General features: G+C 66.8%; 208 protein-coding genes, 4 tRNA genes, 1 other RNA gene and 1 pseudogene (1 of these 214 cut by a window edge). 31 read left to right on the top strand and 183 right to left on the bottom strand.

Annotated features, from left to right (window positions below; genetic code table 11):
- The 10 genes from mrdA to B5F70_RS01010 form a co-directional block, all read right to left on the bottom strand.
- A protein-coding gene (gene mrdA / locus B5F70_RS01055) for a penicillin-binding protein 2 (protein WP_087203706.1) crosses the window boundary here: on the bottom strand, positions 1–516 show its 5' end (the start). The gene continues 1,542 nt to the left of window position 1, outside the view; 516 of the gene's 2,058 nt are visible here — the first part of the coding sequence; the start codon lies at positions 514–516; its stop codon lies off the left edge, out of view.
- Between the two features lie 6 nt (positions 517–522).
- On the bottom strand, positions 523–1,077 hold the full coding sequence (gene mreD, locus B5F70_RS01050) for a rod shape-determining protein MreD (RefSeq protein ID WP_087203705.1): 555 nt from the start codon (positions 1,075–1,077) through the stop codon (positions 523–525).
- Between the two features lies 1 nt (position 1,078).
- Positions 1,079–1,993: a rod shape-determining protein MreC gene (gene mreC / locus B5F70_RS01045; protein WP_343283711.1), complete on the bottom strand. Its 915-nt coding sequence runs from the start codon at positions 1,991–1,993 to the stop codon at positions 1,079–1,081.
- Between the two features lie 91 nt (positions 1,994–2,084).
- Positions 2,085–3,110, bottom strand: a complete 1,026-nt coding sequence (locus B5F70_RS01040) for a rod shape-determining protein (RefSeq protein ID WP_087203870.1) — start codon at positions 3,108–3,110, stop codon at positions 2,085–2,087.
- Positions 3,111–3,252: 142 nt separating this feature from the next.
- Entirely contained in the window at positions 3,253–4,644 is a 1,392-nt protein-coding gene (locus B5F70_RS01035; protein ID WP_087203704.1) for a tetratricopeptide repeat protein, read from the bottom strand.
- A gap of 1 nt (position 4,645) precedes the next feature.
- The gene (locus B5F70_RS01030; RefSeq protein WP_087203703.1) at positions 4,646–5,200 is read right to left on the bottom strand and encodes a peptidylprolyl isomerase; all 555 of its coding nucleotides are present in this window, start codon (positions 5,198–5,200) and stop codon (positions 4,646–4,648) included.
- Positions 5,201–5,312: 112 nt separating this feature from the next.
- Entirely contained in the window at positions 5,313–6,401 is a 1,089-nt protein-coding gene (locus B5F70_RS01025) for a zinc ribbon domain-containing protein (protein WP_087203702.1), read from the bottom strand.
- Positions 6,402–6,431: 30 nt separating this feature from the next.
- Positions 6,432–9,113, bottom strand: coding sequence for an aconitate hydratase AcnA (gene acnA, locus B5F70_RS01020; protein WP_241145856.1), 2,682 nt, complete (start codon positions 9,111–9,113; stop codon positions 6,432–6,434).
- A 148-nt stretch (positions 9,114–9,261) separates the two neighbouring features.
- The gene (locus tag B5F70_RS10715; protein ID WP_087203700.1) at positions 9,262–9,516 is read right to left on the bottom strand and encodes a M15 family metallopeptidase; all 255 of its coding nucleotides are present in this window, start codon (positions 9,514–9,516) and stop codon (positions 9,262–9,264) included.
- 32 nt (positions 9,517–9,548) lie between these two features.
- Positions 9,549–12,449 (bottom strand): HAD-IC family P-type ATPase, encoded by a 2,901-nt coding sequence (locus tag B5F70_RS01010; protein WP_087203699.1) that lies wholly within the window; start codon positions 12,447–12,449, stop codon positions 9,549–9,551.
- Between the two features lie 167 nt (positions 12,450–12,616).
- Between B5F70_RS01010 and B5F70_RS01005 the strand changes: the two genes are divergently transcribed.
- Positions 12,617–13,021: a hypothetical protein gene (locus tag B5F70_RS01005; RefSeq protein ID WP_087203698.1), complete on the top strand. Its 405-nt coding sequence runs from the start codon at positions 12,617–12,619 to the stop codon at positions 13,019–13,021.
- 85 nt (positions 13,022–13,106) lie between these two features.
- Here the strand turns inward: B5F70_RS01005 and B5F70_RS01000 are convergent.
- A tRNA-Arg gene (locus tag B5F70_RS01000) sits at positions 13,107–13,180 on the bottom strand.
- A 149-nt stretch (positions 13,181–13,329) separates the two neighbouring features.
- Here B5F70_RS01000 and aroF point away from each other — a divergent pair.
- From aroF to aroQ, 8 genes are all read left to right on the top strand, one after another.
- The gene (gene aroF, locus B5F70_RS00995) at positions 13,330–14,355 is read left to right on the top strand and encodes a 3-deoxy-7-phosphoheptulonate synthase (RefSeq protein WP_087203697.1); all 1,026 of its coding nucleotides are present in this window, start codon (positions 13,330–13,332) and stop codon (positions 14,353–14,355) included.
- On the top strand, positions 14,355–15,314 hold the full coding sequence (locus B5F70_RS00990; RefSeq protein WP_087203696.1) for a prephenate dehydrogenase: 960 nt from the start codon (positions 14,355–14,357) through the stop codon (positions 15,312–15,314). The genes aroF and B5F70_RS00990 overlap by 1 nt, the downstream gene beginning before the upstream one ends.
- 11 nt (positions 15,315–15,325) lie before the next feature.
- Complete coding sequence (gene aroB / locus B5F70_RS00985) at positions 15,326–16,435, top strand: 3-dehydroquinate synthase (RefSeq protein ID WP_239463027.1); 1,110 nt, start codon at positions 15,326–15,328, stop codon at positions 16,433–16,435.
- Complete coding sequence (gene aroA / locus B5F70_RS00980; RefSeq protein ID WP_087203694.1) at positions 16,432–17,754, top strand: 3-phosphoshikimate 1-carboxyvinyltransferase; 1,323 nt, start codon at positions 16,432–16,434, stop codon at positions 17,752–17,754. The genes aroB and aroA overlap by 4 nt, the downstream gene beginning before the upstream one ends.
- Positions 17,755–17,757: 3 nt before the next feature.
- A complete protein-coding gene (aroC, locus tag B5F70_RS00975; RefSeq protein WP_087203693.1) occupies positions 17,758–18,882 on the top strand; it encodes a chorismate synthase in 1,125 nt (374 codons plus the stop codon).
- Positions 18,883–18,890: 8 nt separating this feature from the next.
- Positions 18,891–20,036 (top strand): bifunctional chorismate mutase/prephenate dehydratase, encoded by a 1,146-nt coding sequence (locus B5F70_RS00970; protein ID WP_087203692.1) that lies wholly within the window; start codon positions 18,891–18,893, stop codon positions 20,034–20,036.
- The gene (locus B5F70_RS00965) at positions 20,037–21,341 is read left to right on the top strand and encodes a shikimate kinase (RefSeq protein ID WP_087203691.1); all 1,305 of its coding nucleotides are present in this window, start codon (positions 20,037–20,039) and stop codon (positions 21,339–21,341) included. It abuts the gene before it with no gap.
- Positions 21,342–21,433: 92 nt separating this feature from the next.
- Positions 21,434–21,871, top strand: coding sequence for a type II 3-dehydroquinate dehydratase (gene aroQ / locus B5F70_RS00960; protein WP_087203690.1), 438 nt, complete (start codon positions 21,434–21,436; stop codon positions 21,869–21,871).
- 133 nt (positions 21,872–22,004) lie between these two features.
- Here the strand turns inward: aroQ and B5F70_RS00955 are convergent, their stop codons facing one another.
- The 39 genes from B5F70_RS00955 to B5F70_RS00765 form a co-directional block, all read right to left on the bottom strand.
- Positions 22,005–24,266 (bottom strand): polyribonucleotide nucleotidyltransferase, encoded by a 2,262-nt coding sequence (locus B5F70_RS00955; protein ID WP_087203689.1) that lies wholly within the window; start codon positions 24,264–24,266, stop codon positions 22,005–22,007.
- A gap of 135 nt (positions 24,267–24,401) precedes the next feature.
- Entirely contained in the window at positions 24,402–24,680 is a 279-nt protein-coding gene (gene rpsO, locus B5F70_RS00950; RefSeq protein WP_087203688.1) for a 30S ribosomal protein S15, read from the bottom strand.
- Positions 24,681–24,821: 141 nt separating this feature from the next.
- The gene (gene recN / locus B5F70_RS00945; RefSeq protein WP_087203687.1) at positions 24,822–26,456 is read right to left on the bottom strand and encodes a DNA repair protein RecN; all 1,635 of its coding nucleotides are present in this window, start codon (positions 26,454–26,456) and stop codon (positions 24,822–24,824) included.
- The gene (locus tag B5F70_RS00940) at positions 26,446–27,300 is read right to left on the bottom strand and encodes an NAD(+)/NADH kinase (RefSeq protein ID WP_087203686.1); all 855 of its coding nucleotides are present in this window, start codon (positions 27,298–27,300) and stop codon (positions 26,446–26,448) included. Before B5F70_RS00940 ends, recN begins: the two co-directional genes overlap by 11 nt.
- Positions 27,297–28,100, bottom strand: a complete 804-nt coding sequence (locus B5F70_RS00935) for a TlyA family RNA methyltransferase (protein ID WP_087203685.1) — start codon at positions 28,098–28,100, stop codon at positions 27,297–27,299. Before B5F70_RS00935 ends, B5F70_RS00940 begins: the two co-directional genes overlap by 4 nt.
- A complete protein-coding gene (locus tag B5F70_RS00930) occupies positions 28,097–28,366 on the bottom strand; it encodes an exodeoxyribonuclease VII small subunit (RefSeq protein WP_087203684.1) in 270 nt (89 codons plus the stop codon). Before B5F70_RS00930 ends, B5F70_RS00935 begins: the two co-directional genes overlap by 4 nt.
- 5 nt (positions 28,367–28,371) lie before the next feature.
- Positions 28,372–28,884, bottom strand: coding sequence for a transcription antitermination factor NusB (nusB, locus tag B5F70_RS00925; RefSeq protein WP_087203683.1), 513 nt, complete (start codon positions 28,882–28,884; stop codon positions 28,372–28,374).
- A 3-nt stretch (positions 28,885–28,887) separates the two neighbouring features.
- Positions 28,888–29,250, bottom strand: coding sequence for an Asp23/Gls24 family envelope stress response protein (locus tag B5F70_RS00920; protein ID WP_087203869.1), 363 nt, complete (start codon positions 29,248–29,250; stop codon positions 28,888–28,890).
- Positions 29,251–29,295: 45 nt separating this feature from the next.
- Entirely contained in the window at positions 29,296–29,859 is a 564-nt protein-coding gene (gene efp / locus B5F70_RS00915) for an elongation factor P (protein WP_087203682.1), read from the bottom strand.
- 139 nt (positions 29,860–29,998) lie between these two features.
- Complete coding sequence (locus B5F70_RS00910) at positions 29,999–31,129, bottom strand: Xaa-Pro peptidase family protein (protein WP_087203681.1); 1,131 nt, start codon at positions 31,127–31,129, stop codon at positions 29,999–30,001.
- A gap of 102 nt (positions 31,130–31,231) precedes the next feature.
- Entirely contained in the window at positions 31,232–32,332 is a 1,101-nt protein-coding gene (locus B5F70_RS00905; RefSeq protein ID WP_158094899.1) for a hypothetical protein, read from the bottom strand.
- A complete protein-coding gene (locus B5F70_RS00900; protein WP_087203868.1) occupies positions 32,329–32,898 on the bottom strand; it encodes a shikimate kinase in 570 nt (189 codons plus the stop codon). The genes B5F70_RS00905 and B5F70_RS00900 overlap by 4 nt, the downstream gene beginning before the upstream one ends.
- Positions 32,899–32,901: 3 nt before the next feature.
- Complete coding sequence (locus tag B5F70_RS00895; RefSeq protein ID WP_087203679.1) at positions 32,902–33,399, bottom strand: YqeG family HAD IIIA-type phosphatase; 498 nt, start codon at positions 33,397–33,399, stop codon at positions 32,902–32,904.
- Positions 33,400–33,408: 9 nt separating this feature from the next.
- A complete protein-coding gene (mltG, locus tag B5F70_RS00890) occupies positions 33,409–34,659 on the bottom strand; it encodes an endolytic transglycosylase MltG (protein ID WP_241145855.1) in 1,251 nt (416 codons plus the stop codon).
- Positions 34,660–34,791: 132 nt separating this feature from the next.
- Positions 34,792–35,163 (bottom strand): DUF956 family protein, encoded by a 372-nt coding sequence (locus tag B5F70_RS00885; protein ID WP_087203678.1) that lies wholly within the window; start codon positions 35,161–35,163, stop codon positions 34,792–34,794.
- Between the two features lie 67 nt (positions 35,164–35,230).
- Positions 35,231–36,151: a PTS system mannose/fructose/sorbose family transporter subunit IID gene (locus B5F70_RS00880; protein WP_087203677.1), complete on the bottom strand. Its 921-nt coding sequence runs from the start codon at positions 36,149–36,151 to the stop codon at positions 35,231–35,233.
- An 18-nt stretch (positions 36,152–36,169) separates the two neighbouring features.
- The gene (locus tag B5F70_RS00875) at positions 36,170–36,985 is read right to left on the bottom strand and encodes a PTS mannose/fructose/sorbose transporter subunit IIC (protein WP_087203676.1); all 816 of its coding nucleotides are present in this window, start codon (positions 36,983–36,985) and stop codon (positions 36,170–36,172) included.
- Positions 36,986–36,998: 13 nt separating this feature from the next.
- Positions 36,999–37,994 (bottom strand): PTS sugar transporter subunit IIB, encoded by a 996-nt coding sequence (locus tag B5F70_RS00870; protein WP_087203675.1) that lies wholly within the window; start codon positions 37,992–37,994, stop codon positions 36,999–37,001.
- Positions 37,995–38,257: 263 nt separating this feature from the next.
- Positions 38,258–38,674: a Holliday junction resolvase RuvX gene (ruvX, locus tag B5F70_RS00865; protein WP_087203674.1), complete on the bottom strand. Its 417-nt coding sequence runs from the start codon at positions 38,672–38,674 to the stop codon at positions 38,258–38,260.
- A 69-nt stretch (positions 38,675–38,743) separates the two neighbouring features.
- Positions 38,744–41,404 carry an alanine--tRNA ligase gene (alaS, locus tag B5F70_RS00860; RefSeq protein WP_241145854.1) on the bottom strand — a complete coding sequence of 887 codons (2,661 nt, stop codon included), beginning with the start codon at positions 41,402–41,404 and terminating at the stop codon, positions 38,744–38,746.
- A 67-nt stretch (positions 41,405–41,471) separates the two neighbouring features.
- Positions 41,472–42,899 (bottom strand): AI-2E family transporter, encoded by a 1,428-nt coding sequence (locus tag B5F70_RS00855; protein ID WP_087203673.1) that lies wholly within the window; start codon positions 42,897–42,899, stop codon positions 41,472–41,474.
- Complete coding sequence (locus B5F70_RS00850) at positions 42,896–43,687, bottom strand: SigB/SigF/SigG family RNA polymerase sigma factor (RefSeq protein WP_087203672.1); 792 nt, start codon at positions 43,685–43,687, stop codon at positions 42,896–42,898. The genes B5F70_RS00855 and B5F70_RS00850 overlap by 4 nt, the downstream gene beginning before the upstream one ends.
- Before the next feature lies 1 nt (position 43,688).
- On the bottom strand, positions 43,689–44,069 hold the full coding sequence (locus B5F70_RS00845; RefSeq protein ID WP_087203671.1) for an ATP-binding protein: 381 nt from the start codon (positions 44,067–44,069) through the stop codon (positions 43,689–43,691).
- Positions 44,062–44,640, bottom strand: a complete 579-nt coding sequence (locus B5F70_RS00840; protein ID WP_087203670.1) for a hypothetical protein — start codon at positions 44,638–44,640, stop codon at positions 44,062–44,064. The genes B5F70_RS00845 and B5F70_RS00840 overlap by 8 nt, the downstream gene beginning before the upstream one ends.
- A 127-nt stretch (positions 44,641–44,767) precedes the next feature.
- On the bottom strand, positions 44,768–46,153 hold the full coding sequence (locus B5F70_RS00835) for a replication-associated recombination protein A (protein WP_087203865.1): 1,386 nt from the start codon (positions 46,151–46,153) through the stop codon (positions 44,768–44,770).
- 8 nt (positions 46,154–46,161) lie between these two features.
- Positions 46,162–47,412, bottom strand: coding sequence for an HD domain-containing protein (locus B5F70_RS00830; RefSeq protein WP_087203669.1), 1,251 nt, complete (start codon positions 47,410–47,412; stop codon positions 46,162–46,164).
- A gap of 59 nt (positions 47,413–47,471) precedes the next feature.
- Positions 47,472–47,903, bottom strand: coding sequence for a prepilin peptidase (locus tag B5F70_RS00825; RefSeq protein ID WP_087203668.1), 432 nt, complete (start codon positions 47,901–47,903; stop codon positions 47,472–47,474).
- A gap of 130 nt (positions 47,904–48,033) precedes the next feature.
- Positions 48,034–49,368 carry an RNA polymerase sigma factor RpoD gene (rpoD, locus tag B5F70_RS00820; protein WP_087203667.1) on the bottom strand — a complete coding sequence of 445 codons (1,335 nt, stop codon included), beginning with the start codon at positions 49,366–49,368 and terminating at the stop codon, positions 48,034–48,036.
- 78 nt (positions 49,369–49,446) lie between these two features.
- Positions 49,447–51,459 (bottom strand): DNA primase, encoded by a 2,013-nt coding sequence (gene dnaG, locus B5F70_RS00815; protein ID WP_087203666.1) that lies wholly within the window; start codon positions 51,457–51,459, stop codon positions 49,447–49,449.
- Complete coding sequence (locus B5F70_RS00810; protein ID WP_087203665.1) at positions 51,456–52,460, bottom strand: riboflavin kinase; 1,005 nt, start codon at positions 52,458–52,460, stop codon at positions 51,456–51,458. The genes dnaG and B5F70_RS00810 overlap by 4 nt, the downstream gene beginning before the upstream one ends.
- The gene (gene truB / locus B5F70_RS00805; protein WP_087203664.1) at positions 52,460–53,401 is read right to left on the bottom strand and encodes a tRNA pseudouridine(55) synthase TruB; all 942 of its coding nucleotides are present in this window, start codon (positions 53,399–53,401) and stop codon (positions 52,460–52,462) included. Before truB ends, B5F70_RS00810 begins: the two co-directional genes overlap by 1 nt.
- Positions 53,402–53,410: 9 nt before the next feature.
- The gene (locus B5F70_RS00800) at positions 53,411–54,445 is read right to left on the bottom strand and encodes a DHH family phosphoesterase (protein ID WP_087203663.1); all 1,035 of its coding nucleotides are present in this window, start codon (positions 54,443–54,445) and stop codon (positions 53,411–53,413) included.
- Entirely contained in the window at positions 54,438–54,926 is a 489-nt protein-coding gene (rbfA, locus tag B5F70_RS00795) for a 30S ribosome-binding factor RbfA (RefSeq protein ID WP_087203662.1), read from the bottom strand. Before rbfA ends, B5F70_RS00800 begins: the two co-directional genes overlap by 8 nt.
- A gap of 15 nt (positions 54,927–54,941) precedes the next feature.
- On the bottom strand, positions 54,942–57,626 hold the full coding sequence (gene infB / locus B5F70_RS00790; protein WP_087203661.1) for a translation initiation factor IF-2: 2,685 nt from the start codon (positions 57,624–57,626) through the stop codon (positions 54,942–54,944).
- A gap of 94 nt (positions 57,627–57,720) precedes the next feature.
- Entirely contained in the window at positions 57,721–58,977 is a 1,257-nt protein-coding gene (gene nusA, locus B5F70_RS00785) for a transcription termination factor NusA (RefSeq protein ID WP_087203660.1), read from the bottom strand.
- Between the two features lies 1 nt (position 58,978).
- A complete protein-coding gene (gene rimP / locus B5F70_RS00780) occupies positions 58,979–59,482 on the bottom strand; it encodes a ribosome maturation factor RimP (RefSeq protein WP_087203659.1) in 504 nt (167 codons plus the stop codon).
- 177 nt (positions 59,483–59,659) lie between these two features.
- Positions 59,660–62,242, bottom strand: coding sequence for a leucine--tRNA ligase (leuS, locus tag B5F70_RS00775; protein WP_087203658.1), 2,583 nt, complete (start codon positions 62,240–62,242; stop codon positions 59,660–59,662).
- A 255-nt stretch (positions 62,243–62,497) separates the two neighbouring features.
- Positions 62,498–63,463, bottom strand: coding sequence for a hypothetical protein (locus tag B5F70_RS00770; RefSeq protein WP_087203657.1), 966 nt, complete (start codon positions 63,461–63,463; stop codon positions 62,498–62,500).
- 270 nt (positions 63,464–63,733) lie between these two features.
- Positions 63,734–65,248, bottom strand: coding sequence for an IMP dehydrogenase (locus B5F70_RS00765; RefSeq protein WP_087203656.1), 1,515 nt, complete (start codon positions 65,246–65,248; stop codon positions 63,734–63,736).
- 250 nt (positions 65,249–65,498) lie between these two features.
- Here B5F70_RS00765 and B5F70_RS00760 point away from each other — a divergent pair, with 250 nt between their 5' ends.
- Complete coding sequence (locus B5F70_RS00760; protein WP_087203655.1) at positions 65,499–65,834, top strand: LysR family transcriptional regulator; 336 nt, start codon at positions 65,499–65,501, stop codon at positions 65,832–65,834.
- Between the two features lie 22 nt (positions 65,835–65,856).
- Here B5F70_RS00760 and B5F70_RS00755 read toward each other — a convergent pair whose 3' ends face one another.
- From B5F70_RS00755 to B5F70_RS00700, 12 genes are all read right to left on the bottom strand, one after another.
- Complete coding sequence (locus B5F70_RS00755; protein ID WP_087203654.1) at positions 65,857–66,504, bottom strand: methyltransferase domain-containing protein; 648 nt, start codon at positions 66,502–66,504, stop codon at positions 65,857–65,859.
- Positions 66,505–67,147: 643 nt separating this feature from the next.
- Complete coding sequence (locus B5F70_RS00750) at positions 67,148–67,720, bottom strand: manganese efflux pump MntP family protein (RefSeq protein WP_087203653.1); 573 nt, start codon at positions 67,718–67,720, stop codon at positions 67,148–67,150.
- 103 nt (positions 67,721–67,823) lie between these two features.
- The gene (locus tag B5F70_RS00745) at positions 67,824–68,975 is read right to left on the bottom strand and encodes a PLP-dependent transferase (protein WP_087203652.1); all 1,152 of its coding nucleotides are present in this window, start codon (positions 68,973–68,975) and stop codon (positions 67,824–67,826) included.
- Positions 68,976–69,136: 161 nt separating this feature from the next.
- Positions 69,137–70,900: a threonine--tRNA ligase gene (gene thrS / locus B5F70_RS00740; protein ID WP_087203651.1), complete on the bottom strand. Its 1,764-nt coding sequence runs from the start codon at positions 70,898–70,900 to the stop codon at positions 69,137–69,139.
- Positions 70,901–71,114: 214 nt separating this feature from the next.
- Entirely contained in the window at positions 71,115–71,546 is a 432-nt protein-coding gene (locus tag B5F70_RS00735) for a zinc ribbon domain-containing protein (protein WP_087203650.1), read from the bottom strand.
- Positions 71,547–71,713: 167 nt separating this feature from the next.
- A complete protein-coding gene (locus tag B5F70_RS00730) occupies positions 71,714–72,115 on the bottom strand; it encodes a DUF5655 domain-containing protein (protein WP_087203649.1) in 402 nt (133 codons plus the stop codon).
- Between the two features lie 3 nt (positions 72,116–72,118).
- Positions 72,119–72,610, bottom strand: coding sequence for a GyrI-like domain-containing protein (locus B5F70_RS00725; protein ID WP_087203648.1), 492 nt, complete (start codon positions 72,608–72,610; stop codon positions 72,119–72,121).
- A 76-nt stretch (positions 72,611–72,686) separates the two neighbouring features.
- Entirely contained in the window at positions 72,687–73,991 is a 1,305-nt protein-coding gene (locus tag B5F70_RS00720) for an MFS transporter (protein ID WP_087203647.1), read from the bottom strand.
- Positions 73,992–75,482 carry an MFS transporter gene (locus B5F70_RS00715; protein WP_087203646.1) on the bottom strand — a complete coding sequence of 497 codons (1,491 nt, stop codon included), beginning with the start codon at positions 75,480–75,482 and terminating at the stop codon, positions 73,992–73,994.
- Between the two features lie 2 nt (positions 75,483–75,484).
- Positions 75,485–76,093 (bottom strand): TetR/AcrR family transcriptional regulator, encoded by a 609-nt coding sequence (locus tag B5F70_RS00710; protein ID WP_087203645.1) that lies wholly within the window; start codon positions 76,091–76,093, stop codon positions 75,485–75,487.
- Between the two features lie 84 nt (positions 76,094–76,177).
- On the bottom strand, positions 76,178–77,311 hold the full coding sequence (locus B5F70_RS00705; protein WP_087203644.1) for an AI-2E family transporter: 1,134 nt from the start codon (positions 77,309–77,311) through the stop codon (positions 76,178–76,180).
- Between the two features lie 31 nt (positions 77,312–77,342).
- Positions 77,343–78,041, bottom strand: a complete 699-nt coding sequence (locus tag B5F70_RS00700) for a TIGR00266 family protein (protein WP_087203643.1) — start codon at positions 78,039–78,041, stop codon at positions 77,343–77,345.
- 191 nt (positions 78,042–78,232) lie between these two features.
- Between B5F70_RS00700 and B5F70_RS00695 the strand changes: the two genes are divergently transcribed.
- Positions 78,233–78,529, top strand: coding sequence for a hypothetical protein (locus B5F70_RS00695; protein ID WP_087203642.1), 297 nt, complete (start codon positions 78,233–78,235; stop codon positions 78,527–78,529).
- 363 nt (positions 78,530–78,892) lie between these two features.
- On the opposite strand, the gene B5F70_RS00690 is transcribed toward B5F70_RS00695, so the two are convergent.
- The 3 genes from B5F70_RS00690 to B5F70_RS00680 form a co-directional block, all read right to left on the bottom strand.
- Entirely contained in the window at positions 78,893–79,330 is a 438-nt protein-coding gene (locus B5F70_RS00690; RefSeq protein WP_143753898.1) for a LysR substrate-binding domain-containing protein, read from the bottom strand.
- Positions 79,331–79,447: 117 nt separating this feature from the next.
- Positions 79,448–80,719 carry an ROK family protein gene (locus B5F70_RS00685; RefSeq protein WP_087203640.1) on the bottom strand — a complete coding sequence of 424 codons (1,272 nt, stop codon included), beginning with the start codon at positions 80,717–80,719 and terminating at the stop codon, positions 79,448–79,450.
- 129 nt (positions 80,720–80,848) lie between these two features.
- Positions 80,849–82,207, bottom strand: coding sequence for a M18 family aminopeptidase (locus B5F70_RS00680; RefSeq protein ID WP_087203639.1), 1,359 nt, complete (start codon positions 82,205–82,207; stop codon positions 80,849–80,851).
- A gap of 147 nt (positions 82,208–82,354) precedes the next feature.
- Here B5F70_RS00680 and B5F70_RS00675 point away from each other — a divergent pair, with 147 nt between their 5' ends.
- On the top strand, positions 82,355–83,449 hold the full coding sequence (locus B5F70_RS00675; RefSeq protein ID WP_087203638.1) for a radical SAM protein: 1,095 nt from the start codon (positions 82,355–82,357) through the stop codon (positions 83,447–83,449).
- Between the two features lie 63 nt (positions 83,450–83,512).
- Here the strand turns inward: B5F70_RS00675 and B5F70_RS00670 are convergent, their stop codons facing one another.
- The 19 genes from B5F70_RS00670 to B5F70_RS00580 all read right to left on the bottom strand — a co-directional run bounded on the left by B5F70_RS00670 (position 83,513) and on the right by B5F70_RS00580 (position 104,783).
- On the bottom strand, positions 83,513–84,868 hold the full coding sequence (locus B5F70_RS00670) for a chloride channel protein (protein ID WP_087203864.1): 1,356 nt from the start codon (positions 84,866–84,868) through the stop codon (positions 83,513–83,515).
- An 11-nt stretch (positions 84,869–84,879) separates the two neighbouring features.
- The gene (locus tag B5F70_RS00665; RefSeq protein ID WP_087203637.1) at positions 84,880–85,668 is read right to left on the bottom strand and encodes a sulfite exporter TauE/SafE family protein; all 789 of its coding nucleotides are present in this window, start codon (positions 85,666–85,668) and stop codon (positions 84,880–84,882) included.
- A gap of 175 nt (positions 85,669–85,843) precedes the next feature.
- Complete coding sequence (locus tag B5F70_RS00660; RefSeq protein ID WP_087203636.1) at positions 85,844–86,074, bottom strand: hypothetical protein; 231 nt, start codon at positions 86,072–86,074, stop codon at positions 85,844–85,846.
- A gap of 46 nt (positions 86,075–86,120) precedes the next feature.
- Positions 86,121–87,521 carry a bifunctional folylpolyglutamate synthase/dihydrofolate synthase gene (locus B5F70_RS00655; RefSeq protein ID WP_241145853.1) on the bottom strand — a complete coding sequence of 467 codons (1,401 nt, stop codon included), beginning with the start codon at positions 87,519–87,521 and terminating at the stop codon, positions 86,121–86,123.
- A gap of 94 nt (positions 87,522–87,615) precedes the next feature.
- Complete coding sequence (locus B5F70_RS00650) at positions 87,616–88,290, bottom strand: 5-formyltetrahydrofolate cyclo-ligase (RefSeq protein WP_087203634.1); 675 nt, start codon at positions 88,288–88,290, stop codon at positions 87,616–87,618.
- Positions 88,283–88,855 carry a GTP cyclohydrolase I FolE gene (gene folE / locus B5F70_RS00645; protein ID WP_087203633.1) on the bottom strand — a complete coding sequence of 191 codons (573 nt, stop codon included), beginning with the start codon at positions 88,853–88,855 and terminating at the stop codon, positions 88,283–88,285. The genes B5F70_RS00650 and folE overlap by 8 nt, the downstream gene beginning before the upstream one ends.
- A 2-nt stretch (positions 88,856–88,857) precedes the next feature.
- Positions 88,858–89,715: a bifunctional 5,10-methylenetetrahydrofolate dehydrogenase/5,10-methenyltetrahydrofolate cyclohydrolase gene (locus B5F70_RS00640; protein WP_087203632.1), complete on the bottom strand. Its 858-nt coding sequence runs from the start codon at positions 89,713–89,715 to the stop codon at positions 88,858–88,860.
- A gap of 4 nt (positions 89,716–89,719) precedes the next feature.
- The gene (locus tag B5F70_RS00635) at positions 89,720–90,352 is read right to left on the bottom strand and encodes a cyclodeaminase/cyclohydrolase family protein (protein WP_087203631.1); all 633 of its coding nucleotides are present in this window, start codon (positions 90,350–90,352) and stop codon (positions 89,720–89,722) included.
- A 54-nt stretch (positions 90,353–90,406) separates the two neighbouring features.
- Complete coding sequence (locus B5F70_RS00630) at positions 90,407–92,080, bottom strand: formate--tetrahydrofolate ligase (protein ID WP_087203630.1); 1,674 nt, start codon at positions 92,078–92,080, stop codon at positions 90,407–90,409.
- Between the two features lie 312 nt (positions 92,081–92,392).
- Positions 92,393–93,820, bottom strand: coding sequence for a 6-phospho-beta-glucosidase (locus B5F70_RS00625; protein WP_087203629.1), 1,428 nt, complete (start codon positions 93,818–93,820; stop codon positions 92,393–92,395).
- A gap of 158 nt (positions 93,821–93,978) precedes the next feature.
- On the bottom strand, positions 93,979–95,220 hold the full coding sequence (locus B5F70_RS00620) for a hypothetical protein (RefSeq protein ID WP_087203628.1): 1,242 nt from the start codon (positions 95,218–95,220) through the stop codon (positions 93,979–93,981).
- Between the two features lie 167 nt (positions 95,221–95,387).
- On the bottom strand, positions 95,388–98,102 hold the full coding sequence (locus tag B5F70_RS00615; protein ID WP_087203627.1) for a valine--tRNA ligase: 2,715 nt from the start codon (positions 98,100–98,102) through the stop codon (positions 95,388–95,390).
- A gap of 162 nt (positions 98,103–98,264) precedes the next feature.
- Positions 98,265–99,743, bottom strand: coding sequence for an arylsulfatase (locus B5F70_RS00610; RefSeq protein WP_087203626.1), 1,479 nt, complete (start codon positions 99,741–99,743; stop codon positions 98,265–98,267).
- 4 nt (positions 99,744–99,747) lie between these two features.
- Positions 99,748–100,356 (bottom strand): hypothetical protein, encoded by a 609-nt coding sequence (locus B5F70_RS00605; protein WP_087203625.1) that lies wholly within the window; start codon positions 100,354–100,356, stop codon positions 99,748–99,750.
- A 111-nt stretch (positions 100,357–100,467) separates the two neighbouring features.
- Positions 100,468–101,967, bottom strand: coding sequence for a sulfatase-like hydrolase/transferase (locus B5F70_RS00600; protein ID WP_087203624.1), 1,500 nt, complete (start codon positions 101,965–101,967; stop codon positions 100,468–100,470).
- A gap of 143 nt (positions 101,968–102,110) precedes the next feature.
- Positions 102,111–102,938, bottom strand: a complete 828-nt coding sequence (locus tag B5F70_RS00595; RefSeq protein WP_087203623.1) for a PTS system mannose/fructose/sorbose family transporter subunit IID — start codon at positions 102,936–102,938, stop codon at positions 102,111–102,113.
- On the bottom strand, positions 102,938–103,747 hold the full coding sequence (locus tag B5F70_RS00590) for a PTS sugar transporter subunit IIC (RefSeq protein ID WP_087203622.1): 810 nt from the start codon (positions 103,745–103,747) through the stop codon (positions 102,938–102,940). Before B5F70_RS00590 ends, B5F70_RS00595 begins: the two co-directional genes overlap by 1 nt.
- 88 nt (positions 103,748–103,835) lie before the next feature.
- On the bottom strand, positions 103,836–104,318 hold the full coding sequence (locus B5F70_RS00585; protein ID WP_087203621.1) for a PTS sugar transporter subunit IIB: 483 nt from the start codon (positions 104,316–104,318) through the stop codon (positions 103,836–103,838).
- A gap of 33 nt (positions 104,319–104,351) precedes the next feature.
- A complete protein-coding gene (locus tag B5F70_RS00580) occupies positions 104,352–104,783 on the bottom strand; it encodes a hypothetical protein (protein WP_087203620.1) in 432 nt (143 codons plus the stop codon).
- A gap of 316 nt (positions 104,784–105,099) precedes the next feature.
- On the opposite strand from B5F70_RS00580, the gene B5F70_RS00575 reads away from it, so the two are divergent.
- On the top strand, positions 105,100–105,858 hold the full coding sequence (locus B5F70_RS00575; protein ID WP_087203619.1) for a DeoR/GlpR family DNA-binding transcription regulator: 759 nt from the start codon (positions 105,100–105,102) through the stop codon (positions 105,856–105,858).
- Positions 105,859–105,988: 130 nt separating this feature from the next.
- Here the strand turns inward: B5F70_RS00575 and lacB are convergent, their stop codons facing one another.
- The 19 genes from lacB to ugpC all read right to left on the bottom strand — a co-directional run bounded on the left by lacB (position 105,989) and on the right by ugpC (position 125,425).
- Positions 105,989–106,507, bottom strand: a complete 519-nt coding sequence (lacB, locus tag B5F70_RS00570; protein ID WP_087203618.1) for a galactose-6-phosphate isomerase subunit LacB — start codon at positions 106,505–106,507, stop codon at positions 105,989–105,991.
- 51 nt (positions 106,508–106,558) lie between these two features.
- Positions 106,559–106,987, bottom strand: a complete 429-nt coding sequence (gene lacA / locus B5F70_RS00565; protein WP_087203617.1) for a galactose-6-phosphate isomerase subunit LacA — start codon at positions 106,985–106,987, stop codon at positions 106,559–106,561.
- Positions 106,988–107,049: 62 nt separating this feature from the next.
- Positions 107,050–107,820 (bottom strand): DeoR/GlpR family DNA-binding transcription regulator, encoded by a 771-nt coding sequence (locus B5F70_RS00560; protein ID WP_087203616.1) that lies wholly within the window; start codon positions 107,818–107,820, stop codon positions 107,050–107,052.
- Between the two features lie 363 nt (positions 107,821–108,183).
- Positions 108,184–108,315 (bottom strand): hypothetical protein, encoded by a 132-nt coding sequence (locus B5F70_RS10915; protein WP_256363437.1) that lies wholly within the window; start codon positions 108,313–108,315, stop codon positions 108,184–108,186.
- On the bottom strand, positions 108,273–109,565 hold the full coding sequence (locus tag B5F70_RS00555) for a chloride channel protein (RefSeq protein WP_239463504.1): 1,293 nt from the start codon (positions 109,563–109,565) through the stop codon (positions 108,273–108,275). Before B5F70_RS00555 ends, B5F70_RS10915 begins: the two co-directional genes overlap by 43 nt.
- A gap of 55 nt (positions 109,566–109,620) precedes the next feature.
- Positions 109,621–110,460 carry a sulfite exporter TauE/SafE family protein gene (locus tag B5F70_RS00550; protein ID WP_087203615.1) on the bottom strand — a complete coding sequence of 280 codons (840 nt, stop codon included), beginning with the start codon at positions 110,458–110,460 and terminating at the stop codon, positions 109,621–109,623.
- 116 nt (positions 110,461–110,576) lie between these two features.
- Entirely contained in the window at positions 110,577–111,488 is a 912-nt protein-coding gene (locus B5F70_RS00545) for a MurR/RpiR family transcriptional regulator (protein WP_158094897.1), read from the bottom strand.
- 248 nt (positions 111,489–111,736) lie between these two features.
- Positions 111,737–112,459 (bottom strand): GntR family transcriptional regulator, encoded by a 723-nt coding sequence (locus tag B5F70_RS00540; protein ID WP_087203613.1) that lies wholly within the window; start codon positions 112,457–112,459, stop codon positions 111,737–111,739.
- A gap of 6 nt (positions 112,460–112,465) precedes the next feature.
- Positions 112,466–113,899: an ATP-dependent Clp protease ATP-binding subunit ClpX gene (clpX, locus tag B5F70_RS00535; RefSeq protein WP_087203612.1), complete on the bottom strand. Its 1,434-nt coding sequence runs from the start codon at positions 113,897–113,899 to the stop codon at positions 112,466–112,468.
- Positions 113,899–114,522, bottom strand: coding sequence for an ATP-dependent Clp protease proteolytic subunit (locus B5F70_RS00530; RefSeq protein WP_087203611.1), 624 nt, complete (start codon positions 114,520–114,522; stop codon positions 113,899–113,901). Before B5F70_RS00530 ends, clpX begins: the two co-directional genes overlap by 1 nt.
- Before the next feature lie 142 nt (positions 114,523–114,664).
- On the bottom strand, positions 114,665–115,954 hold the full coding sequence (gene tig / locus B5F70_RS00525; RefSeq protein ID WP_087203610.1) for a trigger factor: 1,290 nt from the start codon (positions 115,952–115,954) through the stop codon (positions 114,665–114,667).
- A gap of 100 nt (positions 115,955–116,054) precedes the next feature.
- Positions 116,055–116,138, bottom strand: a tRNA-Leu gene (locus tag B5F70_RS00520).
- A gap of 67 nt (positions 116,139–116,205) precedes the next feature.
- A complete protein-coding gene (locus B5F70_RS00515; RefSeq protein ID WP_087203609.1) occupies positions 116,206–116,853 on the bottom strand; it encodes a metallophosphoesterase family protein in 648 nt (215 codons plus the stop codon).
- On the bottom strand, positions 116,850–118,808 hold the full coding sequence (locus B5F70_RS00510; protein WP_087203608.1) for a BMP family ABC transporter substrate-binding protein: 1,959 nt from the start codon (positions 118,806–118,808) through the stop codon (positions 116,850–116,852). Before B5F70_RS00510 ends, B5F70_RS00515 begins: the two co-directional genes overlap by 4 nt.
- Before the next feature lie 105 nt (positions 118,809–118,913).
- The gene (locus B5F70_RS00505; RefSeq protein ID WP_087203607.1) at positions 118,914–121,100 is read right to left on the bottom strand and encodes an alpha-galactosidase; all 2,187 of its coding nucleotides are present in this window, start codon (positions 121,098–121,100) and stop codon (positions 118,914–118,916) included.
- Between the two features lie 144 nt (positions 121,101–121,244).
- On the bottom strand, positions 121,245–122,093 hold the full coding sequence (locus B5F70_RS00500; RefSeq protein WP_087203606.1) for a carbohydrate ABC transporter permease: 849 nt from the start codon (positions 122,091–122,093) through the stop codon (positions 121,245–121,247).
- Complete coding sequence (locus B5F70_RS00495; protein WP_087203605.1) at positions 122,093–122,962, bottom strand: sugar ABC transporter permease; 870 nt, start codon at positions 122,960–122,962, stop codon at positions 122,093–122,095. The genes B5F70_RS00500 and B5F70_RS00495 overlap by 1 nt, the downstream gene beginning before the upstream one ends.
- 12 nt (positions 122,963–122,974) lie before the next feature.
- Positions 122,975–124,291 (bottom strand): extracellular solute-binding protein, encoded by a 1,317-nt coding sequence (locus B5F70_RS00490; protein ID WP_087203604.1) that lies wholly within the window; start codon positions 124,289–124,291, stop codon positions 122,975–122,977.
- 24 nt (positions 124,292–124,315) lie between these two features.
- Positions 124,316–125,425 carry a sn-glycerol-3-phosphate ABC transporter ATP-binding protein UgpC gene (ugpC, locus tag B5F70_RS00485; protein WP_087203603.1) on the bottom strand — a complete coding sequence of 370 codons (1,110 nt, stop codon included), beginning with the start codon at positions 125,423–125,425 and terminating at the stop codon, positions 124,316–124,318.
- Positions 125,426–125,848: 423 nt separating this feature from the next.
- On the opposite strand from ugpC, the gene B5F70_RS00480 reads away from it, so the two are divergent.
- A complete protein-coding gene (locus B5F70_RS00480) occupies positions 125,849–126,742 on the top strand; it encodes an AraC family transcriptional regulator (protein WP_087203602.1) in 894 nt (297 codons plus the stop codon).
- Here B5F70_RS00480 and B5F70_RS00475 read toward each other — a convergent pair.
- From B5F70_RS00475 to gdhA, 6 genes are all read right to left on the bottom strand, one after another.
- Positions 126,720–128,621, bottom strand: a complete 1,902-nt coding sequence (locus B5F70_RS00475; protein ID WP_087203601.1) for an alpha-amylase family protein — start codon at positions 128,619–128,621, stop codon at positions 126,720–126,722. The genes B5F70_RS00480 and B5F70_RS00475 overlap by 23 nt on opposite strands.
- A gap of 278 nt (positions 128,622–128,899) precedes the next feature.
- Positions 128,900–129,160 carry a hypothetical protein gene (locus B5F70_RS00470; RefSeq protein WP_087203600.1) on the bottom strand — a complete coding sequence of 87 codons (261 nt, stop codon included), beginning with the start codon at positions 129,158–129,160 and terminating at the stop codon, positions 128,900–128,902.
- A gap of 121 nt (positions 129,161–129,281) precedes the next feature.
- Positions 129,282–131,765, bottom strand: a complete 2,484-nt coding sequence (locus tag B5F70_RS00465) for a molybdopterin cofactor-binding domain-containing protein (RefSeq protein WP_143325043.1) — start codon at positions 131,763–131,765, stop codon at positions 129,282–129,284.
- Entirely contained in the window at positions 131,762–132,310 is a 549-nt protein-coding gene (locus B5F70_RS00460) for a 2Fe-2S iron-sulfur cluster-binding protein (RefSeq protein ID WP_087203599.1), read from the bottom strand. The genes B5F70_RS00465 and B5F70_RS00460 overlap by 4 nt, the downstream gene beginning before the upstream one ends.
- Complete coding sequence (locus B5F70_RS00455) at positions 132,307–133,164, bottom strand: FAD binding domain-containing protein (RefSeq protein WP_087203598.1); 858 nt, start codon at positions 133,162–133,164, stop codon at positions 132,307–132,309. Before B5F70_RS00455 ends, B5F70_RS00460 begins: the two co-directional genes overlap by 4 nt.
- Positions 133,165–133,431: 267 nt before the next feature.
- On the bottom strand, positions 133,432–134,787 hold the full coding sequence (gdhA, locus tag B5F70_RS00450) for an NADP-specific glutamate dehydrogenase (RefSeq protein ID WP_087203597.1): 1,356 nt from the start codon (positions 134,785–134,787) through the stop codon (positions 133,432–133,434).
- Positions 134,788–135,092: 305 nt separating this feature from the next.
- On the opposite strand from gdhA, the pseudogene B5F70_RS10815 reads away from it, so the two are divergent.
- Together B5F70_RS10815 and B5F70_RS00440 are read left to right on the top strand one after the other, a co-directional pair.
- Positions 135,093–135,221, top strand: a pseudogene (locus B5F70_RS10815) (family 1 glycosylhydrolase); the annotation flags it as partial.
- A gap of 312 nt (positions 135,222–135,533) precedes the next feature.
- Positions 135,534–136,904 (top strand): aldehyde dehydrogenase, encoded by a 1,371-nt coding sequence (locus B5F70_RS00440; RefSeq protein ID WP_087203595.1) that lies wholly within the window; start codon positions 135,534–135,536, stop codon positions 136,902–136,904.
- A gap of 168 nt (positions 136,905–137,072) precedes the next feature.
- Here the strand turns inward: B5F70_RS00440 and B5F70_RS00435 are convergent, their stop codons facing one another.
- The 7 genes from B5F70_RS00435 to B5F70_RS00405 all read right to left on the bottom strand — a co-directional run bounded on the left by B5F70_RS00435 (position 137,073) and on the right by B5F70_RS00405 (position 139,721).
- A complete protein-coding gene (locus B5F70_RS00435) occupies positions 137,073–137,789 on the bottom strand; it encodes a hypothetical protein (protein WP_087203594.1) in 717 nt (238 codons plus the stop codon).
- Between the two features lie 196 nt (positions 137,790–137,985).
- Positions 137,986–138,177 carry a hypothetical protein gene (locus B5F70_RS00430; RefSeq protein ID WP_087203593.1) on the bottom strand — a complete coding sequence of 64 codons (192 nt, stop codon included), beginning with the start codon at positions 138,175–138,177 and terminating at the stop codon, positions 137,986–137,988.
- Between the two features lie 361 nt (positions 138,178–138,538).
- Positions 138,539–138,832, bottom strand: coding sequence for a hypothetical protein (locus B5F70_RS00425; protein WP_087203592.1), 294 nt, complete (start codon positions 138,830–138,832; stop codon positions 138,539–138,541).
- The gene (locus B5F70_RS00420) at positions 138,832–139,119 is read right to left on the bottom strand and encodes a type II toxin-antitoxin system Phd/YefM family antitoxin (protein WP_239463003.1); all 288 of its coding nucleotides are present in this window, start codon (positions 139,117–139,119) and stop codon (positions 138,832–138,834) included. Before B5F70_RS00420 ends, B5F70_RS00425 begins: the two co-directional genes overlap by 1 nt.
- 36 nt (positions 139,120–139,155) lie before the next feature.
- On the bottom strand, positions 139,156–139,503 hold the full coding sequence (locus B5F70_RS00415) for a hypothetical protein (protein WP_087203591.1): 348 nt from the start codon (positions 139,501–139,503) through the stop codon (positions 139,156–139,158).
- A 64-nt stretch (positions 139,504–139,567) separates the two neighbouring features.
- A tRNA-Gly gene (locus B5F70_RS00410) sits at positions 139,568–139,641 on the bottom strand.
- A 3-nt stretch (positions 139,642–139,644) separates the two neighbouring features.
- A tRNA-Pro gene (locus B5F70_RS00405) sits at positions 139,645–139,721 on the bottom strand.
- A gap of 442 nt (positions 139,722–140,163) precedes the next feature.
- Between B5F70_RS00405 and B5F70_RS00400 the strand changes: the two genes are divergently transcribed.
- A complete protein-coding gene (locus tag B5F70_RS00400) occupies positions 140,164–140,856 on the top strand; it encodes a DUF1287 domain-containing protein (RefSeq protein ID WP_087203590.1) in 693 nt (230 codons plus the stop codon).
- 90 nt (positions 140,857–140,946) lie between these two features.
- On the opposite strand, the gene B5F70_RS00395 is transcribed toward B5F70_RS00400, so the two are convergent.
- Both B5F70_RS00395 and yqeB read right to left on the bottom strand, forming a co-directional pair.
- On the bottom strand, positions 140,947–142,062 hold the full coding sequence (locus B5F70_RS00395; protein ID WP_087203589.1) for an XdhC/CoxI family protein: 1,116 nt from the start codon (positions 142,060–142,062) through the stop codon (positions 140,947–140,949).
- Between the two features lie 53 nt (positions 142,063–142,115).
- Positions 142,116–142,907, bottom strand: a complete 792-nt coding sequence (gene yqeB, locus B5F70_RS00390) for a selenium-dependent molybdenum cofactor biosynthesis protein YqeB (protein WP_087203588.1) — start codon at positions 142,905–142,907, stop codon at positions 142,116–142,118.
- Positions 142,908–143,049: 142 nt separating this feature from the next.
- Here yqeB and yqeC point away from each other — a divergent pair, with 142 nt between their 5' ends.
- Positions 143,050–143,796: a selenium cofactor biosynthesis protein YqeC gene (yqeC, locus tag B5F70_RS00385; protein WP_158094896.1), complete on the top strand. Its 747-nt coding sequence runs from the start codon at positions 143,050–143,052 to the stop codon at positions 143,794–143,796.
- Here the strand turns inward: yqeC and B5F70_RS00380 are convergent.
- The 13 genes from B5F70_RS00380 to glp form a co-directional block, all read right to left on the bottom strand.
- Positions 143,755–144,354 carry a nucleotidyltransferase family protein gene (locus B5F70_RS00380; protein ID WP_087203586.1) on the bottom strand — a complete coding sequence of 200 codons (600 nt, stop codon included), beginning with the start codon at positions 144,352–144,354 and terminating at the stop codon, positions 143,755–143,757. The two genes, yqeC and B5F70_RS00380, sit on opposite strands and share 42 nt — an antisense overlap.
- A 9-nt stretch (positions 144,355–144,363) precedes the next feature.
- Positions 144,364–145,554, bottom strand: coding sequence for an MFS transporter (locus B5F70_RS00375; protein WP_204573088.1), 1,191 nt, complete (start codon positions 145,552–145,554; stop codon positions 144,364–144,366).
- Positions 145,555–145,729: 175 nt separating this feature from the next.
- Complete coding sequence (locus B5F70_RS00370; RefSeq protein ID WP_087203585.1) at positions 145,730–147,073, bottom strand: solute carrier family 23 protein; 1,344 nt, start codon at positions 147,071–147,073, stop codon at positions 145,730–145,732.
- Positions 147,074–147,082: 9 nt separating this feature from the next.
- Positions 147,083–147,466: a Rid family detoxifying hydrolase gene (locus B5F70_RS00365; RefSeq protein ID WP_087203584.1), complete on the bottom strand. Its 384-nt coding sequence runs from the start codon at positions 147,464–147,466 to the stop codon at positions 147,083–147,085.
- 128 nt (positions 147,467–147,594) lie between these two features.
- A complete protein-coding gene (selD, locus tag B5F70_RS00360) occupies positions 147,595–148,647 on the bottom strand; it encodes a selenide, water dikinase SelD (protein ID WP_087203583.1) in 1,053 nt (350 codons plus the stop codon).
- Between the two features lie 121 nt (positions 148,648–148,768).
- Complete coding sequence (locus tag B5F70_RS00355) at positions 148,769–149,014, bottom strand: DUF3343 domain-containing protein (RefSeq protein WP_087203582.1); 246 nt, start codon at positions 149,012–149,014, stop codon at positions 148,769–148,771.
- A 3-nt stretch (positions 149,015–149,017) separates the two neighbouring features.
- A complete protein-coding gene (locus B5F70_RS00350) occupies positions 149,018–150,163 on the bottom strand; it encodes an aminotransferase class V-fold PLP-dependent enzyme (RefSeq protein ID WP_087203581.1) in 1,146 nt (381 codons plus the stop codon).
- Positions 150,160–150,807, bottom strand: a complete 648-nt coding sequence (gene yedF / locus B5F70_RS00345; protein WP_158094895.1) for a sulfurtransferase-like selenium metabolism protein YedF — start codon at positions 150,805–150,807, stop codon at positions 150,160–150,162. The genes B5F70_RS00350 and yedF overlap by 4 nt, the downstream gene beginning before the upstream one ends.
- 111 nt (positions 150,808–150,918) lie before the next feature.
- Positions 150,919–151,989, bottom strand: coding sequence for an ATP-binding cassette domain-containing protein (locus B5F70_RS00340; RefSeq protein ID WP_087203579.1), 1,071 nt, complete (start codon positions 151,987–151,989; stop codon positions 150,919–150,921).
- Positions 151,990–153,522 carry a molybdate ABC transporter permease subunit gene (gene modB / locus B5F70_RS00335; protein WP_087203860.1) on the bottom strand — a complete coding sequence of 511 codons (1,533 nt, stop codon included), beginning with the start codon at positions 153,520–153,522 and terminating at the stop codon, positions 151,990–151,992.
- 86 nt (positions 153,523–153,608) lie between these two features.
- On the bottom strand, positions 153,609–154,481 hold the full coding sequence (gene modA, locus B5F70_RS00330) for a molybdate ABC transporter substrate-binding protein (RefSeq protein ID WP_239463004.1): 873 nt from the start codon (positions 154,479–154,481) through the stop codon (positions 153,609–153,611).
- A gap of 109 nt (positions 154,482–154,590) precedes the next feature.
- Positions 154,591–155,097, bottom strand: coding sequence for a MogA/MoaB family molybdenum cofactor biosynthesis protein (locus B5F70_RS00325; protein WP_087203578.1), 507 nt, complete (start codon positions 155,095–155,097; stop codon positions 154,591–154,593).
- On the bottom strand, positions 155,097–156,359 hold the full coding sequence (gene glp / locus B5F70_RS00320) for a gephyrin-like molybdotransferase Glp (protein WP_087203577.1): 1,263 nt from the start codon (positions 156,357–156,359) through the stop codon (positions 155,097–155,099). The genes B5F70_RS00325 and glp overlap by 1 nt, the downstream gene beginning before the upstream one ends.
- Positions 156,360–156,596: 237 nt before the next feature.
- Here glp and adhE point away from each other — a divergent pair, with 237 nt between their 5' ends.
- Positions 156,597–159,242 (top strand): bifunctional acetaldehyde-CoA/alcohol dehydrogenase, encoded by a 2,646-nt coding sequence (gene adhE, locus B5F70_RS00315; protein WP_087203576.1) that lies wholly within the window; start codon positions 156,597–156,599, stop codon positions 159,240–159,242.
- Between the two features lie 134 nt (positions 159,243–159,376).
- Positions 159,377–160,141 carry an aminoglycoside phosphotransferase family protein gene (locus B5F70_RS00310; RefSeq protein WP_087203575.1) on the top strand — a complete coding sequence of 255 codons (765 nt, stop codon included), beginning with the start codon at positions 159,377–159,379 and terminating at the stop codon, positions 160,139–160,141.
- Between the two features lie 104 nt (positions 160,142–160,245).
- Here the strand turns inward: B5F70_RS00310 and B5F70_RS00305 are convergent, their stop codons facing one another.
- The 31 genes from B5F70_RS00305 to B5F70_RS00155 all read right to left on the bottom strand — a co-directional run bounded on the left by B5F70_RS00305 (position 160,246) and on the right by B5F70_RS00155 (position 193,894).
- The gene (locus B5F70_RS00305; protein WP_087203574.1) at positions 160,246–160,881 is read right to left on the bottom strand and encodes a YigZ family protein; all 636 of its coding nucleotides are present in this window, start codon (positions 160,879–160,881) and stop codon (positions 160,246–160,248) included.
- Positions 160,882–161,070: 189 nt separating this feature from the next.
- Entirely contained in the window at positions 161,071–161,694 is a 624-nt protein-coding gene (locus tag B5F70_RS00300) for a DUF47 family protein (protein WP_087203573.1), read from the bottom strand.
- Positions 161,695–161,778: 84 nt separating this feature from the next.
- On the bottom strand, positions 161,779–162,831 hold the full coding sequence (locus B5F70_RS00295; protein ID WP_087203572.1) for an inorganic phosphate transporter: 1,053 nt from the start codon (positions 162,829–162,831) through the stop codon (positions 161,779–161,781).
- 224 nt (positions 162,832–163,055) lie between these two features.
- Positions 163,056–163,414: RNase P RNA component class A (gene rnpB, locus B5F70_RS00290), an RNA gene on the bottom strand.
- 124 nt (positions 163,415–163,538) lie between these two features.
- A complete protein-coding gene (locus tag B5F70_RS00285) occupies positions 163,539–164,219 on the bottom strand; it encodes a PspA/IM30 family protein (RefSeq protein ID WP_087203571.1) in 681 nt (226 codons plus the stop codon).
- A 130-nt stretch (positions 164,220–164,349) separates the two neighbouring features.
- Entirely contained in the window at positions 164,350–165,414 is a 1,065-nt protein-coding gene (locus tag B5F70_RS00280; RefSeq protein WP_087203570.1) for a hypothetical protein, read from the bottom strand.
- Positions 165,415–165,559: 145 nt separating this feature from the next.
- A complete protein-coding gene (locus B5F70_RS00275) occupies positions 165,560–166,228 on the bottom strand; it encodes a DivIVA domain-containing protein (RefSeq protein ID WP_087203569.1) in 669 nt (222 codons plus the stop codon).
- 55 nt (positions 166,229–166,283) lie between these two features.
- Complete coding sequence (locus B5F70_RS00270; protein WP_256363441.1) at positions 166,284–166,529, bottom strand: YggT family protein; 246 nt, start codon at positions 166,527–166,529, stop codon at positions 166,284–166,286.
- Between the two features lie 33 nt (positions 166,530–166,562).
- A complete protein-coding gene (locus tag B5F70_RS00265; protein ID WP_087203567.1) occupies positions 166,563–167,288 on the bottom strand; it encodes a cell division protein SepF in 726 nt (241 codons plus the stop codon).
- A gap of 74 nt (positions 167,289–167,362) precedes the next feature.
- On the bottom strand, positions 167,363–168,118 hold the full coding sequence (locus B5F70_RS00260; RefSeq protein WP_087203566.1) for a YggS family pyridoxal phosphate-dependent enzyme: 756 nt from the start codon (positions 168,116–168,118) through the stop codon (positions 167,363–167,365).
- A gap of 155 nt (positions 168,119–168,273) precedes the next feature.
- Positions 168,274–169,143 (bottom strand): PhoU domain-containing protein, encoded by an 870-nt coding sequence (locus B5F70_RS00255; RefSeq protein ID WP_087203565.1) that lies wholly within the window; start codon positions 169,141–169,143, stop codon positions 168,274–168,276.
- 132 nt (positions 169,144–169,275) lie between these two features.
- Positions 169,276–170,082, bottom strand: coding sequence for a polyphenol oxidase family protein (locus B5F70_RS00250; protein ID WP_343283708.1), 807 nt, complete (start codon positions 170,080–170,082; stop codon positions 169,276–169,278).
- 116 nt (positions 170,083–170,198) lie between these two features.
- Positions 170,199–171,335, bottom strand: a complete 1,137-nt coding sequence (gene ftsZ / locus B5F70_RS00245) for a cell division protein FtsZ (protein ID WP_087203564.1) — start codon at positions 171,333–171,335, stop codon at positions 170,199–170,201.
- Positions 171,336–171,534: 199 nt separating this feature from the next.
- The gene (locus B5F70_RS00240) at positions 171,535–172,896 is read right to left on the bottom strand and encodes an FtsQ-type POTRA domain-containing protein (protein ID WP_087203563.1); all 1,362 of its coding nucleotides are present in this window, start codon (positions 172,894–172,896) and stop codon (positions 171,535–171,537) included.
- The gene (murB, locus tag B5F70_RS00235; RefSeq protein ID WP_087203562.1) at positions 172,853–173,764 is read right to left on the bottom strand and encodes a UDP-N-acetylmuramate dehydrogenase; all 912 of its coding nucleotides are present in this window, start codon (positions 173,762–173,764) and stop codon (positions 172,853–172,855) included. Before murB ends, B5F70_RS00240 begins: the two co-directional genes overlap by 44 nt.
- A 5-nt stretch (positions 173,765–173,769) precedes the next feature.
- Entirely contained in the window at positions 173,770–175,188 is a 1,419-nt protein-coding gene (gene murC, locus B5F70_RS00230; protein WP_087203561.1) for a UDP-N-acetylmuramate--L-alanine ligase, read from the bottom strand.
- A 148-nt stretch (positions 175,189–175,336) separates the two neighbouring features.
- On the bottom strand, positions 175,337–176,464 hold the full coding sequence (murG, locus tag B5F70_RS00225; RefSeq protein WP_087203560.1) for an undecaprenyldiphospho-muramoylpentapeptide beta-N-acetylglucosaminyltransferase: 1,128 nt from the start codon (positions 176,462–176,464) through the stop codon (positions 175,337–175,339).
- Positions 176,454–178,082 carry a putative lipid II flippase FtsW gene (gene ftsW / locus B5F70_RS00220; RefSeq protein WP_087203559.1) on the bottom strand — a complete coding sequence of 543 codons (1,629 nt, stop codon included), beginning with the start codon at positions 178,080–178,082 and terminating at the stop codon, positions 176,454–176,456. The genes murG and ftsW overlap by 11 nt, the downstream gene beginning before the upstream one ends.
- 8 nt (positions 178,083–178,090) lie before the next feature.
- Positions 178,091–179,494, bottom strand: coding sequence for a UDP-N-acetylmuramoyl-L-alanine--D-glutamate ligase (gene murD, locus B5F70_RS00215; protein ID WP_087203558.1), 1,404 nt, complete (start codon positions 179,492–179,494; stop codon positions 178,091–178,093).
- A 16-nt stretch (positions 179,495–179,510) separates the two neighbouring features.
- Positions 179,511–180,542, bottom strand: a complete 1,032-nt coding sequence (gene mraY, locus B5F70_RS00210) for a phospho-N-acetylmuramoyl-pentapeptide-transferase (RefSeq protein WP_087203557.1) — start codon at positions 180,540–180,542, stop codon at positions 179,511–179,513.
- The gene (gene murF, locus B5F70_RS00205) at positions 180,532–181,980 is read right to left on the bottom strand and encodes a UDP-N-acetylmuramoyl-tripeptide--D-alanyl-D-alanine ligase (protein ID WP_087203556.1); all 1,449 of its coding nucleotides are present in this window, start codon (positions 181,978–181,980) and stop codon (positions 180,532–180,534) included. Before murF ends, mraY begins: the two co-directional genes overlap by 11 nt.
- Before the next feature lie 127 nt (positions 181,981–182,107).
- Positions 182,108–184,048, bottom strand: a complete 1,941-nt coding sequence (locus tag B5F70_RS00200; RefSeq protein WP_342636864.1) for a penicillin-binding protein 2 — start codon at positions 184,046–184,048, stop codon at positions 182,108–182,110.
- Between the two features lie 14 nt (positions 184,049–184,062).
- Positions 184,063–184,536 (bottom strand): hypothetical protein, encoded by a 474-nt coding sequence (locus B5F70_RS00195; protein WP_087203555.1) that lies wholly within the window; start codon positions 184,534–184,536, stop codon positions 184,063–184,065.
- 93 nt (positions 184,537–184,629) lie between these two features.
- A complete protein-coding gene (rsmH, locus tag B5F70_RS00190; protein WP_087203554.1) occupies positions 184,630–185,595 on the bottom strand; it encodes a 16S rRNA (cytosine(1402)-N(4))-methyltransferase RsmH in 966 nt (321 codons plus the stop codon).
- A 27-nt stretch (positions 185,596–185,622) separates the two neighbouring features.
- On the bottom strand, positions 185,623–186,060 hold the full coding sequence (locus tag B5F70_RS00185; RefSeq protein WP_087203553.1) for a division/cell wall cluster transcriptional repressor MraZ: 438 nt from the start codon (positions 186,058–186,060) through the stop codon (positions 185,623–185,625).
- 322 nt (positions 186,061–186,382) lie between these two features.
- Positions 186,383–187,369 carry a site-specific tyrosine recombinase gene (locus B5F70_RS00180; RefSeq protein WP_087203552.1) on the bottom strand — a complete coding sequence of 329 codons (987 nt, stop codon included), beginning with the start codon at positions 187,367–187,369 and terminating at the stop codon, positions 186,383–186,385.
- 1 nt (position 187,370) lies between these two features.
- Positions 187,371–189,041 (bottom strand): CTP synthase, encoded by a 1,671-nt coding sequence (locus B5F70_RS00175; RefSeq protein ID WP_087203551.1) that lies wholly within the window; start codon positions 189,039–189,041, stop codon positions 187,371–187,373.
- Between the two features lie 235 nt (positions 189,042–189,276).
- Entirely contained in the window at positions 189,277–190,449 is a 1,173-nt protein-coding gene (locus B5F70_RS00170) for a DUF2207 domain-containing protein (RefSeq protein ID WP_087203550.1), read from the bottom strand.
- A gap of 240 nt (positions 190,450–190,689) precedes the next feature.
- Complete coding sequence (locus B5F70_RS00165) at positions 190,690–192,171, bottom strand: DUF1846 domain-containing protein (RefSeq protein WP_087203549.1); 1,482 nt, start codon at positions 192,169–192,171, stop codon at positions 190,690–190,692.
- Between the two features lie 93 nt (positions 192,172–192,264).
- Complete coding sequence (locus B5F70_RS00160; RefSeq protein ID WP_087203548.1) at positions 192,265–192,960, bottom strand: hypothetical protein; 696 nt, start codon at positions 192,958–192,960, stop codon at positions 192,265–192,267.
- A gap of 1 nt (position 192,961) precedes the next feature.
- Positions 192,962–193,894: a LytTR family transcriptional regulator DNA-binding domain-containing protein gene (locus tag B5F70_RS00155; protein ID WP_087203547.1), complete on the bottom strand. Its 933-nt coding sequence runs from the start codon at positions 193,892–193,894 to the stop codon at positions 192,962–192,964.
- Between the two features lie 343 nt (positions 193,895–194,237).
- Here B5F70_RS00155 and B5F70_RS00150 point away from each other — a divergent pair, with 343 nt between their 5' ends.
- The 4 genes from B5F70_RS00150 (at position 194,238) to B5F70_RS00140 (ending at position 196,289) form a co-directional block, all read left to right on the top strand.
- A complete protein-coding gene (locus tag B5F70_RS00150; RefSeq protein ID WP_087203546.1) occupies positions 194,238–194,447 on the top strand; it encodes a hypothetical protein in 210 nt (69 codons plus the stop codon).
- A gap of 63 nt (positions 194,448–194,510) precedes the next feature.
- Positions 194,511–194,657 carry a hypothetical protein gene (locus tag B5F70_RS10570; protein ID WP_158094894.1) on the top strand — a complete coding sequence of 49 codons (147 nt, stop codon included), beginning with the start codon at positions 194,511–194,513 and terminating at the stop codon, positions 194,655–194,657.
- Positions 194,654–195,514 carry an ABC transporter ATP-binding protein gene (locus tag B5F70_RS00145; RefSeq protein ID WP_087203545.1) on the top strand — a complete coding sequence of 287 codons (861 nt, stop codon included), beginning with the start codon at positions 194,654–194,656 and terminating at the stop codon, positions 195,512–195,514. Before B5F70_RS10570 ends, B5F70_RS00145 begins: the two co-directional genes overlap by 4 nt.
- Position 195,515: 1 nt before the next feature.
- Positions 195,516–196,289 carry an ABC transporter permease gene (locus B5F70_RS00140; RefSeq protein WP_087203544.1) on the top strand — a complete coding sequence of 258 codons (774 nt, stop codon included), beginning with the start codon at positions 195,516–195,518 and terminating at the stop codon, positions 196,287–196,289.
- A 106-nt stretch (positions 196,290–196,395) separates the two neighbouring features.
- Here B5F70_RS00140 and argF read toward each other — a convergent pair whose 3' ends face one another.
- Positions 196,396–197,391, bottom strand: coding sequence for an ornithine carbamoyltransferase (gene argF, locus B5F70_RS00135; RefSeq protein ID WP_087203543.1), 996 nt, complete (start codon positions 197,389–197,391; stop codon positions 196,396–196,398).
- A 198-nt stretch (positions 197,392–197,589) separates the two neighbouring features.
- Positions 197,590–198,840, bottom strand: coding sequence for an arginine deiminase (gene arcA, locus B5F70_RS00130; RefSeq protein WP_087203542.1), 1,251 nt, complete (start codon positions 198,838–198,840; stop codon positions 197,590–197,592).
- Positions 198,841–199,139: 299 nt separating this feature from the next.
- Between arcA and ppk1 the strand changes: the two genes are divergently transcribed.
- The 5 genes from ppk1 to B5F70_RS00105 all read left to right on the top strand — a co-directional run bounded on the left by ppk1 (position 199,140) and on the right by B5F70_RS00105 (position 205,717).
- Positions 199,140–201,821 carry a polyphosphate kinase 1 gene (gene ppk1, locus B5F70_RS00125; RefSeq protein ID WP_087203541.1) on the top strand — a complete coding sequence of 894 codons (2,682 nt, stop codon included), beginning with the start codon at positions 199,140–199,142 and terminating at the stop codon, positions 201,819–201,821.
- Positions 201,822–202,046: 225 nt separating this feature from the next.
- Positions 202,047–203,369 carry a 23S rRNA (uracil(1939)-C(5))-methyltransferase RlmD gene (gene rlmD / locus B5F70_RS00120; protein WP_087203540.1) on the top strand — a complete coding sequence of 441 codons (1,323 nt, stop codon included), beginning with the start codon at positions 202,047–202,049 and terminating at the stop codon, positions 203,367–203,369.
- A gap of 114 nt (positions 203,370–203,483) precedes the next feature.
- Entirely contained in the window at positions 203,484–204,029 is a 546-nt protein-coding gene (locus B5F70_RS00115) for a DJ-1 family glyoxalase III (RefSeq protein ID WP_087203539.1), read from the top strand.
- Between the two features lie 9 nt (positions 204,030–204,038).
- Positions 204,039–204,659, top strand: coding sequence for a Maf family protein (locus B5F70_RS00110; RefSeq protein ID WP_256363436.1), 621 nt, complete (start codon positions 204,039–204,041; stop codon positions 204,657–204,659).
- Positions 204,660–204,712: 53 nt separating this feature from the next.
- Positions 204,713–205,717 carry a P1 family peptidase gene (locus B5F70_RS00105; protein WP_087203538.1) on the top strand — a complete coding sequence of 335 codons (1,005 nt, stop codon included), beginning with the start codon at positions 204,713–204,715 and terminating at the stop codon, positions 205,715–205,717.
- Between the two features lie 99 nt (positions 205,718–205,816).
- Here B5F70_RS00105 and B5F70_RS00100 read toward each other — a convergent pair whose 3' ends face one another.
- The 6 genes from B5F70_RS00100 to glf all read right to left on the bottom strand — a co-directional run bounded on the left by B5F70_RS00100 (position 205,817) and on the right by glf (position 212,627).
- Positions 205,817–206,482, bottom strand: coding sequence for a GDSL-type esterase/lipase family protein (locus B5F70_RS00100; RefSeq protein WP_087203537.1), 666 nt, complete (start codon positions 206,480–206,482; stop codon positions 205,817–205,819).
- A 1-nt stretch (position 206,483) separates the two neighbouring features.
- A complete protein-coding gene (locus tag B5F70_RS00095) occupies positions 206,484–207,989 on the bottom strand; it encodes a DUF4127 family protein (protein WP_087203536.1) in 1,506 nt (501 codons plus the stop codon).
- A 78-nt stretch (positions 207,990–208,067) separates the two neighbouring features.
- Positions 208,068–208,835, bottom strand: coding sequence for an HAD-IIB family hydrolase (locus tag B5F70_RS00090; RefSeq protein WP_087203535.1), 768 nt, complete (start codon positions 208,833–208,835; stop codon positions 208,068–208,070).
- 62 nt (positions 208,836–208,897) lie between these two features.
- Positions 208,898–210,139: a PTS transporter subunit EIIC gene (locus B5F70_RS00085; protein WP_241145851.1), complete on the bottom strand. Its 1,242-nt coding sequence runs from the start codon at positions 210,137–210,139 to the stop codon at positions 208,898–208,900.
- 231 nt (positions 210,140–210,370) lie between these two features.
- Positions 210,371–211,402 (bottom strand): glycosyltransferase family 2 protein, encoded by a 1,032-nt coding sequence (locus B5F70_RS00080; RefSeq protein WP_087203855.1) that lies wholly within the window; start codon positions 211,400–211,402, stop codon positions 210,371–210,373.
- A gap of 22 nt (positions 211,403–211,424) precedes the next feature.
- Positions 211,425–212,627 (bottom strand): UDP-galactopyranose mutase, encoded by a 1,203-nt coding sequence (gene glf, locus B5F70_RS00075; RefSeq protein ID WP_087203533.1) that lies wholly within the window; start codon positions 212,625–212,627, stop codon positions 211,425–211,427.
- Between the two features lie 215 nt (positions 212,628–212,842).
- Here glf and pta point away from each other — a divergent pair, with 215 nt between their 5' ends.
- Positions 212,843–213,826, top strand: coding sequence for a phosphate acetyltransferase (pta, locus tag B5F70_RS00070; RefSeq protein ID WP_087203532.1), 984 nt, complete (start codon positions 212,843–212,845; stop codon positions 213,824–213,826).
- Positions 213,827–214,226: 400 nt separating this feature from the next.
- Here the strand turns inward: pta and B5F70_RS00065 are convergent, their stop codons facing one another.
- The 5 genes from B5F70_RS00065 to B5F70_RS00045 all read right to left on the bottom strand — a co-directional run bounded on the left by B5F70_RS00065 (position 214,227) and on the right by B5F70_RS00045 (position 220,406).
- Entirely contained in the window at positions 214,227–215,495 is a 1,269-nt protein-coding gene (locus B5F70_RS00065; protein WP_158094893.1) for an LCP family protein, read from the bottom strand.
- Positions 215,496–215,682: 187 nt separating this feature from the next.
- Complete coding sequence (locus tag B5F70_RS00060) at positions 215,683–216,483, bottom strand: class B sortase (protein WP_087203530.1); 801 nt, start codon at positions 216,481–216,483, stop codon at positions 215,683–215,685.
- Between the two features lie 172 nt (positions 216,484–216,655).
- Complete coding sequence (locus tag B5F70_RS00055) at positions 216,656–217,255, bottom strand: hypothetical protein (RefSeq protein WP_087203529.1); 600 nt, start codon at positions 217,253–217,255, stop codon at positions 216,656–216,658.
- A 290-nt stretch (positions 217,256–217,545) separates the two neighbouring features.
- A complete protein-coding gene (locus tag B5F70_RS00050; RefSeq protein ID WP_087203528.1) occupies positions 217,546–218,889 on the bottom strand; it encodes a PTS transporter subunit EIIC in 1,344 nt (447 codons plus the stop codon).
- A 50-nt stretch (positions 218,890–218,939) separates the two neighbouring features.
- A complete protein-coding gene (locus B5F70_RS00045) occupies positions 218,940–220,406 on the bottom strand; it encodes a glycoside hydrolase family 1 protein (protein WP_087203527.1) in 1,467 nt (488 codons plus the stop codon).
- 183 nt (positions 220,407–220,589) lie between these two features.
- Between B5F70_RS00045 and B5F70_RS00040 the strand changes: the two genes are divergently transcribed.
- The gene (locus B5F70_RS00040) at positions 220,590–221,621 is read left to right on the top strand and encodes an AraC family transcriptional regulator (protein ID WP_087203526.1); all 1,032 of its coding nucleotides are present in this window, start codon (positions 220,590–220,592) and stop codon (positions 221,619–221,621) included.
- Positions 221,622–221,780: 159 nt separating this feature from the next.
- On the opposite strand, the gene B5F70_RS00035 is transcribed toward B5F70_RS00040, so the two are convergent.
- The 8 genes from B5F70_RS00035 to B5F70_RS00005 all read right to left on the bottom strand — a co-directional run bounded on the left by B5F70_RS00035 (position 221,781) and on the right by B5F70_RS00005 (position 230,607).
- On the bottom strand, positions 221,781–222,503 hold the full coding sequence (locus B5F70_RS00035; protein ID WP_087203525.1) for a glucosamine-6-phosphate deaminase: 723 nt from the start codon (positions 222,501–222,503) through the stop codon (positions 221,781–221,783).
- Positions 222,504–222,535: 32 nt separating this feature from the next.
- The gene (locus B5F70_RS00030; RefSeq protein WP_087203524.1) at positions 222,536–224,380 is read right to left on the bottom strand and encodes a PTS transporter subunit EIIC; all 1,845 of its coding nucleotides are present in this window, start codon (positions 224,378–224,380) and stop codon (positions 222,536–222,538) included.
- Positions 224,370–225,233 carry a PRD domain-containing protein gene (locus B5F70_RS00025; protein WP_087203523.1) on the bottom strand — a complete coding sequence of 288 codons (864 nt, stop codon included), beginning with the start codon at positions 225,231–225,233 and terminating at the stop codon, positions 224,370–224,372. Before B5F70_RS00025 ends, B5F70_RS00030 begins: the two co-directional genes overlap by 11 nt.
- A gap of 164 nt (positions 225,234–225,397) precedes the next feature.
- Positions 225,398–226,201 carry a radical SAM protein gene (locus B5F70_RS00020; protein ID WP_087203522.1) on the bottom strand — a complete coding sequence of 268 codons (804 nt, stop codon included), beginning with the start codon at positions 226,199–226,201 and terminating at the stop codon, positions 225,398–225,400.
- A gap of 10 nt (positions 226,202–226,211) precedes the next feature.
- A complete protein-coding gene (gene tcmP, locus B5F70_RS00015) occupies positions 226,212–227,129 on the bottom strand; it encodes a three-Cys-motif partner protein TcmP (RefSeq protein ID WP_158094892.1) in 918 nt (305 codons plus the stop codon).
- 275 nt (positions 227,130–227,404) lie between these two features.
- Complete coding sequence (locus B5F70_RS00010; protein WP_241145850.1) at positions 227,405–228,442, bottom strand: ATP-binding protein; 1,038 nt, start codon at positions 228,440–228,442, stop codon at positions 227,405–227,407.
- Between the two features lie 257 nt (positions 228,443–228,699).
- Positions 228,700–228,837: an RNA-binding domain-containing protein gene (locus tag B5F70_RS10995; protein ID WP_343283714.1), complete on the bottom strand. Its 138-nt coding sequence runs from the start codon at positions 228,835–228,837 to the stop codon at positions 228,700–228,702.
- Positions 228,838–229,119: 282 nt separating this feature from the next.
- Positions 229,120–230,607 carry an ATP-binding protein gene (locus B5F70_RS00005; RefSeq protein WP_256363440.1) on the bottom strand — a complete coding sequence of 496 codons (1,488 nt, stop codon included), beginning with the start codon at positions 230,605–230,607 and terminating at the stop codon, positions 229,120–229,122.
- Positions 230,608–230,686: the final 79 nt, after the last annotated feature.

Here is a 230,686-nt window from a genome sequence, read left to right as displayed (position 1 = left end):
GGCGATCGTGTGGCGCGCCTGCGCGCCCTCGGTATTATCCTGGATGTTGCGTAGCGCCGCGACATAGGGTATGCCGAGCACGTTAGAAAGATGGCGCACGAGTACGGTGTCGTCGGCGAGGTCGCGATAGGCGGTGACCGCGAGGGAGGGGCGGTTCGTCACCAGGGCGACCCCGTTTCGGTCGAGGATGCGCCCGCGCGGGGCGCTCGTCATCACGGTGCGCGTCTGGTTCTGCGTGGAGAGCGACTCATAGTAATCCGAGCTCACCATCTGCATGCTCCACAGGCGGGCGACCAGCGCGGAGAGCATCGCGCCGATACCGAGCGTGAGCAAGCGGAACCGGCCCTTGAACGTCACACCGAGGGTGTTTCCCTCCCCCTCCGACGCCCGGGGCCGCGTCCCGTCCTTGGTGTCATAGGTGTACTTGCCCGAGTAGCCGCGCAAGAAGATGAGCGACCCCACGATAGCGGCTAAGAGCACCAGACCGGCGATGAGAACGATAAGCTGTGCATCCATAGGACGTTACCGGATTCCCTTGTAGCGCGTGCCGCGACCGCGAGCGCTGAACCCGCGCCCGGACCCGCCCGCGTTGCCGAGCAGCACGAGGAAGACGGCGCCGGGGACGAGCGAGATGAGGGCGGTCATGAGACCATGGCTGCCGAGCGCGATGAGGATATCGCCCTCGACGCCCACGAGGACGAGGGCGATGCTGTAGACGAGCATCTCGATGACGAGGGCTATGGCAAGAAACTGGAAGCTGCGCCCGGAGAAGCCGCCGCCTAGCCCCGCGCTGAGCCCCGCGACCACGTACGAGCCGATGGCGAGCACCAGGGCCATCAGGCCCACGGGCACCGTCGCGGAAAGATCATAGGCGAGTCCGGCGACGAAACCGGTGATGGCGGCCGCCCCGCTATCGCCCTGCAGGGCGGCTGCGCAGGCAAAGGCAGCCATGAAATTGAGGCATCCGCCGAAAAACGAGATCTGAGACCCCAGGGCGACCTGCAGCACGAAGGCAACGAGGCCGCATATGATGAGGGGGCTGCGCCCCCGACCAGCATCACGATAATCGACCGGCATATCAGCTCTCCCCTCCCTCGGAGCCATCGGTGGCGGACGCATCATCATCTGAGGATGCGGCGGCGTCGCGCGCCTGGCCCTGGGGCGTCGCGTTGGCGGACGCGACGTCCTCATCCGTCGCGACCTGCTCCTCGGTGAGCGAGGTGATGACGAGGACCTCCTCGTTGTTCTCCGTGCGGGACGCAGGGTTGACGATGATGGTGTAGTAGACATCATTCGAGCTCTTCGTCACCGAGGCGACGGTGCCGAGCGGAAGCCCCTTGGGGAAGACGCCGCCGAGGCCCGAGGTGATGATGATGTCGCCCTCCTGCACGTCGGCATCGACGGAAACGTACAGCATGCGCAGGGTGCCGTCGGCCTGACCCTGCACCATACCCTGGGCGCGCGTGTCCTGGATCATGGCAGACACGCCCGACTGCTCGTCGGTGACGAGACGTACCGTTGCCGAGTTGGGGCCGACCTCTATGATCTGACCGATGACCCCCGCCGCGTTGGTGACGGGCATGTTCACCGCGAGGCCGTCGAGCGACCCCTTGTCGATCGTGACCGTATCTGTCCACGCGTCACTCGACTGTCCGACGATGCGGGCCGCCGTGGACTGCAGGTTGTAGGTGGATTGCAGGTCGAGCAGGCCCTGGAGGCGCTCGGCGGTGGCCTCGGCCTCTGAGAGCTCGGCCACCCGGGCCGTCAGCTCCTCGTTGGTGCGCTCGAGCTCCTCAAGCGTCTCGCGCGAAGCGGTGAGGTTGCCCATGACGTTGCCCAGCGCGTTGAAGGGGGCGGAAACCGCGCTCCCCAGAAGGCGCACCGGCGTCGTTATGACCGACACGCCGCCGCGGACGCTGTGGATGGGACCGGTCTCGCCCTCGCGGAGATAGAACGTGAGGAGCAAGAGGGACGCCAAACAGACAACAATCAACGGGCGCAGACCCGTTGATTGCCGTCGAGGATTCAGATTGTTCGCATAGCCCTGATGTCTCGGCAAGAGCTAGGCCCTCCTCAAAACGATGTTACGCGTTGCTCTGCACGAACCCGCCGTCGAAGGCGTTGGCCTCGAGCACGCGCGCGCAGCCGTTGACGACGTTGTCGAGCGCCGTGGGGCTCACGTTGACAGCGACACCCGTCTCATCGCGGAGGCGGACGTCGAGCCCGCGCAGAAGGGCGCCGCCGCCCGTGAGCAGGATGCCGTAGTACATAAGATCCGAGGCGAGATCGGGCGGCGTCGCGTCCAGCGCGTCTTTTACGGCCTTGGTCATCTCGTCGAGCGGCTTCTGGAGCGCGCGGCGGATCTCCTCGCTCTCGATGCGCACGGTCTTGGGCAGGCCCGAGATGACGTCGCGGCCGTTGACCTCCACATCGAGCTCGTCTTTGAGCGGTACGGCAGAGCCGACCTTGATCTTGATGTCCTCGGCGGTGCGCTCGCCGATGGCGAGGTTGTACGCATCGCGCACATGCGTGAGGATCGCCTGGTCGAACTCGTCGCCCGCGGTGCGGATAGAGCGCGACACCACGATGCCTCCCATCGCGATGACGGCGACCTCGGTGGTACCGCCGCCGATGTCGATGACCATGGACCCCGTGGGCTCCTCCACGGGCAGGTCGGCGCCGATGGCGGCTGCCATGGGCTCCTCGATGAGGTAGGCCTGGCGGGCACCGGCGGAGATGGTGGCCTCGAAGACGGCGCGCTTCTCGACCGACGTCACGCCGGAGGGGACGCAGACGACGACGCGCGGGCGCGGCGTCCACGGGTAGCGCTTCTCGCTCGCCTTGTCGATGAAGTAGCGAAGCATCGCCTCGGTCACGTCGAAGTCGGCGATGACGCCGTCTTTCAGGGGGCGCACGGCGACGATGTTGCCGGGCGTGCGACCGAGCATGCGCTTCGCCTCGATGCCCACGGCCAAGATGCGCTCGTCGTTCTTATCGATGGCGACGACGGAGGGCTCGCGGATGACGATGCCCTTGCCGCGCACCGAGACGAGCGTGTTGGCCGTGCCGAGGTCGATCGCGAGGTCGCCGGCATACTGGCCGAATAGCATGTCCGTCAGAGAAAACAAGGTGTCTCCCTTGTCGAAGATGGTAGAGATGCCTGAGCTCCGCGTAAGGGAGCCCTTTCGCTAGTGTAGAGCAAGGGCGCCCGCACGTCCCCGCGCCGGCGCCCATGACTTCAAAATACCCATACTAGGCAGCGGTATTGCTCGCACCCGCATCCGTTGCCGTGTCCGCGGCGTCGCCCGTCGTGCCAGCAGTTGCGCCGTCGGCATCCGTCGAGGCGCCCTCACCGGTCGCACCCGCTTCGTCGGAGGCCGTGAAATCGATCTCGAGCGCGGAGACCGTCCAGCCGATGTAGTTGGACGAGCGGACGAAGCTCGCAGTGTAGGTCTGCACGCCGCCGAGCGAAAGCTCGACCTCGACCTCGGCGGTAGAGGTCGTCATGCTCTGATCCATCGCGGTGATAGTGGGGGTTGCCCCCTCCGGCACCGTGGACTCGATGAGCGAGCGGGCGCTCTCATCGAGGTTCGGCGCCAGGTAGGAGCTGGTATCGCTACCATCGGTAACCGCGTTGAAGAGCCCGGTGAGCGCATCCTGCTGCGAGGGGAATCCCAGACCGCGCGTATAGGCGAATCCGAGGGCACCCGCCGCGATGATGAGGAGGATGAGAATGACGAGGAAGACCTTGAGGCCGGTATGGCGCTTCTTGCGGCGAACCTTCATGTGCTCGCGGTCTTGCTGGATGAGCTCCGACTCGCTCATGGTGAAGAAACCGGTGTCAGACGGATCGGGCATGAAGGCACCGGACTTGCCGAGCGGGTCGAGCGGGTCCACGGGGCCCGGGGCGACCTGGCCGGTGGGCGCCATGGCGCGCTGCGCGCTCAGCGCATCCATCGCATCGAGCGCGTGCTGATAGTCCTGCTGCTGCTCGGGCGTGAGCTGGTAGATGCCGTCAGACGTCGCCTGGTTGAACGCGTCGACCGCGTCTGCCGCGCGGTTCTGGGCGATGAGCGCCTGCCCGAGACCCGCGTTGATGGCGCGCGTGTCGTCGCGCGGCGTAGCGAAGTCGAGGGCCGTGCGATAGGTCTCGACGGCGTCGCCCGGTCGACCGAGCTTGATGAAGCAGCCCGCGAGGTCAGAGAGCGCCTGCGCGGGCGCCGGGTTCGCGGCGTCGATGGCAGCCTGACGGTAGGCCGTTCCCGCCTCTACGATGTTGCCTTGGGCGACAAGGGCGCCGCCAAGGCCCATATAGGCTTTGTACGGTGTGGCGTAGGCGGTATCGCGCACCGCCTCGCGGAAGCTGTCAGCGGCGCGCGCGTAATCTCCCGCGGCGGCGTAGGCCTTACCGAGGTTGGTGTGCAGGGCGCCGCGCTTGCCATAGGACGTATCGGCAAGGGCGAGCTCGTAGGCTCGTGCGGCGTCTGCCCACAGACCGAGCTTCATCAGAGAGTTGCCGCGCAGGTGATCGACCTCTCCGGCGATCTCGGTCGCATCCTTCGCCGCCGCGAACATCTGAGCGGCACCGGAGAAGTCACCGGCGCGGTACGCCGCGCGCGCCTGCTCGAGATACTGTGCATTCATGCTACTCACCCCTGGATTCATGGACGATCTGGATGTGGACGATCTCATCGCCGGCGCGCAGCGCGCGCTCGACCTCGAGGCCCTCGATCGTGGTGCCGAACACGGTGTAGCCCGCATCGAGGTTGTGCTGGGGGCCGAGGCAGAAATAGAACTGCGAGCCGGCGGAATCGGGATGCTGCGAGCGCGCCATGGCGAGCGCGCCGTCGACGTGGCTGTTGCGCGGGTTGGTGGCGAACTCCGCCTTGATGCGGTACCCCGGGCCGCCCGTACCGGGCCGACCGTCGGGGCCCACCTTGCCGGCGGCCACGTCCTCGCGCGACATGTCGCGCGTGTTGGGGCATCCGCCCTGGATGACGAAGCCGGGCACGTAGCGGTGGAACTTCAGCCCATCGTAAAAGCCGGCCTCGGCAAGCTCGCAGAAGTTTGCGACGTGCAGGGGCGCGCCGGCGCCATCGAGCTTGACGCGAATCGTGCCCTGGGAGGTCTCGATCACGGCCTCCTCATCGCCCACGACCTGATACGAGGGCGTATAGAGATCTGGCATAAAACCGAACATGCGCGATCCTTCCTCAACAACATTCGGAACCCTGCTATTTTACCAAGATTACGAGTCCTGAACCATGAGACGCGCGCCAAGCGGTCGGCAGGCCGCGTCCACGGGCGCGCTGCTACTCGCGCGTCGGCCGCCACGCGCTGTAGTTTGCCTCAAACTGAACGAGGTCCTCGTTCTGCCCCTGGGCGTTGAGCGCGTCGCGAAGCGGCTGCGTTATCTCGTCGCGATGGCTGCTCACGCTCTCGCCCTCGGGGACCGCGAGCGAGATGTCCCATGATGCGCAGAGCACGTCGACGCGGTTGTACATCCACGTTGCGAGCTGGCGGATATGGTCGAGGTCCTCGGCGTACGGGGAATCCTGCTCGAGCTTGACCTCGTCGATGGCATCGATGGTGGCCTGGACCGCGTCGCGCAGGGTATAGGCGCCCTCGGATGCGGATTGGCGGGCGCTGAGATCGGAGAGCAAGAAGCCGCCGTTGTACTCGTCGACGACCGTCGAGAGGGGGTCCTGGTAGGCGCCGACCTCATCGTAGAGCGCCGTCAGCCTCTCGTATGCGGCATCCCCGGTAAGGACGGTGGTGTCGCTCACCTCGGGCACGGAAGCGTCATCGGAGGAATCCTCCTCCGGCGCCTCGACCTCCTGCGTGCCCTGGCGCGAGGGAAACATCTCGGCGGCCTGGCGCTCGACCTCGGCGTAGATCCCGGGCATGATGCCGAAGGGGTCCGCCACCACGACGTAGGCGCAGGCACCGACAAGGAGGATCGCCATGAGCGCGGCGGCGATCTTGCCCACCGGGTGCTTCTTGCGATGGTAGGGGTCCTCCCCCCCGCGCGCCGGCTTCTCATCCGCCGCATCGGGGATGGTGAGCACATGGGTGGCGGAGGGGTCGAGGCTCACGTCGAGGACCTCGGCGGCCGTTGGTCCCGCGGCGCGGGTGCGCACGGCGTCGTCGGTGAGCTTGGGGAAGCTCGCCGTTCGCCCCGCGGCGAGATCGGTCGCGGAGGCCTCCGTCGAGAGGATGCCCGGAGCGGGGCGGCCGCACTTAGGACAAGTGCGGTCCTTGGCGGACAGGCGCGCGCCGCAACCCTCGCAGAATATGAACTCGCGCGACGATGCGGCGGCAGAGGACCCGAGATAGGCGCTGCAGTGCGGGCAGACGGTCGCGTCGGCGGGAACGGTCTTATGGCATTGCGGGCAGATCAACGGATCCTCTCTTCCGGGTTGGCGCGCCCCCTAAGCGAGCACGTTATCGAGTACAAAGGGCAGGATACCACCTGCGGCGAGATAGGCGCCCTCTGCCGGCGTATCCACACGAACGTCTACCAAAAAGTCCACGCGGCGCCCATCGGGCCCGCACGCGACCACCCGCGTCTCAACCGGTCGTTGACCCAGGGAGCAGAGGTCGATGGGCTCGATGCTAAACGACTCGTCGCCCACAAGCCCGAGCGCCGGCGCCGTGTCACCGGGCTTGAAGGCGAGCGGAACGATGCCCATGCCGATCAGGTTGGAACGGTGGATGCGCTCGAAGCTCTCGGCGATGACGGCGCGCACGCCCAGGAGCTGGGGGCCCTTCGCGGCCCAGTCGCGCGAGGAGCCCGAGCCGTACATCTTGCCGGCGAGCACGATGAGCGGGATGCCCGCATCGCGCGCGGACATCGCCGCATCGAAGACCGAGGTGATATCGCCCGTCACCGGATCGAGCGTCCAGCCGCCGCGCCTTCCGGCGGCAAGACGGTTGTCGAGGCGCACGTTGGCGAAGGTACCGCGCATCATGACCTCATGGTTGCCGCGCCTCGCGCCGAACGAGTTGAACGATGCGTCGTCCACTCCGTTCTCCCTCAGGTAGCGCGCCGCCGGCCCGTCCGGAGCGATGGCTCCGGCGGGCGAGATGTGATCGGTCGTCACGAAGTCCCCGAGATACACCAGGGCCCGCGCACCTTCGACGGAGAAGACGGGGTCCGCGCGCCGCCCATCGAGAAACGTCGGCCGCCGCACGTAGGTCGACGCCGGGTCCCAGCGATACGCCGCCCCCTCTGGGGCGGCGAGCGCTTGCCAACGAGAGGAGCCGCACATGGGCTCCCGAGCGGTGCGCGCGTAGACGTCTGCAAGGTCGGCGCGCGCCAAGGCGTCTACCACCTCCTCGTCGGAGGGCAGAAGATCGCTGAGGTACACGGGTCCGGTAGCGCCGTCGCACAGGGCCTGCCGCGAGAGGTCGATATCCATCGTGCCGGCGAGTGCGTAGGCGATGACGAGGGCGGGCGCGCAGAGGTAGTTCTGGGCGACGTGCGGCGAGATGCGCCCCTCGAAGTTGCGGTTGCCCGAAAGCACGCTCGTGAGCTCGCACTCCCCCGCTATGGCCTCCATACCGGGGAAGACGGGGCCGGAGTTGCCGATGCAGCTCATGCAACCCCACCCGCACACGGCGAAACCGAGCTCCGCGAGCGGTTCGATGAGCCCCAATCGGGCGAGGAGCGCCGTCGTTGCATGCGAGCCCGGCGCGAAGACCGTCTTGACCCAGGGAGGAACCGTGCACCCGAGATCTGCGGCGCGCCGCGCGACCAGCCCGGCGGCGACCATCATGGCCGGGTCGGTTGCCGTCGTGCAGCTCGTGACCGCAGCGATGGCGATGGCGCCGTGGCGCACCTCGCACGGCATGCCGTCGAGAGAAGTGATGAAGGCCGCCCCCGGCTCGCGCCCGGCGTCTGCGAGCGCCCCGCGAAACCGCTCCCGCAACCGGGAGATCGGCACACGGTCGTGCGGGCGCGACGGGCCGGCGAGCGAGGGTTCGACCCCGCTCAGGTCGATCTCGATGATTCGCTGGTACACGATGCCGTCGTCTGCGTCGAGCATGCCCTGGGCGGCAAGGTAGGCTCGCACGAGCTCTACCTCCTCCGGGCTCCTGCCGAAGCACTCGAGCTGCGCAAACGTGGCGTCGTCAGCGGGGAAGAACGTGGCGGTGGCACCATATTCGGGCGTCATGTTGGCGATCGTCGTGCGCTGCGTCACGCTGAGGGTCTCCGCGCCCGGTCCGGTTACCTCCAGGAGGCATCCGACGACGCCTTCCTTGCGCAGGCGCTCGGCAAAGGCGAGGGCGACGTCCATACCGCTCGTCCCGGAGCGAAGCGCGCCCGTCAGCCGCACCCCCACCACAGGGGGCACCGTCATCGTGACGGGCTGCCCGAGCGCTGCCGCCTCTGCCTCGATGCCGCCGACGCCCCACCCGAGCACGCCGAGACCGTTGGCGGTAGGGGTGTGCGAGTCAGTGCCCACGAGCGTGTCGAAGTATACGAGCGGCGCGCTGGCGTCGGCGGCGTCCGTCCATGCAACGCGGCAGAAGCGCTCGACATTCAGCTGATGGCAGATGCCCACGCCCGGCGGCACGATCTCGACGTTGTCGAAGCTCTCGGCAGCCCACTTGAGAAAGGCGAACCGCTCGGCGTTGCGCTCTGCCTCGATCCGGGCGTTCTCTTGCGCGGCCTCGGGGCAGCTCACCACATCGGCCGTGACGGAATGGTCGATAACGAGCGTGCAGGGTATGAGCGGGTTCACCTTCGCGGGATCCTCCCCGCGCTCGGCGGCGGCGTCGCGCATGGCCGCGAAGTCGCAGAACACCGGGACACCGGTGAAGTCCTGAAAGAGCACGCGCGCCGGCATGAATTCGATCTCGGCGCCCGCCCGGCCCGCAAGGCCCGCCTCGATAACCGTCTGCGCGCGCCTGCGCGCTTCATCTTCGCTCGGCGCGCGGCGGATGACGTTCTCTAGCAGAATCTTGAGGCAGACGGGCAGCCGCCGCGACTCGGGAAGGGCATCGAGCGAAGCATAGCGGAACGAGCGTCCACCCACGGTGAGGGTGCGCTCAAAGGGGAGGTGCGAGGCGATGGGCTCCATGGGGACTCCAGTCGTCGGGACGAACATGGTCCCTCCATCCTACCCCGTCGTGCGGACACGCCGCCCGGCGAGTCCAAGATGGCAGATCCGTAACACGTCCTTACCGCTTCCTTATGAAATATTCCGTTGCAAGATACGACTCCCTACGGGAGGAGGCGCCCGCTCCCCTTCCCGCCTACGGGGCCACGCCCACATTGGCGGCCAGCGTGAACCGCCCGGTATAGCTGTCGTCCACACCAGAGGCGCTCGCGAGATCGTTGAAGTGCCACCACTCCGAGGCAAGCGGTGTGAGCCCCGCATCGGTGGCATAGCTTTGGAGCAGACGGGCGGCTTCGTTCATACCCACCGCCGCGGGCACCTGTCGCCATGCCGCATCGCTCATAATGCTCACCGGCCGCGAGAGCGCCGCGGCGGCTGAGTCCGGCGGCACGCTCGGTTACCTGCGCCGTACGGGCATCCCGCTCAGCGCTTTTTGCGCGCCGGCATAGTGATGTGGATGCCGTGAGATGACTTGGTGACCGACGAGAAGCCCGACTTGGTGTGCTTCGCCGTCTTGCGCGGCCTGGAGGATGCCGCGCCGGCCTCCTGTCCCCCATGGTCCGAAGCATCGCTCGAAATCATGTGCTCGCGCTTCCCGTCCGCCCCCTCGGCGCCATCCGCCTGCTCGGCGACTCGAGAACGATGGGGCGCAACCGCGCCGACGGGAAGCTTGGGCGCCGAGCCCTCCGCGCGGAACGCATGGTCTGCCGCAGCGGCATCTTCGTGCCGATGTTCCGTGACATATCGGTTGAATCGGTCGCGCGAGCGCCACCAGAAGCGACGGAGCGCCGAGCGCGTCGAGCGCACGCTCCGCATGCCCGAGCGGCCCATCTTCACCTGGACACCGCGCCCGAAACCCGATGCGGAGTGCGTACGCCTCGGCTGGAGCCGGTCCATCGCCCGCGCGAGCGCAAAGAAGAGCGCGCAGGAGAGGAGGCTCACCACGACGAGCTCGACAGCCATTCCCAGCGAGAGCCGCGCGATGGAGAAGAAATCGGCGAAGCCGAGGATGCCGACAGCGAGTCCCACGACGATCGAGATAAAAAGTGCGATGCGCAGGGGCGTGAACGGCCAGGAGATGCGGGCGATAAGACAGCAGCCGACCGCGCTCGTCGTGACGAGGCACATGGTGGAGAGCGTGGCGGCGGAAAGCTCGGCGAACGAGCAGAGCGCCATGTTGAGGCAGGCGCCTACAAGCACGCCGAGCGCCGCCGGCAGCGCCCGCTTAACGACGTTGGTGAGGAAAATCCCCTCCACACGGGCGCGATTCGCCTCAAGGCCGAGCACAAAGCCGGGGTAACCGATGCAGAAGAAATTGATGAGGGTCATCTGAATGGGCTGGAAGGGATAGGGCGGAAACGCGATGCAGATGGCGGCGAGCCCCATGGAGAAGAGCGTCTTGGTCAGGAAGAGGGCGGCCGAGCGCTGGAGGTTGTTGATGGAGCGCCGGCCCTCGGCGACCACGGCGGGCATGGCCGCGAAGTCGTTCTCCACGAGCACGATCTCGGCCACGTTGCGGGCCGCGTCCGATCCCGCCGCCATGGCCACCGAGCAGTCGGCCTCCTTGAGGGCGAGGACGTCGTTCACGCCGTCTCCCGTCATGGCGACGGTGTGCCCGCGGCGCTGGAGGGCCTGGACGAGCTCGCGCTTCTGCATGGGGGTCACGCGGCCGAAGACATGGTAGCGATCGACGGCGGCGTCCACCTTCGCGGGCGTGTCGAGCGTGGTGGCGTCCACGTACGCCCCGGCGTCCGGGATGCCCACCACCTGCGCGATCGAAGAGACGGTCCGCGGGTCGTCGCCGGAGATGACGTTCAGGGTCACGCCCTGCTCGACGAAGTAGCCGATGGTCTCGGCCGCCGAGGCGCGGATCTCGTCGCGGATGGTCACGAGCCCCAGGGGCGTCGCGCGGCCGCGCATGTCGCCGTCGGCGTCGAAGCCCTCCACCGCCGCGACGACGAGCACGCGGCACGTCGAGGCGAGGCGCGACACCTCGGCGGAGATCTCGGCGTAGGCGTCGGGCGCAAGAACGAACTGCGCGGCACCCATGACAAAGGACCCGCAGGTGAAGGACGCGCCGCTCCATTTCTTGGCGGACGAGAACGGGATGGCGCGGACGAGCTCGGCCTCGGGCACGGCGTTCTCGGGGAGCGCGTAATACGCGAGGAGCGCCTTCGCCGTCTCGTTGGCATCTTCTGCCGAGGCGCGCGCGATGTTGGCGAGCGCGAAGTCGAGGGCGGGCACCGTGTCGGGAACGCCGCGGAGCGCCTCGCCGGGGCCCGCGGCGACCGCCAGGGGGTAGGTCCCCTCCACCTCCATGCGCCCCGAGGTGATCGTGCCGGTCTTGTCGAGGCAGAGCACGTCTACCCGCGCAAGGGTCTCGATGCAGTAGAGCTGCTGGGCGAGCACCTTGCGCCGCGCCAGGCGTATCGTCGCGATCGCGAGCACCGAGGAGGTGAGCAGCACGAGCCCCTGCGGGATCATGCCGAGGAGCGCTCCGACCGTGGAGAGGACGGCGGCGCTCACCTGCGCGCCGGAAACCTCCGCCGCAAGGAGCCAGTCGACAAAGCCGGTCGACGACGCGCCCGATGCCGCGGCCCACGCCTCGAAGCTCTCGCGCACGCTCGCGTAGAACAGGGCGAGCCCCAGGGGGACCATGATGACGCTCGCGAAGCGCACGATCGCGTTCAGGGCGCGCATGATCTCGGAATTGACCTTCTTGACGTACTTCGCCTCGTTGTTGATGCGCGAGACGTAGTTGTCGGCGCCGACGTGGACGACGCGCGCGTACACGAGCCCGGAGTCGAGGAAGCTCCCGCTCATGAGCATGGCGCCCGGGTCCTTGCGTATGAGGTCGCTCTCCCCGGTGAGCAGGCTCTCGTTCACCTGGGCCGAGCCCTTTATGACGACGGCGTCGGCCGGGATCTGATCGCCGCGGCCGATCTTCACGATGTCGTCGAGGACGATCTCCTCGAGATCGAGCTCGACCTCCTCGCCGTCGCGGACGACGCGGGCCTTCTTGGTGGCGAGCAGCGTGAGCTTGTCGACCATGCGCTTGGAGCGCAGCGCCTGCACGATGCCGATACCGGTGTTCAGCACGACGATCGCGAGGAACGAGAGGTTCTTCCACGAGCCGGCGGCGATGACGAGCGCGGCGAGCACCACGTTGATGAGGTTGAAAAGGGTGCAGAGGTTCTCGATGACGAGCTCGCGGACGCTCTTGGTCTTGAGCTCCATGTTGAGGTTGACCTGACCGCGCTCGACGCGCTCGGCGACCTCGGCCGCGGACAGGCCCGTTATGGGCGTTGCGTGTTCTTGGGGCATACCGGCTCCTCGGAATAGACTCGGGTTCTCGTATACCCAAATGTGCGCAGGGGGTCGGCGGGATTTTTCCGCCTGCCGCACCCGGCCCGCGCCGCATGCGGACGCAACGCGCGCGTATCATGGGGTACTATCAAGAAATGCATGAACCGCGACGTTCAGGGAGAACCATGGAACGCTACATCATCACCGATGCCGGCAGCGCGGCGCGCGACAACATGATGCGCGGCATCGATTGGCTGATCGCGCACGGCGGCGGCACGGTCGCCTCGGATTCCCGCGAGGTCATCCAGCGCATGCTCGGGTTCGAGACGGGGGCGGACGTGGACGCCTTCTTTCACCGCTTCAGGGACCAGAAGGTCAAGTTCGGCCATATGCGCCGCGGCCTCCCCTTCAAGGGAAACGTGGTCGCCGCGTTCACCTCGGACGGCATCCTGCGCATGCTCGACAACCGTCCGGGGATCGAGCGCCTGCTCGTCCTGGAGGGCAGCGACCGCGACACGCGCTGGTGGATCGGCCGCAGGCGCCCCGAGGAGCTGCCCGGCGCCGAGCCCGTCGGGGCCGACCGGTCCTAGCGGCCATCGCCAGAGCGCATGCTGCCGCGAGGCGGCAAAAAGGGCCCTGCGTCGCGTGAGACGCAGGGCCCGTACCGTTTGGGGGTGTCCCGTGCAGGATTCGAACCTGTGGCCTTCTGCTCCGGAGGCAGACGCTCTATCCAGCTGAGCTAACGGGACAAGCTGCAAGCCATTATACCCAAATCCCCGCCGCGCGCCAGCGCTGATCGAAGAGAGCGCCGCGCCCGAGTTAATTCTCTATGTACGCACAGGAAGACGCGGTACTATGTACCAACGATTCCGCACGGAGCCAGACCGCAGGGAGCCCTATGATTGCCATTTTGAAGAAAGATGCCGACGGCAGCGCCGTCGCCCAGCTCGTGTCGTGGATCGAGAAGAAGGGCCTTGCGGCGCACGTCAGCCACGGCGAGAACGAGACGATCATCGGCCTTGTGGGCGACACCACGAGAATCGACCCGTTCCTCTTGGAGTCGATGGATATCGTCCAGCGCGTCCAGCGCGTGTCCGAGCCGTTCAAGAAGGCGAACCGCAAGTTCCATCCCGCCGACTCGGTCATCGACTGCGGGGGCGTTCCCCTCGGCGGCGGCAACTTCCAGGTCATCGCCGGGCCGTGCTCGGTGGAGGGCGACAACCTCATCCGCATCGCCCGCCGCGTAAAGGAGGCCGGGGCGACCATGCTGCGCGGCGGCGCGTACAAGCCGCGCACCTCCCCTTACGCCTACCAGGGGATGGGCCCCGCCGGGCTCGACGCGCTGCTCGAGGCCCGCGCCGAGACGGGCCTCCCCCTCGTGACCGAGATCATGGACCCGCGCGATATCGACGAGTTCCTCTCGCGCGGCATCGACGTCATGCAGATCGGCGCGCGCAACGCGCAGAACTTCCCGCTGCTCAAGGAGGTGGGCAAGGCGAGGGTCCCGGTGCTTCTCAAGCGCGGGCTCGCCGGGACCATCGACGAGCTGCTGATGGCGGCCGAATACATCATGAGCGAGGGCAACGACAACGTGATCCTCTGCGAGCGCGGCATCCGCACCTTTGAGACGCGCACGCGCAACACCTTCGATCTGAACGCCGTCCCCGTCCTGCACGAGCTCTCCCACCTCCCCGTCGTGGCCGACCCGAGCCACGCCACGGGACACACCCGCTACGTCGGGCCCATGGCGCTCGCCGCCGTTGCGGCCGGCGCCGACGGCCTGGAGGTCGAAGTGCACGACGACCCCGCGCACGCCTGGTCGGACGGCGCCCAGGCCCTCACGCCCGATATGTTCTGCGACCTCATGGCGCGCATCCGCATCGTCCGCGAGGCCGTCTCGGCAGACGCGGTCGGGGAATCATGATGGACGGGCGTGCTTCGCTGCGCGGCACGGCGCCCGCCGGGGCGTGCGACCGCTGCCGACCGACCGTGGGCATCGTCGGGCTCGGCCTCATCGGCGGCAGCTTCGCGCGGGCCTATGCGGCGCAGGGCTGGCGCGTGCGCGCGACCGATATCGATCAGGCCACCTTGGACGCGGCGCGCATCGAGGTGGTCGAGGGCGAGCTCGACGACGCCGCGATCGCCCGATGCGACCTCATCGTGCTCGCCGCCTACCCCGATGCCTGCGTGTCCTGGCTCGAGGCGCACGCCGGGGCGCTCTCCCGCGCGGCGCGGGAGGCCCGCGAGGCCGACCCGACCCTTCCGGCCTGCGTCGCGGGGCCGCTCGTCATCGACACCGCGGGCGTCAAGGAGGCGGTGTGCGAGCGCGCCTTCCGGCTCGCGCGCGCGGAGGGCTTCGCCTTTTTGGGGACGCACCCCATGGCCGGCACCGAGATGTCGGGCTTCGCCTACGCGCGCGCGGACCTGTTCGCGGGCGCCCCGATGGTGCTCGTGCCGCCCGCGCTCGACGATATCGCGCGGCTGATGCTGTTGGACCGGGCCCTCGAGCTGCTGAGGCCCGCGGGTTTCGGCAGCTTCAGCGTGACGACCCCCGCCGACCACGACCGGGTCATCTCCTTCACGAGCCAGCTCGCGCACGTGGTGTCCAACGCCTACGTGAAGAGCCCGACCGCGCAGGAGCACCACGGCTTTTCCGCCGGCAGCTACCGCGACCTCACGCGCGTGGCCCATCTGAACGCGCGCATGTGGTCCGAGCTCATGATCGACAACGCGAGCAACCTATCGCAGGAGATAACACATCTGATCTGCGCGCTCAGCGCCTATCGCGACGCCCTCGAGGATCGGGACAACGAGCGCCTGCGGGCGCTTCTCGCCGAGGGCGACCGCATCAAGCGCGCGCTCGATGACACCCGAAGGGACTGATTGCCGTGGATATGCTGACCGTCGACGTACCCGTCGAGAACCCCTATCGCGTGCACATCGGCACGCGCCTTCTGGAGCGGACGGGCGCCCTCGTGCGCCCGCTTGTCGGCGGCGGGCGTGCCGCCATCGTCACCGACTCCCACGTCGGCCCCCTCTATGCCCAGATCGTGGAGCAGAGCCTGGCCGATGCAGGCTTTGCGACCACGACCTTCACCTTTGAGGCCGGCGAGGAGCGAAAGACGCTCGACACCTACGGGGCGATCCTGCGCCACCTTGCGGACCATCAACTCGATCGCGGGGATGTCGTCGTCGCGCTCGGCGGCGGCGTCACGGGCGACATGGCGGGCTTCGCGGCGGCGACCTATCTGCGCGGCATCGCCTACGTCCAGGTCCCCACGAGCCTTCTCGCGATGGTCGACTCGTCGGTGGGCGGAAAGTGCGCCGTCGACCTTCCCCAGGGCAAAAACCTCGCGGGCGCCTTCTGGCAGCCCCGGGCGGTGATCGCCGACGTCGGCTGCCTGGGCACCCTTTCGCCCGAGCAGCTGTCCGACGGCTGCGGCGAGGTCATCAAGCACGCCGTCATCGCCGACGCGGCGCTGCTCGCCGCGCTCGAGGAGCACCCCATCACCGTCGACGCCCTCGCGCGCGACCTCCCGCTCGTGGCGGCCATCGTCGCGCGCAACGTCGAGATCAAGCGCGACGTCGTCATCCAGGACGAGCGCGAGGCGGGCGTGCGCAAGCTTTTGAACTTCGGCCACAGCATCGGCCATGCCATCGAGGCGCGCTCGCGCTTCGCACTCGGGCACGGCACATCGGTCGCCATGGGCATGGTCGCCATCACGCGCGCGACCGCCAAGGTTGCGGACGCCCCCGCCGACCTTCGGGGCCTCGCCGAGCGCATCGCGGCGGTCTGCGCCGCACACGGCCTCGAGAGCGCGTGCCCCTTCGCGGCGGAGGAGCTGATCGAGGCCGCCCGGCACGACAAGAAGCGCCACGGAGACGCCATCGACCTCGTGCTGCCCCTGGGCGTCGCCTCGTGCACCATCCAGACGGTGACCCTCGACCAGTTCTTCGACCTGATTCGAGCCGGACTTTCGAATAAGGAGCTGACCCAAGCGTGATTGCCACCATCGAGCCCCGCGCCCTCGCCGGCGAGGTGCGCGCCATCTCCTCCAAGTCGGTCGCGCACCGCCTCATCATCGCCGCCGCCCTCGCCAACGGCCAGACCGAGCTTGACTGCGCGACGACCTGCGACGACATCGACGCCACGGTGCGGTGCCTCACGGCACTCGGCGCCCGCATCGTAAGAACGGATGCCGGTTACCGCATCTTCCCCATCCCCAAGAGCCGCGAGAAGGGCATCCTCGCCGCGCTCAAGGGGGCGGTGCTTGATTGCGGCGAGTCCGGCTCGACCCTGCGCTTCATGCTGCCGGTCGCCTGCGCCCTCGGCGCCGACGCAGCGTTCACCGGGTCGGAGCGGCTCGGGCAGCGGCCGTTGGGGGAGCTGGCGGCAGAGATCGTCGCCGCGGGATGCGACATCACCGGGCTGGGGGCGTTTCCGCTCGCGACGTCCGGCAGGATGCGCCCGGGGCGCTTCATCCTGCCCGGCGACGTGAGCTCGCAGTACATCTCGGGCATCCTGCTCGCCGCCCCGCTTCTGCCCGGGCCCGTGGAGATCCTGGTGCGCGGGCGCATCGAGAGCCAGCCCTACGTCTCCCTCACGGTGCGCGCCCTTGAGGCCTTCGGCGTCTCCGTGCGCACGAGAACCTTCGTCGGCGCCACGGCCGAGGAGCCGCAGACCCTGTTTATCGTCGAAGGGGAAGGCTACCGCACCCCGGGCTCCCTCGCGGTCGAGGGGGACTGGTCGAACGCCGCCTTCTGGCTCTGCGCCGGCGCCCTCGGCACCGCCCCCCTCACGGTCACGGGCATATCCCCCCAATCGGTCCAGGGCGATCGGGCCGTCACCGCGGCGCTCGTGCTCTTCGGCGCGAAGATCATGCGCGGGTCGGGCTCCATCACCGTCCGCCCCGACCGCTTGCGCGGCATCCGCCTCTCGGCCAAGGACATCCCCGACCTCGTCCCGGTGATCTCGGTCGTCGCCGCCTGCGCCGAGGGCGAGACGGTCATCGAGGACTGCGCGCGCCTGCGCATGAAGGAATCGGACCGCCTGGCCACGACGACCGAGATGCTCCGCGCGCTCGGGGCGGACGTGCACATCGAGGGGGAGTCCCTCGTCATCGCGGGCAGGCCCGCGCTCACGGGCGGCACGGTGCGGGCGCACAACGATCACCGCATCGCCATGAGCGCGGCGGTGGCCGCGATCCGCGCGCAGGGCCCCGTCGCCATCGAGGGCGCGGAGGCCGTGGCCAAGTCGTACCCGGCGTTTTTCGAGCACTATCGGGCGCTCGGCGGAAGCGTCATTTGCAAGGAGGCGATCTGACCCGTGTCTTCGACGGTCGGCAACATCCTCAAGCTCTCGATCTTCGGCGAGTCCCACTCCCCCGCCATCGGCTGCGTCCTCGACGGTCTGCCGGCGGGGATCCCGGTGGATATGCGCGCGCTCCAGGCGTTTTTAGAGCGGCGCGCGCCCGGACGCTCCCGCATCGCCACGCCCCGGCGCGAGGCCGACGCCCCGGAGATCCTTTCCGGTCTGCACGGGGGCGTGACCGACGGCGCGCCCTTCGCCGCACTCATACGCAATGCCAACACCCGCAGCGGAGACTACGACGGCCTGCGCTCCGTCCCCCGCCCCGGGCACGCCGACTATCCCGCGCGTGTGAGATTCGGTAACTGGCACGACGTGGCGGGCGGTGGCCATTTCTCCGGCAGGCTCACCGCACCGCTGTGCGTCGCCGGCGGCATCGCGCTGCAGGCGCTCGAGCGCGCGGACGTGACGATCGCCGCCCACATAGCGAGCCTGGGCCCGGCGGGCATCGCCGACGAGGGCCTGAGCGAGCTCGAGCTCGATGAGGCGCAGATCGCGCGCCTGCGCACCCGCCCCTTCCCCACCATCTCGGCCGACGCCGGGTCCCAGATGACCCAGGCCATCCTCGATGCCCGGGAAGCGGGCGACAGCATCGGCGGCGTCATCGAGTGCGCCGCCTACGGCGTGCCGGCGGGCGTCGGCGACCCCATGTTCGACGGGATGGAGAACCGGATCGCCCGCCTGGCATTCGGGGTGCCCGCCGTGAAGGGGGTCGACTTCGGCGCCGGTTTTGCCGTGGCCTACCTCACGGGCAGCGAGAACAACGACCCGTACCGCTTCGAAAACGGCGTCGTGCGCACCGAGACCAACAACGCCGGCGGCATCCTCGGGGGCATCACCACGGGCATGCCGCTCATCTGGCAGATGGCCGTGAAGCCCACCCCCTCGATCGCGCGGGCGCAGAGAAGCGTGAACCTCGATACGGGAGAGGACGCCGAGCTCGTCGTGCGCGGCCGCCACGATCCCAGCATCGTGCCACGCGCCGTCCCCGTGGCCGAGGCCGTCTGCGCCCTCGCGCTCCTGGACGCCCTCCTCGAAGCCGGGCGCTACCCCGCCCCCCGACCCCGCCCCCGACGAGCATAAGGACTACGATGGACCTCTTTTCTGTACGCAAGCGCCTCGACGAGATCGACGCGCAGCTCCTCGACCTCTTCTGCGAGCGCATGCGGCTCGCCGCGGAGGTCGCCGCGGCGAAGAAGGAGACCGGCAGGGCCGTGTTCGACCCCGCGCGGGAGCGCGAGAAGCTCGCCGCCGTCGCGGACCGCGCGCCCGACGCCCTCGTCCCGCAGGCCGTCGCGCTCTTCTCCCTGCTGATGAGCATGAACAAAGCCGAGCAGATGCGCATCCTCGCGGCCGGCGACCCCCAGGGCGCCGCCGAGGACGCCCGCGCGGCCCTCAAGCCAGCGGACGAGCCCTTCCCGGCGCGCGCGTCGGTCGCCTGCCAGGGCGTCGAGGGCGCCTACAGCCAGATCGCCGCGAGCCGCCTCTTCCGCCTGCCGAGCATCACCTTCTTCGCCTCCTTCGACGGCGTGTGCCGCGCGGTGCGCGACGGGCTGGTGCGCTACGGGGTGCTCCCCATCGAGAACTCCACGGCCGGATCGGTCAACGCCGTCTACGACCTCCTCGCGGCGTATCGCTTCCATATCGTCCGCTCCATCCGCCTGAAGATCGACCATAACCTGCTCGCGAAACCCGGCGCGCGCCTCGAGGACATCCGCGAGGTGTGGTCTCACGAGCAGGCGATCGCGCAGTGCGCGGGCTATCTCGAGCGGCTCGGCGTGCGCGTTCACGTCTGCGAGAACACCGCCCAGGCGGCTGAGGCCGTCGCGCGCGCGGAGCGGGACGATGTGGCCGCCCTCTCCTCCCGTGCGTGCGCCGGCCTCTACGGCCTCGACGTCGTGGACGAGGACGTGCAGGACTCCGACAACAACTACACCCGCTTCGTGGTGATCTCGGCCGAGCCGGAGATCTACGCGGGCGCCACCCGCGCCTCGCTCATGCTCACCGTGAGCCATGAGCCCGGCTCGCTCTACCGCGTGCTGGAGCGCTTCTATGCGCTCGGCATCAACCTCGTGAAGCTCGAGAGCCGTCCCATCCCTGGCCGCGATTTCGAGTTCGTCTTCTATTTCGACCTCGACTGCCCGGTGAGCGCGCCGTCGTTCATCGAGCTTCTGAACTCGCTCGGAGACGTCTGCGAGCGCTACTGGTACTTCGGCAGCTATACGGAGGTGCTTTAGATGCCCGGTGAGAACGCCAACGCGCGCGCTTGCGCCCCGCGCCCGTACGGGGTGCTCGGGCGGACCCTCGGCCACAGCTACACGCCCGCGATCTATCGCGAGCTCGCGGGGCTCGACTACGTTCGCTTCGAGCGGGAGCCCGCATGCGTGGAGGCCTTTTTGCGCGGGGACGAGTGGGAGGGCGTGAACGTCACCATCCCCTACAAGAAGGCGGCGGCCAAGATCGTGGACGAGCTCTCCCCCATCGCCCGGCGCCTCGGCAACGTGAACACCGTGACGCGCCTCGCCGACGGGCGCCTCCGCGGCGACAACACCGATTATTACGGTTTCAAGATGCTCGTCGAGGCGCTCGGCCTCGACCTGGCCGGCAAGCGCGCGCTCGTCTTCGGCGGTCACGGGGGCGCCGGCTCCACCTGCATGGTCGTGCTGGGCGATCTTAAGATGGAACCGGTCGCGGTCTGCCGCACCCCGGAGAGCGCCGAGGACGCCGGCGCGGCGTCGGCCTATCCCAGCGCCACGTACGACGAGCTCGACGCATACCGGGACGCCGCGCTCGTGGTCAATGCGACGCCGATGGGCATGTACCCCAACTGCCCCGCCTCCGTCTGGCCCCTCGACGCGTTCCCGGCGCTCGAGGCGGTGGTCGATATCGTCTACAACCCCGCCCGCACCGGCCTCATGATGGAGGCGGAGCGCCGGGGCATCCCCGCCATCGGCGGGCTGCTCATGCTCGTCGCGCAGGCCGCGGCCGCCGTCGAGCGCTACACCGGCGAGGTCGTCTCGCTCGAGCGCATCCGCGCGGTGACCGCCGCGCTCGATGCGGCGGAGGAGAACATCGCGCTCATCGGCATGCCCGGTGCGGGCAAGACCCGCGTCGGCGCCGAGCTCGCGCGCCTCCTTGGCCGCCCGCATGTCGATATCGACGCCGAGCTCGAGCGCGCTCTGGGCACGAGCTGCGCCGACTACATCACAGCGCACGGCGAGGACGCGTTCCGCATCGAGGAGACCGCCGTCCTCGGGCGCGTCGCCGCGCGCAGCGCCCTCGTTATCTCGTGCGGCGGCGGCGTGGTCGCCCGCCCCGAGAACTACGGGCTTCTGCACCAGAACGCGCGTATCGTCATGCTCGATCGCCCGCTGGACGAGCTTTCGAGCAAGGGGCGCCCCGTCACCCAGCGGGACGGCATCGCCGCGCTCGCCGAGCGGCGCCTTCCCCTCTATCGGGCTTGGGCCGATGCCGTCGTCGCGTCGTGCGCGACGCCCGCGGCGACCGCCCAAAGCGTCCGGGACGCCCTGTCGGACATCTAGCGGTCTATCGTTTCGAATCGGAAATGCGGCCGTGAGCGGGCCCCGCCGCGCGGGATGTGCCCGATCGCAGCCGCACCGGAAGGAGGAGCCTCATGCGCGCACTGGTCATCAACGGCCCCAACCTCAACATGCTCGGCATACGCGAGCCCGGCATCTACGGCACCGAATCCTACGAAACGCTCGTGCGGATCTGCCAAGACGCCGGTCGAGCGCTCGGGTTCTCCAAGGTCGAGGTGTTCCAGTCGAACCATGAGGGCGCCATCATCGACAAGATCCAGGATGCGTACGGAACCGTGGACGGTATCGTCATAAACCCCGCCGCCTATACGCACACCAGCATCGGCATCCTCGATGCGCTGAAGGCCGTCGCGATCCCCGCCGTCGAGGTGCACATTTCCGACGTCGATGCGCGCGAGGAGTTCCGCCAGGTGTCGTATGCGGGCATGGCCTGCTTCGCCCGGGTGACCGGAGAGGGGCTCCTCGGGTACCGCCACGCCCTCGAGCTTCTACGTGACCGGCTTCAAGACTGATTGAGTCGGGCTAACCGTAACGCGTACCATAAATAACGCCGAAGTGCCGGTCTTCTCGCACGGTGGCGCCACATAGCAGACGGGCCCGTGAGTTGATATCTCACGGGCCCGTCTTTACCAAGGCTATATGCGATTACGCCTCGTGGTGACGGCGCGGAACGCGGCCGCTGCCGCCGTTGTCACCGGGACGACGCGGACGGTCGCCGTGACCGCGGCGCTCGCGGTCCTTGGAATCGCGGCGCGGGCGGCCGCCGAAACCGCGACCGTCGTCATGCGAGGCGCCGTTGCCGGAACCCGCCGGTGCCTCGGGCTTATCGAGACGGTCGAGCGAGATCTTTCCCTTGTCGTCGATCTCGATGATCTTGACCTTGACCTCGTCGCCCACGTTGAGCACATCCTCCACGCGCTCGACGCGACCCTGCGCGACGCGGGAGATGTGGAGGAGTCCGTCCTTGTTCCCAAAGAGACGCACGAAGGCGCCGAAGGACTGGATGGTCACGACGCGGCCGTCGTAGACCTCACCGACCTCGGGCTCCTTGACGATGAGCTTGATGCGATCGATTGCGTCCTCGACCGAGGAGCCCACGCCGCCGACGTAGACGGTGCCGTCCTCATGGATGTCGACGGAAGCGCCCGTCTCGTCCTGAATGGCGCGGATGGTCTCGCCGCCCTTGCCGATGACCTCGCGGATCTTATCGACCGGAACCTCGATCGTGGAGATGCGGGGCGCGGTCTCGCGGGTGGACTCGCGCGGGGCGGGCACGACCTCGAGCATCTTGCCGAGAATGAAGGCGCGGCCCTCCTTGGCCTGCTGAAGGGCCTGGGCGAGGATCTCGAAGGTGAGACCGGTCGCCTTGTTGTCCATCTGGAGCGCCGTGATGCCCCGCTCGGTGCCGGTCACCTTGAAGTCCATGTCGCCGAGGAAGTCCTCGAGACCCTGGATGTCGGAGAGGACGACGGTCTTGCCCTCCTCCTGGATGAGGCCCATGGCGATGCCGGAGACGGGGCGCTTGATGGGCACGCCGCCGTCCATGAGGGCGAGGCAGCTCGCGCACGTGGACGCCATGGAGGAGGAGCCGTTGGACTCCATGACCTCGGAGACCACGCGGATGGCGTAGGGGAACTCCTTCTCATCGGGAAGCACGGGCAGCAGCGCGCGCTCGGCGAGGTTGCCGTGGCCGATCTCGCGGCGTTTCGGGGAGCCGATGCGGCCGGTCTCGCCGGTGCAGAACGGCGGGAAGTTGTACTGGTGCATGTAGCGCTTGCCGTCGACGGGCTCGATGGTGTCGAGACGCTGGGCCTCGTTGAGCATGCCGAGCGAGAGGACGGAGAGCACCTGGGTCTGACCGCGCTGGAAGAGGCCGGAACCATGGACGAGCGGCAGATAGCTGCCTTTCACCATGATGGGACGGATCTCATCGGCACGGCGGCCGTCGACGCGCTCGCCCGTCTCGACCACCATGGTGCGCATGGCCTTCTTCTCGAGCTTCTTGAGGTTGACGGGGATCTCGCGCTCCCAGGCGAGCTGCTCCTCCTCGGAGAACTCGGCGCGGATGCGCTCCTTCAGGGCGTCCACCTTGGCGATGCGGGAGAGCTTGTCGGCATCCGCGAGCGCCGCCGCCATCTCGTCGTAGTGCGCGAAGACGCGCTCCTCAACCTCGGGAACCGGCTCGTCGAGGATGTACTCCTTGGCCACGATCGCGCCGTTCACGCGCTCCCACTCCTCGACGAACTCGCGCTGAGCTTGGCAGAAGGCGCCGATGGCCTCCTGACCGAACTTCATGGCGGCGAGCATGTCGTCCTCGGTCACCTCATCGGCGCCCGCCTCCACCATGGAGATGAAGTCGGCGGTGCCGGCGAGCTCGAGGTCGAGGTCGGAGTTCTCGCGCTCCTCGTAGGTGGGGTTCACGATGAACTCACCGGTCTCGACGTTGCGGCCGATGCGCACGCACGCGAGGGGACCCTCAAACGGCACGCCGCCCAAGGTGAGGCCGAGCGAGGCGGCCATCGTGCAGATGACGTCGATCGGGTTTGTCTGATCGGCCACGAGCGAGGTCGCGACGATCTGCACCTCGTTGCGGAAGCCCTCGGGGAAGCTCGGGCGAATGGGACGGTCGATCATGCGCGCAGTGAGCGTGGCCTTCTCCGTGGGACGGCCCTCGCGCTTGAGGTAGCCGCCCGGGATGCGGCCGGCCGCATAGAGCTTTTCGTTGAAATCGACCGTGAGCGGGAAGAAGTCGTAGTTCTTGCGCTCCTTGGAGACGACGACCGTCACGAGGGCGGTCGTGTCGCCCTGCTTGACGAGTACGGCGCCGGTTGCCTGCTTGGCAAGCTCGCCGCTCTCAAGCGTATAGGTCTTGCCGTACAGTTCGAAGGTCTTTGATACGAGTGCCATTTCTCCTCTTTCACTCCCGACAGCCCTTCTGCCGGGACCTCTCGGGTTTCGGGGGCGCTCCCCGAAACGGTGTAGGACCGCATTTTCGGCCCCTACATGAAAAGGAGCCCCGATGGGGCTCCCGCATGCACGACGTTACTGGATGTTGTCGCGGATGCCGAGCTTCGCGATGAGTTCACGGTACTCGACGATGTCGTTCTTCTTGATGTAGGACAGAAGACGACGACGGCGACCGACGATCATGAGCAGACCGCGGCGGGTGTGGAAGTCCTTCGGATGGATCTTCATGTGCTCGGTGAGCTCGCGGATGCGCTCGGTGGCGATGGCAACCTGAACCTTGGGGTTACCGGTGTCCTGGGCGTTCTTGCCGAACTCGGCGGTGAGCTCCGCCTTGCGCTCCTTGGAAACAGTCATGTTTCACCTTTCTCTTGTGCGGGGTCTCCCCCACGTATCCGCCCGAACCGGGAGGCCGCCGGTGCAGCGCACCTCTAGGATCGGGTAATCCAACAGCTCGATATACTACCACAACCTGCCCGGATGCACAGAATGCCCACGTCAGGCAAGGGTGCCGGCATCGGCGAGCATCTGGCGGGCGTGGGCGAGCGACGCCTCGCCCACGTCGCCGGAGAGCATGCGCGCGACCTCGCGCACGCGGTCCTCGCCGCAAACCGGCTCGATGACGGTCACGGGGACATCGTCTGCGGACTTGGAGACGACGTAGTGCTCGTGCGCGACGACGGCCACCTGCGCCACATGGGTGACGACGATGACCTGGTGCGTGCGCGCGAGATCGGCGAGCACCGCCGCGAGCGAGCGGGCCACCGCACCGCCCACGCCGGCATCGACCTCGTCAAAGACGAGCGTGTCGACGCCGTCGGCCTCACCGAGCACGACCATGGAGGCGAGCATGACCCGGGAGAGCTCGCCTCCCGAGGCGATGCGCCTCAAGGGGCGCGGCGTGAGACCGGGACCCGTGCGGTACAGGAGCTCGCAGGCATCGGGACCGGCCTCGCTCCACCGTTCGCGCGGGAGCCTGCGCGCCTCCCACACGAGCTCCGCGCGACCCATCTCGAGGCGGGCCATCTGACGCCCCACCTCCCGGCAGAACCGGGGGCCCGCCGCGTTGCGGGCGCGGCTCAGCGCCTTCGCGGACTGCGCGAGCGCGGCCTCCGCCTCGTCCACGGCGCGGCGCGCGCGGGCGATGCGCACCTCCCCGTCAGACACGAGCGAGAGCAGGTCGGAAGCCTCCGCACGCCTCCGGAAGACGTCCTCCATACGCGGCCCGAATTGCCTGAGCAGCCCCTTGAGCGCCGCGTAGCGCTCCTGCAGGCATGCGAGCTCCTCCGGGTCGAAGTCAACGCTGTCGCGATAGCGCCTGAGGTCGGCGGCAACGTCCTCGAGCGTGATCGCAGCGCCGGAGAGCGTGTCGGCGAACTCGGCGAGCTTCCCGTCGACGCCCCCCATGCGGGAGAGCTCGGCTATGGCCCCGTTCAGGGGGTCGAGCGCGCCGCCCTCACCGGAGAGGGCCTCGCTCGCCTCGTGGGCGCATGCGGCGAGCGCCTCCGCGTGCTCGGCCCGCGGCAGGGTCTCCTCCAGCTCCTCGAGCTCGCCCTCCAGGGGGCCCACCTCGTCGATGCGGTCGACGGCGAAGCGAGCGTCCTCGAGCTGGAAGCCCTCCGTCCGCGCCGCCGCCTCGACGCGCTCGAGCTCACGCGCGGCCGCCCGGGCCGCCGCGAGGTCGCGGCGGTATGCTTCGAGCGCGCCGGCGATGCCCGCATGCGCCCATGCATCGACCATGCCCACATGGGTCGCCGCGTCAAGCAGGCGCTGGTGCTCGTGCTGGCCGCAGAGATCCATGAGGGGGGCGGTGCGCGCCGCGAGCTCCCGGACGCTGCCGAGACCCCCGTCGATGCGCACGCGGGAGCGCCCGTCGCTGCCGATGCGCCTCGTCACGGTGAAGCCCTCGGTATCGTGCGCCCCGTTGAAGAAGCGAGCCTCGACCTGGGCGCTCGCCTCGCCCTCGCGCACAAGCGATGCGTCCGAGCGCTCGCCGAGCAGGAGCTTCAGGGCGGAGAGCAGCGCCGTCTTTCCCGCGCCGGTCTCGCCGGTGAGGACCGTGAGGCCGCTCGAGAGCGAGAGATCCGCCTCGCGAATGAGGGCGAGGTTCGTGACGTGCAGCTCATCGATCATGGCGCACCCCGTAGAACACGCGGCTCACCGAGTTGTAGAAGCTCTCGGGACCGTAGTCGAGCAGAAGCACGTCGCCGGGGCCGCGCGCGACCACGACGCGGTTGATGGGGGCATCCCCCCGATAGTACTGGCCATCGACGGAGACGGCGGGGACCGACGGGCGGTCGGTGGCCAACGAGAGCTCTATCACATCGGAGGGCGCGGTGAGAAAGGCGCGCGCCTGGATGGTGTGGGGGGCGATGGGCACGCATACCATGCCGGTGAACTCCGGGCTCACGATGGGCCCTCCGGCGGAGAGGGCGTAGCCCGTGGACCCCGTCGCCGTCGACACGACGACGCCGTCGCCGCGCAAGCGATCGATATGGTGCCCGGATACCGTCATATCGAACGAGACCATGTCTGAGAGCGGGCCGCGTGTGAGCGCCAGGTCGTTTAAGGCAAACGCCTCGTACACCGGCTCGTCGTCACCCTCGGAGAAGAGCCTGCACGAGAGCGTCGCGCGACGGCTCACATGCAGCTCGTCCGCCAGCGCGTCAGACACGACCTTCAGGATATCCGTCTCGTCGGGGCTCGCGGCGGTGAGGAATCCGACGTGCCCGTATGAGAGGCCCAGAAGGGGTATCTCCCGGTAGCCGACGATACGGGCCGCGCGCAGGAGGGTGCCGTCGCCTCCGAGCGAAATGACGAGCCCGCAGCCCTCCGGGTCAACCGGATCGGCCACCTGCTGGCGATGGTCGGGCGCCCAGATGACGTCGACGCCCTGGCGCGTCAGCCAGAGCTCGAGCATAAGGCCGCTCTCCACGGCCTCCGACCTACCGTAATTGGGTACGAGCAGCACCCTCATAGCGTCGCCACCTTCCCCCTCAGCCGCGCATCGTGCCGCGCGCGGGCCGCCGAACCCTTAGGTTCCAGCATACCCCGTTTGCCCCACAGGAAGTACTCGACGTTGCCCTTCGCCCCGGTGATGGGCGATACGCACACGTCGACGGGGTCGAGCCCGCTCTCGTCGAACAGGGAGACGACCGAGAGGAGCACGCGCCGCCGAACGGCGGGGTCGCGCACGATGCCGCCCTCCCCCACCTCGTGAGACGGGGCCTCGAACTGCGGCTTGACGAGCGTGAGGAAGCCGCCGGCAGGTCCGAGCGTCTCGAGCACCGCCGGCAGCACGCGCGCGATGCTCGTGAACGACACGTCGCAGACGGCAAGGTCGACCGTGCCGGCGTAGCCGAGCGCCGGCACGTCGACGACGTTCGTGCGCTCGAGCAGCGTGACGCGCTCGTCGTTGCGCAAAGACCAGTCGAACTGCGCGCGCCCCACATCGACCGATACGACATGCTTCGCGCCGCGCTTCAGGAGGCAATCGGTGAATCCGCCCGTGGAGCAGCCGACGTCGAGGCAAGAGAGCCCCGCGGGGTCGATTGCAAACGTGTCGAGCGCCCCCGCGAGCTTCACGCCGCCGCGGCTCACGTAGGGCGTGCGCCCCTTCACGTGCAGCTCAATGCCGGATGCGACCTTCATACCCGGCGAGGTGAGGCGCTCGCCGCGGGCGGAGACCGCACCAGCCATCAACAAGCGCAGGGCATCCGCGCGGTCGGCGCAGATGCCCTGTGCGATAAGCTCATCGTCCAGCCGGACCTTCTTCATCGAGCGCCCCGCGCCTCGGATGCGCCGTCGGCAGTCGCGCCCTGCGCATCGACGGGCTCTTTCTGGGCGTCCTCGAGCATGGCGGCCTCGGAGGGACTCATATCGAAGCTGTCGACGAGCTCGACCGCCTTGGAGCCCAACCGTATGGCCTCATCGAACAGGTCGAGGCTCCGCTCGAGCGACGTGTCCTTCGAGCGCACCGTGGTGATGATCTCATCCAGGCGCGCCGTGATGTCCTCAAAGGTGTTGACGGTCGACTCTGCCATGGGCCTTAAGCCTCCGCCTGATCGGCCGAAGCGGCGTCCGCATCGGCGGGCTCGTCGGCAGGCGCGCCGTCCGCATCTGCCGCTACGGGTGAGAAGACGCTCTCGTCACTCCGCGCGATGCGCCCGAGCACCCCGTTCACGAACTTGGCGGACTCGTCGGTGCCGTAGGCCTTGGCGATCTCGACCGCCTCGTTGATGACGACGGCGTCCTCGATGCGCTCCTCGGCGTAGCGCATCTCGTAGATGGCGATGCGCATGAGGTTGCGGTCCGTGCCGGGAAGACGCGGCATGCTCCAATTGCTGAGCGCGCCATCGAGAACGGCATCTATCTCATCGAGATGCGCGTACGTGCCGCACGCGAGCACGCGCGCGTACTCCTCGAGCGGACGGTCGCCGGAAAGCACGTAATCGCCTTCCAGGACCTCATCCAGCGGCACATCGCGCGCCTCGGCCTGGAAGAGCAGCTGTATGGCCTGGCTGCGGGAGCGGGTACGACCGCGATCGACTTTCAGGCTCACGCGCTACTCCTTGGGAAACACGAGGCCGTCGATGCACACGTCAACGCGGGCCACGCCGACGCCCACCTGGGCGTCGATGGCGTGCGCGACGGCGGAGCGGACGGACTCGGCGAGCTTCTTGAACGGATAGCCGAAGAACACCACGAGGCGCACGGTGACCGCAAGGCGGTCGTCGGCGGTGACGGTGGCCTCGACCGCCGGAGCCGCCGGAGCGCTGCGCGTCGAGAACATGGAGACGAGGTTGGAGGCGAGGTTCTTCTCGCCCACCGAGGCGACGCCCTCGACCTCCTCAGCGGCGCGCGAGACGATGACGCTGATGACCTCGGGCGCGATGCCGATCCCCGAAACGATAATCTCGTGTGACATGGTCTCCCTCATTTCTCCTCAGGGGCTCAGTCGATGGGCGGCTAACTACACGCGGCTGACGAACTTGCCGTCGCGCGTGTCGACCTTAATCATATCACCCTGGTTGAGGTACATCGGCACCTGGATGGTGGCACCGGTCTCGATGGTGGCGGGCTTCGTGGAGCCCTGGACGGTATCGCCCTTGAAGCCGGGGTCGGTCTGGGTGATCTCGACCTCGATGAACATCGGCGGGTTGACGCCCATGAGCTCGTCGTCGGCGTACAGGAGCTGGCAGATGTCGTTCTCCTTCAGCCACTTGGCATTGTCGCCGATAAAATCGACGGGCACGGGGACCTGGTCGTAGGTCTCCATGTTCATGAAGTAATAGTGGTCGCCGTCATTGTAGAGATACTGCATCTCGGTGGTCGTGAGCGTCACGCTCTCAAACTTGGTGCCGGCGTTGCAGGTCTGCTCGACGACGCGCCCGGTCTTAAGGTCCTTGGTCTTATAGCGGACGAAGGCGCCGCCCTTGCCCGGCTTGACGTGCTGGAACTCGACGATGGTGACGACCTTGTCCTTGATGCGCAGGCCGATGCCGTTCTTGAAGTCGGCGGTGGTGATGGATGCCATGGAACACCTTTCTGCTGTCCGACGCGCGCGCACCGGCGCGGTCGTAATCCTTACAATCTTAAAAAGTATACTCTTAGGCGCACGGAGGCACCCGTCCAAAGCCGGATTCCATAACGTGCGCGCGAGCGCCCCGGGACCGTTAGCAGGCGATGACCTGCAGCTCGTGCGGGCTCGTGGTGAAGGGCTCGAAACCCTTCTCGGTCACCAGACCGTAGTCCTCCAGGCGCACGCCCCCCACCCCGGGCAGGTACACGCCGGGCTCGACGGTGATGACCGCACCGGCTTCTACCGTGTTGCTGCGGCGGCCGAAGTTGGGCATCTCATGGATATCGATGCCCACCCCGTGACCGAGCCCGTGGCCGTAGTAGTCGCCGTAGCCCGCGTCGGAAATGATCTTCACGGAGAGCTCGTGAACGTCCTTGCCGTCGACGCCGCCGTGGATGGCGCGAGCGCATTCCTCGTGCGTGCGCTGCACGAGGTCGTAGATCTTGCGCTGCTCGGGCGTGGGCTCGCCCAAGACGACCGTGCGGGTCATGTCGGAATCGTAGTCACCGAGGCGCGCACCGTAGTCCATGAGCACGAAGTCGCCCTTCTCGACCACGCGGTCTGAGGGGATCGCGTGGGGGTTCGCCGTGTTGGGGCCCGAGGCGACGATGGTGTCGAACGCGAGGCCGTCGGCTCCCTGGGCGAACATATAGCGCTCGAGCTCCTGCTTGATCTCCTTCTCGGTGAGACCGGGCTTGATGAAGGTGAGCATATGGGCGAAGGCGGCGTCGGTGATGGCCTGGGCGGCGCGCATGAGCGCGATCTCCTCCTCGTCCTTCACCGCGCGCATCCGGCGCAGGTCGGCATGCATCTCGGCGATGGAGCAGGCAACGGATACGTCCTCGAGCGAGCGCGTGAGCCCGCGGTAGAACGCGAGCTCCATCGTGTCCTCGACGGCGATCGTGCGGCACCGTGCATCGCGGGCGCGCTCCGCCGTCCATCGCGGGATGTCGAAGCCGTCCATATCGATGGCCCAGGGGTGATCGGCGGGCATATGCTCGGCAAAGCTGTTGAAGTAGCGCGAGTCGGTGTGAAGGAATGCGGCGTCGCGGGTGATGAAGGCGCAGTGCGGGAGCTCGCCGGTGAAATCGAAGACGCCGCGGGCCCCCGTGAGCCAGCGGAGGTTCGCCTCGTCGCGGACGACCATGCCGTCGTAGCCGCGCTCGTCCATGAGGGAGCACACGCGTGCAAGACGCGCCGCGGGACCGGAAACAATGTCAGCCATGGGATGTTCCTTTCTCGTAGGTACCCGAACGAGGATACCGCCTGCAGTCGCCCGCCGCAACGAGAAACCGCGGGCCGGGCGATGGGCGCGCCGGGCGGGAAGCTAGCCTGCGAGCTCGGCGCGAGAGGCGAGATAGGCCTCGGCATGGCGCCTGAGGACCTCGTCGTCCACCTTCGTGAGGCGAATGGTCCCGAAGGCCTTAGGGAGCGCGAAGAAGAGTCGGTTCGCCCAGCGGGCGTTCTCGCGCTCGATCGCCTCGATAAACGAATCGGCATCGAGCGTGAAGGCAAGCTCGGCGACGCCGAGGTCCTCGAGGCAATCGTCTTGGTCGAACACCTCGTCCACCGGGAGCTTGCCGGCCTCGGTTGCGAGGCGCGCCTCGAAGCGCATGCCTTCAGCAAGCAGATGCCACCAAGGGACCTCGCGCCCCTGGGCGCGCAGGGCGGCATCGAGCGCGCGCGCCGTCGTCACACCGTACAGCAGGCCGTGGCGCGCGGAGGGATTCGCCGAGGCGACCACAGCCCGTCGCGCCGTCTGAGCGATGCAGAGCACATCGAGAATGGCCGCGGGGTCACCCTTCCCCAGACGGGGGGCCTGCGCCTTCAGGCGCTCCCAGGAGCGCTTGCTGTCGGCGAGGGCGGCGCCGAGCATGGGCACGGTACCCGCCGGATCCGCGGGCCCGTCGAGAAGCGACAGGTCGCAGAAGACCATTGCCGGCTCGGGCCGGCGCCCGACCCGCGTATCGCAGCCGGGAACAGCGAGGGGCAGTGCCTCCGTAGCCGCGGTCACCATGCCCTCAAGACACGTCGGGACGAGCACGGCCGGGGTGCCGCCGCACCACAGGCGCGCCGCATAGCAGGTGAGGGACGTCGCGGCGACGTCGCCCAGCCCCACGATGACATCGTCCGCGGTGATCCCCGCCTGGGCGATCGCCGCAAGCGCCGCGGTGAGCGAGGCGGGCGTCATCGCCTCATCGGAGGCGGGGGCGCGCCACACGGTCAGGTCGAAGCCGGCGTCGATGACCTCGCGCCTCACGCGCTCGAGCACGTCGTCCTCCACCGTGGCGCCCGATATCACAAGGGCGTGCACGGGCATGCCCACCGTGCCGCGCAGCACACGGCTGAAATCATGGAGGGCCTCGGCGCCCACGCGGAAGTCGACGCTCCTGCCCCCGAAGTTCAGCAGCTGTCGCTTTATCGTCATATCAGACCACGCTCCAAAAGCAGTTCGGCGCATCGGTACGAGACGTCCTCGAACGATTTGCCGCGGATATCGATTCTGAGGTCGGCAGCCTGCTCGTACAGCGGCCGTCGGTGCTCGAACAGCCGCGCCGCATGCTTGCGCGACTTGAAGTCGGGGCGCGCGGCGACAGAACGGATCTGCCGCAGCGAGTCGGCGAGGTCGCCCTCGAGGTAGACCACCGTACCCATCTCATGCATGAGGCGGATGTTCACCGGCGTCTCGATGATGCCCCCGCCGCAGGATACCAAAAGGCTCTGCTCCCGTGCCAGTCCGCGGAGCACGCGCGTCTCACGGCGCCGAAACGACGCCTCCCCCTCTTGGGCGAAGATGCGCGCGATGCTCTTGCCGCACTGGCGCTCCACCAAACGGTCCGTGTCCACGTACGGACGTCGAAACATACCGCCCAGGTTGCGGGCGAGCGTCGACTTGCCCGCCCCGAGAAACCCGATGAAGAAGATATGGTCGCAGCCGTGCTTGGTAAAGGGTGCCGGCGGCGGCGCCCCCGCCTCCTCGAACGCTTGCCCCATCTGCTACTCCTCGCAGGGAACGCCCTTAAGCGCGCGCCGCTCGAAGATACGGAAGATCTTGGTGTACCAGAGATCGGCGGTGGCCTGCGGCTTAACGAGGATGGAATCGATGCCGGCGAAGTTGCCCGCCCACACGTCGGTATACAGCTGGTCGCCGATCATGACCGCTTCGTCGCGCGACACGCCCAGGTGCCTGAGGGCGCGCTCGAGGGCGAAGGGCAGCGGCTTGCACGCGAAGCAGATGGCGCCGAGGCCGAGCTGGCTCGCCGAGCGCTCCACATGGTCGCGATGCCAGTTGTTGGAGACCATGTAGAGCGAGAAGCCCCGGGCGCGCGCCGCATCGAGCCATGCCGCCACCGAGGCGGGGGCGTCGCGACGGTCGCGCGGCACCAAGGTGTTGTCGCGGTCGAGCAGCAGGGCGCGCTTGCCCTGCCGCCACAGCTCGTCCAGATCTATCAGCTCAACACGGGCGACGTAACGGCCCGGGGTGAGAAACGACATCATGCTCCCTTACTCATACGACTGCCGATGCTCGTCGTAGGTCTCGGAGAAGTACACCTCATCATGGGTGATGAAGAAGTACAGGTAGTTCGTATCCGGCGGATCGAGCACCGCCTGGATGGAATTGAGCGACGGCGCGCAGATGGGCGTCGGCGTGAGACCCTGGTTCAGGTAGGTATTATACGGGCTCTCCTGCTTGAGGTCCTCGGCGGTCACCTCTCCCCCGGTAACGTACATCATCGTCGCATCGCTCTGCAGCGCCATGCCGATCTCCAAGCGGTTGTAGAACGTGGAGGCGACGTTGGCGCGCTGCTCGTCGTCGAGGCCCTCGCGCTCGACGATGGAGGCGAGGATGAGGAAGTCGTAGTCGCTCATGTCGATGCCGTAGCGCTCGCTCACGAGGCTGCGCGCGCTCTCGAAGTCGAGCGCAGAGGCGACCTCGGCCTGATACTGGTCGAGCATGGCGCGGATGACGGTGTCTGCCGTGGGCGTGCCCGAGAAGGTGTAGGTCTTGGGATACAGGAATCCCTCGAGAGAATCATCGGCAACGCCCTCGAGGAAGGGGTAGTCGGCCACGTAGGCGGACGCCTTCGCCTGCGCCTCGAAGTCGGCGGCGGGAATACCGTAGACCTCCTCGACGCGCGACGCCGTCTGCGCCACAGTGAGGCCCTCGGGGATGGTGAGGGTCACGCCCGCGACATTGGGGCCGGCGATGAGCTGGGTGACGACCTCGTCGGGGTCCTGCAGGGTGGTGAAGAGGTAGTCTCCGGGCTTGAGCTGCATGTCGGCGTTCTGCGCCTTGACGGCAGCGTAGTAATCCTGCGGGTCGGGGATGACGCCCGCCTCGGAGAGAATGCTCGCTATCTGATCGCCCGACGAGCCCTCGGGTATGGACACCTGCACCTCGACGCCCGCCTCGACCTGCTCGGCCTCCTGACCGCCCACGAACATACCGGTGATGGCGGGCAGCGCGAAGATCAGGAACCCCGCCACGACGGCGATGGCGACGACCACGGCGATGATGACCGGCACCGGGGAGGTCTTCTTCTGTGCGGAGGGGCGCACATACGCGGGCTGGACGTGCCCGGAGCGTGCGGACGGGCGCGCATGGGACCCCGCCCCGCCGGTTGCCGGGCGCCCATAGGACGACGGACGGTAGGAGCCGCCCTGCGGCGCGGCGTTCGTCTTGAAGCGCGTTCCCTGCGGACGTGCCGCTCCCCCGGAGGCGGGACGCGTGTTCTGGCGGTTATCGGTTGCCACTGGTTCCCCTTACCAACGCAAATGAACATATCGGTGACCGTGGGGTCAGAATCAGTGTACCGTAACCGGGCAGAAACGTTAAAGTTTCCATCGAACCTTGAATGTTTGGGTCAAGCGGGCCCCGTTGCGACCTCAGCGGGAGATGAGGCTCTTGAGGCCGCGGCCGGCCACCTCGAAAAACGAAGGGGACCTGACCAGCTGGTCGGGGTCGAGGTGCTCGCGCATGGCGCGCAAAGTCCGCTTGTTGTCCCTCGTGGAGAACGAGAACGAGGCGCCGCCCTTGGTGAAGACCGCGAATCGCGCGATGGTGCGCCCCTTCGCGAGGACCGAGGCGGCGACGTGGTCGACCTCGCTCCAGGGGATCTGGATGAAATCGTCGACGTTGCGCTCGTTGTAGAACTCGAAGGCGCGGTCCCCCACCATGACGTCGCCATAGGTCGTGAGCCCATGGTAGCTCGTGGCCTTGATGGTGAAGTCGACCCGGGTGTTCTGCGATTGCGCCATGGGGTGCCGCCCTCTCTAGCGGGCGGGGCGGCGCACCAAGGCGCCGCCCCGCACGTGCAACGATAGCCTACATGATACCGATGACCCTGCCGATGATGCCCACGGCGAAGAGCGCCAGGATGATCATGATCGGCGAGACCTTCTTCTTGAGGAGCCAGCAGCACAGAAGCGTGAGGCCGACGGCCGCCAAGCCCGGGATGAGCGAGTCGAGGTTCGCCTGAAGCGTGGTCACCTTGTACTCGTCAAGCGCGGCGGAACCCAGCGATGCGTATTGCGTAAGCGCCTCGCGGATGCCCTCGGAGCCAGGCGACAGATTCGCCCAGTCGATGAACGTGCCCGCCTGCTGCTGCACCTTCGAGACGATCGGCGTGAAGCTGATGGACACCCAGCGCTCCACCAGGGCGCCGATGATGAACATGCCGAGGATGGACGCCCCCTCGGTGATCTTGCCCATGAGGCCGCCCGACAGGTCCTTGGTGATGGAGGTGCCCACCTTGTAGCCGAATTCCTGCGTGTACCAGAGGAACGCGATGCGGATGATGTTCCACGCAAAGAAGAACAGCAGCGGGCCCATGATGTTCTGCGACAGCGCGAGCGAGGCGCCGAGCGCGCCCAGGATGGGGCGCAGCGTGAACCAGAAGACGGGGTCGCCGACGCCGGCGAGCGGGCCCATCATGCCCACCTTCACGCCCTGGATCGCGACGTCATCGATGGCGGCGCCGTTGGCGCGGTCCTCCTCGAGGGCGAGGGTCACGCCCATGACCGGAGCGGAGACGTACGGATGGGTGTTGTAGAACTCCATATGGCGCTTGAGCGCCTGGGCGCGGTCCTCTTTCGAGCTGTAGAGCCGCTTGATGGCGGGGATGATCGAATAGCACCAGCCGCCGTTCTGCATGCGCTCGTAGTTCCACGAGCCCTGCAGGAACTGATGGCGCCAGCACACCGCCAGACGATCTTTGCGGGACAGGGTCACTTTGTTCTCTGCCATGTGAATGCGCCTCCCTTCCTACTCGTAATCATCGAGGATGTCGCCGAGCGGGTCACCCGAGCCGCCGCCGCCACCGCCCTGCTTGGCCAGGTCCTTAAGGCCGAGGTAGATGAGGGCGAGCGAGATGCCGATGACGCCGAGGGCGATGAGCGTGAGCTGGCTGATCGCGGCGAGGCAGAAGCCGATGGCGAAGAACGGCCAGACCTCGCGGGTGGCCATCATGTTGATGACCATCGCGTAACCGACTGCGGCGATCATGCCGCCGCCGACGGCCATGCCGCCGGAAAGCCAGGGCGGCATGAGGTTGAGCGCATCGGTGACGATCTGCGGCGGAACGAAGCAGAGCACGGCCGCGGGGATGGCGATGCGCACGCCCTGCATGGCGATGGCGACGATCTGCAGGAACTCGATCGTGCGGAAGTTCCCCTTCTCCGCCGCGGCGTCCATCATGTGCACGATGGGGATAGCGAGCGTGCGGCAGATCATGGTGAGGAACAGACCGGCTACCGAGAGCGGAACCGCGAGCGCGATGGCGGTGTTGACGGCATCGGTGGCGTTCGTGGTGCCGCCGTCGAGGGCGAGCACCATGATGATCGCCGAGGCGACTGACGCGAGCGCCGCATCGGGGGCGATGGCTGCGCCGACGTTCGCCCAACCGAGGGCGATCATCTGCAGCGAGCCGCCGAGGAGAATGCCCTCGGGAAGATGCCCCGACACGAGGCCGATGAGCGTGCAGGCCACGAGGGGCTGATGGAACTGGAACTCATCGAGCACGCCCTCCATACCGGCGAGGAAGGCCACGATGACGATGAGCAGCACCGTGATGATCGACATGACTACCTCCTACCTAACCCTGTTGAGCAAGCTCGGCCTTGGCCTTGGCCATCATCGCGTCGAAGGACTCCGGCGAATCGGCTGGCACCTTGCGGATATCGAACGAGATGCCGCGCGCGGCGAGCGCCTCGAGCGTATCGACATCGTGCTGGTCCATCGCGATGGCGTTGGTGACGACCACCTTGCCGACGGAGTGGGCCATGGAGCCGAGATTGATGTTCTTGATGTCGACGCCACCCTCGACGGCGGTGAGCACATCCTGCGGGTTCTCGAAGAGCAGCATGACTTTTGTCGTGCCGAAGCGCGGATCGTGCGCCACATCGATCATCTTCTGGATGGGGATGACGTGCACCTTGACGCCCGGGGGCGCCGCCTGCACGATCATGGTCTTGCGCAGCTCGTCATGAGCGACGCCGTCGGAGACGACGATGATGCGGTCGGGGCTGACCTGCTTGGTCCAAGTCGTGGCAACCTGGCCGTGCAGAAGACGGGTGTCCACGCGACAATGCGCGATCTTGATGTGGCCGTCGCCGAGAACGGTACCCGGCGGGATGGCCCCCGTCGGAACGGCGGGCGCCGCCGCGGCGGCAGCCGGAGCTCCGGCGGGCTCAAGACTCTCGGGCTTGACGCGCACGCCGTCGCGGGACTCCCCGATGAGCCCGGTCGCAATCTCGTGCGCGGTCGCCTCGGGGTTCATCCGCAGCGTGTAGGCGGTAATGACCATGGGGAGATTCATACCGGTGACGGCAGCCCACGTGGGATGGCCGTCGAGCAGGCCGTTGATCTGATTGAAGGGCGTTCCGCCCCACAGATCGACCAAGAACAGCACCTGCTCTTGGTCGGAGAGCGTGGCCACCTGCTCCTCGATTTGGACTCTGAGGTCGTCCGGGCCCATGCTCGGCTGCAAGCTCACAGCGACGACGTCGGGTTGGTCACCGAACACCATCGACGCTGTCTGACGAATACCGACAGACAGATCGCCGTGACTTGCGAGGACGATACCTACCATACCAACCTCCTCTGCTGACCTATGAAGGACACCTGTGACGGTTATGTGACGTCTTCACATAACCGTCATATCGAGTATACGGTAGGACCGTTGAGGAACACAAGGTTGAGATGAATAGCAGCCACCTACGGTTACCTCGTGTTTTGTTAATTTTAGAACTTATATTTACAGTGTGTCAGCAGCAAGGTACCAAACGATCGGCGTGCAAACGGAAACGCATTGGAAACACGCGGGGAACGCGAGCGCCGCAAGAAGGGGTCACGTCAACCCGCGCGGCGCTCGTCGAGCCACGTCTGAAGGAATACGCTCGCGGCGACCATGTCGACCTTCCCGCGCATCGACCGCTCGTTCAGACCCTGCTCGCGCAGGATGCGCTTCGCCTCGGCTGAGGAGAGGCGCTCGTCGGCAAACGCGACGGGAAGGCCGGCAGCGCGCCCGATGGCACGGGCCTGCTCCATTACCCGCGCCGCCTGCGGCCCTTCCTCCCCCGCAAGCGTCATAGGACGGCCGCAAACGAGGATCTCGGGCTCGTAGTCCTCGAGCAGCATGCGGAAGGGGCGCGCCATCCCGATAACCTCGGAGGCCGGCAGCACCTTCACAGGGGAGGCGATCCGCCCCGTGGCGTCGGATACCGCTATGCCGACGCGCTTCTCACCGATATCGAGCGCCATCGCAACCAAGGGGACATCCTTTCAAAAAAGGGGCGGCACCCGAAGGCGCCGCCCATAACAACCGCTACCTCACGAGGCCTAGAGACCGAGCTCGCGCTCGGCGGCGGCAAGGGCGTCGTCGATGCCGGCAGCGTTCTTGCCTCCCGCCTGCGCCATGGTCGGACGGCCACCGCCGCCGCCACCAACGAGCGGGGCGATCTTCTTGATGATGTCGCCGGCCTTGAACCCGGCCGAGACCGCCTCGTCCGTCGCACCGGCAAGTAGCGCGGGCTGACCCTTCTCCGTCACCGTGGCAAGCACGCAGGCCACCGGGCCCGCGACCTTCTGGCGAACCGTGTCCCAGACGTTGCGAAGGTCTGCAGCCTCAAGGCCGCTCAGGCGGGCGATCACGAGCTTGTAGGCGCCAAGGTCGCGCGCGGCGTCGATGGCCTGCGCGATCGCGTCCGACGACCCGCCGGTAAGCGCCGCCTTGAGCTTCTGCTCCGTCGCGCGCAGCGTCTGGTTGAGCGCCCCGATGCGCTCGGGCACCTCGTCTACGCGGCACTTGAGCACCGCGGCCGTATCCTCCGCGATGCGCGCGCGGCCCTCGAGGTACGCCACGGCGCCCTCGCTCGCCACCGCCTCTATGCGACGCACGTTAGAGCCGGTAGAGGACTCGGAGACGATGCGGAAGAGCCCGATCTCAGCCGTGTTGCGCGCGTGGGTCCCGCCGCAGAGCTCGCGCGAGAACGGATGCTCCTCCGTACCCACGGACACGACGCGAACGCGCTCGCCGTACTTCTCGCCGAAAAGCGCGATGGCACCGGCCGCCTTCGCCTCGTCTATCCCCATCTCTTGAGTCACGACCGGCTTAGCGGCGAAGATCTCGCGATTGACAAGCCTCTCGACGGCCCGAATCTCATCGGTGGTGAGCGCATCGAAATGCGTGAAGTCGAAACGCAGGTGATCGGGGGTGACAAGGGAGCCCGCCTGGTTCACGTGATCGCCGAGGACCTCCTTGAGCGCGGCGTCCAGAAGATGCGTCGCCGTATGGTTGCGGCGCAGCAGCTCGCGGCGATGATGGTCGACGGAGGCGCAGACTGTCGCACCCTCGGAGAGCGTACCGTCGCCGACATGGACGCGAAGCGCGTAGATGCCGCCCCTGTTCTGGGTGTCGGAGACCGTCGCGGCGAGACCCTCGCCCGCAAGGGTGCCGGTATCGCCCACCTGGCCGCCCATCTCGGCGTAGAAGGGCGCGCGATCGAGCACGACCTCGACGTCCTCGCCGGCAGCAGCAGCGGCAACGCGCTCCCCGTCGCGCACGATCGCGAGCACGCGGGCGTCTTCGAGCACGTCGTCCTCATAGCCGCAGAAGAGCGTGGCGGGAAGCGTGTCGGCAAGCTCGGACCAGATGTTGTTGAACGAGCCCCACGCGTCGCCCTTCACGTTGGCGCGGGCGCGCTCGCGCTGGGCCTCCATCTCGCGATTGAAGCCGTCGATGTCGACGCCGTGGCCTGCCGCCTCGGCGATCTCGACGGTGAGGTCGATGGGGAACCCGAAGGTGTCGTGCAGCATGAAGGCCGCCGAGCCGGCGAGCTCCTCGCCGTCCCCGAGCCCGGCGAGCGCCTCGTCCAGGTAGACGCGGCCATTGTCGAGCGTGGTGGAGAAACGGTCCTCCTCAGCGGAGACGATGCCCTTCACGAGCGCGGCGTTCTTGAGGAGCTCGGGATAGGCATCCCCCATAAGCTCGTTCACCCGGTCGATGAAACGCGTGAGGAACGCGCCCTCGATCCCGATGAGGCGGCCGTGGAACACCGCGCGGCGCAGCAGCCGGCGGAGCACGTAGCCGCGCCCCTCGTTACCGGGCAGGATGCCGTCGGAGATCATGAAGTCGACGGAGCGCGCGTGGTCGGCGATGATGCGGAGGCTTCGGCTCGCGCCCGTGTAGTCGTCACCCACGTACGTGACGCCGGAGATGTCCTCCCCGAGCTTGATGAGCCCCTGCATGATGTCGCTGTCATAGAACGAGCTCTTGTGCTGCATGATGGCGCTCATGCGCTCGAGGCCCATGCCCGTGTCGAGGTTGCGGTGGGGCAGCTCGGGCATGGAGCCGTCCTCCTGGCGGTCGAACTGCGTGAAGACGAGGTTCCAGTACTCGAGGAAGCGGTCGCAATCGCAGCCGGGGGCGCAATCGGGCCTGCCGCAGCCGACGTCCTCCCCCTGATCGTAGTAGATCTCGGAGCAGGGGCCGCAGGGGCCCGTCGGGCCCGCGGCCCAGAAGTTGTCGTCCTCGCCGAGGCGCGAGATGTGGCTCTCCTCCACCCCGAGCTTGCGCCAGATGTCATAGGTCTCGTCATCATCGGTGAACACGGTGAAGTAGAGGCGCTCTATGGGCAGGTGGAAGACCTGCGTGGAGAGCTCCAGCGCCCAAGAGCACGCCTGCTCCTTGGACACGCCGCCGAAGGAGAAGTTGCCGAGCATCTCGAAAAACGATGCATGGCGCCCGTCGGAGCCGATGATGTCGATATCGTTCGTGCGCACGCACTTCTGGCAGGACGTGGCGCCGATCTCGCGCATGGTCTTGCTGCCCTGGTAATACGCCTTAAACTGGTTCATGCCGGCGTTGGCGAGCAGGAGCGACGGATCGTCCGGGATGAGCGAGGAGCTCGGGAAGAGCTTGCATCCGCGCTCTTCGAAGAAGGTGAGGAACGCGGAGCGAATCTCTGCGGTGGTCATCATGGGAAAATCGGCTGCAGCCATGGGGCGCCTCTTCCTGTTGGTGAATCTCTAAGGACAAACGAAAGAATTATAGCGAAAATGGCCTCGTCTAGGAGGTCTCTCCCCCATCGTGCGCATCCCCGCCATCTTTGCCGTCTTGATGCGCGTCCTCGGAGGCGAAGGGGTTCCGGAAGACGCCCGTGCCGCCGGCCTGAAGGTTGTTGAGCGCGGCGAGCTTCGCCCACGGGTTATCGATCTCGGGCGGGCGGGGCTCTGCCTCGGCGGCGGGAGCCGCCTCTGCGGAGATGAGCTGGGAGTCGCTGACGAAGGTGTCGTCGCCGAGCGCGTCATAGGCGGGCACCGGGGCGCCGTCCGCATCATGGAAGGGCTGGCCCTGGAAGACCGCGCCGTCCCACGACACGATTTGGCGCTGGGTGCGCTTCTCGAAATAGAAGATGAAAAGCCCCTTCAGCGCGGCGCAGAGCGGGATGGCCACCACCATGCCGAGCGGGCCCATGAGCGCGGAGCCGATGACGATGGCGGTGAGGCTCATCGCCGGGTGCACGGAGACGGCCGACTGCATGACGCGCGGCGATATGACGTTATCGGTCACATTCTGCGCGACCACGCACACCAGAAGCGTGCCGAGAGCCATACCCGGGCTCGAGAAGAGGGCGACGAGGATCGCGAGCGCCGAGGAGATGACGGGCCCCACGACCGGGATAAGATGGAAGATCGCGGTGAGCACACCCATGAGCAGGGCGTACGGGTGCCCGACGAGGGCGAATCCGGCGAGTGAGAGCACCCCGTCGATAGCCGAGGTGATGACCATGCTGCGCATGTAGCCACCCACGGCGCGCGAGAGGATCGCGACCATGAAGCGATAGCTCATCTCGTGGTCCTCGCCGAGTATCGTGCCGATCTCTCGGTGCATGCGCGGATAGTCGCACGCGAGCCAGAACGCGAGGACGAGCCCTAAAAACACGATGAAGAGCTGAGACCCCACGTTGGAGAGGAAGGGGAACACGCCCCTCCCGAGGTCGCCCGCGATCTGCGCCACGTTCCGCGCCGCCGAGTCGGCGACGGCGTCGACGAGAGAGCTCAGGTCGCTCGCCCACTGCGTCTTGGCGAGGAACCTGAAGTCGCTGGCAAAACCGGAGAGCCAATCCCCCCAGCCGCGCAGCTGATCGGGGATGCGCGCGGCGAGCTCCCACAGCTGGGAGAAGATGAGGGGCGCCACGATGATGAGCACGAGAGCGACGACGGCTATGACGACGGCGAGGCCGACGAGGGCCGCCATGCCGCGGGGAACGCCCCGCTGGTCGAGGGCGTTCACCAAGGGGGCCGCGACGAAGGCCACGAGCGAGCCGACGGCCAGAAACTCTATGACGGGCGCGAGCACGTCGAAGACGTTGAGGATCGCGGCGCCGATGATGATGCCGCCCACGACCGCCCAGATGCGCAGGGCGATGCCGAAGGCGAAGTCATGGCGCCCGAAGTCGATCGTGCGCACGCGCCCAGTGCCGCCCGCCCTCATGAGCGCGCCAAGGTGCCGCTGGGGTCGATGCGGTCCTGGATCTTCTTGAGCGTGCGGCGCAACAGGCGCGATACCTGCACCTGCGAGATACCGAGGCGCTCGGCCATCTCGATCTGGGTGAGCCCGTCGCGGAACCTGAGCTCGATCACCTCGCGCTCGCGGGGCGAAAGGTCGTCCAGGGCCTCTTCTATCATGAGGCGGTCGTCGGTGAGCTCGAGCTCAGCATCATCGGTCGCATAGCGATCGATGATCGAGGGGGCGTCGTCGTTCTCGGACGAACCGGTGCCCTCGAGCGGCACCGAGCTGTAGGCAGAGGAGGACTCCATGGCCTCGAGCACCTCGTCCACCGTCGCGCCCACGTACTCGGCGACCTCTTCGATCTTAGGGGATCGCTGCAGCGAGACCGTCAGCGCATCGGTTGCCTGGTTGACTTTGGCGGACAGCTCCTGCAGACGGCGCGGCACGCGCACCGACCAGCCCTTATCGCGGAAGTGGCGCTTGATCTCGCCCAAGATGGTGGGAGTGGCGTACGTGGTGAACTCGAGCCCGCGCGAGGGGTCGAATCCGTCGATGGCCTTGAGGAGCCCCAGGTAACCCACCTGCATGAGGTCGTCGAGCGGCTCGCCGCGGTTCTTGAACTTGTTGGCGAGGAAGCGGACCAGATTGAGATGGGACATGACGAGCTTCTCGCGGGCGTCGCGGTCGCCCTCCTCCTTGTAGCGGCGGAAGAGCTCGTGGGTCTTCTCCTTATCCCAAGCGGTCTTTCCCGTAGCGGAAGTCTTCGGCATATCACGCATCCGTCCCGAGAGCGAGCACGAGGCGCGCCGGCCCGTCCGTTCGCTCGTAGCTATCGCAGACAGCGGCGAGGAGCAGGTCGGCGTAGGCTGCCGGATCGCCCTCCTTCACCGCGGGGAACGCATCGAGCGCGAGCTCGAACGTCATCCGCACGCCGTCGTCATCAAATGAGAACGTTATGGTCAGGGCACCGTCCGGGTCAGCGGAGGCAGCGTAGATGAACGCCTCCTCGGCGGCCATGCGCATGTCCTCGATACGGTCCACGGACATACCCGCCAGCGCGCCGACATTGGCGGCGGTCATGCGCACGAGGCGCGCGAGGTCGGGCTCGGCAGCGAGGGTGAGCGCGATGGGGCGCTCCGTCAGGTTACTCATGTGCGGCCTCCGGCTCCTGCTCGGCGGCGACGTCGCCGTAGGTGAAATACTGACTAGAAGCGGCGGGCGTCTCAGGGGAATCCGCAGGGGCGCCCTTTGCGGCGTCATCGACAGCGGGCGACGCATCCGGCGCATCCCCCTGTCCGATGGCACGCTCGGGTGCCGCATCGCGTCCGCGGCGCTTGCCGAGCAGGCGCTGCACGGCATCGCTCGCGCTGTCGGCAACCCCGCGGGCGGCGTGCTTGGCGTTGACGGCCGTACCCGTGAACGACGAGACGTCGCGCACCACGGCCTCGACCTCGACGAGATTGGCGGAGAGCGCATCGACGGCGACGTTCGCGCTCGCGAGCAGGGGCTCGACGCGCTGGACGGCGGGCTGCAGCTCCTCGAGGGTGTCATCGAGCTTGGCGATGACGGGCTTGGCCTCCGCCAGCGTGTCGTTGATGTCGCTCACGGCACGGTCGAGATTCCCCACGGCATCGCGGCCGCGCCGCGCGAGCAGGGCGAGCTCGACGAGCGCCCACACAGCCGCCACGGCGACGACGATGAGCACAATCTGGAGAGGGTCCATGGTACCTCCCGGTATCGTTTCGCGGCGCGACGCCGCTTCCTACATACAGACGTTTATAGTACCCGTTTCGCGCCGGCTCTGTCGCGGGGGACGGCGTGCAACCGATGAGCGCGTCCACCGCGCGCGGCTAGGCCTGGGCCCCCTCCCCGTCATGGGCCTCGGGGGCCCTGCCGCTGCGGTCGCGCGCGCTCTGCTCGAACCGGAACTGCTCCCACCCGCGCCCCGCCGGCTTCCAGAAGGCGCCGCGGGCAAGACCGTCGGGCAGATACTGCTGGTCGACCCAGCCCTCTGGGTAATCGTGCGGGTACCGGTAGGGGCCGTACGCGTCCGAACCCGGCCGGTGCCGGTCGCGCAGATGGCTCGGCACCTCGCGCTGCCCGCTCGAATGCACGTCGGCGAGCGCCGCGTCTATGGCCGCCTCGCACGCGTTGGACTTCGGCGCGAGCGCGTTGTAGATCGCCGCCTGCGCCAAGTTGATGCGGCACTCGGGGTAGCCTATGACCTCCGCCGCCTTGAAGGCGGCCTCGGCCACGAGGAACGCCTGGGGATCGGCGTTGCCGATGTCCTCCGAGGCCTGGATCATGATGCGCCGCGCGATGAATTTGGGGTCCTCCCCCGCATCGATCATGCGGGCGAGCCAGTACACGGTCGCGTCCGGATCGCTGCCGCGCATGGATTTGATGAAGGCCGAGATGATGTCGTAGTGCATATCGCCCGACTTGTCGTAGGAGAGCCCGCGGCGCGGGTTCGCCATGCGCACGTCCTCGAGCGTGATGGTGATGGCGCCCGCGCCTTCCCCGTCGGAATCACAGGCGACACCCGCCCCGTCCGAGCGAATGAGCGCCATCTCGCTCGCGAGCTCAAGGGTGGTGAGCGCCGCGCGCGCGTCGCCCGCCGCGAGCGTGCATATGGCGCCGACCACCTCATCGGCGGCACGGTAGCCGCCGGCGAGCCCTTGCGGGGCGGTGAGCGCGCGCCGCACGAGCTCCGCCACCTCATCGTTCGTGAGGTGCTCGAGTTCCACCACCCGCGCGCGCGAGAGCAGGGCGGAATTGACCTCAAAGTACGGATTCTCCGTCGTGGCCCCGATCATGATCACCGTGCGGTTCTCGACCGCATGCAGGAGCGCGTCCTGCTGCGAGCGGCTGAAGCGGTGTATCTCGTCGATGAACAGTATCGTTCGGCGGTCGTAGGCCATGAGGCGCCGCTTCGCCTCGTCGATCTCGCGCCGAAGGTCCTTGACCGTACCCGTAACCGCCGAGACCTCGACGAACTCGCTGCGCGTATGCTGCGCGATGATGTGGGCGAGCGTGGTCTTGCCCGTCCCCGCCGGGCCGTAGAGGATGACGCTCGAGAGCACGTCGTGCTCGATGGCCGACCTGAGCCAGCTCCCCGGACCCACCGCCTTTTTCTGACCGACGTACTCGTCGAGCGTCGCCGGCCGCATACGCACGGCGAGCGGCGCGTTGTTACGGGCGCGTTCGCTCTCCTGAGCGCTGAACAAAGTCTCCATCGACATCCCTACTCGTTTATGTACGTGCGCCGCGGGAACCGGATCTCGGGGAAGTAGCGTCCCGCGAGCTCGGTGAAGTAGCCGTCGGTCATGCTCGCGATGTAATCGACCACGGTCTGCTCGGGATCCGCCTCCCACGCGTAGCGGCGCCCGTAGTGCGAGAGCGCCCGCTCGATCCGCGCGATATGATGACGGAAGATGTAGCTCGACTCGTCGCGGCGGGCGAGGTCGTCGAGGCAGCGGCCGTACACCAGGCGGAAGGCTCGCGCGAGCTCCTCGGCGCGCTCCCCCTCGATACCGCTCGAGCGGTAGATCTTGGCGTAGTTCTCCGCCTTGGCGCGCCGAATCTCCAAAAAGAGGTCCTCGCTCATGGCGATACGGTCCGAACCGTAGCTGTGCTCGATGATGTCGGCGGCGGCGTGTGACAGGATCCACGAGTTGTAGGCGCCGCCGAGACCGTCCTCGAAGGCGTCCTCCCCCAGAAGGCCCGCCTCGATGGCATCCTGTCGGTCGCGTCCGACGTAGGCGATGATATCGGAGATGCGGACGACGCACCCCTCGAGCGTCATGGGACGCAGGTGCCCGATGGCGAGCCCGCCCTGCGTGTAGCAGCGCTCCACGACGTCATCGAACGCTTCGAACCCGGATAAGCCGGAAAGCTCGAACACCTGCTGCTCGTACTCGCCGTTGTGGGTGAGCGCCCCGTCGAGCACCTGCAAGGAGATGTTCCGACCGTAGAGCACGTCGAGCACGCGCACGGAATGCACGTTGTGAAAGAACCAGCGTCCCGTGCGCTCGTGGAACACCTCGTTGAGACAGCGCTCCCCCGCATGGCCGAAGGGCGTGTGGCCGAGGTCGTGGCCGAGGCCGATGGCCTCGATGAGGTCGGTGTTGAGGCCGAGGGCGTACCCGATGTCGCGCGCGATGCGCGCCACGAGCTGCACGTGCAGGCCGCGGCGCGACAGGTCGTCGTTGCTGCGGAAGCTGAAGACCTGCGTCTTTCCGGCATAGCGGTTGTACGCGGGCGTGTGGATAATCTTCTCCACATCGCGCACGAACGCCGGGCGCCATATGTTGGGCGCGTCCCCGGGCCGCTCCTCACGGCGGAGCGCCCGTACGTCATCGGTGCGATACGGGTTTAGCCACCCGCGCGCCCGATCATCGGTCATGCGCTCGACAAGGGCGTCGGAGAGCACGTCTTGGATGCGGTCCATCCGCGCGCGCACGGCGCGCCGCCGCTCGGTATCCTGCGAAGGCATACGCTACCTCCCCACTCGTGACTTCACCTATCATCGCACATCGACCGGACGCAAAACAGCTACGCACCCGAAAGCAATCCCGTAAACAAGATAAAGAACGGTACCAGAAACGGAATGAGCGGGAGGGAGCGGGAGCGAACCGCAACGCATGAGAGGGCGAGGGCGATGAGCGCGAGCGCATAGGCAGCCAATGCGGCCTCGGGGTACACGAGCATAAGCGCGAAGAGCGCGCGGATATCCCCCATCCCCTGCCCCGGCGCCCCCTTGACGCGGCGCCAGGCAAGCTCGAAGGCGACGAGCGCGCCGCATACCGCGCAGGCGGACGCGGCGCGCGGCAGAAGCGTCCCCACCCCGCCTTCGGCAAGGCCGCACGCGGCGCCCAGCACCACGAGCGCCAAAGCCAGGCCATGCGGCAGGCGCCGCTCGCGCGCATCGATGACCGCGGCGGCGGCGAGCAGTGCATAGAACCCGTAGGCGCAAATCGCCAGCATGCGAAATCCCTCCCTGCGATGCCCGCGGCCGCGTACGCAAACGCCGCCAGCCGCCCACAGGGGCAACCGGCGGCGTATGAATCCGCACTATGGGCGGCGCGCCGCGCCGGGCGCGCCGAGGAGCCGCGCGCTAGTTCTCGACGTAATCGCGCAGACGCGTGGAGCGCGACGGGTGACGGAGCTTAGCCAGCGTCTTGGACTCGATCTGGCGGATGCGCTCGCGCGTCACGCCGAACTCGCGTCCGACCTCCTCGAGCGTGCGCGGGTGGCCGTCCACCAACCCGAAGCGCAGCTCGATAACCTTGCGCTCGCGGTCGGCGAGCGTGTCGAGCACCTGGCCGAGCTGCTCCTGCAGCATGGAGAATGTCGCCGCATCGGGGGGGACGACCGCCTGCGAGTCCTCGATGAAGTCACCGAGCTGGGAGTCCTCCTCCTCGCCGATGGGCGTCTCGAGCGAGACGGGCTCCTGGCTGATCTTCTGGATCTCGCGCACGCGGTCGGCAGACATATCCATCTCGGCGCCGATCTCCTCCGGGGTCGGGTCGCGCCCGAGATCCTGAAGGAGCTGGCGCTGCACGCGGATGAGCTTGTTGATGGTCTCAACCATGTGCACGGGGATGCGGATGGTGCGCGCCTGGTCGGCGATGGCGCGCGTGATGGCCTGGCGGATCCACCACGTGGCGTACGTGGAGAACTTGAAGCCCTTCTCGTAGTCGAACTTCTCGACGGCGCGGATGAGACCGAGGTTGCCCTCCTGGATGAGGTCGAGGAACAGCATGCCGCGTCCGACGTAGCGCTTCGCGATGGACACGACGAGGCGCAGGTTCGCCGAGATGAGGGCCTGCTTGGCGTCAAGACCCACCTGCTCGATGCGCATGAGGCGGCGCTTCTCCGCACGGGTGAGCTCCATCTCGCCGCGCTCGGCAGCCTCGAGCTTCTCAGTGGCCTCGAGACCGGCCTCGATCTTCATGGCGAGATCGACCTCGTCGGAAGCGGTGAGCAGGTCGACCTTGCCGATCTCCTTCAGGTACATGCGCACCGGGTCGCCCGTGAGCATGACCGTGGAGGCATCGATGCCACGCACGCGCGAGCGGGACCGCGTCGTGCGCACGCGCGACTTGCGCTTGGGCTTGGCGGTGGAGGCCATCTCGGCGTCGGCGTTCTTGGCGGCACGGATGTCGTCGTCGACGAACTCGTCATCATCGAGGTCGCCGCCGAGCACGGCGTCGTCGTCATCGGCGCCGATGCCGGCATCCGCCTCGTCGTCACCCTGCGACACGATGTCGATGCCGCGATCGCGCAGAGAGCGGTATATGCCCGTAAGGTCAGCATCGGAGACGTCGACGTCCTTCAGGACGATCTGGATCTCGTCCTCAGTGACCGAGCCCGTCGCGGAAGCGCGCTCCAGAAGCTGGTCGACGAAAGCGTCGATGCCGTTATTCGCAGTATCCGTAGCTTTAGGCACAGAGTCTCCCTTCTTGGTTCATAGGGTTCAAAACTTTATCACAAGTGTCTATACCCCATGCAAACGATATTGAAAACACTACGAAGCGTCCCCCGTCTGCGAGGCCACATCTCCGCCACCTGGCAGCGCCGTCTCGGCAAACGGGTCGGCCACGCCCTCCAGCTCCCGCTCGAGCGCCCTTTTGCGCGCGGCGCCCTGCGAGGCCTCGATGGTGAGCTCGCGGCGCTCCTCCGGAGAGAGCCCGGAGCCCTGCCGGAGCCTGCCTTGGGCCGTCTTGAGCCGGCGCCTGACCGTGAAGAGCTCGAGCGTGTCGAGGAGGAATTTGATGTTCACCTCGGTGGGGTGCGCGCTCGTGGCGCCGATGCGGCCGGAGGAGACGAGCTCGGCGGCCTCGGGGCACACCGCACGGGCGGCGTCCATGGCGTCGACCGGACGTGTGCCCTCCGGCGTGGCGAGCACGGCCCAGGCGATCGCCTCGTGCCGCGGGTCGACCCAGTCGATGTCCACGATGCGCTCGGCGTAGGGACGGAACGTATCGGGGTGCGCCGTGAGGAGCGTGAGCAGCTCGCGCTCGCTCACCAGGGCGCGGCGCTCGAGCTCGGTGAGGATGACGGGCTGCTGGACGGGCGCGGTCTCCGCCGGCTCGGGAGCCTGGGGCACTTGGCCGTAGGCATCGAGCGGCACCTCGTCATACGGCGCGGCCTCCCCCGCCGGCAGGGGCGCGCCGGTCTCCCCGGCGGGGTGCGCCTGGCGCGCCTGAGCGCGCTCGCGGTCGGCCGCGCGTCGCTCGCGGTCGGCCTCCTCGCGCTCGACCGCGCGGAATATCTGCGGCGCGGCGGCCCGCACGTTCTCCACATCGAGACCGACCCGGTCGGCCACCTGCTGGTAGTACGCATCGATCATATAGCTCGCGCGCAAGGGGTAGATGAGGCGGAGCGCATCCTCGAGCGCGCGCGTGCGCCCGCCGGGCGTCGACACGTCGCTGCGCTCGCCGAGTTTACGGAACACGAAATCCATCAGGGGCTCGGCGTCCTCGATAAGAGCGCGCAGGGCCCCGCCGCCCTCCGCCGTGATGAACTCCATAGGGTCCATACCCGCCGGCAGGACCACGCAGCGCAGGTCTATCGCGTCGTTCTCGATGAACTGAATGGCGCGCTCGGCCGCCTTCTGCCCGGCGGCATCGCCGTCGAACAGGTAGACGATGCGCTTCACGAAACGCGTGAGCGTCTTGACGTGGTGCTCGGTGAGCGCCGTCCCCAGCGTGGCCACCACGTTTTTGATGTCCGCCTCCCAGCAGGCGATGGCGTCGGTGTAGCCCTCGACGACGATGGCCTCGGCGCGGGCGACGATGTCGTCCTTCGCCCAGTTGAAGCCGTAGAGGTTCCTCTTCTTGTGGAAGAGCGCGGTCTCGGACGTGTTGAGGTACTTGGGCTGACCGTCTCCCATGATGCGGCCGCCGAAGGCGATGCAGCGGCCGAGCTCGTCGAAGATGGGAAACATGACCCGGTCGTAAAAGCGGTCGGCGACCGCTCCGCGATCGCGGCGGATGGCGACGTTGGCGTCAACCATCTCCTGCGGCGTGAAGCCGAGCGACGTCAGGTGCCGCACGAGCGAACCGCGGCCCGGCGCGAATCCAAGACGGTACCGCTTGCAGACGGCCCCGCCCATATGGCGCGAGGCGAAGTACGTCCGCGGCCGGTCGTCGCGGCCGCGCATGAGCATCGTGTGGAAGAACTGGGAGGACGCTTCGCAGACCTCGATGAGGCGCGAGCGCTTGGACCCGCGCTGCCGCCCCTCGAAATCGTCGTGGATCTCGATGCCGGCGCGGTCCGCCAGATAGCGGATCGACTCGGGAAAGGACAGGTTCTCGCGCTTCATGACGTAGGAGAAGCAGTCGCCGCCCTCACCGCATCCGAAGCAGTGCCAGACCTGCGTGGCGGGGATGATGTGAAACGAAGGCGTCTTCTCGCCGTGGAACGGGCAGCAGCCCCAGAACTCCTTGTTGCGCGGCTGGAGGGGCACCGTCTCCTGCACGAGCGCCACCAAGTCGGTGGCGGCGCGCACGCGCTCGCGATCTTCGTCGGAAATCATAGGCCAAGCTCCACCCCGCTCTCGCCAAACTGCTGCCGCACGTCATCGATGTTACCCAGAACCGCCGCGATGAGATCGTCGCGCGAGGCGAACTCCTGCGAGGCGCGCAGGCGACGGTCGAAGGCGAGCGCGCACGCCTCGCCGTAGATCTGGCCCGTGAAGCCGATGAGGTTCGCCTCGAGCATCGCGGAACCCGCGCAGCCGGCGAACATGGGCGGTATGCCGACGTTGATGGCAGCGGGCCAGACGGTGCGCCCGACGAGGCCCAACCCGGCGTAGACGCCGTCCTGGGGCAATTGGATCCCGGAGGGCACCTTGATGTTTGCCGTGGGGAACCCCATATCGGTCCCCTCATGGCGCCCCGCCTCAACCGTCCCGCGCACGGCGAAGCGGCGTCCGAGCTCGCGCGCGGCGCCTGCGACATCCCCCTGGGCGAGGGAGCGGCGGATGCGCGTTGCGGAGACGACCGAGCCCTCGTCGCACACGAGGTCATGCCCGTACATCGCGATCCCGCGCGGTCGGAGCCAGGCGCGCATGGTATCTACCGTGGATGCCCCGCCGGCGCCGAGCCGGAAATCGCTTCCCACATGCACCGACACCAAAGGTACGTGCGGTAGCAGGACCCGCTCGAAGAACGCCGCATGGTCGAGCCGGGCGAGCTCGGGGGTAAAGGGGATGACGACGATGCCATCGACGCCCGAGGCCGCGAGGAGCCGCCAGCGGTCCTCCATGGCGAGAAGGTGCGGCACGGGCTCGGGGGCGACCACGCGGTCGGGATCCGGGTCGAACGTGACCGCATAGGCCGCAACGCCACGCTCGCGCGCATCGGCGACGGTACGGGCGATGAGGTCGGCATGGCCCCGATGCATGCCGTCGAAGGCGCCGATGGCGATGGCCGCAGGCGGAAGGACGGCAGAGCGCGCGGAATCGTCCAGGCGATAGAGCGGCGCGCCGCCGCTCTCCAGCATGAAGTCCCTAACGAGTTCCGAGCGATCGGGCATCAAGGGCGAACACCTCCGATTGGTTGCGGAAAGACAAGGTCGGGCGCGAGGGTCTGCGCGTCCACATGCGCGAGGGCGGCGACAGCGCCGTCGGCGACAAGCGCGATGCGCTGCTCGGGGCCGGGAGCGGGTCGCGCGCGCCCGACGGCGTCCCACGGCAGGCGGCGGCCGTTCTGGACATCCGCCGCGAGCGCCGCCGGGAGCGGCAGCGCCAACGCACCGAGCGCCGCCACGGGGTCGAGCGCACTCCGAAGGGCGCCCGCCGGCTCCACCGCATCGAGCGCGAGGCACTGGCCGAGGCCGATAGACCCCGAAGCCGTGCGCCTGAGCGCCGTCAGATGCGCCGCCGAACCCACACGGCGCCCGAGGTCGCGCGCGAGAGCCCGGATGTAGGTGCCCTTGCTCACGGTGAAGGCAACGGTCCAGACCGGGCCGCGCGGGCCGGCGCCGACCCCAAGAAGCAGGGCGTCGATGACCTCGATGCGCCGGGGAGGAAGCGCGACCTCCTCCCCCGCCCGGGCACGGCGATAGGAGCGGACCCCCTCGACGGAGATGGCCGAGAATGCCGGTGGGACCTGGTCCTGGACCCCGTGCATCCCGGCGAGCACCTCGCGGGCGAAGGCCGCGTCGCCGACCTCGGCGGGCACGGCGGCCTCGCGCGTGACGGTTCCCTCAAGGTCGTCGGTGTTGGTCTCGGCGCCAAAGGAGATCTCCGCCACGTAGGCCTTCGTGTCGAGCGTCAGAAGCCCCAGAAGGCGCGTAGCCTGGCCTATGCCCACCACCATGACGCCAGTCGCCATGGGGTCGAGCGTTCCGGCGTGGCCCACGCGGCGCTCGCCCAGGGCACGCCGAACGCGGGCTACGACGTCATGCGAGGTCATACCCTGGGGCTTATCGATACCGAGCAGGCAGTTGATCCTGCTCACCTGTCGCTTTGCCATGGCGCCGCCCTACGCCGCAGGCTCGTCTGAGCGTTCGACGAGCTCCGTGAGCTTGGGGAGCGCCACCGCGAGGGCGTCCTCTATGGTGCCCTCGTACGTGAAGCCGGCCGCAGCGGCGTGCCCGCCGCCGCCGAAGAGGGCGGCGACGCCGGAGACGTCGAGCGCACCCTTGGAGCGCAGGTTGCCGCGGACGAGCCCGCACGCGCACTCCTTGAGAAACAGGCAGACCTCGACCCCCTGCACGGAGCGCACGACGTCGACGAGGCCGTCGCACTCGTCCTGACTCACGCGGCGCTTCTCCAGATCCTCGGCCCTAGCGAAGCTGTAGGCGACGCGGCCGTCCGCCACGGTGCGGATGCGGCCCATGACGAGCGACTCGAGCATGAGGTACTCGATGCGCTGGCTCTGATAGACCTCGAGCGAGATGCGCGCGGGATCGGCGCCGCAGGAGACGAGGTGCGCCGCCACCGCGAAGGCCTCGGGGTCGGCGTTCTGATACTGGAAACGACCGGTATCCGTCACGATGCCGCAGAGGAGCGCCGTGGCAACCGTGGGCGCGATGGGATCCCCGCGATACGCGAGGAACGCGTGGATGAGCACGGCCGTGGCGGCGCACTGGACGCGCCTCACGACGACCTCGGCAAACTCCTCGCGGCACGGATGGTGATCGAACACGGCCACATGGGCGGCGCGCTCGGCGACCGCCCGCGCATCGGCCAGGCGCTCGAGCACCGGGCAATCGACCGCTATAAAGAGGTCGGGGGCATCCGCATAGGCGAGCGCCGGGACAAGATCGGCCGAACCGACGAGAAACCGGTAGATGCGGGGCACCGGCGCATCGTCTGCCAGAAGGAAGGTGACGTCCTTCTCCGGGTAGCGGGCGCGCAGGGCCGCCCCGAGGCCGAGTACCGACCCCAGAGCGTCTCCGTCAGGCGAGGTGTGACCGCAGATGGCGATGGTTCGGGCGCCCTCAACGAGGGTCGTCAAGCGCGCGAATGCATCCGCGAACTCGACGCAGGCGCCCCGCGGAGGCTCCTTATGCATCGGGCGCCTCCTCGGCGGCAAAAGCGGCGCCAAACGGCGCGTCGCCCGGATCGTCCCCCTCATCGGCCGCGTCGTCGGCCACGGGCGCGTCGTCGCCATCCGCCGCGAGGGGGTAGCCCTCCTCGTCCTTCGGCACGGAAAGCGTCTCGGGCACGTTCTCGAGCGCCCGGGCGATACGCTCCGCCTCGTCGGTGGAGCGGTCGATGCGAAACTCGAGCTCGGGCGTCACGCGCCAGTCAAGAGCGCGGGCCAGAAGGCTGCGAATGCGGCCGCGCGCAGCGTCGAGGGCCTCCAGGACCTCCTCGTAGCGGTCCCCGTCACAGGAGACGAAGATGCGTGCGAAGGAGCGGTCCTGGGCGACTTCGACGCCGGTGAGCGTCACGAGGTCGAGACGCGGGTCCGCGATCTCGAACAGGAGGATGTAGCCGAGCTTCTCGCGCAGCTGAGCCGAGAGCCGGCGGGTCAAGCTGTTCTGCTTCACCTGAACCGGCCTCCCCTACTCGGTGCGGGCGACCTCGACGACCTTGTAGGCCTCGAGGATGTCGCCCACATGGATATCCTGGAACCGCTCGATGCCGAGACCGCACTCGTAGCCGGACTTGACGGACTTGACGTCGTCCTTGAAGCGGCGCATGGACGCGAACTTGCCGTCGAAGACGACGACGCCGTCGCGCACGACGCGCACCTGGTCGTCGCGGCTGATCTCGCCCTCGGTGACCATGCAGCCCGCGATGAGGCCGGCCTTGGGGACGCGGAACGTCTCGCGGACCTCCGCGGAACCGGTCTGGACCTCCTCCTCCGTGGGCTTGAGCATACCGATGCGCGCGGCATCGATGTCCTCGATGGCCTTGTAGATGATGGAGTACGTCTTGATCTGGACGTTCTCGCGCTCGGCGAGGTCGCGGGCCTTGGCCTGCGGACGCACGCCAAAGCCGACGATGATGGCGTTCGAGGCGGCCGCCAGGATGACGTCGGTCTCGGAAATGGCTCCGACCGCCGAATGGATGATGTTGATGCGGACCTCGGACTGATCCATCTTGCCGAGGGCGTCGGCGAGCGCCTCGATGGAGCCTTGGACGTCGGCCTTGACGACGAGGTTGAGCTCCTTGAGCTCGTTCTCGTTCATCTCGTCGAAGAGTGTCTCGAGCGTGACGTGCTTGACCTTGCTCTGCTCCTCGATACGGGCCTTCAGGGCGCGCTCGTCGGCAAGCTTCTTGGCGTCGCGCTCGTCCTCGAAGACGCGGAACTCGTCGCCCGCCACGGGCACGGAGTCAAGGCCGAGGATCTCCACGGCGTCGGAGGGACGCGCCTCGCCCTTGTTCTGGCCGCGCTGGTCGAGCATGGCGCGGACGCGGCCGAAGCACATGCCCGCGACGATGGCGTCGCCCACGTGGAGCGTACCGCGGTTGACGATGACGGTCGCCACCGGGCCGCGGCCGCGGTCGAGCTTGCCCTCGAGGATGTAGCCGGAGGCGAACGTGTCGGGGTTGGCCTTGAGCTCGAGGACGTCGGCCTGAAGAAGAATGGTCTCGAGCAGGTCGTCGATACCCTCGCGCGTCTTGGCGGAGACGTTCACGAACATGTTCTGACCGCCCCATTCCTCGGGGATGACGCCGAACTCGACGAGCTCCTGGCGCACGCGGTCGGGGTTCGCATCGGGCTTGTCGCACTTGTTGACGGCGACGACGATGGGCACGCCGGCCGCCTTGGAGTGGTTGATAGCCTCGATCGTCTGGGGCATGACGCCGTCGTCGGCGGCGACAACGAGCACGACGACGTCGGTCACCTTCGCGCCGCGGGCGCGCATCGCCGTGAACGCCTCGTGGCCCGGGGTGTCGACGAACGTGATCTGACGGCCGCCGATCATGATCTCGGAGGCGCCGATGTGCTGAGTGATGCCGCCCGCCTCGTGCGCGGCGACGCCGGTGTGGCGGATGGCGTCGAGCAGGCTCGTCTTGCCGTGGTCGACGTGGCCCATAACGGTAACCACGGGCGGGCGCGGCTTGAGGTCCGCCGGATCGTCATAGAACGTGAAGGAGTTCTCCTCCTCGGGGCTGATGATCTTGATCTGGCGCCCGAGGTCGTCGGCGACGAGCTCGACGAGGTCGTTCGACATGGACTGCGTCATGGTGAGCGGCGTGCCCAGCAGGAACAGGCGCTTGATGATGTCGTTAGCGGGGACGTCGAGCGCCTCGGCGAGCTCGGCGACGGTCACGCCCTCGGAGACGCGGACGGCGTCGAGCTCCTCGACCGAGATGCCCTGGGCCTTCGCCTGCTCGATCTTCTGCTCCTCGGCGGCGCGGGCGGCCTCGCGCTCGCGCTTCTCCTTGCGCTTCTTGCGGCGGCCGGTGGACTCGCGGCTCGCCTCCTCGACGGCGGCGCGGGCCTCCTCGAGCACGCGCTCGCGGCTGTACTCCTCCGCCTCGCGCGCCATGCGGGCGTAACGGTCCTCCTCGGCGACGTGCCCACCGCGGCGACGCTTGCCCTTGCCCGCCTTATCGGGCGAGGGAACGTCCATGCCGGCGGGAACGCTCGGGGCGCTGGCATTGCGGCGATGCGGAGCGGCAGCGGCCTCCGTGCGCGCGGCGGCCTCGTTCTTGCGGCCGGCGCGACGCTCGCCGCCGCGCCGCGTGCGCTCGGCTGCCTTCTGCTCCTTCTTCTGGGCCTCCTCGGCCTTACGCTCCTTCAGGACCTCCTCCTGCGCGGCGATCTGGTCGAGAAGGGAGCGGAAGCGCTGGCCCGAGTCGCTCGCGGGCACCGCGCGGCGCTTCGCCTCGAGCTCGGCCTCGCGCGCCTCGCGCTCGGCGCGCTCGCGCGCCTCCTTCTCGGCAGCGGCGGCTGCGGCCCGCGCCGCCTCCTCGGCCGCTGCGGCTGCGAGGGAGAGACGGCGCTCCTCCTCGCGGCGCGCCTCGGCGGCCAGCCGCTCGCGCTCCTCGGCCTCGCGGCGCTCGCGCTCCTCGGCCTCGGCGGCCTCCTCCTCGGCCTTGCGCGCGGCCTCGATCTCGGCGGCGCGGGCCTCGAGCACGGGTGCGAGCTTCTTGCGCACCATGGAGACGTATGCGTCCTCCAGCGCCGAAGACGGGGTCTTGGCGGGGATCTTCATATCCTCCAGATGGCCCAGAAGCTCCTTGGAGGTCATTCCAAATTCCTTGGCAAGGCTCGATACGCGGATCTTTGCCATACCTGTCACCTACCTCTCGGGCGCACGGGCGCCCCAGCGAAAGCTCAATCGAACGTGTGGGTCGCGGACGGTCCTGCCGGTGCCGCGCCCGCCGCTAGATGAGGTCCTCCGCAGCGTCGATGGCATCCTGCTCGTGCACGCCGCAGAAGCGCGATCCCGGGCGGGCCTGGTTGCGGCAGCGCACGCCGTCCTCGCTCACGTACTGACAGCGAGCAGGCTCGCCGTCATCGATCAGGTCGTCCTCGGGCTCCGGACGGGCCGGCATGTTGCGCAGGATGTCGGCGGCGAGCGTCTCGCTCTTGATATCGATGTGCCAGCCGGTGAGGCGGGCGGCGAGGCGGGCGTTCTGGCCCTCCTTGCCGATGGCGAGCGAGAGCTGGTCGTCCGGCACGATCACGCCGGCGTAGTTCTTCTCCTCATCGATGAGCACGCGGGTCACCTTTGCCGGCGAGAGGGCGTTGCCCACATAGCGCGCCGGGTCGGCGTCCCACAGGATCACGTCCACGCGCTCGCCGCGGAGCTCCGAGACGACCGCGCGCACGCGGCTGCCCTTGGGGCCGACGCAGGCGCCCACCGGGTCGAGGCGGGCGTCCAGCGAGCGCACGGCGACCTTCGAGCGCTGACCGGGCTCGCGGGCCACGCTCATGACCTCGACGGTTCCCTCGTAGACCTCCGGCACCTCGTTCTCAAAGAGGCGACGGATGAGCATGGGGTGCGTGCGCGAGATGACGATGGGCGGCCTCGAGTGTTCGCCGCGGACCGGCTGCACGGTGTTGTTGGGGTCGCGCACGTCGATGATTACGGCCTTGATGCGCTGGTTGTGCATGTAGCGCTCGCCGGCCGGGCGCTCGTTGCGCTCGGTGGGGTTCCCGTCCTCGTCGTGATAGCGGCGCTGATCGAAGTGCGGGAGCTCCGCCTCGACGCCCTCGCGGATCTTCACGATGGTGAAGTCGGGGGTCGATTGCAGCACGGTGCCGGTGATGATATCGCCGATGCGGTCGGAAAACTCCTCGAAGATCTGCTCGCGGGCGGAGTTGCGCACGATGGCGTTGATCTCGTCCTTCGCATGCTTCGCGGCGATGCGGCTCGTGTCCTTGGGCGTCACGTCGCGCTTCTCGAACTCGCCGTACTCATCGGTCTCCTCGTTGTAGGAGCTCTCCACGGGCACCAGCTCGTAGACGTAGACCTTGCCCGTGGCGCGGTCGATCGTGACCTCGGCGCCAAACGGGAGGTGCAGGATGTCGGTGTAGCTCTTGGCGAGCGACTCCTCCAAGCGGTCGATCAGGTAGAGCTGGTCGATGTGCTTCTCCTGGCAGAGCTCCATGAGCGCTTCCATCATCTGGGATGCCATGTTAGTTCTTCCCTTCCTTCTTGGCGCCGCCCTTGAAGTCGAAGACCGGCTTGAGCGTGCACTTCTTTACCTCTGCAAAGGGGATGGTTACGGTCTCGTCGCCCTCGAGCGCGAGCGTGACGGCCTCCTCGGTCGCCCCCGCGATCCGGCCCTTGAACTTGCGGCGGCCCTCGGTCGCCGTCGTCACCAGGTCGACGTCCTCTCCCGTGAAGCGTGCGAAATCGCGCGGGCGGCGCAGCGGGCGGGCCATGCCCGGACTCGAGACCTCGAGCGTGTAGCTGCCGGCAACCGGGTCGATCGCCTCGACCGCATCGCTCACCCACTTGGTCTGGGCGGCGATGTCATCGAGACCGAGCGCCTCCCCGTCGGCACCCTCCAGGCGCACCCGCACGCAGGGCGCCTTGGTCGCACCGGCCATCTCGACATCGACGATGTCGACGCCGTGCTCGGCGGCAAGCGTCTCGAGCGCGTCGATGATGCGCTGCTCCATCGGGCTCTTGACCATCTACTCCCCTCCTCAAACAAGAAGGGAACAGGGCCGAAACCCCGCTCCCTTCTCAACTGCACTTCAATTACCAGCTACAGAGCTTAACACAAGCCCGTCGAGGTGTAAAACCGCACGATTCTCCACCAATCCATCACACGCCGGGCACGAGGGGCCCGGCGTGTGCGGACGACGGGCCTACTTGGCGACGATGTTGACGAGCTTGCCGGGGACGACGATGGTCTTCACGACCGTCTTGCCCTCGATCCACTTGCCGGCGGCGGCGATGGCCGCGCGCTCCAGGTCGTCCTTCGTGGCATTGACCGAGACCTCGATGCGGCCGCGGACCTTGCCGAGAACCTGCACGGCGATCTCGACCGTGTCGCTCGCCGCCTCCGCGAGATCGAACGCGGGCCACGGGGCGGTGTACACGCTGCCCTCGTTGTGGAGCGCCGCGTGCCAGAGCTCGTCCGCCCAGAACGGGCAGATGGGCGCGAGCGCGCTCACGATGTCGGTCGCGACGAGGCGGCAGAGCGCCGGGTCACGGGACTCGGGGGCGGCATCGGTGGCGTTGAGGTAGGCGGACGCGGCGTTGACGAGCTCCATGATGGCAGAGATCGCCGTGTTGAACTGCTGGCGGTCGAAGTCCTCGGTGCACTTGGCGAGGGTGCGATGGCGCTCGCGATACAGCGTCTTGCCGGCGGCATCGAGCGCGCCCTTGTTGAGGGTCGCGCCCGCATCGCCCGCCAGCGCGAGCTGCCACACGATGCGCCAGGCGCGGCGGATGAAGCGGTTGGCGCCAGCGACGGCGTCCTCGTCCCAGTCGAAGTCCTTCTCGGGCGGGGCGATGAAGAGGATGGCGAGGCGCATGGTGTCGGCGCCGTAGGGCTCGATGACCGAGCTCGGCGGCACCACGTTGCCCTTGGATTTGGACATGGTCTCGCCGTTGGCATCCTTCACCATGCCCTGGCAGAGCAGGTTGGTGAAGGGCTCGTCCACGTCGAGCAGCCCCAGGTCGCGCAGCGCCTTGGTGAAGAAGCGGCTGTACAGCAGGTGGAGGATGGCGTGCTCGATGCCGCCGATATAGTTGTCAACGGGCATCCAGCGGTCGGCCGTCTCGCGGGAGAACGGCAGCTCCTCGTTATGCGGGTCGCAGTAGCGCAGGTAGTACCAGCTCGAGCACGTGAACGTATCCATGGTGTCCGTCTCGCGGCGGGCGGGACGCCCGCACACAGGGCACGTCGTCTCATAGAACTCGCGGCACTCGGCGAGCGTCTCGCCGGCGCCGAGGTCGAGGTTGGCGGGAAGCGTCACCGGCAGCTGGTCGGCGGGCACGGGAACGATGCCGCAGTGCTCGCAGTGCACGGCGGGGATGGGGTTGCCCCAGTAGCGCTGGCGCGAGATGAGCCAGTCGCGCAGACGGAACTGGACGCTGCGCTTGCCGGCGCCGGCGGCCTCGAGGTCAGCGACGATGGCCGCCTCGCCCTCGGAGTGCTTGCCGCCGCGCATGCCGGTGTACTTGCCGGACTGCACGAGCGTGCCCTCGGCGGCATGCGCCTCGCTCCAGTCGACCGACTCGGCATGATAGGTGTCGATGGACTCCCCCGCCTCCTCGAGCGCGGCGCGCTCGTCGTCCATGAGGATGATCGGGACGATGGGAAGGTTGTACTTGCGGGCGAACTCGAAGTCGCGCTGGTCGCCGCACGGCACGGCCATGACCGCGCCCGTGCCGTAATCGGACACGACGTAATCGGCGACCCACACGGGCACCTTCTCGCCGTTGACGGGATTCACCACGTAGCGCCCCGTGAAGGCACCGTGCTTCTCCAGCGTGCCCTGCGCGCGCTCGACGGCGGAGACCTTCTCCGCCCCCGCCACGACGGCGCGAACGTCAGCCTCCCACTCCGTGCCCGCAACAAGGTCCATAAGACCGTCGTACTCGGGCGCGAGCAAAAAGAACGTGCAGCCGAAGAGCGTATCGGCGCGCGTGGTGAACACGGTGATCTTCGTGTCGGTGGGCTGCCCCTCCGCATCGCAGAGCGTGAAGTCGATCTCGGCGCCCTCGGAGCGGCCGATCCAGTTGGCCTGCATCTGCTTGACGCGCTCGGGCCAGCCGGGCAGCTTCTCGAGGTCGTCGAGCAGCTCCTGCGCGTAGTCGGTGATCTTGAAGTACCACTGCTCCAGGTCGCGCTTCTCGGGCTCCGAGCCGCACCTCCAGCACTTACCCTCCGTAACCTGCTCGTTGGCGAGCACGGTCTTGCACGTGGGGCACCAGTTGACGGGGCTCTTCTTGCGGTAGACGAGCCCGCGCTCCCACAGCTTCTCGAAGATCCACTGGCCCCACTTGTAGTAATCGGGGTCGCAGGTCCTGACGAGCCGGTCCATATCGTAGGAGAAGCCCATGCGGCGCATCGTGGCGAGCGCCTGGTCCATGTTCTTGTAGGTCCACTCGGCTGCCTGGGTGTTGTGCTTGATGGCGGCGTTCTCCGCCGGCAGGCCGAAGGCGTCGAAGCCGATGGGGTGCAGGACGTCGAAGCCGCGCATACGGGCCTGACGCGCCATGGCGTCGCCGATGGTGTAGTTGCGGGCGTGGCCCATATGAAGGTCGCCCGAAGGGTACGGGAACATCTCGAGCACGTACTTCTTGGGCTTAGCGGGATCGGTGTCGACGGCAAAAAGGTTCTCTTCGTCCCAGATGCGCATCCATTTTGCCTCGATGGCCTGCGCGTCGTACGCCGGAATCTCCGTCGTCTCTAGCTGTTGGTCGGCACAATCGCACATGTGCGTTCTCCTTGGTCGGATGCGGGGCTCACGCAGGCACCGTGAGCGCAGGCGCGCATCGCGCACCCCTTCTCAAGCCGGCAGCGGGCCCCGCCTAAGCGGTAACGGGCTCAATTCTAGCAAAAAGCATCCGTCCGTCGCGCCAGAGCGCCCCGGCTCTACGCAACGGAAACGGAGCGATGCCGACCGGTGCGCGCCCGCTCCGCCAGTCCGTCTGCGCGCACCCATACGACGGGTCCGCCGGCGCGCCCTCGGCTATATACGATAGGACATCGACGCGCCGCCGCGGTAGCCGCTCTCGGGCGACAAGCTCACCTTGACGGTACGCGAACCGGTGAGCTGCGCCGTGTCGGCGGTGTAGCTCATCTGACAGGCCCCGCTCGCCGGGTCGAACGTGAAGCCGGCAAGGCCCACGGGCACCTCGGTGCCCTGGTCGTCGACCTCCACGAGCGAGAACTGCTCGGGTGCGAGCCCGGGCAGGGGCGAGCCGTCCGGCATGGAGAATTGGAGCCCTGCGGATACCGTGGGGAACCCGGCTCGTGAGAACGAGGTGAACCGCATGTCGATATACGGCAGAAGCGGGTCGACCGCGCCCTCCTGCTCCAGGCGCTCGGCAGCCTGCGCCTCGACGTCGGCATCGACCTGGGCCATGAGACCATGTGCCGCGAGGGCGAAACCGCCCGCGACCACCAATGACGCGGCGACGCAGCCGATGAGCACCGACACGCCCACATGGCGGTGCGTCCAGTCCGCCGCGCGACGGAACGCAGCCGCCGCAGAAGCCGCAGCGCCGGTCTCGCCGGCTCCGCCCTCCGGGACATCGCCTTCCGCAACCTCCGTTAACGGCGCATCTTCTGAAAACATGTCATCAGCCCGGGATGCGGCGGGCGCGCCCTCTTCGGCATCCTCCGCATCGCTCGGCGCGCCCTGCGCCCCCTCGCCCGCATCGGCGCCGCCATCAGAATACGAGGCACCACCGGCGCCGCCGTCGGCGCTCTCCTCGTCGGGGTGCAGCTCTTCTACCCGCTCGGATGCAAAGTGGTTGCCTGCGCTGGCCCCTTCCTCAACCGAGGCCGGCGCAGCACCATCCGCCTCGAAGTCATCTTGAAGCGAGGGTTCTACCGGCGGCTCAGAAAACGCGGCGACCGCATCCCCCTCGACGCCGCCCTCAACGGAATCCATCACGTCGGCGGCCTCATCTCGTACGTCAGCGCGCTCCACGACTACCACCCTCTCTGCGTCGCACGGCAACGTGTAGACTTGCGCCTAAGTATAGGGGGAAGAAGCTGCACCGTCCCACGTAATCTTCTGATACAGCCATTTCTTGTAACGACCGACCCGATGCGTGCCATGTTCGACCACGGACACCGTAGTCGCCGCTCGCTCTCGCAATAAAGGACCGCCCCTCCGCATGGGGAGAGGCGGTCCTGTGAAGCAGGTGCATAAGATGCGGGACGAAGGCGGCTGGGGCAGCGCGCCGTCGGGACACCCCTACTGGTAGCTCACCGTCTGATGGTTGTGGTCCTTCACGACGACGTCGTGCGCACCGCCCTCGACGATGGAGGTGGAGCTGACAAGCGTCAGGCGCGCCTTCTGCTGCAGCTCCTTGATGCTCTTGGCGCCGCAGTTGCACATCGTCGACTTGATTTTGTACAGCGTCGCCTGCACGCCCTCCTTGAGCGATCCGGCGTAGGGCACGTAGGAGTCGACGCCCTCCTCGAAGGCGAGCTTGCTCGCACCGCCGAGGTCGTAGCGCTGCCAGTTGCGGGCGCGCGCGGACCCCTCGCCCCAGTACTCCTTCATGTACTGGCCGTTTACGTTCACACGCGCCGTCGGGCTCTCGTCGAAGCGCGCGAAGTAGCGTCCGAGCATCATGAAGTCGGCGCCCATGGCGAGAGCGAGCGTCATGTGGTAGTCGTACACGATGCCGCCGTCGGAGCAGACGGGCACGTAGACGCCGGTCTCCTCGAAGTACTCGTCGCGCGCGCGGCACACATCGATGAGCGCGGTCGCCTGGCCGCGGCCGATGCCCTTCGTCTCGCGCGTGATGCAGATGGAGCCGCCGCCGATACCGACCTTCACGAAGTCGGCGCCGCAGTCGGCAAGGTAACGGAAGCCGTCGGCGTCGACGACGTTGCCAGCGCCCACCTTGACGTCGTTGCCGTAATGCTCGCGGATCCAATCGATCGTGAGCTTCTGCCACTCGCTGAAGCCCTCGGAGGAGTCGATGCAGAGCACGTCAGCGCCCGCCTCGATGAGCTTCGGCACGCGCTCGGCGTAGTCGCGCGTGTTGATGCCCGCGCCCACCATGTAGCGCTTGTTGGCATCGAGCATCTCGTTGGGGTTGGATTTATGCGAATCGTAGTCCTTGCGGAAGACGATGCCCACGAGGCAGTCGTTCTCGTCCACCACGGGCAGCGCGTTGAGCTTGTTGTCCCAGATGACGTCGTTGGCGCGCTTGAGCGTGATGTCCTTGTCGCCCACGATGAGCTTCTCGCGCGGCGTCATGAACGTCGCGACCTTCATCTGCGGGTCGTCGCGGCTGGGACGGTAATCGCGGCTCGTCACGATGCCGAGCAGCTTGCCGTGCGCGGTGCCGTCCTCGGTGACTGGCATGGTGGAGTGGCCGGTCCTATCCTTGAGCGCCATGACCTCCGCCATGGTCATATCCGGCGTGAGCGTCGAATCGGATACGACGAAGCCGGCCTTGTAGTCCTTCACGGCCTTGACCATGGCAGCCTCCTGGTCGGGGGTCTGCGAGCCGTAGATGAAGGCCATGCCGCCCTCGGTTGCAAGGGCGATGCCCATGCGCTCGCCCGAGACGGACTGCATGATCGATGAGACCATGGGGATGTTGAGCGAGATGGCCGGCTCCTCACCGCGCTTGAAGCGAGTGAGCGGGGTCTTAAGCGTCACGTTAGCGGGGATGTTCTCGTGAGACGAGTACCCGGGCACCAGCAGATACTCGGAAAACGTATGCGACTCACCGGGGAAAAACATTGCCATGGGTAACTCCTCCTCTTGTTGGGCGCGATAACCCTCCGGGCTCAGCGGCACCGCAGCGCTTCGCACGTCCTCGCCTGTAGAACCGCCTGGCACGCGATTCTCTCGGGCATTGTAATGCACCGGAAACAATCGGAATCCCATAATCGCAACTTAGTCTAAAGAACACGGGACTTCCGCGAACGGCGGCAATCTTTCCGCAGACGGCTCAGGCCGCGCACTCGTGGTATCGTGTATCCGGAGGAGGTCGCCTATGTCCATCGTCGCCACCGCGCGCATCACTCTGAAAGACGCAGATCGGGACCTTCCCGGGGCCTTTGGCCTGGGATGCGTGCAGCTGCTCGAGGGAGTCGCCATGGAGCGCTCGCTCAACCGTGCCGCCAAGCGCTTGGGCATGGCCTACTCCAAGGCGTGGCGCATCATCCGCGAGGCGGAGGATCAGCTCGACTGCCAGCTGCTGGTCCGTGACGGCGCCCGCGGATCGAGTCTCACCCCCGCCGGCGAACGCGCCGTCACCGCCTACCGCACGCTGCAGACCGAGGTGAACGAGCTTCTGGCGCGCCGCACCGGCGAACTCCTCGATTTGTAGGCAAAATGGAGACGCGAACGCTCTACGATGCCCGCAACGTTGCCGTCGAGCCCCACGCACCCAGCTGCTCAACACGCGCGAAACCCGCCTCAAGCAGCGCTTCCGTCTCGTGGGCCACCGTCAAAGGCGTATCGAAGTGGTAGAGCGCACCGTCGGCAATCCCCTGCTCGCGGCGCAGCAACGCACATTCCCGCTGGAGACGCGCCTCTTCCTCATCCGACGCGACGAAGTAATCCGTCAGCACGAAGTACCCTCGCGGCACCAGCGCATCGCGCACGCGACGGTACAGGGGGACCTTCTCTTCCCGCGTGAAATGGTGCAAGGACTCGACGGACACCGCGGCGTCGAAGCAATGCGCTTCGAAAGGCACCTCGAAGTAGGACCCGCAGATGAGATCAAGGTCCCGATTGGGGAACTTCCGTCGCAGCTCGGCGAGCATGCCCGGGGCAAGATCGATTCCCGTAACGCAGGCATGGGGGTTCAGCCTGAAGAACTCTGCCAGCTCGAGGCCTGTTCCGCACCCGAGGTCGAGCACGCGGGCACCTGCGGACTCAGGCAGGAGCCCCGCGGTGAACGGGTAGAACTCCCGCGCCGATTCGATTTCAGTCAGTTGATGCTCATCATAGATGTCCAAGCGGGCATCGAAGAACTCGTCCATCTTTTCCAACATGAGCACTCCCCCTCTCCGCACCCTGCGCCCGATCATGCGGGCCGAGCGACGAACGCTCATCACTACATGAGTAATAACCGTAAGGCTCACGAGAGCTTCACACGGTCATCACAACTTAGCGTAATACTATTATAAATATAATCTGGTTTCCGGGTCTCCAAGCGATGCTCCCGGTTTCCTCGCGCCGGCGCAGGACCGCCTGAGAGTCCAACTATGATCCACCCTTGCATCCCGTGCGCCGATTTACCCCTTTCTCGTCCGCAACTAGCCGTCCCCTGTATCCAGACCTCACATGGTCAGGCTACCGTGAGGTTATGGTCGGCGTCAATTCGAAACACGGTAAGAACGGTTTCAGACGCTCTGATTATTAGTGCTATATTTCTAATGTTCCAATTCAGAGAAATAGCAAGCCACCCGCTACCATGGGCGCATGAAGATCCTATGCGATATATCCGCGCTTCGCTTCCACCGCATCCCTCCGTACGTGCACGAGCTGATAGACGAGCCGCTCGACCTCGCTTTGGGTCCCGGTCAATGGTCCCTCAAGCCCGCCACCGCGCTTCTGGGAGCGCCTTCCACCGCCCTGCACCTGCTCTACACCGACCCAAGGGCGCGGACAGCATCGACGCGGCGGGGCGCGAGGCTACGACAGGAACGCCTTGAGGCCGATGATGATGAGGACGACTCCGCCCACGACCTCGGCGCGCGGACCGAAGTGCGCGCCGAGCCGGCGGCCGACGAGGAGCATCGCGACGCAGCACAGGAAGGTCATGATGCCGATGGCGCCGCCGTAAAGCACGATGTTAGCCCCGCTGGCAGACAGGGAGACGCCGACGATGAACGCATCGATGGAGGTTGCGATCGCCTCGAAGAAGATCGTGGTATAGGTGAGGCGCACGGTGGGGCACTCCTCGGGTTCGCGCAACTCGCGAACGGCCTCGACGATCATCTTTCCGCCCACGAAACCGAGGATCGCGAGCGACACGATGCCCGCATACGCCTCGATAAGGGGTGCGACGAGCGTGCCGCCGAAGAACCCGGCGATGGGCATCGCCATCTGAAAGACGGCGAACATGGCAGGCATGGCGAGCTTCTTGCCGCACGGCATATCAGGCTCGCAAAGCGAGTTGGACAGCGTGACGGCCATGGCATCCATGGCGAGCGCGACACCCAAAACGAGCGCTTCGATAAGATTGGGCAGATCGAAAGAACCCATAGCACCCTCCCGATGCACGGATTGGTTCACCTATAGTGTTGTCACTTGCAAGCACCAGCGGACATTGGGCTGCGCTCGAAAGGAGCCGACAGTCCGGAAGCCCCTATAACGGCTCGGGAGGATTGCAGAAGAGCCGCAGCGCTTGGTCGAGGCTGTCCGCCACATACAGCGGGTCGTCCGTGCCGGCGAAGATACGAAGGTAGCTCACATCGCGTCGAGAGACGACGCTTATCCGCGTCGTCGCGCCGCCAGCCGGGGCATCCCGGTGCGCGACGGCGCAGGTGGCGAGAAACGCCTCGTGCCTCTCATGAGCAGGCACCCGAGCGTCGCCGGTCAGGCAGAAGTCAACCGCTGGCCCGAACCCGTGCTCGAGCACCGTTGCGGCAACGCCTCCGTCCGGATGCGTCAGGAGGCCCGGATACCCGACGCGCCCCACCTGGGGATGGCAGCGCAGATATTCCGCAAGGGCGCGCGCATGGTCGAAATGGCGCTGCATGCGGACGTCGAGCGTGGCGAGCCCGTCCGCGAGCGCCGAGACGTCCTCCGCGTCGAGGGCGCCGGCGCAGCTCGAAGACGACGGCCCTCCAAGCCCGAAGGCGAGGAGCCGGTACGCATCCTCGGCCTCGGGGCGCACGACGCGGCGGCGACCGCGGCCCGCCACGGATCGCGCGACGGAAACGGCCACCGCCTTGCGGGAGAGACGCCCTGCCGCCACGCGGTCGAGCGCCTCGAGCGCGACGGCTGCCCCGAGCATAAGCGGACGGCACCCAAAAGCAGAGGCGACGGTGTTGTCGACGATGAGCAGGGCTCCGGCAGCCTGCGCGGCGCGCGAGAGCTCGCGCAGGTCGGGAACGCGCAGACCGAGCCCGCCGATAGAGGAAACGAACCAGAACGTCCGGTGGGAGGTGCGGCCGGCAGGGTAGGCGTACGACGCCGGCGACCCGGTAACCGCGAGGCGGGAGTCCCCCCACCCTATCTCGGGAGCCCCTGTGTCGGCGCCGGCGGGCGCCCATCCCGATGCCGCGAGGAATGCGTCCGGTCGCGGATCGGAGAGCAACGTCACGTCCTTACCGGGCAGACCGTCCCGAACGGCGTCCTCAAAATCATCGGCGAAGGCGACGAGGCGGTCGTCGGGCCCGATGAGGCCGATCTTGGCGATCACGTCCACCGTGTTGCGGGCAGGGACGAACCAGGTGGCGCGCGCCCCCTGACGCTCTGCGAAATCCTGCGCAAGCTCGGCCTGCGTCACAACCATGGTGTCCCCTCTCCGTGCATACCCGTACCAGTATACGGGAAAACCGCCCGGCCACCGAGGCGGTCGGGCGGATTCACGCGTTTTATTAAGCTCTTCGGAAGATGGCATCTCTATGCGGCGCGCACCCAAGAGCTCGTTTCGGCGCGAGACGTGCAAGCCTCCTAACGGCGCTCAGCGATCTCGGCCGTCACGTCGGCGATGAAGGCATCGAGCTCGGCCACATGGGTCTCGTTCGTGCGGTCGCGCACCGAGATGTTGCCCGCCTCGACCTCCTGCTCCCCGATGATGAGCATGTAGGGCGGGCGGTCGATGTTGCGCGCCTCGCGGATCTTATAGCCGATCTTCTCGTCGCGCTCGTCGAGCACGGCGCGGATACCGGCTGCCTCGAGGCGATCCGTCACGTTGCGGGCGTAGTCGCGGCTCTTCTCGGAAACGGGCAACACCTTCACCTGGCAGGGCGCGAGCCACGTGGGGAACTTGCCCTCGAAGTGCTCGATCAGGATGCCGATGAAGCGCTCGATGGAGCCGAAGCACACGCGGTGCAGCATGATGGGGCGCTTCTTGGAGCCGTCGGCGTCGGTGTACTCGAGATCGAAGTTGAGCGGCATCTGGAAGTCCAGCTGCACGGTGCCGCACTGCCAGGTGCGGCCGAGGGAGTCCTCCAGATGGAAGTCGATCTTGGGCCCGTAGAAGGCGCCGTCGCCCTCGTTGACGACGTAGTCCTTGCCCAGGCGCTCGAGGGCCTCGCGCAGGCCTGCCTCGGCGCGCTCCCAGTCCTCATCGGAACCCATGGAGTCCTCAGGACGGGTCGAGAGCTCGAGATGGTAGGTGAAGCCGAACTTCTGGTAGACGGAGTCGATGAGGTTCACCACGCCCACGATCTCGTCGGTCAGCTGGTCCGGCCGGACGAACAGGTGGGCATCGTCCTGATTGAAGCAGCGCACGCGGAACAGGCCGTGGAGCGCGCCGCGCATCTCATGACGGTGCACAAGACCGATCTCGCCGGCGCGAATGGGGAGCTCGCGATAGCTGTGCGGCCGGCTCTTGTACACGAGCACGCCGCCGGGGCAGTTCATGGGCTTGATGCAGTACTCCTCGTCGTCGATGACGGTGGAGTACATGTTGTCCTTGTAGTGGTCCCAGTGACCGGAGGTCTTCCAAAGCTCCTTGTTCATGATCATGGGCGTCGAGATTTCGACGTACCCGGCGGCGCGATGGATCTCGCGCCAGTAGTCGAGGAGCTCGTTTTTGAGGATCATGCCGTTGGGGAGGAAGAACGGGAACCCGGGGGCCTCGTCGCGCATCATGAAGATATCCATCTCGCGACCGATCTTGCGGTGGTCGCGCTTCTTCGCCTCCTCGATGAGGCGCAGGTGCTCGTCGAGCTCCGCCTTGGTGGCGAACGCGGTGCCGTTCACGCGCGTGAGCATCTTGTTGTCCTTGTCGCCCTTCCAGTAGGCGCCGGAGACACCGGTGAGCTTGAAGGCCTTGAGCGCCTTGGTGTAGGTGAGGTGCGGGCCGACGCACATATCGATGTACTCGCCCTGTTGGTAGAACGTGATGCGCGCATCATCGGGCAGGTCGCCGATGTGCTCGACCTTGTACTTCTCGCCGCGCTTCTCCATAAGGGCGATGGCCTCCTCGCGCGGGAGCTCGAACACGGAGAACTTGAGGTTCTCCTTCACGATCTTTTTCATCTCGGCCTCGATGGCGGGGAAATCGTCCTCGGAGATCTTCTGGCCCTCGGGGAGGTCGATATCGTAGTAGAAGCCGTTGTCGGTGGCGGGGCCGTAGGCGAAGTCCGCCTCGGGATAGAGCCGCTTCACGGCCTGGGCCATGATGTGCGCAGCGGAATGACGGATGACGTGGGTCACCTCGTCGGCGGGGCACTCGTCGACGCGGCCGTCGTTATACAGGACTTTCATGGGAACCTCTCTTCTGGTGGTGGAAAACGCAACGGGATACGGCAGGGCAAAACAGAAAATCGCCCCGCACCGCCGAGGCGGCGCCGAGCGATTTGGGGCGCCTGTCCAGGACCTGCCGGCCCGGAAAGGGACAGACGCCTAGATAGTCTGCGTAGTGTAGCTATGTCCTCGCACAAACGGCATGGACGAGACCTTTCTGATTCGCGCGGCCGTCCTACTGGATGTGCGTACGGCAGTAGGGGCAGACCTTCCAGTGCGCATCGAGCGGGCGATGGCACGACGGGCAGACGTTGCGGACCTGCGTGTTGCACACCGGGCAGACCACGAAGTCGCGCTCGATGGGCGTGCCGCAGTTGGGGCAGGTGCCGTAGTGCGAGAGCTGGCGCTCGCGAAGCGCCATATCGAGCTCCTGCTCCTCACGGTCGGCGAGATAGCTGTGCGGACGCAGCGCGAGGTAGGCGATGAGGCCGATGAAGGGGATGAGCGAAACGATGCCCCACGCCCAGAACGCCTGGATGCCGCGACGGCGCGCATCGACGAACACGTACACGACGGAGAGCACGTAGAGCGCCACGATGAAGGCGATGAAGAGATAGATGGCCATCATGAGCTCGGGCGTGAGCAGCTCGGAAAGAAGACTCGACATGGATAGAAACCTTTCGTCAAGGCGGATAACGGGCCCATTGTATACCAAACGCGAACCTAACCCCACCCGACACGGCAACTGCATAGAACGATTCGGGCGCCGTCACGGCGCGCCGGGGCGCGCCTGCACCTCGGCACGTGCGCACGGAGTTCGGGCGCCCGCGCACGTCAGCGGCGCCCGCCGCGCCGCTTGGTGAGGGAGAACGCGTGCGACTCCCCTATCCAATCGAGGAGCTCGCCGTCAATATCCTCGGGTCGCTCGACCAGAACGTGGTGCGTCCAACGGTGGGGATACGGCTCGGTCGTGATGGCGATGCGCGGCGACTCCTTGCGGTACGGAAGGCCGAAGGTCACGACAAGGCAGCGCTCAGGCCAGTCCCGGCGCCGCCGCAGGGGCAGCGATACCCAGGCGAACCCGAAGCGGTCGGTGAAGGCGATCTGCGTCTTTTGGACGCGCATCTCGATATCGCCGCAGGTCGCGTTGATACGGTCCTCGAGTATGCGGTAAACGGGCAGCATATCGGGCATGCGCGCGAAGAACCGCGCAAGATCGGTATCGGCGGCGTACATGCGCTACCCCTGCCGACGTACGGGAACCCAGACCTCGCTGTACGCGGTCCCGTCCTTGCGCGGGCGAGCAAACGAGAACATACGGAAGCCGTCGAGCTCGTAGGGCACCTCGGCAAGCCACGTCCCGTAGATGGCTGCCGTCGTCTGCTGCATGGCGGTCGGGAACAGGCCATCCGAAGGAAAGACCGCCCAGGTGAGCGCCGGTACGTCGACGACATGCAGCCCCGCGCCCGCCTCGCGCACGGTCGTAAGCACCCCGATCAGGTGCGTGAGCGTACCGGACTCTGTCTGAAAGTCGGTGTCGGAATCCCATGAGACGTTGACCACCTCTATGGGCTCCACGTCTTGCAGCTGATGCATCTCCGCACGCTGCTCTTGGGTAATAGAGCCGGCAAGTGCGGCGATGGCGGGGTTCTCGCCCTCAAACTGCATCGGCACGCGCGCCATGACGCCCACAAAGCGAAACGCCGGCTTCTCGCAGATACGGTACTCCATACGACCCACCCACCTATCGCTGACGGTGCTTCATACAATATCGCACATACGCCTATGCGCTGGCGGCGCCAAGCCTTCAGCCCCGCTCAATATTGCGGATGCTCGGGATCAGCCACGTCACCACCGCGAGCGCGACCATCGCGGCGCCGGCGCCCGCAAACCAGGCGGGCGCGCCCACCGCATCCGCAAAGAGCGATGACACGGCGAGCCCCGCTGGCATGGCCCAGGACATGATGGCGCCGTAGAGCCCGAAGACGCGGCCCAGAAACTCCGGCGGGATCTTCTCCTGCATGAGTGCCGTCTGGGGTCCGGAATACCAAGGGGAGCTCGCGCCCATGAGGAAGCTCATGGCGAGAAAGCCCGCGAACCCGTCTGGCCCGAGAAGCCCCGCCGCAACCGTCGCCGCGCCATAGAGGGCAGTCGCCGCGACCACGGTGAGCGCACGGTTCTTGAAACCGCCCGTCGCGGTGAGCAGCAGCGATCCCGCGATCATGCCTACGGAGAACGCGATCTCCGCAAACGCCGCGTCGCCGGTCGTGCCGCCAAAGTGGGCGATGGTCATGAGCGGGAAGAGCGCCGAGATGGGCGAGAAAAAGAGCGTGAAGGCGAAGCCGCACCAGAGCAGGGAAAACAGCCCGCGGTACCCGCGGAGAACCCGACAACCCTCCATCGTCTCAGCCAGCAGGGTGCCCACGGTGGCGGCGATACCGGCCGCCACGCCCCCGTCGGCGTCGGAGCGCGACGCCTCTGCCTCGGCTGCACCTGAGCCCCCGATCCCACGGGAGCCAACATCCAGACGCGCGGCGAGCACCGCCGCCGTGGCGATAAGGGCTCCCGCCACATCGAGCGCGATCATGGCGGTGAGCCCCCACAGGGGGTAGATGATGGCGGCGACCGCGGTCCCCAGGATGTAGCCGCCCGACTGCACCGCTTGGGTGACGCCCGAGAGGCGCGTCAGGTACTCGGTCGGCGCTACCAGAGGCGTGAGCGTCTGGAACGCAGGGGTGTGGAAGGCGCTCCCGACGGCGCGGAAGAACAGCGCGACCATAACGACCCCTACGGGGAGCGTCCCCGCCAGCGAGACGAGCGCCACCACGGCGCTCACCCCCGCGATGAAGAGATCGGCCCCGACAAGAACGCGCTTGAGCGGCAGGCGATCGACGATGACGCCCGCAAAGGTGCCGAAGAGCGCGAGCGGCAGAAATCCCGCGAGAGACGCCAGCGAGAGCATGCCCGCGGAGCCCGTCGAGAGCGTGATGTGCCACACGAACCCCATCTGCAGGATGGAGCTCGTAAGGACCGATACGAGCTCACCGGTCCAGACGCAGGCGAGCTTCACCCGCCATGCGCCCTCCGCGCCAGCTGTCTGCAAACCGCCCAATCACGCCTCCTTGCGCCCCGCGCGCTCAAGGACGAAGGTCCTCACGAGCGATGCGACGAGCGCCACCGCCACCAGCGCCGCGAGCAGATGGAACACCGTCGAGAGCCCGTGCATAAAGAGCTCGGGATGCTCGGGGACAAATCCGGTCACCCGATAGCCCGCTTCCGCGCTCATGGTACCGTACAGCACGCCCATGGAGATCGTCGTGCCGAGCGACTGGCCAAAATAGCGCATGAGGTTGCCGAGCGATCCCACGAAGCCGAGCATCTCGGGTGCGGCGTGCCCCATGATGAGCGAGTTATTGGGTGACTGGAACATGGCGCTGCCGAGCGAGGTGAACATGAGCATGGGCACGATCGCGGCAACGGACGTCGCGAGCGCGAGCGTCGACAGGCCGAAGAGCCCCACGGCGAAGACCGCCTGGCCGGCAAGGGTGGGCTTGATGCAGCCGATCCGGTCGGAAAGCGCGCCCGAGAGCGTACCGATGGTGGCGTTGACCAGCGGATAGCATGCCATAACCAAGCCCGCGACCGCCGGATCGAGGCCTAGGGCATCCTGCAGGTAGAATGGCATGACGATGGTCACACCGGAGAGCCCCAGAAAGACGAGCACCATCGCGAAGAGGTCGATGTCGAAACTCAGGTTGCGGAAGAGCCCGAAGTGCACGAGCGGCACCTCCTGCCGGCGCTCGACCACGCCGAATACCACCAGCAACGCAACGCCTGCCGCCAGCATACCGAGCGAGAGCGCGCCGACCTCGCTCTCCATGAGCGTGATCGCCGCAAACACGAGCAGAATTGCAGGCACGATAAGCACCGCACCAGCCACATCGAAATGACAGCGCTCCGCGGGCCTGCGGTTAGGCAGCGCGTACATACCGATGGCGAGCGAGATGATGCCGATGGGGATGTTGATGAGGAAGATGACCTCCCAAGGGAAGATCGACACCAGCACGCCGCCGATGGTGGGGCCGGCCATGGCACCGAGCGCCGTGAACGTCGCGACGAGCCCGAGGGCCCGGCCGCGCGTCTTGGCGAAGAGCTCGGTGATGATACCCTGGTTGTTGGCGAGGCTCGCCGCCACACCGAGCGCCTGCACGGCACGTGCGACAACGAGGAACTCGAGCGTTCCCGAGGCGGCACAGAGCGCCGAGCCCGCGACGAAGAGCACGACGCCCGCCTGGAAGACGCGCACCTTGCCGACGATGTCGCCCAGCCGCCCGAACACGAGCAGAAAGGCGCAGGTGATCACGAGGAACACGCTTGCGACGAGCTGGATCTCCGTACCGCCGACGCCGAGCTCGCGCTGCATGGTGGGGAGCGCCACATTGACAATCGTACCGTCGAGCGTCTCCATGAAGGTCATGCACAGGATGGCGAACAGGGCGAGCGCCCGCCTTCCGCGTGAGAGCACAGGGGGCGCAGCGACATCATGTCCGCCGGACGCATCGAATTGCAGGGCGTCCTTCACCTGCTGCTTCTCTCTTGCCATCGTCATTCCTCTCCCCTACCGTGCCGGGTCCCAAACAGGGCATCGAGTGTCATATCGATGAGCGCGTCGACGGCGCGCTCGAGCTCCTCAGCGGTGAAAGCGTCGCGCGCGAGCAACGTGACGGCGCACACCCGCTGGAGCGATTCGGCGAGCTCGAGGTCCGCATCGCGCGCCTCTCCCACCGAGCGCTCCAGAAGACGCGCAAGCGCACCGCCGGACATCTCGGGCCCCATCACGACGTCGTCGGGCAAACCTGCGCGGATCCTCTGGAAATCCTGCCGGCTCAGGCACCGGAAGATGCAGCGCTCACCATGCCACACCTCGCGCATCCACCGCTCGAGCACGGCGCGCTCGCCGCCGCGCTCGGCGCGCGCAAGCTCGCGCTCGAGCGCTCCCACGAGCTCTCGCCGGTTCTCGGCGACCATCTCGGTCACAAACGCCGTCTTGGAGGAGAAGAACCCGTAGAACGTGCTCGCGGCGATCCCCGCCTCCTGCGCGATGTCCTCGATGCGCATGGCGCGGTATCCCCGCGAGAGCAGACAGGACCACCCGGCGTCGAGCATGCTGCGCCGGAGCCCTTCTTTATCGGACGGGGTGAATATCGCCGGCATGGCACTCCTCCCTACCTTGATTTCGATAGAGATGGTAACACTATCCGAATATTATTAGCGAATATTTACGTTATATCTTCGGGATTATGGTCGGCCCGCGCCGCCCTCACCCGCGGCGTGCGAGCGGCGCGCATAGACGTCGTTTCTGATCAGGCGGTACACCACGGCCGCCAGCGGAACGCCCACGAACATCCCCGCGATGCCGAAGGCACCGCCGCCGACCGTCACCGCCGCGAGCACCCAGATGCCCGGCAGCTGAATCGAGGACCCCACGACGTGCGGGTAGATGAGGTCGCCCTCCAGCTGCTGCAGCACGATGATGAAGACGAGGAAGACGAGCGCCTGCAACGGAGACTCCATGAGTATGAGGAAGGCGCCGATGATGCCCGAGAGCAGCGCGCCCACGATGGGAACGAGCGCCATGAAGGCCGTCAGCGCCCCGATCATCATGGGGTGCGGGAGCCCGAGGAGCACCATGCCCAGCGCGCAGAGCACGCCAAGGATAGCGGCCTCGGTGCACTGGCCGACGAGGAACCGGTGGAAGCAGTCGTCGGCGATGCCCGCGACGTAGCGCACGCGCCCGAGGGCGCGGGCCGGAAGATAGCGCTCCAGCACAAGGTTGAACTGCCCGGAGAGCTTATGCTTGCCGAGCAGGACGAAGAGCGCAAAGACAAAGGCGAGCGCGAAGGTGGCGACACCTGAGGCGATGCCCGACACCGCACCCACCACGCCATGCATGACGAGCTGCGCGGCATCCCCCACGCCCGCCTTCCAGTCGAATGCGGCAAGGGAGTCCGCCGCCGCGTCGAGGGTCTCCGGCGTGAGGATGCCCGCTTCTTCCAGCCATGCGCCGAGCGCCGAGAGGGCGACGGGCACCTCGGACACGAGAAGGCGGATGCAGTCGATGAGCTGGGGCACCACGAGCACGACCACCGCCGCGACGATGCCGGCGAGAGCAGCAACCGCGATGATCAGGCTCGCGAGGGGGCGCAGGCGCTGAACGGCCGGATGCGCCGACCCCGGCAGCAAGTGCCTCTCGAAAAAGCTCATCAGGATGTTAAGGGGATATGCGAGCACGAACCCCAGCACGATGGGCGCAAGCGAAGACGCGATCAGCCCGATGAACCGCTCGATGGTCGGCCAGTAGTAGATTCCCAGGTAGACGGCGAACGCTGCGAGCGCTACGGCCGCTATGGTCTTTGCAGATGCGTGTTCCATAAGCTCCTCGAGGGCGCGGGCGCGGCCCGCCTCAGTTGGATTGCGTGGGCAGGTAGGGGTGCATTGCCTGCGCAAGGTTCGCGAGGTTGCGCGTCTGGATATAGACGCGGCCCTCGCCCGTGAAGGTGTTCACCAGGCCCTCGCCCGTCGTGAAACCCACGAGCCCGCTCGCGGCCTCGATGTGATACGAGAGCGAGGCATCCCATGCGACCACGTGCTCGTTGTCGACGACAAGCGGAGCGCCCGCCGTGACGTCGAGCGCGAGAATGTCACCGAACGCGGTCACGAGGAGCGACCCGTATCCCGCAACTTCCATGACGAAGAGGCCGCCGGTGTTGCCGAAGAGCGCCTTAGAGATGCCCTGGTTGACCATCGTGTACTCGACCTCGTCATCGCAGGCGAGAAACGCGCCGGTGTTCAGGCGGTACCGGTGCCCGTCGTCGACTTTGAGCTCGACGATCTTGCCCGGCACAGGCGGCGCCACGGCGATCTCGCCATCAGGCTGGGTACCGGTCGCCGTGGTGATGAACATCGACTCGCCGCTCGTGATGCTGCGACCGATGGCGCTGAAGACCCCGCCAAGCCCCTTCTTCCGGGAATTGAGACCGCCGGCGATCTCAACCCCGCGGGAATACACCATGCTCCCGCTCTCGGTCCTGACGGTATCACCCTCGCCGAGCGAGATGCGTGCGATAGGGCAATCGGTGTCGCCGGCAAGCACAAACCTCATGGGCTCTCCTCCCCTCGAGCGGCCGCAGCCGCGCACATCTCTCTCGACTATACCCCGCAGTGGCCGCGGTGAATCCCCCGGCAGCACGCGCCCCGCGCCATCCGTCATCCCGCATAACTTGTGTGTGCATAGCTTGTGTGTGTGTGGGTATAAACGAGCCGACGACCGAGCCTCAACGCAAGGAGGTCCCCATGGACGCATACGTCACCCTCGGCCTCGGCATCATCGCCACCGTGCTCGCCGGCTGCGCGGCGGTTGCCGCCCGGTTCGGGAGCCTTGTCGCCTTCGACTCAGTCGCCTGCGCCCTCGGCTCCCTGACGGGCGTCATCTGGTGCCTCTGGGGCTTTGCGCAGCGAGGCGACACGTCCGGCTTTGCCGATACCGTCGGCGCGTTTCTTGCCTGCGCCCTCATACTCGACGCATTGGTACTTGCCCTGCTCGCACTGGCGCTGATTAGGGAGCATCGCCGTCGCAACGCAGTGTCTTAGCATAGGTGCACCAGCGGTAAGCGAGGTTGGACGCCGCGGAAGCCAAATCCCATCGATCAGCGGGAAACACAGAGAACCGCCGCGTGAATGACCGGTTCCCCAGATATAAATAACCCCCCCCCATGGACAAAATGCGCATCGAAATAATCATCGGCGCCTCTCTCGATACCTGAAGCACCCTACCGATACCGTTTGGAAACCCCTTTTCCCGCGCAAATGCGCCTTGTGGGGATGCCAACGCGTCATCTTGGGCCTTGAACCGACCATGGTGAAGGTGCGGCGACCCATTCAATGCGTTCGCCGAAGGACGTAACCATTATTTCGATGCGGGTTTTGTCCAAGGGGGGTTACTTATTATCATCCCTAGCCGTTCGCGACCTCTTCAACATACGTCCCGAGGGCGCGAACGAAGGCGCTGAGCGCATGCGTCATGCGTCCGCGCCGCACCCGCACCCCAAACACAAGGGGATCGCCGCCCCCGAGGGGCACCGCAACCAGTCCCATCTTGGACAGGTCGGGTATGCACGGCACGACGACGTAGGCGATGCCCGCCGCCGCGGTATACGGGTTGCAGATGGCAACCTTGCCTGCGCCGGCGAGCTCGTCGAGGCTCACCGTGCCCGCAGCGGCAAGCGGATGATCGGGGGCGCAGTAGCATACCACGGGCGCATCACCGAGGCGATGGAAGACCGTGGATGCGGCGGGCGCCCCCGAGGGGTCGCGGAACTCCAGGAGCGCATCGAGCGAGCCGCCCTCAAGGGTGTCGTGGCGGCGGGGGTCGATCGTCATCGCCCTGATCAAGCTCGCGCAGCTTCTCTAGCCGAAACGCCCCGGGGCGCCGCGCTCCGCCCCGGACGTACGGTATCGCATGGGCCCGGCGCCAGAGCCGCCGCGTGTGACCTGGGCGACAATCTCCCCTTACAACGTGTCCTGCAGAAGCGTCGCCGCGTCGAGCGGCTCGCCGCGCATGAGCTCCGCCGCATGGTCGATGAGGGCGCCGCGCATGCGCATGAGACCGCCCAAGACCGCCGCGTCGGACCCAAGCGCCGCAGGGCGGAGCGCCGTCACGCCCTCGACGCCGAGAGAGCTGAAGCCGTTCTCGACGGCGAGGATCTCATCGAGGCACGTTGCGAGGTACCCGCCCACGATCACGCAGTCGGCGACAAGCAGCGTGAGCGCGATCTCTATCGCCACGCGCACGTAGCGGATGGCTCGCTCCACCGCGCCGTGCGCCGGCTCCTCGCCCGCCTGCCACCGGCGCCTGAGCTCACATACGGCCGCATCCCGCCCGTGGGCGCGCGCATAGGGGCCGAGCCCGCTCGCCTCGAGGAGGGCGTCCGCCCCCGCATAGGTGGTGAGGCAGCCCCGCTTGCCGCAGCAACAGAGCTCCCCCTCGGGGTTGAGCTGGATATGCCCTATGGTCATCCCCGTCCCGAGGGGCCCGTTGTAGATGCGATCGCCGAGAATGAACGAGCCGCCGATGCCGTCGTTGGAGGAGATGAAGAGCGTGCCTGCAGGCATCGGCCCGCCCTCGTCCTCCATATGGCGAACCTCCGCCCAGGCGGCGCAGTCGGCATCCTTGAGGAGGACAACGGGCGCCGAGACGCCGTGCTCCGCGAGCGCACGGGTGATAAGCGCCCCGAAGTCCATCATCTCCCAGCCGAAATCGAGGTTGGCGAGCACCTCGGAGCGGTTGGAGCGCACCGGCGCGGAGGTGATGACGCCCACTGCATGGAGGGGAAGGCGCCCCTCCGCATCGAGCCGCCGCGCGAGACCGCAGATGAGCTCGGCGGCAAACGCTGCGAAATCCCCGGCGTCCGCACCGCGGAAGTCGCGCTCATACGTCTCGTCCACGAGGCGCGCGCCGCCGAAGGCCTCGCATACGAGCCTCACCCGACCGGGCACCAGCTCGATCACCGCCACGGGATAGGAGTCGTCGGAGAAAGAGAGCTGTTTCTTGCGGCGGCCGCCTTCTGCCTCCATGGTATCGCTCGTCACGAGGAAGCCGGCGTCCATGAGCTCGTTCACGAGCAGCGTGACGGCGCCCGGCGTGAGGCCCGTCGCGCCGCACACCAGCGAGCGCGAGCCGCCGTGATTCCGCTCGAGCGCGTGCAGCACGAGCGCGAGGTTGTGATCGCGCACCGCGCGGCTGTTGAGACGAGCGGTCCCCACGCAAGGCACCTGAGCCATGACTCTCCCCCATCATGCTCGCGGCGCCCCTAGGGACGCCGCTCAAACCAGATGGCTGTATCATACCGCTACCTATCGCTGGACTCAGCTCCAGCCCGCGCGCATCGGCATACGGCGCAAACCGGGCGCTCAGCGCACCTCGAAACCGTCCGCCCCCTCGATACGAAGGTCGCAGGCGAAGTACGCGGAGAGGGTGCGCACGGCGAGCGCCACGTCCGCCGCGCCCGCCGTCTCGAAGGCGGAGTGCATGGCCCACTGGGCGCAGCCCACATCGACCCCGTGCATGCTCGCCTGCATGTTGGAAAGGTTGCCGAGCGTCGAGCCGCCCGCCTGGTCGCTCCTGTTGGCAAACGTCTGGTACGGCACGCCGGCCCGACGGCAAACCTCGATCATGGCCGCCCTGCTGAAGGCGTCGGTGCAGTAGTGCTGGTTCGCCGCTTCCTTGATGACGATGCCCCCGCCCAAGCGGCAGCGGTTTCCCTCGTCGTAGACGTCGGGGCGGTTGGGATGCACCGCGTGCGCGTTGTCGCAGCTCACCATGAACGAGCGGGCGAGGGCGCGACGCAGGTCCTCGTCGGAGAGGCCAAGTGAGGCCGAGGTGCGCGCGAGCACGTCGGAAAGCAGCGTCGAGAGGGCGCCCTGCTTGGTATTCGAGCCCACCTCCTCGTTATCGAAGAGGGCATACACGTTGACCGAGGCGGGCTCGTCCGCCTCCAAAAACCCCGTGAGCGCGGTGTAGGCGCACATGAGGTCGTCGAGGCGCGGGGCGGAGAGGAACGCGTCGCCCGGGCCCCAAAGCCGCGGCTCGTCCATGGCGACCAGGAAGAGGTCGGAGGAGACGAGGTCCTCGGGCGCGACGCCGAGCTCATGGGCGACGAGCGCCCCGGTGCCTCCGTCGGGAAGGGGCGACGCCGCGATGACCGGGCAGAGGTCGCGCGCGCGATTGGGGGCGAAGCCCCCGTTGACGCCGCGGTCGAGGTGCACGGCGAGGCTCGGGATGAGCGCGACCGGGCCGTCAAGCGCCACGAGCCTGCTCTCCACGCGGCCCCCGACCCGTACGAGGGCGCGGCCCGCGAGCGTGAGCGGGCGGTCGAACCACGTGTAATCGATCATGCCCCCGTAGGGCTCGACGTTCAGGCGTTGAACGCCCGCGGGCCCCTCCAGAAGCGCGTTGCTCTTGAGCTTGAACGTGGGCGAGTCGCCGTGCGCCGCGGCGACCTGAAAATGATAGCGGGAGGCCCCGCCGGTCGGGCGCGAGCCCACCGCCCACGCGACGACGCTCGAGGCGTTGCGGCACGTGTAATAGCGCCCGCCCGGCTCGATATCCCATGCGGCGTCCTCGGCGAGGTACGTGAACCCCGCCGCATCGAGCCGGCGCCGCACGGCCGCCGCCGTGTGGAACATGCTGGGGCTCTCACGGATGAACGCCATGAGCCCCCGCGCCTGCGCGAGCGCGTCCCCGTCCAGAGCACCGACCTCATCTGCCATCACGGCACCACATCCTCACAACTCGTCTGCTGGTTGATACCAGCTTAGCACGGCGGGACCCCGCACGCGCGCCGGCATCGCGCCCTGCGCTATAGTAGAGGGCCGGCGATATCGCCGCCATCTGCCCGCCCCTTCCGCGGAGGCCCCATGAAGCGCATCAGTTTCCTCGTAAAACCCGCCTCGGCGCTTTGCAACATGCGGTGCCGCTACTGCTTTTACGCCGACGTGTCGGAGCATCGCGCGGTGCGCAACCACGGGGTGATGGATGAGGGCACCATGCGCGCCCTCATCGACCGCGCGCTCGCCCTGGCAGACGACGCGGACATCACCTTCGCCTTCCAGGGCGGCGAGCCCACCTGCGCCGGCCTCGGGTACTTCGAGGCCTTCTGCTCCTACGTGGAGGCGCACCGCACGCACCAGACCGTGCACTACGCCATCCAGACCAACGGGTACCTGATCGACGACGCGTGGGCGGCGTTTTTGGCAGAGCACGGCTTTCTGACCGGCGTCTCGCTCGACGGCTACCGCGACCTGCACGACTGGCTCCGCCCTGATGCCCTGGGGTCTGGCACGTACCGTCGCGTCATGGACGCGATCGCCCGCCTGCGCGCGCACGGCGTCGCCTTCAACATCCTTACCGTGCTCACCGCGCAGCTCGCCAAGCGCCCGCAGAAGCTCTACCGCTTCTACCAGCGCGAGGACTTCGACTATATCCAGCTCATCCCCTGCCTGCCCGGCCTCGATGACACCGAGGACGAGTACTCGCTCACGCCGGAGCTGTTCGCCTCGTTCTACAAGGCGTTCTTCCGCCTGTGGGTGGAGGAGTTCCAGCGCGGCCGGTACCGGTCCGTCACGCTCTTCGACAACCTCATCCCGCTTTTCGCCGGTGTACGCCCGCAGCAGTGCGGCATGCTCGGCGCGTGCGCGCCGCAGTTTGTGGTCGAGAGCTCGGGCGACGTCTACCCGTGCGACTTCTACGTGCTCGACGAGTACCGGCTCGGCAACATCGCGACCGACAGCCTGGAAGACCTCGCCGCCGCGCCGGCGCTCGCCGCGTTTCTCTCAGAGCCGCGGCGCCCCTGCGCATCCTGCGCCGACTGTCCCTTCGAGGGCATCTGCCACAGGAACTGCAAGCGCCTGAACATCGCATACTACCGCGAGGACTGGTGCGGGTACCGCGCGTTTCTGGAGGACGCGGCGCCCGCGATGCGCACCATCGCCCGCGCGCTCGCACGGCGGTAGCGCCCCTGCCGTGCGCCCGCGCGGCGCTCCGCGCGCGTGATCACCGGCACGGCGGCGCGGCCGCTACACCACCCCGTCGCGGTGCCGCTCGATCACCTGCTCCACGGTGTCGCCCGCGTCGCCGCCGAGCGAGCGCCACTTGGGCGTGACGATGCGCTGGGCCGGGTAGACACCGCGATGCCCCGCGATGAGATAGCCCACGAACGACACGATGACGAAGTACGGCGCGGCATGGCCGCCAAACAGGTCGATGCCGAGCATGATGGTGGTGATGGGGACGTTGAGCGCGGAGCCGAAGAGCCCCACCATCCCGAGCGCGGCCATAAACGAGGGGGCCATGCCCGCAACCGCGCCGATCCAGCCGCCCAGGGCCGCGCCGATGCCGAAGAGCGGGGTCACCTCGCCGCCCTGATACCCGGCGCCGAGGGTGAGCGCCGTCACGACCAGCTTGCAAAGAGCGTCCACGGGCGTGGTCCCACCCTCGAAGCCCGCCTCCACGAGCCATGTCGAGAGCCCCGCGTAGCGCCAGAGACCGAAGGCGGCGTAGACGCCGAGAAGCACGAGCGACCCCACAAGGGCCGCCGCGAGGTAGTTGGTGATGCGCGCCGCATAGAAGCGCCTGACGACGCGGATGGCGCCCGAGAACAGACGCGCCGCGACGCCGAACACCAAACCTGCCGCCACCGCCAGCGCGATGGTCTCCGGCCCCAGCTCCGGGATGCGCCCGATGATGTAGGCCTCGCGCGGCGTGCCGAGAAGCGTCGCCACGGAGTCGCCGACAAACGACGCGACGAGGCAGTAGACGCCGGCGGCGTAATGGAGCTTCCCGACGTAGCACATCTCCATCCCAAAGAACGCCCCGGCGAGCGGCGTGCCGAAGACCCCGCCGAAGGCGGCCGCGATGCCCGCCATCATAAGGTCCTGGTGGTCATGCGGCTCGAGATTAAAGCGGCGCGACACGGCGTCGGCGATGGTCCCGCCGATCTGCACCGCCGTGCCCTCGCGACCGGCCGAGCCGCCTGCGAGGTGGGTGGCGACCGAGCAGACGAACGTGAAGGGCGCCATGAGCCACGGGATCGCACGGCCCGTGACCGCGCCGTCGATCACGAGGTTGTTGCCGCGCGCGGCCTCCCCGCCATACATGCGGTAGAGCCAAGCGGTCCCGACGCTCACCGCGGGCAGCAGCAAGAACACGGGCCAGCCGTGGGCGTCGCGAAACGCGGTCACCCCATCGAGCGCCGCGAGGAACGCCCACGCCGCCGCCCCCATGGCGCAGGCAACTAGAAGCACGAGCGCCATAAGCCGCGTCGACTCGCGCAGATTGCGCAGGCTCCGGCGCGCATCCATCATGAGGGCGCGTTCCTGCAGCTTGATGCCCTCGCTCCACGCGCCCGCCCGCGGGGCGCCCTCCCCCTTCATCCGCCCGGCCATCAGGCGATGAGGTGCTTCGCGGCGTTGTACACGCACACCAGGATGATGACGACCATAAGGCCGCTGAAGAGCTTGTCAACGTGCTTCTCGTCGATGCGCTTGTTGATGAGGCGGCCGAAGACCCCGCCCATGATGCCGCAGACGATCATGCCGATGATGAGCGTGACGTCGATGACGCTGAAGTCCACCGTCGGCAAACTCGTGACGGTGCTCGTAGCCTGCGAGCACAGGATGATGAAGAGCGAGTTCTGAGCCGCCATCTTGGTGCCCATGCTAAAGAAGAAGTAGAGCACCACGAGGTTGATGGGGCCGCCGCCGATTCCCAAAAACGACGACATGACGCCGAGCGCGAAGCCGATGACGACGCAGGCCGGCGCGCCCGTGATCTGAAGGGTCCGGATCCGCGCCTTGTTGAGGTTGTAGGCGAGGGTGCCGAGCGTGATGATGCCGAGCGCCACCGCCTGGACCGCGCCGGCGAGCCCCGGGTCGGGGAAAAGGCCCTCCACCACGTCGAAGAGCTGCTTGCCGGCGAGCCCGCCCACCGCGGCGCCGAGCGCGAGCGGCACCGCCGTCTTGCCGTCGATGGAGGTGGCCCCCGAAAGGCGGTTGCGCAGCACCGAGTAGCACGTCATGGCGAGCACGGTGCATCCCGAGAGGAAGTTGATGGTGCCGGGCAGGAGCGTCCCCGACGCGTCGAGCACGGGCTTGATGATGACGCCGCCGCCGATGCCGCAGATGGCGCCGATGATCGACGCTCCGAAGCTGATGATGAAGAACAGTACGTACACGGGCAACTCCCCACAATCGGGCTCGGGGCATACGGCGCCGGCCGGGCACAGGGCTCTCAGTATACTCCCCCGGCGCCTCAGGGAAAAACGGTCGGCGCGGGCCGTCACGCGGCAGGCGAAAGCGCGACGAGCGCCTGCGACCACAGCGCGGCCGCAGGCGCCCTGGTAGGGAGGCTCAGCGGTGGTTTTCCGCCCACTTCTCCATGATGTGGTCGATGGTCTCCTTGCACTTCTGCGCGTCGAGCTTGAGGTCGCTCACGGCCTCGATAAGGATCTCGGCGCACTTCTCTCGACCCAACAGGTCGGAATCGAGGCAGAGGTCATAGCTCTCCTTCGCACCCCACGGCTTATCGGTGAGGGCGTTCCGGTAGGAGGCGCGGCGGCGCATGAGCTCCTGCAGCAGCATGATTAGGTCCCCTTCCCTAGGATTGGGGTGGTCGCCCCCGCCTACGCTAGCGCGACCGCGCGCCCACGCGCAGAAGGCCCGCCACCTCGCCCGCGAGCGTGATGGTCCCCGCCGCCACAAGCGGCTCTTCGGCTTCGGTGTAGGCGCAAAGGGCCTCCTCGACCGATGGGTAGACGCCCGCAAGGTCGCTGCGCGGGCGTCCCGCCGAAGCGAGCCTCTCGCCCACGAGGGCGGCGAGCTCCTCGGCGGGGAGGGCGCGCGGCGATGCGGTCTGCGTCACCGCGATGCGCGGGAACGCCGGCACGAGCACGTCGACGATGCCCGCCACGTCCTTATCCGTCAGGGCGGCGATGAGGAGCGCCGGGCGCTCGGCGACCGCGGGCGCGAGCTCGCCCAGGGCGGACACGAAGGCCTCGCACGACTGCGGGTTGTGGCAGGCGTCGACGAGCACGAGCGGACGGGCCCGCACCGTATCGAAGCGCCCCGGCGTGGGGCAGGCCATAAGGCTCTCGTCGAGCGCCGCGGGGTCGAGCGGGCGGTCCAGATAGTCCTCGGCGAGCTGAATGGCGCAGGCAGCGTTCTGCGCCTGATAGAGGGGCTTCATGAGGCGCGGGGTGTAGATGGCGCGGCGCGTGGTGGTGGAAAACGAGAACGCGTCGCCCAGGTGCGCCGGCGCGGTCAGGCTCACGTGGTTCACGACGGCGGGCACGACGCCGGCGGCGCGGCACGCCTCGTCCATCACCTGTTGGACGCTCGGCTCGTGCGTGCCCTCGCCGAGCGTGACGGCGCGCCCGCGCTTGATGACCGCGGCCTTCTCGCCCGCGATGGCGGCGAGGGTATCCCCCAGGATGCGCATATGGTCGAGGCCGATGCCCGTGATGGCGACGGCGACGGGGTCGGTGGCGCTCGTGGCGTCCCAGCGTCCGCCCATGCCCACCTCCAGCACCGCGACATCGACCGCCGCCTCGGCGAAAATCACGAGCGCCGCAACCGTGAGCAGGTCGAAGGGGGTGATGGTGTAGGCGCGCTCCCCCGCAGCCGTCCGCCTGTCGTTGACGCGCCGGCCCGCCGCGCGCGCCGCGGACACGCCGTGCGCGAAGGCCCCGTCGCTGACGACGCGCCCGGCGATCTCCATCCGCTCGGGATAGCGCACGAGCTGAGGGGAGGTATAGAGCGCCGCGCGCCTGCCCTCGCCTCCGAGGATCGCCGCCGTGAAGCGCGCCGTGGAGGTCTTGCCGTTCGTGCCCGCCACCTGCAGGCAGTCGAAGTGCCGGTCCGGACGCTCGAGCTCGTCGAGCATGGCGATGACGGTCTCGAGCAGGGGACCGGCATCGCCCGAGATGGTCCCCGTATCGGCCGCGAGCCTCACCGCCTCCTCGTATGCGAGCTCCTCCACCGCAAAGGGCACCCGATATGCATCCGTCTTGGGCGTAAGCGCCTCGGCCACGGCCCCTCCCCTCGGCGCGCCATGCGTGAGCATCGCGCGCATCATCGTTTCGGCATTACCGTGCGAGCATGCGGCCCGCGCGGGCACTGACAGCTTACCCGCGCGCCGACATCGCCGCAACCACCGGGCCCTCCTCGGTGAGCACGGTGCCGACCGGCCGGTCCCAAGCATCGCGCGCCCCCAGGGCGGCGAGGTCATCGACAAGGAAGCGCCGGTGGCACAGACCGAGGCTCGCGCCGGGAAACCCGGAGAGAAACCGGTCGTAATAACCCCCTCCGTACCCCAAGCGGAAACCGGCGCGGTCGAAGGCGAGGCCCGGCACGAGGGCGAGCGAGCGCGAGCAATCGGTGATAGCGGACACGGTGACGACGGGGTGCACGCCCGGCACGGGTTCCTCGATGCCGAAGGGACCGGGCGCAAGGCCGTCAAGCGCGTGGACGCGATGCCACGCGAGCGTGCGCGAACCCGAGACGACGCGCGGCAGGCACACGCACTTGCCCGCCGCCCAGGCCTCCCGGATGAGGGCGCGGGTATCGACCTCGGCGCCGATCGAGAGGTACGTGAAGACTACGTCGGCGCGCGCCCACGCCGCGAGCCCGCGCACGCGCGCCCCGATCATCTCATCGGTTTCCGCGCGCCGCCGCTCCTCGAGCGCCGCGCGCTCTGCCCTGAGGCGGCGGCGGAGCCCGCGCTTGCCCTCGGGGTCCGGATAGACGGGGCGGGAACCCGGCCCGGCCGCCCCCTCTGCGCAAGCGGCGCTCTCACCCATTGAGCCCCAGAAGGCGCAGGGCCTCCTCGCGCGCCTTGATATCGTTTTTGAAGCCGCCACGCACAGCGGACGTCACGGTGAGGGCGCCGGCGGCGCGCACGCCGCGCATCGTCATGCACGTATGCTCCGCCTCGAGGACCACGAGCACGCCGAGCGGCTCGAGCTCGGCCATGAGGGCATCCGCGATCTGTGCGGTCAGACGCTCCTGCAGCTGCAGGCGGCGCGCATAGCCCTGAACGCAGCGCGCGATCTTGGAGAGGCCCGTGATGCGCCCGGCGCGCGGGATGTAGGCGACGTGCGCGCGGCCGGTGAAGGGCAGGATATGGTGCTCGCACATCGAGGAGAACGGGATATCGCGCACGATGACCATCTCCTCGTTGTCGCTCTCGTGGAACTGCTTGCGCAGGTGCGCTGCGGGATTCTCGTCGTAGCCGGCAAAGAGCTCCGCGGCAGCGCGCGCAACGCGGTCCGGCGTCTCCCTAAGACCTGGGCGGTCGGGATCCTCGCCCACCGCCAGCAGAAGCTCCCGCACGGCGGCCTGCGCCCGCTCCAAATCAACCGACATGGCTATCCTTTCCGCGCCGCGCGCTCGCACGCGTCGACGACATGCTTCATGAGTACGGCGGTGGTGACGGCGCCGACCCCGCCCGGCACGGGGGTGAGGGCGGCCACGACGGGCTCCACCTCGTCTGCGGCGACATCCCCCACCAGGTTGCCCGCCGCATCGACGTTGATGCCCACGTCCACCACCACTTGGCCGGATGCGACGGCGCCCCGGCCGATCGTGCCCGCGCGCCCCGCCGCCGCAACGATGATATCGGCTCCGGCGCACGTGGCGTCGAGGTCGCGCGTACGGGTATGGCAGATGGTGACGGTGGCGTTTTTGCCCATGAGCAGCATCGCCACCGGGCGGCCGATGACGAGCGAGCGGCCGACGACGCACACGCGCGCCCCCGAGAGCGCGACGCCCGAGCGCTCGAGCAGCTCCACCACGGCCTCGGCCGTACAGGGCGCGAACCCCGTCGCGCGCCCCGCGAACACGCCGTAGAGCGACCCCGGGGTGATGCCGTCAACGTCCTTTGCCGGGTCGAGCGCGGCTGAGACCGAGCCCTCGTCCAGATGCGCGGGGAGAGGCCGCATGATGAGGCAGCCGTGCACGTCGGCGCGCTCGTTGATGCGCTCGATGCAGGCCATCAGCTCGCCCTGCGCGGTATCCGGCGCCAGCGCCTCGACCTCGACGGCAACGCCGGCGGCGGCCGCGCGCTTCAGGGCCCCGCGCTCGTAGGCGATATCGCCGGGATCTCCCCCCACGCGCACGATGACCAGACGCGGGCACGCGCCCGCGTCTCTGAGTTTCGCCGCCCGCGCCGCGGTCTCGTCGGTGAGGGCGCGCGCGATGGGCGCTCCGCGCAACAGCTCGGCCATCTCCTCACGCCCCTTTGCGTATCGCGTCCGCCACGGCAGCAGCCAGCGCGTCGGCACGCGGTATGTAGGCCGCGAGCAGCCCGTCGGCCTCCGCCTCGAGCGCCTCCGCAACCGGGTCGCCCGCAAGCGACGTGGTGTTGACCAGAACCGTCAGATGCGCCGCGCGCAGGGCGCCGGCGGCGAGTGCCGCGCCGCAGCCCACGTCGGAGCGCATCATACGGCTCCCCTTCTCGCCCATCTCCTCCAGAAGGTCAAGCGACCGGGCGCAGGCGCGCATGATCTCGATGGGCACCGAGCATGCGCCGCGCAGGGCATCCTCGATGCGCGCGGTGCGCGACGGGTCGTCGGCGGGAATCCGATATGCCTGCGCGAGCGGTTCGAAGGCGTGGGCATCGGCCTCTACGAGCGCCACCAGGCGGGCGCGCAGGCCCTCGCCCTCGGCGAGAATGCGCTGCACATCGCTCTCCACCGCGGCGAACCGGGGCTTGCCCGCCGTGAAGTTGCCCGCCATGGAGCAGAGCGCGACCGCGAGCGCGCCCGCGAGCGCCGCCGCGCCGCCCCCGCCGGGAGCGGGCACCTTGGCGGCGAGCGCCCGGGTGAACGCGTCGCAGGAAAGGTCGGTCAGATGTTCCGTCAAAGGTAAGCCTCTCTTGGTTCGCGGGGCGCGCGGCCCCGATGGGGTGCGGGCCCGCTAGAACAGGCCGACGATGGTGCCGTCCTCGAGCACATCGATTTTCTCGGCCGCGGGCGCCTTCGGCAGGCCCGGCATGGTCATGATGTCGCCCGTGAGCGCCACCACAAAGCCCGCGCCGGCCGATACGCGCAGGTTGCGCACCGTGATGCGGAAGTGCTCGGGCGCACCCAGCAGATGCTGGTCGTCGGTGAACGAGTACTGGGTCTTCGCCACGCAGACGGGCAGGTTGCCGAAGCCGTTGTCGTGAAGCTGCTTGAGCTGCTTTCTCGCAGCCGGCGTGAAGTCCACGCCGTCGGCATGATAGACCTTGGTCGCGATTGCGTCGAGCGCCTCCTCGATGCTCGCACCGCTCTCATACGCGTAGCGGAACGTGTGCGGCTCCCCGCACAGGCGCATGACCTCGCGGGCGAGGGCCTCGCCACCCGCGCCGCCTTTCGCCCACACCTCGGACAGCGCGACGTTGACGCCGAGGTCGCGACACTTCTCCTCCACGAGCGCGAGCTCGGATGCGGTGTCCGTGGGGAACGCGTTGATGGCGACGACCACGGGCAGGCCGTAGACGTTCTGGATGTTCGATACGTGGCGCAGCAGATTGGGCAGCCCCGCCTCGAGCGCGGTGAGGTTCTCGGTCGTGAGGTCGGCCTTGGCCACGCCGCCGTTGTACTTGAGCGCGCGCACCGTGGCGACGACCACCACGGCATCGGGGTCGAGCCCCGCCATGCGGCACTTGATGTCGAGGAACTTCTCGGCCCCGAGATCCGCCCCGAAGCCCGCCTCGGTCACCACGTAGTCGCCGAGCTTGAGCGCGGTGTCGGTCGCCTGCACGGAGTTGCAGCCGTGGGCGATGTTGGCAAAGGGCCCGCCGTGCACGAAGGCGGGGGTGTGCTCGAGCGTCTGGACGAGGTTGGGCTTGATGGCGTCCTTGAGCAGCGCCGCCATGGCGCCCGCCGCGTTGAGGTCGGCCGCCGTGACGGGCTTGCCGGCGTAGGTGTAGGCGACGACCATGCGGCCCAAGCGCTGCTTCAGGTCCACGAGGTCCGAGGCCAGGCAGAACGCCGCCATGACCTCGGATGCGACGGTGATGTCGAACCCGTCCTCGCGGGGGACCCCCTGCATGCGGCCGCCCAGGCCATCCACGATGTGGCGGAGCTGGCGGTCGTTCATGTCGACGGCGCGCTTCCACACGATCTGCTTGGGGTCGATCCCAAGGGCGTTGCCCTGCTGGATATGGTTGTCGAGCATCGCCGCGAGCAGGTTGTTGGCAGCGCCGATCGCATGGAAGTCGCCCGTGAAATGCAGGTTGATGTCCTCCATGGGGACGACCTGCGCGTACCCGCCGCCCGCGGCGCCGCCCTTGATGCCGAAGACCGGGCCGAGCGAGGGCTCGCGGAGCGCGAGCACCGCCTTCTTGCCGAGGCGGTTGAGGGCGTCGGCGAGACCGACCGAGGTGGTCGTCTTGCCCTCGCCCGCCGGCGTGGGGTTGATGGCGGTCACGAGCACGAGCTTGGCGCGGCGCGGCAGGTCCTTGAGCGCGTGGATGTCGACCTTCGCCTTGTACTTCCCGTAGTGGTCGAGCTGGTCCTCGGTGAGGCCGACCTTCGCGGCGACCTCAGAGATGGGCAGCATCTCCGCCGCCTGCGCGATCTCGATATCCGACTTGTACTCCGCCATAGACGCGACCCCTCTCATGCGCACGGACAATGTCCTTCCACTATAGACGTTCCGCCGGAGCTTGAGGAGAGAAACGCCGTCACTACTCGTCCCCAGTACGCGCACGACCACGTCGGTATCCGTACGTTTCTGACGATGAGCACAACAAATCCGTACGTTTCTGACGCTAAGGGGCTCCCAAACGTCAGAAGTGTACGGATTCGTCAACGACGGGCGCCACATACGAAAACGGGGTCGTTTTGCGCCATTCCCCCAGAATGCACAAAACGACCCCGTCCCCAAATGCGACAACGGTACGGCCGCCCGGATCCGTTACGCTAAATCTTCGCCATTGGTGGCGATGACCTTCTTGTACCAGTCGAAGCTCTTCTTCTTGGAGCGCGCGAGCGTGCCCGCGCCGGCGTCGTCGCGGTCGACGTAGATGAAGCCGTAGCGCTTGGACATCTCGCCCGTGGAGGCGGAGACCAGATCGATCGGGCCCCACGTGGTGTAGCCGAGCATCTCCACGCCGTCCTCGGTGATGGCGTCACGCATCGCCTCGATGTGCTGGCGCAGGTAGTCGATACGGTAGTCATCGTCGACGCTACCGTCCGGGTTGACCTCGTCCTTGGCGCCGAGGCCGTTCTCCACCACGAAGAGCGGCTTCTGGTAACGGTCCCACAGGTCGTTGATGGTGATGCGGAAGCCGAGCGGGTCGATCGCCCAGCCCCACTCGCTCACCTTGAGGTAAGGGTTCTTGGCGCCCTTGAAGGCGTTGCCCTCGGTCTCTTCAGCGTCGCTCCCCTCGCCCGCGACACAGCGGGTGGAGTAGTAGGAGAACGAGATGAAGTCGACGGTGTTCTCCGCAAGAATCTGCTTATCCTCGTCAGTCATGCCGATGTCGATGCCCTTGCGCGCGAGCTGCTTGAGTGCGTAGGCGGGATAGTAGCCGCGGCTCTGAACGTCCACGAAGAAGTAGTTCTCCTGGTTGGCGAGCTGGGCAGCGCGCACGTCCTCGGGGTTGCAGCTGTAGGGATAGTACGTACCGGCGGCGAGCATGCAGCCGACCTTCATCTCGGGATCGACCTCGTGCGCGATCTTGGTCGCCCAGGCGCTCGCCACGAGCTCGTTGTGCGCGGCGAGGTACTCGACGGCCTCGCGGTCCTCGCCCTCCTCGAAGACGAGGCCCGCACCCATGAACGGCAGGTGCAAGATCATGTTGATCTCGTTGAAGGTGAGCCAGTACTTCACGAGCCCCTTATAGCGGGTGAAGAGCACGCGGACGAGCTTCTTGTAGAAGTCGATGAGCTTGCGGTTGCGCCAGCCGCCGTACTCCTTGATGAGGTGAATCGGGCAGTCGAAGTGCGTGATGGTGACGAGCGGCTCGATGCCGTGCTTCTGGCACTCGCGGAACAGGTCCTCGTAGAAGGCGAGGCCCTCCTCGTTGGGCTCGTCCTCGTCGCCCTTGGGGAAAATGCGCGTCCAGCCGATGGAGAGACGGTAGGTCTTGAAGCCCATCTCGGCGAAGAGGGCGATGTCCTCCTTGTAGCGGTGGTACATGTCGATGCCGACCTGAGCGGGATAGTAGTAGCCGTCCTCGAAGTCGAGCATCTTGCGCAAACCCGCCATCACCGGGCCGCGGTCCGCGCCGTGCGGGATCACATCGACGTTGGCAAGGCCGCGCCCGCCCTCGTTGTAGCCGCCCTCGCACTGGTTGGCAGCGGTCGCGCCGCCCCACAGGAACCCTTCGGGAAATGCCATGGAATACCTCCTCGAACAACGTGTGCGACACCATTGCCGCACACGCGTATTGTCTCATGAATCAGCGTGTCCGCACGCGAGAAGCGCCGCGAGCTGTTGCTCGGTGCCAACGAGTCGACCGCTCCATGCGACATATTATCGAACAGGAGGGTGCCCGTTTAGCCCGCGGTGACCAGCGCGAGCGCGCGGTCGCTGTCAGAGGCGTCCCCCGCCTCCATGCGCGCGACGACTTCGTCCGTATCCTCCCAATGGCGACGGCCAAACGGATCGTGCGCCTCGAGCCAGACCTCCTCGCTCGCGCGCAGGTTGGCCGTATGCTCCACCTCATGCGGCAGCGCCGCCAGATAGGCGCGCATCCATGCATCGAGGAGCATCCATTCGCGCTGCTGCGCAGTCGCATAGGCCTCGGCAAAGGGGAGCTCGAGGAGCGCGCCCGCCTCATAGGTGCCGTCACGCCGGGTGAGGTCGCGATCAAGAAGCGCGAGCATGCGCCCCTCGACATCCTCCAGATGCGAGGCGATGCTCGCCTGCGGCTCATCGAAGGGACGCACGAGCTCCGCGCGCCGCGCCTCCGCCTCGTCGCCCCGCGCCTTGCCCTCGTCTGCCCTCAGCGCCACGCGCGCATCGAGGTCGGTGAGCGAACGCTCCAGATGCTCGCGCTCGCCGCGCGTCCAGAGCCGCTCGCGCGCGAGCGCCGCCCCACGCGACGGAAGACCGCTCGCCAGCAGCAGGGCGACCAAGCCGATAACGACGGCGAGCGCTATGCGCGCCTCAAGCGCGAGGTCGAGATACGGCAGCCCGAGTACCAGCGCGACCAGCACCGCGCCCAGCGCGAAGCTCGCACCAATCCGCACCCGCGGGTCGATCGACGCGCGCGCGCCGGCGAGCCGGGAGCCCTCCGCCGCGCGGTACCCCTCATCCAAGTGCTCCAGACGATGCGCAAGCTCGGCGCGAGCCGCAGCATCCTCTGCATTGGATGCACGGTACGCTTCCACGGCACGGCAGGCCTCCTGATACGCCGCATCGGCCGCGAGCGCAGCCTCGATCTTAGCGTCCAGCTCCGCGCGGGCGGCAAGCAGCGCGCCGCGCTCGTCGACGAGTGGCTTGAGCAAGGCGTACTCCCGCCAGGCGTCATCCTCGAACCACCAGCCCCACGCGGCATCCCCCGCCTGCGTGATGGGCGGCTGCGCCGTCAGCGCGGCAGCAAGCACGTCTTCGTGCGCAGCGGCGCAGAGGCGGAGGTTCTCCGGGGCGTCGAATAAATCGCGCACGCGCTCTGCAACGGTGAGAGATGAGATATCGAGGGGAACGCGGGCGCAGAGGTCAGCCAGGCGCCGCTCCTCGTCGCGGTAGGCATGCCAATGCTGCTGGAACTCGCGCATGTCATCCAAGTTGGCCATGATAACCCCCAGCGCGCGGCGTCTCGTGTGTCGTGTCGTTTGCTCGGCCGCCCCCTTATGGTACCTCGAGCGCGGCCGTGCGCGGCAAATCAACGAAAAAGAACCCGCCGGGCGCCCCCGACGGGTTCTCTCGTTGGCGTTGCGGCCACGGTGCGCGGCAGCGCCCCTTACGCAAAGTCGGCGAGCTGCGCCCCGAGCGCCGCAATCTCGGCCTCGAGCTCCTCGGCGCGCTCGCGCTTCTTGGCGACGACCTCGGGGGCCGCCTTGGCCACGAAGCCCTCGTTGGCAAGGGTCTTCCGAGCGCCGGCGAGCTCCTTCTCCGCCTTGGCGATGGCCTTCTCGACGCGCGCCTTCTCGGCTGCAAAGTCGACGAGATCGCCCACCACGATATACGCGTCGAAGTCGGGGCCCGCAAGGGCGACGGAGCCCTCCGGCTTCTCGGCGTCGAGCGCGACCTCGACCGCCGCCGCGTTGGCGAGGCTCGCCGCAAACGCCGCCATGGGCGCCATGGCGTCGACCGTCTCGGCCGCGTGCGCGCGCACCACGACGCGCAGCTGCTCCTTGGGGCTCAGGCGGTAGCGGGCACGCGTCGAGCGGACATCGGTCACGACGGCGCGGGTGAGCTCGAACGCGCGCTCAGCCGGCTCGTCGATCCAATGCGCATATGCATCGGGCTCCGGCCAAGCGGCGACCATCAGGGCGTCGGCGCGGCAGCTCTCCCCCGCCTCGTCGAGGTCGAGAACGGAGACCGGCATCTGGTCCCAGATGGCCTCGGTCACAAACGGCATGAAGGGGTGCATGAGGCGCAGGCTCGTGTCGAGCACGTAGATGAGGTTGCGCTGCGCCTGCAGGCGTGAGCCCTCGTCCTTCAGGCGGGCCTTCGTGACCTCGACGTACCAGTCGCAGACCTCGTTCCAGAAGAACGCCTGCACGCCGCGGACCGTCTCGCCGAAGGCATAGGACTCGATGCCGTCCGTCACGGCGCGCACCTGCTTGGCCAGGCGGCTGAGCATCCAGGCGTCGGCCGCGGTCTCGGCCACCGGCGCGCCGGGTGTGTAGCCCTCCATGTTCATGAGGAGGAAACGGCTCGCGTTCCAGATCTTGGTGACGAAGGCCTTGGCCTGCTCGGTGCGAGGGCTGCCGATAAACTCATGCGTCTTCTTATCGATGTCGGCATCGAACTTGACGTCCTGGTTGTTGGTGAAGAGCGACAGCAGGTTGAAGCGCATGGCGTCGGCGCCGTATTTGGCGATGAGGTCCATGGGGTCCACGCCATTGCCCTTGGACTTGGACATGCGGCTGCCGTCCTTGGCAAGGATCGTCGGGTAGATGACGACGTCGCGGAACGGCTCCTCGCCGAGGAAGTACTCGGAGCTCATGATCATGCGCGCGACCCAGAGCGCGATGATGTCGCGCGCGGTGACGAGCGCCGTGGTGGGATGGTGCCCCTCGAGCGCCGCGGGGTCCTGCGGCCAGCCTTGCGTGGCGAAGGTCCACAGCTGGGAGCTGAACCAGGTGTCGAGCACGTTCTCGTCCTGGTGCACGTGGCGGCCGCCGCACTTGGGGCAGACCCCCGTGTCCTCCATGAGGGCGTCCTCCCAGCCGCAGTCCTCACAGTAGAAGACCGGGATGCGGTGGCCCCACCACAGCTGGCGCGAGATGCACCAATCTTTGAGGTTCTCCATCCAGGTGAGATACGACTGCTTCCAGCGCTCGGCGTTGAAGCGCACGCGCCCGGACTCCACCGCCTCGATCGCGGGGCCCTTGAGGCGGTCGACGGCGACGAACCACTGCTCGGAGAGCCAGGGCTCGAGGGTGGTGTCGCAGCGGTAGCAGTGCATGACGGAGTGCTCGTGGTCCTCGATGTGGTCGAGCAGGCCGTGCTCGTCGAACCAGGCGACGACGGCCTCGCGGCACTCGTCGCGCGTCATGCCGGAGAACTCTCCGTAGCCGTCGACCACGACCGCGTGCTCGTCGAAGATGTTGATCTGCGGCAGGTCGTGGGCCTGTCCCATGGCGTAGTCGTTGGGGTCGTGCGCCGGGGTGACCTTGACGAAACCGGACCCGAAGCCGGCGTCGACATGCCAGTCCTCGAAGATGGGGATCTCGCGGTCCACGATGGGAAGCATCACGGTCTTACCCACGAAGGCGGCCTTCTCGGGGTCCTTGGGGCTCACGGCGACGCCGGTGTCGCCCAGCATGGTCTCGGGGCGGGTGGTGGCCACGACGATGTAGTCCTGGCCGTTGACCGGCTCGGTCAGCGGGTAGCGCAGGTGCCAGAGATGGCCCGGCTCATCCTTGTACTCCGCCTCGTCGTCGGAGATGGCGGTGGTGCAGCTGGGGCACCAGTTGACGATGCGCTTGCCGCGGTAGATGAGCCCGTCGTGGTACCAGTCGCAGAAAACGCGACGGACGGCCTCGGCGTACTCGTCGTCCATGGTGAAGCGCTCGTCGTCGAAATCGACCGAGCAGCCCATGCGGCGAATCTGGCTCTGGATGATGCCGCCGTACTCGTGCGTCCAGTCCCAGCAAGCGTCGATGAAGGCCTCGCGCCCCATCTCGAGGCGGTTCTTGCCCTCCTCCTTGAGCTTCTTGTCCACCTTGGTCTGCGTGGCGATTCCCGCATGGTCGGTACCGATGATCCAGCGCGTGGACTTGCCCGCCATGCGCGCCTGGCGCACGATGGCGTCCTGGATGGAGTCATCGAGGGCATGGCCCATGTGGAGCTTGCCCGTGACGTTGGGCGGCGGGATGGTGACGGTGCAGTCGCCCACGCCGGGGCGCTTCTCCGCGGTGCGCTGATAGTAACCGCCACCGATCCACTGATCGAGGATCTTGGGCTCGGTGACAGCCGGATCATAGGTCTTGGGCATCTCTTCCATGGGGCATCTCTTCCCACTCGAACGGCGTAATCGCAGGGTCAGGGACCTGCGTATCGAATCGTAGAACAGGACAAGAGGATAGCACAACCATACGGGAGCAAAAGCCGCCTTCAAAGCGGCCGGGCCCGCCGCTGCGGGCTACGCGCGGGCCCGCCCGGGCGTCTAGCCCAGATAGGGTGAGACCGGTCTTCCCGCCACGAGCGAGCCGGACTCGACGAAGCCCTCCCGCCGGCCGGCGAGTTCCTCTGCGAGCAGGGAGCGCAGGAGGGCGATGCGCTCCGCGCAAGCGGGGTCGCGAATCAAGTCATGCTCCTCGCGCGGGTCCTCGTCGAGCCTGAAGTACTGCTCGCGGCCGCTCTGCGAGAACCAGATGTACTTGTCGTTCCTGGTCACGATGTAGTGGTTCGACTGCTCCCGGTCGCGCGCGTGCTCGCCGTGCAGATAGGGGCGCTCGACCGCGCCCGTACCCAGCGCCGCCGCAGCGAGCGAGACGCCATCGACGGTGCCCGGCACCGGCGCACCAGCGAAATCGAGCAGCGTCGGCATGATGTCCCTCAGTTCGACCACACCGCGCACCCGGCGCCCGCCGGCGGGGACTGCCTCGGCGCCGCGACCGGCCATCACGCGCTTGCCGGCCCGCACGATGAGCGGGATGTGGGCGCTCCCCTCATACGGGAGCACCTTGCGGAACAGGGAGTGGTCGAAGAGCATCTCGCCGTGGTCCGAGGTGAACACGACGACGGTGTCGGCATAGGTCCCGTCGTTCTCCAGCGCGGTGACGAGACGACCGATCTGATGGTCGACATGCGTGATGCAGGCGTAGTAGCCCGCCATGGCCTGACGTCGGAGCTCGGCGTCGCGGCAGCCGTGAACGCTGTCGAGCACCATGCCGTCGCGTTCCGTGGCGGCGGTGTCGTCCCAGTCGCCGCACGCGGGGGCGCGGAGGTCGCGGTCATAGTACCCGTCGAAATAGGACTGCGGGGCATCGAAGGGCGGATGGGGGCGGACGAAGCTCGCGGTCAGGAAGAACGGCCGCGTGCGGTCGCGCGTCTCCAAAAACCGGATCGACTCGTCGACCACCCAGTTGGTGGGATGGTAGCGCTCCTCGTAGATCCAGGGGTGGGCGATCCACGAGTTGTTCTCCACACCGGAGCCGTTCACATCGAAGGAGGCCCCCAGGCGGTCGCGCATATCCCGCATGTAATCGTCCGACACGGCCTGGTTCTGCCAATACGGGGTGTCCGCATGGCGGTAATGGCCGATGTAGCCGTCGTGCAGCTTGAGCGTCTGGAACCCGCATGCGAGGCGGGGCGGGTGCACGTGCATCTTCCCCACGCAGGCCGTCTGGTAGCCGGCGTTGCCGAGCTCCTCGGCGAGGTAGTGGTCGTAGCGCCAGTCGATACCGTCCTGATACCCCACGCGCCCGTGGTGCTCCTGGGAGCGACCGGTGAGCAGGGCGGCGCGGGCCGGGATGCAGCTCGGGCAGGCGGAGTAGGCGTTCTCGAACAGGGCGCCCTCGGCGGCGAGGGTATCGAGGTAGGGCGTCTTCACGTCCGGATGCCCCGCGGCGCCCAGGCAGTCACCGCGCAGCTGGTCGCAGACGATCAGGACGATATTGGGCCGAACCGTTTCCCGGGACATCTTGTCACCCCTCCGTGGGCATCGCCATATGGCGGCCCGAGCTCTTAAGGTAGCGCTCGCTTGTCGCGGCATCCCCCTTGTTCTCATATTGAACGGCAAGCAGGAGCTCGAGGAGCCCGCGGTCGACGCCGGAGAGCCCGGGCAGGCGGGCCTCCATCTCGTCGATATAGGACCATCCGTGGCGAATGTAGATATCGAACATCATCCGGGCGTTCTCGACGGCCTCGGCATCGTCCCATCCCTCGATCTCGTGAAGAAGGTCCTCGGCACCCCGCGCGTTACCGCGCTCCAAGTAGTAGTTGAAGGCCTTGCCCACGATCTCGCGCCGCTGCGCCGCGCTCTGCCGCATGCCGAGCAACCGGGCGGCGACCCGGTCCGCATGGGTGTAGTCGTCGAGCGCAAGATAACCGTTGAACTGCATGAACAGGCGGTTCCACAGCGGGAAGATCAGCTTCACGATCGGCTTGTCGAGCGTTGCCAGGTACTCGTGCACGCTCCCCTGCTCCAACAGCTGGGAGAGCTGGCCCACGTACAGCCGCTTGGCGACCTCGGTAAGCACAAGAAAGGCGGTGGCGGCGATCAGGATGGTCACGCCAACGGTCCAGAGATCCATCTGCATTCTCCTCAATGGTCGCGCCCTCAGGTACGCGAGGACGGCAGGCGGCGGGGCTGCCCCCCGGCGCCTGCCGCAACGCGGTCGATCGTCTGTCGACGGAGTAGAGGGCTACTCCAGTCCCAGGCGGGCGAACTGCTCCTCGGGCGCCTCATGCTCGCGCAGGCCGCGACGCAGCAGGTCGACCATGCGCTGCTCGGCATCCGCATCCTCACCCACCAGGTTGCGCTTCTGGCCGTAATCCTCGGCAAGGTCGAAGAGCATGGAGTCATGGACCTCTTCCAGGCAGTCCTCGCGCTGGTCGATGTTGGCGGGCTTGCGGCACGGGATCTTGAAGACCGGATAGGACGTCCGCGGCAGGAACCTGCCGCACTCGATCTCCTCCGGGCACTCCGTCCCCATCTTGTGGCGGATGGTGTGCGGGATGGCCGCGTACTCGAAGCAGGGCTGGTTGTCGGGAACCGGCGCGCGGAAATACGTGTAGCGCCCATCGGTCACGTTGACGGTCATGGCGTGCACGCCGTACAGGGCGTAATCGCGCGTGGGCGCGTCGGGGTCGGTGGCGAGCGGCATCAGCGAGGTGCCGAGGACCTCGTCGGGCACCGGGCAGCCGTTCGCCTCGAGGACGGTGGGCATGATGTCGATCGCCTGGGTGAGCTGGCCGGCGTGCTCGCCCGACCGGGCGCCGCCCGGGAAGTGGACGATGAGCGGCAGGTGCGCGAGCTCGTTGTAGAGATGCATGTAATTCTTGCCCAAAAAGTCGCGCTCGCCCAGGAAGTATCCGTGATCGGTGGTCACGACGACCATCGTATCGTCGAAGATGCCGCGCTCCTTGAGCTTGTCGATCAGCGTGCCGAACCAATGGTCCGTGCAGGTCACCAGGGCCTTGTAGCGGCGCTGGACGTAATCGACGGCGCTGTCGGGGATGTCGGTGTCAGAGACCCGCTTGTAGGGCGGGATCTCGAAGTAGTCGCGATCGAGCCCCTCGGAGCCCCCGTACTCCTCCATGTAGCGATCGGGCACGTCGAACGGCTCATGCGGGTCGAAGGCCTCGACCATGAGGAAGAAGTTGTCGTCATGGGCGTTCTCGTCCACGAAGTCGCATGCCGCCCGGAACGTGCGCGGTGAGGGCATGTCCTCCTCGCGGGGCCACTTCTGACGATTCTTCTGATACTGCTCGCGGACGCGCCCGTAGAATGTCTCGGGCATGTTGTCGGGCTCGTCGATACGGCTGACCCAGGGGTCGCCCTCCTGGCCTCGGAAGAGCTCCCAGGTGTTGAAGAGCTGGAGGTACCCCTCCCCGCCCGTGCGGGCGTAATGACAGTGGTCGGTCGCGATGTGCGTGTAGACGCCACGCGCCCGCAGGCATTCGACCATCGTGACATCGAAGGGCTCGATGGGTCCCCAGGGTCGCTCGAGGAAGTTGTACCTCCCGCACATGATGTCGCGGCGCGCGGGCATGCAGGGCGCGGAACCGATCCAATGGTTGTCGAAGGTCAGGGACTCGCGGGCGAACGCATCGAGGTTGGGCGTGCGGGCCGCGCCGTCCGGGTTGTAGCAGCCGAGCATATCCCTGCGCAGGGTGTCCATCAAGACAAGAATCGTCCTCATCGTGCCACCTTTCCATACCTGTTGGGTATATAGCTCATGTTTTCCGGCGTGCGAGGGATCGCGATGAATCCCGCCCACGTAGGAAAGCACGGGGGTCCGGACCCGCCATGCGGCATCTGACGGGTCCGGGCAGGGTTTCACGATCACGCGAAGATGCTCACTCCGGTGTAGTACCCGATGGCAGCGAACACGAGCGCGAACACGATCAGGCCGATGATGACCTGAGCGGTGTTCTTGCCGTTGCCCTTCTTGATGAGGTGGTAGCACACCAGGGTGAGAAGGACGGGCAGGATGTAGGGCATGACCGAGTCGAGCTGGTTCTGGATGACCAGCGGGTCGCCCTCGGAGAAGGCGAACTCGAGACCGGTCTTCAGCTTGACCGTCTGGGGGATTAGGCAGCCGACGACGATGATGCCCAGCACGTTCGCGAGGTTGCCGAGGCGCTCGATGAGGGCGACGCCGCCCTTCTCGATGAGCTCCATACCCTTGCTGTAGCCCATGTGGATGCCGAAGTACTTCAGCGGCCAGTAGAGCAGGTTGATGAGCAGGAACATCACGAGCGGGCCGATCAGCGAGCCGTTGTCGACGCACAGGGAGGCGCCGATGGAGCCGGCGATCGGGTACCATGTGAGATTGAGCATGGAGTCGCCCAAGCCGGCGAAGGGGCCCATGAGCGAGGTCTTGATGCCGGTGACGGCATCCTTGTGGTCCTCGTCGGTGCTCTCCTCGAGAGCGGCGCAGATACCCAGGATGAAGGGGATCGCGAGCGGGTGCGTGTTGAAGTACTCAAGGTAACGCTGACCGGCGGTAACGCGCTCCTCCTTGGGAGCGTCCTTGTAGAGCTCCTCGAGCACCGGCGAGAAGCAATAGGTGAGCGAGAGCGACTGCATACGCTCGTAGTTATGCGCGAACTGACAACCCTGGGTGCGCAGAAGTACCTTGTTCAGGGCGTGCTTGCTAACGTGAGCCATTACAGATCATGCTCCTCTCCATCATCGTCCCCAGCGGTGGCGACGGCCGGAGCGGCGCTCTGATTCTTCTGGCCCTCGAGCACGAAGTCATAGAAGCCGGCGACGGCGGCGGCGGCGATCGCGCAACCGAGGGTGGGGATGCCAACATAGGCGTTGAGCACGAAACCGATGAGCAGGAACATCCACATGTTCTTCTTCATCATCATGGTGAGCAGCATGGCGAGGCCCACGGCGGGCATCATGCCGCCGGCAAGGCTGAAGCCGGTGAGCACCCAGGGCACATCGTTCTGCAGGAAGGCCATGATGTTCTCGATGACGTACGAACCGATACCGGTGGCGATGAACACCGGCACGGCGCGGGTCAGGAAGAAGCAGATGGCGCCGCTCCAGAAGTACTTGTTGACGCTCTTGAACTCGCCGGACTGGATAGCCTTGTCGGCACCGTGCAGGAACGTGGCGTTGGTGGTCATGATCAGGATGTTGAGCTGCTGGACCAGCGTCGCGGTCGGAACACCGATGGCGACGGCGAGTGCCGTGGCCTCGGAGACGCTGCCGCCGGACATGATGCCGAGCGAGGCGCCCACGATGGTGCCGGAGATGACATCGGGCGGAACATAGGCGCCGATGTTGTTGACGCCGAGCCACATGAGCTCCATGGTCGCACCGATGATGATGGCCGTGGTCATATCGCCCAAGATGATGCCAACGCCGACCGAAGCGAGCAGGGGCTTGCGGAACCCGAGGTGCGGGCCCACCTGGTCCCACTCACACAGGCCTGCCCAGATGGCGAGGAGCAGTGCTTGAACCATACCGTATCCTCCTTTGCAAGTATGGATATCTCAGCGGTCCTGAAGGCGGACCGCAGTGCCGCCGAAAAGAAATGAGGGAACTTCTCGCTTATCCCTTGAAGTTCTTCAGAAGCTCGGGGACGCGCTCCTTGCTGTCGCGCGTCGTCGTCTGCATCCAGCATTCGACACCCAGGCTCTCGAGCTCCTCAAAGGCACGCTTCTCGTCCGCGGTGATCGACATGTTCTTGTGAATGCGCTGGCGCTGATCGTTGAAGCGCATGCCGGAGACGTTGAGGTAGTTGAAATCGAGCCCGTTCTTCTTCATCTTGAGGGCGTCGATCGGGTTGCCGAACAAGACCAGCGTCACCTTTTTGAGCGTGGTCTTCTTGAGCACCTCGATGAACTTGTCCACCGTGAAGACCGAGACCTTGATGCCCGGAACGGCGAGACCGGCGATGGAGCGCTGAACGGGATCGTTCGCGCAGGCATCGTTGACGATGATGACCGACTCGATGCCGTAATCCGGAATCCAGGTCGTGGCGACCTGTCCATGGATCAGGCGGTCGTCGATGTCTACGAGTTTGAGTGGCATGGTATCCCCTTTCTACGTGGTATGCCAACGACCCTACAGGTCGAGATCGTCCTCTTCGCTCTCCTCTGCGAACTGGACCTTTACCTCCTGAATCGAGGTCGAGGCGGTCTCGGCGACGTGCGCGCGGACCTCGTCGGGGGTCAGGTCGCCCGAGAAGAGCAAATCGATGAGAATCGGAAGGTTCACACCGGTGAACGCGATGAGCTCCTTGCCGGACAGCAGGGTGCGGGACGTGACGTTGAACGGTGAGCCGCCGTAGATATCGCACAGAACGACGATGAAGTCGCAGGACTGCCGGAGCGTATCATACGAAGCGTTGAACTGGGCCTCGAACTGCTCGACCGAGGTGTCCTCGGTGAGCGAGAGGGCCTTGACACGATCCTGCTTTCCAGCGAGCATCTCCGCGCCCTCGAGCAACGCCTCGCCGATGTGTGCGTGGGTTGCAAGAATGATTCCGAACGACATCGCTTTCCTCCCATGTGACGTCTCTGACAGAACCTGATGCCGATAACTTGTAAGTAACCTAGAATATGTTTGTTTTTGTTTCCTCTTGGTGCTTTTCTGATTACAGGAAACGCACAGTCATATCCTACGAAGCTCTAATTAATAACCTTAAATTCATACAGGTTATCGTCGCATCTAATATGTTATCAGCTTCGGGGAAGAAGGATTCTCAACGAATCTAAGATTACCATTCACCCCTGCTAACGTACCGTTTGCGAAATATTTTGTTTTCGTTTGTTCTTTTGTGATACTTTCAAACCAGCAAAGGAGGTAGCAAATGCTCAAAGTACAACGCCAAGAGGAAATCGTCCGCCTCTGCAACGCCACCGGACTCCTCACGGTCGCCGAGGCGGCGGAGCTGCTCGGAGCGTCCCCCATGACGATCCGCCGCGATATGGACGAGCTCGCGAAGAGGGGTTCCATCGCCCGGGTGCACGGCGGAGCGAAGAGCCTGGCACCGATTCCGCAGCTCGTTCACGAGCAGACGCACGACAAGAAATTCGAGCAGCACTTCAACGAGAAGCAGCACATCGCGAAGCTCGCAGCCAGCATCATCGAAAACGGCGACGCGGTGTTCCTGGGCGCGGGGACCACCTGCGAGGCCATCGCCATGAACCTCGAGGGCAAGTCCCTGTCGGTCGTCACCAACAGCCTGAGCGCCTTCAATGCGCTCAAGAACAACCCGTATATCGAGCTCTATCTGCTCGGGGGCCTGTACCGGCCGAAGACGAACGTCTTCTACGGGCACCTCGCCGAGGAGGCACTCGCCTCGATCAGCGTCGACAAGGTCTTCTTCGGCGTGAACGGCATCTGCGCGCCCGACGTCATGGGCCACAACATCGACATTTCGAATCTGCAGCGCCTCGCGCTCGACAAGGGCCGAAAGCGCTACATCGTCGCCGATTCCTCTAAGTTCTTCCGGAAGGACCTCTTCACCTTCTACACCCTCGACCAGATCGACGCCGTCCTCACCGATCCCGGCATCACACCCGAGCAGCGCGCAAGCTGTGAGAAGTACACGAGCGTCATCATGTGAGGCCCCGTGCGCGAAATGGAATCGAAGCAGGACGCACCGCCGGGATTGGATTCCCGACGGCGCGTTCGTCATGCACGAGCGACCGAAGCTGATACCGTCCGACAACCGACCGAACGGGCACGGTGCGCTATCAGTCGTGATACTCCCCGCGATCCCACTTCTCCAGGAACTCGTCGAAGAAGTGCGGGTCGGCCTGGGCGACGGGGTCGGCCTGGTTGACGGCATCGAGCTTTGCCACCAGGGCATCGTGCTCGGGCGTCGGCTCGTACTCGGCCTTGAGGAAGGCGAGCATGATGTCGGCCATCAGGAACTCGCCGGTGATCTTGCCACCGAAGCCGACCACGTTCGCGTTCAGCACGCGGCGGGCGTAAAGGGCGCTCGTCATGTCGCGAACGAGGGCGCAGCGCGCACCGGGGACCTTGTTAACGGAGTTGGTGATGCCGATGCCCGTTCCGCAGAGCACGACGCCCAGGTCGGCCTCGCCCGAGGCGACGAGCTCCCCTACCTTCTTGCCGAAGATGGGATAGTGCGTGCGCGTGTGGGAGTGGGTGCCCACGTCGATAACGGTGTAGCCTGCCTCCTCGAGGCGATCGTGGAGGTAGGTCTTCTCATCGGTGACGATATGATCGCAGCCAAGTGCAATGATCATGGGAAATCCTTTCAGGTGAACCGGGTAGGATCGGAAGCGGCAGGTGCCGGGCTACGCCATCTTGTTGAGCATGTCCACGCGGATCTGGTGGCGGCCCCCCGCGTAATCCGCGGCGAGGAACTCGTCGGCGATGTGCAGCGCGAGCTCCGGCCCCACGATCTGAGAGCCCATGCACACCATGCGCGCGTTGTTGTGCTCGCGGGTCATGTACGCGGACCGCTCATCGGAGATGTTCGCCGCGACCATGCCCTTCACGCGCGTAGCAGCCATGTAGCTGCCCACGCCGTGGGCATCGAAGGCGAATCCCTGCGAGCCCTCATGCTCGAGCAGGTCATGCGCCACGGCGCAGGCGGAGTCCACGAAGTCCGCCGCCGGCTCGGGCGTGAGGTCCACGACCTCATGCCCCTGGGCCGCAACATGCTCGGCAACAAGCTGCTTGAGCTCCATGCCCTCGGCATCTGATGCGATTACCACTCTCATGCTGGTTCCTCTCTTCCTGCGGGAAACCCCGCCTATAGGCCCGTTCGACAGGCCGGGACACCTTATAGCTCGACGCGCGTGTAACGCTCCAGATCCGTCCGGTCCCCGTCTGAGAGGCCGGCGTCGCAGAAGAGCGCGTCGATATTCGCGAGATCGAAGAAACCGCAGAGGTCTCGACGACCGATCTTGCTCGAATCGGCCAATAGGTAGCGCTCGCTCGCCTTCGAGTACACGAGCCGCTGAAAGCGCCCCTCCTCCATGTTGGACGTGAAGATGGAGCCGTCTGCCACGCCGTTGGCGCCGATGAAGGTCTTGCCGATGCCGAGCGACGCCACGGCGTCCTCCGCCATGGGGCCCGCGAAGGCGCTGGTGCGCGCCCGGTAGGTCCCGCCCACCAGACAGAGCTCCTGCGCGCCGCGCGGCTCAAGCTGTAAAAAGAGCGCCAGGCTGTTGGTTACGATGCGCAGGCGCTCAACGGGCAGGTACGGCACCATCTGCTCGACGGTGGTCCCCGCACCCAGGAAGATCGTATCCCCCTCGCTCACCAGCGCCGCCGCCCGGCGGGCGATGTCGCGCTTCTCCCCCTCGTGCAGGCGCGCCTTCTCGACATGCGAGAACTCGCGCTCCACCTGGGTTCCGCCGGGTGCCGGCGGGCGGTACAGGCGCGCGCCGCCGTAGACACGCTCGATGACGCCGCGCTCGGCGAGCTCCTCGAAGTCGCGCCGGACGGTCATCTCCGAGACACCGAGGCGCTCTGCCATATCGCGCACAGACGCCACCGAACCGCTGCCGAGCAGTTCGATGATGCGATCTTGTCGTTCGCTCTTGAGCATCGGGCCCCCTTGCCGGTCGCCGCACGCAGCGCGTCCTTCGGCTTGCGCCCTAGTGTAACAGACTCTAACAAAGTCGAACATGACTTTTACAACCAAGGGAGAATTCACAACCGCTCGATACGGGACGCCCGCCGGTACCGGCTCGCGGCCGTGCCGTCACCGGCGGCGCCGAGCGCAGCGCGCACGAAACAGTCGCGTTGTAGGGCATTTTTCCGGGAGACGACATCTACGGCACGAATAGAGACGGCGTTTCCCCACATGAATGCCTTAGCTTGATGGAGTGTATCGAGTCACGGCCGAAATAGTGCCCTACTTCGCGCCGTTTTTGCGAAAAGGAGCCGCGCGCAAGGCGAAAAAGACGGGCTAGCCCCGCTCGACCTTGCTGTGATGCTCCGCGATGACCTCGTCGACCGTATGGCCGCGGTCCTCGCCGAGCGAGCGCCACTTGGGCGTCACGATGCGTTGCGCCGGATACACGCCGCGATGTCCGGCCACGAGGTACCCCACGAAGGAGACGATGACGTAATAGGGCGCCGCGGCGCCGCGGCGCCGCCGAACAGGTCGACGCCGAGCATGATCGTGGTTATGGGGACGTTCAGGGCCGCACCGAAGACGCCGATCATACCGAGCGCCGCGAGAAACGCGGGGGGCTCGCCCATCACCGTGGCGATCCAACCGCCAAGGGAGGCGCCGATACCGAAGATCGGGGTGACCTCGCCGCCCTGGAAGCCCGCACCGAGCGTAAGGGCCGTCATGATGAGCTTCAGCGCCGCGTCCACCGGGGTGGTCTCACCGCGGAAGCCGGCATCGACGAGCCATGAGGAGAGGCCGCCGTAATCATAGAGGCCGAAGACGACATATACGCCGAGCACCACGAGCGAACCGGCGAGCGCGGCGGCTAGATAGTTGGTGACGTGCGCCGCCCAGAAGCGCTTGACCGCCCGGATACCGCCTGAGAAGAGGCGCGCGGCGATACCGAACACCACGGCGGCGATCACCGCCTGGGCGATGGTCACCGGACCCATCGCGGGCACCGTGCCGATCAGGTGCGCCTCCCTCCCCGCTCCGAGAGCGGTCGCCACCGCATCGCCAACGAACGAGGCGACAAGGCAGTAGGCGCCGGCGCTGTACTGGAGCTTTCCGACGAAGCACATCTCCATGCCGAAGAACGCCCCGGCGAGCGGCGTGCCGAAAACTCCTCCGAAGGCGGCCGATATCCCCGCCATGATCAGGTCCTGATGATCGTACTCGCCGAGCTTGAAACGGCGCGAGACGATATCGGCTATCGTACCGCCGATCTGCACGGCCGTGCCCTCGCGACCGGCAGAGCCACCCGCCAGATGGGTCGCCACCGAGCAGACGAACGTGAAGGGCGCCATGACCGGGGGGATGTCCCTACCCGACACCGCGCAGTCAATCACGAGGTTGTTGCCACGCGCCGCACCCTTCCCGTGGTTACGATAGAGCCACGCCGTGAAGACCGACACCACGGGAAGCAGGGCGAAAGTGACCAGATGCGCCTCTCGAAAGCCGGTGACGGCGTCGAGGGCGGAGAGAAACGCCCACGCCGCGACGCCCATAGCCGCCGACACGATGAACACGAGCGCGAAAAGCCGCAGGCTCTCGCGCATGTTGCGCGCCCCGCGCAGGGTATCCTCCGCAAACACGTGCTCACGCTGCACCAGCATGCCGCCGATCGCGCGCAGCGCATCGCCGCCGCGGCCACTTTCCTTTGTCCCGCCCATCAGAATTCCCCTCCGCGCGCCGCACTCCCGCTGTTTCGAACCGACCGCCTCAACCCTACAGGGCGGTGAAGCGCACAAGATTGTAGGCGCAGATCACCATGATGAGGACGAGGGCGAAGATGTAGAGGCGGTCGACTGCCGAAGAGTCCATATGGCGCAGAAGACGCCTGCCCACCACCGATCCGAGAACGGCCATGGCCGCCATACCGATAAGGACGACCGGAGAGAACGCGGGGACGCTTCCCGTGGCGAGTGTGAAGACGAGGCTGGCGGTCTGGGAGAAGGCGATGATGAAAAGCGATGGCTGCGCCGCCGGTTTGCTCTCCATGCTGAAGAAGAACACCAGGATGGCGAGGTTGAACGGGCCTCCCCCGATACCGAGGAACGACCAGCAGGCCCCGGCGAGAAAACCGATGGAAGCCTGGGCGGCCGCGCGTTCGAGCATGAGCCCGCGTATCCGGCTCTTGTTAAGGGTGTAGATCAGAACCGTCAGCGAGAGCGCGATGAGGATCGCCGCCTGGACGGCGCCGACCAGCTCGGTATCGGGGAGAACGGTCCCCAGCTGGTTGAAGACCGCCTTGCCGAAAACGCCGCCCACGGCGGACCCGACGGCGATGGGAACCATGGATCGGGTGTCGATCTCCGACTGTCGGCTCACCGCGTTCTGGGTGAGCGTCGAGTGCGACATCACGAGAGCCGAGATGCTCGATAGGAAGCTCACCGCGCTCACGCTCATAACCCCCATGGCGTCGACGATAGGCTTGATAATCACCCCTCCGCCGATACCGCAGAGCGGCCCCAGAAGCGATGCGAGGAAGCAAACGATGAACACGGGAATGAACTGCAGCTGTATTTTGCTCGGTACCCCCAGAACCAGAACAGTAAAACGGACCATCCGCTACCCATCATATTAAACAGCAGGTTCCAAGGGGGTGGAAGAACCGTTTTTCTAACGATGTTGCGATTCGCGTTGCGCGAACGCTTCGATTTGCGCAACGGTGTTCTCACCGATCAGTCCTCAATGGGAAGAAGGGGGCCGTTACCGACGGGCCGGGCAGGCGATGCCGCCCCCTTGGACGCCTCGTAGGCGAGCGCCGTCTCCACCCTGCTCTGGTAGTTGACGAAATGGTCCTGGTTGAAGATGCACGCGTATACGATGTCGAGCAGGAGCGCCGTGGAGATGTTCATGGCGAAATGCCCGATATTGCGCTCCAGGCGCTCACGGGAGGAGGCGTACAGGGCAACGTCAGCGATCTCGCTCAGGGAGTTTCCGCCGAAGGAGGTTATCGCGACCACCGGCGCACGGGATTCCCGGGCGCGCCGCGCCACGCGCAGCAGGCGCTCGCTCTCCCCCGAGTACGACAGGAACACGACGCAGACGTCGCCCGAGCCAGCATGGGACGCCCAAAAGAACGCCGAGCTCACACGGGGTTCGATGGTGACGACGCACCCGATCTTGAGCATCTTGTTCTTGAACCCCTGGGCGAACTCGAGCTCCACGCCCGTGGAGCACACCAGGATCTCGGCCGCGTCGCCGAGGATGCCCACGGCGCGATCTATGGAGTCGTCGTCGATGAGGCCCAGGGTGTCATCGACGATCTCGCAGTAGAGGAAACCGATCTTAGGGGCGATCACGAGCCGCTGGTCACCGAAATCGAAGGGGTAGTTGGGGTCGATCTCGTCGAAATGGGAGATGAGGTAGGAGAGTTCCGCCTGTACGGCCGCCCGAAACGAGGCGTAACCGTCGAACCCCAGGCGCTGGCAGAACCTGACCACCGTGGAGGGCGCCACATGGACCTCCGCGGCGATTCCGCGGGCGCTCAGCACCCCGAGCTGGGATCGGTGGGCGATCAGGTAGTCGGCGATCGCGCGCTCAGCGCCATCGGAGGAAGCGCGCATGTGCATGAGCTCGCGCAGGACCACGGACCACTCCCCTCTCGCACCGGACGGCAGCTGAAAAGTAGCCGCCGGACTCGAGCATAGCATATGCGCGGCCCCTCACCGTCGCACGCCATCACCAGCCGCCCCGAGAACGCCCGGACCTCAAGGTCCACAAAGCCCCGCGAAACCTGCCAGACCGCATGTCCGCAACGACACGAAAGAGGGCCCCGGAGGATATCTCCGGGGCCCCATACGCGCCTTCGAGACCGGTGAAACGATGGACGAGCAGCCTAATGGGCGCTCTCATCGATGGTCTGCTCGAAATAGTCCCAGCGCCGATGCATGACGACGTACTCGGCCACCGTGCCGTCGGGAAGGGTCGTGCAGCGCTCCTTGCGCACGCACGGCTCCGCCTCGGCGAGCGAGAGGGCAGACCGAACCTCGCCGTCGGCGGGCATCACGATGCGCGTCACCTCGTGGGAGGCCTCGCGCGAGAGGAACAGGCCGTGGTCCTCGCGCAGGCGCCGATACACCGACTCGTAATAGGAGGGGTCGACATCCTGCTTGATGAAGCGCCGCGGGATGTAGGAGACCTGGTGCTGATAGGGTACCCCGTCGAAGAGGCGCACGCGCTCGATGACGGCGTACCGACCCTTCCCGCTGAGCCCGAGGCGCGAGACCACCTCGGGATTCAGCCCGTCGCCCTCGGGGAACGAGATCCCGAGCACACGCGTCTCGTTCTTCTCGCCACCCTCGAGGAACCGCCCGTTCTCCGAGATACGCACGGGCCGGTATAGCCGTGAGCGGAAGACGAAGGTGCCCTTCCCCTGGTAGCGTACGAGCATCCCCTCGTTCACGAGGTCATTCACCGCATGGATCACAGTGATGGAGCTCGCACCGAACCGATCGATAAGCTCGGCGTTGCTGTAAAAGAGATCCCCCGACTCAAAGCGCCCGCTCTCGATCTCGGAACGGAGCGCGTTCTCGATCTGGATGTACTTCGGCGTACCCATCGCGCCCTACGCTGCGTGGTATACGCGACGGGGCTCCTCCTCGCCGCGGACCGCAGCGGCGGTCACCACGACCCTCTCGACGCCCTCCTCGCTGGGAAGGTCGAACATGGTCTTCTGGAGAAGCTGCTCGCAGATGGAGCGCAGGCCGCGGGCGCCGGTCTTGCGGGCCAGCGCGAGGCGCGCCATCTCGTGGAGCGCCTCGGGCTCGAAGGCGAGGTCGACGCCCTCGAGCTGGAACATGCGGCGGTACTGCTTGACGATCGCGTTCTTGGGCTCGGTGAGGATCGAGACGAGGTCCTCCTCGTCGAGCGCGCGCGTCGCCGTGATCACCGGCGTACGGCCGATGAATTCCGGAATCATGCCGAAGGCGTTGAGGTCCTGCGGCAGGACCTGGCGCAGCAGGTCGTTCTCGTCGGTCGAGGTGGGCCCGGCGATCTCGGAGTTGAAGCCGATGCCCTTGTTGCCCACGCGGTCGGCGATGATCTTGTCGAGGCCCACGAAGGCGCCGCCGCAGATGAAGAGGATATTGGTCGTATCGATCTGCAGCAGCTCCTGCTGGGGGTGCTTGCGGCCGCCCTGGGGCGGGACGCTTGCCACGGTGCCCTCGAGGATCTTCAGGAGCGCCTGCTGCACGCCCTCGCCTGAGACGTCGCGCGTGATGGAGAGGTTCTCCGCCTTGCGCGCGACCTTGTCGATCTCGTCGATATAGATGATGCCCACCTGGGCGCGCTCGATGTCGCCGTCGGCGGCGGTGATGAGCTTCAAGAGGATGTTCTCGACGTCCTCGCCCACATACCCCGCCTCGGTGAGCGCCGTAGCGTCCGCGATGGCGAACGGCACCTCGAGGATGCGCGCGAGCGTCTGCGCCAAGAGGGTCTTGCCCGTGCCGGTGGGGCCGAGCAAGAGGATGTTCGACTTGGCGAGCTCGACGTCGGCGAGGTCGTCGGCGGCGGCATGCTTGCCGATGGGCGCGGAATCGGGACGGCCCGCGCTCTCGTCGAGTGCCGCCTCGGCCGCACCGCCCTCGATGACGCGGCGGTAGTGGTTGTAGACGGCGACCGACATCGCGCGCTTGGCGTCCTCCTGGCCCATCACGTAGAGCGAGAGCTCGTCGTAGATCTCGTGCGGGGTGGGCACGCGGCGGATGACCTGCTTGGCGGGCTCCTCCTCGGCCTCGTCCTCCGGCTCCGGCTCGGCCTCCGGCTGCATGAAACCGAGGTCGCCGAGGCCGGTGTAGCCGCCCTGCGCCATGAGGTCGCGGGCGATGGACTCCTCGAGGATGGCGGAGCACTCCGAGACGCACTCGTCGCAGATAAAGATGTTGTGCGGACCGCGCACCAGCTTGCGCACCTGGTCCTGCGTCTTGCCGCAGAACGAGCAGCGGATGGTATCGTCGGTCATGCTGTCGTAATCGGGGGTGTCATGCGTATCGCGCGGCATTATGCGTCGCCTTTCGCAGCGTCGGAACGGGACGAGATGATGCGGTCGACCAGACCGTATGCGAGGGCGGCGTCGGCGCGGAGGTAGTGATCGCGCTCGGTGTCCTCGGCGACCTTCTCGATGGGCTGGCCCGTCGCGTCGGCCAGGATGCGGTTCAGGTTGTTGCGCGTCTCCTTGATCTCCTGCGCGACGATCTCGATCTCGGTCTGCTGGCCCTGGGCGCCGCCGCTCGGCTGATGGATCATGACCATCGAGTTGGGCAGGCAGAAGCGCTTGCCCTTCGCGCCGTTGGCCAGGAGCACCGCCGCCATGGAGGCCGCCATGCCCACGCAGATGGTGGAGACATCGGGCTTGATGAAGTTCATCGTGTCGAGGATGGCGAGGCCGGAATAGACCTCACCGCCCGGCGAGTTGATGTAGAGCGAGATGTCCTTCTCGGCATCCTGGCTCTCCAGGTGAAGCAGCTGGGCGATGACGAGGTTGGCGGTGACGGAGTTGATCTCCTCGCCCAGAAACACGATGCGGTCGTTCAAAAGGCGCGAGTAGATGTCGTAGCTGCGCTCGCCGCGCGGCGTCTGCTCGATGACATACGGTACGAGCGCATTGTTGAGATGCGTGAGCATGTGCTGGTCCTTCTCTCTTAAAAACGCGTGAGATACGAACACGGTGCCGGGGCCCATGAGGGTCCGGGCACCGTGTAGCGTGCCGGTCAAGAGCTATGATACCCCACCGCACGTGCCGCATGCGCGGCGGCGCGCAGCGTGCCTACTCGGCGTCCTTGGCAGTCTCGTCGACCTCGGTGACCTGCGCGTTCTCGACGAGCCAGTCGACGGCCTTCGAACGGCGGATGGAGTCGCGGACGGCGGGCATGCGGCCCTCGGCGATGAAGCGCTCGCGGGTCGCCTCGGCGTCCTCGACGCCGGCGGTCTCGAACTCATGGTTGACGTCCTCGTCGGTGACCTCGACCTTGAGCTCGCGCGCGAGCGCGTCGAGCGCGAGGGACTCGCGGGCGACGTCGTCGGCCTGGTGATGGAGATCGGCGATGAACTGATCGCCGGTCATGCCGTTGGCCTGGAGCCACGCATCGAGCGACATGCCGCGGGCGGCAAGGCTCTGGAGGAAGTTCTGGCCGAGCTCGGAGAAGACGGACTGCTCGTAGTCGGCGTCCATCTCATCGAGCTCGAGGCGCTCGGCGAGCTTAGCGACGCAGCGGTTCTCCTTGAGCTGCGGGAGACGGGACTCCTTGTCGGCGGCGAGCTCCTCCTTGACGGCGTCGCGCATGGCGGCGATGTTGTCGAAGCCGAAGCCGGTCTTGGCGAACTCATCGGTGAGCTCGGGGAGCTTGCGGGCCTTGATGCCGTTGACGGTGACGCTGACGGCGGCCTCCTCGGCGCCCTCGGTCTCGGGCGTCCAGCTGATCTCCTTGGTCTCGCCGACCTTCATGCCCATGAGGCCCTCATCGAAGGCGGTGGGAAGGCTGCCGGAGCCCATGGCGATCATGCGGGAGTCGCCGGCGAGCGCCTCGGCGTTCTTGATGTTCTCGACCTTGGCGGTGACGAAGTCGGAGTTCTCGACGCCACGGTCCTCGACGTCCTCGAACGTGGCGTGGTAGCCGAGAAGCATCTCGACCTGCGCGTCAATCTCGGACTCGGTGACCTCCGCCGGCGGCATCTCGATGGCGACCGGCTCATAGGAGCTGAGCGCGGGCGCGGGGCGCAGGGGGAACTTGACCTCGTAGCTGTAGTCCTCGTGATCCTTCACGAGCTCGATGCCCTCGTAGTCGGCATCCTTGACCGGCACGATGTCGAGCTCGTTGATGACGGCGGGCTCGGTCTCACCGAGGATGCGGTTGGTGGCGTCGGCGAGCGTGGCCTCGCGGCCGAGCATGTTGTCGATGACGGCGCGCGGCGCACGGCCGGGACGGAAGCCCGGGAAGCGGTACTTGCGGGCAGCGTCCTTGTACGCCTTCTTGATGGCCGCGTCGACGTCGGCGGCAGGAATGGTCACCGTGGCGATGAGCTTGCCGTCCTGCACCTCGGATTGCGTGATGTTCAACGTTCCTCCTCTTGCATGGCCCAGCCGATCTTTGGGCGCTGGGTACCCCTGTATGACGGTTGCCGGCGCGCAGGGTATCCCCCGGCGCGGCCGTGCGCCATGGTGCGGGCGAAAGGACTCGAACCTTCACGGGAATCCCACTGGAACCTAAATCCAGCGCGTCTACCAATTCCGCCACGCCCGCATACGCGACGCACAGACTATGCATGATAGCAGAAAGCTCCTGCTTGTATACGCCAAGGCCGCGGTCCTCAAATGCGGTCCACACCAAGGTAGCCGCGGCGGGCGGATCGAGGCTCTGCGGACGCGCTTAATTCGAGCTCGCGGTAGCCGCAGCAGTTCAGAATCTCCGTCCCCGCAGGGTGAGCACACGCGCGCGCGATACGTCCGTATTCCGGGTGAATGTGCCCATGGAGCAGATAGCGCGGCGAGAGCATCTCAAGGCACGTGTTGAAGGCGTCAAATCCCTGATGAGGAAGGTCGTCGAGGTCACCGTACCCGCGTGGTGGCGTATGGGTCACGAGCACATCAACACCGCCCTGTGCCTTGGCGGCGAGCGAGAGCCGCAGCATCCGCCAGTACATGTCGCGCTCGGTGAACCCAAAGACGCGGTCGTTATAGCGCACTGAGCCGCCGAGCCCCATGAAGCGCAGACCGCGATACTCGGCGATGCGTCCCTCGATCGAGCGACAGCCCTCGGGCGTGTGCAGGCGGTACGCCGTGTCGTGGTTTCCCCACACGTAGAGTAAAGGAACGTTTGCCATCGTCACGATATGCTCGAGGTAGCGCGCGTCGAGGTCTCCACACGACACGATGAGGTCGTACCCCTGCAGGCGCTCTCGCGCGCTCGCCGCGGTAAGCCAGCGCTCCTCCACGTCGGCTATGGCGAGCACCCTCATGAAAGGGTCCCCTTGTGCGGAAGCTTCGTGGGGTCGAGCGGAATCACGCCGGAGACCTCCACCTGCTCGAGACCCGCCTGCGACAGCTCGCGCTGCTCAGGCAAGCGCCCGACGATGTTCTCGTTCAGCCACCGCATGCGCACGATCTCCTCGCTCGAGAGACGGTCGGGCCCGGTATGGACGAGTGTGCCGCCCTGGCTGACGAGCTCCCCGGCAAAGGGGTTGATGCGGCGCGTGAGCATCGACTGGCGGATACCCTCCACGAGCACCCGCTGGCCGTAGGGCACCTCGTCGGAAAGACGGACGTCGAGCACGCCCGCAGACATCCCCCACCAGTAGTTGAGAGCCTCGCCGCGGCGCGTCGCCCCCTCCTTTTTCCACGAGTCGTTTCTGATGGAGCGGACGATGAGCGCATAGTAGCGCCCCCACTTCCAGATGGGCTCGGCCAGGTGGCGGCAGGTGCCGTCGTCCATAATCTCGTAAAGGCCCCAGGGCTCGTCGGGGTCGCTCGGGTCGAGGTAGTCGCGGGCGGAGACCACGCGCACATCGCTCTCGGCGAGCTCGCGCTTCCAGTCGTAGTCCTTGGCGGAGAACCATTTGAGATAGACCGTCACATACGGGTCGATCATGCGCGCGCCGATGGCAAAAGCGTTGATCTCTGCCACGGTGCCATAGACCGGGTTCTCGGCCACGTAGCCCACGCGATGGTTCTTGGCCATGCTCGCCGCAAGGGCGCCGAGCAAAAACTTTGCCTCATACAGCCGTCCCGCAAACGTGCGCACGGCGCTGTGCGAAAGCGAGACCGAACAGTTGATGATAGGAAGCTCCGGGTGCGCCACCGCCGCACGCAGGCAGGAGCGCATCTGCGTGGGCGAGACCGTGACGATGAGGTCGGCGCGGCGACGCGTGGCGTCGGCAACAGCGGCGTCGAAGGCGGCATCGTTGTTGCAATCGAAATATGCCTGGGACATGACGGTCGGCCCGACCTTCTCAACGAGCTTCATCCGACCCTTCTCATGAAGCGCCGTCCAGCCGTCGACCTCGGGCGAAGACTCGTAGATAAACGCCGCGAAAAACGGCCGGGACCCCATGGTCTCTTTGGCGAGCGATTTGATCTCGGGAATGATATTGGTGCGCTTGCCGCTTGGGTCTTCGAGGTAGGCCACCTTGCCGCCGTCGCGAGAGACCACAAACTCATCCCAGATGCGCGCGACGCGTGCATCGACCTCGGCGGGAAGCGCATGCACCGCCTCGTCGTATCCAAACACCTTGAGATAGATAAGAAACGCGCTGCCGGCGCTCATGCCGAGGGTCTCGCCGTGGCGCGCCCGGAAGGCGGCGGCAAACGCATCGAAAGCCGAGCGCAGGTCGCGCACGGCGTCATCGGGCCAGGAATTGTCCAAGTCACGCCCGGCAAACGCGGCTAGGCGCGCGTAATCGCCCTCTTCGGCAAGCACGATGCCAAAGACGGGGGCAACGCGGTAGAAGCGCATGAACTCCTGGTAGACGCGGTAGGCCTTGCTGTCACTCGGCATAGGCACGACGCGCGTGATCTTGGCGAGCACCGTCGGCTGCCCCAGATAGCGCAGGACCGAGACGCGCTTGTTGCCCTCCTGCACGTAGAAGCGCTGGAGGTACTCGTAGACCACGATGGGCTCGTGGATGCCCTCGGCGCGCTGCGAGTCGATGAGGTCGCTCCACTTGCTCGCGAACTCCGTCGATGCCTCCTGCAGGGGCATGAAGCCAGACGAAAAGCTGTTCTGACGGCCGCGCGTGCGCGTGCCGGCGATGAGCGAAAGGTCAATCTCGGCAAGACCGAGGGGAATCTCGCCTTGGTAGCCCTCCCCTTTGAGGATGTCGTCGAGCGCCGGAGGATAGGGGTACCTGCCCGCGGCGACATCGGCCTGGAACTCCTTGGTTGCGCGCTTGTGGGCGCGGCGGTAATCCTCGAGCATGCGCTTCCCCTTTCTATAGGGCAGATATCCTGCGCCGGGAAGAGCCGGTCCCGCGGGACCTGGGCAAAAGGTGCGCCGGGGACGAACCCCGGCGCTACCGCTTCCCTACAGGCGCTCGAATCGGTAGGTGCGACCCATGTACGGCTCGGCGTTGATGGGCAGCGGGAACCCCTCGTCCATAAGGGCGTCCGCAGCAAAAACATTGCCCGTGGTGAGCTCACGGTAGAAGGCGCCCGGCGTGAGCCCGCGCGGGGTGACGTAGCGTGCCACACCGTAGCCCTCGATGAGCAGAAGCACCGTACCGAGCACAGCCTTGCTGCCGTCTTCTGCCACAAACTCCCAGGCGCAGACCTCGTCCGCGGGACCCGAGAGGCGGAAGTAGCGACCCTCGCGCACCACGTCCTCAATCTCGCGATGGAGCGCGACCTGCGCCTTGACGTGCTCGCAGGCGCGCTCGGGAAGATCGTTCAGGTCAAGCTCGTAGCCAAAGCCGCCCCCTGCGAGCGCAACGGTGCCGCGGGCAGAGATGGGGGTCGTGCGCCAGTTGATCTCGTTGGGGCAAGCCGAGACGTGCGCGCCCATGGTGGACGCCGGGTAGCCAAACGAGGTGCCGTACTGGATGGCGAGCCGGTTGACGGCGTCGGTGTTGTCGCTCGTCCAGATCTGCGGCGTGTAGTAGAGCATGCCGGCGTCAAAGCGGCACCCGCCCGCAGAGCAACCCTCGAACAGGATGTGCGGATAGCGCTGCACCAAGCGCTCGAGGAGCTCGTAGAGGCCGCGCGTGTAGTCGTAGAGCACCTTGCCCTGGTCGGTGGCGGTGGCGGAGTAGAGGTCCACGATGTTGCGGTTGCAGTCCCACTTGACGTACTCGATGTTTGCCTGGTCAAAGACGGCGCACAGCTGCTCGTAGATGTTGTCGCGCACCTCTTTGCGCGAGAAGTCGAGCACAAGCTGGTCGCGGCCGAGCACGGGGTCTTTGCCGGGTATGGCGAGCGCCCAGTCGGGATGTGCGCGGTAAAGGTCACTGTCCTCAGAGACCATCTCCGGCTCGACCCAGATGCCAAACTTGAGTCCGAGCGCGTTCACGCGGTCGACGAGCTCAGCGAGGGTGCCGCCGAGCTTCTCCTCGTTGACGTACCAGTCACCGAGCGCTCGGAAGTCATCGTTGCGCTTGCCAAACCAGCCGTCGTCCATAACGAGCATCTCGATACCGAGCTCGGAGGCCTTCTTGGCAAGGTCCACGAGCGTGTCGCCCGTGAAGTCAAAGTAGCAGGCCTCCCAGCTGTTGAGGAGCACCGGGCGCGGACGATCGCGCCAGGTCCCCCGCACCACGCGCGTGCGGATGCAACGGTGAAGGTTCTGCGAAAGGGCGCTCAAGCCGTGCGCCGAGTAGCTCATGATGACCTCGGGGGCCACAAGCTCCTCGCCCAGCGCGAGCGGATAGGAGAAACGGTCGTCGGCAAGGCCCATCTGCATACGCGTCTGGGCGTACTGGCAGCGCTCGACCTCCGCCTCAAAGCCGCCGCTCCACACGAAGCTCATCGACCAGGCGCGGCCCGAGGTCTCGGTGGTCGCGCGGTCGCAGAGAATCATGAGCGGGTTGTACTGACCAGAGGACATGCCGCGGCGGCTGCCCACGTGGAAGCTACCATGGTCGACAAAGTGGCGGTCGACGCGGCGCTCCATGGCGTGACGGCCGCTGAAGGTGATGACGTCAAAGCTGCCGTGTGTGAAGTCGAGGCACGCCGTCTGCAGGCGGTCGATGGTAAGGGCCGCCTCGCCGGCGTTGCGCACGATGGCGGCGCGGCAGATGACATCGAGGTGCGGCATGACGCCGTAGAGGAGCTCAACCTCAAGGCCCAAACGAGGGTCCGAGAGCGTCACCGAGAGCGTCTCCGCACCGTCTCCCTCCCCCTCGTCGTAGACCGCGGGAAGGCCCGGCAGCGCGTACTTGCCCGAGCGCACCTCATGGCGCGCATAGCGCAGGTCGCAGCCGTACACGCCGGCGGCGTCGCGCACGCGCAACAGGGGCGCGCGCATATCGCCCGCGCCGTCAAAGGGAAACTCCTGCGGCAGCACGTCGAGAGAATAGGTACGGTCGTGCACGTCGTGCGGACAGACGCACAAACCGCTGCGGTCCGCATAGGTGACAAGATAGTCCATGGTCCCCTCGGAGCGTGTACCGTAGTACAGATGCAGCAGGTAACCCGGCTCATCGACACGCATCTGGTACGTCGTATTGTCGGTGTGGAGGGTGAAGGTGCGGCTCGTCTCGTCCACGATGATAGGCATGGGTCCCCAATCCAGGTCAGATGATTCGGTCGGCTCTCCCCCGCCCACGGCCTGCGCCTGCGCATCGCCCGCACCCCAAACGAGGTGCGGGCGATGCCGGTCAGCCCGGCACGTCAACGGGCAGAACCACAAAGTATGGGTATGTTACTTTACCGCGCCGTTGGTAACGCCGCCGATGATCTGCTTCTGCGCAAAGATATAGAAGATTATCATCGGGAGCATGGCGAGCAGATACGAAGCAAAGGCGAGCGGATAGTCCGTACCAAACGCCGTCTGGAAGCTCATCTGGGCAAGCGGCAGGGTGTAGACGCCCGAGCCGCCCATGATGACGAGCGGGGTCATGACGTCGTTCCAGACCGCCAGACCGGTGAGCACCGCCACGGTGGCGTGCATCGGCTTCATGATCGGGAAGATGACCTTCCAGAACGTCGTCCACGTGCTGGCACCGTCCACGCGTGCCGCCTCCTCGAGCGCCACAGGGATGTTGCGCAGGTACCCCGTGTAGAGCATCACGTTCATCGGCATGTAGAAGACGATGTAGAGGATCATGACGCCCACCATGTTGTCGAGGTGCATGATGGCGGTCTGCTTGACGAGCGGCATCATAAGGATCGCGAAGGGCACGTACATGCCGGCGATGATGAAGAGGTAGCTCCACTTGAAGACGCGGCGCTCCATGTTGCGCCCGATCGCGTAGGCCGCGAGCGAGTGGATGAGGATAGAGACCACCACGGCCACCACGGTGATGAGAAGCGAGTTCATAAAGGAGGTGAAGAACTGCGTCGCCTCCATCGCCTCGAGGAAGTTGGCGAAGTCCCACGTCTCGGGCAGCGTGAAGATCTCCAGGCCCGTGGGCATCTTATCGGCGACCGCGATGCGCACCGCCATGTAGAGCGGGAAGATGATGACGATGAGCGCGAGCAGGATGAGCCCTGCGGTGATGGGCCAGTTCACCCGTTCCTTTACCTTGGCCCCGAATGCATCCTTAGCCATTAGAGCTGCTCCTCCTTACTGCTCAGGAAGTTTGTCTGCACGATCGAGATGACCGCGATCAAGATGAAGAACATCACGGCGTTCGCGCACTGGAAGCCGAATTGCCCGCCTGACAGACCGTTGTTGTAGATGAGGTACGAGATGGACTCCGTCGACTGAGACGGGCCGCCGGAGGTCATGGCCACGATCTGGTCGAACACCATGAGCATGTTCTTCATGACGAGCACCATGTTGGTGGTCACGCTCGGCATGATGAGCGGCAGCGTGATGTAGCGGAACTTGTTCCAACCCGTCGCGCCGTCGAGCGAGCCCGCCTCGTACACATCCTCCGGCACGCTCGAGAGACCGGTGATGTAGATGATGGTGGTCTGCGCGCAGGACTGCCACACGAGTACGACCACGATGGCGATCCAAGCGAGGTCGGGCGATGCCAGGATCGACTCGGTGCCGGTGAGCGCCGGGATGATCCAGGTGAAGAGGTAGCTGAACACATAGCCCACCACGAGGGCGCCCAGGATCTGGGGCACGAAGAACAGGCCGCGCAGCGCGCTCTTGAATTTGATCTTACTCGACAGCGCGATGGCGAGCAGCAAGCTGATGACGTTGGTGAGGATCGTCGCCACCACGGCCACCTTGAAGGTGAAGAGGTAGGAGTTGCCCACGCGCGCGTCGCTGAAGAGGTCGAGGTAGTTCTGCAGGCCCACGATGTCGAAGGCACCGTAGCCCTTGGAGTTGGTGAAACTGTAGAACACGCCCGTAAGAAGCGGGAACGTGTTGAAGGCGATGAACAGGATGAGCACGGGGATGAGGATCGCGTAGAACGTCTTCATGCGACCCGAGCCGACCTTGCCCTTGGTAAGCGTTGCCATATCGTATCCCCCTTAGTGCTGGCTCTCGTATTCCTGTACCTTGCGGATGACGTCGCGGTTATAGCGCAGCCAGTCGGTGTCGAAGCGCTCGAGGAAAGCGGCGATGGCGGTGTCGTCATCGCGCTCGTCGAGCAGCATCGTCTGCAGCTGCGCGTCGACGGCCATGGCAGACTGGTACGAGTGGTCGAGGTAGTCGAGCACGCGGTCCTCGTCCAGGAACTCCTGGATGCCGTCGAAGAGCGGGTCGAGCGTGAAATCGCCCTCCACGCAGGGGATGGCGCGCTGGTCGTCGAGGTAGGTCTGCAGGTTCTCGGGCTCGGCCAGGTAGTCGAGCACCTCGAAGACGGCCTCCTTGTGCGGGCAGGTCTCGGCAACGCACCACTGCAGGTCCACACCGGAGACCACGATGCGGTCGGCAGGGTCGTCCGCCGAGGGCATGGCGAACATGCCCACGTTGATATCCGGGTTACCCGTGAGAATCTGCGGGACGGCGAAGCTGCCGCAGGGGTACATGGCGCTCTTGCCGTTGGCGAAGCTCGTGCAGGCGTCGTTGTAGCTTGCGGCGAAGGGGCCGGGCTCGCCGGGCAGCAGCGTCTGGCTGTACTGCAGCATCTGGCGCATGCGACGTGCCGGCTCTCCGTAGTAGTCGGCGAACTTGGCCTTGCCGGCGTTCACCTGACGGGCAAGATCGGAGGGCACCATGTTGACCGTCACGGAGTTCCACGGCGAAAGGATGGTCCACGTGTCGAGGTAGCCAAGGTAGAACGGGGCAACCTCACCCTCGGCCTTGATCTCCTCGCAGAGCTCGATGAGCTCGTCCCACGTCTCGGGGATGGACCAGCCCTTCTCCTCGAACATATCGACGTTGTAGAGCATGCCCGCAGCGTTTGCCACATAGGGCACGCCGTAGATGCCCTCCATGGGCACGTAGGTGACGCTCTTCAGGATATCGGTGTACGACTTCTTGACGTTTCCAATGCCCTCGTAATCGGAGACATCGGCCAGAATGTTGGAATCGACGAAGTTCGCGTAGTCGCCGTCGCCGCCGATACCGATGACATCGGGGTAGTTCTCGCGCACGAAGCGCGTCTTCATGATGGTGACGGCGTCGGCAGGGCTGTCGATCTTGAGCACGATGTCGTCGTGCGCGGCGTTGAAGTCGGCCTGAATCTGGTCGAAGATCGACTTGGCCTCCTGCTTGTAGGAGACGATCTCCACCTGAACCTTGCCGTCCGCCGTCTCGCTCGTGCATCCCGCAAAGAGGACCGACGAGAGCGCCGCCGCCGAGAGCCCGAGCGCATGGCGCCGGGTGATGGGTTTCGCTGTCATATGCGTATCAGCTCTCCTCTCGGGCTAGTGGACGATGGCGAGCTCGGTGTCCTTGTCGAACACGTGCAGCTTGTCCATGTCGAAGGCGACCTGGATGCGGCTGCCGGTGCGCACCGGGTTGGCGGCGGAGAGGTGCGCGGAGATCTGCCCGCCGTCCACATCTCCGTAGATCATGGCCTCGGAGCCCAGAAGCTCGTACACCGTGACGGTGGCATCGATCTTCTCGGAGAGGTTACGACCCTCGGCGTACTCGTGCTCCTCGACCACGTCCTCCGGGCGGATGCCGGCGACCACGACCTTGCCGACGTAGGGCTTGAGCGTGGCGGCCTTGGACGCGGGGACCGTAACGGTGTTCTTGCCGAAGGTGAGCGTGACCTTGCCCGCGACCTCCCCCACCGTCGCGTCGATGAAGTTCATCTGGGGCGAGCCGATGAAGCCGGCGACAAAGAGGTTGCACGGCTCCGCGTAGAGCTTGGAGGGCGTGTCGACCTGCTGCATGACGCCGTCTTTCATGACGACGATGCGGGTGCCGAGCGTCATGGCCTCGGTCTGGTCGTGCGTGACGTAGATGATGGTCGCGCCCAGGCGGTCGTGCAGCTTGGAGATCTCGGCGCGCATCTGCACGCGCAGCTTGGCATCCAGGTTGGAGAGCGGCTCGTCCATGAGGAAGACCTTGGGCTGGCGGGCGATGGCGCGGCCCATGGCAACGCGCTGACGCTGGCCGCCGGAGAGCGCCGAGGGCTTGCGGTCGAGCAGCTTCTCGAGGTCGAGGATGCGCGCGGCATCCTGTACGATCTTATCGATCTGGTCCTGCGGGACCTTGCGCAGGCGCAGGGGGAACGCCATGTTCTCGTACACCGTCATGTGCGGGTAGAGGGCGTAGTTCTGGAACACCATCGCGATGTCGCGGTCCTTGGGTTCCACGTCGTTGACAACCCTGCCGTCGATCTTGAGCGTGCCCGAGGTGATATCCTCGAGGCCCGCGATCATGCGCAGCGTCGTCGACTTGCCGCAGCCCGAGGGGCCGACGAAGATGATGAACTCCTTGTCGGCGATCTCGAGGTTGAAATCCTTCACCCCCTCGTAGCCGTTCGGGTACCGTTTGCCCACGTGTTCGAGCGTCAGTCCGGCCATGTACCTACCCCTTCCCGTACGGGTCCTCGTGCTTTGCGGTTGCGACAGGCAAAGCGTATCTTTGGCGATAGTAGCACCTACCATTTTGCGCTTTCTAGCGTGCACTTTGGTATCTTATATGATTGATAGCCCTAATCTGCAGGTATATGCTGGTGCTGTATCCAGTCACGATACCGCAGGTTTTCGATGAACGGCTTATTTTCGACCGGCAACGGTAGGTTCTGCTAGCTCGGCACGGAAGTGTTGTATTTGCCCTTTTCGCAGGTTATCCTCCTAGTATTGAGGCGGCGCGCCAATGCTGGCACGCTAATATACCATAATGCCTTGTGTATCTCGTTTCGCTATATTATAAGGAATGTTTGCTCGCATTGTGGTATATTCTGATTCGATGCAGGACTCCGAGCGGTAAAGGAGCGCGCGATCATGCGTCCGCACGAAATCGACTTCTCCACCTTCGAGGGCGGCATCTTCACCGACCTCATGCCCTACCAGTACGGGCGCGAGGTCTGCGCGCCCGCGCACGCCTTCGGTCCGGCGCGGCGCAGCCACTACCTGTTCCACTACATCCTCTCGGGCTCCGGGGTGTTCACCACCATCAGCGACGAGGGCGAGCGCATCGACTACCCCCTGCACGCTCACGAGGGGTTCCTCATCTTCCCCACCCAGATCACGACCTACATAGCCGATATGGCGGACCCGTGGGAGTACATCTGGATCGAGTTCGACGGCGTCCAAGTCAAATCGGTGCTCGACAACCTCGGCGTGAGCACCGTGCACCCGGTGTACCGCGCGCACGATGAGGCCGCGCGCGAGGACATGGCTGCATCGATGCGGGCGCTGCTCGACGAGCGGAACGCCTCGCCCTTCGCCCTCGTCGCCGACACCTACCGCTTCATCGACGGCTTCGCCCGCTCGTGCACCCCCTACCGCGCCGCCCAGACCGGCAAGCTCCATGGCTTCTATGTGGACGAGGCCCTCGCCTACATCGACGAGAACTACGTCGCGGACATCGGCGTGGAGGACATCGCCCGTCACATCGGCTTGAACCGCAGCTACTTCGGCAAGGTCTTCAAGGAGGCCATGGGCGTCTCGCCGCAGCAGTTCCTCATCGGCTACCGCATGGAGAAGGCGGCGGAGCTCCTCAAGCTCTCGGCGCTCTCCGTGGCGGAGGTGGGGCGCGCCGTCGGCTACCCCAACCAGCTGCACTTCTCGCGCGCCTTCAAAAACGTGCACGGCGTCTCCCCGCGTGCCTGGCGCCATGCGCACGCGGGGAGCGTCTCCTCGGGGGCTGAGATCACGCCCGTTTCATCCACATAAAGTCCCAGCCGCACATATCGACCGTCTCCACCGCCTCGGTCACACCCGTCACCAGATCGGTGTAGGCGGGAGCGGCCGGCAGGGTCACGGTCTTGCCCTCGTCGCTGAAATTGAATACGGCCACGAGCACTTCCTCGCCGAGTGTGCGCTCGATCCAGAGCAGCGCCGGATCGGCCGCATCGCACACCCTGACCGTCGCCTCCGCGCCGAAGACCGGCTCCTCACGCCGGATGTCCTCAAGATCGGAGAGCGCCTCAAAGAGCCGGTGGGGCACGCTGTCAGCGTCATCGATAGCGTCTACGAGCTCCCAAGGGAACTTCCCCCGGTGGATGTAGCGGGAGTCATCGGCGCGTTCGGGATCGTCGCGATAGCTGTAATCGTTCACCTGTCCCACCTCGTCACCGCTGTAGATGATGGGCAGGCCCGACTGCGTGAGCAGGTACGCGTGGAGCATGATGTCCTTCTGGAGGGCCCATGCGAGCTTGTCGTCATCGCCCTCGAACCCGGCGGCCTCGACCCCGCACATCGACGCCGTCGTGCCGCAGAAGCGCGCGTCACCTGTCGTTGGATCGTCGTTGTAGAGGGCGCCCCGGCTGTCGCTTCCCGCTACGATACCCAGGAAGTAGTCGTTCAGGTACTTCTTGTGCGGCACCTCTTCCATCCCCCATGCGGAAAGCGTCGGGTAATCGAGGCCCCAGCCGATATCGTCATGGCAGCGCAGATAGTTTAAGAACGTGTAGGTGCGCGGCAGGGCGCAGACCGCCTCCATCTGACGTCTGAGAAGCCTGGTGTCGCGCGTCGCCACGGTGTGCCACGTTGTCGCCATGGTGGTGACGTTGTAGAGCATGTGGCACTCGGGCTTCTCGGGCGTGCCAAAGTAGGGCGCGACCTCCTTGGGCTCCATCACGACCTCACCCAACAGCACGATGCCCGGGCACACGATCTCGCCGATCATGCGCATCATGCGCACGATGGTGTGCACCTGGGGGAGGTTGCGGCAGTTGGTGCCAAGCTCCTTCCAGATATAGGGTACGGCGTCGATGCGAATGATGTCCATGCCCTGGTTGGCGAGGTAGAGGAAGTTGTACATCATCTCGTTGAAGACGCGGGGGTTCCTGTAGTTGAGGTCCCACTGGTAGGGATAGAACTGCGTCATAACGCTCTGCCCCAGCTCGGGCAGGTAGGTATAGTGGCCCGGCGCAGTGGTGGGAAACACCTGCGGCACGTCGCGCGTGTACTGGTCGATCACCGCCTGGTTGCGCTCGAAGAAGTACCGGCTCATGTACTCCCCCTCGCCGGCACGGGCGCGCCGCGCCCATTCATGGTCCTCGGAGGTGTGGTTCATGACGAAGTCCATGCACAGGCTGATGCCCTGCGCGTGGCAGGTCCGCGCCAAGTGGGCAAGGTCGTCCATCGTGCCCAAGTCGGGGCGCACGCGGCGAAAGTCCGCCACCGCATAGCCGCCGTCCGACCGGCTCTTATCTGCCGGTGTATCCAAAAACGGCATAAGGTGCACGTAATTGACATGGCAGCGCTTAAGGTAATCGAGGTGCTCCTCGACCCCTTTGATGGTGCCGGCAAAGTTGTCGATATACATCTGCATGCCGAGCATATCGCGCTTGCGGTACCATGCGCCCTCGGCCTCGCGCTCGGCGTCGAGCTGCTTGAGGTCTGCCGGCCGCGCATCGAAAAACGCCCTCAACTGCTCGCAGAGCTCGGCAAACATATCCCCGTTATCGTAGAGCTCCATATAGAGCCAGCGCAGCTCGTCGTGATGACGCGCTAAACGCTCCCGAAAGCGCTCGTTGTTCTTTGGGCGGGATGCGGATCCTTTGGTTTTTGCGGACGACGCAGTCGTCCCCCTCGCGTCGGCTTTCATGCGCGCTCCTAAAACATGTGTACGGGCCCCGTGCCTGGCTGGCACGGGCGCCCCGGTTTTTGCGTAACGTAACTACGCGCAAGGCCTGTCGCATGAACCACTATACGCGCCTTGGGACGCAAGTCCAGCCCTACGGGTTGGGACGGTGCAAGATTTCGGCAAACGGCACGGCGCTCGAGCGGCACGGCGCGGTGAGACCGCCGGAACGGCACCGGTTCCGACGGCGGGAGGCGACTCGGCGGGTACAGACGGCCGCGGACTATTGCGTCAGCATATTGCTAGCGCATGAAAAGGAGGGCGATGTTGCTCACGATGGCGAGGACCGGTGCGAGGAGGCACAGGAAGACGCCCACGCCGGAGCACACCATGCCGACGGTGCTCGTCAGGTCGCGCCGGTAATCCGCCCGCCGCGCCCGGCGGCCGAACACGAACCCGCAGCCGCCGGCGACGGCGCCGAGGAGCTGCAGTGGGATGACGGGCACAAACGACAGCAGCATCGAGACGACGCCGAGGGCGATAGAGACATAATCCTTGGGCATGAGAACCTCCGAGAACGGGTGACGCCTCCATTATAGGGCGCGCCGCCCGCACGAGCCTTGCGGCAGATGCGGGCGGCGTGCCTGCGCGGTGCCATGAAGCGGCCCTGCCTGCGGGCTGCGGCTATCCCTCCCGCTCCCCGAGGAGCACCTTCTCGGGCGTGATGGGAAGGTCGCGCACGTAGACGCCCGTGGCATGGGCGATAGCGCTCGCGATGGCGGGCGGCGGGGTGTTGATGACGACCTCGCCGATGGATTTGGCGCCGTACGGACCGGTGGGCTCGTAGCTCTCGCAGAAGTCGACCCGCACCAGGGGGATGTCGAGGCGCGAGGGAATCTTGTACTGCATGAACGTCCGAGTGCGCATGCGGCCCTGTGGCCCGCGCTGGACGTCCTCGGTAAGCGCCATGCCGATGCCCTGGCCGATCCCGCCCTCCGCCTGAACGCGGGCGAGGTTCTCGTTCACCACGGTGCCGCAGTCGACGACGCCCACGTAATCGACGACCGTGACCTCCCCGGTCGCCTTGTCGACGTCCACCTCGGCGATGCCCGCCATGAAGGGTGGCGGGCTCGTGGGGGAGCTCGCGGCGGCATGCGCCGTGAGGCAGTCGCCGTCGCCGCCGCGGACGCACGCCGCGGCGAACTGCGCGCGCGTGAGCTCTTGGACGGCAAGGACCTCCGGGTCGCCCTCCTCCGGCGCGGAGACCCCGGGCGCGCCCACGACCGCATAGGCGCGGCGCATGTGGTCGATGGCACCGGTGACCTCGCTGAACTCGGGCTCTGTCGGCGCCGCGAGGGTGCCCTCGGCCAGCTCCGCCCCGTCTGCCGGGCCCTCGGCCGTCGTGTAGAGGCGCGCCCCGTCGAAGTAGACGCTGCGCGCCGGCACGCCCATGAGGCCCGCCGCAAACGTGCGCATGCGGCGGATGAGGTCCTCGGCCGCCTTCACGACGGCCATACCCGTAAGATAGGTCGTGGCGCTCGCGTAGGAGCCGGTGTCGTAGGGCGATACATCGGTGTCCACGCCGCGCACCACGATGTCGTCCACCGTGCACCCCAGTGCCTCGGCCGCAAACTGGGCGAGGATGGTGTCGCAGCCCGTGCCCATGTCCGTCGCGCCGATGGAGAGGGTGTAGAATCCCTCCTCCTCGAGTCGCAGGTCCACGCTCGCGATATCGATGCCGGCGATGGAGGACCCCTGCATGGCGAGCGCGCAGCCGAGTCCGCGCACGCGGTCGCCGAGGTCGCGGCAAAGCGGCTTGTTGCCCCAGCCGATCATCTCCTGGGCGCGGCGCAGGCACGCCTCGGCGCCCGTGGAGAAGAGCGTGTTGCCGTCGTACTGCGCCATGACCTCACCCTCGCGCGTGAGGTTTTGGAGGCGCACCTCGCACGGGTCCATGCCGAGCGCGTCGGCGAGCTCGTTTACCGCGGACTCCACGGCGAAGAGGCCCTGCGTGGCGCCGTAGCCGCGGAAGGCGCCCGCGGGCTTGGTGTTGGTGTAGACGACCTCGTAGCTGAAGCGGCTCGCGAGCACGCGGTTGTACAGCGGCAGCGTCTTGTGGCCCGCGAGGCCGATGGTGGTGGGCCCGTGCTCCCCGTAGGCGCCCTGGTTGGAGAGGACGTGGAGGTCGATGGCGACGATGGTGCCGTCCCGCCGCGCGCCGAGGCGCACCTGGAGCTGCATCTCGTGGCGCGCGTTCGAGGCGGTGTTCGTCTCCTCGCGCGTATAGACGATTTTGGCGGGGCGGCCCGTCCGATGCGTCACGAAGGCGCAGAAGATCTCGTTGCACCCGCTCTGTTTGGCACCGAAGCCGCCGCCGATGCGCGGCTTCACCACGCGCACGCGCGCCTGCGGGATATCGAGGGCAGCCGCCACCATGCGGCGGACGTGGAAGGGCACCTGGGTGGAGGCCGTCACCGTGATGCGCCCGTAGGCGTCCATCTCGGCGAAGGCGCGGAACGTCTCCATCATGGCCTGCTCGTTGGCGCGCGTGTGGTACGTGCGGTCGATGACGACATCGGCCTCGGCGAAGGCGGCGTCGAGGTCGCCGACGGCGCTCACGCCCTGGCTCACGATGTTGCGCAGGCGCTCATTTTGAATCCACGCGCCGTTGACGTGGTAGTTCTCCTCGGGATGGATGACGGTGGGGTTGTCGATGGCGCGCGTGAAGTCGAGCACAGGGTCGAGCACCTCGTAGTCGACGCGGATGAGCCGCAGCGCCTGATCGGCGGCGCGCTCGGTCTCCGCGGCCACGATGGCGACCTCGTCCCCCTCGTAGCGAACGTACTCGTCGAGCAGCAGCCGGTCGTAGGGCGAGGCCTCCGGAAAGCTCTGCCCCGCGAGCGTGAAGCGCCGCTGAGGCACGTCGCGATAGGTGTACACGGCGACCACGCCGGGCACCTTGAGGGCCCGCGCCGTGTCGATGGCGCGGATGCGCGCGAAGGCGTGCGGGCTGTGGAGTATCTTGACGGTGAGGGCGCCCTCGGGGGCGAGGTCGTCGGTATAGACGGGCTGCCCGGCGAGAAGCGCGTAGGCGTCCTTCTTGACGGTGGGCGTATGGAGCTGGCTGAGCGTGCGGCGCTCCTCCTCGCGCGAGACGATCATGCTCATCGCTGCGCACCCCCCATCGGGGAGACGGTATGAGCGGGGGCCTCAGCGGCGCCCGCTGCGGGGACGTTGCCCGGCACCGCGGCGGCGCGCTCGGCAAGGTAGCGCATGACGCCGCGGCGCTGCGCCATATAGCCCGTGCAGCGGCAGAGGTTGCCGGCGAGATAGGCGTCCACCGCCGCCGGGTCGGCCGCGAGGGGGGCCGCGCCGAGCTCGCGCTCGGCGGCGAGCACCGCCATGATGAGGCCGGGCGAGCAGAAGCCGCACTGCTCGGCGCCCTCCTCCGCGAGGCAGCGCGCGAGATGGCGCGACGCAGGGAGCACGCCCTCGAGCGTCGTCACCTCGTGTCCCTCGGCGCGGACGGCGAGCATCGTGCACGAGAGGCGCGGGCTGCCGTCGACCCACACCGTGCAGGCGCCGCAGTTGCCCGTGTCGCACCCGCACTTGACGCTCTTGAAGCCGTGCGCACGGAGCACCTCGGCGAGCGTGGCGTCGGCACTCGCCTCGCACGAGAGCACCCGTCCGTTGACGGAAAGGTTCATGTTCATGCGCGTCCCTCCTCGGCGGCGCGCAGGGCGCGCGCGGCGATGACGGGGGCCACGCGGCGGCGGTACGCAGCGGAGGCCCACATGTTGTCGGCGTAGACGAGCGCACCGAGGGGCTCGGCGATCGCCGTCGCCGCAGCCTCCTCCGCCTCCACCCGCGCCGCCTCGTCTGACGCGGGGTCCGCCCACACCGCGAGCGCGTCCGCGAGCGAGGGCACCCGGGCCGGCTCGATGGCGATGAGGCGCGCCCGGGCGGGGCGGGCGCCGACGGCGATACGCCAGGTACCGTCCGCCGTCGCGCTCGCCGCCGCGTTGAGCACGGGGATATCGGTCGCCGCACGGCGGACGGCGCAGTAGCCGGTGCGCGGCCGATCCTTAGGGATGCGCACATGCGTCAGGACGTCTCGGGGGAAGGCCTTAGCGCGCAGGAGCTCGTCGATGGGGATGCGCCCCGCGCCCACGAGCTCGACCTCGGCGCCAAGCGCCAAGAGCACGCAGCACACGTCGGAGAAGCCGAAGCGGCCCGCGACGCTGCCCCCCACGGTCGCGCCCGCGCGGAACTGCACCCCCACGATGCCCGCGAGCGCGCGGGCGACGGCGCCGCCCGTTGCGGCGGCGATGCCCTCGTGGCACTCGAGCGCGCGCAGGCTCACCATGGCGCCCACCCGCCAGGTGTCGCCCGCATCCTCGATGGCGTCGAGCCCGCAGGCGGACAGGTCGATCACGAGCGGGTAGGCGGTCTTTGCGAGGCGCATCCACGCCCCGCCGCCGAGTATCCGCGCCCGCTTGCGCTTCTGGATGATGGCGTAGGCCTCCTCGGGCGAGGCCGGACGCTCCAGGGTACGGAACCGAAGCATCAAACTCCCTTACGTTCGCCAACCGCTCCCTCCCGGCGGTTACGCCCTCAAGCTTATCCCACCCGCCCGCGGCGCGCGCCATGAAGGCCCGCCCATCGGCAAAACGACCAGAGGATGCCCATGACCGGCGTCAGGCCGCGATACGCAAACGGCCGCCGGGCCCGGAGGAGTTCCGGAGCCCGGCGGACGTGAAGTGCACGCACCGCCCCTATGGGCGAACATCATCGCGGAGGGCGCAGGGCGCCTCTCCGCGCGCAGGTGCCCCGCCTAGCAGACGCCCTGCGCCATCATGGCATCGGCCACCTTGGTGAAGCCGGCGATGTTGGCGCCCATGACGAAGTCGCCCTCGTGGCCGTAGGCGCGCGCCGTGTCGTCCACGTTGTGGAACATGTCGCGCATGAGGCTCTCGAGCTTGCCGTCGACCTCCTCGAACGTCCAAGAGAGGTGCTCGGCGTTCTGGCTCATCTCCAGGCCGGAGACGAGCACGCCGCCGGCGTTCGCAGCCTTGCCCGGCATGAAGGCGACGCCGTGGTCCTTGAGGTAGGCGGTCGCCTCGAGCGTGGTGGGCATGTTGGCGCCCTCGCCCACGACCTTGCAGCCGTTGGCCACCAGCGCCTCGGCGTCCTCGAGCAGAAGCGTGTTCTCGCGCGCGCAGGGCAGCGCGATGTCGCAGGGGAGCTGCCACACGCCGCGGCCGTCCTCCGCGTGCCAGGTGGCACCGGGGCGCTCGTCCACGTACAGGGCCAGGCTGACGCCCTTATCGTGGCCGGAGCGCTTCTGGTTGTAGATGTGCTCGAGCACCGTATAGTCGATGCCCGCGGGGTCCTCGACCCAACCCTTGGTGTCGGAGCAGGCGATGACGGTGCCGCCGAGCTGGGAGACCTTCTGGATCGCGTAGATGGCGACGTTGCCCGAGCCGTGCACGACGACCTTCTTGCCGGCAAAGCTGTCGCCGCGGCTCTTCAGGTACTCGTCCACGAAGTAGACGAGGCCGTAGCCCGTGGCCTCGGTGCGCGCGAGCGAACCGCCGAAGGTGAGGCCCTTGCCGGTGAGCACGCCGGACCACTCGTTGCGCAGACGCTTGTACTGACCGAACAGGTAGCCGATCTCGCGGCCGCCGACGCCGAGGTCGCCCGCAGGCACGTCGGTGTTGGGGCCGATGTGGCGGCAGAGCTCGGTCATGAAGCTCTGGCAGAATGCCATGATCTCACGGTTGGACTTGCCCTTGGGGTCGAAGTCGGAGCCGCCCTTGCCGCCGCCCATAGGCAGGGTGGTGAGGGCGTTCTTGAAGATCTGCTCGAAACCGAGGAACTTGAGCATGCCGAGCGTCACCGTGGGGTTGAAGCGCAGGCCGCCCTTGTAGGGGCCGATAGCGGAGTTGAACTCCACGCGGTATCCGCGGTTCACCTGAACCTTGCCCTCGTCATCCACCCACGGCACGCGGAACATGATGACGCGCTCGGGCTCGACGAGGCGCTCGAGTAGCGACGCCTCCTCGTACTCCGGATGCGCCTCGACGGCGGGCTCGAGCGACTCGAGCACCTCGGTCGCAGCCTGGATGAACTCGGGCTGGTCGGCGTAACGGTCCTTAAGCTCGTCGATAATCCTCTGCGTATAGCTCATGCTACTCTCCTTCTGAAAACAACGGTGACGGGAGGACGCGGGCCGAACGACGCATGCGGCCGCGCGTGGATCGCTCCTTTTTGCCTTCGCAAGTGTACTCGGGAACGCGCGAAAAAACGACGTCGCTACCGGGCGCGTAATGGAGCTGCAACATCTCCGCCACGAAACCGAAACGCGCCCGGGAAAGCCCCGGCGCCGTCCGGGCGCCTCCGAAGCGGGCGTCCGCCCCGGGGTGGCCGCGCGCTCAGCATGCGAGCTCGCGCGCCACAAGCTCGAAGAGCTCCCACGCGCTCGCACCGCGGGGCCACCGCGCCGTCGACGGCTACCATCATTGGAAGGAGCACATCGCCCTCATGGCCGAGATGGGCTTCGGCGTCTACCGCTTCTCGATCACCTGGAGCCGCATCTTCCCGCTCGGCGACGAGGACATCCCCGTCATGGCGAAGCGCGCCGACGCCGAGGGCAACCTGCTTTACCCCGTGCCGCTCCTCATGGATGCGACCGAGCTCGAGAGCCTGTACCATAGCGTGCAGGAACCCGCCCCCGCGGGCGCCGCCGACGAATCGGGCGAGCAGGCGGCTGAGACGGAGGGCGTCGCCGGCTCCGCGACCGACGCCGCCCGCATGCCCGCCGCGAGCCTGCCGCACCGCCTCGCGCACGCCGTGCGCACGCAGATCCGCCGTGCGCGCCGCGCCGCCCGCCGGGCCGGCTCCCGAATCCGCACCAACCGCTAGCGAGGAGATACCGTGTCCATCCAGGAAACCGTCGAGCGCTGCCGCGCCTATTTCTCAACCGGGGCGACCATCCCCGTCGAGGCGCGCATCGAGGCGCTCCGCGCCCTCGAGCGCTCCATCGTCGCGCATGAGGACGACATCAACGCCGCCCTCTACAAAGACCTCGGCAAATCCGCGACCGAGAGCTACATGTGCGAGGTCGGCCTCACCCTGGCCGAGCTCCGCTACCAGCTGCGGCACGTGCGCCGCTGGGCGCGCCGCCACCGCAAGCCCACCGGACTCGCCAACTTCCATGCAACAAGCTTCACGGTGGCCGAGCCCTATGGCGTCGCGCTCATCATGAGCCCCTGGAACTACCCCTTCATGCTCACCATGGAACCGCTTGCGGGCGCCATCGCCGCCGGCAACACGTGCGCGCTCAAGCCGAGCGCCTACTCCCCGGCGACCTCAGCGGTCATACGGCAGGTCGTCGCCGAGGCGCTGCCGGCGGAGTATGTCGCCGTGGTGGAAGGAGGCCGCGCGGAGAACGCCGAGCTCCTCGACCAGACCTTCGACTACATCTTCTTCACGGGCGGCGTCACCGTGGGCAAGCTCGTCATGAGCAAAGCGTCGGAGCACCTCACACCCGTCACGCTCGAGCTCGGTGGCAAGAGCCCCTGCATCATTGCCGCCGACGCCAACCTGCGCGTCGCCGCAGCGCGCGTGGTGTTTGGCAAGTACCTCAACTGCGGTCAGACGTGCGTGGCGCCCGACTACGTCTTGGTGGACGAGCGCGTGCACGATGCGTTTCTCGCCGAGGTGATAAGGCAAATCGAGCAGATGCTCGGCGAGCGTCCGCTCGAGAACCCCGCCTGGGGCAAGATCATCAACAAGAAGCACTTCGACCGCCTCTCGGGCCTCATCGACCCTGCCAAGGTGGTCTGGGGCGGAGGCAGCGACGCCCAGACCCTCCAGATCGAGCCGACGGTGATGGACGGCGTCACCGCCGAGGACGCCGTCATGGGCGAGGAGATCTTCGGGCCCATCATGCCCCTCATCACCTATAAGACGATCGAGGAGGCGGAGGCATTCATCAAAGCGCGCCCCAAGCCGCTCGCCCTCTATCTCTTCACGCAGAGCAAGGCGCTCGAGGACCGCTTCCTCAGGCACGTGCCCTTTGGCGGCGGCTGCGTCAACGACACGGTGCTCCACCTCGCCACGAGCGCCATGGGCTTCGGCGGCGTGGGCGCCTCGGGCATGGGAAGCTACCACGGCATCTACAGCTTCCGCACCTTCAGCCACGAGAAGTCGGTCCTGAAGAAGTACAACTGGATCGACATGCCGCTTCGCTACCAGCCCTACGCCGCGTGGAAGGACAAGGTCATCCGGCTTTTCCTGCGGTAGCCCCAAACCGACACAACAGCATACGCTCCGAGCACCTCACTCGTAATGCCCCCTGCAGCGGAGCAGATTATAGAGACCCTACAGATGCCACTGCGGGCAAGGCGGCATGTCACCAAACCTTGCCCGCAGGGGCTACGGGTTATCTGCACGGGACAAAGGGACGGCTACCTACGCTTCCGGAATCACATAGAAGAGCGCCACATCGACATACAGCGGCATATCGGGCTCGGGGATGTCGAAACCCTCGTCCATCAGGCTGATGATGACCAAATACTCAGTCGCCTGGCCGTTAAAGGTCGTGGGACCGGAATAATTACCGAGCATCCTAGTCTCATCGAACGGGCTCGGCGCGGTCGAGGAGCTCGTCATGGGCTCGAGGCCGAACGCGTCGACCGCCTGCTGCGCCAGACCCTCCCATTCCGAAGAGTCCACCTCGGAGTGGTACATGGTGACATCCACCCCCGTGACGATGGTCGCGGGATCGAGCGTCTCCAGCGTCCGCTCGGAATCGCTCGTAAACACCGGCTGGTCGATGGTCAGAGAGATCTGAATGCTCTCACTTGTCCCCTCGATGAGCGGCTGCTCGAGCTCACCGGTCAGGGTGATAAAGAAGTAGCTGTAATCGTTCTCTTCGCTCCCATCGTAATATGCATCTGAGACCTCAAAGGAGAGCAGCTCAAGATCTGAGATGGCCTCGGTAGCAGGGCGCGCGTAGAACGCACTCTCCTTCCAGTTGGTCATAACGGGCTCGGGGGTCTCCTCCTCCACCGCAGCGGGCGCGGACCCCTCGGTCGACACGGAGCCCGCAGGCGCGCCCTGGGTGCACCCCGCAAGGAGCGCTGCCGACAAGCAGAACACGGACAGAAACGCGGGAACGGCCCTCATACGAATCTCCTTCCTCTCCCGTTGCCATCGAGACGGGCAACGCGCACCTCCATAGTACGGTCATATCTGAGGCAGAAACGGGCAGCGGTCGGCGAGCGGCAAGGCGATGTAACAACCCACGCAAAATCGGTCACGAACGCTACGGCGGGCTGTTCTTGCCCATGCGCGCCCTGCGCGGGCAACCCCGCAGCGGCGTCTATCCCGCCTGCTTGGCGAGAATCTTCTGGAAGAAGCCCGTGTTGTAGAGCTTGAGCGCGGCCGGCACATCGAGCTGGTTCCCGGCGCGTCCAAGCACCTTCTCACAGTTTTGGCCCATGTCCGCGATGAACATGAGTCCCGAGACAAAGCCCGCCATATCCGAGTTGAGGTACACGATGGGCTCGGCCATCTCCTCCGAGGTGGCGAGGCGCGCTTCATAATGGCGATCATCTCGCCCCAGGTGGTGCAATCCATGATCTTGACGTATTCGCGGCGCCAGTTCTCCCACATAAGGCCGCCGCATGAGGTCACGTACACGATGGCGCCGCCTGCGGCCATGCGCTCGCTCATATAGGTGTCGGTGATGTACTTGTTCGCGATGAAGTTGACGGTGAAGGTGGTCCAATAGCCGGTGCGCGCACCGGAAAGGCCCGCGACGCCAAAGAAGTGGTCGATGCGTTCGGGCAGCTCGCCGAAGGCAGCATCCACAGCTCGAAGGGGAAATCGAAAGGACGCGCTATACCCACAAGCGAACAAAGGACACGGGGCCGCTAGCGCTGAAACTTGCCCATCGGGTCGCGTCGGGAGTCCTCCAGATACTCAACGTGCACCTCGTCGGCCTCCTCATCGAACGTGTAATAGATCCCAAAATGCCCCGCAAAGGTTACCAGCACCTCATGAGGAGGCCGCGCCGAATCGTAAGCCGGATCATATACCATTCCCATATGGGGAGCGAACGCCAGTGCCTCCAACCGACGGCGCACGCGACGCGCGTCATCCTTCGAAGTGATGGAGGCCATAGCGGCGATGACGGAAGGCGCCAGCACCACCTCGTGACGCTCCATCAGACACCCCAATCTGCTCCAAGGCCAGCGAGGGCCTCTTCAAGCGGGACCCCGTGCCCCTCGGCGATCTCGCGATGCCCCTGCATGATGCCAGCCAAGACACGCTCTTCACGAGCAACCAGGGCGTCGCGAAACGCCATGCGCCGGTCGAACTCGGCCGCATCCATCACAACGACGGCCGATTTACCGTGACGCGTCAGATAGATAGGCTCCTTGCTGCGCATCGCCTCGTCAGCGAGCGCGGCGCTGTTGCGCTGCATCTCAGATATCGGCAGGACAACCGGCATGGTGCTCACCCCATCGATCTCCAGGGACTCTCTTTTTTACATAAGTATATATGTAAACTGAAGCCACTGTTCGCTGAACGAGTTGCCCCGCCAGCCCTCCCCCGTCATCTGACCGCCATCGATCTGGTGAAAGTGGAGGCCCGCGGCGGTTGCGAACGTCTTGAGCAGGTGAGATTTGCCCGATGCGGTAGGGCCCACGAGAAGCGCCGAGGCGATGTTGGGCAGAAGCTGGGGGTTCACACCATCCTCTACCACACGGCGCGAGCGCTCGCAGGCAGCGTCGACAAACGTACAGAGCCAGTCAACCGCCGCGTCCTGCCCGATGACGCGCTCCTTAACCTCGACTGCGACCTCTTCGAACCCCTTATCGTTGCCACCGTACACGTCGAGAACCCCTCCGCCAAACCAAAAGACCCGGCGCTTGCGGGCACCGGGTCGTATCGCACGATGGAGCGGGCGACGGGAGTCGAACCCGCCTCATCAGCTTGGAAGGCTGAGGTTCTACCGATGAACTACGCCCGCGTGTGGTCGGGACGACAGGATTTGAACCTGCGACATCCTGCTCCCAAAGCAGGCGCGCTACCAAACTGCGCCACGTCCCGACGTCCGTAGGCGATAGTATACGTTGAATCGCGAAGCGCGGCAACGGCAGACGCAAAAACTGGCAAACCTCTCAACGGAGCGTGGGGCGTGGGGCGATTTGCATCCGTCCATCACACGCGCGTACACAAGCGGGTTCATTACCGAGCTTTATGTCCGGCGCGGCACGTTAGGGCGAAACGCGCGGCAATGTGCGCACTAAGGTGTCAACCGGTCTCCCGCGCACCAAAAGATCCCTGCAATGGAAATCCGTCCGATTCCATACACGGCAGGACCGAAAGTCGAAGGGGCAAACTGCCATCGGTGACAGGGCGGGCGATCGGCGGGCAGTCATCTTGCTACAATGAAGGTCGACCTCGCAACCTGCGACGATAACCGTTATCCGCTGCAGGCACCGCACCTCGGCGCCCCCTGCATCCGCCGCCGCCTTTCGAGGAGGTACCCATGAGTCGACACCGCCTCGCGTTCGGCCTCACCTCCCTGCTGACACTCGCGATCGCAGCGGGCGCGCTCCTCATCGGCACCGGCAATCTGTGCATCACCTCGACGGCGCGCCCCGAAGGCGGCACCGCGCGCACCGTGCCCGCGCGCGCAGATGCAGGCGATGCCGACGGCGATGGCATCGACGATCAGACGGACATACTCGAGGGCGCCCTCGCCTATGTGGCCACGCGCCCCCGCTATCGCAGCGCGTATTACGCCGAGGGCTGGCCAGACGACGGGTGCGGCGTGTGCACAGACGTCGTTGCCCGCGGACTGCTTGCTGCAGGCTACGACCTCAAGACCCTCATGGCGGCCGACATCGAGCGCGGCCCGGAAGCCTACGGCATCGCCGAGCCGGACCCCGCGATCGACTTTAGGCGCGTGCGCAACCAGCAGGTGTTCTTCGAGCGGCACGCGCGGGCGCTCACGACCGACGTGTACGATCGGGACGCCTGGGAGCCGGGCGACATCGCGGTCCTCCCCGAGCATGTGGGGATCGTCTCCGACCGCTGCGACGCCGACGGCATCCCCTACCTCATCCATCACGAGGGACCCTGGCAGCGCGCCTATGAGGAGGACGTGCTCGCGCGGCGCCCTGAGGAGGTCGTCGGCCACTATCGCGTGACCGGCGACCTGAGCTCCCCGGCAAGCTGAGCTTCCGTGCGGGCCCGCCGAGAACCGGACCGCGCCCGCACAGAGGGCCCCTACGTGCCGCAGCTCACGGCAACAGGGCGGAACCGTGCGCTAATGCGGCAGGTCGACGCCGTGGCGCACCGCGATCATCTGCGCGGCGATCGAGATGGCGATCTCCGCCGGCGTCTCATCGCCCAGCGGCAGGCCCACCGGCATGTGCAGGCGGGCGATCTCCTCGGGCGCAAAGCCCGCCTCGGCGAGCCTGCGATGGATGTAGGCCGTCTTCTTCTTGCTGCCAAGGCATCCGAGGAAGCGCGGATGCGCGCCGAGCGCCGCGGTGACGACGAGCGCATCGGTCGCATGGCTCGCCGTGCACGCCACCACCTGGTCGCGCGGGCCTATGGCGACGCGCTCGAGCGCCTCGCCGTAGGGCGCGCAGACGACACGGGAGGCCGCAGGGTGAAGCTCGGGGCGGGCGAGCTCCGGGCGGTCGTCGCAGAGGACGACGGGGTGGCCGAGGCCGGCGAGCACCGGCACGAGCGCCGCGCCCACATGACCCGCGCCGAAGATGATGGCCCGTCCCCCGGCAGCGATGGGAAGCACGAGCATGCCGTCCACGATACCCGCCTCATCGAGGGCGAGGGCCCGCTCGGCGCGCTCGCCGGTGAGGGCATCGGAGGAGACGAGAAGCGCCGCGGGCGCCGGTCCCCCCTCGCCGGCGGCCGCCTGCAGCGCCTCCGCCTCGCTGCGCCCGGCGCGGGTATGCGTCAGGCGCGCCTGAACGCGCTCCCCTCCCTCGTCGCGCCAGAGGGCGCCGACCGTCGGCTCCCCCGTCTCGGGCAGCTCGAAAACCAGGCAGCTGCGCCGGTTCTCGCGAACGCAGGCGGCAAGCGCAGCCGCGGCGTCCGCCGCCTCCGGCGCCACCGCGGCAAGGCACACCGTCACCGCGCCGCCGCAGATCATGCCCGTGGCGCTTCTGGGGCTGTCGATGCCGAAGCGCCGCACTTCAGACGCCCCCTCCTCCCTGAGCTTGGAGGCGCGCCCGATAACGAGGCGCTCGAGCGAACCGCCGCCGACGGTGCCCTGCACGCGGCCGTCGGCGAAGACCGCGAGCAGCGCCCCCGCCTTACGGGGCGCCGAGCCCTCCGTCGCCACGACGGAGGCCAGCTCGACCACCTCCCGTCTCCGGAGCGCCTCCGCAAGCGCCGCAAGCATCTTCTCGTCCATTGCGTCCTCCCCGTCCCTTCTGAGGGCACGCGCCCGGCAAGCCGGCGCGGCCGCTATCCGAGCGCGCCCGTCAGCGCGAGCACCGCCTCCAGCACGCCCCCGCCGACGGCGCGCGCCTTGTCCGATATGCTGAAGCAGTGCGCCGCGACGCCGCGCGGGTCGATATCCCCCGCCTTCATACCCGGCTCCACGGGCACCCCGGGCGCCAGGAGCCCGCGCAGCACGCCGTCGATGGTCGCCGGCACGGGCGAGCCCGCCACCGTGGCGACGACGTCCCCCGCGCGCACCGTGTCGCCGATGGCGCGCACGGGCTCGAAGGCGCCCGCCGCCGGGGCGCGGAGCACCCGGTCCGCCCCGTGCCCCGCAATGATGCCGGGGACGCCGGTGTCGGGCTCCGCCGACCCCTCCCAGATGACGCGGCCGAGGTTGTGGCCGCGGCGCGTCTCGACGACGGCATGGCAGTCCACGCCCGCCGTGAAGCCGGGGCCCACCCCGATGACGGCGCGCGCCATGTCGATCGCGGTGCCGAGGTTCCGCTTGGCGATGATGGCATCGACCACGGCGTCGGGGCCAAGCTCCGGCAGCGCCTCCGCCCCGGGGTCGACCAGGACCGCGACCAAGCCCTCGGCCATGCACGCCTCGGCCGCCGCCGCATCCGGCACGCAGCGGGCGCGCACGCCCTCGACCTCCGTCTCGCCCAAGCGGACGGCCTCCGAGAAGGCGACGGTCCGACGGACGGTCGTGGGCTGGGCTATATCGGTCATCGAGACCGCGCACCCCGCGCGGAAAAGCCTTACGGCGATACCTGTCGCCAAGTCCCCCGCCCCTCGCACGAATACAAGCATGTCGTCCCCTTTTCACCCCATCGCCGGCGCATACCGCAGATTGCATAGGAAGATTGTATACGCGGCGCCCGCATCGGCCGCGTACCATAATGAAAGTGCAGGGATCGCCCGGGAGGCGGGCGGCTCGCTGGAAGGAGGGGCCGTGCTCGAGAAGCGCGCGTACGACGATGTCGCCGAGATGCTGGGGGTCGAGCCCGGCATAACAGCCATCATCGGGAGCGGCGGAAAGTCGACGTTGATGGACGTCCTCGCGCGCGCCGTGGCGCGCGGTGGCGCGACGGCGCTCATCACCACGTCCACCCACATCCGGCGCGCCCAGCGCTGCCCGGTGTACACGGGTGCCGACGCCGCCGAGCTCGAAGGGATGCTCGACGAGCGCGCCGTCGTCTGCTGCGGCACGCCCGCGCAAGACGGCAAGCTCGCCGCCCCGGCGCTCCCGTGGGAGACGCTTGCCGGCATCGCCGATTACGTCTTTGTCGAGGCGGACGGCTCGCGCGGGCTGCCCGCCAAGGCGCACGCCGCCCACGAGCCCGTCATCCCCGCCGCGGCGCGCCTGGTGATCGACGTGGTGGGAGCCCAGGCGTTCGGCCGCCCGCTCTCCGAGGTGGCGCACCGCCCCGAGCTCTTCTGCGTGCGCGCGGGCGCCGCCCCGCACGAGGCGCTCACCCCCGAGCACGTCGCCGCCGTCGTCGAGCGCGAGCGGACCGAGGGGGCCCTCCATCTACCGCCCGGGGCGCGCTTCGTCCTCGCCGTCACCCATGGGGCGCTTCCCGGCGCCGGCACGCGCGCCGCGCGCTTGGCCCGCGCCCTCGATGAGCCCGTGTACCTGCTCGACCACCCCACGAGGCTATGCGCCCGGGCGCGGGCGGAAGCCGACGGCGCCCGCTGACAGCGCGGCGCGCACCGAGACGAGGTCGGCGCGGGTATCGATATCGAAGAGCTCCTCGGGGCCGAACGCCTCTACCGCGCGCACATCCTCTCCCGTCAGAAGCGAGCGGCCGCCGTCGGCGCCGGTGAGCGCCGAGAGCGCGGCGAACAGCCGCCGCGGAAAGAGTACGGGCGCCGCCATGACGCCGCCGTATGAGAGGCGAAGGACCCGCTCGGGCTCCGCACGATGCGCCGCGGCGAGCGATGCGAGGCTCTCGGGGCGCACGAGCGGCTGGTCGCCGGAGAGAAACACGCAGCCGTCCCAGCGCGCCGCGCCCACCGCGAGCCCCGCCCGCACCGAGGCGCTGCGCTCCGCCCCTGCGGGCGCGACGCATCGCACGCCCGCAGCCTCCGCCCGGACGCGCACCTCAGGCCAGCGCGTCACCACGACCGTCTCGAATACGGGGGGCACCGAGCGGATGGTCCGCTCGACCACCACCGCGTCGCCCAGCGACGCCAAGAGCTTGTTGCCGCTAAAGCGCGTCCCCGCGCCCGCCGCCATGATGACGCAGCCGAGCATGGCACCCCCTTATGCCGCGCGCCGGCGCATGAGCGCGTTGACCTTCTCTGCGGCGACGACCATGACCAGCAGAAAGACGAGCAGATACGGCGGGTACAGCTCCATGCTAATCCCCTGGCCGATCACGCCGAAGAGCGGCGATACGACGAGCGTGCCCACGTAGGCGAAGGCCATCTGCATACCGGTGAGAGCGAGCGCGACGTCATCCCCAAAGCGCGCCGGCGTAGCGTGGATGATGGAGGGGTAGATGGGCGCGCAGCCGAGGCCGACGAGGACGAGGCCGACGAGGAGCACCGTGTCTCCCAAGGGCAGCAGCATGGCGCCGATGCCGAGGGCTATGAGCGCCTGGCCCAAGCGGATCATGTTGTGGTCGGAGACTTTGAGCGAGATGAAGCCGCTCACCCCGCGCCCCAAGGTGATGCCGATATAGAAGAGCGACGCCCAGCTCGCCGCCGTCTGCGCATCGATGCCGCGGGCGAACGTGCAGTAGCTCGCCGCCCAGACGCCGCACGTGCTCTCGAGCGCGCAATAGCAGAAGAAGCAGATGAGCACCGCGAGCACGCCGTCGCGTCGCAGGAGCGCACGGCGCGAGATGGGCGCGCCCTCGGCGTCCCCGGAGCCCGCGTCGTCCGCATCGTCTGCCATCCGCGGAAGCGCCTTGTCGCGCCAGAGCGGCAACGACAGCGTCAACACGATGACGATCGCAAGCTGCAAGCCGCCGAGCACCAGAAAGCCCAGCGACCACGAGCCCACTCCGAGGCACTGCGCCATGATGAGGGGACCGCCGCTTGCGCCCACGCCCCACATGCAGTGAAGCCAGCTCATGTGCTGCGACTCGTAGTGCACGGCGACATAGGTGTTGAGGGCGGCGTCGACCGCACCCGCACCGAGACCGTACGGAATCGCCAGAAGGCAAAGCTGCCAGAACTCCGTCGCCACCGAGAACCCCGCGAGCGCAGCCGCGGTGAGCCCTACGCTCACCGCCGTCACCCGCCCCGTGCCGAAGCGCTCGACCACGCGCACGGATTGCAGGCTCGACAAGATCGTGCCCGCCGAGATGATCATGGTGACGACGCCCACCCAGGAGACGCCGGCACCGAGATCGGGCGCCATGGTGGGCCAAGCTGATCCGATAGCGGAGTCGGGCAGACCGAGACCGATAAAGGCAAGATAGATGATAGGCAGCAGGCCGGCAGGCATAGGCACTCCCCTAGGCGCGATACGGGACGCGACGGCCGGAGCCGTCGCGCAACTTGTACGAACATATGCGATTAGCGTAGCGCATCGCGCGCGCCCGTCAAGCCGCCGAACGAAAGCTGACACTTCCGTTCCAGCATGCTGATGCCGGGGCGGGGCAGCCGGCCTTCGGCGGGCGCTACTCCTCGGTGTTGTCCTCCGGCACGACGAGGTTCAGGAGGAACACGGCGATGAAGGCGACAACGAGCGAGCTGCCGAACACGTTCTGCACGAGCTCGGGCGCGAACTGCAGGATAGCCGGGGCGCCCGCGATGCCGACGCCGAGCGCGAGCGAGATGCCCACGATCATGCGGTTGCGGTAGTTGAGCGGCTGCTCGCTGATGAGCTGGATGCCCGAGAGCGTGATGGCGGCGAAGACCGTGATGGTGGCGCCGCCGAGCACGGGCTGCGGGATCGTAGCCATGAGCGACATGAGCTTGGGGCAGAAGCCGGCGATGAGCATGATGGCGCCCACAATCAGAAAGACGCGCTTGGCAACGACCTTGGTGGTGCAGATGAGGCCGACGTTCTGGCTGAAGGGGTCGGTCGGCAGGCCGCCGATGAGAGCGCCGATCATGCCGCAGATGCCCTGACCCTTGATGGCACCGCCGAGCTCGGTGTCGGACGCGTCGCGCCCGAAGCCGCCCATGGCGGTCGAGGAGACGTCTCCGATGGTCTGCACGGCCTGCACGATGTACATGAGGATCATCATGAGGATGGCGTCGGGGTGGAACTCGAGCCCGAAGTGCAGCGGGATGGGCGCGGAGACGATAGCGGCCTCCGCCACGGGGCTGAAGTCGACAATGCCGCCCATGACAAGCGCGATGACGTAGCCGACGCCGATGCCGATGAGCATGCCCGAGACCTTGATGTAGCCCTTGCCGAGCAGGCTGCAGGCGAGCGTGGTTGCCAGCGTGACGAGCGCCAGGATCCAGAACTGACCGGAGCCGAAGGTGCCGGCCGCCTGCGCCGCGGAGCCGCCGCCGAAGTAGTTGATGGCCGTGCTGTAGAGCGAGAGGCCGATGGCGAGCACGACGGTCCCGCAGACGATGGGCGGGAAGAAGCGCCGGATGCGCCCGATGAACATGCCGATGAAGATGGAGGCGAACGCCGCGACGAGCTGCGAGCCGAAGATGGCCGAGATGCCGTACTCCATACCGATGGTGGTGAGGATCGGCATGTAGGCGAAGGCCACGCCCATGACGCTCGGGAGCCCCATGCCGAACCCGAAGACGGGATAGAGCTGCACGAGCGTGGTGAGCCCGCCGATGATCATGGCCGACTGCATGAGCATGGTCTGGTCGGCGGCGGAAAGCCCGCACGTGCCGGCGATGAGCATGGGCGGGGTGATGTTGCCGACGAGCATGGCGAGCACGTGCTGCATCGCCTGCGGGAACGCCTCGCCGAACGAGGGCTTGCCCTCGAGCTTGAAGAGCTCGCCCGCACCGGTGCCGGGAGCGGACGTCTTAGTCGTGGATGCCATGCGCCCCCCCTACTGCGCGCGCTGCGCGATGACCTCGATCTCCACCAGGCCGCCCATGGGGAGCGCGCCCACGGCGAAGCAGCTGCGCGCCGGGAACGGCTCGGGGAAGACCTCGGCGTACACCGCGTTGACGGCGGCGAAGTCGCTGATGTCGGCCAGAAGGACGGTTGTCTTCACGACGTCCGCATAGGTGAGGCCCGCGGCCTCGAGCAGCGCGCCCACGTTGGCGAGCGACTGGCGCGCCTGGGCCTCGACGCCCTCGGCGAGCGTGCCCGTCTCAGGGTTCAGACCGAGCTGGCCGGACAGGTAGACGGTGGCGCCGGCGTCGATGCCGGCGGAGTACGGGCCGACGGCGGCGGGCGCCGCGGCAGATGCGATGACGGTCTTGCTCATGGGTGCTCCCCTCTCCCGGGACGGCACCGCGCGCACGGACCCGTCCCTCCTCCATAGGGGGCTATCGTACTGATAAACCCCACATCTGGCAAGATACCTGCAAATAGCTTAATCAGGCGTGCACCGCTCTAGCGCGCGGTGAGCACGATGCGCTTGCCCGGGGGCACGGCGTCCGGCGCGACGATGCGGCCCACGCGGCGCGCGGGCACGCCCGCCCGCACGAGGTCGTCGACGAGCGCGGGCGCGTCCGCCGCCGCCACCGCCATCATGAGGCCGCCCGAGGTCTCAGGGTCGTACAGCACGTCGGCAAGGTCGAGCGGCGTGGATCCCACCTCGACCGCCCCCTCCGCATAGCGGCGGTTGCGGTAGACGGCGGCGGGCAGGATGCCCATCGCCGCGAGGTCGCGGACCCCCGGCAGCAGCAGGAACGCGTCCGGATCGAGCTCGGCGGCGGCATCGGCGCCCGTCACCATCTCGAGTACGTGGCCGAGCACGGCGAAACCCGTGATGTCGGTGGCCGCGTGCACCGCGTGCGCCATCATGACCTCGGCCGCCGCACGGTTGAGCGTGACCATGGCGTCGACCATCGCCTCCTCGAGGTCCGGGTGGGCGACGCCGCCCTTGACGGCCGTCGCCGCGATGCCGATGCCGAGGGGCTTGGTGTAGACGAGCGCGTCGCCCACCTGCGCCGTGTCGTTGCGGACGATGCGCGCCGGGTCGACGAGGCCCGTCACCGCCATGCCGTACTTGGGCTCGGCGTCGTAGATGCTGTGCCCGCCGGCGAGCGAGGCTCCCGCCTCCGCCACCATGGCCGCCCCGCCGCGCAGGATGGCGCGGACGGCGTCTTGGGGCATGTCCTCCGGCACCGCCATGATATTGAGGGCCATGATGGGCCGCGCCCCCATGGCATAGAGGTCGGAGAGCGCGTTGGCGGCAGCAACCTGCCCGAAGACATAGGGGTCGTCCACCATGGGAGGAAAGAAGTCGACGGTCTCGACGAGGGCGAGGTCCGGTGCGAGGCGGTAGACGGCAGCGTCGTCCGCATGGTCGAACCCCACGATGAGGTTGGGGTCGCGCGGGGCGCTGAACCCCTCGAAGAGCCGCGCCAGCATGCCGGCGCCCACCTTAGCGCCGCACCCGGCGCAGTCCGCCAGCTTGGTGAGTTTGACCGCGTCCGCCATGATGATCTCCTCTCTCTCGGGTGCCGCCGGGGGCAATCTCGCCGGCGGCAGCCGCCTCGCGGGGGCTATAAACCCGTCCTCTCGCCCGCGGGCGCCGGCGGGACCCCGCCGGGCGAGCCCCTCAGCCGAGGACCTCGACGAAAGCCGCCGGGACGACCGCGCCCGCGACCGCGCGCTCGAAGGCGGACCGGGACGCCGCGTCCGGCGGCAGCCGCCACGCCAGGCCGCAGTTGGCGGAGAGGTGAGAGGGCGTGGGGATGAGCCTCCCCGGCACGCCCGCGCGCCCGCAGCACCGCTCCGCCTCGAGCGCGTCGAACGTGCTCGCAAACGTCACCACGACGCTGCGCCGCCCCCGCATCTCCCCCATCGCTCAGACCCCCTCGCGGGCGATGGCCGCGACCGCGCTGACCGCCCGGTCGACCTCGTCCTCGGTCGTGTAGTACCCCAGGGAGAGGCGGACCGCGCCCCGCTCCCGGGTCCCCAGAGCCTCATGCGCCCGCGGCGCGCAGTGGAGCCCTGAGCGGGTGACGATCCCGAAGTCGCAGGCGAGGCGGTCCGAGACGAGCGCCGCGTCGAGGTCGCCGACGGTGAGGGCGACCGTGGCGAGGTGCTCCATGCCGTCGCGCGCGCCGAGCACGCGGACCGCGCGCGCCGCCGCAAGCCCCTCGACGAGGCGGGCGCGGAGCCCCTGCAGCCGCCCGTGGATCGATGCGGGCGAGGCCGAGGCGACAAAGCGCGCGGCGGCGGCGAGGCCGGCGATACCGGCGGTGTTGAGCGTACCCGCCTCCAGATGCTCCGGGTAGGCGTCGGGCTGGTCGTCGAGGGCGCTCTGCACTCCCGTGCCCCCGTGCACGAGCGGCGCGACCTCCACGCATGGTCCGACGATGAGCCCGCCCGTGCCCGTGGGGCCCATGAGCGCCTTGTGCCCGGTGAAAGCGAGAAGGTCCGCCCCCAGCTCCCCCCAGTCCACGGGCAGGGCGCCCGCGGTCTGCGCGGCGTCCACCAAGACCAGCGCTCCGGCGTCGTGCGCCAGGCGCGCGATCCGCGCCACCGGGAGGACGGCGCCCGTGAGGTTGGAGGCATGGCTTATCGCCACGAGGCGCGTGCCCGGGGTGATGAGCCTCTCGGCTGCCGCCATATCGAGCGCGCCGGTGGGCTCGACGGGAATGATATCGACCGCGACGTCCCGCTCGCGCGCGAGATAGCTGAGCGGGCGCAGCACGGAGTTGTGCTCGTAGGCCGTCGCGACCACATGGTCGCCACGGCGGACGGTGCCCAGGATCGCCTGGTTGAGCGCCAGCGTCGCGTTGTGCGTGAAGACGATGCGCTCGGGATGGTCGAACCCGAAGAGCCGGGCGAGCTCGCATCGCGCGTCGAAGACGAGCCGCGCGGCGGCGAGGTCCTCCCCCGCCGCACCGCGCGCAGCGCTGCCCGCGCCCGCGAGCGCGGCGCAGACGGCCTCGCCCACGCACGGCGGGCGCGCGACGGAGGTGGCGGCGCAGTTGAGGTAGATCACAGCGTGACGACCTTCCCCGCCCCCAGCATGGCCTCGGTGATGGCGTAGAGGTTCGTGACGCCGCCGACGGCGAGCGCATCCTTGAGGCCTAGGTAATCGAGGCAGGTGCCGCAGGTCAGCACCTCGCACCCGCGCTCCGCGAGCGCGCGGATGTCATCCAGGGCGGGCGACCCCTCGCACGTGAGGAGGGCGCCGCTGTTGTAGAAGATGAGGCGACGGGGAACCTCGGCGCGCTCGGCCATCGCGAAGAGCACGCCGCGCATGAGGACGCCGCCGAGCTCGTCGTTGCCGCGGCCGAGGACGTTCGCGCCCACGAGCACCGTGGGCGCCTCCCCGGCGGCCGGCGGCGAGACCGGGGCGGGCGCCGGGCAGACGATGCCCTCCGGCAGACCCGCCTCGGCCGCCTCCCCGCCGGGGGCGGCCGGAAGGGGCGCTCCGGTTATCTCGACGGCCCAGCCGCCCTCCCGGCAGGCGACGTCTGCCTGTGCCCCCTTGCTCGCCGCCAGGCGCCTGAGGTTCTCGACGGCGACCTCGTTATCCACCAGCACGCGCACCGATCCCGCCGCCGCCGGGTCGCCGAGCGCCTTGAGCGCACGGATGACGGGTTTGGGACAGGTCTCGCCAAAACAGTTGAGCTCGCGCATGGGTGCACCTCGCATCGCCGGGGGGGAGTGCGGAGCCGCGTCCGCACAGTTTGCCCCATTGTAGCGGCAACGGCCCCGGGGCGACACCCGCGCATCCGCGGCGGGCGCACCTCAGCCGCGAATGAGATGGATGCGGCGCGCGTCGAAATGCATGCGCAGCACGTCGCCCTGCCGCGGCAGGTCCTCGGGCGCGGCGCTCCTGAGGTCGATCTTCCACTGCAGGCGGCTCGGAGAGTCGGCGCGCGGCGGATCGAGAAGCACCAGCCGCTCGAAGCGCGAATCGCTCACGCGCGCGACGGTGAGGTCGTAGCTGTTGCGCCCCCGCTCGACGCGGTTGTCCTGATGGAAATAGGATGCGCGCACGCCCACGAAGGCCACATCGTCCGGCACCGGCGCGCCGACGTCGAACGTCATGCCCCAATCGAGCGCCTCGACCACGGTGGCGCCCGCCTTGCGGGCGGGGCTCGTGTTCTTGCAGCCGGTGAGCCGCAGCGCGGCGAGCGTCTGCGGGCGGCGCATGAGGCCGGCAGGCGTCCCCTCCTCCGCCACGCGGCCCTCGTGCATGACGACGATGCGCTCACACAGCCGGCAGGCCTCGTCGATATCGTGGCTCACGTAGAGAACCGTGGCGTCGAGCACGTCGAAGAGGTCGAGCAGGTTCTGCTCGAGGGCGCTCTTGAGGTAGGCGTCGAGCGCGCTCATGGGCTCGTCGAACATGTAGATGCCCGGGTGCGCCGCGATCATGCGGGCGAGGGCCACGCGCTGCTGCTGGCCGCCCGAGAGCCGCGCGGGGTAGCGGTCGACATAGCCCGCCATGCCGAAAAGCGAGAGGTAGCGCCGGGCGAGGTCGGCCCGGCGCGCCGCCGAGAGCGCACGGTCCATACCGGCCTCGACGTTCTGCCCCACGGTGAGGTGCGGGAAGAGCTGGTAGTTCTGGAAGAGCAGGGCGCACTTGCGCTCCTGCGGCGAGAGGTTCACGCGCGCGGCGGAGTCGAAGAACGTGACGCCGTTCACCACGATGCGCCCCTCATCGGGGGTCTCCACCCCGGCGATGCAGCGCAGGGTGCAGCTCTTGCCGCAACCCGAGGCGCCGAGCAGCGCCACCCGCTCGTCGCCCGCCTCGAGCGCGATATCGAGCGCGAACCCCGGGTAGCGTTTCTTGATGGCGAGCGAGAGCGACATCTAGCTCACCTCCCCGGTACCGGGGGCGCCGCCCCCGTCTGCGTCGGCGGCGGAGGCGCGGATGAGCTCGCGCAGCGCCTGCGCGTCGATCCGCAGCGCATCGCCGCCCGCCTCGGCCGCCTCGTCGGCGGGCCCATCTACCCCGCCCGCGCGCCGCGCCCGCCGGGGCACCACTCCGCCGCGCTCGCGGAAGCGCTGGCTGCGGGCGGTATAGAGGTTGATGAAGAGGACGACGGCAAAGCTCATGAGAATGACCACGACGACCCAGAAGAGCGCCACGTCGGTGTTGCCGCTCATCCACTCGAAATAGATGGCGATGGGGATCGTCTGCGTGATGCCGGCGTAGTTGCCGGCGAAAAAGAGCGTGCACCCGAACTCCCCCATGGCGCGGGCGAAGGCGAGCACGGTGCCGGCGGCGATGGACGGCCAGGCGAGCGGCATCATGAGCCGGCAGAAGATGCGCGCCTCCGACCAGCCGAGCGTGCGGGCCGCGTCGAGCATGGAGGCGTCGAGCGACTCGAAGGCGCCGAGCGCCGTGCGGTACATGAGGGGGAAGCTCACCACCACGGCGGAGATGACGGCGGCCTCCCACGTGAAGACGAGCGACACGCCGTGCGCGATGAACCACTGGCCCACCGGGGTCGCCTGCCCAAACAGGAGCAGCAGCAGAAAGCCGCACACCGTGGGCGGCAGCACCATGGGGATGGTGAAGACGGAGTCGAGCACGCCCTTCAGGCGGCTCGACGTCCCCATCGTCCGCCAGGCGGCGATGAGGCCGAGCACGAACGTGATGGCGAGCGCGACGGCACTCGTCCTGAGCGACACCCAGAACGGCCGGTAGTCGACGTCGGCGAAAAACGCCTGCAGCTGCTCGAGCGGGCCGGGGGGCGCGGCGAGCGGCACCTCGGATGCGGGCACGAGGCGCGCGGCGTCGCACCAGAGCGCGCCGGCGGAGAGGTCGAGCCCCGCCGCCTCGGCCGCGGCGCTCGGCTCCCGGCCCGCAAGGTCGCCCGCAGGCTGGACGGCGCAGTAGGCGCGCCCGCCCGCATCGTGCGCGAAGAGGTACCGATAGGGCCCTATCTCGACGCTGCGCTCGGTCGTTACGGTGAGGGTGAGGCCGGCGGCGACGTCGCGCAGAAGCGCCCCGCCGCGAGAGGCTTCCTCGTCGAGGTCCTCCACGAGCGCGAGAAGCGCGGCGACGTCCCCCTCGTCTCCCGTATCGAGGCCCGCCTCGGACGCGGCCTCGGCGTCGAGGTAGACGATGAGGTCGGTCTCGGTCACGAGCACCGTGAGCGTCGCGCCCTCGGGCTGCGGGTAACGGTAGCCGATGTCCGTCCCGTCGACCGGGCGCTGAGCGCCTTTCTGATAGCGGGTGAACGACCGGATGCCGATGCCCGCCGCGGTGTCGACGGCCACCCCCTCCTCGGCGACCTCGGCACCCCCGGCGCCGTCCGCGCGCGCCGGCGCCGGCGCCGCGAGCGAGAGCGCGAGCGCGACAAGCACGGCGAGCGCCGCGGCGAGAGGGAGGCGCATGCGGGTGCGCGGCCCCGTCCCTGCGAGGGGGCCGCGCGCGACCACGATCCGGTTATAGGTTGCGGGCGTCACCTGGCACGCCTGCACTACGCGAGCTCGAAGCCGTACTCGGCCCAGATGGCGAGGGCGTCCTCGTTCTCCATGCAGAAGGCGAGGAAGTCGGCCGCGGCGTCGGCGTTCTCGGAGCCCGCGGCGACGGCACCCGGGTAGACGATGGGCTTGTGGCTCTCGGCGGGCGTGGTGTAGGCGACCTCGATGCCGTCATAGCGGTAGACGTCGGAGGTGTAGACGAAGCCGATGGTACAGTCGCCCGTGGAGACCCACTGCGCGGCGGTGCCTACCTTGTCGGCGACGGAGATACGGTCGGCGATGGAGGCGTCGTACGCGCCGCCCTCCCCCTCGGCCTCGGAGTAGAGGCCCACGCTCGCGAGCGCCTGGTTCGCGTACTTGCCGGCGGGCACCGCGCCCGGCTCGCCGATGGCGATGTTGCCCTCGACCGAGGGGACGTCCTCGAGCGATGCGATCTCGACGTCCGCGCCCTCGCCGCGCACGATCACGAGCTCGTTGGTGAACATGTCCTGACGCGTGGCGGCGTCGACGAGCTCGGCCTCCTCGGCGTCGTCCATGGTCCCGGCGGAGGCGGTGATGAGGATGTCGACGGGGGCGCCGCCGCGCATCTGCTCCACCAGGTCGCCCGACCCCTTGTACTGCGTGTCGGCAAAGGTGACGCCGGTCTGCTCGGTGTAGAGCTTCTCGACCTCGGGCATGGCCTTCTCGAGCGAGTTGGCGGCGAAGATCTGGAGCTCGACGTCCGAGGTCGCGGCGGGCGCGCTCCCCGCGGGCTCCGCGCTGCCCTCGGCGGGCGCGGAGGTGTTGCCGCAGGCGGCGAGCGTCGAGGCGGCGATGCCGGCGACGCCGAGTGCCGCGAGGCCGCGGCGCGAGACCATCATGTTGTCCATAGGAGCTTCCTTTCCCCCGCCCGTCATGGCGACGGGCCCGAATGCCCATGGCGTCATTATACTCGTTCGAGAATAATTGTGAAGCGCCGGCGTCTTGGCCGCACCCCCGCTACGCGCGGGCGGCGCCCCCGGCGGCGGGCGCCCCGTGACCGCCTCCCGCGCTCATCTTGACGGCGTGCTCGAACTGATCGGCGATGCCCTCCCAGCACTCCGTGGCCGCACGGGTCGACCCGGGGAAGTTCACCACGAGCGCGCCCGCCCGCTGCATGCAGCGGGCGCGCGAGAGCATCGCCCGGCGCGTCTTGGTCATGGAGTAGGCGCGCATGGCCTCGGCGATGCCGGGGACGTCCCGCGGGCAGACGCGCGCGGTCGCCTCCGGCGTCACGTCGCGCGGCGAGAGCCCCGTGCCGCCGCAGGTGATGACGATGTCGGCCCCCGCCTCGTCGACGGCGCGCACGATGGCGCGGGCTATCTCGTCCTCATCGTCGCGCACGACGACGTGGCCCGCGAGCGTCCAGCCGGCGCCGGCGATGAGCCCCTCGAGCGCCGCGCCCGCCTCGTCGCGCGCGATATCCCGGGTGTCCGAGCAGGTTATGATCGCGATCCTGATGTCCATCAGAGCACCGCCCCCTCCGGCAGATCGATGCGCACGACCGCGGCCCTGTCGCCCGGCTCGTAGCCCTTGAGCCCCTCGGGCACCATGAGGAGGCAGTTGGCGTGCTGAAGCGTGCCCAGAAGCGCCGAGTTCTGCGAGAACGAGTGGTCGACCGTGAGCGCCCCCGTCACGGCGTCGCGCGCGACGACCGCCCGGTCGTAGAAGCGGCGCTGCTGGCCCTTCTTAACACGGGAGGTCACCACGGCGTCCTGCACGGGCCGCGCGAGAGCCCCATGCCCCCGCATGGCGCGGATCGCCGGGCGCGCGAGCATCTCGAAGCCCACGCACGCCGCCGCGGGATTCCCCGAGAGCCCGAGGAAGGGCGTCCCGCCGATGAGCCCGAACGTGATGGCCTTGCCCGGCCTGAGCGAGATGCGGTCGAAAAGCACCGTGCCCTCGCGCCGCGCGATGGCCTCGACGTAGTCGTAGTCGCCCGCCGACGCGCCGCCGCTCGTCACCACGAAGTCGCACGCCTCCACCATAGCGTGGATGGCGCGCGCGATCTCGGCCTCGTCATCGGGCACCGCGCCGAAGAAGCGCGGCTCCGCGCCGGCGTCGAGCGCCGCCGCCAGGATGGCAGCCGAGTTGGCGTCGCGAATCTGTCCGCGCGCCGGCACCGTGGCGGGGTCGACGAGCTCCGTGCCGATGGAGAGGACGCCCACGACGGGCGCCCTCCGCACGCGCACCCGCGCGCATCCCGCCGAGGCGGCGAGCCCGGCGCCCGCCGCGGTGAGCACCTCGCCCGCCGAGAGGACCGCCTCTCCGGCGCGCGCCTCGAGGCCCGCCTCGCGGATGTTCGCGCCCACAGGCGCCGGGGTCGCGAAGGCGACCCGGGAGCCCTCGGCCCCGTCGCCCTCGACAACCGTCACGTCCTCGTACTTCACCACGGCGTCGAGCCCGGGCGGCACCGGCGCCCCCGTCATGATGCGCACCGCCTCGCCGGCGGCAACCTCGCCCGCAAAGACATGGCCCGCGGCCTCGTGCCCCACGACGGAGAGCGTGACGGGAGCCCCCTCTGCCGCCCCGGCCAGGTCCTGGGCATGCACCGCGTAACCGTCCATCGCGCTGTTGGCGAACGGCGAGAGGTCGATATCGGTCACCACGTCCTCCGCAAGCGGCAGCCCCACCGCCCGCCATGCGTCGACCTCCACGACCTCGGCGGGGGCGACGTGCGCAAGCACGATACGCCGGGCCTCCTCCAAGGGAATCATATGCTCGTCCATCAGGGATCCTCCTTCTATCCTCCCGCGGGACGCCGAGCGCCTGGGCACCCGCGCCCGCTCACATCTATTCTCGCATAACTATAAAGATGTCCGTTTGTCAGGATGTCTTTACAATTGAAGCGTTCCAAATTAATGAAACGCTTTAATCTGCCGTTTACCGGAATTATGCCGTTTACCGAAGACATACTTGCTAAAATCTGGACTGTAGGGTAAGTCACCAGTCGCAAGGAGAGACACATGGTGAAAAAGAACGCGGTAGCCGCCGCACCGGAGGTCATCGACTCCGTTGATGCCCTCGAGGCCAAGCTCGCGCACATGCGTGAGGCCCAAAAGGTCTTCGCCACCTACACGCAGGAGCAGGTCGACAAGATCTTCTACGAGGCCGCCATGGCTGCCAACAAGCAGCGCATCCCGCTGGCAAAGCTCGCGGTCGAGGATACCGGCCGCGGCATCGTCGAGGACAAGGTCATCAAGAACCACTACGCCGCCGAGTACATCTACAACGCGTACAAGAACACCAAGACCTGCGGCGTCGTCGAGCGTGACGAGGCCTACGGCATCACCAAGGTCGCCGAGCCCATCGGCATCGTGGGCGCCGTCATCCCCACCACCAACCCCACTTCCACCGCGATCTTCAAGTGCCTCATCTGCCTGAAGACCCGCAACGCCATCATCATCTCCCCGCACCCCGCCGCGGCCAAGTGCACCATCGCCGCCGCCAAGGTCGTGCTCGACGCCGCCGTCAAGGCCGGCGCGCCGGAGGGCATCATCGGCTGGATCGACCAACCCTCCCTCGAGCTCACCAACAAGCTCATGAGCGATGTCGACATCATCCTCGCCACCGGTGGCCCCGGCATGGTGAAGGCCGCCTACTCCTCCGGCAAGCCCGCCCTCGGCGTCGGCGCCGGCAACACGCCCGTCGTCATCGACGACACGGCCGACATCAAGCTCGCCGTCAACTCCATCATCCACTCCAAGACCTTCGACAACGGCATGATCTGCGCCTCGGAGCAGTCTGTGACCGCCCTTGACTCCGTCTACGACGCGGTCAAAGCCGAGTTCCAGTACCGCGGCTGCTACTTCGTCAAGAAGGGCAAAGAGGTCGAGGCCCTGCGTGCCGCCATGTTCAAGAACGGCGCCCTCGATCACCGCATCCCCGGTATGCCCGCTCCCCAGATCGCCGAGCTCGCCGGCATCAAGGTCCCGGCCAAGACCAAGATCTTGATCGTCGAGTGCACCTCCACCGATCCGCTCAAGGAGGAGTTCTCCCACGAGAAGCTCTCGCCGGTGCTCGCCATGTACCACGCGAAGGACTTCCAGGAGGCCGTCGACAAGGCCGAGCACCTCGTGCTCGCCGGTGGCCCGGGCCACACCGCCTCGCTCTACGTGCATCCCGCCGAGAAGGAGAAGATCGAGCTCTTCCAGGAGACCATGGCCGCCTGCCGTATCGTCATCAACACCCCGTCTTCGCAGGGTGGCATCGGCGACCTCTACAACTTTGCCATGAAGCCGTCCCTCACGCTGGGCTGCGGCTCCTGGGGTGGCAACTCCGTCTCCGAGAACGTTGGGGTGAAGCACTTGCTGAACATCAAGACCGTGGCGGAGCGCCGCGAGAACATGCTGTGGTTCCGCGCTCCCGAGAAGATCTACTTCAAGAAGGGCTGCACGCCCGTCGCCATCGAGGAGCTCGGCCGCACGATGGGCAAGAAGCGCGCCTTCATCGTCACCGACCAGTTCCTCTACAAGAACGGCAACTGCCGCGCCATCGAGGAGAAGCTCGACGAGCTCGGCGTCGCCCACGATGCCTTCTATGACATCCAGCCCGACCCGCGCCTGCAGGACGCCATGAAGGGCGTCGAGCGCATGAAGCTCTTCGAGCCCGACCTCATCATCGCGGTCGGCGGCGGCTCGGCTATGGACGCCGGCAAGATCATGTGGCTCATGTACGAGCACCCCGAGGCGAACTTCGAGGATATGGCCATGGACTTCATGGACATCCGCAAGCGCGTCTACACCTTCCCCGAGATGGGCAACAAGGCCTACTTCGTCGCCGTCCCGACCTCCTCGGGCACCGGCTCCGAGGTCACGCCGTTCGCCATCATCACCGATGCCGAGACCGGCCTCAAGTGGCCCATCACCGACTACCAGCTCATGCCGAACATGGCCATCGTCGACGTCGACAACGCCATGACCGCGCCCAAGGGCCTCACCTGCGCCTCCGGCATCGACGTCATGACCCACGCCATCGAGTCCTACGTCTCGATCATGAGCTCCGACTACACGCGCGGCCTCTCCATGCGCGCCGTGAAGCTCGTCTTCGAGAACCTGCCGTCCGCTTACGAGAACGGCGCCAAGGACCCGCACGCCCGTGAGGAGATGCACAACGCCTCCTGCCTCGCCGGCATGGCCTTCGCCAACGCCTTCCTGGGCCTCAACCACTCGATGGCCCACAAGCTCGGCGCCTACCATCACCTGCCGCACGGCATCGCCAACGCCGTCATCCTGACCCGCGTCATGCGCTACAACGCCGCCGAGAAGCCCGTCAAGATGGGCACCTTCTCGCAGTATCAGTACCCGCACGCGCTGCATGACTACGCCGAGCTCGGCCGCTACGCCGGCTGCACCGGCGCCGACGACCGCGAGGTGTTCGAGAACTTCATCGCCAAGCTCGAGCAGCTCATGGAGACCATCGGCATCAAGAAGACCATCGCCGAGTACGGCGTCGACGAGAAGTACTTCCTCGAGACGCTCGACGAGATGACCGAGAACGCGTTCAACGACCAGTGCACGGGCGCCAACCCGCGCTACCCGCTCATGAGCGAGATCAAGGAGCTCTTCCTCGACGCGTACTACGGCCGCGAGCCGCAGTCCTACGAGGCGTAAGCGCCCGCTTATCTGAACGCACGTCGTTCACCTAATGCAAAGCGCCGTTCGCCCCATCTTGCGGACGGCGCTTTTTGCAACGGGGTAACATAGAGCCAAAGGTTCCCAACGAACGATGAAAGGACGGTAACGTCATGCTTCTCCCCGATTCGAAGGTCGAGATCGTCCACCGCGGCAACAAGACCGTGTACGACCTCGGCGACAAGATCGCCAAGGTGTTCAACGAGAACAAGCCCGTCTCCGACATCTTTAACGAGGCGCTGAACCTCGCGCGCATCAACGAGACCGGTATCCGCAGCCCCCGCGCCCTGGAGGTCACACAGCTGGACAATGGCGGCTGGGCGCTCATCACGAGCAAGGTCCCCGGCGTCACCCTCGCCGAGAAGATGCAGGCAGAGCCCCAGCGCTTCGGAGAGTATCTCGAGCAGTTCGTCGATCTGCAGATCGAGATCAACGGGTACACCTGCACCCAGCTCAACCGTCAGTTCGACAAGTACACCCGCATGATCAACTCGCTCGATCAGATCAACGCCACCACGCGCTACAACCTGCTCGAGCGCCTGAACGGCCTCAAGTCCAAGGGCTATGTCTGCCACGGTGACTTCAACCCGAGCAACGTCATCGTCGGCGAGGACGGCGAGCTCTATGTCTGCGACTGGGCGCACGCCACGCAGGGCTCCCCCGCCTCCGACGCGGCCATGACCTACCTGCTCTTCGCCCTCCAGTCCAAGGAGCAGGCCGACGCCTACCTCGAGCTCTACTGCGAGCGCGCCGACATGCCCATGCAGATCGTCCGCCAGTGGATGAGCATCGTCGCTGCCTCCGAGCTCGCACGCGGCCGCAAGGTCGATGAGGACTTCCTCATGAGCTGGATCGACGTCGTGGATTACCAGGGCTAAATCGTCCCCCTGGGACATCGATTCCTCGTTTCCGCCTATGCGACGGGGCCCCTCCCAGAAAGGAGGGGCCCCGTTCTCGTTTTTACCGGAGTACCAGATGGTCGCTAAAACTCGGCGAAGCGGCGAGGCCCCACCTCAGGGCGGAGCGCGGCGTTGAAGCGCTCGCGCACCGCCTCGAGAAACGCGGCCTCCTCCCCCTCCCGGTACACAAGCGAGAGGCAGACCGTGTCGGTGAAGGCGGTGTCCGCCACCTTCCCGCCCGTGCGCTCCACCACATCGCGCACCTGGTCGTACTGGGCATAGGTTACGTCGAGCGCGATCGGCACCACGCTCGTCATCTCGACGATCAGGCCCGCGTCGCCCGCCGCTGCAACCGCCGCCTGCGCCGCCGCCGTATAGGCGCGCACCAGCCCGCCCGGTCCGAGGAGCGTCCCGCCGAAGTAGCGGGTCGTCACGCAGCAGACATCCTTCAGGCCCGCGCCGCGCAGCACCTCGAGGGTGGGCAGGCCGCTCGTGCGCTGGGGCTCGCCGTCGTCGCTCGCCCGCTCCGTACCGTCTGCGAGGATCCAGGCGGGCACGTTGTGGCGCGCATCGTAATGGCGCGCGCGCACGGCGGCCACGTGCGCCGCCGCATCCTTTTCGCTCGCCGCGTGCACGAGCTGCGCGATAAAGCGGCTCCGCCGGTCCTCGAACTCACCGGTGGCCTCCGCGCCCTCGCGAAGCGTCCTATAGCTCTCCACGACACCCTCCTTGCAACCACACGGTCCCGCGACGCCGCCATTTGCGATTAGCCGCGCGGCCGTCGCTCGGTATTGTACCGAACTGCAGCGTAACGCAGGGAGGCCCCGCCCCGTTCGTCTCGAGGTTTTTGCGAAGCGTACCTCAAGACGAACGGGACGGGGCCTCCCCCACCGTAGCGATGCAGCCGGTTAGCTGTTCTTCATGACGATGCTGCTCACCGTGTCGGCCACATGCTCGCAGCTGTCGACGCAGTACTCGAGGAACGTGTAGACCTCATGCCAGCCATAGACCTTGAGGGCGTCGGTCTCGGTGGTGTGGAGCTTGCGCATGGCGCGGATGTAGGCGTGGTCGGCCTCCTCCTCCGTGTCGTTGATGGCGATTACGTGGGCGCGCAGGGTCTTGGAGCGCTTGAACTGCGGCAGGTCGTCGAGAAGCGCGCACATCTCGGTGCAGGCGCGCTCGATCATCTGGACGAGCTCGAGGGCGTCCGGTCGAATCTCGGTGATGTTGTCGAAATACAGGCGGTGCAGCACGCCCTCGATACGATCGGTCACCGTGTCGAGGTTCTCGGAGAGCATCGCGATGTCCTCGCGCTCGATGGGGGTCACGAACGCGGTGATGAGCGCGTCGTTGATCTCGTGCTTGACCTCGTCCGCCTGCTGCTCGATGGCATGCATCTTATCGACCGCCTGATGGAAGTCGGCGGGGTCGTACGTGCGCATGACCTCGGCGAGGAGCTTCGCTGCCTCGCAGGAGAGCTGTGCGTGCTTGCGGAACGAATCGAAATAGAACGCGTCGTTTTTCCGTGCCATGTGGATACATCCTTCCCGGTATCGACCAGAGACGTTGCTAACACGTGCGCCGTGGGCGCACAAACGGAGCGAATGAGCGGTGAGCTAGAACACCATCAGGAAGACCTTGGCCATGATGAAGCTGATGAGGCCGCAGCCCGGGAACGTGAAGATCCAGGTGAGGACCATGTCGCGCACCACGGTGAAGTTGATGGCGGAGAGACGCTTCACGGCGCCGACGCCCATGATGGCGCTGGTCTTGGTGTGCGTCGTGGAGACGGGGATACCGAAGACGGTGGACATGAGGATGCAGATGGCGCCCGCGAGGTCGGCAGAGAACCCCTGGTACTTCTCGAGCTTGACCATGTCCATGCCCACGGACTTGATGATCTTCTCGCCGCCGACCGAGGTGCCGATGCCCATGACGGTCGAGCAGAGGATCATGAGCCACACGGGGATGACCGCACCCGAGACATCGGGCTGACCGTTACAGAACGCGACGCCGAGCAGCAGCACGCCGATGAACTTCTGGCCGTCCTGGGCGCCGTGCATGAAGCTCATGGCGGCCGCGCCGAAGATCTGCGCGCCCGTGAAGAAGCCGTTGGCGCGGCGGCGGTCGATGTTGCGGCAGAGCAGCGTGAGCCCCTTGCAGATGCCCCAGCCGAGGGCGAAGCCGATGGCGAGGCTCAGCACGAGGCCGTAGAGGACCTTCACCCACTCGTTCATGTTGACGCCGTCGAGACCGCCCTGGGTGGCGAGCGCCGCGCCGGTGAGGCCGGCGATGAGCGAGTGGCTCTCGCTCGTGGGGATGCCGAAGATGGAGGCACCCACGCTGTACACGACGATGGAGAAGAGGGCCGCGCAGAGCGCCACGAGGGCGATGTGCGTGTTCGCGCCGAAGTCGACCATGTTGGAGATGGTGGCGGCGACCGACGCGTTCAGGTGCGTCATGATGAGCACGCCGAGAAAGTTGAAGATGGCGCTCATGATGATGGCGGGACGGGCGTTCATGCAGCGCGTCGTCACGCAGGTCGCGATGGAATTAGGGGCGTCGGTCCAACCGTTTACAAAGATAACACCGAGGGTGAGCAGGACGGTGATCGCGAGTATCGGGTTCGATACGACCTCCTGCAGAAACAGCGTCAATGAGAAGTCCACGTATGCTCTTTTCCCTCACGCGGCCGCGGGTGGCGCGCGTCTGACACAACCGCTGCTTATTTTAGCGATTCTTGACGCCATTCTGATGCTGAGCTGACATTTTGCTGAGGCAGCTGGAGGCCTCTCTCCGCTGTTCTGGGCCTATATGCAGCTCTTTTACTAACCCCGGGTGTGCGTAGCTTACGAAGACCTTACATTTGCCTTACGTTTGGATAACCGGAAGGATGCGAAGCGGGCCTATAAGCCGGGTTCTGTCGCGGACGGTCATTTATCTTGGCGCACGCGTTGCCGCGTCGCTCTTCGCACGCTACCCGAGCGCGGACCGGGCCGGCCCATGGCGCTCCTATTCGCGCTTGCTCCGCATGGGGTTTACCCAGCCGTCGCGTCGCCGCGACGCTGGTGGTCTCTTACACCACCGTTTCAGCTTTTCCCTTTACGCTCGCGCGCAGGTGGGAGTCTTCTTTTCTGCGGCACTTTCCGTCGGATCGCTCCGCCTGGCCGTTAGCCAGCATGCTGCCCTGTGGAGCCCGGACTTTCCTCACGCGCGGGACGAGCCCGCACGCGCGACCGTCTGGCCCGCTTCGCGTGAGCATTGTAGCACGGTGCCCGCCGGCGGGCGTGCGGGCGGGCACCGAATCCACGGGATTGTCGAGCGAGCGGACGCATGCGCGCGCCGCCCGCGCCGAGACGGACCTCAGCGATGGGCGCTAGAGCCCCATCTCCTCCTTGAGGCGGGCGAGCTCGTCGTCGACGGCCGCCGTCGCGCCCGCGGCGGCGTACTTCTCCTCAAGGGCGGCCGCGGCATCGATCGGCTCGGCATCGAGCTCGCTCATGGCGTTGGACCGGTCGAGCATCTCGTCGGCCTTCGCCTCCATGCGATCGAAGGCGCTCATGGCAGCGGCGGCACCGTCGCCCGCCGACGATACCCGGTTGACCTTGTCCTGCGTCTTGGCCACGGCGACCTTGGCCTTGATGGCCTCGCGGCGCCCGCGGAGCTCCTCGATGTCGGACACGAGCTTGTCGTGCATGGCGCGCATCTTCTCGGCGTTCTCATGCGCCGCCGCCGCGGCGGCGGCAAGACCCTCGCCCGCCGCCTCGAGCTTTTGCTTCTTGGCGAGGAAGGTGCGGGCGTCGTCCTCATTGCCTGCCTGGAGCGCACGGCGCGCGAGCCCCTCGTACTTCTCCACCTCGGCGCGGTTCTCAGAGACGGCACGGGCGCAGCGCGCCTCCTCGGCCATGACGCCGGCGGTCTCCTCCTTCACCTCCGCGAGCGACTCGGCAAGGTCGCGCAGATACTGGTCGACCATCTTCGCCGGGTCCTCGGCACGGTCGAGCAGGTCGTTCACGTTGGCCTTGATGATGTCAGCAAAACGTTCGAGCATCCCCATCTTGGGCTCCTCCTCACGCGGCCGTGCGGCCGCTCCGGGCGCGCAGCTTGTGCGGCGCGCGATTAGACCCTCTTGTACCCCATCGACTACCGCGCAACCAGGTATGTGGCGGGCGGTTCAACAAACGGTGTCAGCGGTACTTCTCCTCCAGGTCGTCAAGTTTCTGGTCCCCAAACGTCTCGAGCGGGGTGTTGAGCATCTCCTCCACGTGCGCGCGCTCCGCCGCACGCTCTTGGCTGCGGCGGCGCACGAGGTAGATGACGAGCGCGACGATCGCCACGACCGCTGCGGCGCCGGCGATATAGACAACCGGCGAGGTCGTGACCTGCATGATGCGCTCGGCCGTCTGCGCGAACGTATCGGCGAAGATCTCCTCCTCGCTTAAGGAGAGGTCCTGGTAGTTGCGGTCGAGATAGTCGGCGAGGATGCCGATCGCCTCATCGTCCATGATGGTCTTTGCCGCCGAGCCGACGGCGTAGCCGCACGTGTAGGACCCCTGCCCGTCATCGCAGAAGACGAGCAGGAAGTGAGCCTCGTCGGTAAAGAGCTCGTCGTAGAGCTCCTCCGCGCGCGCGGCAAGCTCCGACTCCGACGTCGACGTGCCGTTGGGCAGGATGTAGACGTAGGGCTGCACGCCCGTCTCGGCGAAGAACGTCTCGAGGCCGCGCTCGAGCGCTGCCGAGTCGCGGATCCAGTCACCCGACTCATCGGTGTAGTACCCCGTCTCGACGGCCGTGCCGGCGGCGAGCGCCTCGCGCTGGTGCGTTGAGGCACCGACCGACCCATCGCTGCGCGCGCACGAGGCAAACGAACCGAACGCCATGGTAATGACGATGACGACGATGGCGAGGACGATGGCGGCGAGGCATCCCTTGGCGCAGCCGTTGGCCTCAGGAGACCCGTCTCCCCCGGCGGCCTGCGACGTCCCCCGCGCGCCGCCCGCGGCACGGCTCTGGCTCCGCCCCACGCTCATGCCGGCGAGAAACGGCCAGAGACCGCTGCCGCCCCCGCCGTAGATCCGGCGCGGCGGGCGCGGGGGCGTGAAGCCCCAGCCGCCGCGCGGCCCTGACGGCCCCGCGCCGAAGCTGCGTCCGCCGCTTCTTCTACCGCCGGAAAACCCGCCGAAGCTGCGACCGCCGCCGCGGAATCCACCGCCGCCACCCGACCGGCCTCCGCCGCCGAACGATCTTCCCATACGCGACTCCCCTCTTCGAGCGGACGCCCCTCGGGAGGCGCCCGCGATTAGTCCCCTTATGCCCCGCGCGGGCGCACGGCAAACAAAAACGCCCCGCACAGGGCGGGGCGCATGCGTCTCAGAAAAATGACGGCCGTTTCAACCGTTAGTCGAGGTCGTCCATCCCGAAGTTGTCGAGCGGGGCGAACGGGTCGGCGACCGGCGCGGGCTCGGGGGCCGCGACCGGGGCGGGAGCCGGCTCGGGTGCGGGGGCGGCAACCGGAGCGGCGGCGGAGCCCACGGGCGTGGAGGCCAGCAGGTCGGACGGGAAAGCGTTCTGCGCATCGTCCATGAAGTGCTGGATGAGCTTCAGGTACTCGCTCTTGAACTCCTCGCGGGAGGCCTTCAGACGGTCGATCTCGGCGAGCTCGTTCTGCTTCTCCTGCAGCGCCTGACGGATGACGTCGCGCGCCTTGGCATCAGCCTCGTCGCAGATGCGCTGGGCATTCTGCTGGGCGTCGGCGACGATCTGGTCGGCGGTCTGCTGGGCGGCGATGAGCGCCGCGGAGATCTGGCGCTCGGTGGCGGAGCAATCGTGCTGCGGGGCGGGCGCGGGCGCCGGGGCGACCGCGGGCTGGGCGGCGAGCTGGGCCTGAGCGTCGGCGAGCTGCTGCTCGGTCGCCGTGAGGCGACCCTTCAAATCGACAATCTTGGACAGCATGGCGTCAACCTCGGAAGCGAGCTGCTCGAGGAACACGTCGACCTCGGCGGGATCGTAACCGCGCTTGGCCTCGGAGAACGTCTGGGCCTGAATGTCTTGAGGGGTGATAGCCATGAGAGAAACTCCTTTACCTCGCGTTGCCCGGACACGCTTCGCCCGGGGCTTGCGTCTAGTACAGTATACCTATTACCAAACGGGCGATGACGTTTAACGCAAGAACTGCAATAACCGGCGAGAAGTCGATGCCGCCCATGGGCGGGATGATGCGCCGGAAGAGCGAGAGGAACGGCTCGCAGAGCGAGCGCAGCACCATGCCGACGTCGTAGACGAAACTCCCCTCGCGCAGGGGGAACCAGGTGAGGATGATGTAGACGAGGATGAGCGTCTCGTAGAAGTTTACGAGCGTGCTTACCAGCTGTGCGATTTGATAAATGGTGATCAGCCCCTGTTACTTGAGGTAGCCGTCGGCGCGGAGCTTGGCCATATCGGACTCGGTGACCTCGCAACCCTGCGGCAACACCACGAAGACGCGGTCGCCGATCTCGCGCACCGATGCCCCGAGGCCGCAGGCGAAGCCATAGCTGAAGTCGAGCACGCGCTTTGCGACCTCGGTGCGCACGCCCACGAAGATGAGGGCGACGGGCTGCTTGGTGCGCACGCGGCGCACCACCGTCTCCACATCATCGTAGCTCTCGGGTCGGAGCTCGAAGATGGGGAGCTGCGGAGTGGCGTTCAGAATCGCTGCCGCATGGCTCTCGGTGGCAGTGGGGGCAGGCACCGCGGCGGCACGGGTGCGCGACTGCGCCGCATAGCTCGACGGGGTGTCATAGGCGCCGGGGCGGTACTCGTCGTGCGAGCGCGCCGGCGGGTTGTACGTGGTGGCGTGACGGTCGGCGTCGCCGACGAGCTTGCCGGAGCGCGTGTAGACGGCGACGGACTCCGCCTCGCCGCGGCGCGTCTGGCCGAGCACGCCGTTGCTCTCGGGCTCGCTCTGATGCTGCGGCGTGTAGCCCTGGGCCTGCCCGTAGGCGCCGTCCTGCGCATCGTAGCCGTCGTCGTAGCCGTAGCCGTCATCATAGCCGTCGTCGTACCCGTCGCCGGCGTAGGCATCCTGGCCGTAGTCGGCCTGCTGCCCGAAGGGAAGGCGGCTCTTGATCTCGTCAAACAATCCCACGTGTCTCAACTCCCCCACATGGAGTGCGAATCTCGTTGCGGTGCCGGCGCGCGCCGGACAAAACCGCGTACCTGCTATTCTAGCTCAAAGGCGGGGTCAAAAACCACCCTGCCCAGCCGTATGAGCGTCGAGCCCTCCTCGAGCGCCGCCTCGAAGTCCTCGCTCATCCCGCAAGAGAGCTCGGAGAGGTCGAGGGACGGATAGGCGCCCTCAAGCTCGTCCCGGAGCGCCCGCAGGCCCGAGAACGTACGCCGGGCCCTATCCTTATCCCCGCGCGGCGCCATGGTCATAAGACCGCGCAGGCGAATTCCACGAAGTCCCTGCAACTCGTCCATCGCGGAGCGGAGCTCGTCGGGCGCGAAGCCCGATTTGGAGGCCTCCCCGGAGATGTTGACTTCCAGAAGGACGTCCTGCGGCGACACCGAGGCGCCCTCGTCGATGCGCCGCGCCGCGCGCTCGGCGATGGCGCGCGCGAGATGGAGCGAGCTCACCGAGTGGATGAGGGCTGCGCGCCCCAGCACGGCGTTGATCTTGTTCTTCTGGAGGTTCCCGATCATGTCGAAGCGCAGGGCGGGCAGGCCGGGGACCGCCTCGAGCCCCTCGAGCTTGCGCGCGAGCTCCTGAGGCCGGTTCTCGCCGAAATGCCGGTAGCCGGCAGCGATGGCGCACAGCACCTCAGGCACCCCGACCGTCTTGGAAACGGCGACGAGCCGCGCCGCGTCGTGCGCGCGCCCCGCCCGGTCGAGCGCTGCCTCGACGCGCGCGGAAATCTCCGCACGGCGCCTCGCAACGCCCCCGAAATATGCCTCGTATCCCTCGGGAATATCCATAACCACCTCTTAGCCTCCGGGCGCCTTTCGCCCCGCCCCATACTAGCAAAGGGCGCGGCGCCCCAGCGGACACCGCGCCCTCGGCGCGCAAAGGTTTACGAAGACGGCACATACGCGCCGCCCGGGGCCTGCCGGACGGAAAGGCGCGTCGTCACCTACGCGAGGTCGTCCTCGTCGTCCTCGTCGTCCTCGTCATCGTCCTCGTCGGGCTGGCCCACGAGGGCCACGACCTCGGGGGTGAGCTCGTCGGCGGGGATGGCGGCGATGTAGGAGGCGTCTGCGGCCGGACGCAGGATGATGCCCTCGCCGGACGGGACGCGCATGCCCTCGAGCTCCTCCTCGTCGATGCCGGCAATGTCCGCCGCGCTCCAGCGCTGGCCGGTGAGCAAAAACGTGATGCGGCCGGCGGCGTCGATGGCATACTGCGCGCAGCGGTCGAGGTAGCGCGAGGCCATGATGACGCGGCGGAGGTCGTCGTAGGAGCGGTCATCGGAGAGCTGCATGGCGGCCATGCGGTTGTAGGCACGGAAGAACTCCTCGTAGATACCGTGCGTGTCCTCCTCCTGTGCGTTCAGGGTGCGCAGGAGCCCGAGGTCGTTCGTCACGAGGACGGAGGCCGCGGTGCCGAGCACCTTGTAGACGCTCGCGGCCTCCTGCTCGACGAGGTCGATGAGCTCGGCGGGCAGCTCGATGTCGGAGGTCACCTTGTGCTGGGCGGCGCGGGCGATGCGACGGACCTTGTCGCACATGCGCTGCAGGCAGAAGTTGGTGTAGATGATGGTCTGAAGCAGGCGGAAGTCGGACGCGACAGGGCCCTGCGTGGCGATGAGGTTGTAGCACACGGCCTCGAGGTTCGCGCAGCGGGCATCGATGCGCAGCGCCTGCTTCTTGGTCTTGCTCGCAAGTTTCTTGTCATCCGTGACGAACGACTTGACCGCGTCGTGGAGCGTGACATCGATGGCCTCGTAGATGGAGAGCATCTCGTGACGCGCCTCGATGAGCTGGCGGGAGAAGAGTTTGCGCATGTTCTAGACTCCAATCGGATGCCGGGCTCTGCGCCCGTGTCGTTACCCTTCGCATACGCCTTCAAGTCTAGTAATCGGGTGTCAGAGTTTTGTAAGGGCACCGTTACGGGAAGTAACACCCCGACCCGCCGCTTAGGCGCTGAGGACCGCGAGCGCGCCGTGCCTGCCGCAGCGGCCGTGCTCGGCGCGATAGGAGAAGAAGCGGTCGTTCTCGCGGACCGTGGAGAGGTCGGGGTCGACGATGCGCGCCGCAGAGACGCCCGCCTCCTCGAGCGCAGCGCGGATGCAGCCGCCCAAATCGAGCAGGCGCGTGGCTCCCTCCGGCGGGACCACCGCCCCAAAACGCGCGTGGAACCGGCCTATGAGCTCATCGGAGACCTCATAGGCATCGGCGGTGATATGGGGGCCCACGAAGGCGACGAGGTCGCCCGTGCTCACGCCCGCGGTCTCGGCGAGCACGCGCGCCGCCTTGCCCGCGATGGCGGCGATCGTCCCCTTCCAGCCGGAGTGGACGACCGCAAAGCCCGTATCGCACGCGAGGATCACGGGGACGCAGTCGGCGAAGTTGAGGAGGACGGGGACGCGGGGGGCCGTGCAGACGATGGCGTCGGCGCCTGCGGCTATCTCCTTGCGCACGCGGGCGAGCTCGGCGGCGTCTCCCGCGCGGACCCGGGCGACCGCGTCGCCGTGCACCTGGTTGGGCACGAGCAGGCGATCGGCCAGGTCGGCGCAGCCCAGCGCCGCGAGGGCGCGGCGACGGTTCTCGGCGACCGCCGCGGGGTCGTCGCCCACATGCGCACCGAGGTTGAGCGAGCGGAAAGGCGGTTCCGAGACGCCGCCCGTGCGCTCGGTGAACGCGAGGCTCACCGCGCCGACTCGCGCCTCGTTGAGCACCACGCCCTTATGATCGGTTCGCGTAAGACCGAAGTCCGCCATCATGCACCCTCTCCTCTCACCAGAACGCCCCGGGGCAGCGTCCGCACGCGCCCGCGATAGCGCAGGGCGCCCCGGATCGTATGACCCGAGGCGCCCCCTGCGCTTGCGCAATCGAAATCTTAGAAGTTGCCGCGCTTCAGGAAGTCGGGCAGCTCGAACTGATCGTTGCCGAAGTTGTGGACCTGCTCGCCACCGATGGTACGGCTCGCGGGCGCCGCCGCAGGGGCGGAGGACGCAGCGCGCGACGGGGCGCTCTCGCTCGCCTTGGAGGCAGAGAAGAGCTCGTCCTGACGGCTCACGTTGGCATCGGAGAAGCCGGTGGCGATGACGGTGATGCGCACCTGGTCGCCGAGGGACTCGTCCACCACGGTACCAAAGATGATGTTGGCCTCGGGGTCGACGGCGTTCGCCACGAGGTCGGCGGCGTCGTTGATCTCCTGGATGCCGAGGTCCTTGGAGCCGGCGATGGAGAGGAGCACGCGGGTGGCGCCGTCGATGGAGCTCTCGAGCAGCGGGCTCGAGATGGCCTGCTGGGCGGCGTCCACGGCGCGCGTGTCGCCGGAGGCCGTGCCGATGCCCATCATGGCGGTGCCGGCCTGCTTCATGATGGTCTTGACGTCGGCGAAGTCGAGGTTGATGACGCCCGGGACGGTGATGAGGTCGGTGATGCCCTGGGTGCCCTGGGAGAGGACGGCGTCCGCCATCGAGAAGGCCTCGAGCATGGTCGTCTTCTTCTCGGCGATGTCGAGCAGCTTGTCGTTGGGGATGACGATCATGGTGTCGACGCTCTGCGAGAGGGTGTTGATGCCCTCCTCAGCGGACTTCTTGCGTTTGCGGCCCTCGAAGGTGAAGGGCTTCGTCACGACGGCGACCGTGAGCGCGCCGATGTCGTTCATGGCGATGTCGGCCACGATGGGCGCCGCACCGGTACCGGTGCCGCCGCCCTCGCCCGCGGTGATGAACACCATGTCGGCGCCGGCGAGCGCCTCCTTGATGTCGTCGCGGCTCTCGTCGGCGGACTTGCGGCCGATCTCGGGGTTGGCGCCCGCGCCGAGGCCGCGGGTGATGTCGGTGCCGATGTGGACCTTGATGTCGGCGTCGGAGATGGCGAGCGCCTGGGCATCGGTGTTGATGGCGACGAACTCGACGCCGCGGATGCCCTCCTCGATCATGCGGTTGACCGCGTTGGTTCCGCCGCCGCCGACGCCGACCACCTTGATGACGGCAAGATAGTTGTTGATCTCGTTCTCGTGCATGCGGTCCTCCGATGTGCCGGCCTGAGCCATGTTCTGGCTGACGTAGTAACCTTAACCTTCAAGTTTACATTAAAGTGCGAGGTAAACCCGCTTATATTTGCACAAAGTGCAGGTCAACGTCAAATGCTCGGGCACTTTTTGTGAACACCTCACCAGAAGCGCAGGTAGCACCCGCTACCGTTCACCGATTCGTGAAACCTTAAACGGCGGGGGCGCTCCTAAACGTGTAGTTGTCGGGGACGCGCACGTTGACGTAGGTGACCCCTTGCTGCTGCTCCAGCAGGCGCGTGACGACCCGCTCCTTGGTGGCGATATCCTCGGGTGAGCCGAGCGAGACCTCGACCCCGGAGTCGAGATAGGCGGTTATGGCGTCGACGGAGGGCAGCGACAGGCTCTGGATCTGGGCGATGAAGCCGTCCGAGAACCCGTTGGCGTACGCGAGCCCGGCGAGCACCACGTCGGAGGTGACCTCGCGCCCCGTGGAGGGCTCCACATCGGCCGGAACATCCGTGAAGAGGACCGCACCGTCGGCGCGGGCGAGTGCGCGGGCGGCGTCGACGCCGGTGAGCTGCTGGGTCGCCGCGGCGTCGGTCGCCGTGTCGCCGTCGCCCGGCACGGCATCCACCACGTTGCCCTCGGCGTCCACCGTGACCGAGAGCGACACGGGCGCGATCCAGCACGCATCATCTCCGATCGCCCAGGCGATGTCGTCGGAGGGTATGTAGACGATGGCGGCGACCGCGCGCTCCGTGGGCGTGATGCGCAGCGTGTGGGGGAACTCACGCTCCACCGTGACCCCGCTCACCCACGGGTTCTCGGAGAGCTCGGCGGTGAGCGCGGCCGTATCGACGTTCAAGAGCGTCGTGCCCTCCGGCACCTGGATGAGCTGGCGCGCCGCCTCGGCGCTCACGTGCTCGCTCCCCTCGATCTGGATGTCGGTCGCGGCGAAGATCGGCGAGTTGACGACGACGATGCCGCCGATGCCGAGAAGGAGCGCGACCGCGATGACGAGCGCGACGACCTTGCCCGAGAGGAGCTTACCGACCACGCGCACGGCGCCGCCGAGCACTCCCCCCACAAAGCCGATGAGGGCGCCCGCGGGACCGGCCGCCGCCTTGCGGGCGGGACGGGCCTTGGCGGGAACGGTGCTCACGGTACCCGGGGCCGTGCGGCGCGCCGCCTTCTTGAGAGCGGCGCCGCGCGCGGGCTTCTGCTGCGGCGAGGGCGCGGCGGACACGTTCTGCACGCGCGGGGTCGCCGCGGGCCCCTTGAGCGGTGCCTTGCGGGTCCGCGCCTGCGGCTTGACGGCAGCGCGGGGGGCGGGTTTCTGCGCGGGCTTGCGCGCCGGGGCAACCGAGAGCGCCTTCCGCGGCTTGGCGGAGGGCTTCGCCACGCGGGTGCGCGCCGTATAGGAGGAGATGGGCTTCTGCGCCGACCGAGGGGCGGCGCTCACCGCGGGTGCGGGACGGGCGGCAGCCGGCTTGGAGCCGGCACGACGGAAGGTGGGCTTCGAGGCCTTAGAAACCGAGGAATTTGACTTCCGGTTGGAGCTCGACGCCATACGCCCTTCGTACCTCCTCATGCACCTTCTGAATGACCGCCGCGACGTCGGCGGCGCGCGCGGTCCCCGTATTGACGATAAAGTTACCGTGAATGGGCGAGACTGCGGCGCCGCCCACGGAAAAACCCTTCAATCCACAGTCCTCGACCATCTTGCCCACACTCATGTCGGGCGGGTTCTTGAAGACCGAGCCGCAGCAGGCGCTGCCCAGAGGCTGCGTCTTCCGCCGCCTATCGAGGGCGCGCTCCATCCGGGAGCGGATCTTGGCCTTGTCGCCCGGGGCGAGCTTGACCGTCACCTCGAGCACGATCTCGTCGCGCGGAAGGGTCGAGGTGCGGTAGCCCCACACGATGTCGTCGTGCGCGTAGTGCCTGAGTCCGGCGCCCGGCTTGAGGGTGAGGACGTCCTCGACCACCGCGCCCATCCACTCGGTGCGCGTGCCCGCGTCCATGGACACGGCGCCGCCCACGGTGCCGGGGATGCCGACGGCGAACTCGAGCCCCGTGAGCCCGCGCGTGAGCGCCTCGTTGACGAGGCGCGCCAGAATCACGCCCGCGCCGACGGTGAGGGTGACGCCGTCCTCGGCCACGACCATGCGCGAGAACTCGCGCCCGAGCGTTACGACCGCGCCGCGGTAACCCTCGTCTGAGACGAGGAGGTTCGAGCCCTTGCCGATGATGACCCAGGGCACCCCCTCCTCGCCGAGCACGTCGATGGCACGGCGGAGGGCGTGGTAGCTATGGCACACGAGGAAGAGGTCGGCCTTCCCGCCGATGCGGTAGCTCGTGTGGCGCGCCAGGCGCTCCTGCTCGATGAGATCGGTGTCCGCGGCGCCCGAGAGCGCCATGACCGCGTTGAAGAGCCCCATCGCGCTTAGGCTTTCCGGCGCGTGAGGTGGGAGATGAACTCCGGGCCGACCGTGGTGACGTCGCCTGCGCCCATGGTGATGAGAAGGTCGCCCTCGTCCACCACGCGCTCGAGCACCTCGCTCACGGCGAGGCGGTCAGCCACGTAGTGGACCTCCTTGCCGGGGTGACGGGCGGCAACGAGGTCGGCGAGCATCTTGCTCGTCACGCCCGGGATGGGCATCTCCCCTGCCGAGAAGACGTCGATCAGGATGAGGCGGTCGGCATCGGCGAAGGCGTCGGCGAAGGCGTCGGCGAAGGCCTCGAGGCGGGAGTAGCGGTGCGGCTGGAAGACGACGTCCACATGGCGGTAGCCGAGCGTCTTGGCGGCGGCGAGCGTCGCGCGGATCTCGGTGGGATGATGGCCGTAATCGTCCACCACGGTGATGCCCGACACGTCGCCCACGTGCGTGAAGCGCCGGCGCACGCCCTCGAAGCTCGAGAGGGCCCGCGCGGCCGCCTCGACATCGAGTCCGAGCACGTCCGCCACGATGAGGGCGGCCGTCGCGTTGAGCAGGTTGTGGCGACCGGGGTTGTTGCGAACCTCGATGTCGAGCGCGCGGCCGTCCGCCAGCGTGACCGCCGCGGCGTTGGCGATGCTCGCAGCATGCGCGTGCGGGGCGCAGACCACGTCGTTTCCGTCCTCGAAGCCGTACGTCACCACGCGGCGGCCCGTGCTGCGGGCGAGCTCGGCGAGCGCCGGGTCGTCGCCGCACACGATGACGGTGCCGTCCTCCCCCACGAGGCCCATGAACTCTGCGAAGGTGCGCTTGATCTCGTCGAACGAACCGTAATGGTCCAGATGGTCCGCCTCGACGTTGGTGACGATGACCACGCTCGGGTTGAGATAGAGAAACGAGCTGTCCGACTCGTCGGCCTCGGCCACGAAGAAGGGGCCCGAGCCGTTCTTGCCGTTGGTGTCGTACCCCTCGACGATGCCGCCGATGAGGAAGCTCGGGTCCTCCCCCATGCGGTCGAGCATGGTGGCGACCATGGAGGACGTGGTGGTCTTGCCGTGCGTGCCCGCCACGGCCACCGTCGTGTAGCCCTCGCCGAGCGCGGAGAGCATCTTGGCGCGCGGCCACACGGGGATGCCGAGCTCACGGGCGCGGACGAGCTCGGGGTTCGTCTCGGGGATGGCCGTGGAGACGACGACGACGTCCGGGTTGACCGCATCGATGGTCTCGGCGGCGTGGCCGATGTGGATATCGACGCCGGCGCGCGTGAGCTGGCGGATGTAGCGCGAGGTCTTGAGGTCCGACCCCGATACGGCGTAGCCGCGCTCATGCAGGACGAGCGCGATGCCGCTCATGCCCGCTCCGCCGATACCGATGAAGTGGGCGCGCTTGAAAGCGGGCGTAGCGGATGGGGTCGAGGTGTCTACCATGGCGAATGCTCCCTCAAAGAGGCCGGATGTGTTCAGCATGCTACTTTAGCGCAAATGGAGGGGCTTGGCGAGGAGGGCGGCGGGTCGCTGGACGGCGCGGTGCTCTCGCTGCGCCGCCGGCCACGTCCCGCGGGGGCCGCACCGGCCGTCAGCGCGCGATTTCCTCCAAGGCGTCGGCGAGCTGCTCCGCCGCCTCGGCCTGATTGAGCCCCCGCGCGGCCGCGCGCATCTCGGCGCGCCTGTCGGCGCTGGCGAGAAGGCCCAAGAGCTCGTCTGCGAAGGGCCTGCCGTCGATATCAGCGTCCGCGAACATCACCGCGGCGCCGGCATCGGTGAGCAGGTGCGCGTTGGTGGTCTGATGGTCCGCCGTCGCAAAGGGGTACGGCACGAGCACGGCCGGCACGGCGAGGGCGGCGATCTCGGCGATGGACGAGGCGCCCGCGCGCGAGAGCACGAGGTCGGCCGCCGCGAGCACGTCGCCCATATCGTCGATGTAGCTCTGCACGTGGTAGCGGCGCTCCTCGTCGGGCGTGAGGGCGAGGGCGTCGCGCGTCGCCTCGAAGTCCTCGGCGCCGGTGGAGTGGAGCACGTGCACGCGCGGGTCGGCGAGGATCTCGTCTTTGAGCTGGGCCATGCGGGCGTTCAGGTGATGGGCGCCGAGGGACCCGCCGAAGACGACGAGCAGGATGCCGTCTTCGGGCACGCCCTCGGCGGTGCGTCCGCGGGCGCGGTCGCCCGCGAGCACCTGCCGGCGAACGGGGTTGCCGGTGAAGCGGATGGCGCCCTCCTTGGCGCCGGCGCGCAGAAACACGTCTTTCACCGAGGGCTGGGCGATAGCGATGAGGGCCGCATCGCGCGCCGTCTGTTTGTTGGCGAGGCCCGGCACGGAGTTCTGCTCGTGCAGGGCGATGGGGATGTGGAGGCGCTTGGCGGCGCGCATGAGCGGCAGCTCGACGTAGGCGCCGAATCCGATGGCGACGTCGGGCGCGAGGTCCGCGTCATCGCGAAACGCCTTGGCGAGACGGCGCTCCTCGTGCGCGAGGTGTGCGAGCGCTGTGGCGAGCGTCCAGGGGCGCTGGCGGTCGAAACCCGTCACGTGCACGGGGAAGAAGTCGAAGCCGGCCTCGGGCACGAGGCGCCCCTCGAGCCGGCGCTCCTCACCGAAGAACCGGACCGCATGCCCGCGGTCGCGCAGGCACTCCGCCAGTGCCAGAGCGGGATTCACATGGCCGGCCGTACCGCCCGCCGCAATCGCTATGCGCAGCCTATCTGTCACGTCGACTCCTTCCAGCGCGCCCGCCCGAGCGCGGGGCATACCCGTCGCGCGAGCGCAGCCGCGCCACCGGGTCGTAGTCTAAGTTTATCCGCTCGTAGCCGCCCGCGGGCGCGTCGGCACGCGACCGGTAGCGAGACGCCGGGTCGCCGGCCGCGCCCCGCGCCTGCGCACCGCCGCGCGGCGGACGCGGGCGCGACGGTGCGCCGCCCGCACCGTCCACGACGGAGAAGGCGCTCGAGCGCTCCGAGCGGCGCCGCGCCGGACCGGCCGTGCTCCCCTCGATGACGGGGGCCTCGCCGCCATACGGGCCTCCCCCGTCCGGGCCGTCCGGTCCGCCCTCGCCCACCACGGCCATGCGCGCGCGGAACACATCGTGCACGGTGCGCGGGTTGCTCTCGAGCGACACGCGCAGCACGAGGCCCGCGATGGCGAGCATGGTGATCATGGAGGAGCCGCCGTAGGAGATGAAGGGCATGGTCTTGCCCGTCATGGGCGTGACGCCCAGGATACCCAGGGCGTTGATGAGGAACTGCAGCATGATGAGCACGCCCGAGCCGTAGGCGATGAGCTTACCCTGAATCGTCGGCGACTGCTCGGCGATCTTGAAGATGGAGAAGACCATGAGGGCGTAGACCGCAAAGAAGATGAGCATCCCAAAAAAGCCGAGCTCCTCGCCGATGATGGCGAGGATGTAGTCGTTGTGCGCCTCGGGCAGGTAGTGGTACTTCATGGTGGAGTTGCCGATGCCGCGGCCGAACAGGCCGCCCGAGGCGAACGCCATGATGGCGAGCACCGCCTGGTAGCCCGAGTCGTACGGGTCCGACCAGGGGTCGGAGTTGACGCGGGCCATGCGGTAATCGGCCGAGACGATGAAGGCGATCGTCACGATGACGCCCGCCACCAGCACCGATAGGATGACCTTGTAGCTGAACCCGGCGAAGTAGCACATGGCGAAGACGGTACCGGCGATGATGAGGCAGCTGCCGAGGTCGGGCTCGGCGATGATCAGCATGAGCGGCAGCGCCACGCAGACGCCGAGCATGGCGATGAAGCGGGCCGTGTCGAGCGAGCGCTCCTCGTAGTACTCGTAGAAGATCTTGGCCGCCGTGACGATGACGACCGGCTTGACGAACTCCGAGGGCTGGAACTGCTGGCCGGCGATCACGATCCAGCGCGTGGCGCCGCCGCGCTCCTCGCCGGCGATGAGCACCGCCACGAGCAGGAACAGGAATGCGAGCCAGACGCCCCACATGGCGCCCGAGCGCATGAAGTCGAGCGGCACGATGGTCGCGATGAGCAGCATGCCCGCCAGGCCGACGGCGATGAAGATGCCCTGGCGCACGAGAAAGTACGTCGAGCTCCCGTACTCGGACAGCGCCTCGACCGAGGACGCCGAGTAGACCATGAGCAGGCCGAAGGCGAGGATGGCGAGGAGGCTCGCGAGGAAGGCGAGGCGGGGGCGCATGATGCGCGCGGGCACACCGGCGATGAGGCGCTCGCCGAGGGCGGAGTGCTCCGAGGCGTCGTGCGGGACGCGACGCGGGCGGCCGCGCTCGGGGGCGGCCGCGCTATCGGGCGCGCCCGACGGACGGCCCTCTGTGCGACGGGAGATCGGCATGAGGACCCCTAGCGCGCGTCCGCAGCGCCGCCGAGCTGGGCGACGTAGGAGCGGAACGCGTCTCCGCGCTCCTCGAAGCCAGAGAACTCGTCAAACGATGCGCAGGCGGGCGACAGCAGGATGACGTCGCCAGGGTTGGCGAGCGTGCGGGCCACGTCGACGGCATCGCGCAGGCCATCGGCCTCCGCCAGATCGATCTCGGACGCGCCGTCGGTGGCGCGCAGCACCTCGAGGAAGCGGGAGCGCGCCTCGCCGAAGCAGACGATCGCACCCACCGTGGAGGAGAGGACCGTGCGCGCGAACTCCTCGAGGGGCGTGCCCTTGTCGCGCCCGCCGAGGAGCAGCACCACGCGCTCGGAGGGGAAAGCCGTGAGCGCCTTCTCGACGGCGTCGGTGTTCGTCGCCTTGGAATCGTTGTAGAAGCGCACGCCGTCGACCGTGCCCACGGGCTCGATGCGGTGCGGCAGCGCCGCGAAGGTCATGAGGCCCGCGGCGACCTGGGCGGCGTCCGCCCCCAAAAAGAGCGCGGCCGCGGAGGCGGCGAGCGCGTTCAGCACGTTGTGGGCGCCGGCGATGCCGAGCTCGTCAACCCGCACGAGCGCGGTCTCCGCACCGGCGAGGCGGACCGTGAGCACCCCGTCGCGCACGAAGGCGGCGTCGGCAGCGCCCGTGTCCGCGAGCCCGAGCTCGAGCACGCGGCGGCCGGGGCCGTCGATGTGGGCGCGCACGGCGGCCGTGCCCTCGTCCTCCGCATCGATGATGATGAGGTCGCCCTCCCCCATGTTACGGAACAGCCGGCACTTGGCGCGGGCGTAGGCCTCGTGGCTGCGATGCCAGGAGAGGTGGTCGGGGGTGATGTTCAAAAGCACGCCCACGCGGGGGTGCAGCTCGCTCGAGGTGGCGAGCTGGTAGCTCGAGAGCTCGGCCACAAACCAGGAACCCGGCGCGCGGTGGTCGACGCGGCTCGTGGGCGTGTCGCCGATGTTGCCCACGGCGTCGGCGTCCCAACCGGCCGCCTCGAGCAGGTGGGCGGTGAGCGCCGTCGTGGTGGTCTTGCCGTTGGTGCCCGTGATTCCGATCCAGCGCTCGGGCGAGAGCCGGTAGGCGAACTCGGGCTCGCCCATGACCTCGGTCGCGTGCGCGCGGGCGCTCGCGAAAAACGGGGAGAACTCGGAGATGCCGGGGCTCGCGACGCAGACGTCGTAGGTGCCCGCCACGTCCTCGGTGCCGTACACGCATGCGACCCCGGCGCGCTCGAGCTCGAGCGTGTCGGGCGTGGGCGCGCTCTTGGCACCGCCGTAGAGCGTGATATGGGACACGCGCTCGGGGTGCGCGAGCGCCCAGCGGACGACATCGGTACCCGACGTGCCCTGGCCGAGCACGAGCAGGCTCATGGTTTGAGGAAGCGGCATGATAGCGACCCTTCGTTTACCCGAGTTGGAAGAACAGCGCGAGACCGAGCGCGCCAAAGGCGGCCGCCACGATCCAGAAGCGTATGACGACCTTGGTCTCGGCCCAGCCGAGCTTCTCGAAATGATGGTGGATGGGAGCCATGAGGAACACGCGCTTGCCGGTGGCCTTGAAGCTCACGACCTGGATCATGACGGAGAGCGCCTCGGCGATGAAGAGCCCCCCGATGACGAGGGAGGCGATCTCGGTGTTGGTCATGATGGCCACGCAGGCGAACGCGGAACCGAGCGCGAGCGAGCCCGTGTCGCCCATGAAGATGCTCGCCGGATAGCAGTTGAACCAGAGGAATCCGAGGCACGCGCCCGCGCAGGACGCGCTGAAGATGGCGAGGTTGACGTCGCCGTGCAGAAACGAGATGGCGGCCATGATAAGCATCGCGATCATGGAGGTGCCGCCCGCGAGGCCGTCGAGGCCGTCCGTCAGGTTGACGGCGTTGGAGAGGCCTGCGATGAGAAGCCAGGTGAACGCGACGTAGAGCCACGGGATCCGGACCGCGGCGCCGCCGATCGTGAGTGTGGTGGTAAGGACGCCGAGGTCGATGACGAAGCCGCCCGGGAAGCGCACCTCGGGCGCCACCCCGCAGAGGTTGACGGCCGCCAAGCAGAACGCGACGCAGATGAGCGTGAGGCCGATCATCTTGGCGTGGGGCGTGAGGCCGAGCGAGCGGCCGTGCGTCACGCTCGTGACGTCGTCGATGAGGCCGAGGGCGCCCGTGGCGAGCGTCGCAGCGAGCACGAGGATGAGCTCCCAGGTGAGCCTGCCCATGATGAGGCTCGACACCACGATGGCGGTGAGGATCACCACCCCGCCCATGGTGGGCGTGCCCTGCTTGATGAGATGGCGCTGCGGGCCGTCGGCGCGCACCTGCTGGCCGATGTGCTCGTACTTGAGCACGCGGATCCACAACGGCATGAGCACGAGCGCCACGAGTGCGGCGATACCGAAGGCGATGAACGACTGGTACGTGGGGTACGCGGGATTACCGAGCATCGCCCATCACCCCCTCTACGAAGCGCTCGAGGCCGACGGCATGCGAGCCCTTCACGAGCACGAGGTCACCGGGACCGAACACGTTCCCCCAGCGCGCGAGCGCCGCCTCGGGCGTCGGCACGCAGAAGATGCTGTCAGCGGGCATCCCCATGAGCTTCGCCGCGGCGGCGAGCTCACGAGCAGCAGCGCCGCCCACGCAGATGAGGAGGTCGAGCTTCTTGGCGGCGGCGTAGGAGCCCACGAGGCCGTGCAGCCGGGCCGACTCCTCGCCGAGCTCGCCCATCTCGCCGAGCACGGCCACGCGCGAACCCGCCGCATCCAGGCGCGCGACCAGATCGAGGCCGGCCGCCATGGACTCGGGGCTCGCGTTGTAGCAGTCGTCGATGATGCGGGCGCCCGACGCGGCGTCGCGCACCTCCTGGCGGTGCCCGGTGATGGAGAGCTCGTGGAACGCCTCGTCTATCTCGAACTGCGGGATGCCCATGCGCTGGGCGATGGCAGCGGCGAACAGCGCGTTCTGCACGGCGGGCAGGCCGGGGACGGAAAGGCCCGTGCGGTACTGCGAGCCGTTCTCGAGCATGATGTCGAAGGTCGCGCAGCCGCTCTCGTCGAGCTCGATGGAGCGGGCAGACACGTCGTCGTCCGAGCTCATACCGCAGAGCACGACGTCCACGCCGGCCGGCCGCGCGAATTCGTCGATGATAAACGGGGTGAAGTCGTCCTCCCCCGCGAGGACGAGCAGCGTGTGCGACCCCTCGAAGTTGACGGACGAGGCGGGCATGCCGGCGAGCACCTCGGCCTTGGCGCGGGCGATGTTCTCGCGGCTGCCGAGGAGCCCCACGTGGCTCGTGCCGATCTTGGTGATGACGGCATAGGCCGGCTGGGCGCAGCGGCTCATGCGCTCGATCTGCCCCGGGCCGTCCATGCCCATCTCGAGCACGAGGACCTGCGTGTCCCGGGGCGCCGCGAGGATGGTGAGCGGCATGCCGATGAGGTTGTTGTAGTTGCCCGCGGTCGCATGCACGCGGTAGCGCTTCGAAAGGGTCGCGGCGAGGATGTCCTTCGTGGTCGTCTTGCCGATGGACCCCGTCACGGCGATGACCGTGGCGCGCAGGCGGGCGCGGTAGCCCTGGGCGAGGCGGAGCAGGAACTCCTCCGGGTCATCCGTCACAAAGATGGCCGCGCCCATGCGGCGCGCGACGGCGCGCTCGTCCTCAGTGGGGTCGCGCGTAAGCACGACGGCCGCGGCGCCCGCCTCGAGCGCGCGCTCGGCGTAGTCGTTGCCGTCCACGCGCTCGCCGGCAAACGCGACGAAGATGTTGTCAGGCTCAACCAGGCGCGAATCGATCACGCAGCCGCGGCACAGGCGCTCGCCGTCGCCCGCCACGCCGCGTGCGCCCGTGACGCTCTCGATATATTTCACGGCGATCTCTACCATGAGCTCTCCTTGACTCAAGCTCTTACTTGCAACCGCTCATTCTACCCGACTGGCGCGCACCGGTGGTGCAGGGGGTGTGGAACCCACAAGACCGCAGGACGGACGAGAGGGCCCTGGACGCGCGACCCTACCGCGTGCGCGCGACGCCCATGACCGACAGCGCCTTCTGCATGATGGGCACAAACGGCTCGCACGCGGCGTTGGAGCCCTGCGGCGTGCCGTCGAGCGTGATGTAGGCGAGGAGCTCTGGGTCGCTCGCCGGGGCGAAGCCCAAGAAGGAGGACATGTAGATGTAGTCGGAGTAGCCGCCCTCCTCGGAGGCGCGCTCGGCCGTGCCGGTCTTGCCCGCCACGTCGTAACCGTCGATGCGGGCGTCCATGCCCGTGCCCTCGTCCACGACGGTCACCATCATGGAGGTCACCTGGCTCGCCGTCTCGGCGCTCATGACGCGGTCGTGGTGCTCGGTCCAGTCGACGCGCTCGTCGCCCTGGGCGGAGACGAAGTGCGGGGTCGTCAGCACGCCGCCGTTGGCGATGCTTCCCACGGCGCGCGCCACGCGGATGGGGGCGACCGCGATGCCCTGGCCGAACGACATGGAGCCGAGCGTGGAGCCGTCGTAGTCCTCGCGCGCGCGGATGGTGCCGGGGTTCTCGCCCGGAAAATCGATGCCCGAGTCCTCGGTGATGCCGAAGGTGTCGAGATAGGAGGAGAAGTCATCGGCGCCGATCTTCTCGCCCACGAGCACCATGCCGGTGTTGGACGAGCGGCGCATGATCTCGCGCAGCGTCATGGTGAGGCCGTAATCGCGCTTGTCGGCGTCCGAGACCATGTCGTCGCCCACCTTGACCTGCGCGGGCACCGCGAACTCGGTATCGGGCGTCACGAGGCCGAGCTCGATGCCCATGGCGGAGACGAGCGTCTTGAAGACGGAGCCCGGCTCGTAGGAGTCGGTCACCATGCGGAGGTTCATATCCGCCGTGGCCGCGCTGGCAAGATCGGTCTGGCTGTAGGTGGGGCACGAACAGCACGCGAGAATATCGCCCGAACGCGGGTCCATGACGAGAGCCGAGCCCGACTGCGCGTGCGCATCCTCCACCGCCTGGGCGAGCGCCTCCTCGGCCGCCTGCTGGATATCCATGTCGAGCGTGAGCACGAGGTCGGACCCGTCCTCCGCCTCCACCTTCTCGTACGCGCCGCCGGCGATGTAGGAGCCGTCGCGGGCGCGCTCGCGCGCGATCCAGCCGTTGGTGCCGGTGAGCACCTCGTCGTACTGCGCCTCCAGCCCCGTGAGGCCCTTGTTGTCGATGTCGACGACGCCCACCACCTGCGAGGCGAGGCTGCCGTAGGGGTAGACGCGCATGACGGCGGGCTCGAACTCGATACCGGCCACCTTATAGTCCGCGAGCTCGTCGGCGAGGTCCTGGTCCACCTGGCGCTTGAGGTAGACGAAGGTCGTGTCCTGCGTGAGCTTGTCGCGGCACTCGTCCTCGTCGAGGCCGAGCACCTCGACGAGCGCCTTTACGCCGGCGTCCACGTCGGTCACGAGCTTGGGGTTGGCGTAGACGTTCTCGCATTCCACGCTCTGCACGATGACGTTGCCGTTGCGGTCGTAGATGGCGCCGCGTTTGGCGAAGAGCGTCTGGCTGTAGAGGCGGCGCTGGTCGGCGCGGTCGCGGTAGGTCTGGGCGTTGACGACCTGATAGTCGACGAGCTGGCCCACCGCGGCGACGAGGGCGGCGCCAAAGAGCCCCATCACGACGTTGCGGCGCGAGACGGGCTCGTGCACGAGGTCGCTGTGGAGGAAGTCCGTCTCGACGCGGTCGCGCCTGCCACCGCGGCCGCCCGTGCCCCGGCCGCCGCCGAAGCCGCCGCCCCGGGGGGCGTACCCGTCGCGCACGCCGCCCCGATACGCGCCGCGCCCGCCCTCGCGGTACGCGCCGCGGTCGCCCGCGCGCGCCCCTGAGCGCGAGCGGTCGCCCCCGCGGGAGGGACGACCGCCGTCGAATCCATCGTTATACGGGCCGCGGCGGTTGCCCCCGCCGCGCCCGGAATAGCTATCTCGGCTCACCTGAGCTCCCCTTCTTATGCCGTCGGTGCCGCCGCGTCCGCACCCGCCGCACCGACGCCCGAGGCGAGGTCGAGCGTGATGCGGTCGGTCGGCTCCACCATGCCGAGCGTGTCCTCGGCAAGGTCGCGAATGCGCGCGTCGGCACCGTAGACCGAACGCATGACCTCGAGGTCGCCCGACTGGTCGCGTGCCTGGGTCAACTCGTTGGAGACGGTCGCGTTGCCGTTGAGCTCCGCCGCCGTCAGGGTCGCGATGCCCACGCGCGCCACGCCGATGACAAACACGAGCGCGGCGAGCACGCAGAACACCTTGAGCACGTGCGTGAAGACCGGGCTCACGAGCTGGTTGGCCTCGCGGCCCGCACCCGTGTACACGTCGAAGCGCGGGCGCTCGCGCACCTCGGGCGCGCGGCGCGGGGCCTCGGGCGCATAGGCGGGCGCGGCCTGCATATCATAGGCGAGTGCTGTGTTTGAAGTGTAGTAAGCCATGATATGCCGGCCTTCCGTCCCTGGTGTGTTGGTAGTACGTGTAAGCTTCGTTTCTGGTGGTGCGGGACGGACGCCGGTATGCCTCTCGAGCGCCTACAGGCGCTCGGCGACGCGTATCTTCGCCGATCTCGCCCGCGGGTTGCGCTGCACCTCCTCGGTACTTGCAACCAGCGGTTTTCGGGTTATGACTCTGAGTGTCGGCACGTTGCCGCACGTGCAAACCGGCAGATCCGGCGGGCAGGTGCAGCCCCGGCTCATCTCCTGGAAGGTGTGCTTCACGATGCGGTCCTCAAGCGAGTGGTACGAGATGACGCAGATGCGCCCTCCCGGGTTCAGCCACCGGATCGCCGCCTCGAGCCCCTCCTCCAGCACATCGAGCTCGCGGTTCACCACGATGCGGATGGCCTGGAAGGTCTTCCGCGCCGGGTGGTGGCCGTGCCGGCGCGCCGCGGCGGGGATGGCCGCCTTGATCGCGTCGACGAGCTCGCCGGTGGTCTCGATGGGCTTCACCTCCCGGCGCCGACAGATCTCGCGGGCGATTTCTCGCGCGTACTTCTCGTCGCCTAGCGTGCGCAGGGCCCGAGCGATGTCTGGTCCGTCAAAGGTATTGATGACATCAGCAGCGGTTAGAGTGTTGTTACTCGGGTCCATCCGCATGTCGAGGGGGGCGTCCTCGTTGTACGAGAAGCCCCGTTCCGGGATATCGAGCTGGGGGCTGGACACGCCCAAATCGAAGAGGAATCCGTCCACACCGGGCACCTCCGCAGACACGAGCAGGCGGTCGAGGTCGCCGAAGTTCCCCTTGAGGAGCTTGTGCGGGACCCCGGGAGCCTCGGCGTCGAGCCGCTTTCCAGCCGCCTCGAGCGCCATGTCGTCCTGATCGATGCCGATGAGGAGCCCCTCCTCCCCCACCGCCTGGGCCATCCGGGAGGAATGGCCCGCGCCGCCGAGGGTGCAGTCGCACACCGTGGCGCCGGGTGCGATCGCGAGCGTCTCCAGCACTTCCTGGAGCATCACGGGTTCATGCCGATATTCAGGTGTCAACGTTCCCTCACCCATGTACGTCTCCTTCTCGAGAATCCCCGACTAGTTGTCGAAGAAGTTCGCGACGGCCTGGCGGACGCTCGCCTTGCGCGCCTGGTGGGTCGCACGGTCCCAGACCACGAGACGGTCGCCGTTACCGACCACCGTCACCTCGCGGTCGAGGTGCGCGTCCGCCCGGCACTCCTCAGGAAGGCTGATGCGGGAGGCGGAGTCTATTTCGAGTGTGGTTGCCTCACCGTTCAACCATTCCTTGACTTGACGGTGCTGTTCGTTGGTCGGGTCGAACCCGCCCTTCGCTTCAAACACCGCGTCGAGCCAAGCCCGGAACGTGTCCTCGGTGAACACGTACACGGCGTCGACCTCCTTTTCAGGAGCGTAGATGACCCTTACCTGCTCGGTGAGATCCTTGCGGAAGGCGGGCGGGAGCGACAGACGGCCCTTGGCATCGAGATTTCGATCGTAGGAACCGGTCAGGTACACCGCTCAACCCCCTTAGGCTTCTCGTGGGCAGGTGCGGGAGCCACCCCGCTGTCGACGCCATCCATTCTATAGGCAATCGCCTCCCCATGGCCCCACTTTTTCCCATTTTCTCCCCCAGCGTCCCCCACTTCGCCCTGAGCGGTCCCCCACCGCCCCACACCGCACCTCGCTGACCACAAGATATGGGGGTCCGCCCGAAGGCGAACCCCCATAGGTCGAAGGCGGACGGAAAGCCTAACCTTCAAGGAAAACTTGAATCGAATTGATGTTCGTAGCTGCGGATTTGTGACGAATTAGAGAAGCCGCAGGCCGGGCTCAGGCGCTATGCGCGGGCGCGGGGATGGGAGGCCAGATAGACCTCACGCAGCTGCGTGCGGTCGACATGGGTGTAGATCTGCGTCGTCGCGATGTTCGCGTGCCCCAAGATCTCCTGCAGCACGCGCAGGTCGGCGCCGCCCGCGAGCATGTGCGTGGCAAACGAGTGCCGGAGCGTGTGCGGGTGCAGGCCCTCGATGCCCACCGCGCGACCGTAGCGCTCGACGAGCTCGTGCACGGCCTGGCGCGAGAGGCGACCGCCGTTCTTGTTGAGAAAGACCGCGTCGGTGGGGCCTCCCCGGCGGGCGTGCGCCGCGAGCTCGGAGCGCGGCCCGTCCAGATAAGAGAGGAGCGCCGCGCGCGCCGAGCCCAAGATGGGCACGATCCGCTCCTTGCGCCCCTTGCCCACCGCGCGCAGAAACTCATCGTCGAGGTTGAGGTCGCGGCGGTCGAGCCCCACCAGCTCGCTCACGCGCAGGCCGCAGCCGTAGAGCACCTCGAGCACCGCCCGATCGCGCGCGCCGGCGGCCGTGGGCGGGAACGGCTGCTCGACGAGGCGCGCGGCGTCGGCGACAGAGATGACGTCGGGCAGGCGCTCCGCCTTCTTGGGGAACCGCACCGCCGCCGCGGGCTGCGACGACGCCATGCCCTCGCGCGCCAGAAACGCGTGGAGGCCCTTCACGGCAGAGAGCGACCGCTCGACCGACGCGTCGGCATACCCGCCGGCACGGCGCTCCGCCACGAAATCCTCCACCGCGTGCCGGTCGACCGCTTCGGGGTCGAAGATGCCCCGCTCGGCCAGAAACGCGCCGTAGGCGGTGAGGTCGCGGCGGTAGGCGGCGACGGTGTTGTCCGACAGGTTGCGCTCGACCGCCAGATGGTCGAGATACGCCCGGAGCGCCCGCGCGAACGGCGCCGGGACCGCGGCGTCGGAAGACGGCTCGGATGCGGGCGCGGCGAGGCGCGACCGCGCGGCGGCGGGGTGCGCCCCCACGCTACGCGCTGACCTCGACGGCGGGGTTCTCGGGCGTCACCGCATGGCGCTCCACACCCTCATGGCGCGCGATCGCGGCGCGGGTGAACTCGCGGAAGAGCGGCTGCGGCTTGGTCGGACGGCTCTTGAACTCCGGGTGTGCCTGCGTGGCCACGAACCACGGGTGCACGTCCTCGGGCAGCTCGATCATCTCGACCAGGCGCTCATCCGGGCTTACGCCGGCGATGACGAGGCCCGCCTGCTCGAGCGTCTCGCGATAGGCGTTGTTGAACTCGAAGCGGTGGCGGTGACGCTCGTAGACGAGCTCCTCGCCGTAGGCCTCGCGCGTGAGCGTGTCCGGCGCGAGTCGGGCCGGGTAGGCGCCGAGGCGCATCGTGCCGCCCTTCTCCGTCACGTCCTCCTGCGAGCTCATGAGGTCGATGACCGGATAGGCGCAATCGGGCACGAACTCGGTGGAGCTGGCATCGGCGAGGCCCGCGACGTGGCGGGCGAACTCGCACACCGCCACCTGCATGCCCAGGCAGAGGCCGAGGTAGGGAATCTTGTTCTCGCGCGCGAAGCGGGCCGCGGCGATCTTGCCCTCGAGGCCGCGGATGCCAAAACCGCCCGGCACGACGATGCCCGACGCATCGCCGAGCACGCTCGGGCAGTCCTCCCACGTGAGGGCCTCGCCGTCGACGAGGCGCACCTCGACATGCCGGTCGAAGAAGATGCCCGCGTGGTGCAGCGCCTCGATGACCGAGAGGTAGGCGTCCGGCAGCTGGGTGTACTTGCCCACCACCGCGATCTTAACGGTGTCGGCATGACGGTTGGCGTGGTCCTGCTTCTCCAGGAAGCGGTCCCAATCCTCCAAGTGGCGCTCGCCCGGATCGAGGCCCAGGCGCTCGCACACGCGCAGGTCGAAGTCCTGCTCGGCGAGCATGCGCGGCACGTCGTAGATGGAGGAGCAGTCCTCGTTGGTGAAGACGCAGTCCACGTCCACGTCGCAGAAGCTCGCGATCTTGGCGCGGATGCCGTCGTCGATCTCATGGTCGCTGCGCAGCACGATCATGTCGGGCTGGATGCCGAGCGAGCGCAGCTCCTTCACGCTGTGCTGCGTGGGCTTGGTCTTGACCTCGTGCGCCGCGGCGATATAGGGCACGAGCGACACGTGGATGTAGAGCACGTTCTCCGGACCGGCGTCTTTCTTGTACTGACGGATGGCCTCGAGGAACGCCTGGCTCTCGATGTCGCCGATGGTGCCGCCGAGCTCGGTGATGACCACGTCGGAGCCCGTCTGCTCCTCCACGCGGCGGAACTTGTCCTTGATGGCGTTCGTCACGTGCGGGATGACCTGCACCGTACCGCCCAAGAAATCGCCGCGGCGCTCGCGCGCGATGAGGCTCTTGTAGATGGCGCCGGTGGTGAAGTTGGAGTCGCGGGTCAGGTTCTCGTCGATGAAGCGCTCGTAGTGGCCGAGGTCGAGGTCGGACTCATAGCCGTCCTCCGTTACGAAGACCTCGCCGTGCTGGAACGGGCTCATGGTACCGGGGTCGACGTTCAGGTACGGGTCGGCCTTCTGCATGGTGACCTTGTAGCCGCGGCTCTTAAGGAGGCGGCCGAGCGATGCCGCCGTGATGCCCTTGCCCAGAGACGATACGACGCCACCGGTCACGAAGATATGCTTGGTCATGAGATTGTACCTGCGCTTTCCCGCTTGGAACCTGTACTCCTTACGGGGTTTTATCGTAGCACTCGGAGCAAGGCGCATGCCCGCAGATCGGGAATTCACACGCACGAAACGGTTGGGACCGCCGCAATCGCGCGCAGGCGGGATGACCGCCCGGAAAAGGGCGACGAACGCGGGGGAGCGGCCCCGGGGCGCGCCGACCGGCCGCGAGCCGGACACCGGGCGCAAGATCGGGCGCTCATCTGGAGCCAAATTCGCTGAACAGCCAACTGTTACGGATAAGGTAAGCCGAGCGCAGCATGCCCACCGGCGTGACGAGGCGCCTTCCTCCCGGGCGGCGGCCCCCAGCCGATCGCGACGTACGCGGCGGCACGCCCTCGAGCTTCACGGCTCCCCCGTCCGACCAATCGCCGGTGAGCCGCTCAAGCGAGGCATCGCCCAGCTGACGCGCAAGCTGGGCGAGCCCTCCCTCGTCGACATCCAACGCCACCGCGAACTCCAGGAGCCGCCCGGCATCCCGCCCCGAAAGACCTATGCGCTCTCCCGTCTCCAGCGCACGCTCGATCCGTGAGCGCAGCGCGTCGAGGCGGACCGCCACCCGGGCGCCCGCGGGCGTGAGGCCGCGCCTCCGGGCGCTGACGCCTCGAATGCCCAGGTACAGCGAACTAGCCATGAAGATAAGGAAGGCGCAGACGGTGGGCACGCCCATCGCGAACCAGATCGTGCCCGCAAGCCCCGCGATTACAAACGCCGCCGCCCAGCCGTTGTACCGGTCCGAGGCGCGCGTACTCTCGGACAGGGTGAGGCCCGCCTGCCGAGAGGCCTGCTCGAGCGCCGTCTCATACGCGCGCACGTTGGCCCCCTGCTCCTCGTAGGTCCACGTCCGGCTGTCAAGCGCCTCGCGCATGGTGAGGCGCGTGCCCCCCGTGCAGAAAAGGGTCTTCAGCGCCGCGCGGCCGAGGACGTCCTCGTCGCGCGCCCGCGCGCAGGAGCGCACCACGGCACCGCCCTCGCCGGGGTCGCCGCGCTCGATGCGCAGCACGCCCTCGCGCACGAGGCGAAGCGCCGTCGCAGCGAAGGCGCTCGCAAGCGAATCGTAGTCTACGGCGCAGGCAACCTCGTCCGCCTCGAATCCCGGGGCCATAAGATGGCCCCATGTCTCGTCGGCATGGCCGCGGACCCGCTCGGCCGCCTCCGCGGCGGCGCGCTCGCGGCGCTCGGCAGCCCCGCGGTCGGCGCGCATCCGCCGAACCAACAGGTACGATGCCGTTCCATATACGCCCGCCATGACGAGCGCGAGCATCGCCGCCGCCGCGAGGTCCGCCCACGCGCCCAGCGCGGGCGCCCACGCGCCCGCCAGCGCCGCCCGCGCACCGGCCCATAAGAACAGCAGCTGCGCTATGGCCTCCATCGCACCCCTTCAATCGGATCGCCCCGGGGCCCAGCCCCGCAGCCCCTTCTTCTTGAGGGTACGTCGTGAAGCGCGCGATTTGCGTAAAGCGCTGGTAAGGTTTGCGCGCGGACGTTTCGAGCGGTGCGCCGCCGATAGGCGCGCGCAACACCCGGTTGGCAGCAGGCGGTAGTTCGGATCGACCGGGCAGGCGCGGGCAGGCGCCCGCGCCACAGGCCGTCGCCGTCGAATCGGGGGGCGCTACTTGTGGTAGTAACCGCTCCGCTCGAACTTGGGCTCACAGCACACGTTGATGCCCAAGCGCTTCAGGAGCGCCTCGTCGGTCGCCGAGATGATGACCGAGAAGAAGGCGTCGCAGCCGCGCAGCAGCGGAAGCCCCGCCAGCACGCGCTCCGCCACCTCGCTCGTCGCCGAGGTGATGGAGAGCGCGATGAGCGTCTCGTCCGGATGCAGGCGCGGGTTCTTGCTGCCGAGCTGCTGGGTCTTGAGGCGGCTGATGGGCTCGATTGCCTCGTTGCTGATGACCTCGAGCTCCATGTCCACGCCCGTCACGCTCTTGAGCGCGTTCATCATGAGCGAGCTCGCCGCGCCGAGCCGCTCGGAGGTCTTACCGGTCACCACCGAGCCGTCGGGCAGCACCATGGCCCCCACGGGCGCCCCCGTCGTCTCCTCCTTGAGCAGCGCCGCCGAGCGCGCGGGCGAGAAGTCCTTCCCCACCCCGGCCTTCTTCATGATGAGCTTCAGCTTGTCGACGAACTCCTGACCCGTGCCCGTGCGCTTGACGTTCACCGCCGCGGTGAAGTAGCGGCGCACGATCTCCATCTGGGCCGCCTCGCGGCAGGCCTCGTCGTCCGTGATGGCGAAGCCCACCATGTTGACGCCCATATCCGTGGGGCTCTGATAGGGGCTCTCGCCCATGATCTTCTCCATGAGCGCCTTGACCACGGGGAACGCCTCGACGTCGCGGTTGTAGTTGACGGTCGTCTTGCCGTAGGCCTCCAGATGGAACGAGTCGATGATGTTCGAGTCGTCGAGGTCGACGGTCGCCGCCTCGTAGGCGATGTTGACGGGATGGTTGAGCGAGAGGTTCCACACGGGGAACGTCTCGAACTTGGCGTAACCCGCCTCGATGCCGCGCTTGTGCTCGTGGTAGATCTGGGAGAGGCACGTGGCGAGCTTGCCCGAGCCGGGGCCGGGGGCCGTCACCACGACGAGCGGGCGCGTGGTCTCGACGAACTCGTTTCTGCCGTAGCCCTCCTCCGACACGATGAGGTCGATGTCGTGCGGGTAGCCCTCGATGGGATAGTGCAGCTTGCAGGTGATGCCGAGCATGGCGAGGCGGCGGCGGAACGCGTCGGCGGCGGGCTGACCGGCGTATTGGGTGAGCACCACGGCAGCCACGGCGAGCCCGTTGGAGCGGAAGATGTCGGCGAGACGCAGCACGTCCTCGTCGTACGTGATGCCGAGGTCGCCGCGGGCCTTGTTCTTCTCGATGTCGCCGGCGTTGATGGCGATGATGACCTCGACATCGTCCGAGAGGCTCTGGAGCATGCGGAACTTGGAGTCGGGCGCGAAGCCGGGAAGCACGCGGCTCGCATGGAAGTCGTCGAAGAGCTTGCCGCCGAACTCGAGGTAGAGCTTGCCGCCGAACTGCTCGATGCGCTCCTTGATCCGCGCTGCCTGCAGCTCGATGTACCTGTCGTTGCTGAAACCCTCACGCATGCGTGCGCTCCTCTCGGCACGGCCCTTCAGTAAACCCAACCAGTATAGCGGAGCCGAGGGGCGTCAACGAAACCTCCCGAAGGCGGAGCCCCTTCAGGCCCGCAGCGCCCGGCGGAGCGCCGCCGCCGAGAGGGCGAGGTAGCCCAGGGCCGCCGCGACGGTGCAGGCGACGGGCACCGCCGGCGCGCTGCCGTAGAGCACCGTGCTCATGAGCTCGGAGGCGGCGCCGCACGGCAGCAGCCAGGGCGAGCCCAGCACCGTGGGCGCGGCGCCCACGAGCATGCCCCAGATCACCAGCGCCGAGCCCCACGGCGAGACATGCTGCTGGTCGACGCCGGCCATGCCGAGGGCGGTCATGGCGCACGCGCCGGGCGCCGCCGTCGCCAGGAGGAGCGCCGCGGAGACGAGCGCGCGCGGGACGTCACCCTCCACCACGAGCGCGCAGAGAAACGCCGAGAGCTCGGAGACCGCGATGCCGGCGAGCGCGCACCCCGCCGCGAGCTCTCCGGGCGTCGCGCCCGAGCGGGCAAGGGTCGCCGTTCCCCCGCGCTCGCGGAGCTCCACGAGCATGCCGACCGTGCCGATGGCGGTGACGGTGGTGACGGCCGCCTGCCCCAGAAACGGGCCGGCGTACGACGGGTAGAACCCGAGCACCCTGGTGAACACGAGCGCGAAGCCGAGCACCATGGCGGCCGTTGCCGTGACGGACGGGTTGACCAGAAGCGCGCGGACCTCGTGCAGGAAGATCGCGCGCACGATGCGCGGGCGCAGACGCATAGGCGCGGCCATGCTAGCGCATCCCCAGCGTAGCGCGCATCTCCTCCGCGCGCCCCTTGGCGAGCGGGATGGAGCTGTGCGCGGCGTCCGACAGCGTCAGGTTGAAGGAGTTGCGGGTGAAGCGCTCGACTTTTGCCACGCGCTGCACGTTCACGATGTAGGAGCGGTGGCAGCGGAAGAACCCGTAGCGCACGAGCTCCCGCTCGAGCTCATCGAGGGTCGAGGGCGTGGGATAGAGCTCGCCGCGCACCGAGACGTAGTTCTGACGGTTGACGCTCTCCACGAAGTCGACCTCGCGCGGGTCGAACAGGAGCGTCGAGGAGCCCGAGCGGGCCTGCACCTTGCAGACGCGGACCTCGTCCCCGGCGAACGCGGGCCCGTCGTCCCCCTCGGCCTCATCGGCCGTCTGCGCCGGGAAGAAGCGACCGTCCTCCTCCCACCAGGCGTCGCCCGGCATGAGGAGCGCCTCGCGCAACGGCTCGCCCACGGTGATGAAGACCGTTCCGCGCTCCACCTCCCCCGCGATCCACCCGAGCACGAGCGAGCGCGCCTCGGGCCCGAGGTCGATGAGCGGGCGCTCGCAGAACACCACCTCGGGCTCGCCGAGCGTGAGGCGGGCGAAGTTGGCGAGCGCGCGCTCCTCGGCGGTGAGGTGGGAGAGCTTGGTCCGCATCCGGTCCTTGAGGCCGAAGTGCGCCGCAGCGGATGCCGGCGAGACCGCACCTCCCGCCAGACGGGAGAAGAGCGTGAGGTAGGAGCGGACGGTATCACGGTCGAACCCGCGGTCCGACTCGAGATAGCATGCGCGACGGCGCCGGCCGTAAACCTGCTCGACGGCCTCGAGGGCGCGGCGGCTCGCCTCGCGCCCGCACTCTATATGCAGGCTCCGACCGGTCTCGCCGGCGATGAGCTCGCCGACGGTTGCGTAGTCTCCCGCGGTCGACATGACGCCTCCCCTCCCCGCCCGCGCGCCCTAGCCCCGCACCGACGGACAGGGGCTCCTCCGGCCCCTCGCCTCCGCCCGCGGCAGCCTGCCACGCGATGGCTTTCTGATATGCCTCCACCATGGTAGCAGGCCCGTCCCCGGCGGTAGGCGCGCGGCGCGGCTCCACTCGTGCCCTCCAGTGCTCCTTTCGTAGCCAACACCGCTCCCGTTGCGCAAAAACGCTGGTATCGGGCGCTCCCGTGGCGCACGATGCGGTTGCGCCCCGCTGAGGGCGCCCCGGGACGGCAGCAGCCCCCCCCCGCACGTCCGCCCGGCACAAACGTCAACCAGAAAGGAAACCGCCATGACCCCCGAAGAGATCGCCCGCATCGCCACCGAGGCCCTCGCCCCCAACACCAGCCTCAATCTCGACCAGCTCTCCGCGCTCGTCTGCCTTCTCGCCATCTCGGTCGTGCTCCTCGTGATGGGCATGGGCTACCAGATCGCCCGTCTCGAGCGCCGCGTGAAGCAGCTCGAGGCGGCGCCCGCCGCACCGGCAGCCGCCGGCGAGTAGCCCCGCCCGCCCCCATCAGCCGACCCGCAGACATCAGTAAGCCCGCACGAGAAAGGAACCGCTATGGAACCCGCCCTTATGGGAGCCCTCATCATCGCCTGCTGCTTCGCCGCCGGCACGTTTGGCGGCGGCGCGTCGCGCAAGCGCCGCGACACCGAGAGCAAGCCGTCCGCCTCAGACCGTCGCGACCGCACGGGAGGTGCGAAATGAGCGCCATCCTCTCTATGGAGGGCGTGAGCCTCTCCTTTCCCGCGGGCGGCTCGACGCCGCCGAGGCAGGTGCTCCACAACCTCACCTTCTCACTCGCACGCGGCGAGTGCCTGGGCTTTCTCGGCCCGTCCGGAGCGGGCAAGACGACCACCATCAAGCTCCTCACCCGCCAGCTCAAGAAGGATGCCGGGCGCATCAGGCTCTTCGGGCGCCCCATCGAGAACGCGAGCGATGCCGACTACGAGCGCATCGGCATTCTCTCCGACACGAGCGCCCTCTACGAACGCATGACCATCGAGGAGAACCTACGCCTTTATGCGCGCATCCGCGGCGTGAGCCCGCAGGGCATCCCCGGGCTCCTCGAGCGCATGGGCCTCGCCAACGCGCGCAGGACGCCCCTCAAGAATTGCTCCAAGGGCATGCGCCAGCGCGCCGCCCTCATCGCCGCCCTCATCCACTCGCCCGAGCTCCTCTTTCTCGACGAGCCCACGAGCGGACTCGACCCTGCCGCGCGAACCGAGGTGCACCGCATGCTCGGCGAGCTGATCGCCGGCGGCACCACGATCTTTCTCACCACCCACGACATGGCGGAGGCCGAGAAGGTCTGCGGGAGGGTGGCCATCCTCAACGAGGGGCGCATCGCCGCCTGCGACACGCCCGACGCGCTCAAGCTCGCCCATGCGCGCAACCGAGTGACCGTGCGCACCAGAAGCCGCGGTACCATAGTCACCTCCAAGGACGCCGCGGGCGCCGACGTCGTGGCCGAGCTCATGGCGCAGGGAGAGGCGCTCTCGATCCACACCGACGAACCCAACCTCGAGGAGGTCTTCCTCGATCTGACCGGAAGGACGTTCTAGCATGGAAGCAACGCTGCGCAAGGTGAGGGTCCTCATGGGCAAGGACCTCGCCGACCTCGTCAAGAACCCGAGCATGCTCATCAGCCTCGCGCTCCCCGTCGGGTTCTCCCTCGTCACGCGCTTCGCGCTTGCCAACGCATCGGACCAGGTTGCCGCGGCCGCCACAAGCGCCGCCGCCCTGAGCCGGGCCGATCAGGTGCTGCGCACCTTCACGCTCACGAGCGCACTCGCCATGGCCATCGGCATGGTCGTGGGTATGACGGTGGTGTACGGGATCGCCGAGGAGAAGGAGAAGCACACGCTGCGCACCCTCATGCTCGCCAACGTGAGCGCCGGCGAGATCGTGGCCTCGCGGGCCCTCGTGGCGCTCGGCGCGACGCTCGCGGTGGCGACGGCGAGCTTCTTCGTGGTGGGGACCGCCGGGATCGAGCTGCTGCCGGCGTACCTCGCGGTCGGCGCGCTCGGCGCCTTGCCGATCATCCTCATCTCGCTCGTCTTCGGCCTCGCCTCGCGCGACCAGATGACTGCCGGGTTCTACTCGGTGCCGGTGGTGCTCATCTCGCTCGCCCCGATCTTCGGGATGTACAACGAGGGCGCGAGCTCCGTGGTGCGGTGGCTCCCTACCGGCGGGATGAACGAGCTGATGGGACTTCTCGTAGAGGGACGGCTGATGTCGGTCGACGCGCTCCTGCCGCTCGGCGTGACGCTCGCCTGGACGGTCGCGGGCGGGGCGGTCTTCGCGGCGCTCTTCCGCCGGCTCATCCGCGACAACTAGGGAGGGCCCGGGGCAGGCCGGAGTGCCGCCGGCACGCCTGCCCGCCCCCGCTCATCCGCGCGTGGTTTTACGCCCTCTTGAGACCTCCAAGATCCCGCTTCTGCGGCTATTTGAGCGTGGCGTACATCACGGCCTTGATCGTGTGCATGCGGTTCTCCGCCTCATCGAAGACGCGCGAGCGCGGCCCCTCGAACACGCTGTCGGCGACCTCCATCTCGGTCAGACCGAACTGCTCGGCGATCTTGGCGCCCGTCGTGGTCTTGGTGTCGTGGAACGCCGGTAGGCAGTGCAGGAAGATACCCGCGGGGTCCATGCGCGCCACGAGGTCCTCGCTCACCCGGTACGGCTCGAGCAGGCGGATGCGCTCGGCCCAGATCTCGGCCGGCTCGCCCAGCGAGACCCACACGTCGGTATAGACCACATGGGCGCCGGTGACGGCGGCCACCGGGTCGGTCGTGAGCGTGATGGTGCAGCCGTTGGCCGCGGCGATGGGCTCGCACGCCTCCACCACGTCGCGGGCGGGCAGGCACGACTCGGGGCCGCACGCCACGAAGTTCATGCCGAGCTTGGCGCACACCACCATGAGCGAGCGCGCGACGTTGTTCTTGGCATCGCCCAGAAACACGACGGTCTTGCCCTTGATGTCGTAGTTGAAGTTCTCCTGGATGGTGAGCACGTCGGCGAGCATCTGCGTGGGGTGCCACAGGTCGGTGAGGCCGTTCCACACGGGCACGCCCGCAAACGCCGCGAGCTCCTCCACGTCCGCCTGGGCGAACCCGCGGAACTCGATGCCGTCGAACATGCGCCCGAGAACGCGCGCCGTGTCGGCGATGGACTCCTTGTGGCCCATCTGCGAGCCGGACGGATCGAGGTAGGTCGTCCCCATGCCGAGGTCGTGGGCGCCCACCTCGAAGGCGCAGCGCGTACGGGTCGACGTCTTCTGGAACAGCAGCGCCACGTTCTTGCCCTCGAGATACCGGTGGGGCACCCCCGCACGCTTCAGGTCCTTGAAGTTTTTGGAGAGAGCGAGCAGGTACTCGATCTCGGTGGTCGAGAAATCGAGCAGCTTGAGGAAGCTCCGGCCGGAGATGTTGACGCCCATGGCAGGTTCCTTTCTCGGTCATCGCGGCACCGCGGGCCGCGCGTGCGATCAGCTCGGGCGCGGGGCCATCCGCCGCGCCGTAGTAAAGGCTATGGTACGGAACGGTCGGCGGCAGGGGCGGCGTGACGACAAGTGTTTACATGGCGCCGCCCCGCACGGGACCGCGCCGTGCCCGGCGACGCGCCGCATCGCGCCCCGCTACGCGCCCGCCACGGGGCCGCGCGCAAACGGCATGCTCATGCAGCGCGGGCCGCCCCGCCCGCGCGAGAGCTCGGCGGAGGGCACCACCAGAAGCTCCATCCCGGCGCGCGCGAGGGCGTCGTTGGTGGCCACGTTGCGGTCGTAGACGACGATGCGCCCCGGAGCCACGGCGAGCGTGTTGGAGCCGTCGCTCCACTGCTCGCGGTCGGCGGCGATGGCGTCTCCCCCGCCGCAGGGGATGAGACGGACGGCGTCGAGGCCGAGGGCGCGCGCCAGCAGGTGCTCGAGCGTGTCGACCTCCTCGCGGATGCGCACCTCGCCGGGCGCCGTGCCGGGCGTGAGCTCAAAGACCTCGAGCGCCCCCACGATGGCCGGATGGATGGTGAACGCGTCGACGTCCACCTGCGTAAAGACCGTGTCGAGATGCATGAACGCGCGCGAGACGGGGATGTTGAACGCCAAGATCCGCTCGACGGGGCAATCGGTGTCCCAGAAGACGCTCTGGGCGAGGACATCGATAGCGGCGGCCTCGGTCCGCTCAGAGATACCGACGGCGATGGTGTCGCGCGAGAGGACGAGCACGTCGCCGCCCTCGATATGAAACGAGGCCGCGCGCCGGTAGTAGAGCGCCGCCGTGCGGTACGTGGGATGGTATTTGAAGAGGTACTTCCCGTAGATGGTCTCGCGGTTGCGCACGGGCGCGTACATGCGGTTGAGGAGCACCCCGTCGCCCACCACGGCAAACGGGTCCCGGCAGAAGTAGAGGTTGGGCATGGGGTCCGCCAGCAGATGCGACTGCGACTCCGCCTCCACCAGAGCGTTCAGCGTCGCCGTGCTGCCGAGGGGCAGCTCGACGGCGCTGCGCGCGATACCCGCCATCGTCTGCTTGACCAAGGCGCGGGTATCGGCGATACCGTCCAAGAACTCGCGGACGGCACGGGTGGCGATGTCACCCTTGATGCCCGCCTCGCAGATCCACTGCGAGACGAACTCCTCGCGCGCTCCGGGTACGGCGTCGAGCGCCTCGGCGACGAGGTCCTCCAGATAGACGACCTCCACGCCCTCGGCGCGGAGCGCATCGGCGAAGGCGTCGTGCTCGCGCTGCGCCTCCGGCAGAAAGGGCACGTCGTCAAAGAGCAGGCGCGCCAGATCGCGCGGGGGCAGGTTGAGAAGCTCCTCCCCCGGTCGGTGGAGCATCACCTTTTTGAGCGGTCCTATCTCGCTCGTCACGTTGAGCCCGCTTGCCACAAGCCCCTCCTCTGACGGCGCCCCGGGGGCCCGCGCGGCGGTGCGGCGAGCGAAGGCGGCGCGCATGTTCACTATGGCGTGCGGCGCGCGCTCGCTTGCGCGGGCGCGGCGCACAACGGGGATAAGTATAGACCCCCGCCGTGGCGAAAGCGTGCTGCGAGGCATCTCTCGCGGTGCCGGCCCTCACGTAAGGACTTGATAAAGCAACCGTATGCGCCGGCACGGCGCTCGCTTCGACGTCTAAAATGAAAGGGAATGTCTGAAACGCCTGCGGGCGTGCGAATAAAAGGGATGGAACCATGGCGTCCAAGCTGGAAAAAGACCTGAAGGGCAAGAAATCGGCCAAGCTCAAAAAGGCGGGCAAGACCCCGCTCGGCGAGCTCGCGCGCTCCGAGCGCTACGATTTCAGCTACACGCAGAACCGCGAGATCAGCTGGCTGCGCTTCGATGACCGCGTGCTCTCCGAGGCGTACGACGAGACGGTGCCCCTCTTCGAGCGCCTGAAGTTCGCCGCCATCTTCCAGTCGAACCTCGACGAGTTCTTCATGATCCGCATCGGCGGCCTCTCCGATTTGGCCACGCTCAAGCACCAGCCGGTCGACAACAAGAGCAACCTCACCCCGAGCGAGCAGATCGACCTCGTGTTCCAGGCCCTGCCACCGCTCATCAAGCGCCAGAACGCCATCGTCGAGGCCATCGAGGCGGAGCTCGAGCGGGCGGGCGTGAAGCGCCTTGGCGCCGAGAACCTCGCCGGCGCGGACCGCACGTTTGTGGAGCGCTACTTCCAGAGCTACGTGTCGCCCGTCATATCGCCGCTCGTCATCGACCCGCGCCACCCCTTCCCCAACCTGCGCAACGGCGCGCTCTACCTCGTCTGCGCGCTCGCGAGCGCAGACGAGGAGAACCTCATCGGCCTCATCGAGGTGCCCGCGTCGATGAGCCGCGTGGTGGCGCTCCCCTCGAGCGACGACTCCTACCGCTACATGCTCCTCGAGGACGTCATCCTTACCTGCCTCGGCAGCTGCTTCGGCTCCTACGAGCCGCTCGACCGCGCCGTCGTGCGCGTGACGCGCAACGCCGACATCGACCCGGACGGCGAGGGCGTCGAGGAGGACGAGGACTACCGGCAGCACATGAAGAAGATCCTCAAGAAGCGCCTGCGCCTGCAGCCGGTGGCGCTGCAGGTTGAGGGCAGGCTCGAGCCCGCGACGCTCAAGAGCATCCGCAAGTCGCTCGGCCTCGCCTCCCGCGCCGTGCTTTCCTACACCACGCCGCTCGACCTCGACTACGTCTACGGCATCGAGGGGCACCTGCCCGAGGGCGTCAAGCGCCAGCTCACCTTCGCGTCGTTCCGCCCGCAGGCGAGCCCCATGTTCACGGCCGGCCGGAGCCTCCGCGAGCAGGTCATCGAGGGCGACAAGCTCCTGTTCTACCCCTATGAGTCCATGAACCCGCTCCTCGACCTCATGCACGAGGCCGCGTTTGACGACGACTGCATCTCGATGAAGATCACGCTCTACCGCGTGGCCAAGCAGAGCCGCCTGTGCGAGGCGCTCATCGATGCCGCCGAGAACGGCAAAGAGGTCACCGTCTTGATGGAGCTCCGCGCGCGCTTCGACGAGCAGAACAACATCGAGTGGGCAGAGCGCCTGGAGGAGGCCGGCTGCACCGTCATCTACGGCGCCGAGGGCTTTAAGGTGCACTCCAAGATCTGCCAGATCACCTACCGCGAAGGCATGGCGCTCACGCGCATCACGCTGCTCGGCACGGGCAACTTCAACGAGAAGACGGCCAGGCTCTACTCCGACTTCATGCTGATGACGGCGCACCCCGGCATCGGCGAGGACGCCAACGCGTTCTTCCGCAACCTCGCCCTCGGCAACCTCCGCGGCGACTACCGCTATCTGGGCGTGGCGCCTGCCGGCCTCAAGCCCCTCATCATGAACGGCCTCAACCGCGAGATTGAACGCGCCATCGCCGGCGAGCCGGCGCGCGTGTTCTTTAAGATGAACTCGCTCACCGACCGAGAGATCATCGACAAGATCGCCGAGGCCTCGCAGGCGGGCGTCACGGTGGACATGATCATCCGCGGCATCAGCTGCCTTGTGCCCGGCATCGCCGGCAAGACGGAGAACGTGCACATCCGCTCGATCGTCGGGCGCTTTTTGGAGCACGCCCGCGTCTACGCGTTTGGCGTGGAGAACGACATCGTGTACCTGTCCTCCGCCGACATGATGACCCGCAACACCGAGCACCGCGTGGAGATCGCCTACCCCGTGCTCGACCCCATGTGCCGCGCGCTGGTGGAAGAGTACATGCAGGCGCAGCTCCGCGACAACGTGAAGGCACGCGCGCTCTCGTCCGCGGGCACATGGGAGCGGGTCGGGCGCGCGCCCGGCGCCGAGGACTTCAACGCGCAGGAGTTCCTACTCGCGCAGGCCTACGAGCACGCGCGCCATCCCAAGCGCGCCATGGCGAGCGCGCGCGCCGAGGCGGGCGTTCCCGCGCCGGAGCCTGCCGCCGCGCCCGCGCCAAAGCCGGAGGAGCAGACCGAGGAGCAGGCGGACGAGAACGCCCGCGCCGCGTTTGAGACCGCCCTCGCCGAGACCGAGGCGCGCGCCCAGGCGGCAGAGGCCGCGCAGCGCCGCATCGCGCAGGCGACGGGGGCGCCGCAGCCCGCACCTGCCGCGACAGCCCGTCCCGCGGCGCAGCCCGCGCCCGCAGCTGCCGCACAGCCTGCGCCCGAACCCGCAGCGACTGCCCAGCCCGCGCCCGCAGAGACCGCGGTGGCGGCCGAGCTCATCGACCCGGAGACCGGCGCCCGCGCCGCCGCCACCGATTCGCGCGCGACCGCCCGCGCCGCGCAGGCAGCGCCCCGCACGACCCTCGCCAAGCGCCCCGCCGGGCGTCTGCGCACGGGCCTCGCCCTCATTGGCCTCGGCATCAAGACCCTCGTGCGCGGCAACAGGCCGCAGGCATAAGGGGCGCGCCTAGCGAACAGCTACATCCCACGCGCTGCCAGACCCCTGACGCCTTGCACGCGCGAGGGCACGCGGCAGACCATGCAACCGGCGCCGGAGACCCTCTGGTCTCCGGCGCTTTTTTGATGCGCGCGCCGCTCGCGCCGCACCGCACGTCCGCGCCATCGCCTACACTGAGGGACACGTTACCCGCGCCCCGGCGCCCGCATGAAAGGCAATCGCACGATGCAGCTCACCTGTGAACGCATGGTATACGGCCCCGACGCCCTCGCCCACACCCCCGAGGGCAAGACGGTCTTCGTGGCGGGAGCGGTGGCGGGCGACACCGTGGAGGCGCGCGTCGTCGCGGAGGAGAAGTCCCTCGTCCGCGCCGTCGCCGAGCGCATCGTCTCCCCCTCCCCCGACCGCGTGGAGGTCCCCTGCCCGTTTATCGGGGTCTGCGGCGGGTGCCCGTGGGGCGGGCTCTCGCGCACGGTGCAGCGCGCCGCCAAGGAGGAGAACCTCAAAAGCGCCCTCGAGCGCATCGGCGGCTTTGCCCGCGAAGAGGTCGACGCGCTCGTCGCACCCCTGCGCTCCAGCAAGGACGTCTGGGGCTACCGCAACAAGATCGAACTCGCGCCGTTTGTGGGCGCAAACGGAAAGCTGCAGCTCGGCATGCACGGGCGCCAAGCCGGCCAGATGGTCCGCGTCGATGCGTGCCCCCTCTTTGAGAAGAAGTTCCCCAAGCTCGTGAAGGCGGTGGCGGGCGCCCTCTCCTACCTCTCCAACTCGCGCGACCTCGCGCTCGAGCGCGTCGGCATCCGCGCGAGCCGCCGCACCGGCGCCGTCGAGATCGCCCTCTGGACCCCCACCGGGGGTTTTCCGCGCGCGCAGGTCGCCCGCGTGCTCGGCGACGCCGTATCCAGCCAGGCGGGCGTGGTGCGCGTCATGAGCAAGGGCGAAAAGAAGGCGCGCCGCGTGAGCGCCACCGAGGTGCTGGCGGGCAGGAGCTGCTGGAACGAGCGAATCGGATTCGAGGAGATGCTCATCTCTGCCCCGTCGTTCTTCCAGGTCAACACGCAGGCGGCCGAGATTCTGATCGATATCGTGATGGAGGCGCTCGACCCCAAGCCCCACGAGATGGCGATGGACCTCTACTGCGGCGCCGGCACGTTCACCCTACCGCTCGCCCGCCGCTGCGACTACGTCTCGGCCGTCGAGTCGTACGGCCCGGCGGTACGCGACCTCCGCCGCAACCTCGAGCGGGCGCAGCTCGACAACGTGGACGTCATCGGCGGCGACGCGGTGCGCGAGTTCCCCGATGCCGATGCCGACGTCCTCGTCGTCGACCCGCCGCGCGCCGGCCTTGCCCCCGAGGCCGTCGACCTGATCGCCGAGACCTCGGCCCGCGACGTCGCCTACGTCTCGTGCGACCCCGCCACGCTCGCGCGCGACCTCAAGCGCTTCCGCGAGCAGAACGTCTTCGAACCGGTGCGCATCACCCCGGTCGACCTCTTCCCCCAGACGTTCCACTGCGAGACCGTCGTGCACCTTACGCGCCGCGCATAGCGCATGGCGCGAAAATCGCACGGCTCGAAGGCGACCGCCGTGCCCCAAGCGGGCAAAACGGGGTACAACAGGAGCGATTGCACCAAATCCCGCCCCGTGCTGAAAGGAACGCCCATGTCTGCTGTCGCCGTGCTCGTTGCCGATGGATTCGAGACCATCGAGTGCCTGACCGTCGTCGATGTCCTGAGGAGGGGCGGCGTGCGCGTCGACCTCGTCTCCATCATGACCACGCGCGATGCCGTGAGCTCGCAGCAGATCGATATCACCTGCGACTACACCATGACCGAGGTCGACTTTGCCGACTACGACTACGTGGTGCTGCCCGGCGGCATGCCCGGCACGCTGCACCTGCGCCAGGACCCGCGCGTCTGCGACGTGGTGGAGGAGTTCGCCACCACCAAGCATGTCGCCGCCATCTGCGCCGCGCCGTCCATCTTGGGCGACCTCGGCCTCCTCGTCGGGCGCCGCGCCACGTGCTTCCCCGACTTTGAGGACCACCTGCCCGCAGGCACGTTCGCCGGCAAGAAGACCGTCATCACCAACGGCAACATCATCACCGCCTCGGGCATGGGGCAGGCGCTGCCGTTCGCCCTCGCCGTTTTGGGCGACATCGCGGGCGAGCAGGCCGTCGCCAAGGTGCGCGAGAGCATCCAGCTCTAGGCGGTGCCCGTGAGCGAAACCTCTACCAGCGCGCCCTCGCCCCGCGCGCACCTCATTCTTGCCTCGCAGTCGCCGCGCCGCATCGAGCTCATGCGCGAGGCGGGCTTTGATGTGAACGTCATCCCCGCCGATATCGACGAGACCCCAATACCCGACGAATCGCCCTTCGCGCTCGTGGAACGCCTCGCCGCATCCAAGGCGCAAGCTGTGGCAGCGGCGCATGCGCAGACGGGCGAGATCGTGCTCGCGGCGGACACCATCGTGACCGTGGACGGTGAGGCGCTCGGCAAGCCCGCCGACGATGCCGATGCCCGCGCCATGCTCCGCCGCCTCTCGGGCAGGACCCATCAGGTTGCGACCGGTGTGTGTCTCCTGCGTGCCGCAGGCGATGACGCACCCGCAGCGCAGGACGTGTTCTCGGTGGTAACCGATGTCACGTTCTATGACCTTACCGATGAAGAGATCGAAGCGTACGTCGCCTCAGGGGAACCGGCGGACAAGGCTGGCGCCTACGGCATCCAGGGCGCGGGCGGTCGCATGCTCGTGCGCGGCATCGATGGCGACTTCTACAACGTCGTGGGCCTTCCCATCGCTGAGGTCGTACGGCACATCCGCGCCCTCACCGCGTAAGCAAACGCCGCGCGTAACGTGACGCCGCCCCTCCCTCGCAGATTGGAGTTCTCATGACCGCAAGCGCGCTCTCCCCTATCCCACTTTCCGAGGTCGCTTCAGTTCGCTTTGGCCATTGGACCGACGCCGCAGCCGGCACGGGCTGCACGGTAATCGTCGCCCCAAACGGCGCGACCGCTGGCGTCGATGTGCGCGGCGGCGCCCCCGCCTCGCGCGAGACCGACCTCCTGCGCCCCGAGAACACCGTCCAGCAGATCCACGCCGTCTGCCTCTCCGGCGGCTCCGCCTTTGGGCTCGAGGCCGCCTCCGGCGTGGCACGCGAGCTCGAGTCGCGCGGCATCGGGCTCGATACGGGCGCGGCGCTCGTCCCCATCGTCTGCTCAAGCTGCATCTTTGACCTCGCCTTTGGCGATGCCACCGTCCGTCCCGACGTTGCAGCGGGCCGCGCGGCAACCGCCGCGGCGCTCGACGACGACCCGACCGTCCCGCTCGCAGAAGGGTCCGTCGGCGCTGGCGCGGGTGCGACCGTGGGCAAGCTCAATGGGCCCGCCTGCGCCATGAAGGGCGGCCTGGGTGCCCGCGCCTTCTCCCTCGGTAACCTCCACGTAGGCGCCATAGCCGTGGTCAACGCCTGCGGCAACGTCTGCGACCCGACAACGGGCGCCGCGATCGCCGGCATGCGCTCCACACCCGACGCGCGCGAGAGCGCCGACATGGAGGACGCTATGCTCGCTGCCGGCGCCAACGCCCAGATGCCGCTCGACCGCACGAATACCACCATCAGCTGTATCGTCACCAACGCCCGCCTCACCAAGGCTGAGACCGCCAAGGTCGCCCAGATGGCAACAGACGCGTACGCGCATGTCATCCGCCCCACGCATACCACCAACGACGGCGATACCGTCTACGTGATGGCAACCGGTGAGCTCGAGGGCGACCAGCCCCCGCTCGACGTCATCGGCCTCGCCGCCACACGCGCCCTCGAGGCCGCGCTCGTGGCGGGCGTCACCGAGGCGACCGGCTCCCACGGCATCCCCGCGGCGTGCGATCTCGCGTAGGCACTCCGCACTTCCATACAAGAGACTTTTCACACAAGAAGGAGGGTCCCGCAGGACCCTCCTTACGCTTTTGACTTGCAAGCCAGCTCGACGCCTACGCTACGCCTCGAGCAGCTTATGGATCTCGGGCGCCAGAAGCTCCGTCAGACGGTCAAACCCCGCATCGTTCAGGTGCAGGCCGTCGCGGTAATACTCGGTGCGCGCTTCGTTCTGCTCGTCCACAAACTCCGGGAACACGTCCACAAACGTAACGTTGCGGTCGCGCACGAGCTCACGCTCCTGCTCAAAGATCATCCGCACCAAATCGTTGTTCCGGATACCCGGCACTTGGTGGTAGCTGCGCAGCGCCTCCACGCAGGGCAGCGTCGACCAGAGGAGCACGCGCACATCGGGCAGGTTGCCGCAGATGACGTCGATGAGCTCCTTCACGTGGCAGGCGATCTCCTTGGGGCTCGCCATCGCTGTGTTGCCGAGGTCGTTGATCCCCACCATAAGGACCACAAGCGAGGGGCGGTACTTGATCACGCCCTCGTCCACGATCCAGAGCAGCTCCTCCGCGGTGGCGCCGCCAAGACCGCAGTTGTACTTCACGGGCAGCTCGGGGAAGCACCGCTCTATGGGATAGGTCTCGGTGAGCGAATCGCCAAAGAATACCACCCCGCCGGGCCCGGCGCCGCGGTTGCCGCGCACGATGGCGAGCATGCGCTCGAGCTGGCCCTCACGCAGCTGATAGTAGTGCGGGTTGTAGATCATTTCCTCGCGCATATCACGCCTCCAGCTCTATCTCCATACCGATCTCGAACATGCGGCGCCAGGGCATGTACACGCTCTCGATGCGCACCGGGTGCTCTCGCGCCAGGTCGAGCGCGTCAAAACGCTGCTGGAGCTCGCCGCGAATGAGCTCCTCCACATCCGCCTGACGGTCGCCAAAATCGTAATACGAAAGCCCCATCGCAGGCAGGTCGCGATCGACCACCGCAGGGCGCACCTCAGCCTGGTAGAAGACATCCTCGATGATGCGGTAGCAGAGGTTGCGGGTAGCCGCCTGCCCGGGCCGCCCGACGATGGCCTGGGCGAGCGTGGTGCCGAGGGTGTTGCAGTTGGTGTTCCAACCGGCGTAGCTCGCAAGAGAGCCGAGCACGCCCAGACGATCAAGCTGCTCGATGCAGGCGCGCTCGCCGCCGTTGCTAAAGGCGCTGTCGCAAAGGGCCACGCGGCGTCCGCGCGCCAGGTGCTCGGCGATGCGCTGCGTAAAGTCGGCGAGGTTGCGATAGCTCGTGTAGGTGAGGTCAACCTCCTCGGGCTTTACGAACGACTCCTGCATGGCCTTGCCCGGAGCGTTGATAGCAAGTATCACATCAGCCTCGGAGGGAACGTCTGCAAAGCGCGCACCCACCACGCGCACATGGGACTTCAGGCTCTCAAACATAGGCCGGTCCTCGTAGTTGGGCACGATCGTGGGGCCGAGAACCGAGGCATAGAAGGGCCAGATGCTCGGGTGCAGGCCCTCATGCTCCACCCAGGCGCGCGTGAGAAGCGACATGGCCACTTCGTCGGCGCCGGGGTAGATCATCACCCGGTCGTCGAGGCGACGCTCCTTCAGCGCGGCGATGACGCGCTTCTGCGCAATCGCGGTGTAGCCAAAGGGAGCCGAATCGTCCTGCGGGATTACAAGGAAATCGATAGCGCCCTCGCCGATGAGGTCGAGGACGGCGATGTTCATGTCGCAGTTGAGGTCGCGACGGTGCTCGTAATCGGCAAGGACCTCCTCAGGAACCTCGATGGCGGCAAGCTCGCGTTCCTCGCCGGCGGAGAGCTCGCCGGTGCGCTCGCGCACATCGAGGAGGTACTTCCTACGGAAAAGCGCATAACCGTAGTCCTCGTAGTAGCCGGGCTCCTCCTCGGCGGAGTCGTACGAGGGGCAGCGCATGATGCACTGGAAGGCGTACACGCGCATCGCCGGGTTCGCCCGCTTGAGGGCGTGCACCGCGTCCAAGCGCTCATCGAGCTCCGAGCGCTCCAGGTGGTGCAGGCGCGAGGGGATGAGGCCGCCATAGAGCAGCATGTCGAGCGAGAGCACCGCGGCGTCGCAGCCGGCGGCCTGCTCCTCAAGAAATGCGGAGATGCCCGCAACGTCGGCAGGCTTTTTCTTGTCGCCTAACAGCTCTAGCGGCGGGACAACGAGCTCGATCTCGTCGTTCGACTCGGCGATCATCTGCGGGAACACGCGGTTGCAGGGTCGCTCGTCGAGCGGCAGTAGCAGGACCTTCATGGTCACACTTCCTATCGATAGGGTGCGACCGCCACGCCCGGACGGGCGGGCGGCCGCACCGGTTCCACTACATCCAGCTTACCCCAGCACGCGGGAGGCAATATCCTCAAGCGCCTCGGCGATGCTCGGGCAGCGCACGACGTCGTAGGGGCATTCGGCATCGGAGACGAGGTAGCCCACACGGGCGACGTCAAACATGCCGTAGTCGTTTGGCGCGTCACCGATGGCGTACACATCGCAGCCCGGGTAGAGGCTCTCGATGGCCTGGCCCTTGGAGACGTCGACCGACATGAGCTCGAGCGAGGTCGTAGAGCTCATGACCGCCTGCGTGCGCGTGCAAGTGGCGCGTACGTGCTCGGCTATGGGCGCGAGGTCGCGCTCCTCGCCGATGAGCAAAAACAGCACCACCGGCTGGCACTCGATCAACTCGAAGAAGTCGCTCTTGATGACATGCGAGTCGTAGAGCTCCTTGGGGAAATCCGGGTCGCGGTCGGAGTGCCAGTAGCGGTTGGCAACCGTGTTCATCTCCACGCGGATGGGGGCGCCCGAGTCCTCGATGTAGGTGAGGATCTCGCGAGCCTCGTCCTTGTCCATCAGCTCCGCGCGGAGCGTGGATCCGCTGATCATGACGGCACCGTGCTGCGAGATGCGATTCTTGAAATCGAGCCCAAAGCGAGCCCCCGCGCGGACGATATCGTGATCGAGTCGCCCCGTGCAGATCGCCATCGTGCAGCCTGCGTCCTGAAGGCGCCCCAGAAGCTCGACCGTGCGCTCTCCCCCAATCACGTTGCTGTTGGCATCGAGCAGCGTGCCATCCATATCAAAGACGACAACGGACCTGTTCACGCTCTTCGACCTACCTTTCTGTCAGACGTAAGGGATGAAACCGTAAGGTTTAGGATGCGTTCCTACTTTTCCTCGGTGGTGACGGCGGCGTCCATGGCCTTAACGAAGGGCATGTAGATGAGAACGGACACTACAAAGATCACGGCGCAGGTGATGACGGCGCCGATGTTGAGACCGGTCGAAAGCAGGCCACCCAGTAACGGTGGGGTGATCCACGGGGTGAGGACGTAAGTGTAGCCCATGAAGCCGGTGACGGTGGCGAGCGCACCGATGCCGAGGCCGGCGAGCGTGACCAGAATCATAGGGACGATAAGAATCGGGTTCATGACGACCGGCAGACCGAACATGATGGGCTCGGAGATGTTGAAGAGACCGGGCACAAAGCCGATCTTGGCGATGGTGCGGTAATCCTGACGGCGGGAGATGATGAGGATGGCAACAACGAGGGCAAGCATGTTGCCCGCGCCTCCCATGAAGGCCACGGAGTCGAGGAACGGCTTGGTGAGGACGTTCGTCGCGGCCTCGCCGGCGGCGATGGCCTCGGCGTTCGCGTTAAGGGAGATCAGATAAAGCGGCTCGAGGACACCGTTCATGATGCCGGCAGAGTGGATGCCAAAGCCCCAGAGCAGCATGTAGAGGAAGTAGATGACCGCAACGCCCACGGGCGAGGACACGAGCGAGAGCACCGGCGCCTGCACGAAGGTGGTGATGAGATCGTTCACCGGGGTGCCGGCGAGGTTGGTGGCAACGCGCACGAGGCCAAAGACGATGACGGTGAGCGTGACGGGGATGATGGCGTTGATCGAGCGGGCGATCGCCGGCGGCACCTCGTCGGGCATCTTGATGACAAGCGCCTTGAAGCTCATGAAGAACCGGTAGACCTCGACGGCGAGAAGCGAGGTGATGATGGCGGTGAACATGCCCGTCGAGCCGAGGTAGCTCGTGGCCACGACCTCGCCCCAATCATCGCTCGTCACAAACGGCGTGAGGCACAGGAAGCACACAACCGAGCAGGTGTCGGCGATGGAGGTGTCGAGGCCGTAGTTCTCGGCAAGCACGCGTGCCACGGTGAAGGAGAGCAGAAGCGCAAGCACCGACATCGATGCGGAGCTGATGGCGGCACCGAGCTGCTGCGCCTCGGTGAACGGCGTGCCAAAGAGGGCGTTCAGGATACCTCCGTCGCCCAAGATAACGCTGTTGTACACCGTGCGCGTACCCACGGAGAAACGCTCGGCAATCTCTGCCGGGGAAGCCGTGCCGCTCTCGCGTATGAAGCTGACGAGCTCGTAGTTCTTGGACGCCACGGGATGCACCTCCTTCTGACTACAACTGTACGGCGCGCTCCACAGTGTTTCCATATGCAATAGATGCACGGTTTACGTGAAAGGAAGTTTACGAATCAATACCCCGCACACTCGCGGTGGAATCTAACGAATCGCTTGCGTTTCACCCGGATAGCAAAGAAGGCCCCGGAGGGCCTTCGTATGCAAGTCTATATGGGGCGCGGGCACATCCCCGCGCGGCACCATCAGCGCCTAATTGAACTTGAAAATCTTCTGCGCCGCGCGGTAAAGCCCCACGGACACCTTCTCGCCCACAGGGGTGGGCAGGTTGGTCCAGAAACCGAGAAGCCCCCACCGGGCGTGGTTGTACATCTTCTTGTCGAACACCTTGAGCTCGGCCCAGATCTTGATGACCTCGTCCACCTTGCTCTTATCGTGCGCAAGCTTGGAGAAAATGGAGCACACGACCATCATCATGGTGAAGTAGCCCATCATGCACGACGCGAGCGGCTTCTCCTCAATGTCGTCGTAGAGATGGTAGGCCTTCATCATGATGCGCGTGATGCGGAACTGCTGATCGATCCGCTTGATCATCGTCTCCTCGTTCACGCTCTGGCCCTCGCGGCCGATGAAGTAGCGGTAGAGGTCGATATCGGCATAGTAGAGCGTCTTGCAGCGCGGAAGCGGCACGTACGCGTAGATGTTGTCCACGTAGAACGTGTGCGGCGGAAGCGGCAGATCGCCCGCACGGAGCACGTCGGTGCGGTAGCAGAGGCTATGCATAAGCAGGTGCTGGTCGGGGCGGAAGTAGCCCACGTCGTTCCAGCCGATGATCTTCTTGCGCGGGATGGCGAACCGGTAGTCGATGGTGGTGTGCGTGCCCTCGTGGACCTTCTCGTACACGTAGTTAGAGATGAAGAGGTCCACGCGCGTGTCGCGCTCGACAAAGCCGCGCAGGCACGACAGCATGGTGGCGAGCGCCGCGCCGTCGAGCCAGTCGTCGGAATCGACGACCTTGTAATACACACCGGTGGCGTTCTTAAGGCCGGTCAGAACGGCGGTCCCGTGGCCGCCGTTCTCCTGATGCACGGCGCGGATGATGCCCGGGTAGCGGCTCACCCACTCGTCGGCCTTCGCCGGCGTCTCGTCCACGCTGCCATCGTCGACGATGATGATCTCAACGTCCGGCGCGTATCCGCTGCCCTCGAGAATCGAGGTGATGCACCGGTCCATATCGGCCGCCGAGTTGTAGCACGGTATGCCGAACGAGCAGATCTTGAACATATGGTTGATTTCAGGCGTCATATTAGGCATGGGTCGCAATAATCTCGTCGGATAGGTCGAGGGCGGAGGCGGTCACCGCGTCCATATCGTAGTAGCGGTACTCCGCGAGGCGTCCCACCGGGTGGAAGTTCGTGAGGTTCTGCACGCGCTCCAGATAGCGCTCGTAGAGCTCCTGGTTCTCGGGCGCGATGATGGCGTAATACGGGGTCTGGTCGCTGCCCGGCTCGAAGGCGTGGCTGTACTCCTTCATGATGGTGGTCTTGCCCGGCACCACCTGACCCGTCATGTTCTTGAACTCGGTGATGCGCGTGAAGTCCTCGCTCGTGGTGTAGTTGACGGTGCCGACCGGCTGGAACTGGTCGACATCGAGTGTCTCGAACTTCATGTCGAGCGTGCGGTACGGAAGCGCGCCCAAGTCAAGGTTGAAGAGCTCGTCGAGGGGACCCGTGTAGATGATCTCGCCGCCGTAGCACTGCCCGCACACGTGCACGTTGGTGTCGGTGATCTCGAGGATGTCGCGGGCGTCGACGTTCACGAAGACGTCGATGAGGTCGTGGTCGAGCATGTGCTCGAACATCTTGGTATAGCCCTCGGCAGGCATGCCCTGGAAGGGCGCCTGCGGGAAGTAGCGGTCGTCGTCACCGATGAAGACGGGCACGCGCCCGGTGACGGACGGGTCGATCTCATCGGGCGTCTGGCCCCACTGCTTCATGGTGTAGTAGAGAAAGACGTTCTCGTAGACGTAGTCCGCGACCTCCTGCAGGTCGGGATCGTTCTTCTTGCGAAGGTCCATGATGGGGACCTTCTTGTTCTCTCCGAAGGTCTCCACCAGCTTGCGGTAGAGCTCCTCGCCGCGCTCCTCGCCAAACGCGAGCTTGAGCGAGGCGTGGTTGAAGGGCACCGGCATGAGCGTGCCGTGGATGTTGGCGAGCACCTTGTGCTGGTAGTCGGTCCACTTGGTGAAACGCGAGAGGAAGTTGTGCACGCGCTCATCGAAGGTGTGGTAGATGTGCGGGCCGTAGCTATGGACGAGGATACCCGCCTCGTCGGTGCAATCGTAGGCGTTGCCGGCGATGTGCCCGCGGCGCTCGAGCACCGCCACGCGGAACCCCGCGCTCTCGGCCAGGCGGCGCGCGCAGACCGAGCCGGCATAGCCCGCGCCGACGACGATCATGTCGTACGCGCCGGGATTGAACGAATCGGGCAGACCAGATGTGATGTCCATCGATGCTCCTCACAAGGCGCCGCCGGGCGGCACCTCATTCGCCGTTCCAGCCCGCAGGGGGCCGAATAATCGTAGAGATTATAGCGCGCAGGCGCCTATAATAGGTGATGTCTCACAAGGAATGCTCAACATGGTGGGCGCAGCGGCGGACCGGGCGCATCGGGACAGGTACCGCGCGCACGTCGCGTGTTGGGCACGTTTTTGGAGGAGCTGAAATGGCAGACTTCCTAACCCGTATGAAAGAGGCCGCCCGCGCGGACAAGAAGACCATCGTCCTGCCCGAGGGCGAGGACCCGCGCACCCTCGAGGCCGCCCGCAAGATCGTGGCCGAGGACCTCGCGAACCTCGTCATTCTGGGTGACCCGGCCAAGATCGACGTCGAGGGCGTGGTGGTCATCGACCCCACCTCCCCCACCGCCCCCAAGCACGAGGCGTACGCGCAGAAGTTCGCCGAGCTCCGCGCTAAGAAGGGCGTCACCATCGAGCAGGCCCGCGCCCAGATGATGGACGCCACCTATTACGGCACCATGATGGTCAAGATGGGCGACGCCGACGGCCTCGTCTCCGGTGCCTGCCATTCCACGGCCAACACCCTGCGCCCCGCGCTTCAGATCCTGAAGACCGCGCCCGGCACCAAGCTCGTCTCCGCCTTCATGGTCATGTGCACCAAGACGCCCGAGTTCGGCGCCGACGGCACCCTCGTCTTCGCCGACTGCGGCCTGAACATCGACCCGACCTCCGACGAGCTCTCCGAGATCGCCATCGCCTCCGCCAACTCCTTCAAGGCCTTCATGGGCGATGTGGAGCCCAAGGTCGCCATGCTCTCCTACTCCACGATGGGGTCCGCCGGCGGCGACACCGCCAAGAAGGTCCAGGAGGCCACGGCCTTCGCCAAGGAGAAGGCGCCCGAGCTCGCCATCGACGGCGACCTGCAGCTCGATGCGGCCATCGTGCCCGCGGTCGCCGAGCTCAAGGCCCCCGAGTCCACGGTCGCCGGCCACGCCAACGTGCTCGTATTCCCCAACCTCGAGACGGGCAACATCGGCTACAAGCTGGTGCAGCGCTTCGGCCGCGCCGAGGCGTACGGCCCCATCCTCCAGGGCATCGCCAAACCGGTGAACGACCTTTCGCGCGGCTGCTCTGCCGACGATATCGTGGGTGTTGTGGCCATCACCTCCGTACAGGCGCAGATGGCCTAGGCTCCCTATCTCCGGATAGCCGAGAAACGAGCCCCGGAGGGTCTCCTCGCTGACACGCCCCAGCAGCTACGCGGCTGGGGCGCATGCAAGGAGCCCTCCGGGGCTTTTTCATAGCACGATCTTCCACTTTTCACGCATCAAACAGGGGGTTATTCATTCTAGTGCCTGGTTTAAGGGGCCCTCTCAGAGTAGACCGCGTGCTGCGCTTCAAAAGATGCGCAGGTCACAGGCTTGCTCAATTCCAAGGCTACTTTCTGCACCCCGCCTGAAATAGGCACTAGAATGAATAACCCCCTGATTTCACGAATACCATGGGCTCATTTTGCGCGATGGCGGCGATGCGGCGGCCCAACCCCCGTCCGCCCGCACGGGCCAAGAGGCGGCGCGGTATCGCCGCCGCCTACTCCACGTCGTCTACCGGCGTGTAGAACGTGTCGAGCACCGTCTGGTAGACGTTGGCCTCGTCCGGATAGAACTCCACAAATTGCGGGCCCTTCTGCTGCGTGCCCTGGAGCGTGGTCACCGTCAGGTTGGAGAGGCCGCTGTGCACCACCTCAGACGCCAAGAACGTGAACTCGCCGATGCCGAGGTTGGTGGTCGAGTACTGCTGCACGGCGCGATAGAGCTCAACCAGGCTCAGGGGGTTGCCCTGCGCGGTGGCGAGCGCCTGCGAGAAAAACGCCTGCAGGTACTGCGTCTGACGCGCCTGGCGGTCGCTCGAGCTCTCGAGGTATGACGTGTCGCGGTACTGCACGTAGCGCTGCGCGTTGCTGCCCAAAAGCGTGATGGGCACGCCCTCTTGGATGCGCGTGCCGGGTATGCTCGCGAGCGGGGTCACGGTCACGCCGCCCACCGCGTCGTTCAGCACGGCGACGCCGTCCATCTGGATGGTGAAGTAGTAGGTCATGGGCATGTTGTACAGGATGCGCGATACGGCGCGCACCACGTTCTCGCTGCTCGTGGCGTAGCCGTCGCCGAAGTTGTACGCGAGCGAGAGCTGCATCTTGTCCTGTCCGATAAACGCCGAGCCCACGTGCTCGTCCACATCGACCATCGTCTCGCGCGGGATGCCGATGGCGCGCATGGAGCCCGTCTCGGTGTCGAGCGCGACCACCATGATGGCGTCCGCCTGCCCGGCGTTGCCCTCGGCGGTGGTGGACCAGCCCAGGTCGGTGCCGATGACCACGATGGAGACGATGTTCTCGTTGTAGCGATAGGTCCGGCCGTTGTAGGTGACGGTCTGGCCCTCGTCCTCGGTAGAGGCGTCCTCGGCCACCGCAAGGTCCTCCGCCTGCGCGGCTTCCCTCATGGCGATGCCACCCTGGCCCATCAGGGCCCAGACGATGCCGACCGCTCCGCCCGCAAGCACCGCGATGACGGCGACCACGATGGCGGCGATCTTGAAGCGGCGCTTCAGGCGGTTATGTGTCTTCTTGCGCACCTTGGTGAGGCCCGCGTGCGGGTCCTCCTCGAGCTTGGGCAAAGGCGGAAGGTTGCCGGTCACGCTGGGCTCAGGCACCTCATCTGCTGCTGCAGACGCAGGGTCGGGGTCCTCGCCGGCAGCCGAGGACGCAGAAACTTCGTCGTCGGCCGTGCGCACGTCCTCTGATGATGCGGGCGCATCGTCCGTGCGTGCAGCTTTACCCTCTACCGAAGAGCAGGACGGCACCGTTGCCCCTTCCGTCACAGGCGCAGCGACAGGCTCGCGGAAATGACGCCCTTGCGGACGGACGACGGGGACCTCTGCAGAAGAGGCCTCGCTAACGGGAGCCTCCTCGGCCGGCTTCCCAGCTCCGGGTGCATCCTCAGCACGCGCTCCTTCCTCCTCTAGGTCGACCGATTCCGGACGCTCCTCATCACTGGGTCGGTTGGTCATCGATCAGTACTCCCGTCACAATAAAGCGGCTGTTGCTTGTGGTGTTGACGTCCGGACAGGTGCTCAGCTGGACGATCTTGCTGTTCTCGTCGAGCGTCGACCCCTCCCGCACGTTGACCGACATCGACGTGGGATGCAGGACGGAATCGAAGTACGCCAGACGCGTCTCGACGTCCGTAAAATCGAAGCTGTTCATGATGTGGCGGTCGTCGTACATATAGGCGGCGATGATGCGGTAGGTGAGGATGTGCCCCGGCGTGTAGATGTACATCGTCTCGTGGGAGGCGAAGTAGTCCGGGTTCTCCATCTGGCGCACATCGCCGAACATGGTGTGGTTGGCCGTGTTGTGCCCGTAGATAAGCGTGACGGGATCGGAGAAGTCGAGCGCGTTCATGCTCTGGGTAAAGATGGAGCCAAAGACGGAATCCTCGCCGTGCTCGTTGCGGCGCAGGTAGAAGTTGTCGTCCGTCGCGCTCCGCATGATGGGGTAGTTCACGCCCGTATCGGGGATGTAGATCCAGGCATACGCCTCGGGCGTGTCGACCTTTACCGAACCGAAGTCGATGGGGTTCGCGGGGAGCTCCTCCTCCGGCTCGACCTCCTCCGGGGTGGGCGTCTCCTCTTGACGCGCGAGCTCCTCCTGCGCCCTGAGGTACTGCGTGAGCATGTACCCGCCGCCGCCGACGGCGACCAGAAGGCACACCACCAGAATGACGACGAGCGGGGCGACCCCGCGCTTCTTAGGTTTCCTCTCCTGCTCGGGAGTATCCGTAGCAGCCATAACCGTCCTTTGCTGGCACACCCGTGCGGCCCCAACATCCGCACGAGGCGCCGAGTCGCGATGCGGCGTCCGGTCCGTACCGGCGCCGCACTCCCCTACGTACCAAAAAAGGGGACCCGAAACCGGGCCCCCTTTTGCAGCTCAGAAGCCGCGCAACCGCGCGAAAGGCCTCTTACTCGTTGACCTTCTTGCGCAGGGCGACCGCGGCGGCACCAGCACCGAGGACGGCGACGGTGGTCACCATGGCAACCGGAGCGACCGTGGCGTTGGTCTGCGGAGAGGTGGCGGAGGTGTCGGTGGTGGCACCGCCAGCCGGGATGGTGGACTCGTCGATCACGACGGAGAAGACGGAGAGCTTGTCAACAGCGATGGTGATGGTGCCGTCGGCAGCGACCGTGGCGGTCTGGGTCTCGGTAGCGCCGCCATCATGCTGGATGTAGATGGTAGCGGTGGCACCAGCGTACTGGGTGCCGACGGAGAACACGAAGCTCAGCTGACCATTGATTTCCACACCGTCATCCTTGGTGACCTCAAAGGAGGCGATGGGGGTAACACCCTCGGGAACGTTCGAGGCGACCTTGTCGGTAACCTCAACATGTATAAAACCGTCGCCGATGATGTCGCCGGAGACGGCGAGCGCAACACCAGAGGTGGTGTCGGTCACCGTGGTGCCGGCCGGGCTGTTAAACTGAGAGGACTCAGCGGCCATGGCGACACCCGGCAGGGCGAACATCATGGCAGCCGCTGCAATAGCAGTAACGAGCTTCTTCATGAGAGCATCCCTTCTCTATGGTCGGGAGCCAGAATAGTTACAGGTGCCCCCACCCAACTTCTCGTAACTGTAGAGCTTTTGGCTACCCCCTGTCAATATTGCCAAAACAATCCTGACACAAGTGAATACAAGCGTTCACATGCTCGTTTAACCCCCTCCCCGGCCGAGGGGCTTCCTGCTCGAGGCGATGCACAACAGGCCGCACCGGCATTACACCGATGCGGCCATACGCGCTTTCTGTGTACCGGAGACTGCGCACTATGGACGAAGCCGTCCCTACCGCGACCCCCTTACGGCTCTATGGGCTTAGTGAACGCAAACGCCACGCCCGCGGAGATGGCAAACGATGCCACCAGGCAGATGAGGATGGCGATGATGTTCCACATAGCACCCGAGGGATCCATGTACACGGGCAGCGAAGTGATACCGGGCATGACGAAGCCAAAGCACTTGACGCCCAGAATCTGCGCGAGCGCACCGCCGACGCCGCAGCCCACCATCGCGCCGATAAGCGGCGTCTTGTTGGGTACCTGAACGGTGAAGAGCGCCGGCTCGGAGATACCCATGAACGCGGAAAACGCGCAGGTGATGCCCGCAGAACGCATAGCCGGATCCTTCATGCGCAGCGATGCCCCAAAGGACGCGCCGCTCTCGGCCAGGTTATGGCAGAACGAGACGGGCAGCAGATAGTCGTAGCCCATCTGGGCGATGTTGGCGATTTGGATGGGCGAAGTGGACTGGTGCATGCCGAAGAGCACGATCAACGGCATGAAGAACCCAAGCAGGAAGCCGGCGACGGGGCCGAGCGTGGAGAAGAGCCACACGATGCCGTTCGCAAGGCCGATGCCGCACCAGGCCCCGATGGGTGCCAGCAGCATGAGGTTGAGCGGGATGACGATCATGAGCGAAAGCGCGGGCACGACCACGAGCTTGAAGAGGTCGGGCACGAAGCGATCGATGGCATGGTACACAAGCGAGAGGCCCGCCACTCCAAAGATGACCGGAAAGACCGAACTGGAGTAACTGAACTGCGGAACAGCGATACCGAAGAGTGTAAAAGCGATCTCGCCCGACTCGACGGCGGCGGTAAACGTCGGATAGAGCAGTGAGCCGGCGACGCATACCGCCAGAAACTCGTTTACGCGGAACTTGCGCGCCGAGGAGACCGCAAGCAGGAACGGCAGGAAGTAGAACGGGATATCGGAGATCATGTTGAAGAGCGCCCAATCGCCAGCGCTCGTGTCAACGCCAAAACCGGCCACGATGGCAAGTACGCCCTTGACGATACCACCTGCCACCAGCGCGGGAATAATGGGCGAGAAGATGCCGGTGATGGTGTCCATGAAGTTGAACTTGGTGCCAGCGCCGCCATCGCCCGTCTTACCGCCGCCCAGAAGCGGCTCGAACTCCATAAAGACGTCGCTCACCTTGGGTCCGATAATGATCTGCCACTGACCGTCTTTGACCTGCGCGCCCATAGCGCCGTCCATGACTTTGAGCGCGTCGAGATCCGCCTTGCTGTCATCGACGAGGTTCACGCGCAGGCGCGTTATGCAATGCGTCGCGTGGGAGACATTTTCCGCCCCACCCAACTCCTTCAAGATGTCCTGGGCGAGCTGCTTGTTGGTTTTCATGTCTTGCCCCTTTCATGAGAGAGCTTGCGTCATCAGTCGCACGAGAGCGGTTATGCGAGGTCGGCGCCGTTTGAGGAGATGCATCTCTGGTACCAGTAGAACGAATCCTTGCGGAAGCGCTCACCCGTTCCCTTGCCACCGTTGTCCAAATCGACATAGATGAGGCCGTAGCGCTTGTCCATCGTGAGCGGGCCGCACGAGACGACGTCGATGAAGCCCCACACCATGTAGCCTCGCACGTCGACGCCGTCGATAACCGCCTCGCGAAGCTGCTCGATGTGGCTGCGGAGGTAGTCGATGCGATAGTCGTCGTGAACCGTCCCATCGGACTCCAGAACATCGGATGTTCCCAGTCCGTTCTCGGCAATGTAAAGCGGCAGGCCGTAACGGTCGTACATCTGGTTGAGCGTGATACGTAGACCCACCGGATCCATCTGCCAGCCCCATTCGGACGTGGGCAGATAGGGATTCTTGTTGGCCATGACGAGGTTGCCCGCCGTCTTCTCCCAACCCTGCTCGGTGGTTGACACCTGGCTGAAGTAGTAGGAGAAGGACAGGAAGTCTACCGTATTCTCACGCAGAAGCTCGGCGTCGCCCTCAGCAAACTGAACCCGGATATCAAACTGGTCGAAATAGCGCTCCATGTAGGCGGGATAGGCGCCCCGCGCCATCACATCCGTATAGAACCAATTGGCATACTGATCGTCTTGCAGTGCCTGCAGGTTGTCCTCAGGCTTGCAGGTGGCGGGATACGTGCAGAACCGCGCAATCATGCCGCCCACGGGCTTACCAGGGAGCATCTCGTGCGCAAGCTTGACCACGCGCGCATTCGCGACAAACTGATGGTGCAGGCACTGGAACACCTGCTGACCAGAATCCTCTTCACCGGGAATGAGGCACACGCCGTCCCACGGCGCGAAACGGCCCGCATTGAACTCGTTGAACGGCAGCCAATAGTCGACCACGTCGCCGAGCTCTTCAAAGAGCGTGCGGGCGTAACGCACATAGAAGTCGATGGTCTGCCGGCTCTTCCAGCCGCCGTATTTGAGCAGCAGGTTGACCGGAATGTCGTAGTGGAGGATGGTGCAGAACACCTTGATGCCGCGCGCATGGCACCGCTCGAACATGTCGCGGTAATACGCGATGCCCTCGCGGTTGGGCTCGGGGTCGTCCCCCTGGGGAAAGATGCGGCTCCAGCAGATTGACGTGCGGAAGAGCTTAAGTCCCATCTCGGCAAACAGTTCGATATCGCCGCGATAGCGATGGTAGAAGTCGTTACCTCGGCGGTTGGGATAGAAGGTCACGGTGTCGTCGACGAGCGCGGTCTCCATCTCGGCTCGCGTGAACGGCGCCTCGTGATGCTTGCGTTCGACCTCATCATGGTCCCATGCGGGGTCGAGATAACGCAAATCTTGGGTCGACACACCTTTGCCGCCCTCGCGCCAACCTCCGTCCGCCTGCGAGGCGGATATGGCGCCGCCCCAGAGAAAATCAGCGTCAAAACCCGTTTTGAGCATGAGCGGCACGCTCCTTTCTACACGAACCCAACGCAGCGCGTTCGGTTCTTGGATGGGTTCTATGCCATGGCAAGGCTCAGTATACGGAGGAGAGAAATACGTGGTAATATCACATTTATGGTCTATCTATGACATATTTACAGGTTCCATGCACAATGACGGAGGGCGAGGGGGGCAGCGGCCATGCTAGACGACGTACTCGATCGCAGGCTCCGCGCCCATACCGCCAGTGAGGCTTGGCACCTCGCGCATCCCGGCGAGCCGAGCCCCGTGTACGACCGCACTCCGCGCGTCACCATCGACGGCGAGGACGTCCTTGTCTTCGACTGGCGCAACACCGTACGGCGCAGCGCCATCGGCCTCATCAAGGAAACGCGCTTTACCACCATCCCGCCCCATGTCAACACGGCGATGGAGCTGAACTACCTCTACAGCGGCTCATGTCGCTACGTAGTCGACGGCAGGCAGTTCGAGCTCACCCAGGGCGATGCCGTCCTCTTCGATACCGAGGCGGTGCGGAGCGTCCCTTCGAAGAAGGGCGAGGGCGACATCGTCATCGCCATCACGTTTCTACAGGAGTTCTTCGACTCCGTATTTCTCGCGAGCCTTCCCGGCGGCGGCATCCTCACCACGTTTCTCTTCGAGAGCATCAGCCATCGGCGCCAGCGCGACCACGCCATCATCGTTACCCACGAGCACACCGGCAACCTACCCGACCTCATCCGGCTTCTCGCCCATGAGTACCTCTTCCCCGACGTGTACACCGAGGACATGTTGCGCAGCTATGCCACGCTCGTGTTCATGGAGCTCATCCGCGCGCTCTACTACCAAGCGCAGCTGCAGGACCCGGTCTCCAACATCGACGACAAGACAGCGCGCATCCTCGACCACATCGAGCACAACTACAAAACATGTACGCTGGGATCGGTGGCACGCGAGTTTGGCTACAGCACCAACTACCTCGGCAATCTGCTCAAAGCCAAGACGGGCGAAACGTTCTCGCAAATCAGGCTGGGCCAGCAGATGTCCGAGGCCGCCTGGCTTCTGCTCAACACCGAGCGCTCCATCGAGGCGATTGCACACAAGGTAGGCATCACCAACATGAGCTTCTTCTACCGGAAATTCGAACTGTTCTACCAGATGACCCCGCGTGCCTACCGCAAAGCGCTCGCAGGTTCACAAGCGAGCAGACATGCGCGGGCGAACGCGGTTTGATGAAAACCCACCGCGGCCTCATGGCAAAACTGGTTGCTTGACGGTCCGAGAAGCACTTCCTGTACGACTTGGGGGCGATGCCACGTCGACGCGGCATCGCCCCCATTCTCTTTTTCTGGCTATATTAGCGGACGGGGTACCCAACGGGGCCCGTAAGCGCTACGCCACCTCGGAGAGCGCCGCCTCGTCGGCGATGAGCGCGAAGTGCGGGTGCAGCGTGAGCACCGTGGAGGGCCACTCCTCCGTCACCTCACCGGAGAGGAGCTTGGCGACCGCCTTGGCCTTCTTCTCCCCCGAGGCGATCATCACGAGCTCGCGCGCGGCCATGATGGCGCGCGGCCCCATGGTGATGTAGTAGTCCGGCACGTCGACCTCGCCGCGCTCGAACTCGTCCACGAGCCGGCTGCGCAGGTAGTCGTCGCACTCCACCCGACAGGTCCCGTCGCCAAAATGCGTGGTCCCCGGCAGGTTGCCGCAGAAGTGCCCGTCCCACCCGAGGCCGAGCACGATCATATCGAGCCCGCCGATGCTCTTGAGGTACGCATCGCGCTCGGTGTAGTTGCGCTGGTCGAGCGGGTGGATGTTTTCCTCCGCGATGCCCGCGGGAGTAAGAAACGCGCTCCGCAGCCCCGAGATGGTCACGCCCTCGCGGTCCTCCGCGCGGTAGGGAATCTCGTCGAAGTTGAAGAAGTGCACATCGTCAAAATGCCCCAGCGGACGGGCGGCGCGCACGGAGGGCACGAGGATCTCGTACATGCGCTTGGGCGTGGAGCCTCCCGTGATGGAGAGGTTGACCCTCCCCTCCCGGTACATGGCGCCCAGCAAGATGGTGGCCGCCACCTGGCTCATCTCCTCATAGTCCGCAACCTTGATGAGTCTCATGGGTGTTACTCCTCTCAATCGGCAAGGGAAAGCTAACGTGCGAGCTCGATCGCACTCAACACGATATCTCCGCGCTTGACGGTGGGATGGTTGGATACGGGGAACGCGTCGAGGAACCGCTCGGGGTCGGCGAGCGCCACGCCGAGCGCGACCTCGGCCCCCTCGGCCGCACCCGTCACCCGGGCGATGACGTCGCCGGCGGCGACGGCACCCGCTGGAGCGGCGGGCTCGAGCGCCGCCGCATCGTCGAGTGCGCAGATCAGGACCCGCGCACCGTCCGCCATGGTGACGGTCGCCACCCCGGCGTCAAACGAGAGCTCGCCCGCAGCGGGGGCGCAAACCTCGCGGTCGGTGCCCACGATGGCGACGGCGGCCTCACCGCAGCGCGCGGCGAGCGCGTTCTGTGCAAAGGAGGCGATCGGCTTCACGGTGCCGGCGACAGGGCTCACGACGGCGACGGTGCGGTCCTCGGCCTCATCTTCCAGCGAGGGCTCGATACCCTCGGCGTTGTTGGCGATGTCCTCCTTGATGACCTCGTTTTTCATCGCGAGGATGATCGCCATGGTGACGATGACGGAGACCGGCAGGCCGATGACGATGCCCATGAAGCCCTCGCCCATGGTGGCCGGGATGGTGAGCAGCGACGACATGACCATGCCGTACTCGGCCGCGCCAAACGAGGAGGCGATCGCCGCGCCCACGCCGCCGCCGATGGTGGTGGCGATGAAGGCGACCTTGTAGTTCATGATGACGCCGTACAGACCGGGCTCGGTGACGCCCAGGAAACCGGAGACGGCGCTCGAGAAGGAGATGTCTGCCATCTTCTTATTCTTGTTGCGCAGCACGAGGTAGATGGCGAGCGGCGCGGCGGCCTGAGCCATGGTGGACATGTAGTTCATGGCGCCGATGGTGGTGTAGCCGTACATTGCGAGCTGCTGTGAGACGATGGCGCGGACGGCGTGGTGCGTACCGGTGAACACGGTGAGCGGGCGGAGCGCGCCGACGACGAAGCCGGCTACCGCGGGCTGGAAGTCGATGAGCGCCTCGACGGCCAGGCCGACGTACTCGCCGATGTAGTAGCCGATGGGCGCCACGGCGGCGAGCGCCACGGGCACCATGATGACGAGGGTCAGCATGGGCGTGAAGATCACGCTCACGATGTCGGGAATGTGCTTCTCAAAGAACCGGTACACGTAGCTCATGAGCCACACGTTGAGGATGATGGGGATGACCGAGGAGCTGTAGTCGATGTAAGGGATGGCGAGCGGCCCCACCTGCATGCTGCCGAGGCCCTCGGCCGCACCGTTGATGATGACGCTCGACATGAGCGCGCCGGCAAGCGAGAGCGCCATGTACTTGTTGGTGCGGAAGCGCTCCGCCGCGGACACCGCCAGAAGGAACGGATAGAAGTAGAACATGCAGTTCGACATGAGGTCGAGCAGGACGAAGAGCGGGTCGTCCATCGCGATCCAGCCAAAGCCCCACGCGCCGTAGATGACGCCCTTGAGCATGCCGCCGCCGATGATGGGAGGCAGACTGGGGATGAGGATCGCCGAGAGCGTCTCGAAGAGAAGGGCAATGGGCGATTTCTTCTTGCCGTCCGCCTTCGCGGGGGCGGACCCTCCCTCGGAGATGCGCGTCGCGTCCATGATCTCGCGGTACACCGCGTTCACCTTGGTGCCGACCACCACCTGGAACTGGCCCGCCGAGCGCTGCACGCTCATGATGCCGTCCAGGGCCTCGAGTGCCTTGGCGTTTGCCCGGGACTCGTCTTTCAACGTGAACCGCAGACGGGTCACGCAATGCGTGAGCGAGGATACGTTGCCCTCGCCGCCGACGCCCTCGATGATGCGCCGCGCAAGTTCCTTATTGGTCATGGGATGCCTCCTCAGACGCCAGTAACCTGTTGATGTGCAAGGTGAGGTAGAGAACGCTGCTGGGCGTTGCCGGCGTGCCGTGCGCCTCCTTGAGGTAGCGCGCCACCTTGGTGGCGCAGGCGAACGACTCCGGGTAGGCGGTCTTGATGAGCGCGTTAAGCTCGTCGTTCGCGCTGCTCGTCTGGACGCGGTCGGCCTCGGGGCCCATCTGGCCTAGCAGGCAGTAGCGGAGGTGCACGACAAAACGCGAGAAAGCGCGCGTCGTTTCGTCAACCGGCTTGCCAAAGTGCTCCTCGATAACGGCGATGGCACCGCGCATGGTGGCGACCAGGTCCGCCGCATCGAACTCGCTGGAAAGACCGCCGAGCGCGTTGACGTAGTGCATGGCGAAAAACGCCGCCTCGGCCTCGGGCACATCGATGTGCGTCGCCGCGCGCAGCAGCGCGAGCGAGTGCTCCCCCGCCTGGTACTCTGCCGGGTAGAACTGCCTGATCTCCCACGCCATGGGATGGTCGATCCCCATGCCCTGGCTCAACCGCTTGATGGCAAACATGATGTGGTCTGCCAGCGTGAACACGAGCTTCTGTGGCAAGCGGTGCCCGAGGTCGATCTGGGCTGCGTCGATAATCGCCTTGGCGAGCGAGAGCAGCTTGGGCGGTGTCTCGCGCAGCAGCTCGATGTAATAGGAGATGTTGTCACCGTCCTGCATCACAAAGCGCTGCTCGATGAAGTCGCGGTTGACCTCATCGCCGGGATACGCCTTATAGCCGATGCCCTTGCCCGTCACGATCATCTTGACGCCCGACTCGACCACGAGCACGACGTTGTTGTTGATGCGCTTGAGTACGTTCATGTCGCACCTCCTTTCAATCTGTCCTCTCCTGCGGACCGTTACGAAAAAACCCAGGCCCACTCGCGTGGTACCTGGGTCATGCCGGCGATTCCGTAACAAATCCCGTTGCTATTCAATTGAATACACCGTGAGTGTACGAGGGTCTTCCGCGCCCTGTCAAGGGGTTATTCGCCAGACGGCGCGATTGGCGCGCTTGGAGCATCATCCACCAGCTGCAGGGTCCCCTTCTTTATGTGACAGGCAATACCGTTCGCGTCGCAAAATGAAATCACCTCATGCGCCAACCGGTCGTACCACACCTTAACGTTGGGGTAAGAGGAAACCACCCTGTTGTAATTGGTGCGGCCGAATATGATGCGATTCGCGAAAGAGACCTCCTCCAAGATTTCATGAAGGTCTTGCTCGATAAGATTGGGAGACGGATACGGCTCGATACTCACCCAGGTATTGCACCCCTTGTCATGAAGCTCCTTCAGCGCAGCGATGCGCTCCCGATAAGGCGCGGCGCCGGGCTCCGCCTTCTCACGATACGACTCGTCCAGCGAAATCAAGGTGATTCCGTACGAGTTGTCATGAGATAGCTCTGCAAGTTCCAAAGGAAGTAGGCCTTTGCTCAGCGCAGTCACGGGGATGTGAGCCGCATTAAGCTTCCGCATTGCCTCGACACTCATCGCGGACACCTCATCATAGCCGTACATAAACGGGTCCGTTGTAAAGCACAGGTGCACGGTGCGAATCTTAGGTTTCAGACGGGGGATCTCGCGGTCCAACAGCTCCAAGGTGTTTGAGACGAGACGCGGTTCGCACCAGTCCTCATAGGAAGAAGCGCGTCCGAACCTTTTTGCCATGAGCATAGCGTAGCAGGGGTAGGTGCAGCCGTGCGAACATCCCTGCACGTGGTTCATCGTGTAGTCACCATACTCGACCCCCGTCTTATACAGCATGGATTTCCGCACGATCGTCTTCATCTTGACCACCTCAAGCAATTGACTTAAGCAGGTGATTTGAAATAGCTTTAAAAGGCCGAATTGCCTCTTGAGAGCCTGCTGGCAACATCGAGTATAACGCGAACAGCGGGGCGTTTGTCGACGTCCTAAGTTCAGCGGGGCCGCAAACGCATTGGGACACTGTTCGCAAACGGTCTGTAGTGTAATCAATCAACTCTTTGGTCCCTCTCTGACGGGAAACTTGCTGACCCTCTTCGTCAAAAAGCGACAGCTGAACTCCCCTCTCGTGACGGTATAAATCCTTCCAGCCGTCGTCACCGAAAATGCGCGTCAAGGCACCCTCAAATTCGCGAGGAGGTAGATGATCTCCAGGAAGCATTCGGATAATTGCCCCTAAGGGGAAGAGCATCCAGATGTCGCAACGAGCGCCCCTGAGCGACTCAACGCTACTCCAGCTCAGCTGCGTTGCCCATGGGTCTATAAACATAACCCCTCGTTGCTCTTTCCAGGGAATAGATCTGACGAGCTCTGGCAGCGTATCGTTAACGTCGCCCTGTATAAACTTGCATCTAGCCAACATATGAGGATACGAGTCCTCTATACGACTTCTAAGCTCGCTCAACTTATCACCGCTTAACTCAAGAAAGCAGAAATGTTTGAACCCTCGCTCTCCAGAACGTTCACTCTCGTCCGAAACCTTCAACGCGCGCATCGATGAACCCTCGACGAACTTCCCTATCAGCTCATCTTCAAATGCAATTGAAAATTGATCCTCGCCGTACGTCCCTTCGAATCGCTGGATTCCGTTGCCCGAAAATGCATCAATGTAGTACAGCTCCGCCCAATTCTTCTTCATCATCACCTTGAGATACGAGCGGAGATAGCTCTCTACGCAATCCAGCTTTTTGATGCTCCACTCACCACCGAATGTATTCGACTCTTTTGCCATTCGCCTCGCACACATCGTAAACCTCCCTCATGTACGAACTTTTGTTCTATTATAATAAACATCGAGCACATATTCGTAGCAAATTGTTGGTTGTGGCAGAAAGCATATGGATGTGCAAGATGTGTGCCCCGGCACCCCAACATGCAAAAAGGAGTCATTGACGGGATTAGCGCATCCATGATGCATAGACACTGTTCGGGGCGACGGGCAATCGATAGTCTTCCCGGGATTGGAAAGATACCGCCATGCTAGAAACGGCATTGCCGAGCCGTTCGTCACACCAGTCGGTACGCACGGTTCCCGCTCGTCGCGGGCGCGGTGGCCTCGACAACCCTGCAGGCGATAAGGCTGTTCACGCGGCGGCGCGTCTGGCTGACGGACATGCCGCACCTCTCAGATAGCTCGCGGACAGACATCTGACCAACCTCCCGAAGCGCAGCCTCGACGAGGGCCTCGCCCTTGGACGCAACCGCGCCTCCGTCCCCATCTTCTTGAGGGCGCCTTAGGATTACCTTGAAGTGATCCATGGCGGGATAGAACTCCGGCGGCTCGAGGTCGCCCTCAGCCATCTCCGCTATCATGAGCGGAATGCCGGTGCCATTGCCCTCGGCTGGCGACCCCACGGCGCTCGGCAACGGAACGAGAGACATCAGCCTCATGATGGTAGCGTTGCGGCAACACGACCTGCCGTCAGCGAGGTCGGCACGCGATTTCCCCCAGAGTCCGCCGGGATTGATGACCTCAATACGGTCGTCAAAGATGTCGACAGTCACCGCCTCCCGATCGAAGCGATCGTTGTAGCTGCGGTGGAGCAGGGCGTTGGTCACAATCTCGCGTAGGACGACCTCGGGGATCTCCAGCTCATCGATCCTGCCGATGCCTCGCACCACCGACCGGCGCCGTAGGTTCTTTGCAATCGCCGTCACCGCGTCCTCGATCATCTCGCCGAGCGTCCCCTCGCAGACGGTCCGGTCGCGGAACCGCAGCGCGCCCGCCGACCCCTTGACGGTCCCCGGATGCACCGCGACATCAACGTGGAGCTTGGGGAAGAACTGCTGTGGACACACTCCCGCCACCAGCAGCCCCACACGTATGACTCGACCTTGTGAGTCAGTGAAGTTCAGACGTCTCAACCGCTCCGAAGCGTCGTCGGCGCCCCGCAGGGAACGCGGCGCGACAAGCAGTGCGCGGGAAAACGCCGCCTCGCACACCGCCCCGTCAAGATCGGAAACTTCCGCATCCTCAACAGACTCCCGATCGGAACGGTCGACAAGCATCGCGGACTGGATTGCGTAGAGCTCATTGGGCGACAACCTCACATCTTTATCGTCGATGCGCCGATAACTGCCCCGTGGGCCCCTCGAGCCGTTATATAGCAGGGCTTCTGTGCGGCCGGCAGCTCCTCAATGCGAACAACGAGCACCGTGCCCCCTCGTACGCCACGCGATCGATACGACACTCGGGAGGATTTGTCAGAACGCTGGGAGAACCGCAATCGCCCATGCCGGGCACAAGCCGGTCGCAGACCCTGTCGATCTGAAAATCCGCCACGAGTGCAAAGCTGTCTTTCTCACTCACACCTAAAAACCAGTGTGCCACCGTCGGTGTTGGCAAAGGCGCTTGCCGTCTTCCAGACATCCTTCGAAAGATCTCCAGCACAAGTCTTTACCTCGCATTGAGCGTAATCTCGTCTTTGGGCGCGAAGCATGTCCATGATCTCGCCGATAGACTTGTCTTTCATACATCACTCACATCCACACAGAACCGTTAGTGATAATTGGAAGTGATGTTATGAGAATTGTCACTGAAGAATGCAGTAACGCTTCTTAGCCGGCTCGAACATAAAATCGCGCGTATAGCATTACGGCGCGCGCATAGTGATTTCGCAGAAGACATGCCGCAGTGGTACATAACGGGCCCGCCCGGACAGCAAGCGCTGCCCGGGCGGGCCAAACGTGGCACCACTTAAACACAATGAGTCTCAAGTGGGCTAGTTACCGGTCCTACCCTCGCGGATAACCCAATCGCCCACGGTCTGGGTCTCGGGATCGAAGCGCACGCCGATTTTGAGAAGACGCCCCTCCTCGGCAGAGAAGGGAACCATGTACCCTTTTCGATCTATCTGGGCGAGCGCCTCGGTAGCGGGCCTAACGTACTTGAATTCGAACACATACACGTTGCCCCGCGCGCGAACCACGGCGTCCACGCGGCCGGTCGCCGTCTTGAACTCCGTCTCGATCTGGATACCCAGAAGATCGAGGATCAGGTAGAACTTGGTCTGGAACCCGCGCTCGTCGCGGCTGCCAAGGTGGTACGGGATGCCCGCCAGATATGCGCGAAGCCGCGCGAGCGCCCCGTCGAGGTCCCCGGAACGGAGACTCCGAGCCAGCCCGATCAAAAACGTGCTGTGCTCATCGAGCGCACCCTGCCCGCCCAGCCGAACCAGCCCCTCAGAGAGGCCGCGGCTCACCTCGCGATTGGGAATCCCCAGCGTATAGACGGTACTTTCGGGGTCGTACGATTTGATGGTGAGATAACCAGCCTGATAGAGCATGGACAAAGGGGTGTCCATCGACTCCGTGGGAACGTCGAAGCCCGTATCAAGCGCCTCGCGCTCCTCAAGGTCGACAATCTGCCAGCCTTTAGCAGCGAGAAGCCTGATGAGGGACGACGGCGTCCCCGTCTCGAACCAAAAGGAGCCGACCGACCCGTTGAAGAAGGCGCTCAGCAAGCTGAAGGGGTTGTAGATGTCGGGGGATTGAGCACAGAAGTGATACCCGTCGTAATGCTCCTTGAGAAGGGCGTAGGCATCGCTCGCAGTCACCCCTAGGGTGGCAGCGAGTCCCGCAACATCATCGGCAAGCTGGTTGTTGAGCTCATCTTCGGTGATGCCGCATATGCCGGCGTACGCGGGATTCATCGAGATGTTAACCAGATTGTTGAGCTCAGAGAAAATCGAGAGCTGGGAGAACTTGGTGATGCCAGTGAGAAAAACGAACCGCAGCCGCTCGTCGCACGCCTTGAGGGGAACGTAGAACTCGGGCATAACGTCCCCAAAGGCATCCAACGTTTCTGGATCGTCGATGACGTTCAGCAGAGGGGCGTCGTACTCGTCCACGAGGACCACCACACTCCCCTCGCACCCCGCCGCCGCGCATTCGATAAGAGCCGAAAGCCGCCCGCCGAGCGTGGTCGCACGACGTTCCCCAACGGCGAAGCGCTCCTCGAGAGCGCTCAAGATATCACCGAGGCGCTCACGCAACCCTGCAACCGTGACGGGTTTCACCATACTCATATCCAGCCGGATAACCGGGCTCGAAGCCCATTCCGTCTCGAGCTCGCCAGCCGCAAGCCCATCGAACAGCTCCCGCTTGCCCTCAAAGAAATCCTGCATGGTAGAGATGAGCAGCGTCTTACCAAAGCGCCGCGGACGTGAGAGAAAGAAGTATGGCTCTTCGGTGGTTTCTGTGGGAGAGATTCCGGCATAGGCCCAGCTCAGCGGGCGAAAACAACGATCTGGAACTGAAACGGCCCCGGGAGGGGCCGTTTCCGCGTCA

It is taken from the genome of Collinsella sp. An268 (genome assembly GCF_002159765.1).
GTDB lineage: Bacteria > Actinomycetota > Coriobacteriia > Coriobacteriales > Coriobacteriaceae > Coprousia.
The sequence above is the reverse complement of the archived record's forward strand: the minus strand, read 5'-3'. Positions and strand labels throughout refer to the sequence as shown.

Bases quoted from the DNA above. Each gene is read 5' to 3' on its own strand.
- B5F70_RS00695 (WP_087203642.1), top strand. From the start codon at position 78,233: ATGGACGCATACGTCACCCTCGGCCTCGGCATCATCGCCACCGTGCTC.
- lacA (WP_087203617.1), bottom strand. From the start codon at position 106,987: ATGAGAGTGGTAATCGCATCAGATGCCGAGGGCATGGAGCTCAAGCAG.
- alaS (WP_241145854.1), bottom strand. From the start codon at position 41,404: ATGGCTGCAGCCGATTTTCCCATGATGACCACCGCAGAGATTCGCTCC.
- B5F70_RS00495 (WP_087203605.1), bottom strand. From the start codon at position 122,962: ATGGCAACGCTTACCAAGGGCAAGGTCGGCTCGGGTCGCATGAAGACG.
- B5F70_RS00280 (WP_087203570.1), bottom strand. From the start codon at position 165,414: ATGGGAAGATCGTTCGGCGGCGGAGGCCGGTCGGGTGGCGGCGGTGGA.
- B5F70_RS00710 (WP_087203645.1), bottom strand. From the start codon at position 76,093: ATGCCGGCGATATTCACCCCGTCCGATAAAGAAGGGCTCCGGCGCAGC.
- aroF (WP_087203697.1), top strand. From the start codon at position 13,330: ATGATTGCCATTTTGAAGAAAGATGCCGACGGCAGCGCCGTCGCCCAG.
- B5F70_RS10995 (WP_343283714.1), bottom strand. From the start codon at position 228,837: ATGCTTCGCGCCCAAAGACGAGATTACGCTCAATGCGAGGTAAAGACT.
- B5F70_RS00670 (WP_087203864.1), bottom strand. From the start codon at position 84,868: ATGAAGGGGGAGGGCGCCCCGCGGGCGGGCGCGTGGAGCGAGGGCATC.
- B5F70_RS00715 (WP_087203646.1), bottom strand. From the start codon at position 75,482: ATGGCAAGAGAGAAGCAGCAGGTGAAGGACGCCCTGCAATTCGATGCG.
- B5F70_RS00560 (WP_087203616.1), bottom strand. From the start codon at position 107,820: ATGCTCAAGAGCGAACGACAAGATCGCATCATCGAACTGCTCGGCAGC.
- B5F70_RS00730 (WP_087203649.1), bottom strand. From the start codon at position 72,115: ATGTACGCCGCCGATACCGATCTTGCGCGGTTCTTCGCGCGCATGCCC.
- rimP (WP_087203659.1), bottom strand. From the start codon at position 59,482: ATGGTCAAGAGCCCGATGGAGCAGCGCATCATCGACGCGCTCGAGACG.
- B5F70_RS00255 (WP_087203565.1), bottom strand. From the start codon at position 169,143: ATGCGCAAACTCTTCTCCCGCCAGCTCATCGAGGCGCGTCACGAGATG.
- B5F70_RS00940 (WP_087203686.1), bottom strand. From the start codon at position 27,300: ATGAGGGTGCTGCTCGTACCCAATTACGGTAGGTCGGAGGCCGTGGAG.
- B5F70_RS00615 (WP_087203627.1), bottom strand. From the start codon at position 98,102: ATGGAAGAGATGCCCAAGACCTATGATCCGGCTGTCACCGAGCCCAAG.
- B5F70_RS00675 (WP_087203638.1), top strand. From the start codon at position 82,355: ATGAAGCGCATCAGTTTCCTCGTAAAACCCGCCTCGGCGCTTTGCAAC.
- B5F70_RS00745 (WP_087203652.1), bottom strand. From the start codon at position 68,975: ATGGTTGTGACGCAGGCCGAGCTTGCGCAGGATTTCGCAGAGCGTCAG.
- B5F70_RS00505 (WP_087203607.1), bottom strand. From the start codon at position 121,100: ATGCCTATCATCGTGGACGAGACGAGCCGCACCTTCACCCTCCACACC.
- ugpC (WP_087203603.1), bottom strand. From the start codon at position 125,425: ATGGCCGGACTGACGCTCGAACACGTGGGCAAACGGTACCCGAACGGC.
- B5F70_RS00685 (WP_087203640.1), bottom strand. From the start codon at position 80,719: ATGGCTCAGGTGCCTTGCGTGGGGACCGCTCGTCTCAACAGCCGCGCG.
- B5F70_RS01005 (WP_087203698.1), top strand. From the start codon at position 12,617: ATGGAACGCTACATCATCACCGATGCCGGCAGCGCGGCGCGCGACAAC.
- B5F70_RS00370 (WP_087203585.1), bottom strand. From the start codon at position 147,073: ATGGCATCCACGACTAAGACGTCCGCTCCCGGCACCGGTGCGGGCGAG.
- glp (WP_087203577.1), bottom strand. From the start codon at position 156,359: ATGGACGAGCATATGATTCCCTTGGAGGAGGCCCGGCGTATCGTGCTT.
- aroQ (WP_087203690.1), top strand. From the start codon at position 21,434: ATGCGCGCACTGGTCATCAACGGCCCCAACCTCAACATGCTCGGCATA.
- B5F70_RS00530 (WP_087203611.1), bottom strand. From the start codon at position 114,522: ATGCTCACGCATCTCAACAATGCGCTCGTACCGTATGTCATCGAGCAG.
- B5F70_RS00150 (WP_087203546.1), top strand. From the start codon at position 194,238: ATGACCCCCGAAGAGATCGCCCGCATCGCCACCGAGGCCCTCGCCCCC.
- B5F70_RS00555 (WP_239463504.1), bottom strand. From the start codon at position 109,565: ATGGGCGGGACAAAGGAAAGTGGCCGCGGCGGCGATGCGCTGCGCGCG.
- thrS (WP_087203651.1), bottom strand. From the start codon at position 70,900: ATGAAAGTCCTGTATAACGACGGCCGCGTCGACGAGTGCCCCGCCGAC.
- B5F70_RS00900 (WP_087203868.1), bottom strand. From the start codon at position 32,898: ATGGGGCAAGCGTTCGAGGAGGCGGGGGCGCCGCCGCCGGCACCCTTT.
- B5F70_RS00480 (WP_087203602.1), top strand. From the start codon at position 125,849: ATGCGTCCGCACGAAATCGACTTCTCCACCTTCGAGGGCGGCATCTTC.
- B5F70_RS10570 (WP_158094894.1), top strand. From the start codon at position 194,511: ATGGAACCCGCCCTTATGGGAGCCCTCATCATCGCCTGCTGCTTCGCC.
- B5F70_RS00705 (WP_087203644.1), bottom strand. From the start codon at position 77,311: ATGGAACACGCATCTGCAAAGACCATAGCGGCCGTAGCGCTCGCAGCG.
- efp (WP_087203682.1), bottom strand. From the start codon at position 29,859: ATGGCATCCATCACCACCGCCGACTTCAAGAACGGCATCGGCCTGCGC.
- clpX (WP_087203612.1), bottom strand. From the start codon at position 113,899: ATGCCGCGCGATACGCATGACACCCCCGATTACGACAGCATGACCGAC.
- B5F70_RS00465 (WP_143325043.1), bottom strand. From the start codon at position 131,765: ATGAGCATGATCGTCTCGCGCGAGGAGGAGCGCCGCACGCTCAGCCAG.
- B5F70_RS00095 (WP_087203536.1), bottom strand. From the start codon at position 207,989: ATGAAGGTCCTGCTACTGCCGCTCGACGAGCGACCCTGCAACCGCGTG.
- B5F70_RS00965 (WP_087203691.1), top strand. From the start codon at position 20,037: ATGCCCGGTGAGAACGCCAACGCGCGCGCTTGCGCCCCGCGCCCGTAC.
- folE (WP_087203633.1), bottom strand. From the start codon at position 88,855: ATGTCGGTTGATTTGGAGCGGGCGCAGGCCGCCGTGCGGGAGCTTCTG.
- B5F70_RS00895 (WP_087203679.1), bottom strand. From the start codon at position 33,399: ATGTCGTTTCTCACCCCGGGCCGTTACGTCGCCCGTGTTGAGCTGATA.
- B5F70_RS00855 (WP_087203673.1), bottom strand. From the start codon at position 42,899: ATGAGGGCGGGCGGCACTGGGCGCGTGCGCACGATCGACTTCGGGCGC.
- B5F70_RS00970 (WP_087203692.1), top strand. From the start codon at position 18,891: ATGGACCTCTTTTCTGTACGCAAGCGCCTCGACGAGATCGACGCGCAG.
- B5F70_RS00035 (WP_087203525.1), bottom strand. From the start codon at position 222,503: ATGAGACTCATCAAGGTTGCGGACTATGAGGAGATGAGCCAGGTGGCG.
- murF (WP_087203556.1), bottom strand. From the start codon at position 181,980: ATGGTAGAGATCGCCGTGAAATATATCGAGAGCGTCACGGGCGCACGC.
- B5F70_RS00540 (WP_087203613.1), bottom strand. From the start codon at position 112,459: ATGGGTACGCCGAAGTACATCCAGATCGAGAACGCGCTCCGTTCCGAG.
- B5F70_RS00380 (WP_087203586.1), bottom strand. From the start codon at position 144,354: ATGCTCGGCTGCGTCATCATGGCGGCGGGCGCGGGGACGCGCTTTAGC.
- B5F70_RS00140 (WP_087203544.1), top strand. From the start codon at position 195,516: ATGGAAGCAACGCTGCGCAAGGTGAGGGTCCTCATGGGCAAGGACCTC.
- B5F70_RS00175 (WP_087203551.1), bottom strand. From the start codon at position 189,041: ATGACCAAGCATATCTTCGTGACCGGTGGCGTCGTATCGTCTCTGGGC.
- B5F70_RS00145 (WP_087203545.1), top strand. From the start codon at position 194,654: ATGAGCGCCATCCTCTCTATGGAGGGCGTGAGCCTCTCCTTTCCCGCG.
- B5F70_RS01030 (WP_087203703.1), bottom strand. From the start codon at position 5,200: ATGTTCGGTTTTATGCCAGATCTCTATACGCCCTCGTATCAGGTCGTG.
- B5F70_RS00550 (WP_087203615.1), bottom strand. From the start codon at position 110,460: ATGGTCCGTTTTACTGTTCTGGTTCTGGGGGTACCGAGCAAAATACAG.
- B5F70_RS00260 (WP_087203566.1), bottom strand. From the start codon at position 168,118: ATGGATATTCCCGAGGGATACGAGGCATATTTCGGGGGCGTTGCGAGG.
- B5F70_RS00990 (WP_087203696.1), top strand. From the start codon at position 14,355: ATGGACGGGCGTGCTTCGCTGCGCGGCACGGCGCCCGCCGGGGCGTGC.
- B5F70_RS00500 (WP_087203606.1), bottom strand. From the start codon at position 122,093: ATGGCTAAGGATGCATTCGGGGCCAAGGTAAAGGAACGGGTGAACTGG.
- B5F70_RS00650 (WP_087203634.1), bottom strand. From the start codon at position 88,290: ATGGGTGAGAGCGCCGCTTGCGCAGAGGGGGCGGCCGGGCCGGGTTCC.
- B5F70_RS00165 (WP_087203549.1), bottom strand. From the start codon at position 192,171: ATGCGTGAGGGTTTCAGCAACGACAGGTACATCGAGCTGCAGGCAGCG.
- murD (WP_087203558.1), bottom strand. From the start codon at position 179,494: ATGCCGCTTCCTCAAACCATGAGCCTGCTCGTGCTCGGCCAGGGCACG.
- modB (WP_087203860.1), bottom strand. From the start codon at position 153,522: ATGCGCCTCCCTCTCGCCGCGGCGCTCGCCGTGCTTGTCGCGCTCGCG.
- B5F70_RS00045 (WP_087203527.1), bottom strand. From the start codon at position 220,406: ATGCTCAAAACGGGTTTTGACGCTGATTTTCTCTGGGGCGGCGCCATA.
- pta (WP_087203532.1), top strand. From the start codon at position 212,843: ATGGCAGACTTCCTAACCCGTATGAAAGAGGCCGCCCGCGCGGACAAG.
- murB (WP_087203562.1), bottom strand. From the start codon at position 173,764: ATGGGGCTCTTCAACGCGGTCATGGCGCTCTCGGGCGCCGCGGACACC.
- B5F70_RS00310 (WP_087203575.1), top strand. From the start codon at position 159,377: ATGCTTCTCCCCGATTCGAAGGTCGAGATCGTCCACCGCGGCAACAAG.
- argF (WP_087203543.1), bottom strand. From the start codon at position 197,391: ATGGGCGTCAACATCTCCGGCCGGAGCTTCCTCAAGCTGCTCGATTTC.
- B5F70_RS00755 (WP_087203654.1), bottom strand. From the start codon at position 66,504: ATGTTGGAAAAGATGGACGAGTTCTTCGATGCCCGCTTGGACATCTAT.
- B5F70_RS00660 (WP_087203636.1), bottom strand. From the start codon at position 86,074: ATGCTGCTGCAGGAGCTCATGCGCCGCCGCGCCTCCTACCGGAACGCC.
- B5F70_RS00490 (WP_087203604.1), bottom strand. From the start codon at position 124,291: ATGACAGCGAAACCCATCACCCGGCGCCATGCGCTCGGGCTCTCGGCG.
- B5F70_RS00935 (WP_087203685.1), bottom strand. From the start codon at position 28,100: ATGAAGAAGGTCCGGCTGGACGATGAGCTTATCGCACAGGGCATCTGC.
- yqeB (WP_087203588.1), bottom strand. From the start codon at position 142,907: ATGCTTGTATTCGTGCGAGGGGCGGGGGACTTGGCGACAGGTATCGCC.
- B5F70_RS00610 (WP_087203626.1), bottom strand. From the start codon at position 99,743: ATGTCCCGGGAAACGGTTCGGCCCAATATCGTCCTGATCGTCTGCGAC.
- B5F70_RS00425 (WP_087203592.1), bottom strand. From the start codon at position 138,832: ATGGAGCGTCACGAGGTGGTGCTGGCGCCTTCCGTCATCGCCGCTATG.
- B5F70_RS00325 (WP_087203578.1), bottom strand. From the start codon at position 155,097: ATGGACATCAGGATCGCGATCATAACCTGCTCGGACACCCGGGATATC.
- B5F70_RS00030 (WP_087203524.1), bottom strand. From the start codon at position 224,380: ATGACCAATAAGGAACTTGCGCGGCGCATCATCGAGGGCGTCGGCGGC.
- B5F70_RS00750 (WP_087203653.1), bottom strand. From the start codon at position 67,720: ATGGGTTCTTTCGATCTGCCCAATCTTATCGAAGCGCTCGTTTTGGGT.
- infB (WP_087203661.1), bottom strand. From the start codon at position 57,626: ATGGCAAAGATCCGCGTATCGAGCCTTGCCAAGGAATTTGGAATGACC.
- B5F70_RS00400 (WP_087203590.1), top strand. From the start codon at position 140,164: ATGAGTCGACACCGCCTCGCGTTCGGCCTCACCTCCCTGCTGACACTC.
- glf (WP_087203533.1), bottom strand. From the start codon at position 212,627: ATGGACATCACATCTGGTCTGCCCGATTCGTTCAATCCCGGCGCGTAC.
- B5F70_RS00025 (WP_087203523.1), bottom strand. From the start codon at position 225,233: ATGAACGTACTCAAGCGCATCAACAACAACGTCGTGCTCGTGGTCGAG.
- B5F70_RS00340 (WP_087203579.1), bottom strand. From the start codon at position 151,989: ATGTCGCTCTCGCTCGCCATCAAGAAACGCTACCCGGGGTTCGCGCTC.
- rpsO (WP_087203688.1), bottom strand. From the start codon at position 24,680: ATGACTGTTTCCAAGGAGCGCAAGGCGGAGCTCACCGCCGAGTTCGGC.
- B5F70_RS00810 (WP_087203665.1), bottom strand. From the start codon at position 52,460: ATGCCCGATCGCTCGGAACTCGTTAGGGACTTCATGCTGGAGAGCGGC.
- B5F70_RS00475 (WP_087203601.1), bottom strand. From the start codon at position 128,621: ATGAAAGCCGACGCGAGGGGGACGACTGCGTCGTCCGCAAAAACCAAA.
- B5F70_RS00510 (WP_087203608.1), bottom strand. From the start codon at position 118,808: ATGCTCGAGGATTACCGCCGCGCCCACAAGCGCGCAACCAAGGAGTTC.
- B5F70_RS00420 (WP_239463003.1), bottom strand. From the start codon at position 139,119: ATGCCGGTTGTCCTGCCGATATCTGAGATGCAGCGCAACAGCGCCGCG.
- B5F70_RS01040 (WP_087203870.1), bottom strand. From the start codon at position 3,110: ATGCTATTCGGCCAGTATGCCGGCGACCTCGCGATCGACCTCGGCACG.
- B5F70_RS00725 (WP_087203648.1), bottom strand. From the start codon at position 72,610: ATGGAGTACCGTATCTGCGAGAAGCCGGCGTTTCGCTTTGTGGGCGTC.
- B5F70_RS00050 (WP_087203528.1), bottom strand. From the start codon at position 218,889: ATGAAAACCAACAAGCAGCTCGCCCAGGACATCTTGAAGGAGTTGGGT.
- B5F70_RS00845 (WP_087203671.1), bottom strand. From the start codon at position 44,069: ATGAGTAACCTGACGGAGCGCCCCATCGCGCTCACCCTCGCTGCCGAG.
- B5F70_RS00275 (WP_087203569.1), bottom strand. From the start codon at position 166,228: ATGGCTATCACCCCTCAAGACATTCAGGCCCAGACGTTCTCCGAGGCC.
- modA (WP_239463004.1), bottom strand. From the start codon at position 154,481: ATGGACAACATGATGGTCTCGCGCCGCGGCCTCGCGGCACTCGGCGTC.
- B5F70_RS00765 (WP_087203656.1), bottom strand. From the start codon at position 65,248: ATGGCAATGTTTTTCCCCGGTGAGTCGCATACGTTTTCCGAGTATCTG.
- B5F70_RS00250 (WP_343283708.1), bottom strand. From the start codon at position 170,082: ATGATGGCGGACTTCGGTCTTACGCGAACCGATCATAAGGGCGTGGTG.
- B5F70_RS00455 (WP_087203598.1), bottom strand. From the start codon at position 133,164: ATGCTTCGGTTCCGTACCCTGGAGCGTCCGGCCTCGCCCGAGGAGGCC.
- B5F70_RS00840 (WP_087203670.1), bottom strand. From the start codon at position 44,640: ATGGACCCTCTCCAGATTGTGCTCATCGTCGTCGCCGTGGCGGCTGTG.
- B5F70_RS00735 (WP_087203650.1), bottom strand. From the start codon at position 71,546: ATGTCGAGTCTTCTTTCCGAGCTGCTCACGCCCGAGCTCATGATGGCC.
- B5F70_RS00825 (WP_087203668.1), bottom strand. From the start codon at position 47,903: ATGCTGGCGATTTGCGCCTACGGGTTCTATGCACTGCTCGCCGCCGCC.
- leuS (WP_087203658.1), bottom strand. From the start codon at position 62,242: ATGTGCGATTGTGCCGACCAACAGCTAGAGACGACGGAGATTCCGGCG.
- ftsZ (WP_087203564.1), bottom strand. From the start codon at position 171,335: ATGCACGAGAACGAGATCAACAACTATCTTGCCGTCATCAAGGTGGTC.
- B5F70_RS00880 (WP_087203677.1), bottom strand. From the start codon at position 36,151: ATGGCAGAGAACAAAGTGACCCTGTCCCGCAAAGATCGTCTGGCGGTG.
- B5F70_RS00080 (WP_087203855.1), bottom strand. From the start codon at position 211,402: ATGTTCAAGATCTGCTCGTTCGGCATACCGTGCTACAACTCGGCGGCC.
- B5F70_RS00240 (WP_087203563.1), bottom strand. From the start codon at position 172,896: ATGGCGTCGAGCTCCAACCGGAAGTCAAATTCCTCGGTTTCTAAGGCC.
- truB (WP_087203664.1), bottom strand. From the start codon at position 53,401: ATGGCAAAGCGACAGGTGAGCAGGATCAACTGCCTGCTCGGTATCGAT.
- B5F70_RS00830 (WP_087203669.1), bottom strand. From the start codon at position 47,412: ATGCCTTCGCAGGATACCGAGCGGCGGCGCGCCGTGCGCGCGCGGATG.
- mreD (WP_087203705.1), bottom strand. From the start codon at position 1,077: ATGCCGGTCGATTATCGTGATGCTGGTCGGGGGCGCAGCCCCCTCATC.
- aroB (WP_239463027.1), top strand. From the start codon at position 15,326: ATGCTGACCGTCGACGTACCCGTCGAGAACCCCTATCGCGTGCACATC.
- B5F70_RS00105 (WP_087203538.1), top strand. From the start codon at position 204,713: ATGACCGCAAGCGCGCTCTCCCCTATCCCACTTTCCGAGGTCGCTTCA.
- recN (WP_087203687.1), bottom strand. From the start codon at position 26,456: ATGATCGATGAGCTGCACGTCACGAACCTCGCCCTCATTCGCGAGGCG.
- B5F70_RS00055 (WP_087203529.1), bottom strand. From the start codon at position 217,255: ATGAAGAAGCTCGTTACTGCTATTGCAGCGGCTGCCATGATGTTCGCC.
- B5F70_RS00640 (WP_087203632.1), bottom strand. From the start codon at position 89,715: ATGGCCGAGCTGTTGCGCGGAGCGCCCATCGCGCGCGCCCTCACCGAC.
- B5F70_RS01035 (WP_087203704.1), bottom strand. From the start codon at position 4,644: ATGAATGCACAGTATCTCGAGCAGGCGCGCGCGGCGTACCGCGCCGGT.
- B5F70_RS00355 (WP_087203582.1), bottom strand. From the start codon at position 149,014: ATGGGGGAGATGCGGGGGCGGCGCAGCGTCGTGGTGACGTTTGCGAGC.
- B5F70_RS00060 (WP_087203530.1), bottom strand. From the start codon at position 216,483: ATGGCTGCTACGGATACTCCCGAGCAGGAGAGGAAACCTAAGAAGCGC.
- B5F70_RS00160 (WP_087203548.1), bottom strand. From the start codon at position 192,960: ATGGCCGCGCCTATGCGTCTGCGCCCGCGCATCGTGCGCGCGATCTTC.
- dnaG (WP_087203666.1), bottom strand. From the start codon at position 51,459: ATGATTTCCGACGAAGATCGCGAGCGCGTGCGCGCCGCCACCGACTTG.
- B5F70_RS00580 (WP_087203620.1), bottom strand. From the start codon at position 104,783: ATGTCGTTCGGAATCATTCTTGCAACCCACGCACACATCGGCGAGGCG.
- B5F70_RS00575 (WP_087203619.1), top strand. From the start codon at position 105,100: ATGCTCAAAGTACAACGCCAAGAGGAAATCGTCCGCCTCTGCAACGCC.
- B5F70_RS00700 (WP_087203643.1), bottom strand. From the start codon at position 78,041: ATGAGGTTTGTGCTTGCCGGCGACACCGATTGCCCTATCGCACGCATC.
- gdhA (WP_087203597.1), bottom strand. From the start codon at position 134,787: ATGAGCTATACGCAGAGGATTATCGACGAGCTTAAGGACCGTTACGCC.
- B5F70_RS00170 (WP_087203550.1), bottom strand. From the start codon at position 190,449: ATGGAGGCCATAGCGCAGCTGCTGTTCTTATGGGCCGGTGCGCGGGCG.
- B5F70_RS00800 (WP_087203663.1), bottom strand. From the start codon at position 54,445: ATGCATAAGGAGCCTCCGCGGGGCGCCTGCGTCGAGTTCGCGGATGCA.
- rlmD (WP_087203540.1), top strand. From the start codon at position 202,047: ATGCAGCTCACCTGTGAACGCATGGTATACGGCCCCGACGCCCTCGCC.
- B5F70_RS00585 (WP_087203621.1), bottom strand. From the start codon at position 104,318: ATGCCACTCAAACTCGTAGACATCGACGACCGCCTGATCCATGGACAG.
- B5F70_RS00850 (WP_087203672.1), bottom strand. From the start codon at position 43,687: ATGCCGAAGACTTCCGCTACGGGAAAGACCGCTTGGGATAAGGAGAAG.
- B5F70_RS00910 (WP_087203681.1), bottom strand. From the start codon at position 31,129: ATGGCTGACATTGTTTCCGGTCCCGCGGCGCGTCTTGCACGCGTGTGC.
- B5F70_RS00605 (WP_087203625.1), bottom strand. From the start codon at position 100,356: ATGGATCTCTGGACCGTTGGCGTGACCATCCTGATCGCCGCCACCGCC.
- adhE (WP_087203576.1), top strand. From the start codon at position 156,597: ATGGTGAAAAAGAACGCGGTAGCCGCCGCACCGGAGGTCATCGACTCC.
- B5F70_RS00875 (WP_087203676.1), bottom strand. From the start codon at position 36,985: ATGTCGATCATCACGGTGCTGCTCATCGTCATCGTGGCCTTCCTCGCC.
- B5F70_RS00920 (WP_087203869.1), bottom strand. From the start codon at position 29,250: ATGTCACACGAGATTATCGTTTCGGGGATCGGCATCGCGCCCGAGGTC.
- B5F70_RS00115 (WP_087203539.1), top strand. From the start codon at position 203,484: ATGTCTGCTGTCGCCGTGCTCGTTGCCGATGGATTCGAGACCATCGAG.
- B5F70_RS00905 (WP_158094899.1), bottom strand. From the start codon at position 32,332: ATGACGATAAAGCGACAGCTGCTGAACTTCGGGGGCAGGAGCGTCGAC.
- B5F70_RS01010 (WP_087203699.1), bottom strand. From the start codon at position 12,449: ATGCCCCAAGAACACGCAACGCCCATAACGGGCCTGTCCGCGGCCGAG.
- B5F70_RS00870 (WP_087203675.1), bottom strand. From the start codon at position 37,994: ATGGTAGGTATCGTCCTCGCAAGTCACGGCGATCTGTCTGTCGGTATT.
- B5F70_RS00515 (WP_087203609.1), bottom strand. From the start codon at position 116,853: ATGAGGGTGCTCGCCATAGCCGACGTGGAGGAGCGCTGGCTTACCGCG.
- B5F70_RS00460 (WP_087203599.1), bottom strand. From the start codon at position 132,310: ATGAACATGAACCTTTCCGTCAACGGACGGGTGCTCTCGTGCGAGGCG.
- ftsW (WP_087203559.1), bottom strand. From the start codon at position 178,082: ATGCCGATCTCCCGTCGCACAGAGGGCCGTCCGTCGGGCGCGCCCGAT.
- B5F70_RS00365 (WP_087203584.1), bottom strand. From the start codon at position 147,466: ATGAGCAAGACCGTCATCGCATCTGCCGCGGCGCCCGCCGCCGTCGGC.
- B5F70_RS00835 (WP_087203865.1), bottom strand. From the start codon at position 46,153: ATGGAGACTTTGTTCAGCGCTCAGGAGAGCGAACGCGCCCGTAACAAC.
- B5F70_RS00760 (WP_087203655.1), top strand. From the start codon at position 65,499: ATGTCCATCGTCGCCACCGCGCGCATCACTCTGAAAGACGCAGATCGG.
- B5F70_RS00885 (WP_087203678.1), bottom strand. From the start codon at position 35,163: ATGGCGCAATCGCAGAACACCCGGGTCGACTTCACCATCAAGGCCACG.
- B5F70_RS00395 (WP_087203589.1), bottom strand. From the start codon at position 142,062: ATGGACGAGAAGATGCTTGCGGCGCTTGCGGAGGCGCTCCGGAGACGG.
- B5F70_RS00020 (WP_087203522.1), bottom strand. From the start codon at position 226,201: ATGAAGACGATCGTGCGGAAATCCATGCTGTATAAGACGGGGGTCGAG.
- B5F70_RS00285 (WP_087203571.1), bottom strand. From the start codon at position 164,219: ATGGGGATGCTCGAACGTTTTGCTGACATCATCAAGGCCAACGTGAAC.
- B5F70_RS00100 (WP_087203537.1), bottom strand. From the start codon at position 206,482: ATGCGCGAGGAAATGATCTACAACCCGCACTACTATCAGCTGCGTGAG.
- yedF (WP_158094895.1), bottom strand. From the start codon at position 150,807: ATGCGCGAGCTCAACTGTTTTGGCGAGACCTGTCCCAAACCCGTCATC.
- B5F70_RS00195 (WP_087203555.1), bottom strand. From the start codon at position 184,536: ATGGCTTACTACACTTCAAACACAGCACTCGCCTATGATATGCAGGCC.
- B5F70_RS00155 (WP_087203547.1), bottom strand. From the start codon at position 193,894: ATGTCGACCGCGGGAGACTACGCAACCGTCGGCGAGCTCATCGCCGGC.
- B5F70_RS00600 (WP_087203624.1), bottom strand. From the start codon at position 101,967: ATGAGGACGATTCTTGTCTTGATGGACACCCTGCGCAGGGATATGCTC.
- nusA (WP_087203660.1), bottom strand. From the start codon at position 58,977: ATGGCATCCCAGATGATGGAAGCGCTCATGGAGCTCTGCCAGGAGAAG.
- mraY (WP_087203557.1), bottom strand. From the start codon at position 180,542: ATGCTCGGTAATCCCGCGTACCCCACGTACCAGTCGTTCATCGCCTTC.
- B5F70_RS00375 (WP_204573088.1), bottom strand. From the start codon at position 145,554: ATGCCTGCCGGCCTGCTGCCTATCATCTATCTTGCCTTTATCGGTCTC.
- B5F70_RS00435 (WP_087203594.1), bottom strand. From the start codon at position 137,789: ATGAGGGCCGTTCCCGCGTTTCTGTCCGTGTTCTGCTTGTCGGCAGCG.
- B5F70_RS00680 (WP_087203639.1), bottom strand. From the start codon at position 82,207: ATGGCAGATGAGGTCGGTGCTCTGGACGGGGACGCGCTCGCGCAGGCG.
- B5F70_RS00955 (WP_087203689.1), bottom strand. From the start codon at position 24,266: ATGGCACTCGTATCAAAGACCTTCGAACTGTACGGCAAGACCTATACG.
- B5F70_RS00930 (WP_087203684.1), bottom strand. From the start codon at position 28,366: ATGGCAGAGTCGACCGTCAACACCTTTGAGGACATCACGGCGCGCCTG.
- acnA (WP_241145856.1), bottom strand. From the start codon at position 9,113: ATGTTCGTCCCGACGACTGGAGTCCCCATGGAGCCCATCGCCTCGCAC.
- murC (WP_087203561.1), bottom strand. From the start codon at position 175,188: ATGGTAGACACCTCGACCCCATCCGCTACGCCCGCTTTCAAGCGCGCC.
- B5F70_RS00300 (WP_087203573.1), bottom strand. From the start codon at position 161,694: ATGGCACGGAAAAACGACGCGTTCTATTTCGATTCGTTCCGCAAGCAC.
- B5F70_RS00040 (WP_087203526.1), top strand. From the start codon at position 220,590: ATGCTAGACGACGTACTCGATCGCAGGCTCCGCGCCCATACCGCCAGT.
- B5F70_RS00430 (WP_087203593.1), bottom strand. From the start codon at position 138,177: ATGGCCGAGCCCATCGTGTACCTCAACTCGGATATGGCGGGCTTTGTC.
- selD (WP_087203583.1), bottom strand. From the start codon at position 148,647: ATGGCGGACGCGGTCAAACTCACCAAGCTGGCGGACTGCGCCGGGTGC.
- tcmP (WP_158094892.1), bottom strand. From the start codon at position 227,129: ATGGCAAAAGAGTCGAATACATTCGGTGGTGAGTGGAGCATCAAAAAG.
- lacB (WP_087203618.1), bottom strand. From the start codon at position 106,507: ATGATCATTGCACTTGGCTGCGATCATATCGTCACCGATGAGAAGACC.
- B5F70_RS00625 (WP_087203629.1), bottom strand. From the start codon at position 93,820: ATGGCATTTCCCGAAGGGTTCCTGTGGGGCGGCGCGACCGCTGCCAAC.
- B5F70_RS00470 (WP_087203600.1), bottom strand. From the start codon at position 129,160: ATGCCCAAGGATTATGTCTCTATCGCCCTCGGCGTCGTCTCGATGCTG.
- ppk1 (WP_087203541.1), top strand. From the start codon at position 199,140: ATGGCGTCCAAGCTGGAAAAAGACCTGAAGGGCAAGAAATCGGCCAAG.
- B5F70_RS00630 (WP_087203630.1), bottom strand. From the start codon at position 92,080: ATGGCGGAGTACAAGTCGGATATCGAGATCGCGCAGGCGGCGGAGATG.
- B5F70_RS00590 (WP_087203622.1), bottom strand. From the start codon at position 103,747: ATGGTTCAAGCACTGCTCCTCGCCATCTGGGCAGGCCTGTGTGAGTGG.
- B5F70_RS00620 (WP_087203628.1), bottom strand. From the start codon at position 95,220: ATGGCCAACTTGGATGACATGCGCGAGTTCCAGCAGCATTGGCATGCC.
- B5F70_RS00595 (WP_087203623.1), bottom strand. From the start codon at position 102,938: ATGGCTCACGTTAGCAAGCACGCCCTGAACAAGGTACTTCTGCGCACC.
- rsmH (WP_087203554.1), bottom strand. From the start codon at position 185,595: ATGGGTGAGGGAACGTTGACACCTGAATATCGGCATGAACCCGTGATG.